The organism is Streptomyces sp. NPDC098789, assembly GCF_044759975.1.
GTDB lineage: Bacteria > Actinomycetota > Actinomycetes > Streptomycetales > Streptomycetaceae > Streptomyces.
On the sequence record NZ_JBIWAJ010000014.1, the window covers coordinates 1 to 202,873 of the forward strand.

Annotated in this window: 175 protein-coding genes, 2 pseudogenes and 2 riboswitches; of the genes and pseudogenes, 88 read left to right on the forward strand and 89 right to left on the reverse strand. The window is 73.2% G+C overall.

The annotated features are described in order from the left end of the window. Positions 1-164: 164 nt before the first annotated feature. The 12 genes and pseudogenes from ACIQWR_RS25930 to ACIQWR_RS25985 form a co-directional block, all read right to left on the reverse strand. Positions 165-569 carry a hypothetical protein gene (locus ACIQWR_RS25930; protein ID WP_404013913.1) on the reverse strand — a complete coding sequence of 135 codons (405 nt, stop codon included), beginning with the start codon at positions 567-569 and terminating at the stop codon, positions 165-167. 175 nt (positions 570-744) lie between these two features. Continuing rightward, complete coding sequence (locus ACIQWR_RS25935) at positions 745-1,866, reverse strand: XRE family transcriptional regulator (RefSeq protein WP_404013916.1); 1,122 nt, start codon at positions 1,864-1,866, stop codon at positions 745-747. A 140-nt stretch (positions 1,867-2,006) separates the two neighbouring features. Then, on the reverse strand, positions 2,007-2,228 hold the full coding sequence (locus tag ACIQWR_RS25940) for a hypothetical protein (RefSeq protein ID WP_404013919.1): 222 nt from the start codon (positions 2,226-2,228) through the stop codon (positions 2,007-2,009). Between the two features lie 138 nt (positions 2,229-2,366). After that, positions 2,367-2,735, reverse strand: a complete 369-nt coding sequence (locus ACIQWR_RS25945) for a zinc ribbon domain-containing protein YjdM (protein WP_404013922.1) — start codon at positions 2,733-2,735, stop codon at positions 2,367-2,369. Positions 2,736-2,852: 117 nt separating this feature from the next. Continuing rightward, positions 2,853-3,806, reverse strand: coding sequence for an arylamine N-acetyltransferase (locus tag ACIQWR_RS25950; protein WP_404013925.1), 954 nt, complete (start codon positions 3,804-3,806; stop codon positions 2,853-2,855). A gap of 33 nt (positions 3,807-3,839) precedes the next feature. After that, a complete protein-coding gene (locus tag ACIQWR_RS25955; protein WP_404013928.1) occupies positions 3,840-4,091 on the reverse strand; it encodes a hypothetical protein in 252 nt (83 codons plus the stop codon). Between the two features lie 113 nt (positions 4,092-4,204). Beyond that, positions 4,205-6,151: pseudogene (locus ACIQWR_RS25960) on the reverse strand (protease pro-enzyme activation domain-containing protein). 117 nt (positions 6,152-6,268) lie between these two features. After that, a complete protein-coding gene (locus tag ACIQWR_RS25965; protein WP_404013931.1) occupies positions 6,269-9,442 on the reverse strand; it encodes an AfsR/SARP family transcriptional regulator in 3,174 nt (1,057 codons plus the stop codon). Between the two features lie 104 nt (positions 9,443-9,546). Continuing rightward, positions 9,547-11,235 carry an IPT/TIG domain-containing protein gene (locus tag ACIQWR_RS25970; RefSeq protein ID WP_404013933.1) on the reverse strand — a complete coding sequence of 563 codons (1,689 nt, stop codon included), beginning with the start codon at positions 11,233-11,235 and terminating at the stop codon, positions 9,547-9,549. Between the two features lie 308 nt (positions 11,236-11,543). Further along, positions 11,544-12,116, reverse strand: a complete 573-nt coding sequence (locus ACIQWR_RS25975; RefSeq protein WP_404013936.1) for a hypothetical protein — start codon at positions 12,114-12,116, stop codon at positions 11,544-11,546. Positions 12,117-12,166: 50 nt separating this feature from the next. Continuing rightward, on the reverse strand, positions 12,167-12,808 hold the full coding sequence (locus tag ACIQWR_RS25980) for a hypothetical protein (RefSeq protein WP_404013938.1): 642 nt from the start codon (positions 12,806-12,808) through the stop codon (positions 12,167-12,169). 153 nt (positions 12,809-12,961) lie between these two features. Next, positions 12,962-14,203, reverse strand: a complete 1,242-nt coding sequence (locus tag ACIQWR_RS25985) for a 2-isopropylmalate synthase (protein ID WP_404013941.1) — start codon at positions 14,201-14,203, stop codon at positions 12,962-12,964. A gap of 309 nt (positions 14,204-14,512) precedes the next feature. On the opposite strand from ACIQWR_RS25985, the gene ACIQWR_RS25990 reads away from it, so the two are divergent. The 3 genes from ACIQWR_RS25990 to ACIQWR_RS26000 all read left to right on the forward strand — a co-directional run bounded on the left by ACIQWR_RS25990 (position 14,513) and on the right by ACIQWR_RS26000 (position 18,257). Continuing rightward, on the forward strand, positions 14,513-15,832 hold the full coding sequence (locus tag ACIQWR_RS25990; protein ID WP_404013943.1) for a hypothetical protein: 1,320 nt from the start codon (positions 14,513-14,515) through the stop codon (positions 15,830-15,832). A gap of 313 nt (positions 15,833-16,145) precedes the next feature. Next, positions 16,146-17,264 (forward strand): hypothetical protein, encoded by a 1,119-nt coding sequence (locus tag ACIQWR_RS25995; RefSeq protein WP_404013946.1) that lies wholly within the window; start codon positions 16,146-16,148, stop codon positions 17,262-17,264. An 81-nt stretch (positions 17,265-17,345) separates the two neighbouring features. Further along, positions 17,346-18,257 carry a hypothetical protein gene (locus ACIQWR_RS26000; protein WP_404013949.1) on the forward strand — a complete coding sequence of 304 codons (912 nt, stop codon included), beginning with the start codon at positions 17,346-17,348 and terminating at the stop codon, positions 18,255-18,257. An 18-nt stretch (positions 18,258-18,275) separates the two neighbouring features. On the opposite strand, the gene ACIQWR_RS26005 is transcribed toward ACIQWR_RS26000, so the two are convergent. Beyond that, the gene (locus ACIQWR_RS26005) at positions 18,276-18,653 is read right to left on the reverse strand and encodes a hypothetical protein (protein ID WP_404013951.1); all 378 of its coding nucleotides are present in this window, start codon (positions 18,651-18,653) and stop codon (positions 18,276-18,278) included. Then, positions 18,650-19,873: a cation diffusion facilitator family transporter gene (locus ACIQWR_RS26010; RefSeq protein ID WP_404013953.1), complete on the reverse strand. Its 1,224-nt coding sequence runs from the start codon at positions 19,871-19,873 to the stop codon at positions 18,650-18,652. The genes ACIQWR_RS26005 and ACIQWR_RS26010 overlap by 4 nt, the downstream gene beginning before the upstream one ends. Positions 19,874-20,078: 205 nt before the next feature. Between ACIQWR_RS26010 and ACIQWR_RS26015 the strand changes: the two genes are divergently transcribed. The 4 genes from ACIQWR_RS26015 (at position 20,079) to ACIQWR_RS26030 (ending at position 24,790) form a co-directional block, all read left to right on the forward strand. Continuing rightward, positions 20,079-20,753, forward strand: coding sequence for a 2-phosphosulfolactate phosphatase (locus ACIQWR_RS26015; protein ID WP_404013956.1), 675 nt, complete (start codon positions 20,079-20,081; stop codon positions 20,751-20,753). A 157-nt stretch (positions 20,754-20,910) separates the two neighbouring features. Continuing rightward, a complete protein-coding gene (locus ACIQWR_RS26020) occupies positions 20,911-21,153 on the forward strand; it encodes a hypothetical protein (protein ID WP_404013958.1) in 243 nt (80 codons plus the stop codon). 245 nt (positions 21,154-21,398) lie between these two features. Further along, positions 21,399-23,747 carry a collagenase gene (locus ACIQWR_RS26025; RefSeq protein WP_404013961.1) on the forward strand — a complete coding sequence of 783 codons (2,349 nt, stop codon included), beginning with the start codon at positions 21,399-21,401 and terminating at the stop codon, positions 23,745-23,747. 461 nt (positions 23,748-24,208) lie between these two features. Then, positions 24,209-24,790 (forward strand): hypothetical protein, encoded by a 582-nt coding sequence (locus tag ACIQWR_RS26030; RefSeq protein WP_404013962.1) that lies wholly within the window; start codon positions 24,209-24,211, stop codon positions 24,788-24,790. Positions 24,791-24,803: 13 nt separating this feature from the next. Here the strand turns inward: ACIQWR_RS26030 and ACIQWR_RS26035 are convergent, their stop codons facing one another. Then, positions 24,804-25,808: a hypothetical protein gene (locus tag ACIQWR_RS26035; protein WP_404013964.1), complete on the reverse strand. Its 1,005-nt coding sequence runs from the start codon at positions 25,806-25,808 to the stop codon at positions 24,804-24,806. A 396-nt stretch (positions 25,809-26,204) separates the two neighbouring features. Between ACIQWR_RS26035 and ACIQWR_RS26040 the strand changes: the two genes are divergently transcribed. Both ACIQWR_RS26040 and ACIQWR_RS26045 read left to right on the forward strand, forming a co-directional pair. Then, positions 26,205-26,795 carry an ImmA/IrrE family metallo-endopeptidase gene (locus tag ACIQWR_RS26040; RefSeq protein ID WP_404013967.1) on the forward strand — a complete coding sequence of 197 codons (591 nt, stop codon included), beginning with the start codon at positions 26,205-26,207 and terminating at the stop codon, positions 26,793-26,795. Next, complete coding sequence (locus tag ACIQWR_RS26045; RefSeq protein ID WP_404013970.1) at positions 26,788-28,023, forward strand: DUF6545 domain-containing protein; 1,236 nt, start codon at positions 26,788-26,790, stop codon at positions 28,021-28,023. Before ACIQWR_RS26040 ends, ACIQWR_RS26045 begins: the two co-directional genes overlap by 8 nt. A gap of 49 nt (positions 28,024-28,072) precedes the next feature. On the opposite strand, the gene ACIQWR_RS26050 is transcribed toward ACIQWR_RS26045, so the two are convergent. The 3 genes from ACIQWR_RS26050 to ACIQWR_RS26060 form a co-directional block, all read right to left on the reverse strand. Next, entirely contained in the window at positions 28,073-29,407 is a 1,335-nt protein-coding gene (locus tag ACIQWR_RS26050) for an FAD-dependent oxidoreductase (protein WP_404013973.1), read from the reverse strand. A gap of 225 nt (positions 29,408-29,632) precedes the next feature. After that, the gene (locus ACIQWR_RS26055) at positions 29,633-30,478 is read right to left on the reverse strand and encodes a helix-turn-helix domain-containing protein (protein ID WP_404013976.1); all 846 of its coding nucleotides are present in this window, start codon (positions 30,476-30,478) and stop codon (positions 29,633-29,635) included. Between the two features lie 48 nt (positions 30,479-30,526). After that, the gene (locus tag ACIQWR_RS26060) at positions 30,527-31,375 is read right to left on the reverse strand and encodes an oxidoreductase (RefSeq protein WP_404013979.1); all 849 of its coding nucleotides are present in this window, start codon (positions 31,373-31,375) and stop codon (positions 30,527-30,529) included. Between the two features lie 276 nt (positions 31,376-31,651). Here ACIQWR_RS26060 and ACIQWR_RS26065 point away from each other — a divergent pair, with 276 nt between their 5' ends. Next, a complete protein-coding gene (locus tag ACIQWR_RS26065) occupies positions 31,652-31,831 on the forward strand; it encodes a hypothetical protein (protein ID WP_404013982.1) in 180 nt (59 codons plus the stop codon). A gap of 63 nt (positions 31,832-31,894) precedes the next feature. Here the strand turns inward: ACIQWR_RS26065 and ACIQWR_RS26070 are convergent, their stop codons facing one another. Then, positions 31,895-32,344, reverse strand: a complete 450-nt coding sequence (locus tag ACIQWR_RS26070) for an STAS domain-containing protein (RefSeq protein ID WP_404013985.1) — start codon at positions 32,342-32,344, stop codon at positions 31,895-31,897. Positions 32,345-32,561: 217 nt separating this feature from the next. Then, on the reverse strand, positions 32,562-33,812 hold the full coding sequence (locus ACIQWR_RS26075) for an FAD-dependent monooxygenase (protein WP_404013988.1): 1,251 nt from the start codon (positions 33,810-33,812) through the stop codon (positions 32,562-32,564). Positions 33,813-33,990: 178 nt separating this feature from the next. On the opposite strand from ACIQWR_RS26075, the gene ACIQWR_RS26080 reads away from it, so the two are divergent. Beyond that, positions 33,991-34,983: a TetR/AcrR family transcriptional regulator C-terminal domain-containing protein gene (locus tag ACIQWR_RS26080; RefSeq protein ID WP_404013990.1), complete on the forward strand. Its 993-nt coding sequence runs from the start codon at positions 33,991-33,993 to the stop codon at positions 34,981-34,983. A gap of 74 nt (positions 34,984-35,057) precedes the next feature. Here ACIQWR_RS26080 and ACIQWR_RS26085 read toward each other — a convergent pair whose 3' ends face one another. The 4 genes from ACIQWR_RS26085 to ACIQWR_RS26100 form a co-directional block, all read right to left on the reverse strand. Continuing rightward, entirely contained in the window at positions 35,058-35,621 is a 564-nt protein-coding gene (locus ACIQWR_RS26085) for a dihydrofolate reductase family protein (RefSeq protein ID WP_404013993.1), read from the reverse strand. A gap of 69 nt (positions 35,622-35,690) precedes the next feature. After that, positions 35,691-36,986, reverse strand: coding sequence for a hypothetical protein (locus ACIQWR_RS26090; RefSeq protein ID WP_404013995.1), 1,296 nt, complete (start codon positions 36,984-36,986; stop codon positions 35,691-35,693). Continuing rightward, the gene (locus tag ACIQWR_RS26095) at positions 36,986-38,377 is read right to left on the reverse strand and encodes an MFS transporter (protein WP_404013998.1); all 1,392 of its coding nucleotides are present in this window, start codon (positions 38,375-38,377) and stop codon (positions 36,986-36,988) included. The genes ACIQWR_RS26090 and ACIQWR_RS26095 overlap by 1 nt, the downstream gene beginning before the upstream one ends. Positions 38,378-38,422: 45 nt before the next feature. Then, positions 38,423-39,691 carry a B12-binding domain-containing radical SAM protein gene (locus tag ACIQWR_RS26100; protein WP_404014001.1) on the reverse strand — a complete coding sequence of 423 codons (1,269 nt, stop codon included), beginning with the start codon at positions 39,689-39,691 and terminating at the stop codon, positions 38,423-38,425. A gap of 667 nt (positions 39,692-40,358) precedes the next feature. Between ACIQWR_RS26100 and ACIQWR_RS26105 the strand changes: the two genes are divergently transcribed. The 3 genes from ACIQWR_RS26105 to ACIQWR_RS26115 all read left to right on the forward strand — a co-directional run bounded on the left by ACIQWR_RS26105 (position 40,359) and on the right by ACIQWR_RS26115 (position 44,494). Then, entirely contained in the window at positions 40,359-42,092 is a 1,734-nt protein-coding gene (locus ACIQWR_RS26105; protein ID WP_404014004.1) for a hypothetical protein, read from the forward strand. Beyond that, positions 42,089-43,204 (forward strand): Gfo/Idh/MocA family oxidoreductase, encoded by a 1,116-nt coding sequence (locus ACIQWR_RS26110; protein WP_404014007.1) that lies wholly within the window; start codon positions 42,089-42,091, stop codon positions 43,202-43,204. The genes ACIQWR_RS26105 and ACIQWR_RS26110 overlap by 4 nt, the downstream gene beginning before the upstream one ends. 174 nt (positions 43,205-43,378) lie before the next feature. Then, entirely contained in the window at positions 43,379-44,494 is a 1,116-nt protein-coding gene (locus tag ACIQWR_RS26115) for a Gfo/Idh/MocA family protein (RefSeq protein WP_404014009.1), read from the forward strand. 43 nt (positions 44,495-44,537) lie between these two features. Here the strand turns inward: ACIQWR_RS26115 and ACIQWR_RS26120 are convergent, their stop codons facing one another. Further along, the gene (locus tag ACIQWR_RS26120; protein WP_404014552.1) at positions 44,538-44,915 is read right to left on the reverse strand and encodes a hypothetical protein; all 378 of its coding nucleotides are present in this window, start codon (positions 44,913-44,915) and stop codon (positions 44,538-44,540) included. Here ACIQWR_RS26120 and ACIQWR_RS26125 point away from each other — a divergent pair. Further along, a complete protein-coding gene (locus ACIQWR_RS26125) occupies positions 44,802-47,591 on the forward strand; it encodes a LuxR C-terminal-related transcriptional regulator (RefSeq protein ID WP_404014526.1) in 2,790 nt (929 codons plus the stop codon). The genes ACIQWR_RS26120 and ACIQWR_RS26125 overlap by 114 nt on opposite strands. Positions 47,592-47,615: 24 nt before the next feature. Here the strand turns inward: ACIQWR_RS26125 and ACIQWR_RS26130 are convergent, their stop codons facing one another. The 4 genes from ACIQWR_RS26130 to ACIQWR_RS26145 all read right to left on the reverse strand — a co-directional run bounded on the left by ACIQWR_RS26130 (position 47,616) and on the right by ACIQWR_RS26145 (position 49,734). Continuing rightward, on the reverse strand, positions 47,616-48,065 hold the full coding sequence (locus tag ACIQWR_RS26130; RefSeq protein ID WP_404014528.1) for a DUF2199 domain-containing protein: 450 nt from the start codon (positions 48,063-48,065) through the stop codon (positions 47,616-47,618). Positions 48,066-48,134: 69 nt separating this feature from the next. Continuing rightward, the gene (locus ACIQWR_RS26135) at positions 48,135-48,638 is read right to left on the reverse strand and encodes an arsenate reductase ArsC (RefSeq protein ID WP_404014012.1); all 504 of its coding nucleotides are present in this window, start codon (positions 48,636-48,638) and stop codon (positions 48,135-48,137) included. After that, positions 48,635-49,357 carry an aquaporin gene (locus ACIQWR_RS26140; RefSeq protein WP_404014014.1) on the reverse strand — a complete coding sequence of 241 codons (723 nt, stop codon included), beginning with the start codon at positions 49,355-49,357 and terminating at the stop codon, positions 48,635-48,637. The genes ACIQWR_RS26135 and ACIQWR_RS26140 overlap by 4 nt, the downstream gene beginning before the upstream one ends. Next, entirely contained in the window at positions 49,354-49,734 is a 381-nt protein-coding gene (locus ACIQWR_RS26145) for an ArsR/SmtB family transcription factor (RefSeq protein ID WP_404014017.1), read from the reverse strand. The genes ACIQWR_RS26140 and ACIQWR_RS26145 overlap by 4 nt, the downstream gene beginning before the upstream one ends. An 89-nt stretch (positions 49,735-49,823) precedes the next feature. On the opposite strand from ACIQWR_RS26145, the gene ACIQWR_RS26150 reads away from it, so the two are divergent. Further along, entirely contained in the window at positions 49,824-50,357 is a 534-nt protein-coding gene (locus ACIQWR_RS26150; RefSeq protein ID WP_404014020.1) for an ArsI/CadI family heavy metal resistance metalloenzyme, read from the forward strand. 126 nt (positions 50,358-50,483) lie between these two features. On the opposite strand, the gene ACIQWR_RS26155 is transcribed toward ACIQWR_RS26150, so the two are convergent. Beyond that, on the reverse strand, positions 50,484-51,698 hold the full coding sequence (locus ACIQWR_RS26155; RefSeq protein WP_404014023.1) for a hypothetical protein: 1,215 nt from the start codon (positions 51,696-51,698) through the stop codon (positions 50,484-50,486). A gap of 224 nt (positions 51,699-51,922) precedes the next feature. After that, positions 51,923-54,010 carry an NAD-dependent DNA ligase LigA gene (gene ligA, locus ACIQWR_RS26160; RefSeq protein ID WP_404014531.1) on the reverse strand — a complete coding sequence of 696 codons (2,088 nt, stop codon included), beginning with the start codon at positions 54,008-54,010 and terminating at the stop codon, positions 51,923-51,925. A gap of 150 nt (positions 54,011-54,160) precedes the next feature. On the opposite strand from ligA, the gene ACIQWR_RS26165 reads away from it, so the two are divergent. The 3 genes from ACIQWR_RS26165 (at position 54,161) to ACIQWR_RS26175 (ending at position 55,695) form a co-directional block, all read left to right on the forward strand. After that, positions 54,161-54,502 (forward strand): HopJ type III effector protein, encoded by a 342-nt coding sequence (locus ACIQWR_RS26165; protein WP_404014025.1) that lies wholly within the window; start codon positions 54,161-54,163, stop codon positions 54,500-54,502. Between the two features lie 234 nt (positions 54,503-54,736). Beyond that, entirely contained in the window at positions 54,737-55,171 is a 435-nt protein-coding gene (locus ACIQWR_RS26170) for a YdeI/OmpD-associated family protein (protein ID WP_404014028.1), read from the forward strand. Positions 55,172-55,251: 80 nt separating this feature from the next. Continuing rightward, positions 55,252-55,695 (forward strand): pyridoxamine 5'-phosphate oxidase family protein, encoded by a 444-nt coding sequence (locus tag ACIQWR_RS26175; protein WP_404014030.1) that lies wholly within the window; start codon positions 55,252-55,254, stop codon positions 55,693-55,695. A 31-nt stretch (positions 55,696-55,726) separates the two neighbouring features. On the opposite strand, the gene ACIQWR_RS26180 is transcribed toward ACIQWR_RS26175, so the two are convergent. The 3 genes from ACIQWR_RS26180 to ACIQWR_RS26190 all read right to left on the reverse strand — a co-directional run bounded on the left by ACIQWR_RS26180 (position 55,727) and on the right by ACIQWR_RS26190 (position 59,245). Next, positions 55,727-56,956 carry an ARPP-2 domain-containing protein gene (locus ACIQWR_RS26180; RefSeq protein ID WP_404014033.1) on the reverse strand — a complete coding sequence of 410 codons (1,230 nt, stop codon included), beginning with the start codon at positions 56,954-56,956 and terminating at the stop codon, positions 55,727-55,729. Then, a complete protein-coding gene (locus ACIQWR_RS26185) occupies positions 56,953-58,392 on the reverse strand; it encodes a hypothetical protein (RefSeq protein WP_404014533.1) in 1,440 nt (479 codons plus the stop codon). The genes ACIQWR_RS26180 and ACIQWR_RS26185 overlap by 4 nt, the downstream gene beginning before the upstream one ends. Before the next feature lie 232 nt (positions 58,393-58,624). Beyond that, positions 58,625-59,245 carry a TetR/AcrR family transcriptional regulator gene (locus tag ACIQWR_RS26190; protein WP_404014036.1) on the reverse strand — a complete coding sequence of 207 codons (621 nt, stop codon included), beginning with the start codon at positions 59,243-59,245 and terminating at the stop codon, positions 58,625-58,627. A gap of 68 nt (positions 59,246-59,313) precedes the next feature. Between ACIQWR_RS26190 and ACIQWR_RS26195 the strand changes: the two genes are divergently transcribed. Beyond that, a complete protein-coding gene (locus ACIQWR_RS26195) occupies positions 59,314-59,799 on the forward strand; it encodes an SRPBCC family protein (protein ID WP_404014039.1) in 486 nt (161 codons plus the stop codon). A gap of 61 nt (positions 59,800-59,860) precedes the next feature. Here ACIQWR_RS26195 and ACIQWR_RS26200 read toward each other — a convergent pair. The 3 genes and pseudogenes from ACIQWR_RS26200 to ACIQWR_RS26210 all read right to left on the reverse strand — a co-directional run. Continuing rightward, positions 59,861-59,971, reverse strand: a pseudogene (locus ACIQWR_RS26200) (DUF664 domain-containing protein); the annotation flags it as partial. A 120-nt stretch (positions 59,972-60,091) separates the two neighbouring features. Further along, complete coding sequence (locus ACIQWR_RS26205) at positions 60,092-60,358, reverse strand: hypothetical protein (RefSeq protein WP_404014042.1); 267 nt, start codon at positions 60,356-60,358, stop codon at positions 60,092-60,094. A 189-nt stretch (positions 60,359-60,547) separates the two neighbouring features. After that, entirely contained in the window at positions 60,548-61,060 is a 513-nt protein-coding gene (locus ACIQWR_RS26210) for a hypothetical protein (RefSeq protein WP_404014045.1), read from the reverse strand. 227 nt (positions 61,061-61,287) lie between these two features. Between ACIQWR_RS26210 and ACIQWR_RS26215 the strand changes: the two genes are divergently transcribed. The 4 genes from ACIQWR_RS26215 to xdhC all read left to right on the forward strand — a co-directional run bounded on the left by ACIQWR_RS26215 (position 61,288) and on the right by xdhC (position 67,357). Then, entirely contained in the window at positions 61,288-62,028 is a 741-nt protein-coding gene (locus ACIQWR_RS26215) for a class I SAM-dependent methyltransferase (protein WP_404014048.1), read from the forward strand. 538 nt (positions 62,029-62,566) lie between these two features. Continuing rightward, positions 62,567-64,072: a xanthine dehydrogenase small subunit gene (locus tag ACIQWR_RS26220; RefSeq protein WP_404014050.1), complete on the forward strand. Its 1,506-nt coding sequence runs from the start codon at positions 62,567-62,569 to the stop codon at positions 64,070-64,072. Then, on the forward strand, positions 64,069-66,543 hold the full coding sequence (xdhB, locus tag ACIQWR_RS26225) for a xanthine dehydrogenase molybdopterin binding subunit (RefSeq protein ID WP_404014052.1): 2,475 nt from the start codon (positions 64,069-64,071) through the stop codon (positions 66,541-66,543). The genes ACIQWR_RS26220 and xdhB overlap by 4 nt, the downstream gene beginning before the upstream one ends. Beyond that, on the forward strand, positions 66,536-67,357 hold the full coding sequence (gene xdhC / locus ACIQWR_RS26230) for a xanthine dehydrogenase accessory protein XdhC (RefSeq protein ID WP_404014055.1): 822 nt from the start codon (positions 66,536-66,538) through the stop codon (positions 67,355-67,357). Before xdhB ends, xdhC begins: the two co-directional genes overlap by 8 nt. Positions 67,358-67,395: 38 nt before the next feature. Here the strand turns inward: xdhC and ACIQWR_RS26235 are convergent, their stop codons facing one another. Continuing rightward, complete coding sequence (locus ACIQWR_RS26235) at positions 67,396-69,585, reverse strand: MMPL family transporter (protein WP_404014057.1); 2,190 nt, start codon at positions 69,583-69,585, stop codon at positions 67,396-67,398. 198 nt (positions 69,586-69,783) lie between these two features. On the opposite strand from ACIQWR_RS26235, the gene ACIQWR_RS26240 reads away from it, so the two are divergent. Together ACIQWR_RS26240 and ACIQWR_RS26245 are read left to right on the forward strand one after the other, a co-directional pair. Then, positions 69,784-70,383 (forward strand): TetR/AcrR family transcriptional regulator, encoded by a 600-nt coding sequence (locus ACIQWR_RS26240; RefSeq protein WP_404014060.1) that lies wholly within the window; start codon positions 69,784-69,786, stop codon positions 70,381-70,383. Next, positions 70,380-71,135: an LmeA family phospholipid-binding protein gene (locus ACIQWR_RS26245; RefSeq protein ID WP_404014063.1), complete on the forward strand. Its 756-nt coding sequence runs from the start codon at positions 70,380-70,382 to the stop codon at positions 71,133-71,135. The genes ACIQWR_RS26240 and ACIQWR_RS26245 overlap by 4 nt, the downstream gene beginning before the upstream one ends. A 30-nt stretch (positions 71,136-71,165) precedes the next feature. Here the strand turns inward: ACIQWR_RS26245 and ACIQWR_RS26250 are convergent, their stop codons facing one another. The 4 genes from ACIQWR_RS26250 to ACIQWR_RS26265 all read right to left on the reverse strand — a co-directional run bounded on the left by ACIQWR_RS26250 (position 71,166) and on the right by ACIQWR_RS26265 (position 74,007). After that, the gene (locus ACIQWR_RS26250; protein ID WP_404014065.1) at positions 71,166-72,089 is read right to left on the reverse strand and encodes a flagellin; all 924 of its coding nucleotides are present in this window, start codon (positions 72,087-72,089) and stop codon (positions 71,166-71,168) included. A gap of 50 nt (positions 72,090-72,139) precedes the next feature. Then, the gene (locus ACIQWR_RS26255) at positions 72,140-72,763 is read right to left on the reverse strand and encodes a YidB family protein (protein ID WP_404014068.1); all 624 of its coding nucleotides are present in this window, start codon (positions 72,761-72,763) and stop codon (positions 72,140-72,142) included. Positions 72,764-72,886: 123 nt separating this feature from the next. Further along, positions 72,887-73,345: a carboxymuconolactone decarboxylase family protein gene (locus tag ACIQWR_RS26260; RefSeq protein ID WP_404014071.1), complete on the reverse strand. Its 459-nt coding sequence runs from the start codon at positions 73,343-73,345 to the stop codon at positions 72,887-72,889. Beyond that, positions 73,342-74,007, reverse strand: a complete 666-nt coding sequence (locus tag ACIQWR_RS26265; protein WP_404014074.1) for a class II aldolase/adducin family protein — start codon at positions 74,005-74,007, stop codon at positions 73,342-73,344. Before ACIQWR_RS26265 ends, ACIQWR_RS26260 begins: the two co-directional genes overlap by 4 nt. 131 nt (positions 74,008-74,138) lie before the next feature. Between ACIQWR_RS26265 and ACIQWR_RS26270 the strand changes: the two genes are divergently transcribed. Further along, positions 74,139-74,531 carry a MerR family transcriptional regulator gene (locus tag ACIQWR_RS26270; RefSeq protein ID WP_404014077.1) on the forward strand — a complete coding sequence of 131 codons (393 nt, stop codon included), beginning with the start codon at positions 74,139-74,141 and terminating at the stop codon, positions 74,529-74,531. A gap of 52 nt (positions 74,532-74,583) precedes the next feature. Here the strand turns inward: ACIQWR_RS26270 and ACIQWR_RS26275 are convergent, their stop codons facing one another. Then, positions 74,584-77,325: a glycosyl hydrolase 2 galactose-binding domain-containing protein gene (locus ACIQWR_RS26275; protein WP_404014080.1), complete on the reverse strand. Its 2,742-nt coding sequence runs from the start codon at positions 77,323-77,325 to the stop codon at positions 74,584-74,586. A gap of 168 nt (positions 77,326-77,493) precedes the next feature. Beyond that, positions 77,494-78,051: a hypothetical protein gene (locus ACIQWR_RS26280; RefSeq protein ID WP_404014083.1), complete on the reverse strand. Its 558-nt coding sequence runs from the start codon at positions 78,049-78,051 to the stop codon at positions 77,494-77,496. A 43-nt stretch (positions 78,052-78,094) separates the two neighbouring features. Between ACIQWR_RS26280 and ACIQWR_RS26285 the strand changes: the two genes are divergently transcribed. Next, positions 78,095-78,538 (forward strand): hypothetical protein, encoded by a 444-nt coding sequence (locus ACIQWR_RS26285; RefSeq protein WP_404014086.1) that lies wholly within the window; start codon positions 78,095-78,097, stop codon positions 78,536-78,538. A 65-nt stretch (positions 78,539-78,603) separates the two neighbouring features. On the opposite strand, the gene ACIQWR_RS26290 is transcribed toward ACIQWR_RS26285, so the two are convergent. The 3 genes from ACIQWR_RS26290 to ACIQWR_RS26300 are packed head-to-tail and all read right to left on the reverse strand — an operon-like array spanning position 78,604 to position 80,922. Next, positions 78,604-79,023 carry a RidA family protein gene (locus ACIQWR_RS26290; protein ID WP_404014089.1) on the reverse strand — a complete coding sequence of 140 codons (420 nt, stop codon included), beginning with the start codon at positions 79,021-79,023 and terminating at the stop codon, positions 78,604-78,606. A 48-nt stretch (positions 79,024-79,071) separates the two neighbouring features. Beyond that, the gene (locus ACIQWR_RS26295) at positions 79,072-79,824 is read right to left on the reverse strand and encodes an IclR family transcriptional regulator (protein WP_404014092.1); all 753 of its coding nucleotides are present in this window, start codon (positions 79,822-79,824) and stop codon (positions 79,072-79,074) included. 24 nt (positions 79,825-79,848) lie between these two features. Continuing rightward, entirely contained in the window at positions 79,849-80,922 is a 1,074-nt protein-coding gene (locus ACIQWR_RS26300; RefSeq protein ID WP_404014095.1) for a sugar kinase, read from the reverse strand. A gap of 325 nt (positions 80,923-81,247) precedes the next feature. Between ACIQWR_RS26300 and ACIQWR_RS26305 the strand changes: the two genes are divergently transcribed. The 4 genes from ACIQWR_RS26305 to ACIQWR_RS26320 are packed head-to-tail and all read left to right on the forward strand — an operon-like array spanning position 81,248 to position 86,281. Next, entirely contained in the window at positions 81,248-82,555 is a 1,308-nt protein-coding gene (locus ACIQWR_RS26305) for an amino acid deaminase (protein WP_404014098.1), read from the forward strand. Beyond that, positions 82,555-84,180 carry an amidohydrolase family protein gene (locus tag ACIQWR_RS26310; RefSeq protein ID WP_404014101.1) on the forward strand — a complete coding sequence of 542 codons (1,626 nt, stop codon included), beginning with the start codon at positions 82,555-82,557 and terminating at the stop codon, positions 84,178-84,180. Before ACIQWR_RS26305 ends, ACIQWR_RS26310 begins: the two co-directional genes overlap by 1 nt. Then, a complete protein-coding gene (locus ACIQWR_RS26315) occupies positions 84,177-84,887 on the forward strand; it encodes a bifunctional 4-hydroxy-2-oxoglutarate aldolase/2-dehydro-3-deoxy-phosphogluconate aldolase (RefSeq protein ID WP_404014104.1) in 711 nt (236 codons plus the stop codon). The genes ACIQWR_RS26310 and ACIQWR_RS26315 overlap by 4 nt, the downstream gene beginning before the upstream one ends. Next, entirely contained in the window at positions 84,884-86,281 is a 1,398-nt protein-coding gene (locus tag ACIQWR_RS26320; RefSeq protein ID WP_404014107.1) for a GntP family permease, read from the forward strand. The genes ACIQWR_RS26315 and ACIQWR_RS26320 overlap by 4 nt, the downstream gene beginning before the upstream one ends. A 117-nt stretch (positions 86,282-86,398) precedes the next feature. Here the strand turns inward: ACIQWR_RS26320 and ACIQWR_RS26325 are convergent, their stop codons facing one another. Together ACIQWR_RS26325 and ACIQWR_RS26330 are read right to left on the reverse strand one after the other, a co-directional pair. Continuing rightward, entirely contained in the window at positions 86,399-86,941 is a 543-nt protein-coding gene (locus ACIQWR_RS26325; RefSeq protein ID WP_404014109.1) for a hypothetical protein, read from the reverse strand. A gap of 146 nt (positions 86,942-87,087) precedes the next feature. After that, positions 87,088-87,231: a hypothetical protein gene (locus ACIQWR_RS26330; RefSeq protein WP_404014112.1), complete on the reverse strand. Its 144-nt coding sequence runs from the start codon at positions 87,229-87,231 to the stop codon at positions 87,088-87,090. Positions 87,232-87,334: 103 nt separating this feature from the next. On the opposite strand from ACIQWR_RS26330, the gene ACIQWR_RS26335 reads away from it, so the two are divergent. The 3 genes from ACIQWR_RS26335 (at position 87,335) to ACIQWR_RS26345 (ending at position 89,963) form a co-directional block, all read left to right on the forward strand. Then, the gene (locus ACIQWR_RS26335) at positions 87,335-87,850 is read left to right on the forward strand and encodes a GNAT family N-acetyltransferase (RefSeq protein ID WP_404014115.1); all 516 of its coding nucleotides are present in this window, start codon (positions 87,335-87,337) and stop codon (positions 87,848-87,850) included. Positions 87,851-87,857: 7 nt separating this feature from the next. Continuing rightward, entirely contained in the window at positions 87,858-88,658 is an 801-nt protein-coding gene (locus ACIQWR_RS26340) for an alpha/beta fold hydrolase (protein ID WP_404014118.1), read from the forward strand. A 315-nt stretch (positions 88,659-88,973) separates the two neighbouring features. Then, positions 88,974-89,963 (forward strand): phospholipase, encoded by a 990-nt coding sequence (locus ACIQWR_RS26345; RefSeq protein WP_404014121.1) that lies wholly within the window; start codon positions 88,974-88,976, stop codon positions 89,961-89,963. A 192-nt stretch (positions 89,964-90,155) separates the two neighbouring features. Here the strand turns inward: ACIQWR_RS26345 and ACIQWR_RS26350 are convergent, their stop codons facing one another. From ACIQWR_RS26350 to ACIQWR_RS26365, 4 genes are all read right to left on the reverse strand, one after another. Continuing rightward, the gene (locus tag ACIQWR_RS26350; RefSeq protein WP_404014124.1) at positions 90,156-91,256 is read right to left on the reverse strand and encodes a hypothetical protein; all 1,101 of its coding nucleotides are present in this window, start codon (positions 91,254-91,256) and stop codon (positions 90,156-90,158) included. Between the two features lie 87 nt (positions 91,257-91,343). Further along, positions 91,344-92,513, reverse strand: a complete 1,170-nt coding sequence (locus ACIQWR_RS26355) for an FAD-dependent oxidoreductase (protein ID WP_404014127.1) — start codon at positions 92,511-92,513, stop codon at positions 91,344-91,346. A gap of 180 nt (positions 92,514-92,693) precedes the next feature. Continuing rightward, positions 92,694-93,968, reverse strand: coding sequence for an NAD(P)/FAD-dependent oxidoreductase (locus ACIQWR_RS26360; RefSeq protein ID WP_404014130.1), 1,275 nt, complete (start codon positions 93,966-93,968; stop codon positions 92,694-92,696). A 191-nt stretch (positions 93,969-94,159) separates the two neighbouring features. Further along, complete coding sequence (locus tag ACIQWR_RS26365) at positions 94,160-95,938, reverse strand: serine/threonine-protein kinase (protein WP_404014132.1); 1,779 nt, start codon at positions 95,936-95,938, stop codon at positions 94,160-94,162. Positions 95,939-96,100: 162 nt separating this feature from the next. Between ACIQWR_RS26365 and ACIQWR_RS26370 the strand changes: the two genes are divergently transcribed. Continuing rightward, complete coding sequence (locus ACIQWR_RS26370) at positions 96,101-96,976, forward strand: MOSC domain-containing protein (protein ID WP_404014135.1); 876 nt, start codon at positions 96,101-96,103, stop codon at positions 96,974-96,976. On the opposite strand, the gene ACIQWR_RS26375 is transcribed toward ACIQWR_RS26370, so the two are convergent. Then, positions 96,962-98,296: a protein kinase gene (locus ACIQWR_RS26375; protein WP_404014138.1), complete on the reverse strand. Its 1,335-nt coding sequence runs from the start codon at positions 98,294-98,296 to the stop codon at positions 96,962-96,964. The genes ACIQWR_RS26370 and ACIQWR_RS26375 overlap by 15 nt on opposite strands. Before the next feature lie 521 nt (positions 98,297-98,817). Between ACIQWR_RS26375 and ACIQWR_RS26380 the strand changes: the two genes are divergently transcribed. The 4 genes from ACIQWR_RS26380 (at position 98,818) to ACIQWR_RS26395 (ending at position 102,808) form a co-directional block, all read left to right on the forward strand. Next, a complete protein-coding gene (locus tag ACIQWR_RS26380; RefSeq protein ID WP_404014141.1) occupies positions 98,818-99,936 on the forward strand; it encodes an LLM class flavin-dependent oxidoreductase in 1,119 nt (372 codons plus the stop codon). Further along, positions 99,933-100,847 carry an ABC transporter permease gene (locus ACIQWR_RS26385; RefSeq protein ID WP_404014144.1) on the forward strand — a complete coding sequence of 305 codons (915 nt, stop codon included), beginning with the start codon at positions 99,933-99,935 and terminating at the stop codon, positions 100,845-100,847. Before ACIQWR_RS26380 ends, ACIQWR_RS26385 begins: the two co-directional genes overlap by 4 nt. A 109-nt stretch (positions 100,848-100,956) precedes the next feature. Next, positions 100,957-101,988: an ABC transporter substrate-binding protein gene (locus ACIQWR_RS26390; RefSeq protein WP_404014147.1), complete on the forward strand. Its 1,032-nt coding sequence runs from the start codon at positions 100,957-100,959 to the stop codon at positions 101,986-101,988. After that, positions 101,975-102,808: an ABC transporter ATP-binding protein gene (locus ACIQWR_RS26395; protein ID WP_404014150.1), complete on the forward strand. Its 834-nt coding sequence runs from the start codon at positions 101,975-101,977 to the stop codon at positions 102,806-102,808. The genes ACIQWR_RS26390 and ACIQWR_RS26395 overlap by 14 nt, the downstream gene beginning before the upstream one ends. A gap of 32 nt (positions 102,809-102,840) precedes the next feature. Here the strand turns inward: ACIQWR_RS26395 and ACIQWR_RS26400 are convergent, their stop codons facing one another. Next, entirely contained in the window at positions 102,841-103,626 is a 786-nt protein-coding gene (locus ACIQWR_RS26400; protein ID WP_404014152.1) for a helix-turn-helix transcriptional regulator, read from the reverse strand. 203 nt (positions 103,627-103,829) lie between these two features. Between ACIQWR_RS26400 and ACIQWR_RS26405 the strand changes: the two genes are divergently transcribed. Next, complete coding sequence (locus tag ACIQWR_RS26405; RefSeq protein ID WP_404014536.1) at positions 103,830-104,543, forward strand: SDR family oxidoreductase; 714 nt, start codon at positions 103,830-103,832, stop codon at positions 104,541-104,543. 29 nt (positions 104,544-104,572) lie between these two features. Here the strand turns inward: ACIQWR_RS26405 and ACIQWR_RS26410 are convergent, their stop codons facing one another. Both ACIQWR_RS26410 and ACIQWR_RS26415 read right to left on the reverse strand, forming a co-directional pair. Then, positions 104,573-105,763 carry an aromatic amino acid transaminase gene (locus ACIQWR_RS26410; RefSeq protein ID WP_404014155.1) on the reverse strand — a complete coding sequence of 397 codons (1,191 nt, stop codon included), beginning with the start codon at positions 105,761-105,763 and terminating at the stop codon, positions 104,573-104,575. Then, positions 105,756-106,730 (reverse strand): EamA family transporter, encoded by a 975-nt coding sequence (locus ACIQWR_RS26415; RefSeq protein ID WP_404014158.1) that lies wholly within the window; start codon positions 106,728-106,730, stop codon positions 105,756-105,758. Before ACIQWR_RS26415 ends, ACIQWR_RS26410 begins: the two co-directional genes overlap by 8 nt. A 219-nt stretch (positions 106,731-106,949) precedes the next feature. Between ACIQWR_RS26415 and ACIQWR_RS26420 the strand changes: the two genes are divergently transcribed. The 6 genes from ACIQWR_RS26420 (at position 106,950) to ACIQWR_RS26445 (ending at position 114,438) form a co-directional block, all read left to right on the forward strand. Continuing rightward, the gene (locus tag ACIQWR_RS26420; protein ID WP_404014161.1) at positions 106,950-107,432 is read left to right on the forward strand and encodes an Lrp/AsnC family transcriptional regulator; all 483 of its coding nucleotides are present in this window, start codon (positions 106,950-106,952) and stop codon (positions 107,430-107,432) included. A gap of 203 nt (positions 107,433-107,635) precedes the next feature. Then, complete coding sequence (locus ACIQWR_RS26425; RefSeq protein ID WP_404014164.1) at positions 107,636-109,636, forward strand: AAA family ATPase; 2,001 nt, start codon at positions 107,636-107,638, stop codon at positions 109,634-109,636. Positions 109,637-109,837: 201 nt separating this feature from the next. Then, entirely contained in the window at positions 109,838-111,379 is a 1,542-nt protein-coding gene (locus ACIQWR_RS26430; protein WP_404014167.1) for an MFS transporter, read from the forward strand. A 132-nt stretch (positions 111,380-111,511) separates the two neighbouring features. After that, on the forward strand, positions 111,512-112,876 hold the full coding sequence (locus ACIQWR_RS26435) for a carotenoid oxygenase family protein (protein ID WP_404014170.1): 1,365 nt from the start codon (positions 111,512-111,514) through the stop codon (positions 112,874-112,876). A 79-nt stretch (positions 112,877-112,955) separates the two neighbouring features. Next, complete coding sequence (locus tag ACIQWR_RS26440; RefSeq protein ID WP_404014173.1) at positions 112,956-113,513, forward strand: TetR/AcrR family transcriptional regulator; 558 nt, start codon at positions 112,956-112,958, stop codon at positions 113,511-113,513. A gap of 97 nt (positions 113,514-113,610) precedes the next feature. Then, positions 113,611-114,438, forward strand: coding sequence for an MBL fold metallo-hydrolase (locus ACIQWR_RS26445; protein WP_404014539.1), 828 nt, complete (start codon positions 113,611-113,613; stop codon positions 114,436-114,438). 57 nt (positions 114,439-114,495) lie between these two features. On the opposite strand, the gene ACIQWR_RS26450 is transcribed toward ACIQWR_RS26445, so the two are convergent. From ACIQWR_RS26450 to ACIQWR_RS26460, 3 genes are all read right to left on the reverse strand, one after another. After that, positions 114,496-115,227 carry a hypothetical protein gene (locus tag ACIQWR_RS26450; protein WP_404014175.1) on the reverse strand — a complete coding sequence of 244 codons (732 nt, stop codon included), beginning with the start codon at positions 115,225-115,227 and terminating at the stop codon, positions 114,496-114,498. 155 nt (positions 115,228-115,382) lie between these two features. Continuing rightward, positions 115,383-116,243, reverse strand: coding sequence for an alpha/beta fold hydrolase (locus ACIQWR_RS26455; protein WP_404014178.1), 861 nt, complete (start codon positions 116,241-116,243; stop codon positions 115,383-115,385). Next, positions 116,240-116,863 (reverse strand): TetR/AcrR family transcriptional regulator, encoded by a 624-nt coding sequence (locus ACIQWR_RS26460; RefSeq protein WP_404014181.1) that lies wholly within the window; start codon positions 116,861-116,863, stop codon positions 116,240-116,242. Before ACIQWR_RS26460 ends, ACIQWR_RS26455 begins: the two co-directional genes overlap by 4 nt. 237 nt (positions 116,864-117,100) lie before the next feature. On the opposite strand from ACIQWR_RS26460, the gene ACIQWR_RS26465 reads away from it, so the two are divergent. Further along, positions 117,101-118,465, forward strand: a complete 1,365-nt coding sequence (locus tag ACIQWR_RS26465) for an AMP-binding protein (protein ID WP_404014184.1) — start codon at positions 117,101-117,103, stop codon at positions 118,463-118,465. 55 nt (positions 118,466-118,520) lie between these two features. Here the strand turns inward: ACIQWR_RS26465 and ACIQWR_RS26470 are convergent, their stop codons facing one another. The 4 genes from ACIQWR_RS26470 to ACIQWR_RS26485 form a co-directional block, all read right to left on the reverse strand. Then, complete coding sequence (locus tag ACIQWR_RS26470) at positions 118,521-118,883, reverse strand: UBP-type zinc finger domain-containing protein (protein WP_404014186.1); 363 nt, start codon at positions 118,881-118,883, stop codon at positions 118,521-118,523. Further along, a complete protein-coding gene (locus ACIQWR_RS26475) occupies positions 118,880-120,340 on the reverse strand; it encodes an ATP-binding protein (protein ID WP_404014189.1) in 1,461 nt (486 codons plus the stop codon). The genes ACIQWR_RS26470 and ACIQWR_RS26475 overlap by 4 nt, the downstream gene beginning before the upstream one ends. After that, positions 120,337-122,013 (reverse strand): FAD-dependent oxidoreductase, encoded by a 1,677-nt coding sequence (locus tag ACIQWR_RS26480; protein ID WP_404014192.1) that lies wholly within the window; start codon positions 122,011-122,013, stop codon positions 120,337-120,339. Before ACIQWR_RS26480 ends, ACIQWR_RS26475 begins: the two co-directional genes overlap by 4 nt. 103 nt (positions 122,014-122,116) lie before the next feature. Further along, positions 122,117-123,448 (reverse strand): helix-turn-helix domain-containing protein, encoded by a 1,332-nt coding sequence (locus ACIQWR_RS26485; protein ID WP_404014195.1) that lies wholly within the window; start codon positions 123,446-123,448, stop codon positions 122,117-122,119. 226 nt (positions 123,449-123,674) lie between these two features. Here ACIQWR_RS26485 and ACIQWR_RS26490 point away from each other — a divergent pair, with 226 nt between their 5' ends. From ACIQWR_RS26490 to ACIQWR_RS26505, 4 genes are all read left to right on the forward strand, one after another. Continuing rightward, the gene (locus tag ACIQWR_RS26490) at positions 123,675-124,412 is read left to right on the forward strand and encodes a DUF4232 domain-containing protein (RefSeq protein WP_404014198.1); all 738 of its coding nucleotides are present in this window, start codon (positions 123,675-123,677) and stop codon (positions 124,410-124,412) included. Positions 124,413-124,529: 117 nt separating this feature from the next. Then, positions 124,530-125,888, forward strand: a complete 1,359-nt coding sequence (locus ACIQWR_RS26495; RefSeq protein WP_404014201.1) for an MFS transporter — start codon at positions 124,530-124,532, stop codon at positions 125,886-125,888. 5 nt (positions 125,889-125,893) lie between these two features. Further along, on the forward strand, positions 125,894-127,132 hold the full coding sequence (locus ACIQWR_RS26500; RefSeq protein ID WP_404014542.1) for an anhydro-N-acetylmuramic acid kinase: 1,239 nt from the start codon (positions 125,894-125,896) through the stop codon (positions 127,130-127,132). A gap of 84 nt (positions 127,133-127,216) precedes the next feature. Then, positions 127,217-127,987, forward strand: a complete 771-nt coding sequence (locus tag ACIQWR_RS26505) for a phytanoyl-CoA dioxygenase family protein (protein ID WP_404014203.1) — start codon at positions 127,217-127,219, stop codon at positions 127,985-127,987. On the opposite strand, the gene ACIQWR_RS26510 is transcribed toward ACIQWR_RS26505, so the two are convergent. After that, on the reverse strand, positions 127,943-128,824 hold the full coding sequence (locus ACIQWR_RS26510) for a TrmB family transcriptional regulator (protein ID WP_404014206.1): 882 nt from the start codon (positions 128,822-128,824) through the stop codon (positions 127,943-127,945). The two genes, ACIQWR_RS26505 and ACIQWR_RS26510, sit on opposite strands and share 45 nt — an antisense overlap. 59 nt (positions 128,825-128,883) lie before the next feature. On the opposite strand from ACIQWR_RS26510, the gene ACIQWR_RS26515 reads away from it, so the two are divergent. Continuing rightward, on the forward strand, positions 128,884-129,021 hold the full coding sequence (locus ACIQWR_RS26515) for a hypothetical protein (RefSeq protein ID WP_404014209.1): 138 nt from the start codon (positions 128,884-128,886) through the stop codon (positions 129,019-129,021). A 56-nt stretch (positions 129,022-129,077) separates the two neighbouring features. On the opposite strand, the gene ACIQWR_RS26520 is transcribed toward ACIQWR_RS26515, so the two are convergent. Further along, entirely contained in the window at positions 129,078-129,296 is a 219-nt protein-coding gene (locus tag ACIQWR_RS26520) for a hypothetical protein (RefSeq protein WP_404014212.1), read from the reverse strand. Between ACIQWR_RS26520 and ACIQWR_RS26525 the strand changes: the two genes are divergently transcribed. From ACIQWR_RS26525 to ACIQWR_RS26545, 5 genes are all read left to right on the forward strand, one after another. Then, entirely contained in the window at positions 129,295-129,789 is a 495-nt protein-coding gene (locus ACIQWR_RS26525; protein ID WP_404014215.1) for a hypothetical protein, read from the forward strand. The genes ACIQWR_RS26520 and ACIQWR_RS26525 overlap by 2 nt on opposite strands. Before the next feature lie 336 nt (positions 129,790-130,125). Further along, complete coding sequence (locus tag ACIQWR_RS26530) at positions 130,126-132,009, forward strand: ATP-binding cassette domain-containing protein (protein ID WP_404014545.1); 1,884 nt, start codon at positions 130,126-130,128, stop codon at positions 132,007-132,009. Positions 132,010-132,019: 10 nt separating this feature from the next. After that, positions 132,020-132,481 (forward strand): NUDIX domain-containing protein, encoded by a 462-nt coding sequence (locus ACIQWR_RS26535; RefSeq protein ID WP_404014217.1) that lies wholly within the window; start codon positions 132,020-132,022, stop codon positions 132,479-132,481. Further along, on the forward strand, positions 132,478-133,023 hold the full coding sequence (locus tag ACIQWR_RS26540) for an NUDIX domain-containing protein (RefSeq protein WP_404014220.1): 546 nt from the start codon (positions 132,478-132,480) through the stop codon (positions 133,021-133,023). Before ACIQWR_RS26535 ends, ACIQWR_RS26540 begins: the two co-directional genes overlap by 4 nt. Before the next feature lie 32 nt (positions 133,024-133,055). Then, complete coding sequence (locus ACIQWR_RS26545) at positions 133,056-133,466, forward strand: VOC family protein (RefSeq protein ID WP_404014223.1); 411 nt, start codon at positions 133,056-133,058, stop codon at positions 133,464-133,466. On the opposite strand, the gene ACIQWR_RS26550 is transcribed toward ACIQWR_RS26545, so the two are convergent. Then, positions 133,463-134,461: an alpha/beta hydrolase gene (locus ACIQWR_RS26550; RefSeq protein WP_404014226.1), complete on the reverse strand. Its 999-nt coding sequence runs from the start codon at positions 134,459-134,461 to the stop codon at positions 133,463-133,465. The two genes, ACIQWR_RS26545 and ACIQWR_RS26550, sit on opposite strands and share 4 nt — an antisense overlap. 81 nt (positions 134,462-134,542) lie before the next feature. Here ACIQWR_RS26550 and ACIQWR_RS26555 point away from each other — a divergent pair, with 81 nt between their 5' ends. After that, positions 134,543-135,820, forward strand: coding sequence for a VWA domain-containing protein (locus ACIQWR_RS26555; protein ID WP_404014229.1), 1,278 nt, complete (start codon positions 134,543-134,545; stop codon positions 135,818-135,820). Then, complete coding sequence (locus tag ACIQWR_RS26560; RefSeq protein WP_404014232.1) at positions 135,820-136,647, forward strand: hypothetical protein; 828 nt, start codon at positions 135,820-135,822, stop codon at positions 136,645-136,647. The genes ACIQWR_RS26555 and ACIQWR_RS26560 overlap by 1 nt, the downstream gene beginning before the upstream one ends. Positions 136,648-136,656: 9 nt before the next feature. Here ACIQWR_RS26560 and ACIQWR_RS26565 read toward each other — a convergent pair whose 3' ends face one another. Beyond that, entirely contained in the window at positions 136,657-138,096 is a 1,440-nt protein-coding gene (locus tag ACIQWR_RS26565; RefSeq protein WP_404014235.1) for an FAD-dependent monooxygenase, read from the reverse strand. 38 nt (positions 138,097-138,134) lie between these two features. Here ACIQWR_RS26565 and ACIQWR_RS26570 point away from each other — a divergent pair, with 38 nt between their 5' ends. Further along, positions 138,135-138,827, forward strand: coding sequence for a TetR/AcrR family transcriptional regulator C-terminal domain-containing protein (locus tag ACIQWR_RS26570; protein ID WP_404014238.1), 693 nt, complete (start codon positions 138,135-138,137; stop codon positions 138,825-138,827). Here the strand turns inward: ACIQWR_RS26570 and ACIQWR_RS26575 are convergent. After that, entirely contained in the window at positions 138,808-138,972 is a 165-nt protein-coding gene (locus tag ACIQWR_RS26575; RefSeq protein WP_404014241.1) for a hypothetical protein, read from the reverse strand. The genes ACIQWR_RS26570 and ACIQWR_RS26575 overlap by 20 nt on opposite strands. Before the next feature lie 227 nt (positions 138,973-139,199). Here ACIQWR_RS26575 and katG point away from each other — a divergent pair, with 227 nt between their 5' ends. Continuing rightward, positions 139,200-141,374 carry a catalase/peroxidase HPI gene (gene katG / locus ACIQWR_RS26580; RefSeq protein WP_404014244.1) on the forward strand — a complete coding sequence of 725 codons (2,175 nt, stop codon included), beginning with the start codon at positions 139,200-139,202 and terminating at the stop codon, positions 141,372-141,374. A 92-nt stretch (positions 141,375-141,466) separates the two neighbouring features. Here katG and ACIQWR_RS26585 read toward each other — a convergent pair whose 3' ends face one another. Next, positions 141,467-142,267, reverse strand: a complete 801-nt coding sequence (locus ACIQWR_RS26585; RefSeq protein ID WP_404014247.1) for an N-formylglutamate amidohydrolase — start codon at positions 142,265-142,267, stop codon at positions 141,467-141,469. A gap of 182 nt (positions 142,268-142,449) precedes the next feature. On the opposite strand from ACIQWR_RS26585, the gene ACIQWR_RS26590 reads away from it, so the two are divergent. Then, positions 142,450-143,919: an amidase gene (locus tag ACIQWR_RS26590; RefSeq protein ID WP_404014249.1), complete on the forward strand. Its 1,470-nt coding sequence runs from the start codon at positions 142,450-142,452 to the stop codon at positions 143,917-143,919. A 64-nt stretch (positions 143,920-143,983) separates the two neighbouring features. Here ACIQWR_RS26590 and ACIQWR_RS26595 read toward each other — a convergent pair whose 3' ends face one another. After that, positions 143,984-145,099: an ABC transporter substrate-binding protein gene (locus ACIQWR_RS26595; protein WP_404014252.1), complete on the reverse strand. Its 1,116-nt coding sequence runs from the start codon at positions 145,097-145,099 to the stop codon at positions 143,984-143,986. 65 nt (positions 145,100-145,164) lie between these two features. Then, a complete protein-coding gene (locus tag ACIQWR_RS26600) occupies positions 145,165-145,602 on the reverse strand; it encodes a MarR family winged helix-turn-helix transcriptional regulator (protein ID WP_404014255.1) in 438 nt (145 codons plus the stop codon). 145 nt (positions 145,603-145,747) lie between these two features. Here ACIQWR_RS26600 and ACIQWR_RS26605 point away from each other — a divergent pair, with 145 nt between their 5' ends. The 3 genes from ACIQWR_RS26605 to ACIQWR_RS26615 all read left to right on the forward strand — a co-directional run bounded on the left by ACIQWR_RS26605 (position 145,748) and on the right by ACIQWR_RS26615 (position 150,023). After that, positions 145,748-146,632: an MBL fold metallo-hydrolase gene (locus ACIQWR_RS26605; RefSeq protein WP_404014258.1), complete on the forward strand. Its 885-nt coding sequence runs from the start codon at positions 145,748-145,750 to the stop codon at positions 146,630-146,632. Between the two features lie 139 nt (positions 146,633-146,771). Next, positions 146,772-148,232: a rifampin monooxygenase gene (gene rox, locus ACIQWR_RS26610; protein WP_404014261.1), complete on the forward strand. Its 1,461-nt coding sequence runs from the start codon at positions 146,772-146,774 to the stop codon at positions 148,230-148,232. A gap of 81 nt (positions 148,233-148,313) precedes the next feature. Beyond that, a complete protein-coding gene (locus ACIQWR_RS26615) occupies positions 148,314-150,023 on the forward strand; it encodes a protein kinase (protein ID WP_404014264.1) in 1,710 nt (569 codons plus the stop codon). Here ACIQWR_RS26615 and ACIQWR_RS26620 read toward each other — a convergent pair. The 5 genes from ACIQWR_RS26620 to ACIQWR_RS26640 all read right to left on the reverse strand — a co-directional run bounded on the left by ACIQWR_RS26620 (position 149,989) and on the right by ACIQWR_RS26640 (position 155,367). Beyond that, positions 149,989-151,221 (reverse strand): cation:proton antiporter, encoded by a 1,233-nt coding sequence (locus ACIQWR_RS26620; protein ID WP_404014267.1) that lies wholly within the window; start codon positions 151,219-151,221, stop codon positions 149,989-149,991. The two genes, ACIQWR_RS26615 and ACIQWR_RS26620, sit on opposite strands and share 35 nt — an antisense overlap. Positions 151,222-151,401: 180 nt before the next feature. Continuing rightward, positions 151,402-152,610, reverse strand: a complete 1,209-nt coding sequence (locus ACIQWR_RS26625; protein ID WP_404014269.1) for an enoyl-[acyl-carrier-protein] reductase FabV — start codon at positions 152,608-152,610, stop codon at positions 151,402-151,404. Between the two features lie 189 nt (positions 152,611-152,799). Continuing rightward, complete coding sequence (locus ACIQWR_RS26630) at positions 152,800-153,894, reverse strand: glutamate--cysteine ligase (protein WP_404014272.1); 1,095 nt, start codon at positions 153,892-153,894, stop codon at positions 152,800-152,802. A 112-nt stretch (positions 153,895-154,006) separates the two neighbouring features. Further along, positions 154,007-154,210, reverse strand: coding sequence for a cold-shock protein (locus tag ACIQWR_RS26635; protein ID WP_328929665.1), 204 nt, complete (start codon positions 154,208-154,210; stop codon positions 154,007-154,009). Between the two features lie 236 nt (positions 154,211-154,446). Beyond that, positions 154,447-155,367 carry an alpha/beta fold hydrolase gene (locus tag ACIQWR_RS26640; protein WP_404014276.1) on the reverse strand — a complete coding sequence of 307 codons (921 nt, stop codon included), beginning with the start codon at positions 155,365-155,367 and terminating at the stop codon, positions 154,447-154,449. A gap of 189 nt (positions 155,368-155,556) precedes the next feature. Between ACIQWR_RS26640 and ACIQWR_RS26645 the strand changes: the two genes are divergently transcribed. Next, positions 155,557-156,099 carry an EF-hand domain-containing protein gene (locus ACIQWR_RS26645; protein ID WP_404014279.1) on the forward strand — a complete coding sequence of 181 codons (543 nt, stop codon included), beginning with the start codon at positions 155,557-155,559 and terminating at the stop codon, positions 156,097-156,099. A 148-nt stretch (positions 156,100-156,247) separates the two neighbouring features. On the opposite strand, the gene ACIQWR_RS26650 is transcribed toward ACIQWR_RS26645, so the two are convergent. Then, entirely contained in the window at positions 156,248-156,742 is a 495-nt protein-coding gene (locus tag ACIQWR_RS26650; RefSeq protein ID WP_404014283.1) for a GNAT family N-acetyltransferase, read from the reverse strand. A 142-nt stretch (positions 156,743-156,884) separates the two neighbouring features. On the opposite strand from ACIQWR_RS26650, the gene ACIQWR_RS26655 reads away from it, so the two are divergent. Beyond that, on the forward strand, positions 156,885-157,778 hold the full coding sequence (locus ACIQWR_RS26655) for a hypothetical protein (protein WP_404014286.1): 894 nt from the start codon (positions 156,885-156,887) through the stop codon (positions 157,776-157,778). A gap of 91 nt (positions 157,779-157,869) precedes the next feature. Here the strand turns inward: ACIQWR_RS26655 and ACIQWR_RS26660 are convergent, their stop codons facing one another. Beyond that, positions 157,870-158,607 carry a TetR/AcrR family transcriptional regulator gene (locus ACIQWR_RS26660; RefSeq protein ID WP_404014289.1) on the reverse strand — a complete coding sequence of 246 codons (738 nt, stop codon included), beginning with the start codon at positions 158,605-158,607 and terminating at the stop codon, positions 157,870-157,872. A 127-nt stretch (positions 158,608-158,734) separates the two neighbouring features. Here ACIQWR_RS26660 and ACIQWR_RS26665 point away from each other — a divergent pair, with 127 nt between their 5' ends. After that, positions 158,735-160,234, forward strand: a complete 1,500-nt coding sequence (locus ACIQWR_RS26665; protein ID WP_404014292.1) for an MFS transporter — start codon at positions 158,735-158,737, stop codon at positions 160,232-160,234. Positions 160,235-160,259: 25 nt separating this feature from the next. Here ACIQWR_RS26665 and ACIQWR_RS26670 read toward each other — a convergent pair whose 3' ends face one another. Further along, entirely contained in the window at positions 160,260-163,688 is a 3,429-nt protein-coding gene (locus ACIQWR_RS26670) for a molybdopterin-dependent oxidoreductase (RefSeq protein WP_404014297.1), read from the reverse strand. Positions 163,689-163,861: 173 nt separating this feature from the next. Next, positions 163,862-164,416 carry a nuclear transport factor 2 family protein gene (locus ACIQWR_RS26675; protein WP_404014300.1) on the reverse strand — a complete coding sequence of 185 codons (555 nt, stop codon included), beginning with the start codon at positions 164,414-164,416 and terminating at the stop codon, positions 163,862-163,864. A 333-nt stretch (positions 164,417-164,749) separates the two neighbouring features. On the opposite strand from ACIQWR_RS26675, the gene ACIQWR_RS26680 reads away from it, so the two are divergent. The 3 genes from ACIQWR_RS26680 (at position 164,750) to ACIQWR_RS26690 (ending at position 167,346) form a co-directional block, all read left to right on the forward strand. Then, complete coding sequence (locus ACIQWR_RS26680; RefSeq protein WP_404014303.1) at positions 164,750-165,481, forward strand: DUF4232 domain-containing protein; 732 nt, start codon at positions 164,750-164,752, stop codon at positions 165,479-165,481. 240 nt (positions 165,482-165,721) lie between these two features. Next, complete coding sequence (locus tag ACIQWR_RS26685) at positions 165,722-166,180, forward strand: hypothetical protein (RefSeq protein ID WP_404014306.1); 459 nt, start codon at positions 165,722-165,724, stop codon at positions 166,178-166,180. Positions 166,181-166,287: 107 nt separating this feature from the next. Continuing rightward, positions 166,288-167,346: a hypothetical protein gene (locus tag ACIQWR_RS26690; RefSeq protein WP_404014308.1), complete on the forward strand. Its 1,059-nt coding sequence runs from the start codon at positions 166,288-166,290 to the stop codon at positions 167,344-167,346. Between the two features lie 50 nt (positions 167,347-167,396). On the opposite strand, the gene ACIQWR_RS26695 is transcribed toward ACIQWR_RS26690, so the two are convergent. Further along, positions 167,397-168,644 (reverse strand): serine hydrolase domain-containing protein, encoded by a 1,248-nt coding sequence (locus tag ACIQWR_RS26695; protein WP_404014311.1) that lies wholly within the window; start codon positions 168,642-168,644, stop codon positions 167,397-167,399. 106 nt (positions 168,645-168,750) lie between these two features. Between ACIQWR_RS26695 and ACIQWR_RS26700 the strand changes: the two genes are divergently transcribed. Continuing rightward, complete coding sequence (locus ACIQWR_RS26700; RefSeq protein WP_404014314.1) at positions 168,751-169,182, forward strand: DUF3592 domain-containing protein; 432 nt, start codon at positions 168,751-168,753, stop codon at positions 169,180-169,182. A gap of 35 nt (positions 169,183-169,217) precedes the next feature. Here the strand turns inward: ACIQWR_RS26700 and ACIQWR_RS26705 are convergent, their stop codons facing one another. Beyond that, positions 169,218-169,592, reverse strand: coding sequence for a cupin domain-containing protein (locus ACIQWR_RS26705; RefSeq protein ID WP_404014317.1), 375 nt, complete (start codon positions 169,590-169,592; stop codon positions 169,218-169,220). A 68-nt stretch (positions 169,593-169,660) separates the two neighbouring features. Here ACIQWR_RS26705 and ACIQWR_RS26710 point away from each other — a divergent pair, with 68 nt between their 5' ends. After that, entirely contained in the window at positions 169,661-170,101 is a 441-nt protein-coding gene (locus ACIQWR_RS26710; RefSeq protein ID WP_404014320.1) for a MarR family winged helix-turn-helix transcriptional regulator, read from the forward strand. A 72-nt stretch (positions 170,102-170,173) separates the two neighbouring features. After that, the gene (locus ACIQWR_RS26715; protein ID WP_404014322.1) at positions 170,174-172,075 is read left to right on the forward strand and encodes a hypothetical protein; all 1,902 of its coding nucleotides are present in this window, start codon (positions 170,174-170,176) and stop codon (positions 172,073-172,075) included. Between the two features lie 6 nt (positions 172,076-172,081). Here the strand turns inward: ACIQWR_RS26715 and ACIQWR_RS26720 are convergent, their stop codons facing one another. Beyond that, positions 172,082-172,540: a MarR family winged helix-turn-helix transcriptional regulator gene (locus ACIQWR_RS26720; protein WP_404014325.1), complete on the reverse strand. Its 459-nt coding sequence runs from the start codon at positions 172,538-172,540 to the stop codon at positions 172,082-172,084. A 133-nt stretch (positions 172,541-172,673) separates the two neighbouring features. Continuing rightward, entirely contained in the window at positions 172,674-173,900 is a 1,227-nt protein-coding gene (locus ACIQWR_RS26725) for a cytochrome P450 (RefSeq protein WP_404014328.1), read from the reverse strand. 484 nt (positions 173,901-174,384) lie between these two features. Here ACIQWR_RS26725 and ACIQWR_RS26730 point away from each other — a divergent pair, with 484 nt between their 5' ends. Next, positions 174,385-175,548, forward strand: coding sequence for an agmatine deiminase family protein (locus tag ACIQWR_RS26730; RefSeq protein WP_404014331.1), 1,164 nt, complete (start codon positions 174,385-174,387; stop codon positions 175,546-175,548). A 54-nt stretch (positions 175,549-175,602) separates the two neighbouring features. On the opposite strand, the gene ACIQWR_RS26735 is transcribed toward ACIQWR_RS26730, so the two are convergent. Beyond that, positions 175,603-177,015, reverse strand: a complete 1,413-nt coding sequence (locus tag ACIQWR_RS26735; RefSeq protein WP_404014334.1) for a hypothetical protein — start codon at positions 177,013-177,015, stop codon at positions 175,603-175,605. Positions 177,016-177,157: 142 nt separating this feature from the next. Beyond that, a riboswitch (cobalamin riboswitch) is annotated at positions 177,158-177,233 on the reverse strand. A 117-nt stretch (positions 177,234-177,350) separates the two neighbouring features. After that, a riboswitch (cobalamin riboswitch) is annotated at positions 177,351-177,489 on the forward strand. A gap of 109 nt (positions 177,490-177,598) precedes the next feature. On the opposite strand from ACIQWR_RS26735, the gene ACIQWR_RS26740 reads away from it, so the two are divergent. The 9 genes from ACIQWR_RS26740 (at position 177,599) to ACIQWR_RS26780 (ending at position 192,487) form a co-directional block, all read left to right on the forward strand. Next, a complete protein-coding gene (locus ACIQWR_RS26740; RefSeq protein WP_404014337.1) occupies positions 177,599-180,409 on the forward strand; it encodes a prenyltransferase/squalene oxidase repeat-containing protein in 2,811 nt (936 codons plus the stop codon). Continuing rightward, positions 180,406-181,386 carry a hypothetical protein gene (locus ACIQWR_RS26745; protein ID WP_404014340.1) on the forward strand — a complete coding sequence of 327 codons (981 nt, stop codon included), beginning with the start codon at positions 180,406-180,408 and terminating at the stop codon, positions 181,384-181,386. The genes ACIQWR_RS26740 and ACIQWR_RS26745 overlap by 4 nt, the downstream gene beginning before the upstream one ends. A gap of 4 nt (positions 181,387-181,390) precedes the next feature. Continuing rightward, complete coding sequence (locus ACIQWR_RS26750; protein ID WP_404014343.1) at positions 181,391-182,572, forward strand: energy-coupling factor transporter transmembrane component T; 1,182 nt, start codon at positions 181,391-181,393, stop codon at positions 182,570-182,572. Further along, the gene (locus ACIQWR_RS26755) at positions 182,569-184,311 is read left to right on the forward strand and encodes an ABC transporter ATP-binding protein (RefSeq protein ID WP_404014346.1); all 1,743 of its coding nucleotides are present in this window, start codon (positions 182,569-182,571) and stop codon (positions 184,309-184,311) included. The genes ACIQWR_RS26750 and ACIQWR_RS26755 overlap by 4 nt, the downstream gene beginning before the upstream one ends. After that, entirely contained in the window at positions 184,308-185,126 is an 819-nt protein-coding gene (locus ACIQWR_RS26760) for an ECF transporter S component (RefSeq protein WP_404014349.1), read from the forward strand. Before ACIQWR_RS26755 ends, ACIQWR_RS26760 begins: the two co-directional genes overlap by 4 nt. 117 nt (positions 185,127-185,243) lie before the next feature. Further along, the gene (locus ACIQWR_RS26765; RefSeq protein WP_404014352.1) at positions 185,244-186,596 is read left to right on the forward strand and encodes a hypothetical protein; all 1,353 of its coding nucleotides are present in this window, start codon (positions 185,244-185,246) and stop codon (positions 186,594-186,596) included. A gap of 71 nt (positions 186,597-186,667) precedes the next feature. After that, positions 186,668-188,857: a hypothetical protein gene (locus ACIQWR_RS26770; protein WP_404014354.1), complete on the forward strand. Its 2,190-nt coding sequence runs from the start codon at positions 186,668-186,670 to the stop codon at positions 188,855-188,857. Positions 188,858-189,133: 276 nt separating this feature from the next. Next, on the forward strand, positions 189,134-191,098 hold the full coding sequence (locus ACIQWR_RS26775) for a DUF11 domain-containing protein (protein ID WP_404014356.1): 1,965 nt from the start codon (positions 189,134-189,136) through the stop codon (positions 191,096-191,098). A 144-nt stretch (positions 191,099-191,242) separates the two neighbouring features. Next, positions 191,243-192,487, forward strand: a complete 1,245-nt coding sequence (locus tag ACIQWR_RS26780; protein WP_404014359.1) for a serine hydrolase domain-containing protein — start codon at positions 191,243-191,245, stop codon at positions 192,485-192,487. A gap of 28 nt (positions 192,488-192,515) precedes the next feature. Here ACIQWR_RS26780 and ACIQWR_RS26785 read toward each other — a convergent pair whose 3' ends face one another. Next, positions 192,516-193,520, reverse strand: a complete 1,005-nt coding sequence (locus ACIQWR_RS26785) for a BtrH N-terminal domain-containing protein (RefSeq protein ID WP_404014362.1) — start codon at positions 193,518-193,520, stop codon at positions 192,516-192,518. Between the two features lie 160 nt (positions 193,521-193,680). Here ACIQWR_RS26785 and ACIQWR_RS26790 point away from each other — a divergent pair, with 160 nt between their 5' ends. Beyond that, positions 193,681-195,771 (forward strand): FUSC family protein, encoded by a 2,091-nt coding sequence (locus ACIQWR_RS26790; protein ID WP_404014365.1) that lies wholly within the window; start codon positions 193,681-193,683, stop codon positions 195,769-195,771. Here the strand turns inward: ACIQWR_RS26790 and ACIQWR_RS26795 are convergent. Both ACIQWR_RS26795 and ACIQWR_RS26800 read right to left on the reverse strand, forming a co-directional pair. Next, entirely contained in the window at positions 195,761-197,029 is a 1,269-nt protein-coding gene (locus tag ACIQWR_RS26795) for a cytochrome P450 (RefSeq protein ID WP_404014368.1), read from the reverse strand. The two genes, ACIQWR_RS26790 and ACIQWR_RS26795, sit on opposite strands and share 11 nt — an antisense overlap. A gap of 379 nt (positions 197,030-197,408) precedes the next feature. Beyond that, entirely contained in the window at positions 197,409-197,678 is a 270-nt protein-coding gene (locus ACIQWR_RS26800) for a hypothetical protein (RefSeq protein WP_404014371.1), read from the reverse strand. Between the two features lie 269 nt (positions 197,679-197,947). Between ACIQWR_RS26800 and ACIQWR_RS26805 the strand changes: the two genes are divergently transcribed. Further along, a complete protein-coding gene (locus ACIQWR_RS26805; RefSeq protein ID WP_404014374.1) occupies positions 197,948-199,372 on the forward strand; it encodes an esterase/lipase family protein in 1,425 nt (474 codons plus the stop codon). Beyond that, positions 199,369-202,873: tetratricopeptide repeat protein (locus ACIQWR_RS26810; protein ID WP_404014377.1), on the forward strand; the 3,505-nt coding region annotated here is incomplete at its 3' end. The genes ACIQWR_RS26805 and ACIQWR_RS26810, both read left to right, overlap by 4 nt.

The following is a 202,873-nucleotide window of genomic DNA, read 5'->3' on the forward strand; positions in this document are numbered from 1 at the left end:
CAAACGCGACTACATCTTCAACGGCACCCTGGCCACCGCCGCCATCGTCATCTGGCTCCGCGACCTCACCAAAGAGCCATCAGACACTGCCTAGGTCGCGAGCTCCAGGAGGAGGAACCTCGCCCCCCACCCCAGCACCATCGACTGGTGCGACGGGGAAGGACTCAGCGGTCGGCGCAGCTGAGGCAGTCCCATCCGCTCCAGTTCGCGCCGGGAGCGGTGCGGAGCCGGCCCCAGGTCTGGGTGTTGGAGCCCTTGGCGTAGATCCAGATCGCGTTGGGGGCGATGTCGTTCTGCTCCCTGATGCTGATCTTGCTCCAGACGGTTCCCCCGAGGGAGTACCAGCCGGACCACTGCCCGTTGGTGGTCCAGCGGGTCCACACCGCGTAATCGGTGCCGACCAGGAACTGTTCCCGCTGGTCGCCCGGAAGCGCGTGGTTGGTGACGCCGTACTCGCAGATGTACTGGGCGCCCCCGGTAGTGCACGGGGCGGCCTGGGCCGGCGCGGCGGCGACGGCGAGTCCGGCCACGGTGGCGAACGCGAGAATGGCGGCCTTGATCTTCTTCACAGCTGGTGACGCTCCTTCGATGACACGCCGGGAAGCTGTCGGTCAGTCAACTCCCGTACGTGTGTTCACCCTAGCCAAGCGCCCCACACCCCCCGATACCGGGCACCGCCAGGCGCCCGGACCGAGGACCGTGTCCTACCGGACGAACCGCACGGTGCGCCGGCTCGCCCCGCTCTCAGGGGAGCAGCGTCTCGCGGTGTCGCCATGCCAGGCGGAGCAGGGCGGCGCCGGCGGGCTGCATGTGTTCGCGCTCCGTCAGGCGCTCCACGTGGTCGGCGCGGAACGGGACGCCGACCGAGCGTCCCGTGTCGTCCTCGGCGTCCACCACGCGGTGCCCCTCCTCGTTTGTGGACGCCAGCTCGGGGAACAGCCCGTCGAAGACGGCGGCATCGAGGACGACTACCGTGAGCAGGTCGCAGACGAAGGTCAACGCGTCCATGCCCAGGCCGAGCCAGAACACCCGCGCCGTACCCGCACGGCGCGCCTCCCGCAGCGCGGCGTAGAACGGCCACCCGTCGTAGTCGATCGCGCGGGTCCCGCTGCCGTGGTCCTCCGACGAGCCGAGCAGCTCCTCGCTCAGCTCACGGGCGATGGAGCGCCACAGGTCGAAGTCGTTCGCCTCGTTCCAGGGGGCGTCCGCCGACGGCTGGAACATCCCGACCGGCATCACCTGGTAGAGGCCGCCGCCGGTGGCCACCTTCGCCGGGTCCCGCCAGTGCAGTACGAAGCTCGCCGTACCGGCCTCGGCGTCGTGCCGGATCGTGAGGGTGCTGATCCCCGGCACCACCGACCGGCGCACGAGGTCCATCGGGTCCGCGATCTCCGCCCGGAACGGCGTGGCGACCGCCGGCACCGCGCCACCGGGACCGGCCTGGGCGGCAGCGGCCGCGAACTCGTGCGCCGACGCCTCGCAGATGTCGATGACGTCGAAGTAGCTGCCCCGGCCGAAGCGCAGCCGCGGGGCACCGGCCGGATCGTGGTCGACGTCCAGGAGGCGGTAGCACTGCCGGTTCTCGTACAGCCGGGGACGGGCCAACGCCTCCACCGCGTCCGCGTACCGCTCGAACGCCACCCCGCCCCCCGCCATCGGCAACGACGCCCGCGCGGACGCCTCCCGCCCCGTGATCGGCGCCGGGGCGGCCTCCTCGACCCACTCCAGCTGGACGTCGTCCAGGAGCACCGGCCGATCCGGTATCCACTCGGGCCGGGCCAGCAGGGGCGTTCCGGCGACGCGCAGGGCCTCGGGAACACCGGCCACGGCGCGCTGCGTCAGCTCGAACCGGGAGCGGTTGAGCATCTCGCGCTCCGTGCGCCAGACCTCTGGACTCTTCGCGTTCGGGGTCACCGCGCCGGAGCTGTTCAGCGTCTTCTCCTTCGTGCGTATCGGCGGCCGAGCCGGGCGGGCCCTGAGCCGCGGGCGCGCCCGTGGAGGTGAGGTTACGCCTTGTACGGGTCGGCGCCGGGGCGCTTGACGAGCCGGTCGCCGACCGCGAGCGCCTTCCAGAGCCGACGGTCGATCCGGACCTTCACCGATGCGCCGTCCGCGAGGCGGAGCTCGACGAAGTGGTACATGTTCGAGCCGTCGAGCATGCCGCGGGACGTGCGGGTGACCACTCCCTCCCAGGAGTCGTCGCGTCCGATCTCATGTGTTTTCACCATGCCTTCGAGGCTACGGAAGGCGGCGGTCGGTCCGACAGGGCCGCGCATCCCGTCCTCGACGGTACAAATGTCATACGGGACGGCGGCGCCCACGCAGTGGTCGGACGGTCAGGGGCCGGACGGTCAGGGGCCGGACAGTCATGCCTTCTTGACCACGCTCGACTTCAGCTGCATCGCGCCGAAGCCCTCGATCCGGCAGTCGATGTCGTGGCCGTCGACGCCGTCGATCAGCCGGATGTTGCGGACCTTGGTGCCCGCCTTGATGCCCGAGGCGCTGCCCTTGACCTTCAGGGCCTTGACGACCGTCACGCTGTCGCCGTCGCTCAGCACGTTGCCGACGGCGTCCTTGACGACCCGTTCCCCCACGGCCCCGACCGCGCCGTCAGCGCCTTCGGCTCCCTCGGCGGGCACCCATTCGTGGCCGCACTCCGGGCACACCATCAGAGCGTTCATCTCGTAGGTGTACTCGCTGGAGCACTTCGGACACGGAGGCAGCTTGTCGCTCATTCACGCATGTTTCTGTAGTCGAGGACCGGGCGCCCCGGAGGACCGCCGGTCGACCGGCGCTCCTCCGGGAAATGACCCGGCTACGGTATCAAATCGCACACTTTCGCAGGTCAGGCCTCAGGCCTCGGACGTCGCGGCGGCCGTTCGGCGGGCGGCGATCTCGCGGAGCTCCTCCGCCGTGAGGGCGATCCCGAAGACCTCCCGCAGGGTCCCGTCCAGGGCCTCGGGGGCGATCGACTCGGTGGTGCTCGTCCCGTCGGGGCGAGTCGTGACGAGGGTCAGGTCGTCCAGGCTGTGGTGGGCCGCCGGGGTCATGCGCTGGGCGAACAGCCGACGGACGAACGGCGAGCGCGCGTGCGTGCCCACGAAGTGGCTGCCGACGACGTAGTCGATCGGGTACTGGGCGGTGAGGGTGAAGGTGTGCCGGTCGATCCAGGGGGTCGGGACCCGCTCGGGGTCCTTGTCCGGGCCGGACGCACCGGGAGCGGTCTGGTACAGCCACCACTGGTCGATGCCGTGCGCGCCGGGCCGGCGCTCCAACCGGTGCTGCCAGCCGTCGTACGCGACGCGGGCCCCGTCCGCGAGCTCGATGGGTCCGAGCGGACCGGCGCCGAAGCCGACGTCGCACAGCCACGTGCGGTCGTCGTCGGGCGCGGTCACGGCGAGCAGGCCGTGGGTGGCGGGGAGGACCTTGGGCGCGCCGAGGCTGACCCGCCCGATCATGCCGGTGACGTGGAAGCCGAGGCGTTCCACGGCGGCGGCGAAGAGGAGCACGTGCTCGAAGCAGTAGCCGCCGCGACGGTCCCGGACGAGGCGCGCCTCGACGGAGGGGAGGTCGAGCGGCAGGTCCCGGCCGAGGACGGCGTGGACGTTCTCGAAGGGGATGCCGGTGGTGTGGGCGCGCTGGAGGTCGTGCAGGACCGCGAGGGTGGGCTCACGGGGACCGTCGTAACCGATCCGGGCCGTGTAGGCGTCGAGGTCGAGCAGTTCACCGGACCAACGGTCGGGGCGGTGGTCGGTCGGGCTGGCGGCGGTCGGGGCGTTCCCGGTGTCGGTCGGCTCGATGTTCATGATCCAATCCTCCTCCCTCGACCTGGTCCGAGGTCAAGCCGGGGTGGGCCACACGCCTGCGGGGTGCGCGTGCGGCCCCTCCGTGCACAGCCGCAGGCCCAGTCGGGACCGCAGGGCCCGGGCGGTGGCCCGTACCTCGTCGTCCATGGGCCCGTCCGCGACGACGTCGAGGACGGCGAGTGCGAGGTCGGCCTCCGCCCGGGTGAGGAGCGGTAGGCGTTCGGGTTCGGCCGAGGACTCGATCTCCTCGGACACGATGCTGGTGTACAGGTCGTCAAGCGTCACGTGGGAGAAACGAGCCGGCCGGAGCCAGGTCACGGACCGACCCGCGGCCCCTCCCCCGGCCGCTCGACGGTCGGCGCGGCGGCGCGACGCCACGACGCCACGACGACGAAGGGCTACCTGCGGTACGAGGAGACGTAGCCCGCGCCCGGCGAACCGACTCCCGTCACCACGTCGTACCCGCTCACCGCGGCCAGCGAGCTGTCCTTGCCCAGGCTGCGGGCCGAGGTCACCAGGCCGGCCGAGGCGTCGACGCTGTTCGCGAAGTCGACCCGGGCGACGGCGAGGTCATGGTTCCTGCCCAGCGGGTGATCCGTGACGTCGTGGTACAGCGGGGTGCCGTACCGGGAGTAGATCGCGGGGTTCGCGAAGCCGATCGGCCGGTGGCGGGCCTGCTGCGCGAGCGCCTGCACCGCGGCGATCACCGGCGCGGCGAGCGAGGTGCCGCCGATGCGGTACTCGTCGTACGAGACCGAGCCGTCGGGCCAGGACTGCGTCTGCCCGACGAGGAAGCCGGTGTTGGGGTCCGCGATGGCGGCGATGTCCGGGACGGTGCGCATCCGGGCGGCGCCGTTCGCCCTGGCGAGCGCATCGGGTACGACGCCGCGCTGGTAGCCGGGTTGGGCGACGGTCGCGCTCGTGCCGCCACCGGCACCGCTCGTGTACCCGCCGGGGAAGCCCGTCCAACTGGCGCCGTCGGCGCTCAGCGGGGCCTTCAGGGTGCCCCAACCCGTCTCGAACTGGTAGGTGTTGCCCTTGCCCACGGCCAGGGAGGTGCCGCCCACGGCGGTCACCCAGGCCGAGTTCGCCGGGGTGTCGACCTGCTTCTTGCCCGTGTTGGCGACCTCGTCCCCGTTGTCACCGGAGGAGAACTAGAAGCCGATGCCCTCGATGGCCCCGAACTTGAACGTCTGGTCGTAGGCCGCCGCGATGTCCGGGGTCTCGTTCGCCTCGACGTCGCCCCACGAGTTGGAGACGATGTCGGCCAGCCGGCTGTCGACGACCTTGTTCAGCGCGTCGAGGAGGTCGGGGTCGTTGCACGAGGCGCCGGCGACGTACACGACGTTCGCGTCCGGGGCGACGGCGTGCACGGCCTCGACGTCGAGGGTCTCCTCGCCGTACCAGCCGGACGCGTCGCACTCCTCGGTCGCCGTGTACTCGGCGGGCACGACCTGGCGCAGCTGCCCGGCCCGGTAGGGCTTGTCGCCGTTGCGCTGGGCGTACTTCTGCGCGTCCTGGGCGATGGTCGGCGAGGCGTAGGCGTCCGTGATGGCCACGGTCACGCCCTGGCCGGTGTACCCGCCCGCGCCGTAGGCCGCCCGCAGCTGCTGGCCCGTGTACCCCTTGACCGCGTACGGGATCTTCGTGCCGTAGGCGTCGGGGAGCGTCTTGGCCACGTTCGACCCGAAGTAGCTGGAGGAGGGGCCGGCGTTGCGGAAGCCGGCGCCGGGGCCCGGCAGGGTGTCCTGGTGCGTGGAGGTGTGCGGCGCGTTGTCCAGGCCCGTCACGGTGAGGACGGCGCCGGCGAGGTCCCCGGGGGCCGAAGCGGCCTTCGAGGGGGCCCGGTAGGTCTTGCCGCCCTTGCGGTAGTCGTGCAGTTGGGTGGCGAACGCCTTCTCCGCCGCCGACGCGTCGCCGGAGACCGATATGTAGTGCTGGTTCGAGCCGGTGACGGAGAGGCCCGCCTGCTGGAGCCAGTGGGTGACGGCTCCGATCTGGTCGGCGGTCGCGCCGAAGCGCTGTTGCGCCTGGGCGGGACTCAGGTAGTTGCCGTAGGTGGCGGAGTGCGGGTCCGAAACGGCCGCGGCGTACGCGCCGAGCCCCTTCGCGTCCCGCCCTGCCAGGTACACCCGGGCGTTCACCTTCGTGGAGGGCGCCGCCGCGCCCTGGTCGGCCGAGGCGGTGGCCCAGGCGGGCTGGGTGCCCTCCAGGGCCACCCTGCCTCCCGGGACCGGACCGGCGGCCTGCGCGGACGGAGCCGCCAGGGCGAACGCGCCGGTGAGCAGCGGTAGTGTCGCTGCGATGGCGCCCAGGGTGCGGCGCCGCGTGCGGGTACTTCTCATGTCATCCCCTGCGGTGAGATGGAGGTGGTCGCGGGCTGTACACGGACGGGCCGGTGTACACCGCGCACTACCGCGCCACTCTTGTCAGGAACGGTTCATGCCGGGGACACGGAGTGATCAAGAAAGCTCAAAGAGCTTTCCAGTAAATGGAATTGACGCCGCGGCGGGCGGGGCGCTGCGGTGCGAGAGCTCTGCGTACTCGCGCGCGCCGAACTCGGCGAACACCAGGAGGGCCTGCGCGCGCGTCCGGGCCGCCGCCGCGTGATGGCCGGTGGCCTCGTGTACGTCGGCCAGGTCGCGCTGCGCGCGGGCGCGGAAGAGCGGCAGGTCCAGCCCCTCCCAGATGCGCATGGCTGCGACGAGGTGCTCTTCGGCCGCGGCGAAGTCGCCTTCGAGGAGCGCCAGTTCGCCCGTCGTGCGCAGTACCAGTCCCTCGCCGAGCGGGTCGCGGTGGTCGACGCACACGCGCAGGGCGGCGGCCAGCACGTCCGCGGCGCCACGGGTCTCGGCGAGCCGGATCCGCGCCTTGACCAGGGCCTGGTCCGCGTAGGCGACCATGAGCCGGTCGCCGAGCAGCCGGAACATGTCGCCCGCCTCGGCGCACAGGTCGGCCGCCGCGCGGTAGTCCCCGGCGGCCCGGTGCACCAGGCCTTGCGTGCGCAGGGCGAGCGCCTCCCCGCGGACGCTGCCGATCCGCCGGTAGGCCACGAGGGACGCGGCGAGGAGTTCGTGGGCGGCCGGATAGGCGCCCTCCTCCAGGTGCACGGAGGCGGCCAGCCGGGCCGTGTGTCCGATTCCCGCGTGGTCTGCCAGGGCGGTGAACGTGCGCAGGGCGCGGGTCAGTTGCTCGCGCGCGGCGGCGAAGCGTCCTCGTTCCCTGTTCACGGAGCCCAGACCGGACAGCGCGGCGGCCACGCCGCGGGCGTCCGCGGCGGACTCCAGGAGGGGCAGGGCCTGGTGGAAGTAGCGCTCCGCGTCGGTGTACCGGTCCTCTTCGTAGCGCAACTGCCCGAGGCCCGTCAGGACCGCGGCTTCCGCGCCGGAGTTCCCCGCGGCCCGGGCGGCCGCCAGGGCGGTCGCGTGCACGCGGTCCCATGCGTCGAAGCGGTTGCCGACGGCGAACGCCGAGGCGGAGAGCGCGGTGGCCAACCGGCAGGCCGCCTCGTCCAGTCCGAGGGCCGCCGCCCGCTCCACCGCGGCCACGAGCGCCGTCTCCTCCGCCCTGAACCAACCCAGCGGGTCGGCGGACGCCACGGCCGTCGCCTGCCGGAGGGCGAGCGGGAAGCGTGGTCGCGCGGCGTGCGGCAGTACGGCGCCGGACGGTTGGGCGTCGGCCGCGCAGCTGACGAGCGCGAACCATCCGTCGAGCAGTCGTGCCACGGCGGCTGCCCGCTCGGGCTCGGTGAGGGTGGCCTCGGCCTGTTCGCGGGCGTAGAGGCGCAGCAGGTCGTGGAGCCGGTAGCGGGGCGGCGGCGCCACGGCTGCGGATCCGGTGCCCGGCGACGACGGCAGCGGGGCGGGCGGGTGGTGGGCCGGGCCGGGCGGGTGGTGGGCCGCGGCCCCGGCATCAGGGGCGAGCGGTTCCAGGAGTCGGGCGTCCACGAGGCGCTCACAGACCGTCTCCGCCTCCCGTTCCGACACGTCGAGCAGCAGCGCGAGCACCCATCCGGCGAATTCCGGCACGCCGATGAGGCCCAGGCGCGCGAAGGCCGTACGGGCCCGCTGATCGAGGGTGCGGAAGCTGAGGTGGAAGCAGGAGCGCACTTCCAGGTCGCCGGCCCGCAGTTCGTCCAGGCGGCGCCGTTCGTCGGCCAGGCGCTCCACCAGGGTCGCGACACCCCAGTGCTTGCGGGTGGCGAGCCGGGCTCCGGCGATCCGGACCGCGAGCGGCAGGTTCCCGCACAGCCGGACCACCTCCGCGGCCGCGTCCGGCTCGGCGGCGATCCGGTCCGGCCCGGCGGTGCCCGCCAGCAGCTCCACGGCAGTGGCGTCGCTGAGGACGCCCAGCTCGATCCGACGGGGTCCGGCGAGGCCCGCCAGCCGGTTCCGGCTGGTGATCACCACCCCGCAGTCAGGGTTCCCCGGCAGCAGCGGTCCGATCTGGGACTCGTCGAGGGCGTCGTCGAGCACGAGCAGCAACCGCTTGCCGTCCAGGGCGGTGCGCAGCAGGGCCGTCCGGGCGTCGAGCCCGTCGGGGACCGCCGCGTCCGGTGTGCCGAGGGCGCGCAGGAAGCCGCCGATGACTTCGCCCGGCGGGACCGACGGGCCCAGGGTGCCGCGCAGGTCGACGTACAACTGGCCGTCGGGGTAGGCCCGGGCCGACCGGTGTGCGGCGTGGAGCGCGAGCGCGGACTTGCCCACTCCCCCGCTGCCGGACACCAGCCACACGGGGTCGTCGGCGCCCAGCCCCTCGACGAGTGCGCCGACTTCCCGCTCCCGCCCCACGAAACCACGGACGGCCGCGGGTAGTTGGGCGGGCGGTGGGACGGGTTCGTCCGGGACCGTCGGGCGCGTCGGCGCGGGCCCCGATCGCCGCGCGGGGCCGTCGGGAGGGTGCCGCGCGTCGGGCTCGCCGCGCAGGATCGCGTCGTACGCGCGCCGCAGGTCGGGGCCGGGATCGACGCCCCGTTCGGCGGCGAGGAGCCGGCGTCCCTCGTGATAGACGGTGAGGGCGTCGGCCTGGCGCCCGGAGCGGTGGAGGGCGCTCATCAGCTGGGCCCGGAAGCGCTCCCGCAGGGGCGCCTCGGCGATCAGCGAGAAGAGCTCCCCCACGAGCTCGGCTCCCCGTCCCAGGGCCAGGTCCGCGGCGGTACGGGCCTCCAGGGCCGTCAGCCGTAGCCCGGCCAGGTGCTGCGCCTCGCCCCGCAGCGCCGGTCCCGTCCCGTCCAGGGCGGAGCCGCGCCACAGGCCGAGTGCCCCGCGCAACAGACCGGCGGCGCGTTCCGGGTCTCCGGCCAGCAGCGCCTCCCGGCCCCGCGCGGCGCGGTCCTCGAACAGCGCGAGGTCGAGGCCTTCGGCGGGTACGCGCAGGGCGTAGCCGGGAGGGTGGGTCTCCAGGAGTCCGTCCACCGCCAGCGCGCGGCGCAGCGACGAGACGTACGCCTGCACGAGCGTGCAGGCGGTGGACGGCGGATCGTCGCCCCACACCTGCTCGACGAGGCGGTCCACGGACACGACGCGTCCACGGGCCAGGAGCAGGGCGGCGAGCAGGGTCCGCGGCTTGCGACCGCCCAGCGCCAAGGGCCGCCCCTCGCGCACGACTTCGACCGGCCCCAGCACGCGGAACTCCATCGTCTCCCCCGACCATGACGATGCCGGCCGCGGTGTGCGACCGGCTCCGCCACGATCATCGACGATCAGGCGTTCCTACGGGGCGGAACTCCGCCCGGAATGGATCAAGGGCAGGTGACCAGGATGATGGAGAGGGCGGTGCAGGTGACGCTCGCGGTGTCGTTTGCGCGGTTCGGGTCGGTGGGCGCGGAGGCGGTGCGCGCGCCGGTGACCTTGACCGGGCCGAGGGTCAGCAGGTGCAGCGGGACGCGGAAGGTCTTGCTCGCGCTCGCGTTGTTGGCGATGGTCCCGTAGGTGCAGGTGACCGTGGCGCCGGCGCTCGTGCATCCGGCGGAGAGGTGCGTGGCCGAGGCGCCGGCCGGCAGGGTGGCGGTCAGGGTCGCGGAGGTGACGGCGCCCGGGCCGGTGTTGTGCGCGGTGAGGGTGTAGGTCAGGTAGGGCAGCAGGATGCCCAGTTGGGGCTGCGTGGTGAGGTTGACGTCGATGTCCGCGGGCGGCGCGAGGTAGGTGTACCGGGTGGCCGGGCTCACCGCGCTGGTGCCGCCGGGGGTGGTGACCCGTACGTCGACGGTGTCGGCCGCGTGGGCGGGAGCGGTGACGGTGCAGGTGGTCGCGGTGCAGTTGACGCCGGTGGCGGGGGTGGAACCGAAGGTGACGGCGGTGGCGCCGGCCAGGTTGGCGCCGGTGACCGTGACGGCGGCGCCGCCCGTTGTCGGGCCGGAGGAGGGGCTGATGCCGGTCACGGCGGGCACTGCCGTGCCCACGCTCAGCACGGCGAGGGTTTCACTGCCGTTGTTGACGACGTAGACCAGGTTGCCGTCCGGGCTCACCCCGGCGTCGACGGGGCCGCCCCCGACCGACGCGTTCTTGGTGACGGTGTTCGTCGCGGTGTCGATCAGCGACAGGGTGTTGCTGCCGATGTTGGGCACGTACGCGGTCGCGCCATCCGAACTGACCGCCGCGCCGCCCGGGTTGGCGCCGGTGGTGATCGTCGTGGTGACGGTGAGCGTGGCCGGGTCCACCACGGAGACGGAGTCGCCGGCGCCGTGACTGGCGTACACCGCTCCGCTCACGGGGTTGACCGTGAGCGCGTACGGCTGCGCGCCCAGCGCGACGTTCCCGGTCACCGTGAGGCTCGCGGTGTCGATGACGCCCAGCGTGCTGTTGCCGACGTTGGAGACGTAGGCGCGGGCGCCGTCGGGGCTGAAGGCGACGTCGCGCGGGAACGGACCGACCGGGACCGACGCCGCGACGGTGTTGGTGGCGGTGTCGATGACGCGGACCGACCCGTTGGAGCCGCTGGAATCGACGACGTAGGCCCGGGTGCCGGCCGGGTTGACCGCCACCGACTTCGGGTCGCCGAGCCCGCCGATGGTGGTCGTCACCGTGTTGGTGGCGGTGTCGACGACGTTGACCGTGGCCGCGCCGCGGTTGACGACGTACAGGCGCGCGCTGTCGGGGGTGACCGCGAGCGCGGTCGGGCCGTTGCCGACGGGGATGGTGGCGCCGACGGTGTTGGTGGCGGTGTTCACCACGGTGACGGTGTTGCCGGGATTGCCCCCGAAGACACCGGCGTTGCTGACGTAGACGTGCTTGCCGTCCGGTGCCACCGTCAGGTTCTCGGGGCTCGCGCCCACGGGCACGGTGGCGATCAGGGTCGGCCCGTCCACCGCGGCCGCCGGTGTGGCGGCCAGGGCGGACAGGCCGGTCGCGGCGAGAGCGAAGGCGGCGACCAGCGCCGTGCGGCGTCGGCCGCGGAAGCGGTGCGGGCGTAACAGGGTGCTCGTTGACACGATGGTTCCCCCCTCGAAGGCCGCGGCACGACGGCGGGAAGCGGAGGCCCCCGGGAACCGGCTGTGGCGCGGTCACACAAGACGCGTCCGGCCGTCGGCGTCAACCACCCCCGCAGACGACAGGCGCGTCCCTCGCATGCTCACCGAAAACCGGCCACGGCGAGTCGCCGACATCGTGCCAGCGGGGCATCACTTGCCGGGCAGAACTTTCGCAGTTGTCCATTTCAGATCATGTGGTGACCGATTTAGTGAGTGGTTGTCCGCCTGCATCACCCACTCCCTCGGCTCCCTCGACTCCCGAAGGGTCATCAGACGTAATGCATGGGGCAGCTGTGGCGGATCGCGTGCTCGGCGGCCCCCAGGTACAGGGCCGCGTGGAACGCGGCGTCCGTGGCCCGCGACCAGGGGCCGGGGTGGGTGGCGGCCGCGTCGGCGACCGCCGGGCCGTCGAACCAGTTGGTGAGGGCGAGGTTGCCGCCGTGCCGGGGGACCTGCGGGGGCAGCGCGATCCGGTCGGACAGGCGCTGGGCCGCCGCGCGCGCGGCGTGCGCGCTGCGGACGGTGGTGACGTCGTCGTACGGCGACGGGACCGGCAGCTCGAAGGCGCCGTCGAAGGCGACCGGGACGAGCAGGTCCCAGCCCAGGAGCGCGTCGTAGCACTCCTCGCCGGCCGGATCCTGCCGGCACAGGTCCTCGAAGGTGCCCAGCGGCCTGTTCAGCTTCTCTTCGAACGACGCTCCGGAGCGCGGACGCGGGGACGGCTGCGGGCAGGGGTCGAGGCCCCGCCGGCGGAGCTCGGCGGCGAGTGCCCGCGCGGTCGGCCCGAGCACCTCTTCGTCCGACCAATCGTCGGAGCCGACGCCGCACACGTAGATTCCCATGGGGAGAACCTAAGCTCCGGCACTGACATCAGGGGGCTCCGGGGGCCGGGTCAGGCCTCCGCGGCGCTCAGTCGTTCGAGGTAGAGCGCCGGGTGGGAGCCGTGGGCCCGGTCCTGCGCACCGCCCCGTACGTGGGCCAGCTCGCCGTCGCGGGAGATGCGCAGCATGGTGGTCGCGGCGTGGGTCGTGCCCGACTCCCGCAGGGCATCGCCGTCGACGACCGCCACACCCGGCCCGAACATGGCCCTCGCCTCCGCGGCGGTGGCGGCCGGTGGCCCGCCGGTGCGATTGGCGCTGCTCACGTACAGCCGGGGGAAACCTTCCAGCAAGAGGGCCAAGGGCTGCCAACGGGCGCCGAAGAGCAGCAGGTGGCCGTCGCGCAGCGCGGGCCCGGCCCAAGCGGGGCAGGGGGCGTCGGCGCTCACCGGCACCAGCAGGGTGACGAGTTCGGCGCGCAGCAGGTCCAGCGCACCGCCCCGGGCCGCCGGCGAGAGGTACAGGGCCGGGGCCAGGGCGTTCCAGACGGCGTCGGCGTGGACCCACAGGGCGACCTCCTGGTCGGCCGGTCGGCCCTTGGCCCGGTTGACGGCGCCGGGCGTGGTGGCGGCGACGACGTAGGTGAGCGGGCTCGGGTTGGGCAGGACCGCCGCGCGCCCGCGCCCCAGCGCCTCGAAGGCGGAGCCGGTGTCCAACGGAGCCTTGAGCGGGGCCTGTGGCGGGGCGTCCTGAGGGGCGTCCCACGGAGCCTCCAGCGGGTCGGAGTCGTTCGGTCATGGTCCCGTCCGTTCGAGGGGCGCACTCGGTGTGCGGGGGGGCGGCGGCGATACGTTCCCGCGCACGGGGCGTCAGAGCCGCTGCGCGGTGGCGGTGAGGCCGTCGAGGTAGGCGGCGAAGTCGGCGTCGGCGATGACGGCCCGGCCGCTCCGGTAGGCGCGGTCCTTGACCCAGTCGAGCGCGGTGCGCGTCTGTGCGGGATCCAGCCGGTGCCCGAGCCGTTCGGCGACGGCTCGCAGCACGCGCCGGCTGGCCAGGTGGGTCAGGACCACGGTCGGGGCCAGGCCGAGGTGCTGCTGGGGGTCGTAGGGCTGGAAGGTCTGCGGGTGCGTGAAGGGCGTGCCCGTGGAGATCGTGGCGACGCCCGTTCCCACGACGGGGGTGGTGACCGTCAGCGGAACACCGGTCTGCGCCGACACCATCCGGGCGATCCCCGGCAACCGGGTCAGGTCGGGCGCGGTCCACCACGGCTCGGCCCCGCGCCCCAGGACCTGCTCGGCCTTGCCCGGGTCGTGGCCGAGCAGGAAGAGCAGCTGCTCGGTGGCCACCATGCCGCTGCGCTCGGCCATGCCCAGCCAGGAGCAGGCCGCCACGCGGACCCCGCTCGCCAGCGCCGCCAGGGTGTTGGCCAGGGCGAGACCGAGGTCGTTGTGCAGGTGCGAGACGAGGACGGTGTCCGGTCCCGCGCCCGCGGCGACGCGCTCGAACAGGGCCCGCGTGCGGTCGGGCAGCAGGTCGCCGACCGTGTCGGCAAGGACGACCGTACCCGCGCCGTGGGCCGTCATCGCCCCGGCGTACTCGGCCACCAGGGCGGGGTCGGCGCGGGGGGCGTCCACCAGGCACACGTCCACGGCGACGCCGTCGGCCCGGTGCACCGCTTCCTTGACCACCGCCAGGCCCTGTTCCAGCGCCTGGCGGGCGCCGGTGTGCACGAGGGCGTGTGCGGTCGCCTCCGAAGCCGCCACGATCACCATCACCCGGGCGTGCTGCGCACCGCGCACCGCGCTCAGGGCGAGCCGCACGTCGGCCTGCGTGCCGCGGCAGATCGCGGCCGGACTGACCGACTCCTGTGCTTCCAGGGCGACCTGCCGGGTCGCTTCGAACTCCTGCGCGCACACCGAGGGGAAGCCCGCCGCGAAGACCACGTGCCGTGGGCCGTCCGCCCCGAAGACCGCTCCTTGTTCCCTGGCCAGCCGGACCCGGAAGGGGGCGCTCATCAGCGTCTTGGCCTGCGCCCCGTCCCGCGCCGACTCCTCGAAGAGGACCACCCGGCCAGCGCCGGCCGACTCGCGCACCACGTCCACTGCGGACACCCTTGCAACCCTCTTCCTCCGTGCGGCACTTGTTCGCCACGCCGTGCGACGACCTTCTCACGCGGAGTGCCGCCGGGAGGGGTGATCGACGAGGCCCGACCACCACGACACCGTCGCGTCGAGCGCGTGGTTCGGGTCGACCCGCCCAGGTGGACGGGAGCGACGACACCCCCGGCCGTCACCCTCGTGCGCCTGGTGACAGACTGCTTCCGATCGTGCGCGTGATGACAGGCCGCTCCTGCGACGGGGCCCCTGGTTCCGGATCGTCCTGCTCGACATCTCGACCTCCTTCCCCACAGGGGTGGCTCCGTGACCCAGGAACCTCGCGTGTACTACCAGCTCGGCCACGGCGAGGATTTCGGGCTGACCGCCCTGACCGAACGCCTCGCTCGCTGCGGCTCCGGCACCACCGGCCCGGCCGCCGCGATCGGGCACGCGGAGGAGCTCGCCGACCGGTCCGAAGGGGACGAGGCCGTAGAGCTGGGCGAGGACGCGCGCCGGCTGCTGGCTTCCGAGCTTCCGGAGCAAGTCCTTTCCACCGTGTGGCTGGCCGCCTCGGGGCACGCGTTCGATCCGGGCGACCACGGCATGAGCAGCCGTGGGTGGCTGGAGGCGGTCTCGGAGGTCTCCACGGCACGACTCCGGCGGAACGAGCGCTCCTACACCCCGCCGCCGGTGAGACCGGTGCGGGACGCGTTCGCGTGCCGGGCGGTCGTGGCGGAGATACGCGCCACCGCCCCGGCCCTCGCAGCCGCTTCGGCGTCACCGGACCTCGTCGACGCGCTGGAACAGGTGGTGACCGGCGGCGACGGTGACCTCGGCATGCGGCTGTTCCTCCGCGCGATCAAGACGCATTCCGTGCCCGTGCCACACGAGCGGTACCGCCGCCTGCAGGCGCTGGGGTGGGAGTTCGGCTTTCCACCGGCCGTCGTTCACGACGGCCTCGACATCATCTGGCCACCGATCAGCACCGCCCGGCAGGGGATCACCGAGGACTTCGGACTCTCCGGACTCGCCAGGCTGTTCACTGCGGGATGGCACTACCGCACCCCCCGTGCGGCCCTCGAAGACGCCGCGACGCGCGACGGCTACGAGCGCCCACCGGGCTCCGAGGCGGCCATCGTGTGGGAGGACACCCGCCGGATGCTCGACTCGCCTCTGTCCGACGGCACGATCACCGTGCTGTGGTTGGCGGCAACGAACCGGGGCTACAACATCGACGCGTGCGGCGTCGGTGGCAGGCAGTGGCTGGAGCAGGTCGTGGAGGTGTGCGAGGAGCACCTGGGCAAGATCGCACCCACCTACCTCCCGGCGACGCCGACCACACGTACCGATGGCGCGGACGCCGTCCTGCGGGAGATCCGGGACATGACACGCCCGGCCGCGGGCTCGAAGATCAGCCGTGAGTTCCTTCCCGTGGAAGGCACCACGGTGATGGACGCGGTGGAACAGGTCGTCACCCGGGTCGACCCCGACCTCGGGTTCCGCCTGTTCCTGCGGGCCGTGGAGGTCCTGCATCTGCCGCTCACCGAGGAGCAGTACGCCCGTTACGAGGCCCTCGGCAGCCGCTTCCAGCACGGGGAGGACCATCTCCTCTTCTCCGTGCACCACTTGGTGCAGCGCAGCTGACCCCGCCCGTACGGACCGGTCCACGGGGTTGTTTTCGGGACGGGCTGGGACGGCCGATGATCTTGTTGCTCCGCTCGCCGGTCCGGGTCCCGCCGGATGCGCCCGGATACCACCGCAGGCCGCCGCATGGACAACTCCCCCGATCGCCTTGCGGCGACAGCGGCGCCCGGCCGCTCACACAATGGCCGAAACCACACCTCTGCACATTTCTCGGGCATGTGACCCCATTGACCCCACAGCGCCGCCACGGTTGCATGCTCGTGTTCCTCCGGTAGGGAACCGGGGGAGGAAACCTGTCCTACTTGGGGGGAAAATGAGGGGAACGACGAACGGGAGCACCACCAGACGGTTACGGACCGTCCTGAGCGCGGCGATCGCGGTCTGCGCCGTCACGGCGGTGCTGCCCGCAGCCGCCTCGGCCGCGCCCGCGACGGGGGCCGCGGGCAGGCTGACCAGCACCGTCGAGAGGATCAGCGTCTCGCCCAACGGCACCCAGGGCAACGGAAGCTCCACCGCCGCCTCGATCACGCCCAGCGGCCGGCACGTCGCCTTCACCTCATCGGCGACCAACCTGGGGTCCGGTGCCTCGTCGGCCCAGAACAGGCCGTACCTGCGCGACCAACAGACGGGCCAGACCAGGCGGGTCTCGGATTACACGCCCATCGGATCCGTCACGGTCAGCGGCGACGGAGGGTACGTCACCTACGCGCTGCAGTGGATGCGAAACGTCCGGGTCCGCATGGAGCAGATGTCCTCGGGATCGGCGATCGCCGCCAACTGCTCCGCATGGAGCTGCAACCAGTCCTCGTTCAGCGCGGACGGGCGGTACCTGGCCCTCGTCATCCTCCACAACCAGCGCGGGTCCGAATACCAGACCATCGAGGTCCAGGACTCGCGGACCGGCACCACGCAGGTGGTCTCCAACATGCCCCACCTCAACGAGTCCCGCCCCTCCATGAGCGGTGACGCCCGATACGTCGCCTTCCAGGACGGCGAGTCGAAGGACGTCTTCCTCCGGAACCTGCCCGGCAACAGCATGGTCGGCCCGATCGAAGGCCCGTCCGTGGCGGCCTCGCTCGTCCAGCTGAGCGACGACGGCAGCAAGGTCGTCTACGTCGCCGGCTCGGACACCTACGTCTACGACGTGGCCTCGGCCACCTCCCAACCGGTCCCGAACGTGCGGGGCGTGGCCATCGACCCCACGGGCCGCTACCTGCTGTACGCCCCGGCCGGCACGACCGGACCGTCGTCGCTCACGCTCCGCGACCTGCAGGCGGGCACCGACGAGATCGTCTCGGCCCAGCCCGCCTCGGCCGAGACGAACGCGGTCAGCACCGGTGGGCACGACGTGGTCTTCCAGTCCACGGCCGCCGACATCGTCCCCGACGACACCAACGGCGCGTCGGACGTGTTCGTCCGCCACTTCTCCTGACCGTCCCACCGCCGCAGCCGTGCCCCAGCCGTAGGTGGGGCACGGCTGCGGCGCGTCGACGGCGTGCGTCAAGATGGTGCCATGAGAACGAGGACGGACGGCGCGACCGAGGCGACGGCCGAAGCGGAGGCCTCAGCGGTGGCCGAGGCCGTGTCCCGGGAACGGGAACTGATGGCCCCCGAGGTCCCGACGTCGAAGGCGCGGGCCGAGCGGCTGACCGCCGCGGCCCTGGCGACCGCACGATGGCCGAGCGCCGACTGCCCGGACGTCGATTGGCTGCGGGAGCTGTCCGACGACGACGGGCTCACCGGATTCATGCCACCGCCGCTGCCCGACGCGGCCTGGGTGCTCCACCCCATGTACGCCCACGAACTCGGGCCGTTCGACATGACGTACGTCGAATACCGCCGGGCGGTGCTGATGGGTGGCGGCCCCGAGATCATCCCGGGCCTCGACCCGGCGGAGGTGGTGGACGGCGACCCGGGCGAGCGGCCGGGACCCCGTTGGCACCGGGTGCGCTGGCAGGAGCTCGCCCGCCGAACCGGGGACCCCGTGGTGCCCGAGGGATCGCCGCCGTACCTCGACTCGTTCCCGTCGACCGGGCAGAGCCGCTGGCCCGTCGGAGTGACGTCACCGCGCGAGGGCAGCATGGACCGGGCCTCCTGGAACCGCCTGGTCGAGATCCTCACCGCGCACAGCGCGACGGGTCCGGCGGCCCGCTGCCTGGCCTACTACAACCCGCTGCTGCTCGCGGCCGAGGACTTCGACAACCTGCACGTGCGGGCCGGCGCCCTGGCCGACGCCAAGGTGCTGTACGAGCACCCCGAGGAGGACGGCTGGAGTCCCTCCAACCTCTGGGCCGAGGACCACTCGTGGGTCGTGTGCACGGACTACGACCTGATGGCCACCAAGGTGGCTGGACCCGTTCCGCTCATCGAGGCCCTCCTGGGCGACACGGAGATCGAGGCCGTCCGACTGCCCTGGTCCTCCTGACCCCGCTCCACCCCCTGCTCAGGAGGACCTGCCGCGCAGCGCGCGGCGGACCCCGTACAGGATCACGAGCAGCACGATCACGACCACCAGACCGATCAAGAGCTTCTTGAAGAGTCCACCCTTCTTCTTGCTCTTCTTGCTCTTCTTGGTACCGGTGACGGCCTCGACCCGGGTGGACGCCGACGCGCGCAGGCCGGTCGCCCGGCCCGTCGTCGCACCGGTGCCGCTCGCCGGGGCGGTGTGCGGGAGGGCCGCCACGGTGGAGGCCTGCCGGGCGGTCGGCACGGCCGCGGTGGCCGTTGCCGCCGGACCGAGCAGGAGCCCGGCGATCACGAAGAGCGGTACGAATGCGGCGGCCCGTGCGGGGCGCTTCCCTGGCCTGCTGATCCTCGTCACTGTCTCCCCTGTTCCCTGCGTTCTCGGTGTGCTCGGTGTGCTCGGTGTGCTCGGTGGCGTTCTCCGAGACTTCCGGGTTCCCCCGGTTCCCCGTCCGAACCGGTGTGATCCGGCCAGACGGCGCTGCGGAGCATCGTCGACGAGGGGGGCCTCCCTGGCAAGGGCACGGGGCGCACGGAGTGCGTCGGGGCTCCCGTCCCGGGGCCGGAAGCGGAACGGTGGGAGGTACGCAGGGACACGGCGGTGAGCCGGGGGATGGCGCGGACCAGGGCGCGTTCGGCAGCGGCGGTCACCCCGTGGGCCTGCACGACGGTCAGGCGGGCGTCGACGACGACGTCGGCCTCGGCCCGTAGCGCGTGGCCGATCCACCGCATGCGCACCTGACCGGCGTCCAGCACTCCCCCCACGCCGCGCAAGGTGTGCTCGGCGGTGTCGACCAGGGCCGGATCGACGCCGTCCATCAGGCGTCGGCAGACCTCGCGGGCGGCGTCCCGTAGGACCAGCAGGATCGCGGTGGTGATCAGCAGGCCGATGACGGGGTCGGCCGCCCGCCAGCCGAGCGCCGCGCCGCCGGCGCCCAGCAGGACGGCCAGGGAGGCGAAGCCGTCGGTGCGCGCGTGCAGGCCGTCGGCGACCAGTGCGGCCGACCCGATCCGCCTGCCCGTACGGATGCGGTAGCGGGCGACCCACTCGTTGCCGACGAAACCGGCCAGCGCGGCAGCGGAAACGGCCCGTAGGTGGGTGACGTCGCGCAGCTCGAACAGCCGGTCCACGGCGACCCAGGCGGCGAGTACCGCGGAAGCCGCGATGGTCAGCACGATGAGGATCCCCGCCAGGTCCTCGGCGCGGCCGTAGCCGTAGGTGTAGCGGCGGTTCGCCGCCCTGCGTCCGAGCAGGAAGGCGATCCCGAGCGGGACGGCGGTCAGGGCGTCGGCGGCGTTGTGGATCGCGTCCCCGAGCAGGGACACCGAGCCCGACAGGACGACGACTCCCGCCTGGACGGCGGTGGTGACCCCCAGGACGACGAGGGACACCCACAGCGTGCGCATCCCCTCGCGGGAGGTCTCCATCGCCGCGTCAACCCGGTCGGCCCCGTCGTGCCGGTGCGGCCGCACCAGGTGCCCGAGCCGGAGTCGGCGTGGGTGCGGGTGCGGGTGCGGGTGCGGGTGGTCGTGACCGTGGTCGTGGTCGTGCGTACGAGGTTGCGGCTTCGCATCCATACGGCTCACCGTGGCACACGGATCCGATTGCGGCTACGGCCGTCGTACGCGCTCTGACCAGGTGCGATGCACTGGCAATTGGGGCGCCTGGGCAACTGCTCCGCACGCCCTGGAGCGCACGGACCCCGCCGCCCGTCCGGCGGGGTCCGTGTGATGCGCGGCACTGTCCGGGCGCTCCGGGGCGGGCGTGCGTGATCATGGCCGGATGGACTCCCGCTTCCTCGCCATCGACGAGTTGACCGAAACCCCGTCCGTGGCCGTCGTGGTCGACGTCATGCGTGCCTTCACGGTGGCCGCGTGGGCCTTCGGTCAGGGTGCCGAACGGATCGTTCTCGCCGGTTCGTTGGACGAGGCCCTGGCGCACAAGGGCCGCCACCCGGATTGGGTGGCGCTCAAGGACGGTGCGCCCGCGCCGGGGTTCGACACCGTCAATTCGCCGGGCCTGCTGCGGTCCATGGACCTCGGCGGGCGCACCGTCGTGCAGAAGACCACGGCGGGGACGGTCGGCGCCCTCGCGGTCAAGGACGCGTCACTGGTGCTGTGCGCCGGCTTCGTGGTGGCCGAGGCGACGGCGCGGCTCCTGCGCACCCGCGGGTGCGACCGCGTGACGTTCGTGGTCACGGGTGAGGAGGGGCGGGCCGACGAGGACCTCGCGTGCGCCCAGTACATCGCCCGGCGGGCGAGCGGGGCCGAAACGGACGCGGCCGGGTTCCTGCGCCGCGCCGCCGACTCGCGGGCCGCCACCGAGCTGGCGGAGGGCATCCGCGAGGGGGTGCATCCCGATGACGTCCAACTCTGCCTGGAACTGGACCGGTTCCCCTTCGCGATGGTGGCCCGCCGGGAGGGCTCCCTCATGGCCTTGCGCCCCCACACGGCGTGATCCGATGGCGCCGCGACCACCGGCGCGCGCTCCCTGCGCCCCCCACGCTCCCCCGCCAATGGGGTGAGCTGCCGTTTCCCGTGATCGTTCCGAGGCGTTGAAGGGACCGATGCGACCGCTTCTCGGACGCGTCTTCCAGAGATCCTTGGGAGTTTTCATGCGTATGCGCTCTGCCCTCACCGCCTCGGTCCTCGCCGCCGGCATCCTGCTCGGTGGCGCCGGCGCCGCTCTCGCCAACGACGGTGGCGGGCTCGTCCAGGGCACCGGCTCGCAGGGCGCCGGGCGCACCAGCGGCTCGTCGTTCGCCGGTGTCATCGACCACGTCGGCCCGATCTACTCCAACACCGAGTCCACCGAGTTCGAGTGGGACCGCGGCACGTTCCTGGGCATCCACTTCTAGTACGACGCCCCGGCTCCACGACGTACGGCTTCCACTGGGAGCGGCGGTTCCACCGCCGCTCCCAGTGGCATGTCCGGCGCCTGTAGTTGACAACGTTTCAGTTGCGGTGGCCGACGAATCTGGCCGAAACCCTTCCGGCGGGATGCGACATGTGAAATTTTACATGTCACATGCCAACCAGCATGCCCACTGCCTGGCCCGTGCCACCCAGCACGTGGCCTCAACGGCCCCGGAGGCCCCCGCAGATGCATCCCTTCCGGATATCGAAGGCCAACGCGCGCAGGCTTCCTGCGCTCGGCGCGGCCGTCTTCATCACGCTCGGCCTGTTCACACCGCCGAGCCAGGCCGCCGTCTCCGTCGGCACCACCGCCGCCGGCACCACCGCGGCCGGCGCCACCGCGCGCGGCGCCGCGGCCTCGGCGCCCCGGTCGATCCCGGTGCCCAAGTCGCCCGACGCGACGAACAAGAACGCGCGGTTGCGGATCTCCGCACAGGACAGCGCCCTGGTGTCCGCCCCGCCGCCCGCCCCCGCCGTCAAGCCGGCCACCCCCGTCAAGCCCGGCGCGCAGTCCTCCGCCGCAGCGGCAGACGCGTGCGGCGACCTCTCCGGCGTGATCAACTCCACGGGCGGCGCACTGGTCCAGCAGCTGAAGGCCCTCCCCCGGATCGACTGCACCTACCCGCTCTTCAACCTCACCGGGGAGAACGCGCGCAAGGCCTTCGGCGAAGCACAGATGGTCACCGTGGCCAACGCGCTGCGCGACGCCTCCGCCGGCTACGCGGGCAACAACAACGCCTCGGTGGGCCAGTTGGTCCTGTTCCTGCGCGCCGGCTACTACGTGCAGGACAACAACGCCGACGTCGTGGGCCCCTACGGTTCGGCGCTCGACGGCGCGGCGCGCGGCGCACTGGACGCCTTCTTCGCGTCCCCGCGCAGCAAGGACGTCACCGACGCCAACGGCGAGATCCTCAACGAGGTCGTCACGCTGATCGACAGCACCCACGCGGCCGGCCGCTACGCCGGCGTCGTCAAGTGGATGCTCGCCGGCTTCGACGCCACCTGGCCCGGCCAGATGAACCTCGCCATGCAGCACGTCGAGTGGGTCGTCCAGAACGGCTTCAAGGCGAAGAACGACGACCGCGGCTGGCGGGCCGCCCTCAAGGCCGACCCCAGCATCCTGAACACCTGGGCCGGCTTCATCACGCGCAACGGCGCGCAGCTGAACCGCTTGGACGTCGTCAGCAACGTCGGCCGCTACCTCGGCTACGCCCTCGACGTCCCCGAGCTCAAGGACCGGGTCCGGCCGCTGCTGAAGGACCTGATCAACCGCTACCCGAACGTCGGCCCCACCGCGCCGATCACCATGAACCTGGGCTGGTACACGCGCCAGTACGACAGGAACAACTGCGCGGCCTACGCCATCTGCGACCTGGGCGACCGCGTGCTGCCCGTGATCCTGCCGCTCCAGCACACCTGTACCCCGGGCCTGAAGATCCGCGCCCAGGACATGTCACCCGGGCAGTTGGGCGGCACCTGTACCAGCCTGGTCAACGAGGACGCCTACTTCCACCGGGTCATCGGCGACAAGGGCCCGATCCCCGGTGACGTGAACACCGACCTGGAGGTCGTCGTCTTCGACGACTACACGCAGTACTCCCTGTACGCCTGGGCCATCTACAACATCGACGTCGACAACGGCGGCATGTACGAGGAGGGCAACCCGGCCGCCCCCGGCAACCAGGCCCGCTTCATCGCCCACGAGGCCGACTGGCTGCGTCCGGACTTCCAGATCTGGAACCTCAACCACGAGTACACCCACTACCTCGACGGCCGCTACAACATGGCCGGCGACTTCGACGCCGGCATCACCACGCCGACCATCTGGTGGGTGGAGGGCATCGCCGAGAACATCTCCTTCGGCTACCGGGGCGAGCGCAACGCCGCCGCGATCGCCGAGGCCCCCAAGAAGACGTACAAGCTCAGCGACCTGTTCGACACCGTCTACAACCAGGACGCCGACCCCGACGTCAACTCGAACCGGGTCTACCGCTGGGGCTACCTGGCGGTCCGCTACATGCTCCAGGCGCACCCGGCCGACGTCGAGACCGTGCTGGGCAAGTACCGCGCGGGCGACTGGAACGGCGCCCGCACCTTCCTGAAGCAGACCATCGGCACCCGCTACGACGCCGGCTTCGACACCTGGCTCACCACGACGTGCGCGACCGATGACTGCGGCCCCCTTCCGGAGGCCCGGACCACCCCGCTCTGCACGATCGGCGACGCCCGCCAGTTCGACAAGAACTGCCGCCGCGACAACCTCGCGGCCGCCGCCGGCAACTACAGCTACCACTTCGTGTACCTGCCGGCCGGCGTCAAGCAGCTGACCATCACGAGCAGCGGGGGCGCCGGCAACGCCGACCTCTACTACAACGGGCCCACCTGGGCGACCACCAGCGGCTACCAGGCGAAGTCCACCCGCGCCGGCAACGACGAGACCCTGACGATCGACAATCCGCCGGCCGGCTGGGTCTACTTCAGCCTCGCCGCCGCGCAGGACTTCAGCGGGGTGAGCGTCTCCACGCAGTCCAAGTGACCGGATCCGCCGTCCCGACGGCGCCGCCTCACCGTCCGATCCACGGACGGCGAGGCGGCGCCTTCGCGTATCGGGTGATGCTGACGCGTCCGAGGTGATCTTGCGCATGCAAACCGGCCCGACCGTCCTCTCGCACCGTCGGGCTGCGCGCCGAACAGCCGTGCGCCGCCCGGCGGCTTCAGGGTTGCCACCGGACCCCAGAAGGGTCCGATCCCCATGCGACCCTCCCCCGTGGGGGCCGCAACCGTCGGGCGGCGCACAGCCGTACCGGAGCTCTGTTTCGCAGTAGCGAAAACAGGGGGCTCCGGTGGCAATGCCAAGATCTTGCGCCACGCACCCCAGCCATGTCAACAATAGTTATCACCCGCACGCACCTACACTTGCACTGCCGGAAGCGTGGCCGGGAGATCCCCGGGTAACCGGGACCGGAGCGGCTCCAGTACGGCAGGAAGGTGGCGGCGATGAGCGACTCCGTGGACGAGCGGGCGGCGCTGCTCGCGGAACGCCTGAACTTCCTCTTCGCCCACATCCACCCGCGCGGCGGCGCCCCGCAGTCGAACGAGGCCGTCGGCCTCGCCACCGGACTGTCGACGGCCGAGATCGCCGACCTGCGGGCCGGGGTCCCGCTGGACCGGCCGCCGGGGACCTGCCCCTTCGTGAGCAGGCTGGAACACCTGCTCAGGACCCGGGTGACGGAGTCCGGATCGCCGTACCTGCTCGGGGACGTCGCGAAGTCGTGCGGGAAGTCCCGGGTGTGGCTCTACAACCTGCTGGCGGGGAAGAGCAAGCCCACCCTGGAATCGACGATGGCCATCTGCCGGATGTTCCAGGTGGACCCGTCGTTCTTCACCGACGACCCCTCGCAGGCCCTCGCCCGGCACTTCGGCGTGGCCGCCGGGGCCCCGTTCTTCAGCCTGCCGCCCGACGACGTACGGGTCCGGGACACGAAGGCGTCGGTGGAACTCCTGGTGGAGCTCCGCGAGGCGGGCGTACCCGCCGTCATCGGCCGCTACCTCGGCAGTCTGCCCCGGCCCACCCCGTAGCACCACATCGGGCTCACCCCAGGTCCTGGTCCCGGTCGGGGGACGTCGCCCACCATTCGCCCAACGCCACCAGGTTGTTCGTGCCCGTGGCCCGGTAGATCCGGCCGAGCAGGCTGGTCAGGCTCCGCTCGCTGGTACCGAGGGTGCGCGCGATCTCCGAGCGGGTCCGGTTCTCCCGCAGCATGCGGATGAAGTCGCGCATCTGTGGTGTCGTCGCCAGCTCTCCCGCCTCCTGGCGCCGCTCCCCCCGCCACGGCCTGGACCGCTCCCACAGCTGCTCGTAGAACGACACGACGATCGCCACGACGACCGGCTGGGTGATGAAGAACGCCTCCGTCCGCCCATCGAACTCCGGCGGCGCCGCGATCATCACGGCCTTCCTGTCCACGACGATCATCCTGAGGTAATCGGGGGCCCGCGTGCGGACCGCGGCGCCCGCGTCCGTCATCGCGGCCACCCACTTGACCTCGGCGTCGCGGGCCCGCGCCGTGTTCGGATAGATCGTGCGGTACTCCAGACCCCGGCGGACGATGGCCAGGTCCCGCTCCAGCGATGCCTCCAGGCTCCACGCCGGCCGGTCGACGGGGTGCGCGCTCCACAGGCACGCCTCGACCCCCGCGACCATCCGCGTGAGCACGTCGTTCGCCTCCCCCTTGTCGGCGAGCCTTTCGATGCCCCCGACGGGCTGGGCACCCGCCTCCGCGGCGAGACCCGCCAGCACCTCGGGCACCCGGCTGAGCCGCTGGAGCCGGCCCAGCAGCTCGCCTATCTCCGCCTGTACGACCGACCGTTCCACCTGCGCGAGGTCCTGCACCACGTACCGGCCCTGGGAGAAGGGCGAATCGGCGATGAGCCCACCCGCGAGCAACTCGGACAGGGCGCGCTCCTGGCGGGCGCGCGCGGGGCCGCTCCCGGGGTCCGGCAGCGGCCCTCCGTCCGACAGGTGCAGGAAGACCTCCCGCGCCTCGGCCGACAGGTCCAGCCGATCGAGTCGCCCACCCGCGTCCGCTGCTCGCACTCACCCTCCCCATCGGGGCTTCCGATCCGGGAAGTGCGCCGACCGGAAGCCCCTCATACTTGATCTCCCCCGCGGGGAACGTACAGGCTACCCAGTGTGATTATCCAGGCACGGGCGCACCGCCCCGTCAGCCCTTCCCCGGCTGACCAGACCCGTGTCGGGGACGGACCCGGTCGCGCGCGACCCCCGCGCTCACCGAGAGTCAGTGCCTCCGCGGCCCTCTCGCCCGCCTCCGCCCCCACGCCCGCGACCGCGCCGGACGACTTACGGTTCGGCCCTCGCCTGGACTAGTCCGTCACCGTCGGCGGTCCGGCACACAGGGGAACGTCCGCGCTTCGTGCGGCCGATCCGTCGCACGCTTCCGCCGACACGCAGGTCATGTGGAGAGAACGATCAATGCAGGCAGTCCGCCGGACCCTAGGTCTCGTCGCGGGCACGGTCAGGGAGATCCGCACCCTGCGCAAGCTGCGCAAGCGCTTCTCCGCCCGGCTCGGGCTGTCCGCCCACCCCACCCTGGAAGACGTCCGCGAGGCGGTCGCCCTCAGCTGCGGCACACCGATCCGGATCGTCTACCTCCCCCTGCGGCACCCGTTCACCGGCGGACTGCTCCACACCCCCACCGAACTGACCCTCGTGGTCGACAAGAACTCGCCGACCATCCTGCAGCACTTCGTCATCGCCCACGAGCTCGCGCACGCCTTCCTGGGCCACGACCCGCAGACGGTGGGCCACGAACTGCGGTCCGTACTGCTCGCCGGGCTCGCACCGGCACTCGATCCGCGCATCAGCCGCATGATGCTGGCGCGGTCCTACTTCGACGGGCCCCATCCGAACCGGTCGCACGGCGAAGCCCTCCCCGAACGGGAGGCGGAGACCCTCGGCCGGCTCATCGTGAGCATGATCACCCACACGAGTGCCGGCCCGGGACCGGGACCGGGAGCCCCGGCCGCATCGGCGCTGCGCCACAGGGGGACGACCGGTGTCTGAGGACGCGGCCAACGTGGTCTACCTGATCATCGTCGTGGTGGCGTCGTGCACCACCCTCGGCAAGTACGCCGCCTGGCGCCGCGAGCGGTCCACGGCCCTGCGCCTGATCACCACCTGCTCGGCGGTCGGCGTCGTGGCCTTCCTGGTGGCGACACCGCTCGTGTGGCGGGCCGTCGCCCGTCTCACCGGCTCCGCGAACGTGGCCGAGCCGGTGGTCTTCGCCTGCATCCTCGCCTTCTTCGCCCACACGCACGTGATGTCCCTGATGTGGTGGCCCGCCGCCCCCGTTCCCCCGACCTCGACCGCGGCTCCCGGGCGGGGTCGGCTCGTGCGACCGTTGGCCGTGTACTGCGCCGCGGGCGTCGCCATGGTGGCCGGATTCGCCGCGGGCGACCTCGGCGACGCACCCCATCCGATGGAGTTCAACATCGCCTACGGCCAGGACCCGGGGGCCCTGGTGATGTTGGCCGCGTTCCAACTCGGGCTCGCGTACGCCTCGGTGTCGACGGCCGTGCGCTTCCGCCGCAACGCGCACTCCTCCCACAGCGATCCACGGCTGCGCCGGGCCCTGCGGCACATCTCGCTCGCGACCTGGTTCATCGCCGGGTACGTCGCCTGCGTCATGCCGGCCACGGTCGCGGGCGCCCTGGGATCGCACGCCCTGGACCCGCTCCACAGCCTCGGACCCGTCTCCGGCACGGTGGGGGCCCTCGTCATCAACTGGGGCTTCTCCGGTGCGGCGATCTCGCTCTGGCGCGCGGACCGGCGCGACTACCTGGCCCTCACCCCCCTGTGGGAGCTGACCCACCGGGCGGATCCCCGCATCGCCCTGGACGCACGCAACCGGGTCACCGACCTGGGCCTCCTCCACGTACGCGACTGGCACCTGGTGACGCGGACGGCGGACATCCTGAGCGCGATCCGGAGCCTCTACCCGTACTTCGACGACGAACCGGTGGTGCGCGTCCACCTCCTGGCACGCGCCGGGGGTTGGCCCCTGGAGGACGAACGGGCCGCCGCGGCCGCCGCCCTGGTCCTGCGGGCGGTCGCCCTCACCGGGAGCGGCGCCGAACGGGACGGCGAGACCGGCCTGGTCCTGCCCGGCGGGAGTCTCGATCCGGCTTCGCAGCGCGCCCACTTGGTGCGCGTCGCAGGCTACCTCGACCATCCCGACGTCCTGGCCGCGGCCGGCCTCGACGGGGCGAGGCGGCCGGTCCCGACGCCATAGCCGCCCGCCCCGGTCCGGCCCGCCCCGGTCCGGCCCACCTCGGCAGGACCTACCGGACGCGCCCCGGCGCCGCCTGGGCGCGCAGGGCAAGGGCCACCCTCCACCAGAACCGCGGGGTCTTCAGGTCCGCCGGCCGCCTGCGCATGTTCACCACGTCGAGGAACCGCCCGTGTACCCAGGCGTCCGTGACGGAGGCCCGGGCCATCAGCTCCGACATCCGGCGCGCCAGCGCGTACCCGGTGGGGTAGGGGCCCCGGACGTGCGGCTGGGCCAGGTCGGCGAGCGTGGAGACCTCCCAGGCCGCGTCGACCACCACCTCGACGTGGTCGAAGTACCCGCGGGCCGGGGCGTGGAGGTCCGCTCCCCCGCGCAGGTGCGCCGCGAGGCAGGAGGCGTGGAGGAGGGCGCAGGTCATGCCCTGCCCGTAGACCGGGTTGAAGGACGCCACCGCGTCCCCGACGACGAAGAGCCCGCCGGGCAGGCGCTCCACCGCCCACCACTTCCGGCGGAAGGAGTGGCCCATGCTGTACGTCCGCACCTCGCCGACCATCTCGCAGCCGTCGGCGACGACCCCGAAGGGCACGGCCATCTCCCGCATCCGCCGGACGAACTCCGTACTGTCACGCGTCGGACGCCTGTCCGCGTAGGCCACGATCACGGCCATCCACAGGTCGCCCTCCACCGCGGCCATGGCACCGGTGTCGGCCTGCTCGTCCGTCACGGACGGCAGCTGATGGGCCACGACCACTCCGGGAAGTTCGTTCCCCCTGCGGAAGAGCGCGGTGGCGTACCCCAGGTCGATCCGCATCCGGTCGACCGGCGGGGCCTCCCAGCCCGCCTCGGTCAACCACGCGGAGAGCCGGCTCGACCGGCCCATCGCGTCCACCACGGCATCTGCCGTGAGCGTCTGCTCCGGCTCCGGCTCCGACTCCGGTCCCGCGGCGCGCAGCCGGACGCCGGTGATCCGTCCGCCACGAGTGGTGAGCCCGACGGCCCTGGCGGTCACCACGTCGACGTGGTCGTCCGCGAGGGTACGCCGGCGGATGTGCTCCTCCAGCAACGCGCGGCTCACGCCGATCAGTTCGTTGCCGGGCACGTCGACCTTGCGCACGGTGTCCGCGAACATCCGGATCTCGTCGCCCGACCCCAGAACGGCGCCGTCGGCCAGCAGCTCCTCGGAGAGCCCGGGCCACCACCGGTCCGCTTGGCGCCGACCCATGTCGAGCAGCGCGTGGAGCTGACCGCTCTGCGGCACACCCGCCCTGGCGCCGCCCGCGCCCGGTGCGTCGGGTTCGACGATCGTGACCCGATGCCCCTCGCCGCGCACCGCCCGCGCGGCCGCAAGGCCCGCGATGCTTCCCCCCAGGACGACCACGTGCTTCACGCGCTTCTCCTCCATCGGCTCGCGACACCCCCGCCCTGCCCTGCCGGGCGGGGTGGGAGCAGCCTAGTGCTGTGGCCGGAAAGGTTTGCCGGGTCGCGGCGTCCGGTGCGGTGCATCGCAAGGCGGAGGACCTCGACTCGTACTGGACGTACCGTCGTGGTCCGAACAACGCCGCGAGGTGCCGTGCCGGGCGCCGCGACACGGTGAACCTTTCCGGTCACAGCACTAGACAACGGCGGGGGTGCGCATCGCGGCGAGGAAGGTCAGGGCCTGGGCGGTGCGGGAGCCCGGTTCGGCGGTGTAGACGAGGAGGCTCTGGTCGGCGGCGCCGCGCACGTCCAGGACCTGGTAGTCCAGGCTGAGTTCGCCCGCGAGGGGGTGGCGGAAATCCTTGCGGCCGCAGTGCTGGGCGCGGACGCGGTGGCTGGACCACCAGTGGCGGAAGTCCTGGTCCGCCAGCGACAGTTCTTCGACGAGGTCGGCCAGGGCGCGGTCCTCGGGGTAGCGGCCGGTGTCCATGCGGAGGTAGGCGACGCACTCCTTCGCCACCGTCTCCCAATCGGCGTAGAGCCCGCGGACGTGCGGGTCGAGGAAGCTCAGCCGCACGTGGTTGCGGTGCGCCGGCGCGACCTTCCCGAAGTCCGTGATCAGTGCGGCCGCGAGGGGGTTCCACGCCAGGACGTCCATGCGCCGCCCCAGGACGAGGGCGGGTACCGCGGTCATGCTGTTCAGCAGGGTCCGCGTGCCGGTGGACACCTGTGGGGCCGCGGCTCCCGGCGTGTCCGACCGTGGGGCGGGGCCGTCGGCTTCGGTCGCGCAGCGCAGCAGGTACGCCTGCTCGTCGGCGTGCAGACGGAGGGCGCGTGCGAGGGCCAGGAGGATCTCCGGCGAGGCCGATTTCGCCCTGCCCTGCTCCAACCGCACCACGTAGTCGACGCTGACGCCCGCCATCATGGCGAGCTCCTCGCGCCGCAGCCCCGGTACGCGGCGGTGGCCGGACGTCCGGATCCCGGCCTCTTCGACGCTCATCCGGGCGCGGCAGGCGCGCAGGTAGTCACCCAGTTCCGACACGGCGCGCTCCGTCCTCTCTTCGCCTCTTCATCGCTTCGTCGACTCTCCTCAGGCCAGGGCCCGGGCGTCGTCGCGGTCGGTCGACAGGGCCAGGTGTCGCCACGCCGCGGACTCGGCCCGGAGCCCCGCGATCTTACGGTCCAGCTCCGCGACGCAGTCGCTGCCCAACTGGGCCCGCAGGGGCGGGACGTCGGCGTCGGCCAGGACGAGGACCGCTGCGGCGCCCTTCACGGGGTCGCCGGGCTGGGTGTGGTTGAGCCCGGGAACCATATCGCGTACCGCTCCTGAGGTGGCGGCGTAGTCGTCGATGACGGTGCCCTCGGTGTGCAGGCTGCCCCCGTCGAGGAAGTCGGTGCGGAAGTAGCCCGGCTCGACCAGGGTCACCCCGATGCCCAACGGGGCCAGTTCGGCGTGCATCGCCTCGGAGATCCCCTCCACGGCGAACTTGGTCGAGCAGTAGATCCCGAAGCCGGCGGAGCTGCTGAAGCCACCCAGCGAGCTGAGGTTGAGCACCCGCCCCGAGCGCCGGCGGCGCATCACGGGCAGCACGGCACGGCTGACGTTGAGCATCCCGAAGACGTTCGTGTCGTAGACCGCGCGGACGGCCGTGTCCGAGGCCTCCTCCACGGCTCCCAGCAGACCCCGTCCGGCGTTGTTGACGAGGACGTCGATCGTGCCGTAGGTCTCGACGGCCACGGACACCGCCGTACGGGCCCCGGCCTCGTCGGTGACGTCGAGCGCGAGCGGGAGCAGGCGGCCCCCGTACCCGGGCAGTGCGGACGCGACGGCTTCGGGGTTGCGGGCGGTCGCGACGACGTCGTCACCGCGATCGAGGGCCTGGCGTGCGATCTCCAGGCCGAAACCGCGGGAAGCGCCGGTGATGAACCACGTGGTCATGCGTACTCCTCGGAACCGGGAACGGTGTGTTGCTGGCGGTGCTGTTCATGCTCGGCGCCCGCGAGGAGTTCATCCAGGGAAGGATGTGCATAGGAAGATGGTGCCGTGGCGGAGAGACGCAGGACGAAGAAGACGAGGAAGCGTCCCCCCTTCGGCATACCGGAGGAGGTCATCCTCCTGGCAGCACGCGACGCGTGGCCGTACACCGTTAGGGCCGAAGGGGCGGATGGCACGGGTAGTGCCGGCAGTGCGGGTGGTGCGTGCGGAAGGATCCCGATGCCTCGCGACGCAGCCGTCGAGGACGCGCAGGCGGCGGTCCTCACCACCCTCGCGGACCTCACCCGCACCTTCCACGGCGTCGACATCGACATCGTCTGGTCCCCGCTGCCGCCCGACTCGTGGGTCGGTCGCATCCGGCGTACGACGAGCCCGGTCAGTGGCCCAGGGCTCGTTTGAGTTGGGCCTTGTTCGACCGGCTCCCTTCCTCAGCGCCCGGCTCGCTGCCGGGCCGCACGGTGCCTACCCCGCCCGGAACGGCTCAGTCGTGCGCGGCCGGGATGCCCGGGAGACGGGGGCCGGGGCCGGATCCGGCCCCGGGGTGGCGAGGGTGCGGCGCAGGTCGTGGGTGGCTGCGCGGCGGTGCCCGGCCGGGCGGCCGCGGTCCGCTCCGGGCAGACCGGCCTCGTCGATCCGGTCCAAGAGGCCCAGCGGCTGGCGACGCCAGTTGCAGACGAACAGGGCGATGCCACGGGCCCGGGCCCGGCGACCGAGGTCGAGGAGGCGGTGCAGTCCCGGCAGGTCCATGAAGGGCACGTGCCTCATGTCGCAGACCACTACGCAGACGTCACCTCCCAGGACGTGGCGCAACGGGTCGAAGCCGGGGCCCGCGCCGATGTCCAGCGCACCGACCGGAGTGAGGTGCAGGGTGGGTCCGTAGTGCCGCACTTCTATGTGGAAGTCGCTTCCCATGGCGTTACATCCCGGTGCGTCGGTCCGTTGGTGCGTCCTCCCTCCGTGGCGGCTGCCCGCCCACCGCCGGGTGAAACCCGCTGGTCCACGCCCCGTGGGACACACCCGGTGGGTCATGATGGTGCCGCCTCCCGGTATCCCGAACGGGGCACGTGTGGACGTCGTGGGCCCGTGATCCCCGTCCACCCGACCTGCGGTGTCCCATGGCTACGGGCGATCAGCTCGGGTGTGCGGCGAGGCCGTAGTCCGGCAGTGCGATGTCCCCCGCCTTGGCGAACTGCGCGGCGAGCAGGTTCCGCATCGGCCACCGGTTCATCGACCTCATCGAGAGGTCGCGCATGCGGATGCCGAGGCGGCTCGACGGCGCGTACCCGGCGGCCCCGCCGGGCGGCAGCTGCTGCGCCTGGTCGACGTACGGGCGCATCACCTCGTCGTAGCGGCGGAAGGCGACGCCGTGGTCCCCCGTGGCCGCGGCCAGCTCACCGGCCAGTACGTACGCGCCGACCAGGGCGAGGCTGGTGCCGAGGCCGGTCAGCGGGGTCGCGCAGTATCCGGCGTCGCCGAGCAGGGCCACCCGGCCGCGCGACCAGCTGTCGAGGCGCACCTGGCCCATGGAATCGAAGAAGAAGTCCGGGGCGGTGCGCATCGAGCGCAGCAGGGCGGGGGTCTTCCAGCCGACCCGGGCGAAGCGCCGGGCCACGAGATCCTGCTGGGCGGCGACGTCACGGCGGTCGTAGGAGAGCGCCGGCGAGCGGAAGCTGAAGCCTGCCTTGATCTCGCCGGGCAGGCGACCGGGCCGGGCGGAGACGACCAGGCCGCCGGGCGCGTTGTGCATGAGGAACCAGCCGTCGAGGTCCGCGCGGTTCAGGTCCGGGCCGTCGAAGGCGGTGAACCAGGCCGTGTGGACGTCGATGGGGCGGACGAAGTCCCGCTCCGGGCCGAAGGCCAGCGCGCGCACCACGGAGTGCGGCCCGTCGGCGCCGATGACGAGCGCGAACCGGCGCGGCGCGGCCCGTTCGAAGGTCACGGTGACCCCGTCCCCGTCCCCGTCCCCGGCCCCGCCCGGCCCCTGATCGATGCCGGTGACGGTGTCGTCGAAGAGGTACTCCGTGTCCGCCGCGGTGGCCTCGTACAGGAGGCGGGCCAGGTCGCCGCGGAGGATCTCGATCTCGGAGACGATCCCCTCACCGCCGAAACTGTCGGCCGGGATCCGCGCGGTGGTGCGGCCGCCCGCGTCGACGAGCGCGAAGCCGTGTTGGTCCACGCTCTCGGCCCTGGCCCGGTCCATCAGGCCCATCCGCTCGATCACGGTGCGGCCGGCGCCGCGCAGATCCACGGTCTGTCCGCCGGGGCGGGGTGCCGGGGTGCGCTCCACGATCGTGACCTCGAAGCCCGCCTTGCGTAGCCAGTACGCCAGCGCGGGCCCCGCGATGCCAGCGCCACAGATGAGTACCTCGTTGTTCGCCATGCCGCGAATGTACGCCGTACGCGATGTAGTGCACAAGCGCGAAAATCCCGTCAGGTATCGTGAGTTGTGCCGTACCGCACTAGTGCGGAAGGGCGAAGAATCGCTCGCTCCCGCCGCTCGGACGGCGACGGCGGCTAGGATGGCGCACATCAGGGTGCACTAGTGCGGAGGAGTGTCGGTGAGCGAACGGGCGGTACCGCGCTACAGCCGGATCGTCGGCGAACTGCGGCGGCGGATCGAGGCCGGCGAACTGGCGCCCGGCGATCGCGTGCCGTCGACCCGCGAGATCACCCGGCAGTGGGGCGTCGCGATGGCGACCGCGAGCAAGGCGCTCGCCGAACTGCGCCGGGACGGCGCGGTCCGCGTCGTCCCGGGCGTCGGGACGGTCGTGGCGGCCCCGGCCGGCCCGCCCCGGCCCAGCCGCCCGACGGCCTCCGCCCGTCCCGCACCCCCCACCTCCCCCGTGCGCCCTGACGGGGCACCCGACGCCGCCCCCTCGCCCCAGACGGGGCTCACGCTGGGCCGGATCGTCGGCGCCGCCGTCGCGATCGCGGGCGCGGAGGGACTGGCGGCGGTCTCCATGCGACGGGTCGCCTCCGACCTCGGGGTGGCGACCATGTCCCTGTACCGGCACGTGGCGGACAAGGACGACCTGCTCACGCGGATGATGGACGCCGTCATGGCGGAACGCCCACTGCCCGCCGAGCGGCCGGAGGGCTGGCGGGAGGCGATCGAGCTGGCGGCCCGGCAGCTCTGGGACCTCTTCCGCCGCCACCCCTGGCTCGCACCGGCCCTCTCGGTGACGCGCCCCCAGGTGATCGTCTCGGGCTTGTCGTACAGCGAGTGGATGCTCGCGACCCTGCACGCGCACGGCCTCGACCTGCAGTCCGCCTTCACCGCACACCTCACGCTGCTGAACTACGCCCGTGGCGTCGCGGCCAACCTGGCGTCGGAGCGGGAGGCCGAGGCCGACAGCGGGCTCGACAGCGAGCAGTGGATGGACACCCAGGAGCCCGCGCTCCTTGCCGCCATGGGCAGCGGCCGGTTCCCCGCGCTCTCCCGCCTCGCCGCGGTCGGGTACGACTTCGACCTCGACGCCCTCTTCGAGTTCGGCCTCCAGCGCCTCCTGGACGGCCTCGCCACCCTTCTCGACGGGGGCTCCGCCGACTGAGCGCGGGTGAGCCCGCAGGATCGGAGGCCTCGGGACGGCGGAGGACCGGGCGCTCACGGACCCCCGCGACCGGCCTAACGGACCACGATGTGGCGGAGGTGGACGACTCCCGTGGGGAAGGTCCGGGTCTCCGCGAGTTCCAGGTCGACCCGGCGCTCGGCGCGGGGGAAGAAGGGGATCCCGCCGCCCAGCAGCACCGGGTGGATCCGCGCCCGGTACTCGTCGATCAGGCCCGCCTCGGCCACCGCGGCGGCGAGGGTGGCACCGCCGATCGCGATCTCGCCCTCGCCCGGCTCGGCCCGCAACCGCTCGATCTCCTCCACCGGGCCGCCGGAGGCCAGCCGCGCACGGCCCCGCACCGCCGTCAGGGTCGTGGAGAACACCACCTTGGGGAGCGGGTTCCAGAGCCCGGCCCACTCCCGCATGGTGTCGTCCAGCGACGGATCCTGCTCGGCGGTCTCCCAGTACAGCATCGTCTCGTACAGCCGTCGGCCCATCAGGTGGCAACCGACCCCTCGGAACTCCTCCGTGATGAAGCGGAAGAGCTCCTCGTCAGGATCCGTCCAGTCGAAGCCGCCGTCCGGCCCGACGATGTATCCGTCGAGCGAGACGCCCATGGAATAGGTCACCTTGCGCATCAGAAGTCCTCCTCGACCACGGGTCCGACCGTACGGCCGCCGGGCCCCGTCCCCGGGGGCCGACACGGCTCACCAGAATTGTCGGAGGTTGAAGCTCCGCAGGGACACGTGACTCGCGGGCTCGGTCGTGCTCCTGGCGTAGAGCAGTGGCATCGCCGTACGCGCCGATCCGTACGCGGCGTTCCACGCGAGCCATTGGTACGCGTCCCAGCCGCGCTCCATGCCGATGCCCACGCCGTCCCTGCTCAGCGTCGTCGTGGCCAGCCGGTGGTGGAAGGCGACGTCGTAGCGGGCCTTGACCTCCAGCGGCCGGCGCTGGTGCCGGTCGAACCAGCGCAGTGCCGATGCGCCGCGCTCGCTCGGGTCCTCGGAGTCCGCGTGGACCGCCAGCAGTTCGTCGAGGTCGTACGGCTCGTTCCGCATGAACCGCAGCATCGTCCCCTTCGCGGCCTCGACGGCCGCGTCCAGCGTCCCGCCCTTGAACCACCGAGGCTCCGCGGGCGCGCCCGACCAGTCCGGGCCGAAGGCCTGCGTCATGTCCCGCTCGACCGTCTCGCTGAAGGGATCCAGCGGGGTGAAGCGGAACTCCGTGTCCGAGAGGACGTTGTGGCGCGCCAGTAGCGCCGACACGTCGTCCGCGTGCTGGTCGAGCGTGCGGAGCAGGTGCTCCGTCCTGCCATCGCGCGCGTAGCGCAGGAAGACGAGGGAGTGCACCGTGCCGGCGGCCCGGCCGGTCGCCGTCTGCTGGGACACGTTGACCGTGCGCGCCTTCGCGTGCGAGTTGTCGAGGAGCGAGGCGACGAAGGCCACCATCCGGCTCGATCCCGCGGGGTCGACGTGCTCGGGCAGCCGGGGGTCGCCCACACCTGCGCGGTGCGCGCACAATCCGATCTCCACGGCCAGGGCCGGCCTGTCCCGCAGCAGCGCCGAGAGGAAGCACGCGCCGTCCAGGTAGCGGTTCGCCTCCGGGTTGAACGTCTCGCCCTGCCGGCTGAAGCGGAACCCGGCGACCATGGTGGGGACCAGCGCCAGCATGCGCGGGACGGTCAGGGCGGTGCGGTCGACCCGCGGCAGCCGGTCCAGCAGCTCCCTCGCCTTGATGATCTCCTGGCGCACGGCGACCTGGCCGCTGCACGCGTAGATCGTCGCCGCGATCGCGGCCTCCCATCGGCCGGGCCGTTTGAGCGCCAGCGGATGGATGTCCGCCATCGCGTCCGGGGAGGGCAGCGGTGCGTCGTCGACCGACTCGGCGTCCTTGCGGAGGGCACACAGTTCCGCCAGCTCGCGCACGGGGATCTTCGCGCCGTTGTAGCGGCTCAGTGCCTGGGACCTCGAGTAGTCCCAGAACACCATCTCTTCTGCCATCACGCGTCTCTTCCTGTTTCTCTTCCTGCTTCTCTTCCTGCTTCTCTTCCTGTACCGCTGCCTGAATCGCCGCCCGTATCGCCGCCCGCCTTCGATCCCGTGCGGGCACCCGCCGCCCCGCCCGTCCCGCTCACGCCCTCCGGGAGGACCGGGCCGGTGGCGCGCCGTACGCCGGCCAGCGCCGCAGCGGCGGCCAGCGCGGCCACGGCCAGCAGCGCCCACGGCCACCGGGGGCCCAGGGCCAGTGCCGCGGTCAGGGTCAGCGGGGCGATCGCGGCGCCGATCCCCCAGGACAGCTGGTGCAGGCCGAGGTGGCGGCCGGGGGTCGCGTCCGGGGCCATCCGGACGGCCACGACGTCGCTGGTCGGGGCGTGCATCAGCTCCGCCGCGGTGAACACCAGCACGGCGAGCGCGAGGAGGGGCAGCGCGGCCGAGCGCGGCAGCCCGCTCGCCGCACCGAACAGCACGGCCGCCACGGACCACACCAGAGCCGCCCGCTGGAGGGTGCGCAGGTGCTCGCGCCGCTCCAGGTACCGCACGGCCAGCGACTGGCCCGCCATGACCAGCAGGGTGTTCAGCGCGAAGACCGCGCCCACGACCCAGGCGGGCTGCCGGAGTTGCTGGACGACGTAGAGCGGTACGAGCACCGGCAGCGCCGTGCAGAGGAGCACGAGCACCGTGTTGGCCGCCACCATGGCGAGGTAGGCGCCTCCGGGCCGGGGGCCGACCGTACGGTTGCCGGGCGCCGCCGGCACCGGACCGGCGGACGGGCGCCGTTCGGTGGCAGGCAGCAGCGCGATGAGGACGGTGGCGAGGAGGTAGCTGGCCGCGTTCGCCGCGAGGACGAGGCGCAGGCCGGTCAGGCCGTGCCCGGCCAGGAAACCGGCCGCGAGCCCGCCGACGGCCATCCCGGCATTGCGCAGGGTGCGTTCGAGGCCGTACCAACGCATCAGCTCGCCGGGGTGGCACCGGCGGGCGAGGAAGGCCCTGTTGGCGGGCCAGAAGAGGTTGTCCCCCAACGCCGCGAGGGTGGCCGCGACCAGCAGCGTCGTCGGGGAGCCGGTCGCCAGGTAGACGCAGAAGGCCGTCGCGCGCAGCACGTGGGCCGCCTGGACCAGGGGCAGCGGGCCCCACCGGTCGATCAGCGGCCCCGACAGCGGCCCGGCGGCCAGTGCGGCGGCGCCGGCCACCGTCAGCAGCGTTCCGGCGGTGGCCGCCGTCATCCGGTCCTGCCACGTCAGGTAGAGCAGCAGGAAGGGCAGTGCCAGGCCGCTGCCGGTGCTGTCGATCGCCACGGCGGCGAGCAGGCGCCGCTGACCGTTCAGCCGGGGCAGGCCGAGCGCCGCGCCGAGCCGCCCCGGCCGCGGCGGCGCGGACGGTGTCGCGCTCACCGCGAGCCGACCTCCGCGCTCGTCACGCGGTGACCTCCGGGAGCCTCACAGCTCCGCCATGGCGTTGCCGAGGTAGTTGGGCAGTCGGGACAGCTGCCCCCAGAGCTCGTCGAGGTCCACGGGATAGCTCTCCCGGTAGCGCCGGGTCACGGCCTCCACCTCGGCCCAGGTGGTCGGCATCCTGCCGTCGTTGTAGCGGGGCGCCAACTGGTCGTACAGCTTGGTGCCGGGACGCAGGAAGAGCTGGTTGAGGCCGAAGTAGCCGGGCAGGTCCGTCGCCCATTGCAGCAGGTCGCCGTTCTCGCAGGCGGGATCGTCGGGCAGGCCGATGAGGACGAACGCGAACGGCGTCACCCCCGCGTCCTGGAGCCTGCGCACCGCCGCGTTGGTCACCCCGGGCTTGATCCGCTTGCCGACCGGTGTGTCGGCGATGCCCGGGGACTCGGCGCCGAGCCACATGCCCTTGCAGCCGGCCCGCGCCCACTCCTCCACGTCCGTGCGCAGCACGACCTCGGCCCGGCTCTGGCCCGTCCAGCCGATGTCCTGCCCGGTCAGGCCGCGGCACAGGTCCCGGTAGTAGGTGGGGTGGAGCCCGAAGACGTAGTCGAGGAAGAAGATGAAGTCCACGTCGCGTTCGCGCATCGCGGCGATCTCCGCGAGGGTGCGCTCCACGGGCTGCGGGCGCATGCGGGTGCCGAACGGCAGGTGGCAGAAGGTGCAGCCGTAGGTGCAGCCGCGCACCCCGAGCACGATGCCGCACGAACCGCGGCGCACCTGGCCGTCCGTGAACACCTCGGCGGTGTAGGAGCTCATGTCGAACAGGTCGTACGCCGGCAGCGGCCACTGCTCGGGGGCGAGCTGCGGATAGCTGTCCACCAGTGGCATCACGGGCAGGGAGGGCCGACCCGCGATCAGGTCGCGCACCGCCTGGATGCCGGCGGAGTCGGTCTCGCCGCGGGCGACGAAGTCGACGCCCAGTTCGCGGCGGGTGGCGTCCGGGAGTTGGGTGGCGTGCGGTCCGCAGGCGAGCAGGGTCGCCCGCGGCCACTGCCGACGCGCCTGCTCCGCCATCTCCTTGACCGGGTCCAGCACGAGCGGGTAGCACTGCGCGCGGTCGGCGATGGCGGTGATCACGACCACGACGTCGGGGGCGCCGTCGGTGTCCGGCGGGGAATCGGTGAGGCGGTTGTCCCAGACGGACACGCGCACGCCCTCGGCGCGCAGCACCGCGCAGGCGTTGGCCACGTCGAGCGGCAACTGAAGGAATTCGCGGTCGAATTCGTCGTCGGGGATGGCGAAGAGAACATGGGTCACGAGGGGCTCCCGGGCAGTTTCATGGGCGCGTGGGGGGCATGGGGCGGCACGAGGACCCCCAATGGGTGCGGAGGCACGGGGCCTACGGTCGGGGAACCGTGCCGGACCGGGATGCGGGAGGCCGAGCGCACCCGGGCCGCCCCGGCACGGCGACCTTACGAAGACCGCCCGCCGCTGCCACAGCCCCTACGACCCCTACGACCCCCTATCGCGCACCTGGACGGCGGGTGGCCCGGTGCGTCCGGGGACGCACCGGGCCGCGGTGCGCCCGGCCCCTCGCCCGGCCACCGCCCCGGCCACCGTGCCGGCTCCCGTGCCGGCCACCGCCCCGGACCCGCGCCGGACCCGCACCGGCCACGGCCCCGGATCCGTACGGCACCCCGCGCCCCGGCCCCGGTCGTCGGTAGGGGGTCGTAGGGGGCGTAGGGGCTGGGGCGTCGGCCGGAGACCTCCATAGGCTCCCGATGTGCCGGACGGGCCCCCTGCGAAGCGACCCGGGAAGGCCCACGCGGCCCCCGGACCCGCCCCACGGGCCGTCACCGCGCCGCGTATCCCGCGCCCCCCGCTCCCGACTCCCCGCCCCGGGAGGCAGCGCCGGCCGCTCCCCGCCGGTGTGCCGGACGCCCCGGACCGCCGGCCAGCTCCACGACGAGAAGAGGTTGGAACGATGACGTTGACCGAAGGAGAGTCCAGGGGTGTCGCGCTGGAGGACGTCGCCGTCCCGTGCCCGGGCACCGGACGGTACGAGGTCCTCGACGGTCGCATGACGCCCCACGACGTCGACGCGACCGTACGCTCGGTGTTGCGCGGTGAGGGCGTCCCACTCGGGGAGCCGGAGCCCGGGGCGCCCGCTCCCGGGCGATCGGCCGCCGGGGGGCTGCTGTTCGACCTGGACGGCACCTCCGTACGGCTGCGCAGTCGACCCCTCGCCGACGCCGCCCCGGACACCCTCGACGCCGTCGCTCCCCCGGCCGCCCGCACCCAGGTGCTGCTGTCGGCCGACGGACCGCTCTCCGAGCGGGCCGGGGCCGTCTTCGACCGCATCGTCGGGGCGCTGACCCTGCGCGGCCACTGCTACACGCCCGCGGAGGTCGAGACCATCGTGGCCGGCATGCCGCTGGTGGCCCGCTACTCCACCGGGGAACCTGCCTTCCACGACTGGGCGTTGATCTTCCGCGACCATTACGTGGAGAACAGCGTCGGCTTCCTCCTGGGCATGGAGCGGGCCGGGATCGACCCGCAGTGGATCTTCGCGCTCTCCAAGGGCGACCGGACCCTGCACCGCGACCGCGTGCACGCCTGGTTCCTGCACCGCGGCTACCGGAGCGACACCCTGGACAACTCGGTCATCAACGGCTCGGCCGACACCTCGGCGCGCGCGTACGCCCTCGCGGTCAACGAGCAGGTGGACGACTTCGTGCGCAGCGCGCACGCGGCGGGCCGCAAGGTGCTGGTGATCGACGACGGCGGTCTGCTCGCGCAGGGTTACGGGGCCGAGGGCGTCCTGGAGGACGGCATCGACGGCGCCGTGGAACTGACCGTGAGCGGGTTGAAGCGGATCGCGGGGGCGCCCGGCGAACTGACCATCCCGGTGCTCAACATGGCGCGTTCGCGGCTGAAGAGCATGCTCGGCTACAACGAGATAGCCGACTCGTGCGTACGCCGACTGCGTGCGATCCTGCCGGGCGAGAAGTTCATCGGCCGGCACGTGCTGCTGCTGGGCTACGGCACGCTCGGGGGTCGCGTGGCGCACGCGCTGCGCGCGCTGGGCTGCCGGGTGGCCGTGGTGGACACGGACGTCCTGGCGCTGATCACGGCCGCGGAGCACGGGTACGAGACGTACCGCAGCATGGGCGAGGCGCTCGGCGCCCACGCGCCCTTCCTGATCATCGGCAACAGCGGTGAACTCGCCCTCACCCACGACGATCTGCCGCTGCTGCCCGACGGGGTGTACCTCGCGGGGTTCGCCACGAAGGACTTCAGCCTGCTCAGCGAGGGTTTCGAGGGGCTGCGCTCCACGCCGGTCCCCCAGGTCGGCGTCCGCCACACCCTGCCCGGCGGCACCACGGCCACCCTGCTGGGGGACGGCCGCTCGCTCAACCTCTTCGAGTACGAGGGCATCGCGAACCGCGGTTACGACGCCTACCGCGCCGGCACCCTGATCGCGGCGAAGCTGCTGTGCCGCGAGGCGGGCGGGCTCGCCCCCGGCATCCACCTGGAGCCCGTGGACCGGGAGATCGACGAGGCCGGGCTGTTCGGCGCCTACTACGAGGAGTACCTGGCCTCCGGCACCCGCCACCGCGGCGCCGCGGTGGCTCCGGCGGCTCCGGCGGCTCCCTCCGTACCGGTCGCACCGGTCGCACCGGCCTCGCCGGTCCCGGTGGTCCCGGTGGTCCGGTGAAGGCCCGCACGTCCGGTACCCGCGTCTGCGTGGTCGGGTACGGGGCCGCCGGCCGGTTGCACCAACGGCTGCTGGGTGAGCTCGGGTTCGACGTGAGCGTGGCCGATCCCGCACCGGGTGCCGTCCCGCCCGCGGTTCCCGTCTTCGACTCGGTCGAGGGGGCCGCCCGTCGCCCCGTCGACGTCTGGTCCGTGTGCTCGCCCACCGCCACCCACGTGGCGACGGTCGCGCAGGTGCTCGCCGTGGACCCGGCGGCCCGACTGCTGGTCGAGAAGCCGCTGTGCCGCGCGTGGGAGATCCCCGAGCTGACCTCCCTGTTGGACGCCCACCCCGAGGCCCGGCTGGTGGTCATGGACCAGTACCGGCACTCCCGGGCCATGGCCCTGCTGCGGAGCATGCGGCAAGAGCTGACGCCCGGGCACGCGCTGCGCGCGGTCCGCGTCGGCTTCGGCAAGGACCGGCGGGCCGACATCGCCGCGGGCCGGTTCGTCGACCACGACTACGGCGTCTTCGGCTACGAGTGGTTGCACATGCTGGCCCTGGTCCGCGGCGCGCTGCCGCCGGAGACGTACGACCGCTACATGGGCACCGACCCGCAGGCGTGCGCCCTCCAGGTGGCGATCGACCCCGAGTTGACCAGTACCGCCGCGCACGAGCGGGCCGTGGCCGACGGCGTGGACATCGAGTTGTACTCCACCATCGTCGGCCCCGACCCCTCCGGGCAGGTCGAGGTGCCCACTTGGTTCGACCTGCCCCTCGCGGCCGACGAGAGCAGGCAGCGACACGTCGACGTGCTGGCCGGGCCGGTGCGCTTCGGCCTGGACCTGGACCCGGTGACCCTGCCGCGCGGCACCCGGCTGCCGCGCAACACCCACCGGCTCACCGCGGAGGGGCCGGGGCTACGGCGCGAGTGGCTGATCCACGACTCCCCGCTGGACAACGCCCTGCGGTGGGCGGTGGCGACGCTGCTGTCCCCCGCCGGCCCGCCCGGCCTCGACCTGCGGGGCGCGGCGCGCATCGGCCTGTTGGCCGAGGCGGCCCACCCCGAGCGACCCGTCGGGACCTCCCGGGGCGCGCACCCCGGTCTCCGACCGCCCTCCGTCCGCACCTGAGCGGCGGCCGGGCCCCCGCACCTGGCACTGCCCGTACGAGCAGGGGCCCGGCCGAGCGCGACGACCGGAAGCGCCGTCCCCCGGCGCTACGCGCACCACCCGCACCACCCGCAACATTCGCACCACCCACACCACCCGGGCCGACCCCACGGCCCCGACTGGAGGAGAGATCCCGTGCTCACGTTCGGAGTGATCGGCTGCGGGTCGATCGGCGGCTTCCTGGCCCGGTTGCTGACGCGCGAGGACGCGGAACTGGCCGGCCGGGCACGGCTGGCGGCGGTCGTCGGCCGGGACCCGGTGCGGGCCGCGGCGCTCGCGGCCGAGGTGGGCTGCGCGGCGACCGACGTGGCCGGACTGCTCGCCCGGCGGGACGTGGACGCCGTACTCGTGTGCACTCCGAGCGGCACCCATGCGGAGCTGGCCGAGGCGGCCCTGCGCGCGGGCAAGCACGTACTGGTGGAGAAGCCGGTCGACGTGACGCCACAGGCCGCCGACCGGCTGATCGCGGTGGCCCGGGAGACGGGGCGGACGCTCGGCGTGGTGTCCCAGCACCGCTTCGACCCCGCCGCCCGGCTGGCCCGTTCGGCGATCGAATCGGGTCGGCTGGGCCGGGTGACCTCGGTCATGACCGAGCTGTCCTGGTGGCGCGGGCCCTCGTACTACGCCTCCGGCACCTGGCGCGGCACGCGGGCCCTGGACGGTGGCGGAGCGCTGATGAACCAGGCGATCCACGCGGTGGACCTGGTGCAGTGGTTGGCCGGGCCGGTGGTGGAGGTGGCGGCGCACACCGCACGACTGGCCCATCCCGGCATCGAGGTGGAGGACGTGGCGACGGCGAGCCTGCGCTTCGCGAACGGCGCGCTGGGCACCCTGCTCGCCTCCACGGCGGCCTACCCGGGGCGCACCGCCCGGACCGCGGTGAACGGCGACCGGGGCTCCGTGGTCATCGACGACGACAAGCTCGCCTACCTGCACCTCGCCGCGGAGGGCGAGGACGCGCCCGCCTACGGGGCGTTCGGCGCCGCCGACCAGTCCGCGGCCTACGCGGCGGAGTTGGCGGGCGATGGCGCCCGGGACGCCTCGGGCCTGCTGTACCAGCCGCACCGGGACCAGCTCCTGGACTTCTGCGACGCCGTGCGCGAGGGGCGGCCGCCGCTCGTGGACGGGGCGGGTGGCCGCCGGGCGGTGGCCGTGGTGACGGCGATCTACGCATCGGCCAGGACCGGTCTTCCGCAGCGAGTGGACCGTGCTGTTCCGGCCAATGATGGGCGCACGCAGAAGAGTCCCTGAACGGGGGAGCGCTTGAGCCCGCGCGTCCGATTCCGTTCGTTTGTCAGGACAATGGCGGAATATCGATCCCTGCTCCCCGACGCCCCACCGGTCCCGACGTAGACTCGATCACCGCTGGGCCGGAGGCCGCCTGCCCTGCCGGTCGGGTCCGTTCCGTTCCGTGCTGTTCCTCGCATGAGAACGGGATGGTGGGATGCGAATGGAAAGCTGCGGGATTTTGTCCTATGCCGATGAGATCGTCGAACGGGCCGGACAGCGCGGTGGCGTCATCCTCCTGGAAGGGGGCCCGGGAACAGGCAAAACGTTCCTGCTGGACGAGGTGAAAGCACGCGCCGTCGCATCCGGATCGGTATGCCTGCATGCCACCGGCTTTCGCGATGAGCGCGCGGTCCCCTTTTCCTTCCTCGAACAATTCGTGCACGGATCCGGAATTCCCGGTGCCGTCCGTGCGGCCGTGCACCGACTCGTCGAGGGTGCGGCGCTCGCCGACGCACCCGGCGCGTCGACCGGCTCGTCGACCACCGGCCAGCCCGGAGCCTTACCCGCGCACATCGTGCAGGAGCTGATCTGCGCGCTGGTCGCGGCCGCCGGGCCCGCCGGCGGCTTCGTCCTCGTCGACGACGCCCACCACGTGGACCCGGCCTCGCAGTCCTGTCTGCTCCACCTGGCCCGCCGGGCCCGGGCCCACGGCATCACCTTGGTGATGGCCTATCCGCGCACCTCCCGCGACGACATCCGCGACCACCTCGAATTCATCGGGCTCGGCGACGCCCGGCTGATCGAGGCCACCGCCTTGCGCGAGGAGGAGGTCGAACGGCTGCTGGAGCACGAGGCCGGCGCCGACGCGTCCCGCGAGCTGGCCGGGGCGGTCCACCGGATCAGCGGCGGAAACCCCGCACTGGCCACCGCGCTGGTCCGCGACCTGCACCCGGACACAGCCGCCGGCCCGCCGTCACCGATCCACGTCGGGGCCGCCTTCCGCACCGCCTACGCCGCCGCGCTGGTCCGCCACCCCCGGCTCGCGGAGACCGTACAGGCCCTCGCCGTGCTGGGTGACGACGCCGATCCCTTACGGGCCGCACGCCTGCTGGAGCGGCACCCCGGGGAGATCGAGCAACACCTCGCGGAACTCGAACGCGCGGGCCTGCTGGGAAGCGACGGCTTCCGCCACCCCGCCGTCCCCGGCGCCGCCTTGAGCATGCTCACCGCCGAACTGCCGGGCCTGCACGGGCGGGCAGCCGCGCTGCTGTTCGGCGAGGGCGCCCCGGCGCCCTCCGTCGCCCACCACCTCGTCGCCGCGGACGAGCGGCCCGACCCGTCCCAGGTACGGGTGTTGCGGCTCGCCTGGCAGCAACTCCTCATGGCCGGTCGGGCGGACCGGGCGCTCGCCTGTCTGCGCCTGGCCGACCGGGCCGAGCTCGACCACACGCAGCGCAGCAGGGTCATCGCCTCATTGATCGGCACGCAGTGCTACGTCAATCCGCTGGCGGCGGAGCCCGACGTGAACCGGCTGTTGGCCGCGGCGCGCGCCGGGCACGCGGACTGCGGCGCGCTGCGGCTCCTGGTCCTCTGGTTCCTCTGGTTCGGCAGTCGCGACCGCGCGCGGGAGGTGATGGCCCGCCTGGTCGAGACCTGCGAACCGGCCCATGTTCAGGAGGAGGTGCGGGAGTTCCGCGCGCTGATCGGGTGCCTGTGGCCGGAGCTGCTCGGCGATCCGGTGGTGCACGCCTACTTCTTCGACGCGGGTGCGGCCGGAGCCTCCGGTCGGCACGCGCCGGTGGCGGTGCCCGCGTCCTGCGCCGAGCCCGCCCACGGCGGCCGCAGCCTGCTGCGCCCACCCGGGGGCACATCGTCCGGGACCACACCATCCGGGGCCACACCCTTCGGGGCCGCACCGTCCGGGGGCGACGGCCACGACGCTGCCGAGCAGCGGTCCGTACCGGCGGCCATCAACCCCCGTTGGCTGCGGGAGCTGGACCTCGCGGCCCTGCTGGAGCTCACCCGCAAGGGCGAGATGACGCTGGCCGACCAGCTCTGCGAGGACCAGTGGAGCGGGCTCACCCCGGACGAACTCCCGGCCCGCAAGGCCCTCCTGAGCGGTCTGCGCGCGCACCTGCGGTGGCACCTCGGAGACCTGCGCACGGCTGCGCGGAGCGCCGCGCAGGCGCTGGAGCTGCTGCCCGACCGCAGTTGGGGCGTCGCCGTCGGGATGCCGCTGTCGGTCCTGATCGCCGCGCACACCCTCATGGGGGATCCGAACCAGGCGATGCGCTACCTGGAGCGTCCGGTCCCCGACGAGATGTGGGACTCGTCCTTCGGCCCGATGTACCGGTTGGCCCGGGGTTGCTACCTGCTGGAATCGGGCCGCCCGCGCGCGGCGCTGGACGACTTCACGGCCTGCGCCCCGGCGGAGGGGGCCCGGCAGGGAAACCCCTTCGGCCCGCTGGGCTGGCGTGCCTACGCCGCCCAGGCGTACCTGGCCCTCGACGACCCCGAGCAGGCCCGCCGGCTGGCCGTCGCGGAGATCGTGCAGGGCGACCGGCCGACCGACGCCCGCGGTCGCGCGTTGGAGGTGCTGGCCGCGGTCGACGATCCCGGGCGGCGCCGGGCCCGGCTGGAGGAGGCGGAGCGGACCCTGCGCGCGACCGGCAACCGGCTCTCGCTCGCCCGGGTGCTCGCCCAACTCAGCCACGTGGACCTGGCGGACGGCGTCACGCACACGGCGCGGGCCCGCTGGAACGAGGCACAGCACCTGGCCGCCGAATCCGGTGCCCCCCACCGGATCCAGGACCTCGCACCCCCGCTGGACACTCCCCCGGCCCCCAGCCCGGCCGGACCGCCCGCCATCGCCCCGGGAGGCGCACCCACGACGGGGGCCGCTCCCGCAACGACGGACCCGGCGGCCGTCGGCCTGACGGAGGCCGAACGCCAGGTGGCCTCCCTGGCCGCAGCGGGCAGGTCGAACCGACAGATCGGCAGCCAGCTGTACATCACGGTGAGCACGGTGGAACAACACCTGACCCGCGTGTACCGCAAACTCGCCGTCCGCCGCCGCTCGGAACTGACCGGAGTCCTGGGGGTCCGGGTGCCGTCGTAGCTGCGACGGGGTGTCGGCTACCGGTCAGGCCGGATGCAGCACCGCCGCGGCGATCTCACGCACGCGGTCCAGCGTGATCCCGGTGCGCTGTTCGACGGCGAGCGGGTGGTCGGTGGGCTCCAGTTGGATGTAGGGCCGATTGCCGAGGGGTCGGGTGTGGGCGTTGGTCTTCAGGTCGGTGGTGCCCTCGGAGTACATCGGGAGCTCGGTGCTGAGCCAGCCGAAGTACGGCTTCTCGGTCTCGCGGCCCCGCGTGTTCCACATCTCCTGGGCCCGGGCGAAGTTGTCCCTGCTCAGCGAGACCCAGACGCCCCAGGAGAAGACGTCCTGGCTGCCGATCACAGGTATCTCGATCATGCCCCTGATGAAGAAGTGCTGCCCCTTGATCACGCACTGGTCGGAGGACAGCATGCTGTCCGGATCCCCCTCGAAGCCGACGTCCCAGACATCGGGGGCGATCGTCGAATAGCTCATGGGGAGCTCGGCGTGGTGGGCGCCGCAGCAGGAGCACGTGAAACCAGGATCGTTGGGCATGACGTGAGCTTAGCGATCATCCGCACCGGCACGGACACGCTCAGGGCGGGACGTCGAGGGCGGGACGTCGAGTTCGGCGAGCAGGGCGTGGACGCGCTGCTCGATCGCGTCCCGGATCGGTCGCACGGCCGCCACGCCCTGTCCGGCCGGGTCGGTCAGGGTCCAGTCCAGGTAGCGCTTGCCGGGGAAGTACGGGCAGGCGTCTCCACAGCCCATCGTGATGACCACATCGGAGGACCGCACCGTCTCCGCCGTCAGGACCTTCGGGGTCTCGGCGGAGATGTCGATGCCCGCTTCGGCCATGGCCTCGACGACGGCCGGGTTCACGGTGTCGGCGGGAGCGGAGCCGGCGGAACGGACCTGGACCCGGTCCCCGGCGAGGTGGGTGAGGAAGGCGGCGGCCATCTGGGAACGACCGGCGTTGTGGACGCAGACGAACAGTACGGAGGGGACGGAGGGGAGGGACGGGAGGGACGAGAGGGACGGGACGGATGGGACCGCGGGGGTGCTCATGGGGTGAGTGCGCCTTCTTCAGCGGGGCGGGCGGCGGGTAGGGCGTTGCTCGTCGACGTGGGGCCCGTGCGGCCGAAGCAGGCGGCGACGAGGCCCAGGCCGAGGACGCCGCCGAGCAGTTGGGCGGCGATGAACGGGGCGAGGGAGGCGGGGGCGATGCCGGCGAAGGTGTCGGTGAACGCCCGGCCGATGGTGACGGCGGGATTCGCGAAGGAGGTGGAGGAGGTGAACCAGTACGCCGCCCCGATGTAGGAGGCGACGAGAGCCGGTGCCAGTTGCGCGCGCCCGGTGCGGGCCAGCCCGAGGACGAGCCAGACCAGCCCGGCGGTGGCCACCACCTCGCCCAGCCACAGGTGCTCCGCCCACCGGTCGCGGGAGGCGAGGGCCAGGACCGGCTCGGTGAACATCGCGTCGGCGAGCAGCGCGCCGCCGTAGGCGGCGGCCTCGCGCAGCCTGAGTCCGTCGCGGCGGTGGCGGCCGGTGAACCAGGCGGCGAGCGTGACGACCGGGTTGAAGTGCGCCCCGGAGACGGGCCCGAGGAAGGCGATCAGCACGCCGAGGCCGAAGACGGTCGCCAGGGAGTTGGCCAGCAACTGCACCCCGACGTCCCGGGTCAGCTGTGTGGCCTGGATGCCTGAGCCCACGACCACCGCGACGAGCGCCGCGCTACCGGCGGCCTCGACCACCACCCTGCGGGCCAGCGGCGCCGTGGTGCTCACCTACCGGCCTTCGCGGGCGCGGTGGGGATCTGGAGCAGGGCCGACAGCTGGGCCAGGGCCCGGGGGACCACCCAGTAGTACACCCACGTTCCGCGGCGCTCGGAGCCGACGAGCCCGGCCTCGCGCAACACCTTCAGGTGGTGGGAGATCGTCGGCTGGGAGACGTCGAACGGGCCGGTCAGGTCGCACACGCAGGCCTCGCCGCCCTCGTACGAGGCGATCAGCGACAGCAGGCGGAGTCGGATCGGGTCCGACAGCGCCTTGAACATCCGCGACAGATCGGCCGCGGCCTCCTCGCCCAGCGGCTCGCGGACCATGGGCGTGCAGCACACCGCGTCGTCCTGCCCGAGTACCGGCAGACCAGCTTGTTTAGACATGCCTCTATATTGACAGCCATCTAATCCGGTGGCAACGTCTTCTATATCGACAGATGTCGAAACAGTGATTCCCCGAAGGGGAGACCGCCATGTCCCGTGTCCAGCTCGCCCTGCGCGTCGCCGACCTGGAAGGCTCGATCGCCTTCTACTCCAAGCTCTTCAACGCCGAACCGGCCAAGCGCCGGCCGGGCTACGCCAACTTCGCCATCGCCGAACCGCCGCTCAAGCTCGTCCTGATCGAGGGCGCGGCGGACGAACCCACCCGCCTGGACCACCTCGGCGTCGAGGTCGCCACCACCGAGGACGTCACCGCCGCCACGACCCGCCTGGAGGAGGCCGGGCTGGCCACCTTCGAGGAGAACGACACCTCCTGCTGTTACGCGCTCCAGGACAAGGTCTGGGTGACCGGCCCCGGCAAGGAGCCCTGGGAGGTCTACGTCGTCAAGGCCGACGCGAGCACGCTGGGCAAGAGCGCCGACAGCGCCTCGCGGAAGTGCTGCGACACCTCGACGGAACAGCCGGACGACTCCCCGACCCAGGCCCAGACCCAGGCCCAGGCCCAGAGCCGGGCCCGCGCCCAGGCACCGACCGAGGCCGTGGCCGGCCGTACCTGCGGCAGCTGATCGGCGCGCCCCTCCCCGAGAGCGCCGGCCGGGTGCTCGGCGCCGCGCTCCTCCCGCCGAGGTGGAAGCACACGGGCACACCGCAGGGAACGTGAATCGTCGCCACCGGACGGCAATCCGAAAACCTCAGCAAGAGGCTTCTTCAGGACGCGGCTGCTGGGTCCTGTCCTTGAACCAGGTGGCTGCGTCCGGGTGCAGTCGCCGGCGGAGGGTAGTGCCGGCGACGGGGTCGTGAAAGGCCGCGTAGGACTCAGCGAAGAATTCGTCTGCGGAAGAGAACTGGTACGGGGACACGCCGTGATGGCGGGCGGAGGCCAGGTAGCTGCACCATGAGCCGTACTGATCGACTTGGTACACGCGTCCGTCGCGCGTGAGACGGTCGGTTCCGCCCTTCGGAAGCATCCACGGCTGTTCCGTGGCCAGCCCGAGGTCCCGGACCAGTTGTCGCAGGCCCGATTGCCCCAGGGTCCGCCCTGCTTCGGGAAGGTCCCGGGTGAGATCCGAGGCCAGCGCGGCATTCACTCGCACCACGCCCTCGCTGTCGGGAGCGATCCGGTGCGCCAGCCAGTGAATCGCGCCCTCTTCGGTGATCCCGTAGGGAGCAAGGAAGGCACGTGCGACCGCACGGCACCCGTAGGAGCCAAGGTGCGCCTGCCAGCCGCCGAACTCGGGCTTGGCGGAATCGGTGAGCAGCCATTGGTGCTGCTGGTCGACGCTGTGACCTATCTCGTGGCGCAGTGTCCAGCTCAACAGGCTGCCGTGCGACAGGACTTTCCCCATCACCTGCCGACGGTCACGTGACCGACCCAGTACGGAACAGCGCTGACCGATACTCAGACCGTCATAGCCCGCTGCGGCGCCCAAGTCCATCAGCCGACGCTGCCACCCCGAGCCTCTCTGGAGGCGGGTGTAGAGCCAGGCCGGAAGCCCCACGGGGTGCTGGATGTGCACACGGCTGGTATCAGGATCGAACAGGCTCACCAGGCCGCCTTGTCCGCCCCCTCGCACGAGTCCCCGCAGCGACTTGTTGTCGGCGAGGTCACGGCGCGGAAGCGTGCCGAGCACTTTGTCGATCTTGTTGATCTCGGAGTGACTGAAGTGCGTACCGCCGGCGGGTCCGGGACCGATCTCAATGCCGTACTTGGTGCTCAGTTCTCCTTCCCGGCGCTTTGCGCCTTTGTTCCACAGCAGCCCGGGCAGGCCTCGCCCTCCGGTACCGAAGCGGTCTCTCGACGCCGCCGGGCCGTTGCCCTTCTCCGCCGGGTTCTCCGCTCCGGCCGCCCACGCGTCCAGGGCTGTCCGGAGGGCCTGTGGAACCTGCACCCCGGCCTCACCTGCCACGGAGTCACATGGGGCCGCGAGCGGGGACAGGCTGCGTGACCGCTCCGCCTGGCCGTGACCCTGCCCGGCACTGTGACGTGAATTGGGACACTGATGCATCAAGTTGCGCATATCACCTGATCCTACTAGCGCGGCGGAGCGGGTGGGTGAGCCGACCTGGAGACGGTCCCAGGCCATGCTCGACCACCGCCCCTCCCCGTCACCGCCGGCCGGGTACGGCCCGCCTAGGCGGTAGGGAGGAGGGCGGCCACGAGGGTGGCGAATTCCTCGGGGTCGAGGATGCGGATGCCCAGCTCTTCGGCCTTGGCGCGCTTGGAGCCGGCCTTCTCGCCCGCCACCAGGAGGGTGGTGCGCTTGGACACCGACGACGAGGCCTTTCCGCCGGCCCGTTCGATCAGCTCGTTCATCTCGTTCCGGGACAGGACCGCGAGGGGGCCGGTCATGGAGCCGGTCACCACGACGGCCTGTCCGGCCAGTGGGCCGCCCGCCGGGTCCTGCGCGTCCTCGCCGTCGCTCGCGCGGGTCGCCTCGCCCGCCTCGGTCGCGGCCGACGTCGCGGGCCGCTGCGGCTCGGTGACCTGGGTGCCGACCCGTTGGGCCCGGAGTCTGTCGAGGAGCGGGGCCAGTTCGACGAGTTCGGCCTCGATGACGCGGGCCTTCTCGGCGCCGATGCCGGGGACGCCGGCCAGCGTGTCCGCGTCGGCGGCGCGGATCGCGGCCATCGAGCCGAAGTACGCGGCGATCCGGCGGGACATCGTACGTCCGGTGCCGCGGACACCGAGGGCGCAGAACACGCGGCTCAGCGCGGCCCCGCGGGCGGTCTCGATCGCGGCCAGGAGGTTGGCGGCGCTGGTCTCGCCCATCCGCTCCAGATCGAGGAGCTGCTCGCGGGTCAGCGTGAACAGGTCGGCGACGTCCTTGACCAGAGCGGCCTCCACCAGCTGGATCGCGCGGGTGCCGCCGAGGCCTTCGATGTCGAGCTGGTCCCGGCCGGCCGCGTAGATCACCGAGGCCACGGCCTGGCAGCTGCGGCCTCGCACGCACCGCCACCGCTGCTCGGAGGTGTCGATCGCGTCGCCGCAGCGGGGGCACTCCTCGGGGAAGAGGATCGGGCTCTCGGCGCCGGTGCGCTGGTCGACCAGTGGTGCTTCGACCCGGGGGATCACGTCGCCGGCCCGGTACACGAACACCTGGTCGCCGATCATGAGCCCGCGGCGGGTGATGTCGGACGGATTGTGGAGCGTGGCGTAGGTGACCGTCACCCCGTCGATGACCACGGGCTCCAGGACGCCGCGCGGGGCGATGATCCCGGTCCGACCGACGTTCCACTCCACTGCCAGCAGGCGCGTCACCTTGTGTTCGGCCGCCAGTTTCCGGGCCACCGCCCATCTCGGGGCGCGCGAGCCGTTGCCGGCCTGCCGCTGGTCCTCGGCCGTGTCGGCCTTGACGACGACGCCGTCGATCCCGAAGGGCAGGTCACCGCGCAGCCCGGCGATCACGTCGATACGTTCCTGCACCTGCTCCACGGTCTCGCACCGCAGCGGGGCGGCGGCCGTGCTGGCGGCCGTGTTCGCACCGAGCGCGGCCAGCCTCTCCAGCAGGGCGACGTGACCGAGGCCGTCCAGGCCGATCGCGCTGTAGCCGAAGAAGGTCAACTCGATCCGGTAGGGCCGGTCCTTGGCCCGCAGCGTGCCGGCCGCCCCGCTGCGCGGGTGCGCGAAGGGCGTGGCCTCGTGGGCGAGCCGGATCCGGTTGGCCTCCTCGAACTGTGCGGTCGTCAGCAGCACCTCGCCGCGCAGCTCCACGTCGATCGGCTCGGTGAGTACCGGCGGCAGCCCGACGACGGCGTCGGCGGCGTGGGTGATGTCCTCGCCGGCCAGGCCATCGCCGCGGGTGAGGACCTGGACGAGCCGCCCGCCCCGGTACCGGACGGCCACCGCGAGGCCGTCGAGCTTCGGCTCCACGCACCAGCCGGCCACCGGGTGCCCGAGGCGCCGTTCCAGCCCGGCGGCCCACTCTGCGAGCTCGTCGGCGTCGAAGACGTTGTCCAGGGAGAGCATCGGCACCGAGTGCGGCACGTCGCCCTGCACGGCCCCGCCCGCGACCTTCCCGGTCGGCGACTCGGCGAGGCCCTCGTCCGGGTGGGCGTCCTCGTAGGCCGCGATGGCGCGCAGCAGCCCGTCGTACTCGTCGTCACCGAGCGGTGTGGTCCCGTCGCCGTAGTAGGCGGCCGACGCCGCCACGGCGGTGGTCACGGCCTGTGCGTAGGCGGCAGGAGAGAGCGGGGTGCTGTTTTCGGTCATGGAGATCATCATGCTGCCACCCACTGACAACGCCCTGTCCGACCCGGTCATCGCCCTTTCGGACGTGCGGCGCGGTGCCCGGCGGCTGTCCTTAAGGTGGGTACCGTCGTCCGGTCACGGGCGGCGATCGGATCGTCCGTACAACCCAGGGGAACCACCATGACTGAATTGAACTCGCTGCGGGCAAGCCTTGCGTCGGGTGAGCACGAGTTCGCCGACACCTTGTCCTTCGTCGCCGCGCACTACGCGTACCAGCCGCAGGCGTTCCGCAACGGTGAGCTGACGAATGCCGCGGGTGAGAACGAAGGGTCCTGCAAGACCCTGGGACTGGCCCTGTTGGAAGGGCTGAGCGACGAAGAGGCGCTGCTCGCCTTCGGTGAGCACTACCGCGGCGTGCTGGCGACGCCGAACGACTCCGATCACAGCAACATCCGCAACCTCATGGCCCACGGCCTGGCAGGGGTGAGCTTCGCCGGGCAGCCGTTGGCCCGCAAGGGCTGAAGCGCCGCCCGCCGGGGCACCGGAACGCCCGAGCAGCGAAACGCTCGGGCGCTCCGACGTCGGGTCGCCTCCCCCGAACGCCCGGCCTGCCGGCCGGCCTCGAACATGCTCGGACCGTGATCTTGAGCATGTTCGAGGGAGCCTCTAGGCTCACACCGCCACGCCGAGGTCCAGCAGGCCCTGCGGCCTCTCCTCGACACCCTTCCGACGGAGTTGCGTGAACGGGAGAAGATCATGAAGTTTCGGTCCCACGTCGAGCCGCCCGAGCCCATGCGGGGGCTGGAAGTGCCGTCCGAGGTGGTGGCAGCGCTCGGCGGGGGCGCGCGGCCGCCGGTGACCATCACCGTCAACGGTCATTCCTGGAAGAGCCGGGTCGCCATCCTGCGCGGCCGCCACTTGCTCGGCCTCAGCCTGGCCAACCGGCAAGCCGCGGGTGTGGCGATCGGCGACGAGGTCGAGGTCGAGCTGGCGCTCGACACCGAGCCGCGCGTGGTCGTCGAGCCCGCGGACTTCGCCCGGGCCCTGGACGACGACCCGGTCGCCCGCGCCGCCTACGACGACCTCGCGTACAGCCACAAGCGCGAGCACGTGCGCGCGATCGAGAGCGCGAAGAAGCCCGAGACGCGCCTGAGGCGCATCGAGAAGGCCATCGCCACCCTGCGGGGCTAGGGCGTGTACATCCTCGCGCCGGCCGATCGGCCCGGCCGTGTGACCGCCGACCCCCGCATCCGAAAGAGGAGACCGACGCCATGACCACCCCGCCCCGACCTCTCGCGCAGCGCATACAGGACACCCGGCGCCGACTCGACGAGGACGTCGACGCCTGGGTGGCCACTGCCGACGGGGCGGGTACCCCGTACCTAGTGCCGCTGTCGTTCCTCTGGGACGGCGAGACGCTGCTGATCTCGACGGCGGCCGGCAACCCCACGGCCCGCAACCTCCGCGCCGGCGGCCAGGTCCGGCTCACGATCGGGCAGACCCGCGACGTGGTCCTGATCGAAGGATCCGCGGTCGTCGCCGACGGGATCACCGACGACGTGGCCGACGCGTTCGCGACCAAGACCGGCTTCGACCCCCGCGCCCAGCGCAACTACCCGTACTTCCGCATCCGTCCGGACCTGATCCAGGCCTGGCGCGAGGTCGACGAGATCGCCGGACGGGATCTGATGGTCGACGGCAAGTGGCTGACGTAGTTCGGGTTCGGGTACGGGTTCCGGTAGGCGTTCAGGGCCGGGGGCGAGTTCCGGTTCGGGCTCCGGCTCGGGCTCGGGTTCGGGCCTGCTTGCGGTAGCCGTCCAGCACGTCCTGGCGGAGCAGGAAGCCGAAGCCGGCCGATTCCAGGCGCAGGCCCAACTGTGCCTCGTCGATGCCGAGTTCGGCCGCGGTGTCCGCCATGTGCCAGTCGTTCGCGGCGAGCTTGCTCAGCAGGTGACCGCGGCGGACCTGGCTCTCCGACAGGCGGAACGTCTTGAGGTAGGAGATCCTGCCACGGTCGTCGGTGATGGCCTCACCGATGTGGTTCTCCTGCTTGGGACGGAACTCCGGCAGGAAGCGGGAGAGGGTGAAGCGGCCCATCCGGTAGACCGTCTGCCAGTCGTAGGCGTGGTCGAGCAGTCCGGCGGCCATGGTCGTGTCGTGGAAGTGTGCCCAGTCGCGCTCCTGCTCGGCGACCGCCGTGCGCAGGTGGGCCAGGGAGCGGATCCCGGCGTCCGGGATGCGGGCCCGGAAGTCCTGGACCGGTGGCATCAACGTGGCGTAGTGGTGGATCAGTTCGCCGTACAGGTCCTGCAGGAGCGTCGCGTGGAGCGCACGGTAGTCGTCGGGATGCGGGACCACGAACGCGGCCGCGAGCGCGTCGGCGACGTACACCAGCACACCGCACTGGCCGGGGTGGATCTCGAAGACGCGCAGCGCATCGCCGAGTCCGCGCACTTCGGCGCCCACGTAGGCTTCCTCGACGCGCGGGGAGAGCCCTTGACCGATCGCGCGCTGCGACCACTCCTCCCAGGCGATCGAGGGGCCGCCGAAGTGCAGCGCCAGATAGCCTTCGAGCGCGAGGTGCATGGGGAGGAAGCGCAACCGGTCCTTGGCCTGGCGGCGGGCCATCCGGCGGTGGAAGCGCAGGCTCATCGTGGCGGCCGGGGGCACGTCGTCGCCGGTGGCGAACTGGGTTCCGTAGGCGGCCGCGGGCGTGCCGTCCCCCGTCCATGTGGCGACGAATCCGTGCGGGACGTAGGAGACGTAGGCACCGCGGCGGCCGACCTCGACGAGACCGGGCCCGTCACCGTAGAGCCGGGCGTGCAGGCGGAGGTCGTGCACGGGCTCGTCGCGGACGAGGGGTACGAGACGCACCGCGCCCCAGACCTGTGCGGGGCGGGCGGTCAGACCGGCCAGGTCCAGCGCGGTCGGGTCCGGGGAGGTCCGGTCGTGCGTGGTCCGGTCGTGCGTGGTCATCGCGGCCGCTCCTCGTCGGGGACGCCCATCAGCAGGGCCGCACGGGTGTCCATGTACGTGATCAACTCGGCCAGGCCGGTCCGGCCTTCCGCGAATTGGGCGAGTTCCACCAGTGCGGGAAGGTCCTCGGCGTCGCGGATGCCCGTGGTGGGCACCGTCGGCGAGAGCCGGCGCACGTCGAAGGCCGCCGCGTCGTAGACCGGGTTGAGGTGCACGATGCTGGTGCGGCGTTCGGGATCGAGCCGGGTGCGCCAGATCCGCAGCACCTCGGCGGCCAGGCCGGGAGGCGCGTTGTCCCATCCGTCGGAGACGATGACCAGCCTGGACGGGGCGGTGTCCAGCGCGTCGAGGAGCCGACGGCCCAACGGGGTCGGCCCGTACGGGTACGTCAACAGGGCATCGGTGCGCCCGGACGTCCACAACCCGCGGTAGTCGTCGGCGAGGGCCGCGAGGAGGTAGTGGCAGGCCAGGGTCACGGCCAGCGGCCGACGGCGCTTGTGGACCGAGCCGGAGGTGGAGAAGCTGTCGTCCAGGACGGCGGTGACCTTGCCCCAACTCCCCCGGTGCACCCCGGCCACCCGGCCGGCGGCCGATTCCAGGGCGCGGGTCAGCTCGGCACGCCGCCGCACGCGGTCCTGGACCGGCAACGACAGCGCGTAGGTGGCCAACCGGGTCAGCGGCATCCGGGACAGGTCCGCCCGCACCGCCGCGGCCCCGGCCTTGTGCGCGGACTCCTGCAGTCGCAGGGTCTCCAGACGGGTCATCCGCGGGGCGATCCGCTCCAGGAAGACGTTCCGGGGGATGCGGTGTTTGGCGGCGAAGCCCTCGGCGGTCGTATAGGGCAGCTCGTACAGCGCGGCCTGCTCGTAGTGCGCGCGGCGCCACGTCTCCAGGAGGGGGGTCGCGTACTGCTTGCGGGTCAGCGGCGCGAAGACGAACGTTCCCAACTCCGCGGTGGCGGGGGCCAGGTGGGCGTGGCGCAGGGCGCGCTTGAGGGCGCTGCGGTACTTCACGGCGTCGAACGCCGGGTCGGGGCGGGCGGACAGCCAGTCGCGCATGATCGCGCGGGTGCGCCGGTTGTTCACGCCGGCCCGGCGCAGGGCGTCGAACAACCCGTACACGCGCTGCGGCGGCAGCGTCGCCAGCCGGCACGCGATCAGCCGGCCCTCGCTGCGGCGTTGGTCCGCGGTGGCCTCGGCGGCGGTCTCCAGCAACCGCCGGACGATGAGGGCCACGTTGTGGTCGTTGATGTCGAGCGCGAGGACACCGGCGTACAGGTCGCGGTAGTTGCCCAGGATGTACGCGTGGAGGAAGTCCAGGGACAGCAGTTGCTCGCCCGCGTCGCTGTGGAACTCGCGCTGACCGGTGGAGGTGATCGCCGCATTGACGAAGAGCAGCACGTCTTCGGCAGCGACGAGGTCCCCGTACGAATCCATCCGCTTCATTTCCCGTAGGTCGCCGCGCAGGTCTGGGCGCCGGCCGGGGAATGGGGGCACGAGCTGCGAATCATTGCTTCAGAGGCAGGTTCCGGAAGTCGCACCGGAGTCCCGCGGCCGGCCCATGGACCGTAACAGAGCGGTCCACGGGCCTTCCACCGACTTCTTCCGGCCTCCGCCGGCTACCGCTGGCCTCCGCCGGCATTCACGGGCTTCCACCGGCTTCCGCCCGCTACGCGATCGACGATCGCGGCGCGCTCTCGCCGGGTGTGACGGTCAGCAGGGCCGAAGCGCACTGCTCGGCCAGGTCCTCCGCGTGCGGGGGCAGCGGCTGGCCGGCGCGCAGGTGACGGCGCACCACGGACAGCGGCAGGTCGATCAGGGCCAGGGTGACGCGTTCGTGGTCCTGGGGTGTTGCCGCGCCCAGGACTTCGGCGAGCAGGTGGAGGGATTCGTACACGCGATGGTTGCCCAGGTCCGCGCGTTCCCTGTGCTCCTCGGACCAGTCGGCCCGGCCGAACTCCGCGGCGCCGTAGAGGAGCAACGATGCTTCGCCCGGGTGGGCGCGGCTCCAGGAGACCACGTGCCGGGCCGCCGCGCGGGCGGCCCCGTGGGGATCGGGGGCGCTGCCGAGCGCGACGAAGTACCCCTCTTGGAAGCGCTCCACGCTGCGCAGCCACACCTCCGCGAGCAGGGCCGCGCGGCCGGGGAAGCGGTGGTAGATGGATCCGCTCGGCGCGCCGATCGCCTGGGCGACGGCGGACATGGTCACGCCCGTCGGTCCGGCGGAGGCAGCCAGCCGGACGGCGGCGTCGAGGATCTGGTCGGTGTCGAAGCGGGGTGGTCTCGCCATGAATCAGAGAGTACCCTCCACATTATTAGAGACTGATCTCTAATAATGGACGGAGAGGTGGAGGACGCATGGGCGTCTACAACGTGCACGAGCGCCTGCTGGCCGCCGGGGGGAGCGACGTCGGCGCGCTCGTCGACAGCCTGTCCGGCGGCGCGGCGGACCGGCTCTGGCCACACCCGAACTGGCCCGCCATGGAGTTCGACCGTCCACTAGCGGTCGGTGCGACCGGCGGTCACGGCCCGGTCCGCTACACGGTCACCGCGTACGTGCCCGGGACCTGGATCCGCTTGGCTTTCAGCGGGCCGCGCGGATTCGACGGCTTCCACGAGTTCGCGGTGCTGCCCGTCGACGGCGGGCGCACGGTGCTGCGGCACACCCTTGCGATGCGGGTCAGCGGACCGGCTCGGCTGACCTGGCCGGCGGCCTACCGGTGGATGCACGACGCCTGCCTGGAGGACGGCCTGGACCGCGCCGAACTCGCCTGCACGGGCACGGTGGCCCGCCCGGCCCGCTGGACTCCGTACGTACGCCTGCTGCGCTCGCTCGCGCGCTAGGGCCTGTCCGGCGGAGCGCGTGACCGTAGGCGGGCTCGGCCCGCGGTCTCCGCCGGGTCTGGTCGCCGGTCGAGCCGTCGAGCATCTCGCGCAGGATGTCCAGGTGGCCGTTGTGGCGGGCCGTCTCCTCGGCGAGGTGGAGGAGGATCCGGCGCCGGTCTGCGTGGAGGCCGCCTGGAACCAGTAGTACTCGACCCGGCGGAGGTGGTTGACCGACCCGCTCATGGTTTCTCGACGGCGGCCCGCCCGGCACGGCCCACCGGACGGGTCCTCGTCATGTGAGCGGCGTGGGTCACGGCGTGTCGCCCTCCCAGCGGAACGGGCCGCCGGGGTCCGCTTCGGACGGGCTGTAGAGGGTACGACCGCCCGGTCCGTACAGCCCGCGATCGGTGATCAGGAGCACTCCCTCCGCCCACTCCCGCAGGGACAGGCTGCTCACATCGAGGAGCTGACCGTCCAGGGGGCCGCCCGCCAACCCCACGTACACGCGGCCCGGGGTCCGCCGGACCACGTGACCCTCGTCGGCGCAGTACACCCGGCCGTCATCTGACGTGCTCATCCCGCCACCTGCACGGGCTCCCACGTCGACGCATCGATCTGCTCGTTGACGACCATCCTGTCCCACCCTCCGCGATCTTCGAGGCCGAGCCTACGAGGTGCGGAGCAAGATCAACAGTCCAGCCGCGCGCACGGCCGCGCCGCTCGCGACCGGCGCGGGGCGCCCGGGCCCGAACCGGCTCGCCTCCCGTCAGGCGCCGGGCGCGTCCTGTCGGTGCGGGTCGGACGGGACGGCCGTGAGGTGGTAGGTGGTGTCCACCCGGAAGTCGCCCGTCTCCGTCTTCGCCGTGACGGACAGGACGTAGTCGCCCGGGAGGAGGGGATCGATCGTGCTCCACAGGCCCCAGGCGACCTGCGGCCCGACGGACCAGAAGCGCTTCGAGGCGGCCTCGCGGACGGGCAGCGGTATGCCGTTCAGCTCGGCCTCGGCACGTGAGGTCGCGATGCGCGACGGCCGCGCGGAGAAGCCGAGCGCCAGCCGCCGCGTGTTCAACACCGGGAAGAACAGGGGCCGATCGGTCGGCACCGTGCACCGCCGCACCACGCGGCCCCCGTAGGTGCCCGCGAGGAACCAGACGTCCGACGGCTGGCCCCGATGCGCGTGCTCGCCGGTGGCGTCCCGCACGGGGCTCCGCCCGCTCGGGGCCGCATCGGCCCATTTCCACCAACGGGCCGCCAGTTCCCGCGCATCCGCTCCGGCCACAGTCGTCTCCCCGCCCGCATGCCCGCTGACCAGCCGATGCGCATGGTAGCGCGCGGGGATGCGAACTCCCGGTGGTCGTTCATGTCCTTTGGATCCAACTCCGCCCCGACTGGACCAGGTTCGTAGTTTCAGCCAGTACGGACTCCTGTCGCCCAGCGGGAAGACTCCGAAGGGAGGGCCGCGGCTCGCCATGAGAGCCGACGCCACAAATCGAGGGGAACGCCACGATGAGTGGTCAGTTGTACGACGGCATTGGTGAAGCGTTCGAAGGCTTCAAGACCCTGCCCGTCATTCGTTACGCCGAGGTACCGGGCTTCCTCGCCCTGATCGGTGACGTCACCGGCAAGTCCGTACTGGACGTCGCCTGCGGGACCGGCTTCTACAGCCGCGAGCTCAAGCGGCGCGGGGCGTCCCGCGTCTTCGGCTTCGACATCTCCGGCGCGATGATCGACGCGGCCGACGCCCTGGAGCGGTCCGAACCCCTCGGGATCGACTACGAGGTCGGGGACACGGCCACCCTGCGCGACTTCGACCGGCCCTTCGACATCGCCGTGGCGGTGCAGGCCTTCAATTACGCGAGCGACGTCGCCGAGATCGAGCGGATGATGCACCGCGTCCGGGGCAGCCTCGTCGCCGGTGGCGCGTTCTACCTGTTCGCCCAGAACCCGGACTTCGACTTCGACGGGCCTACGCTGGCCAAGTACGGGTTCCTGTTCGAGTCGACCGGCCGGGACAACGAGATCGGCCGCGGGATCCGGCTCACGGCCCTGCTGGACCCGCCGGTCTCCTTCGAGGCCACCACGCCGTCGCAGGAGACGTACGAGACGACGCTGAAGGCGGCCGGATTCACCGGGATCGAGTGGGTGACGCTGGACGTCTCCGACGCCGGTGTCGAGGAGTTCGGCGAGGAGTTCTGGGCGGACTACGCCGGGAACAAGCCGCTGATCATGATCCGCTGCACCGCCTGATCCTCCCGGTCCACCCGGTCCACCTGATCGGCCTGATCCACCTGGTCGACCGGATTCACCGGATTCACCGGATTCACCCGTTCCGCCCGATCCCGCCGATTCACCCGACGTCGCCCGGCACCCACGGTGCCGGGCGACGGCCCGTTCCGCCGGGTGCGACGGATCCGGGCATGTCGGCTTGACCGATGGTCCCGCGGCGACGTAGCTTCAGCGCACCAATTCGTGAGCACATGGCAGGAGGCGACGTCCGATGTCCACCATCTCCGGCGCGCACCGCCTCGCTCACGAGACCGCCTGGGCTCCGGGCCGTCTCGCACACGGCTGCTGAGCAGCCCCCCTCCCGGCGCGCCCCCTTGCGGCCCCGCCACCTCTTCCTCTTCTTCCTTTCACCGCCTTCGCTCCCCCACCGGCCGCGGCACGCCTTCGCGTGCGACGCGCGCGCCGGGCTGTTGAGCTGCGCCACCCCGAGAAAGAAAGCTCCCGACATGGCGATCAGGACCATCAGAACGACGACCGCGCCCCGCACGGGGAACGTCCCGTGGTAGCCGCGCGGATCACGGTCAACGGGCGGGAGATGCCGATCGCACCGGCCGCGCCCCACACCACGGCGCTGGACTTCCTGCGCGAGCGCGGCCTCACCGGCACCAAGGAGGGTTGCGCGGAGGGCGAGTGCGGCGCCTGTTCCGTGCTGGTGGCCCGCCCCGGGGTGCACAAGCCCACCGACTGGGTGGCCGTCAACGCCTGCCTGGTCCCGGTGGCCGCGCTCGACGGCCAGGAGGTCATCACCTCCGAGGGCCTCGCCGTCACGGGCACACCCGGCGCGCCGCCCGTACTGCACCCCGTGCAGGAGGAGATGGCCCTGCGCGGCGGCTCCCAATGCGGTTACTGCACACCGGGGTTCGTCTGCAGCATGGCGGCCGAGTACTACCGGCCCGACCGCTGCCCCGCCGCCGACACCCAGGCCGACGGGCACGGCGACGGGGACCGGGACGATAACGGCGACACACACGCCGATCCCGAGCACGGCCCGAACGGCTTCGACCTGCACGCGCTGAGCGGGAACCTGTGCCGCTGCACCGGCTACCGGCCGATCCGCGACGCCGCCTTCGCCGTCGGTGCGCCCGCGCCGGACGATGCGCTGGGGCGGCGTCGCGAAGTGGCTCCGCCGGCACCGGTCGCCACCCGGTACCTCCACGACGAAGGCTCCTTCCTGCGACCGGGCACGCTGGCCGACGCCCTGCGGACGCTGGGCGAACGCCCCGACGCGGTGGTCGTCGCGGGAAGCACCGACTGGGGCGTGGAGGTCAACATCCGTGCGCGCCGGGCGCCTTGCGTGGTGGCCGTCGACCGGCTGCCCGAACTGCGGGAACTGCGGGTCGAATCCGACCACATCGAGATCGGCGCGGCGCTGACGCTCACCGAGATCGAGCGCCGGCTCGACGGCCGCGTGCCGCTGCTGGCCCAGCTGTTCCCGCAGTTCGCCTCCCGGCTCATCCGCAACGGTGCGACGCTCGGCGGCAACCTGGGTACGGGCTCCCCCATCGGTGACAGCCCGCCAGCGCTGCTCGCGCTGGAGGCGTCGGTGGTGCTCGCCGGCGCCGCCGGGGAGCGCGTCGTACCGCTGGCGGACTACTTCACCGGCTACCGGCAGAGCGTCCGCCGCCCCGACGAACTGATCCGCTCCGTGCGCGTCCCGCTGCCGCTGTCGCCGGTCACGGCCTTCCACAAGATCGCCAAGCGCCGCTTCGACGACATCTCCAGCGTCGCGGTCGCCTTCGCCCTCGACATCGAGGACGGGATCGTGCGCACGGCGCGGATCGGCCTGGGCGGCGTGGCCGCCACCCCGATCCGCGCCCTCGCCACCGAGGCCGCCCTGGAGGGCCGGCCGTGGGCGGGGCAGAGCGTCGAGGCCGCGGCCCGGGTGCTCCGGGGCGAGGGCACACCGATGGACGACCACCGCGCCAGCGCCGAATACCGCTCCGCGATGCTCGGCCAGAGCCTGTTGAAGCTGTACGCGCGAACCACCGAGGCGGTGCCGTCATGAGCCAGTTGTCCGAACGTCCCGAGATGCCCGTCGTCGGCCTTTCCGTGCCGCACGAGAGCGCCGCCCTGCACGTCACCGGCGCCGCGCTCTACACCGACGATCTGGTCGCCCGTACCAAGAACGTGCTCCACGCCCACCCGGTCCAGGTCATGAAGGCCCGGGGCAGGATCACCGGGCTGCGCACCGGGCCGGCGCTCGCCGTGCCCGGCGTGGTCCGCGTGCTGACCGTGGCCGACGTACCGGGCGTCAACGACGCCGGGATGAAGCACGACGAACCGCTGTTCCCCGACGAGGTCATGTTCCACGGGCACGCGGTGGCCTGGGTGCTCGGCGAGACCTTGGAAGCCGCCCGGCTCGGGGCGGCGGCCGTCGAGGTGGACCTCGACGAGCAGCCGTCCTTGATCACGCTCCAGGACGCCATCGCGGCCGGCAGCTTCCACGGCGCCCGGCCCGAGATGGCGACCGGGGACGTCGAGGCCGGCTTCGAGGACTCCGCGTACGTGTTCACCGGCGAGTTGCAGTTCTCCGACCAGGAGCACTTCTACCTGGAGACGCACGCGGCGCTGGCGCTGATCGACGAGAACGGGCAGGTGTTCGTCCAGAGCAGCACCCAACATCCCTCCGAGACGCAGGAGATCGTCGCGCACGTCCTCGGTCTGCACAGCCACGAGGTGACCGTGCAGTGCCTGCGCATGGGTGGCGGCTTCGGCGGCAAGGAGATGCAGCCGCACGGCTTCGCGGCGATCGCCGCGCTCGGTGCCCGGCTGACCGGTCGGCCCGTGCGGGTACGGCTCAACCGCACCCAGGACCTGACCATGTCGGGCAAGCGGCACGGCTTCCACGCCTCGTGGAAGATCGGCTTCGACTCCGAGGGCCGCATCCAGGCCCTGGACGCCACCTTGACGGCGGACGGCGGCTGGAGCCTGGACCTCTCCGAGCCGGTCGTGGCGCGCGCGATGTGCCACATCGACAACACCTACTGGATCCCCAACGCCCGCGTCCGCGGCCGCATCGCCAAGACCAACAAGGTCTCCAACACCGCCTTCCGCGGCTTCGGCGGCCCGCAGGGCATGTTGGTGATCGAGGACGTCATGGGCCGGTGCGCGCCGCTGCTCGGCCTGGACCCGATGGAGTTGCGGGAGCGCAACTTCTACCGGCAGGGCCATTCGACGCCGTACGGGCAGCCGGTGAGCCACCCCGAACGCATCTCCACCGTCTGGCGGGAGGTCCAGGAGGACGCCGACCTCGCCGGGCGCCGGCGCGGGATCGCGGCCTTCAACGCCGCGCACCCGCACACCAAGAGGGCGATCGCGGTGACGGGGATCAAGTTCGGGATCTCCTTCAACCTCACCGCCTTCAATCAGGCGGGCGCCCTGGTGCTGATCTACAAGGACGGTTCGGTCCTGATCAACCACGGCGGCACCGAGATGGGGCAGGGCCTGCACACCAAGATGCTGCAGGTGGCCGCGACCACGCTCGGCATCCCGCTGCACAAGGTGCGGCTGGCGCCCACACGGACCGACAAGGTGCCCAACACCTCGGCCACCGCCGCCAGTGCGGGGGCGGACCTCAACGGCGCGGCGGTCAAGAACGCCTGCGAGCAGCTGCGCGGGCGGCTGCTCCAGGTGGCCGCCACCCAGCTCGGTACGAACGCCTCGGACGTGCGCATCGTCGGGGGCGTCGCACGCGTCCTCGGCAGCGACGGCGAGGTGGCCTGGGACGACCTGGTGCGCACGGCGTACTTCCAGCGGGTCCAGTTGTCGGCGGCCGGTTTCTACCGGACCGAAGGACTGCACTGGGACCCGAAGAGCTTCCACGGCTCACCCTTCAAGTACTTCTCGTACGGCGCGGCCGCTGCCGAGGTGGAGGTGGACGGCTTCACCGGCGCGTACCGGATCCGGCGGGTGGACATCGTGCACGACGTCGGCGACAGCCTGTCCCCGCTGATCGACATCGGTCAGGTCGAAGGCGGTTTCGTACAGGGCGCCGGCTGGTTGACGCTCGAGGACCTGCGCTGGGACGACGGTGACGGGCCGCACCGCGGACGGCTGTTGACCCAGGCCGCGAGCACCTACAAGCTGCCGAGCTTCTCGGAGATGCCGGCGGAGTTCAACGTCAGGCTGTTGGAGAACGCCACCGAGGAGGGCGCGGTCTACGGGTCCAAGGCGGTGGGTGAGCCCCCGCTGATGCTGGCCTTCTCGGTCCGCGAGGCACTGCGGCAGGCGGCCGCCGCGTTCGGGCCCGCCGGGGCCAGCGTGGAGCTGGCCTCCCCCGCCACGCCGGAAGCCGTGTACTGGGCCGTCGAATCGGCCCGCGCGGGCGGCGTACGGTCGGGCGGCGCGCGGCCGGGTGTCGGCGAGAAGAGCGACCTCCCGGAAAGCGGCAGCGCGGAAAGCGGCAGCGCGGAAAGCGGCAGCGCGGAGAGCGGCAGCGCGTTCCTCCTCGACGAGAGCGCTCCGCGCGATGCCTGACATGTCCTGGGTCGCCGCGGTCGCGCGGTTGCGGGCCCGCCGGGAGTCCGGCGTGCTGGTGACCGTCGCGACCGTGCGCGGCCACGCCCCGCGCGGGGCCGGCGCCAAGCTCGTCGTCGGCGAGAGCGAGACCTGGGGGTCGATCGGCGGCGGCAACATCGAGGCCGTCTCGATCGACCGGGCCCGCGAGCTGATCGGACTGCCCGACGCCGACTCGGAGCTGATCGAGTTCGCCCTCAACGACAAGGTGACCGGCCGGCACGGCGTGCAGTGCTGTGGCGGAGCGGTGAGCGTCCTGTTCGAACCACTGCCGGTGGTCCAGGCCGTGGCGATCTTCGGCGTCGGGCACGTCGGACTGGAGTTGGCGCGGATCCTGGCCCGTCACAGCATCGATCTGCACCTGGTCGACTCCCGCCCCGACGTGCTCGCCGAGGAACGGCTCGGCGTGCTCGCGGACGCGGTGGCGCAGGTCAGCGTCCACCACGCGCCGCTGCTCCCGGAGGAGGTGCTCGCCGAGCTGCCGCCCGGCACGCACGTCCTGATCATGACGCACGACCACGCCGAGGACGCCGCCCTCTGTGACGCGGCCCTGCGCACGCCCGGTCTCGGCTCGATCGGCCTGATCGGCTCGGCCGCGAAGTGGGCGCGGTTCCGCCGCCGGCTGTCCACGGAGGGCGGCCACGACGCCGCCACCATCGATCTGATCAAGAGCCCGATCGGAACGGCCGGCATCACCGGCAAGGAACCCGCCACGATCGCGGTGAGCGTCGCGGCGGACCTGCTCCGGGCCTTCGAACGGACCGCCCCCGGGTGACGTGACACGCATGCCCCGGAGGGAGGGCCGGCGGCGGCTCAGGAGTGGATCCGCGGCAGGACCCGGTCGAGCCAACGGGGCAGCCACCAGTTCCCCCTGCCCATCAGGAACATGGCGGACGGCACCAGCACGAGCCGCACCACGGTCGCGTCCAGCACCACGCTGACGGCCAGGCCGAGGGCGAGCATCTTCACCACGACCGTGGGCGAGGCGGCGAAGGAGAGGAACACCGCGGTCATGATGAAGGCCGCGCTGGATATGACCCGGCCGGTGACCGAAAGGCCGGTGCCGACCGCGACGGTGTTGTCCCCGGTCCGGCGGTAGGTCTCGGCGACGGAGGAGAGCAGGAAGATCTCGTAGTCCATGGACAGGCCGAAGACGATCGCGAACATCATCATCGGCACGTAGGACTCGATGGGCACGGGCTCGGACAGCCCCAACAGGGCGCTGCCCCAGCCCCATTGGAAGACCGCGACGAGGATCCCGTAGGAGGCGGCCGTGGTGAGGAGGTTCATCAGCACCGCCTTCACCGGGATCACGACGCTGCGGAAGACGGCCGTGAGCAGGAGCAGCGCGGCGGCAAGCACGATCGCGATGATGTAGGGCAGGCGCGCGGTGACGGTGTCCCGGAAGTCGAGCTGCCCGGCGGTGGACCCGGTCAGGTAGCCGCGCGCTCCGGAGCCGTCGAGCGCCCCGGGCAGGGTGGTGTCGGTCAGCTCGGTGAAGAGGTGCCCGGTGGCCGCGCTCTGCGGTCCGGTGGTGGGGGTGAGCGTGGTGATCAGCAGCTTTCCGTCCGGGCTGGCGGTCACGGGGGTGATCCCGGCGACCCCGGGGGTGGAGCGCAGGGCGTCGGCGAGTCCCGCGCCGATCCGGTCGACCGGGGCGCCGGCCCGGCTGACGTCCGCCACGACCACGAAGGTGCCGGCCGCTCCGGGACCGAATCCCGGACCCGCGGCCCCGGCCGTCCAGTCGTAGGCGTTGCGGGTGACCGTCCCGGGGGCGTCGGCGCCGTCGTCGACGTGGCCGAGCCGCATCGAGAACATCGGTACGGCGCACAGTGCCAGTAGCGCCGTGCCCGCCGCGAGGAAGGCCCAGGGGCGCCGGGCGACGAGTGCGGCGTAGCGGTGCCACCCGTCGCGCTCCCCGCCGGTCTCCGCGACCGGGCGGCGCACGGCGAAACGGTCGATCCGGCGGCCGACCAGGCCGAGCGCCGCGGGCACGAGCGTCAGCGAGGCCGCCGCCGTCACCACCACGGCGATGGCCGCGGCCAACCCGAGCTTGCCGATCAGGCTCAGGCCGCAGGCGTACAGGCTCAACATGGCCACCGCGACGGTGACGGCGGCGACCAGGACGGACCGGCCGCTACCGGCGGTGGTGCGGGATGCGGCGGCGACCGGATCGTGCCCGTCGAGCAGGTCCTGGCGGAAGCGGGTGGTCAGGAAGAGCGCGTAGTCGATGCCCACGCCCAGCCCGATCATCGTGGCCAGGGTGGGCGCGGAGGTGGCGAAGGTGACGACGCCCGCGGTGATCCCGACCGCGCCCAGCCCGACGCCCACGGCGAGCAGTGCGGTGACCAGGGGCAGCAGGGCGGCGGCGATGCTGCCGAAGGCGAGCAACAGGATCAGCAGGGCCGCGGCGATGCCGATCAGTTCGGCGGTCCGGTCGTCGGCGGGTTCGCGCACCACTTGGCCCAGGTCGCCGCCGTAGGCGACCTGGACCCCGGCGGCGCGGGCGGGGGCGGTGGCCTCGTCGAGGCGCTCGGTGTAGCCGTGCCCCAGGGTCTTGACCTGCCGGTCGAAGGAGACGGTGGCGGCGACGGTACGGCCGTCCGCGCTGGTGCTCGGCGGGGAGACGGCGGTCACGTGCGGCAGCGCCCTGAGGTCGGCGAGCGTACGGTCCACCGCCCCGGGGTGCTGCGCCACCGTGCCGGAGTCCACGTGGAGGACGACGCGCCCGTTGGGGGCGCCGGCGGCGGGGGCGGACACCGCCAGCAGCTCCGCGCCGGTGTGGGAGCTGCTGCCGGGCAGGGACACCTCGTCGCTGTACGTCGGCCCGACGGCCTGACGGCCCGCGAACACGGCGGCCAGGAGGAGCAGCCAGGCCGCGATCACCCACAGCGGGTGCCGTGCGCAGAATCCGCCGAGGCGGCCGAGACGGCCGGGCCGTTCGACTTCGGGTTCGCGAGCGACCTGGGCCGGAGCCGGGCCTCGAAAGCGTGCGGAAGACACGACACCTCCATGAATTGGCAGGACTGACACTTACGGCACGGACGACCATAGAGGGAAAGTGGCAGGACTGACAATTGACAGGGGTGACGTGATTGCTAGGCTGCTGCCATGCGCATCGAACCCGCCGCCGGGTCAGGGACAGAGCCAGGGACAGGGGCAGAGCCAGGGACAGGGCCGCAGACGGGAACAGACGCGGGGTTGCGGCGACGCAAGAAGGAGCTGACCCGCACCAGGCTCCGGGAGGGGGCCGCCGCGCTCTTCGCCGCGCGCGGTTTCGCGGGGACCACGGTCGCGGACATCGCCGCGTGCGCGAACGTCTCGGAGCGGACGTTCTTCCGCTACTTCGACAGCAAGGAAGCCCTCCTGCTGCCGGACATGAACCTGCTGTTCGAGTACGTCGAGGCGGCCCTCGCCACCCGTCCGCACGAGGAGGACCCACTGGGCGCGATCTGCAACGCGCTGCTCACCGCGGCGCAGCCGTTCGCCGCCTCCACCCTCACGGCACTGACCCACCCCATCGAGGGGGCGGAGCCGCTGATCGCGGCCCGGCTCGTCGAGGCCTTCGCCGCCTTCGAGGACCGGCTCACCCTCCTCGTCGAGCGGCGGCTCCCCCGGGACGCGCCCGACGCGGACCTGCGGGCCGCGGTGATCGCGGGGGCGGCCATGTCCTCGGTGCGCGCCGTCCTGCGCACCCAGCGCCGCCGCCGCCAGGCGGGCACCGTCACCGATGCCGCCCCCGCGCACCTCCTGGTCCGCTCCTTCGACATCCTGCACGAGATCGGAACCACCGCGTCGTGAAGTCCAGCCGCCCCGCGCCCCGCCGCCCCCTGCTCCGCCGCCCCGTACCCCTGCTCATAGGCGTCGGCCTGACGCTGACGGCCGCCGGCGCGGTCACGGACCTCACCGTCGAGCACGTCGCCCGCCAGCGGATCGAGGAGGCGGCCGCCTGCCGGCTCTCGCCCGCGGGCCCGGTCACGGCGGACCTGCTGGACCCGCTCGCCGGGCTGCGTTCGCTCACCGGCGACCTGGGCACCGTACGCATCGACGCGCGCCGCGTGCGGCACGCCGACACCGAGATGGACGTCCGGGCCGATCTGCGCGACGTCACCACCGACGGGGCGACCAGCGGCGGGACGGCGACGGCGAGCGTCCCGTACGCCGCCCTGCAGAAGCGGCTGGCCGATGCGGCTCCGGGCATGACGGTCGGCGGTGACGGCAGCGGCCTGACCCTGACCGGGCGCGCCGGCACCGGGGCCCTGAGCCTGCCCGTGACCGTCCACGCCGGTGTCACCGCCACGGCCGACAGCCTGACCGTCACGCCGACCACCGTGACGGTGCTGGGCCGCACCATGCCGATCGATTCACTGGCGGGCCTCCCCGGCGCGTCCTCCTTCACCGAGGAGCTCGCCCCGCGCACGGTCCCGGTCGGCGAACTCCCCGACGGCGCCCGGCTGACCGGCGCCCGGGCCGACGCCTCCGGCCTGGCCGTCTCCCTGTCCCTCTCCCGGACCACGGGCACGACGACCGGCGGGAAGTGCACCACCGCCTAGTCGGTGGAGCCGGCCGCGGCTCGGCTGCGATCAGCCGAGCTGCTGGAGGAGCGGGAGGATGTTCTTCGGCTGGGAGTTGACCTGGGCGAGGACGGCGATTCCGGCCTGCTGGAGGATGCTGGCCTGGGTGTAGTTGGCGGTTTCCAGGGCGTAGTCGGTGGCTTCGATGCGTTCGCGGGCCGCGCTGAGGTTCACCACGCCGGTGTCTTGGGTGCGGATGTTGGACTCGAAGCGGTTCTGGACGGCGCCGAGGATCGAGCGCAGGCTGGTGACCTCGACCAGGGCGGAATCGATCATCGACAGCGGGTCGATCAGGAGCGGCGGCGTGAGAGCCGTGGCGTCGGCCTTCGTGACCGAGACGGTCCGACCGTCCGCGTCCGTGTACGTGACCTTGTCCGGGTCGGCCTCGTCGGTGAAGGCGATGGTCCTGGACACGTCGTAGGAGTCCAGGCCGAGGGTGTTCACGTTGAGCATCTTCATGGCGACGGCGATGATGTCGCCGTCGTTGGCACCGGTCTGGAAGTTCATGCTGGTGTTCTTCGCCAGCACCTTGATGCCGTTGAACTGGGTCTGCTGCGAGATGGTGTCGATGGCCTCCAGACGCTGGGCGACCTCCTGCTGGATGGCACGGCGGTCGGTGGTGGCGTAGATGCCGTTGGCGGCCTGGACCGTCAGCATCCGGATGCGCTGGAGGTTGTTGGTGACTTCCTTGAGCGCTCCCTCGGTGGTCTGCGCGAGCGAGATGGCGTCGTTGCTGTTGCGGGCCGCCTCGACGGATCCGTTGAGCTGCGCGGTCATCCGGTCCGAGATGGCCAGCCCGGCGGCGTCGTCCTTCGAGGAGTTGATGCGCTTGCCGGAGGCGAGCCGTTCGGCGGCGACTCCCATGGTGGAACCCGTGATGTTCAGGTAGTTCTGCGTGGTGAGCGACATGATGTTGGTGTTGAGCGTCAGCACGTGATCGTCCCCAGTCGGTGGTCGGTACGGGTGTCGGGCGGCGTGCGGCGCTACGCGGACGGCGGGGCGGTCACGTGCACGTCGTCCTGGGCCAGGACGAACCGGAGGACGTCGACGTCGACCCAGCCGAGGGGCGAGACCGCGTCGATGAAGGCGGGGAGCGTGCGCGTCAGCTCCGCGATGACCTCGGCCCTGCCCTGCCCGCGCGCGGCGGCGGCTTCGGCGAGCTTCTCCTCGCCCAGGGCCGCGACCACCTGCTCCTCGGTGAGCGGTTCGTTGGGGCCGGAGCCGAGCCAGGACCGGCTCTGCGGCAGGGCGGCGGCCAGGGCGCGCGTCTCGGCCACGATCTGCTCGGCCGCCGCCTCCTCCCCGGGGGTGAGGTCCGCGATCCGTGCCGCCGCCCGGAACACCTCGATGGTCTCGGCGGGGATGGCGTCCACCAGCGCGGGGATCTCCTCGGCGAGGGAAGCGGCGACCTCCGCCTCGCCCACCTGCGCCAACTCGGCGAGCGCCGACAACATGCCGGCGGGAGCGGCGGCGGCCACCTCTTCCGCGGTCAGCGGATCGTTGGCGCCCTGGCCGGTCCAGGAGTCGAACTTGCCTGCCGTACCGGGCTCCCCGGCCAGGGCCGTCAGCAGCTGTCCCAGCACCGGGGCCACCGTGTTCTCGCTCATCGAGCTCCCTCAAGTGAATGATCTTGAGCCTGCGAGGCTACCCAAAGGGAGCGAGGGACGACAGAGCGTGAACAAGTCATCCCGGAGCGATCCGTACGGCTGGATCGGCCCTGTCACGGCCTCCTAGGTCTCCGTCGGACCCGCCCCGGGGCCGGGCGGGGCGAGCTCGGCGATGATCTCCGTGCCCAGCGCGTAGGCCGGTACCCCCGAGGTGATCAGTGCCGTCTCGGCCACCCCGATCAGGTCGGCGAAGGTGGCGCCCGCGCGCAGGGCGCCCCGGGCGTGCAGCCGCGCGGGATGGTCCCGGCCCAAGGACAAGAGCTGCCCGAAGTGCACGAGTTGTTGCACCCGCGCCCCCAACGGGTTCTCGGTCAGCACGACGTGCCGCAGCACCGCGAGCGCCTCTTCGGTGGGGAGCCTGTCGAACTCCCGCGCCAGCCGCAGCCGTTCCTCCACCCCGCGCGGCACGTACCCGAGCGTGGAGACGTAGCGCTCCCGGACGGCGTCGGTCCGCGGGGCGGGTGCAGCGGTCCGCGGGGCGGGTGCGTCGGTGCGCGCGGCGGGTGCGCCGTCGTCCGTCATGACGACACCCGTGCGATCGAGGCGCGCACCGCTTCCACGGCGCCCTCGGGGAAGTCCACGGCTCCGCCGATCGCGACCGCGGCGAGCTCCGCCTCGGCGCTCTCCTCGATCGCCACCACGAGGTGGGCGGTGGTCGCCGGGTCCGGGCCGAAGACGAGCAACCCGTGGTTGGCCAGCAGGGCCGCGGCCGTCGTCGGGCGGCGCTCCAGGATCTCGGCGATGCCGCGCACCGATACGTCCGACCCCCGGGGGCCCCAGGGAACCACCGGGACCTCCTCGGCCTGCCCGAACCTCAACATCGGCTCCGTACGGCAGGGCAGCGGCCGGTGGGCCACCGCGAAGGCCGTCGCGGCGGGCGAGTGCGTGTGGATCACCGACCCCACCTGCGGGCGGGCCGCGTAGACGGCGCTGTGCATGGTGATGATCTCGGCGCTGACGGAGCGCAGCTCGCCCTCCAGCACCCGTCCGTCGAAGCCGACCGTCGCCAACTGCTCGGGCCTCAGCCCCCGGACGAAGCCCGGCGTCAGCAGGAACCGCTCCTCGTCGATGCGGGCACTCAGGTTGGCGTGCCCGGAGTGGGACATCACCCCCGCTTCGAAGAGCGTCCTGGCGGCTTCGACGAGCTGCTCGGCCCGTTCCTCCACTCCCTGTACGTCCGTCATCGCGACCTCTCTCGGCTCCGGTGTCGGCGGGCGCTCGTGCGCCGCCGTCCACGTGCCGCCCACTCTTCAACTTGAACTAAGGTTCAAGTCAAGCGGCGTGGAACGGGGTGGGGCAGGTGGAGGACCCGCGCATGACGATCGGCCGGCTCGCCGAGGTCACCGGGGTGCCGGCTTCGGCCATCCGGTACTGGGAACGCCACGGCCTGCTCCCGCAGCCCGAGCGCCGGAGCGGGCAGCGGCGCTACCCGGCGGAGGCGGCGCAGCGGATCGTGCTGCTGCGCAAGTGCCAGCAGGCGGGGCTGACCCTGGTCGAGATCCGCGCGTTCCAGGAGGAACAGGAGGCGCGCAAGGCGATGCTCCGCGACAAGATCGTCGAGATCGAGCAGCGCATGGTCGACCTGGACCACGCCCACCAACTCCTGAGCCACGCCCTGCTGTGCGGCGAGGAGGACATCGTCCGGTGCCCGAAGTTTCGCGAGCAGATGGCGGGGTGGCGCACGGCGGAGCCCGGGGTCGACGGCTGACGGCCGGGCCGCTGGTCGTCGGACGCCGGACGCCGGACGCCGACGCGCGTGCTCAGCCGGCCGGGACGGTCGCCGTCGGGGTGTTCCACCCGGAGATCCGCAGCCTCGGCGCCGCCCCGTGCAGGTCGGCGGTCCGGTAGGTCGCCGTCAGCGTCGTCGACTCCCCCGGCCAGAGGCTGACCTGGTTGTCGCTCCACCGCACGGGGAGGACGGGCGCGCCCCGCGCCCCGACGAGGTGGACGTCGGTGAGCAGGGCCGGGGCCTTCCCGGCTCCGGTGTGGCGCAGGGTCACGGTCGTCGTGGACGTGGACGTGGTCGGCGTCGTCGTCACCGTCGAGCCCGTCGCGGTGACGCTCGTGCGCGGCATCGCGGCGAGGCCCCGCAGGTCGGCGTACGCACTCGTGGGCGTGTAGTACCAGGTGGTACCTGCGTAGTCGAGCACGTCGTCCGCGGTCGACAACCAGTACACGTTGCGGCTCACCTCCCGCCCCGCGCCGTCGGTCAGGACCAGCCGGGCCAGGTAGGTGGTGGACAGCCCGGTGACCGATGCCGGCACGGTGAGCACGGCGCTGCTCGCGCCCCCGCCCGCGACGCTCACGCCGGTCACCGTGCGGTCGTACCGCTGCGCGCCGTCGGTGGAGAAGAGCGTCACCCGCGCCGTCAGTCCCGAGGCCCTGGACGTGCGGTTGTTGACGACCGCCACCGTGCGGTCGCCGTAGCCGTACTGGACGTGCAGGGGTTCGTTCGCCTTCTTCGCGCCGAAGTAGGCGCCGCCCTGGTCGAGGTAGCGGTCCACCAACTGCCAGTGCAGCGAGGTCCAACCGCTGTTGAACATCCAGTAGATGACGCCGGTCGACGGCTCGGAGGCGTCCTTCGCGTGGCGGGCGTACGCCTCGAACTGTGCGCGCACGCTCTCGTACTGCGCGAGCTGCGCCTTGCGCACGTAGTCCGTCAGATCGGTCGGGGGGCCGTAGCGGTGGGACAACGCCTCGTCGTACAGCTTCAGCGTCGCGAAGGTGGCCGAGGGCGAGCGGTGGTACTGGGCGGCGCCCGGGTCCTTCCACAGGCTGTCCAGCTCGGCCGGGGACATCATGCGGCGCAACGTGTCCAGGGTCGGCACGTCCGGGCCCGCGCTGGTCTCCGAGTTGAAGCCGCCGGCGCCGCCCGCCCGCTTGTCGTACCAGTAGCGGGGCGGGACCCATTCGTAGGGACCGGTCATCTTCATCCCGGAGGCACCGGTGAGCGGCGAGGCGGCGCCGGAGGCCGCCGGGATCACCGGGGCCGTCCAGTCGGCGGCCTTCAGCGCGTCGAGGTAGCCCTGCTCGATCCGCCGGTTCGGCGCGGCGTCGCTACCGATCAGGAAGGAGATCACGCTGGGGTGGTGGCGCAGCCGGGCCGCCTCGGCGGCCATGGACGCCTTGGCCACCGGGTAGTCGGCCGGGGTCCAACGCTCGCCCGAACCGCCGCGGTTGACCTCGCCCTCCCATTTGTCGCAGCACTCCCAGCCGGGCAGCGTCAGGATCCCGTAGCGGTCGGCGAGGTCGAAGAACTCGTCCGGCTCGATGTGCCCTTCCAGCCTCAGGGTGTTCAGCCCGAGGTCCAGGGCGTACCGCAGGCGGTCCTCCACGTAGGTGCGGTCCCAGCGCAGGTACGCGTCCGGGGACCAACCGGCGCCCTTGATCAGCAGCGGGCGGCCGTTGACCTCGTACTGCCGGGCGCCGTCGGCGTTCAGCGGCGCCCGCACCTCCCTGATCCCGAAGGTCTCGTGCGCGGTGTCGGAGGGGGCGCCGTCGACCGTCGCGGTCAGGTCGAGGCGGTACAGGGGCTGGCGCCCCATCGTCGCGGGCCACCATACGCGGGGCGCGCGCAGGCGCAGTGCCGGGTGGTCGGCCGGGGAGAAGACCAGCGTCCGGGTCTCGTGGGCCGCGAGCCTCACGCTCCGGCTGACGGCCACCGGGCCGACGGTGCCGGACACGGTCGTGGTGACGGGCGCCGGTGAGTCGTTGCGCACCCGGGCCTTGACGGTCAGGTCGGCCGAGGACATCGCCGGCAGGGCCAGGGCGGTCACCACGTGTGCGTCGCGCAGGGCGACCGGCCCGCCGCGGCGCACGGTGACGTCGCGGACGATGCCCATGTTCCGGTCGGGCGGCGGTTGCAGCCAGTCGAGCCAGCCCATCGTGAAGTGCTTGCGCGGATCGTTGGGCCGGACGCGGAAGGCGACCGTGTTGGTGCCCGCCTCGACCAGGTCGGTGAGGTCGATCTCGTGCCGGGTGTACGCGCCGGTGACCGTGCTCGCCCCGGCGACCTGGCGGCCGTTGACGTAGACGTCGGCCGCGGACATCACCCCGCTGACGTCCAGGTACGTACGGACCGCGGGGTCCGCCACGACGAGATCGGCCCGGTACCACCAGGGCACGGCGAAGTCCTCGGCCGGGATCCGCTTCTGTCCGGTGGAGTAGAAGGGGTCGGGATGGACGCCGGCGGCGAGCAGGGCCGCGAGGACGGTGGAGCGGGGGCCGGCCCGGTACCAGCCGGACGCCGGATAGCCGGGGCTGGACACGACGGTCGGGGAGTCGGCGACCTTCGCCGTCGACTGGATCGCGTACCCGGCCAGGGCCGTCTTGCTGCCCGGGGCCGATCCGACGTCGGTCCTCACCACCGGCCCGGGCGCCGGCCCCGGGGCGGCGGGTGCCGGGGCGGCCCCTGCCGTCAGGGTCAGGACCAGGCCGAGGACGGCAACGGATGCGGTGGCGAAGGCTGTTCTTCCGCGCAGGAGGGCGGGCCGGTGGAACAAGGATCCTCCTGCTGCGGGGACGGCGGGGCGGTCACCGGGGGTGATCCTCACACATGCCCCGCCCCGCGCCGCGGAAGCTCGACGGCCCGCTCCCCACGGCGCTCGCGGCTCTCACCCCACCGGACGCACGCCGCCCCGGGCCCGGGATGAGCGGCGCGGCGGGCCCCCTCACCTCTCGCGGCCGCCCGGCACCCACGCCGGCACCAGCGCGGCGAACCGCCCGCCCCACCCGGCACGCCTCCGGGGCGAGGTGACCGGGGTCGGTGCGCTCGGCACGTACTGGGTCGCGGGGTGCGGGGACCAGCTGATGTCCCTCACGCAGTCGCCCGGAACGCCGAGGACCTCCACGAGCGCGGCGAGGGCGCCCTCTCCGTCAACTGCTCTGCGGTCGAGCCATACGGTGACCGCATCGCCCCCGTCGGTGAACCGGCTCAGGGCGAAGAGGTGTCCACCCAGGCGGAAGACCGCGACGTCCACGGAGCCCAGGTCCTCCCAGCTCTGTTCCACCGTCAGCACGAGCCGCTCCACGTACGCCGCGAACGGCGGTGGAAGCACGCCGATCGGCCTGTACGCCAGGACCATCGAACCCCACATGCCGTACTGCATCGCGGGATTCGGGTTGCCCCCCTGGCATTCCGGCGCGGGCCGCCAATCCGGTTCCGGCCCGGGGACCACGACGGGCTCCCACATCGGCCCGTCGTTCCCCGCGGACACGCCCTCGCCCATGATCGCCCTCCCCTGAAGCCCCTTTAGCTGATCTACTGAGCCTATGGGGCGTTCCTACGTGGACTATCGCGGCAGTGGCTTCTGGACGCGTGACGTTCAGGCCGAGGTCTACCTGTGCCTCCTGTCCGCAGCGGCCGGCGAGGTCGCCGGCCCGCCGCGGTGGCTCCGCGGTGCCCGGGAGGACTGGCGGCTGCAGGCGACCGCGGGGTTCATGGGCTGCGTGTCGCCGGGCCTGGACGAGCACGTGGGCGTCGAGCCGGAGCGGGTCGACCTGGTACTGGAGCTGTCCGAGCGCGTACGGAACCGGCTGGTCGCGTGGGGGCCCGCGATCCCGAAGGACCTCGTGAGCGCGTTGGGGACCGGGGGCGGACAGGACGTGTTCGACGACGACCTCGATACGGGCCCGTTCCTGCGGTTCGCCGACGCGTTCGCCGGGCTGCTGCGCGGCGAGTTCCCTGTCGGGCCGGGCACGACCACGGTGTACTGAACCGGCCGTGCCCGTGCCCGTGCCTGCGGCCGACGCGTGGGGCGGGGCCGGGAGGGGACGGCTGCTCAGCCGATCACGGCCTGGGCGTCGATCTCGACCAGCATCGGCTCCTGCGGGAGTTCCACGAAGATGGTCGTCCGGCAGGGCTTGACCCCGCCCGGCTTGATGTTCTCGTCGATGAACGCCGCGTAGACCTCGTTCATGAGCGGGAAATCGGCCCGCTTGGTGAGGTAGACGCGGAACATCACGACGTCCTCGATGGTCGCGCCGCCCGCCTCGACGATGGCCTTGACGTTCTCCAGGGTGCGTCGGGTCTGGGCCTTCACGTCCCCGTGGTAGAGGTACTCGCCGGTCGCGGGGTCCTGCGGGCCCTGGCCGGACACCTGGAGGATGGGGCCCTTGCGCACGCCCTGGGAGAACATCCAGGCGGGGGCGGGGGCGCCGTCGGTGCGGACTTCGGTCTTCTCGGTGGTGCTGTTGCTCATGGGGTCTCCTTATGACAGTGGGTTGTTGGGGGCGGTGTGATGGGGCGGTCAGGAGTCGGCCGGCGGGGAGCCCGCGTCGGCCGAGATGGCGCGGGTGGCCGCCAGTAGTTCGGGGAGCAGCCCCAGGACCTGTTCGTACGGCAGCACCACGTCCGGTACCGAGATGGAGGCCGCCGCGACGGCGCGTCCGGAGGCGTCGCGGATCGGGGCGGCGATGCAGTTGATGAACGACTCGTGCTCGGCGTGGTCCTCGGCCCACCCCTGGGCGGCGACCTTGTCGAGTTCCGCGAGGAGCGCCCCGGGGGTGGTGATCGTGTTCGGGGTGTGGACGGTGAACTCGACTCCCTCGACCACGCGGCGCCGTTCGGCCTCCGGGAGGTCGGCGAGGAGCACCTTGGCGACGGCCGTGTTGTGCAGGGCCGCGCGCAGCCCGATCCGGGAGTACATCCGGACGGGGTGGCGGGAGTCGTACTTGTCGATGTAGACCACCTCGCCGCCCTCGTACGCGGCCAGGTGCACGGTCTGCCCGGTGTCCGCGTTGAGCCCGGCCAGGTGCGGGGCGGCCGTGCGGCGGATGCCGTGCTGTTCCAGGGCCAGGCTGGACAGGGCGAACAGGCCTGCGCCCAGGTGGTAGCGGTAGCCCGGGTCCCGGTACACGAACCGTGCCTCCTCCAGGCTCTGGAGCAGTCGCAGTGCGGTGGTCTTGTGCACGTCGAGGACCTGGGCGAGCTGGTCGAGGGAGCGCTCGCCCTCGCCCAGCTCGGTGAGGAGGCGCAGGGCACGGGTGACGGTCTGGCTCATGGGTGGTGGTGCTCCGGGTCGGGTCTATGGAGTGGTCGACAGGGGTGACACGATGCCACCCGCCGTGACCGAGGTCGCGGCCCACTGCTCCGGCGACGCGCCGAGGAGGTCGTTCAGGACCGGCGCCGGGGCCGGTACTCCGTGGTCCTCGTGCGCGGTGAGCGCGGCGGCCGCGCTGAGGTGGCCGAGCCGCAGCCGGCTGCGCTGGTCGAGGCCGCGCAGCGTACCGGCGAGGTAGCCGGCGGCGAAGGCGTCGCCCGCCCCGGTGGCCTCCACCACCTCCACGGTCAGTGCCGGTTCGGTGACGGTCAGGCCGTCCCGGGTCAGAGCGGTGACGGCGTTCCCGGAATCCTTGACGACGAGGGTGGCGGGCGAGGGGAACAGGGCCCGCAGCGCCTGCGGGTCGCCGGTGCCGAAGGCGGCCTCCGCCTCGTCCGCGCCGAGGAGTACGAGGTCGGCCGCGTCCAGCAGGTCGCGCAGGACCCCGGGGTCGCGGTCGTGCCACAGGGCGGGGCGCCAGTTGAGGTCGAAGCTGACGAGGGTGCCGGGACGCCGGTGTTCGGGGGCCAGGAGGGCCCGTACCAGGTCGAGGCAACTGTCGGAGAGAGCGGCCGTGATGCCGCTGAGGTGCAACAGCCGGGCCGCCGTCAGCAACCGCGCGGCGGCGGGGTCCGCGAGCAGCTCCGGGCCGAGGGCGGAGGCCGCCGAGCCGGTGCGGTAGTAGTGCAGGCGGCTGCTGCCCGCGCCCAGGTCGCCGCGGTGTCCGGAGCCGCCGGTCTCCTTGAGGTAGAGGCCGGTCGGGCGGTGCGGGTCGACCGCGACGGCGCTGGTGTCCACGCCGCGGGCGCCGACCTCGGCGGTGAGCCGGCGGCCGAAGCCGTCGTCGCCGACGCGGCTGATCCAGGCGCTCGGTATGCCGAGGGAGGCCAGCGCGCAGGCCACGTTGGACTCGGCGCCGCCCACGGACGGCCGGAAGGCGCCGACGGTGTCGAGCGGGCCGGGGCCGTCGGCCAGCAGGACAGCCATCGACTCCCCCAGGCAGACGGCCTGGACCGGTTCGGCCGTACGGGGTGCGGGTGCGGTGTCCTGCCGGTTCATCAGTCGCTGCTCCCTGGTTCGCGTGTCTGCTGCTCGTGGAGTGCCCGTCGTCTCCGCCTCCCGGCACCCGGGGGCCTTTCGGACGTTGCCATCCGTTCCGACGGAATGCTAGAACCATAACAGCAACATACGCAACGAGCGTTGCATATGTTGCAACGCATGGTGAGGGTTCCGTGCCCGGCCCCGTACCGGCCCGCATGTCGATGTCCAGGCGGACGTCCCCGACCGCGTGAACCCGCAGTACCCGCAGTACCCGCAGCAGTCGCAGCACCCGTACCAATCGCCACACCTGCACCAGTCGCACGAGTCGCACCGGAGGATCACCGTGGATCACCAGAGCTACGCACGCCATACCGACGGCCCCGGGATCGACCACGCCGCCTTGTCCGCGCTGGCGGACGAGCCACTCGACTGGCGCTTCAAGGCACTGCCCGATGCGGCCCGGGGCCTGACGGTCGGCCAGTACCTCGCCACCGGCCCCGCCCTCCACGACCTCGGCACCCCGCTGCTGACCCTCGACGCCGGCGCCCTCGCGCACAACACGCGCACCATGGCCGATTGGTGCCGCCGCGCCGGGGTGGTCCTCGCCCCTCACGGCAAGACCACGATGGCCCCCGCCCTGTGGCGCACCCAGCTCGACGCCGGGTGCCACGGAATCACCCTCGCCAACCTGCCGCAGCTGCGGGTGGCCCGCGCCTTCGGCGTCACGCGGTTGATGCTGGCCAACACCCTCCTGGACCCGGCGGGACTGGCCTGGCTCGCCGGCGAGCTCGACCGCGACGCGGAGTTCGCCTTCACCTCGTGGGTCGATTCCGTCACCTCCGTGGAGCTGATGGACGAGGCCCTGCGGGCCGCGGGGGCCCGCCGCCCGGTGGAGGTCCTCGTCGAACTCGGCGCCGCGGGCGGCCGGACCGGGGCCCGCGACCTGGACACGGCCGAGCGGATCGCCGCCGCCGTGGTGGCGGCCCCGACCCTGCGCCTGGCGGGCACCGCCGGGTACGAGGGGGCGCTGGCCCACGAGGCCACCGAGGACGGGCTGGCCGTCGTACGCGGCTACCTGCGCTCGCTGGCCACCCTGCACCGGCGCCTGGCCGAGGCGTACGAGACCTCCGCGCCGGTGGTCACCGCGGGCGGCAGCGCCTACTTCGACACCGTCGCCGAGGAACTCGTACCGCTCGCCGAGCAGGTGCCGGGCACCGTGGTGATCGTTCGCGCCGGCGCCTACCTCGCCCACGACGACGGCTTCTACCGGACCATCTCCCCCCTCTCGCGCGACGTAGACGAAACGCCGCTGCGCTCCGCGATGCACGGCTGGAGCCGGGTCGTCTCCCGGCCCGAGCCGCAACTCGCCCTGCTCGACGGCGGCAAGCGCGACTTCCCCTTCGACGAGGGACTGCCCGAACCGCAGGCGGTGCGCGGCGGCGGCCCCCTCGACTCCGGCCGGATCACCGCCCTCAACGACCAGCACACCTTCCTGCGCGACGCCGGGGACCTGGCCCCGGTGGGCGCGGTCCTGCGGCTGGGGCTCTCGCACCCCTGCACCGCCTTCGACAAGTGGTCCCTGATCCCCGTGCTCGACGACGCCCACGCGGAGCATCCGCGCGTGGTGGATTTCGTAAGGACGTTCTTCTGATGGCCGATCTGCTCTTCCGGGGCGCCACCGTCGTCGACGGCACCGGCGCCGAACGCTTCACGGCCGACGTCACCGTCACGGACGGGACCATCGATGAGGTGACCGCCCCCGGCGCGGGGCACCGGAGCGCGCGCGAGGTCGTCGACGCCGACGGACTCGTCCTGGCCCCCGGCTTCATCGACATGCACGCCCACTCCGACCTGCGGCTGCTGCTCGAACCCGAGCACCCCTCCCGGGTCACCCAGGGCATCACCTGCGAGGTCCTGGGACAGGACGGCCTGTCCTACGCGCCGGTCGACGACACCACCCTCCCGGCGCTGCGCCGCCAGATCGCCGGCTGGAACGGGAACCCCGACGACGGGGCGGGCTTCGCGTGGGACTGGCGCACCGTCGGCGAGTACCTCGACCGGATCGACCGGGGCGCCGGGGTCAACGCCTGCTACCTGGTGCCGCACGGCTCCGTACGGATGCTCGCGATGGGCTGGGACGACCGCCCGCCCGGCCCGGCCGAGCTGGACCGGATGCGCGAGATCCTCGCCCAGGGAATGCGCGAAGGCGCGCTCGGCATGTCGAGCGGCCTCACCTACACCCCCGGCATGTACGCCGACACCGCCGAGCTGGTCGCGCTCTGCGAGGTGGTGGCCTCGTACGGCGGCTACCACTCGCCGCACCAACGCTCTTACGGAGCAGGGGCGTTGGAGGGCTACGCGGAAATGGTGGAGATCGCCCGCCGGTCCGGCTGCGCGCTCCACCTCACCCACGCCACGATGAACTTCGGCGTCAACGAGGGCCGGGCGGGCGAACTGCTCGCCCTGGTCGACGCGGCGCTCGCCGAGGGCGTGGACCTGACCCTCGACAGCTATCCCTACCTCCCCGGTTCCACCACCCTCTCCGCCCTGCTGCCCAGTTGGGCCACGGAGGGCGGGCCGGACGCCACCTTGGCCCGGCTCGACTCCCCCGGCGACCGCGAGCGGATCCGGGAGGACGTGGAGGAACGCGGCAGCGACGGCTGCCACGGCGTGGTCACCGATTGGGCCACGATCCAGCTCTCCGGGGTGCAACAGCAGCGTCTCGCACCCCTGGTGGGCCGCACCGTCGCCGAGATCGCCGCGGAGCGCGGACGCACCGGCACCGAGGTCTTCTTCGACCTGCTGCGCGAGGACTCCCTGGCCACCACGATCCTCCAGCACGTGGGCCACGAGGAGAACGTGCGGGCGATCATGCGCCACCCGGCGCACACCGTCGGCAGCGACGGCCTGCTGACCGGTGCCCGCCCGCACCCCCGGGCGTGGGGCACCTTCCCCCGCTACCTCGCCCGCTACAGCCGCGAGCTGGGCGTGCTCAGCCTGGAGGAGACCATCACCCGGATGACCGGCCGCGCGGCCCGCCGCCTGGGCCTGGTCCGGCGCGGCCTCGTACGTCCCGGCCACCACGCCGACCTGGTCCTCCTGGACCCGGACACCGTCCAGGACACCGCGACCTTCGAACACCCCCGGCGGCCCGCCGCCGGCATCCCCTACGTCTACGTCAACGGCACGGCGGTCGTCCACGACGGCGCCCCCACCGGTGCGCTGCCCGGCCGGGCACTGCGCCGCACCCACCGAGGAACAGAGGCAGCTGAATGACATCCCCCGCGACCGGCTCCACGTCCGCTCCCACCGCCGACACCGCCGAAGCCTCCGCCGCCTCCGACACCTCAGCGACCCTGGTGGCCACGCTCACCGCGGACCCGGTGATCGCCGTCGTCCGGGCGCCCCGCATACCCGACGCCGCCGCGCTGTGCGAGGCGCTGGCGGCCGGGGGGATCCGTACGGTCGAACTCACCTTCACCACCCCGGGGGTGGGCGCCCACATCGCGCGGGCCGCCGCCGCGGGCCACCGGGTCGGGGTCGGCACCGTACTCACCGCGGACCAGGCGCGCGAAGCCATCGCGGCCGGTGCCTCCTTCCTCGTCACCCCGGGGCTGCGCCCGCTGGTCGCGGCCGTCGCGGCCGAGGCGGGCGTACCGGTGGTGATGGGCGCGCTGACGCCCTCCGAGGTGGCCGACGCGCTGGACCTGGGCGCGGCGGCGGTGAAGATCTTCCCCGCGAAGGCCTTCGGGCCCGGCTACTTCAAGGACCTGCACGGCCCCTACCCGGGCGTACCGCTGGTCGCGTCGGGCGGCGTCAACGCCACCAACGCGGGCGCGTTCCTCGCGAACGGGGCGCTCGGCGTCTGCGCGGGCACCGACGTCGTGCCCCCGGCGGCGGTGGAGGCCGGGGACTGGGCGGACATCACGCGGCGCGCCGCGGCGTTCACCGGCGCCCTGGCCGGGGCGGAGGTCCGGGCGTGATCCACTGGCTCCAGCACGAGACGGCCGGGCTCCTGGTCCTGTCCGCGATATCCATCGCCTTCCTCCTCCTGCTGATCATCAAGTTCAAGCTCGAACCCTTCATCTCCCTCGTGGTCACGGGGCTGTTGTTGGCGCTCGCGGCCGGCCTGCCCGTCAACACCATCGTCGGGTCGGCGCTCAGCAGCAAGGAGTCGCTGATCGAGGGCGGCTTCGGCGGGATCCTGGGCCACATCGCCCTGATCGTCGGCCTGGGCTCCCTGCTCGGATCGCTCCTGGAGGCTTCCGGCGGCGCCGAGGTCCTCACCCAACGGCTGCTGCGCGCCTTCGGCGAGAAGCGCGCGGGCCTGGCGATGGGTCTGACCGGCCTCATCTTCGGCATCCCGGTCTTCTTCGACATCGGCATCTTCGTCCTCGCGCCGCTCGTCTACGTGGTGGCCAAGCGCAGCGGCAAGTCGATGCTGCTGTACGCCCTTCCGCTGCTGGCGGGCCTGTCGATGACCCACGCGTTCCTGCCGCCGCACCCGGGGCCGGTCGCGCTCGCCGGCTTCCTCGGCATCGACCTCGGCTGGTTGATCGTCATGGGACTGGCCTGCGGGCTCCCCGCCTTCTTCGTGGCGGGCGTGCTGTGGCCGAAGTGGATCGGCAACCGGATCATGATCGAGGTGCCGGAGGAGTTCAGCGCCCCGCAGGAGGAGGCCGCGGAGGCGGACGGCGGCCGCGGGCCGGTGTCGCTGGGCAAGGTGGCGCTGGTCATCTGTGTGCCGCTGGTGCTGATCCTCGGGGCCACCTTCGGGACGGTCTTCCTCGACAAGGACGCCGGCGTACTGCCCTTCTTGACCTTCGTCGGGAACCCGGCCGTGGCGCTCACCCTGGCGTGCCTGGTCGCCATCAAACTCCTGGGCACCGACCGGGGCATGACCAAGCAGCAGCTCTCGGAGCTCGGCGCGGCGGCGCTGCGTCCGGTCGGCATGATCCTGCTGGTGGTCGGCGCGGGCGCATTCTTCGGCGCCGTCATCTCGGCCACCGGTGTCGGCAAGGCCCTGGCCGGGACGCTGTCCACGGCCGGGCTCCCGCTGATCGTCCTCGCGTACGTGATCTCCTGCGGCCTGCGCGTCGCCCAGGGCTCGGCCACGGTCGCCATCGTGACCACGGGCGGCATCATCGCCCCGCTGGTCAAGGACGCCGACTACAGCCAGCCCGCCCTGGCCCTGATCGCGGTCTCGATCGCGGCCGGCTCGATCATCGCCTCGCACGTCAACGACGGCGGGTTCTGGATCATCTCCAAGTACTTCAACACCTCGGTGAAGGACACCCTGAGGTCCTGGACCGTGCTGGAGACGATCCTGTCGGTGACCGGCTTCGCCGCGGCCGTCGGGCTCAGCCTGGTGGTCTGACGGTACGGAGCCGCGCGCCGGTGGGCGGCCGTCACGGACGGTCCGCTCGCCGGCGCGCAGTTGCCCGATGGCCTACGCCCTATGCGGTACGGGTACGGGTACGGGTACGGGTACGGGTCAGCGCCCGGTCCCGTCCGAGCAGACGACCATCAACGCGTCGAGTCGCACGGCGCGCGGCGTTCCGTTGGAGCCGAGGATGGCTTCGACGAAGTTGTTGTTCTCGCCCTCCGCCATCCAGTCGACCTGGACCAGCCGGTAGTCGCCGCTGATGAGCCATGGGGCGTAGCTGACGAGCTTCTTGCCCTGGGGGGTCCAGACCCTGAGCTCGAACTGGAGGTCCTGGTCCGGCTTGACGTAGACCCGGGCCGTACAGAAGCGGAAGGCCGGTTCGAAGGAGGCCCAGGTCCCCTCGCGCGCCCATCCCTGGGTGGCGGTGATGCGACCGTTGCCCTGTCCGGTCAGGGCGGTACCGGTGCCGATCTCGAAGCCCGCCTGGCCGTCGCCCCCGGAGAGGCGGTCCCACTTGCCGATGTCGGACGCTTCGAAACCGTTGTAGAGACCCCGGGCGTCGGCGTGTGCCGGTGTCGCCGCCATCAGGGCGGCCAGCGGTACCAGGGCCGAGGCCGCCCAACGCGCCGTGATCCGTGCGCGCTTGCGCATGATTACCTCCGCAACGATGTGCAGGGAAAGGAGAACCTGTCGACCAGGCTCGCACCGCCGGCCCGCCCGTTCCAAGGCAGGATCCCGCCGAAGCCCTCGCCCGCGGCCCACAGGTCACAAACACGCCGCGGCCCGGCCCGGTCTGGTCAGCCTCGGACCGGAAACGCCGCCTGGAACGCGAGGCGTGCGTCGGCCCCGTCCGCGATGTGTGCGAGGAACTCGTCGAGCGCGATGAACTCCTCCCAGCTCGGCCGACCGCTCGCCCGCGCCAGGACAGTGTTGGTGATCATCGCGTCAGGGTAGCGGCGGTCTGCGCGCGGCCCTTCTCATGTGGGCACGATCTACGTCGCACGGCCGTTCACCGGGGGACACCATGAGGAGCGGGAGGAATCAGTGGAGTTGCGCGATGTGGTGCACGGCGACGTCGACCTCGACGCCTACGTGCGGATGCGGTGCGATCCCGTCATGATGGCCGACCTCGGTGGTCCGCAGCCCCGGGAGGGGATGGCGGACAAGGTCCGGCGGGATGCCGAGCAGGCGGCCGCCGACATCGCTTGGCTGAAGATGATCGTCCCCGATCCGGCCGTCCCCGAGGTGGTGGCGGGGACCGTGACCCTCTGGTCGCACGACGGCGACGACGGGCCCACCTCCGAGATCGGCTGGATGGTCCTGCCCCGGTTCCAGGGGCGGGGGTTGGGCAGGCGCGCCGTCCGCGCCCTCCTGGAGCGGGCCCGGGACGAGGACCGGTGGGGAATCGTGCACGCCTTCCCGGCAACGGGCAACGCCGCCTCGAACGGCATCTGCCGCTCGGTCGGCTTCCGCTTCGTCGCGGAGGCCGACGTGAGCTTCGCCGGGCAGCTCTTCAGGACCAACCACTGGGCCGTGGACCCGCGGAGCGATCTGAAATGATCACCGTATGAGAGCTGACTCCCGCGGAACCGAGACCGTCCGTGTCCCCGCCCCCGGCGGCGGCGAGCTGTGGGCCGAGCGCGGCGGCGCCGGCAGCCCGGTGGTGCTCCTGCACGGCGCCGGTATGGATTCCCGGCTGTGGGACGCCGTCGTCCCCGAGTTGGCCCGGCGCCACGACGTGATCCGCTACGACGCCCGCGGGCTGGGCCGCTCCACCCCACCGGGCGAGCCGTTCAGCGACGTCGACGACCTGCGCGCCGTACTGGACCACTTCGGTCTGCGCCGAGCCGCCCTGGTGGGCCTGAGCATGGGCGGCGAGACCTCGCTGGACTTCGTCCTCGCCCACCCCGAGCGCGTCAGCGCACTGGCCCTGGTCGGCGCCTCGGTCAGCGGCCACGACTGGCCGCAGACCCCCGAGCTGTCCGCCTACTCCGCCGCCCGGCGCGCGGGCGACGCGGCCGCCCTGGCCGAGCTGGAGCTGACGGTCTGGGCAGCCATGGGCCGCACGGCCCCCGGTGGAGAGCTGATCGGGGCGATGGTCGCCGCGAACGCCGAGCAGCGGCTGGTGAGCGAACGGCACTGTGTGGTGGGGCCGCACCGCGCCGCCGCAGCACACCTCGGGGAGATCACCGCGCCGACACTCGTCGTCCACGGCGACCGCGACCACCCGGAGATCGCGGTGATCGCCGAACGCCTCGTCACCGACATCCCCGGCGCCCGCGGCCGGGCCGTCCCGGACGCCGACCACTACCTGCCGCTCCGTACGCCGGCGCGCCTGGCCGAGCTCCTCCTGACGCACCTGCCCTGATCATCCGGTGGCCGTCGTCGACACGCGCGGGCGGCCCGTCACCCGTCGAGCAACCGGCGATTGACCCGAACCGCTTCGATCAACCTCCGCCCACAGGGCGCCAATTCGGTGATACCGGGGCATTAGCCCTCCCCCTCCGGTCGGTTTCCCGTCACGCGACGGTGGCGCCGGAAGCGGTTTCCCGCCACCGACACACCCTCGGCGCGCCACTCGCGTCCGAATTCCATTCATCATGCATTTATCGCGTGCCAACATGTGCCCGGTGCGGTCAATTGTCCGCTTCAGCAACCGACATGAACATGAAGGAGTGCGCTCGTGACCACCCATCTCAAGCGCGGCGCCGTTCCGCGGACCTTACTGGCGCTGATCGCGGCCCTGTGCGCGATCGTCGGCACCACCGCGCTCGGTGCGGCCCCGGCGGCCGCGGCCGATCAGCGCCACCCGATCTACGCCGTCGCGCACCGCGTCGACACCCTGGGCGGCGTGGACGCCGCACTGGCGCACGGCGCCAACGCCATCGAGATCGACGTCTGCGCCTGGTGGAACCCGAACGAATGGCGGGCCTACCACGACTGTTCCTCGGCCGGTGACAACCGCCTGGGCCCCAGCTTCGACAGCATGATCGACCGCATCGTCTCGAACGCCAACGCGGGGCGCAGGCTCTCCCTGGTCTGGCTGGACATCAAGGACCCGAACTACTGCGGGGAGCAGGAGAACCGCGGGTGCAGCGTCGCCGGTCTGCGCGACAAGGCGCAGCGCCTGACGGCCGCGGGGATCCAGGTGCTGTACGGGTTCTTCGAGTACCACGGCGGCAGCACCCCCGACGTGGGCGGCCGGGGTTGGAAGAGCCTGGAGGGCCGGCTCGGCGGCCTGGAGGGGATCACGACGACCGGCACCCGCGACCAGGCCCAGGCGGCCTTCAACCGGTCCGGTTCCGGTTTCCCGGCCGGCCACCGCGCGATGGACTACGGCGACTCCGACATCACCAAGGGCTTCGGCAACTGCACCGAGGCCACCTGGAACACCTGCGCGGAGCTGAAGAAGGGCGCCGCGGACCGCGACGCCGGACGGCTCGCGGCCACCTTCTCCTGGACGACCACCTACAACGACCCCTGGTACGTCGACAAGCTGCTCGGCGAAGGTCGCGTGGACGGCATCATCGCGGGCTACGGAGCCTTCACCGGAGTGCGGGAGTACGACGACAGCTGGCAGTGCGCCAACGCCGTCAACCTCGTCCGCGACTGGGTGAACCGCCACAGCGGCACCCACCGCATGGCCACCCCCGGCGACCGCCTGTTCCGCTAGGGGGTGTCTGACGGATGTCCGCGGCGCCCGGCACGCACTCTCGCCGCACCGACCGAAAGCCCAAGTACGTCCAGTACGCGGACTTCCGCTCGGCACACCGAGAGCACGCACCGGACACCGCTCCTTTCCCACGCACATCCGTCAGACACCCCCTAGACCGGACACCCACCGGGGCACCCGCCGACGGGGCGGTCAGCCGTCGAAGCGGCGCCAGTCGATGGGGAGGTCGGCCAACGGGGCCAGGGCGCTCCGGTGGGTGGCGCCGGCCCAGCCGTCGAATTCCCGGCCGTCCTTGGTGCTGACGCGCACGACGAGGCCCGGTGCCACGTAGAAGCGGGTGGGTGCCCAGGGCCAGAAGGGACGCAAGGGCACGAGGCGCAGCGCTTGGCCGAGCTGCTCGACCTGCGGCGCCGTGAGCCTGTTGGTCGTGGCCAGGTAGTCGGCTCCCATGGATGCCTCGAAGAGGGAGAACTGGATCAGGAAACCGCTGAGCGGCTCCTGTTCGGCTATCGGCTCCTCGGTGAACTCGCGGAACCAGACGGTCGGATCGGCCTCGGGTCCTTCCAGCGTCCACAGGAGCGACCAGCAGAAGCCTCCTTGGCTCTCGTCGGCGACGACGCGCATCTCCCCGAGCTGGTCGGTCCGCCGGCTCGACTCGGGGAGGATGGCGTTCTGGCCTCCGAGAACGGCCGGCCGCCGTTCCGCCAGGCGGTAGAGCTGCCGCAGTCCGGCGGGCAGCGCTGACACCGCGTGCGTGCGCGACGACGCCACGGCGCCGGCCTCGCCGTCGGTCGGGTACCAGCCGGTGAGGAACCTCTCCAGCGCTGCCGCGCGGTCGCCGTTCACCTCTCCGAGCCACTCCAGACCGGGAAGGCCCACCGGTGGCAGCGGTGGGCGCACCCGGCGGAGGAGCTCCCTGCTGAGAGGGGCGTCGAGGACGAGCTCGCAGTCGGTGAGAACTCCGTCGCACGTACCGGCCCGGGACAGCGAGGCGGTGCCCAGGTACAGGGCTCCTTCCGCCGCGCGGACCGCGATGTGGATCGGCAGCGGCCCTCCGTCCGCGCCGAGGGGCCGCCCCGTGAGCCGCTCGGTGACCGGCTCCGGTGCGGGACCGACGAGACGGACCTCCCGCGCGTTCCAGACGCCGCTCCTGGTGGGCGCGTCGCCGGCGGCCATGGTGATCAGCGTTCCGGTCGAGCCGATGACGACGTCGGCCCCACCCACCACGCACCGCCCGGCTGTTCCCTCGCCGCCGACCAGCGCAAGTACGCGCTCCCCATCGAACTCAGTCATCCCCGCATCATCCTCGACCGGCACCGGCCGCCCCCGTCCGGGCCTGACCGGACCGGGGTGGGGCGGGGCGACCTCCGGTCGGTCGCCTCAGCGGGGTCCGTCCTCCTGGGCGAGCGCGGCGAGGAGCCCCTCGGCCGTGTGGCGGGCCGACTCCGTCCCGTCGGCCTCGCCGCCGGGGGCGCCGAAGAAGGGGTCCCCGGTGCCGCGGGCGAACATGTCCTGTTCGTACGCGGCGAGTGCGGCCTCGATGTCGTCGGGGCGGGCGGCGAGGGCCTTGGCGAGTTCCGCGCCGTCGAGGATGGCCAGGTTGGCGCCCTCGCCGTTCGGCGGCGCGAGGTGGGCGGCGTCGCCGAGCAGCGTCACGCCCGGCACCCGGTCCCACCGGTGGTCGGTCGGCAGGGCGTAGAAGGGGCGCAGGACCGGCGGGAGGTCACCGTCCGTGAGCAGCGCGCGGAGTTCCGGCGCCCAGCCCTCGAACTCCTCCGCGATCCGCGCGGTGGCTGCGGCGGCATCGGTGAAGTCGATCGCGTCGAACCACTTCTGCGGCTCGGACACCATCACGTACGCGTGCAGGGTGTCGCCCCGTTCCCGGTGGGCGAAGATCTCGCGCCCCTCCTTCGGCACGATCATCGACCCGCCGCCGACCGCCTTCGCCGCGGCCGGGTGCCGGGTGTCGGCGTCGAACAGGTAGGTCTCGACGACCGATGTGCCGACGTACTCCGGAAGGGCTGCGGTGAGCATCGGCCGGACCCGCGACCAGGCGCCGTCGGCGCCGACGAGCAGGCTCGTCTCCACGGTGCCACCACCCACGAACGACACCTCGTGGCGGCCGCCGCCGAGGGATCGGACGCCGCTGACCTTGTGGCCCCAGCGGACGGTGCCTGCGGGCAGGGAGTCGAGCAGCATCTCGCGCAGCTCGCCGCGATGCACCTCGGGGCGTCCGCCCGTGCCGTCGTCGGGGACGTCGTGCAGGACCGTGCCGTCCGGGTCGAGGACCCGCATCGCCTGCCGGCCCTCCAGCACGAGGCCGCGGAACTCCTCCATCAAGTCAGCTGCCTCGATGGCGAGTTGCCCGTTGTAGTCATGGATGTCGAGCAGTCCGCCCTGCGACCGGACGGCCGGGGTGGTCTCCGCCTCGTAGATCGTGGCCGGGATGCCGTGCAGGTGCAGGACCCGGGCGAGCGTGAGGCCGCCGAGTCCTGCGCCGATGATCGTGACGTGAGTGACGATGGGGTTCATGGAGCTCGTGGGGCTCATGGGGCTCACCTTCCTGAGGGCGGCCCGTCGTACGGATGACGGGCGGGGCCGGGCGCCGTCGGTGGGCGACGACGCCGGCTCCTTGCGACTCCAATGTCACGACCGCCGCCGACAGCTGACTGACAGGCCCCCGCACCCTCCTGACAGCGGACCGACACCCCTCCCCCGCCCCGGTCCCGCTCAGGTCGGTCGCGGTGCGGCCGCGGTGGGCTTCGCGCGTCGCTTGATGTTGACGGCCGAGGCCTTGGCCAGGGCCACCGGGCTCAGGAAGCGCAGCGGGCCGATCAGGCGGGACGCGAAGAGGTGCATGTGCCGCGCCACCGCGGCGTCGCGCGCCGCCGCCGAGAACATCAGCCGCTCCAGGGGGGTGAAGGGCCGGGACTTGGCGAAGTCCGCGGCCAGGAGCTGGTGGCCGCGCAGCCGGCGTCGGTGCCTGCGCGCGTACACGGCCAGCTGCTCGTCGAGGTCGCCCCGCCCGGTGACGGCCGCGGCGACGGCTTCGGCCAGCCACTTGCCCGATTCCAGGGCCCACCCGCAGCCCACTCCCCACAGGGGGTCGCCGGTCAGGGCGGCGTCGCCGATGAGCGCGATGCCCGGGGCGGTCGGCCGGCGGCTGTGCAGCGGGTAGTCGACGGTACCGATGATCTTCGAGACGCGCTCGGCGGAGTCGATGGGCGGCGCCTCGGGCAGGGCGCGCACGAAATCGAGGAAGCTGCCCTCCAGGTCGTCCCGGAAGGCCGGCAACCGCTTCTTGTCCGGAAGGACCGCGAGGACGGTCACCCCGTCGTCGCTGGGGAAGGCGTAGGCCATGTCGGGTTCGAGGAACCAGGTGTGACCGATCCCGTCGCGCAGCGGGAGGTCGCGGAAGTGCGCGAGGTAGCCGAAGCGCGCGTTCTCGTGCTCCTGGCCCGGCATCCCGGCGAGCTTCGCCACGGCCGAGTCCTTGCCGTCGGCGCCCACCACCAGCCGGGCCCGGATCTCCCGCTCCCCCTGCGGGGTCGACGCGCGCACCCCCACGGTCCGCCCCGCCTCCTGGACCAGCCCGGTCACCCGGTGTCCGAGCAGCAAATCGACGCCGGGGGTCCGCGCCGCGTGCGACCTGATCAGCGGGTCGAGGGTGCTGCGCCGGATGTTGTACGCGTACGGCAGCTCGGGACCCCCCGACGCGGCCTTCGGCTCGATCCAGCCCCAACGGGTGTACCAGCGGGCTTCGTTGCGCACGGCTCCCGCTTCCTCGATGGCGCGGACGAGGCCGAGTTCGTCGAGCACCGGGTAGGCGTTGGCCGTGATGGAGTGGGTGCAGAGCACCTTGTACGCCCCGGGGTCCGAGCGCCGTTCCAGCAGGACGACGCGGACGCCGCGTCGGGCGAGGAGGATCGCCGCCGTACTGCCCGCGAGGCCGGCTCCGCTGATGACCACGTCGTAGTCGTGTCCCGCGCTCTCAGGCTCGGTCATGCGCCGATCGCCCCCTTCGGTGTGTGCTGCCGCCGGCCGTGCCACCCCGCCCGCGGCAGTCGTGTCGTGCAACTGGAGTCAAGATCAAGGCCAGTTGTCAAGGGCTCCGGTTCGGGCGAGGGGCGAGCGGCCGGGTCGGTACGACGGAGCCGCGCCTTCCGGCAGGCGAGATCGCGCCGGGCGGGGCCGGCTCAGGCCCGGCGGTACTGGTCCACGACGATCGTGACGGAGCCGCCGGCGGCCGCCTCCACGAGCCGTACGATCGCGATCTCCGTGCGGTCCGGACTGCGTACGCAGAACGGCCGCGCCTTGGTGAGCGCGCCGAACGGCAGGGCGGACACCGGTCGGGTGTCGATGCCGCGCACGCAGTCGGCGGGCGTCAGCTCCGCGGCACCGGGATCGGCCATGAAGGCGTCGGACTCCTCGGAGGGCAGGAAGGCCTGGCTGTCGCGGGCGAGGTACCAGGTGGCCGTTTCCGTGGCCACGACCTTCCCCGTCCTCAGGTCGAACTCGTAGCCGGCGTCGGGCGCCGTGAGCCGCGCCTTGGCGTAGCCCGGCAGGTAGCCGGGGGCCGTGGGTGCGGGTGTGGGTGTGGACTTGGCCGACGGAGGACGCGGGCTCTCGACCGCACCCGTGCCCGTACCCGCACTCGTACCCACGTCCGTACCCACTTCCTCGCCCGCCTCGGCCCCCGTGGGGTCCTCCAGGTAGTAGACGACTCCGGCGCAGGTGAGCAGCGTGGCGGCCACCGCGAGGGCGACGGCGGGGAGCCGCCTCCCCCGGCCCGCCGACCGCCGACCGGAGCCAGGGGCCGGATCGGGGGTGTGGGTGGGGGCGGGGGTGTGGGCGAGGGTGTGGGGCGGCCGGGCAGCGGGGTCCGAGAACCGGGCCGGCGGCTGCACCCGGGTGCGGACCTCGGTGGGGGCGGCAGCGGGCACGGCGGCGGGGACCGCGGTGGGCACCGGCGCCGGGCCGGCGGGCCGGGCGCCGGGCCCCGGGGGCGCAGCTACGGAGGCCGCCCGGGTCTCCTGGAGGTGGACCGGCGCCGGCCACCCGCCGCCCTCCCGGCCGCCGACCTCGTCCCCGATCGGCCGGGGCAGCCAGCCGTCGGTGAACTCCGGGCGCGGGCCCACCACCGGGTGCCCGTGCACGTACTCGATCAGTTCGGTGGTCGAGGGCCGGTCCTCGGGGCGCTTGGCCAGGCACCAGGAGACCAGTGCGTGCAGGTCCACGGGGACGTGGCTGAGGTCGGGGTGCTCGTGGACCACGCGGTACAGGGCGCTGGACTCCGGTCCGTTGCCGAAGGGCGGCGCGCCGCCGGCCACGTACCCGATCAGCGTTCCGAGCGCGAAGACGTCGGCGGCCGGCGTCACCTGGAGCCCCAGCGCCTGCTCGGGCGCCATGAAGGCCGCGGTGCCGATCCGCAGCCCCGTACCGGTCAGGGCGGCGGCGTCGGCGGCGCGCGCGATGCCGAAGTCGATCACCCGGGGGCCGTCCCCCGCGATGAGTACGTTGGCGGGCTTGAGGTCGCGGTGGACCACGCCCACCTCGTGGATCGCCTGGAGCGCCTCGGCTATACCCGCGACGAGCAGCAGGACCGTGCGCACCGGCAGGGGCCCGTGGCGCCGCACGACCTCGTGCAACGAGGGGCCGGGTACGTAGGCCGTGGCGAGCCAGGGCGTGCGGTCATCGGCCCCGGAGTCGACCACCTGGGCCGTGAACAGGCCGTGGATCCGCCGGGCGCTGGCCACTTCCTGGGCGAACCGCTCACGGAACTCGGGGTCCGCCGCGAACTCCCTGCGGACGGCCTTCAGCGCGACGGGGCGGCCCCCGGGCGTGTAGGCCAGGTAGACCACCCCCATGCCACCGGAGCCGAGACGCGCGTGGAGGCGGTAGCCCCCGATCTCGTAGGGGTCGTCGGCGGACAGCGCCGCGGGTGCGGGCTGTGCGCCGGGGAGCTGTTCGTACATGCGGTGGCTCTCTCAACGGTGCGGCAATGACCTGCGCGCATCGTGCCCCTAACTGAAGTTTCAGTCAACATACGACATACGCGACCTCCCGGTACAGGGGTACGGGCACCCCCGCGGGCACCCTGGAGGATCACCGGCGCGGCGCCGCCCGATAATCCTCCGATGGGAACAGTGGCGGCGTTGTACCGGTACCCGGTGAAGTCCATGCTCGGCGAACAGCTCACGCGTGCGGAGGTGACGGCGCGGGGCCTGACCGGGGACCGCCGGTTCGCCGTGCTCGACGGGTCGGGCGCCGTCGGCAGCGCGAAGCACCCCCGCAAGTGGGGCGAGCTGCTGCACTGCCGCAGTCGGCTCGTCGGGAGCGGAGCGTCCGAAGGGGCCGAAGCGGCCGCTGCGGCCCGGGTGGAGCTGCCGGACGGCACGATCCTGTCGGCGGGGGACGCGGAACTGGACGCCCGACTCTCCCGGCTGCTGGGCCGCCCGGTGCACGTGTCCGACGTACCGCCGGAGCACGGGACCCTGGAGCGGGCGGTTCCGGAGTACCCGGGCGGAGTCCCGGACGTCCTGCGCGCCGGCGCCGTCGTGGACGGGACCGGCTCGACCATCACCTCGGGGCGGGTCGCCCCCGGCACCTTCTTCGACTTCGGCGCCGTCCACCTCGTCACCACGGCGAGCCTGCGGCGACTGCGGGGGCTCCACCCCGCGGGGGACTTCGACCCCCGCCGCTTCCGGCCGAACCTGGTCGTGGACGTCCCCGACGTCGACGGTTTCCCCGAGGACTCCTGGGCGGGTGCGACGATGCGCGTCGGGCGGGTGCTCCTCCGGGTCACCGTGCCCACGCCCCGCTGCGCGGTCCCGACCCTGGGGCACGACGAGCTGCCGGCCGATCCGGGCGTCATGCGCGCCGTGGCCCGCGAGCACCGGGTCCCCGTGCTCACCCTCGGCGCGCTCGCCTGCCTGGGCGTGTACGCGGAGGTACTGGAACCGGGCACGGTCAGGACCGGCGACGCGGTGACGGTCGGGTCAGCCCAGCAGTAGCTTCATGAGCACCGCGACCCCGGCCGAGGCACTGACCAGCAGCGCGACGAACGCCACGGCCTTCGCGACGAGGGTTCCGGGGTCGCGGCCCCCGGCGGTCCACGGGGCGCCCGCACCGGCGGCCAGCCGGCAGCCGAGCAGGCCGAGGCCGAGGGCGGTCCACCGCAGCAGCGTCGCCCCGTCCCGGTACAGGGCGGGGACGGCGAGGATCCCCGCGACGAGGGCCACGGCGGGTGCGCGGGCGAGCAGCCAGCGCCGCTGCCGAAGGGCCCGCAGGGTCCGCAGGACACCGCCGCCGGCCGAGGGCTCCACGCGGGTGGGCACGTAGCCGCGGCCGGAATCGCCCGGCCCCACACCCGCACCGACGCCTGCACCGACGTCCGCAACGACACCGGCACCCGCGCCCCCGCCAACGCCCGCACCGACACCGGCACCGGCACCCGCGCCCGCGCCCGCGACCGCCCGCTCGCGGATCCGGTCGACCTCTTCCCTCATCGCGTCCGCGTCGGGGAACCGGTCCGCCGGGTCCTTCGCCAGGGCCCGCGCGATCAGTGCCTCGACCTCGGGCGGCTGGTGCGCGTCCATGTCCGCGAGGGCGGGCGGCACGGCGGTCACGTGCTGGTAGCCGATCCGGAAGCCCGAGTCCGCGTCGAAGGGAACCGCTCCGGTGAGCAGTTGGAAGAGGACGATCCCGACGGCGTACAGGTCGGAGCGGCCGTCGACGGGCCGGCCGGGCTCGAACTGCTCCGGCGACATGTAGTGCGGGGTGCCGACGGTGAATCCGGTACCGGTGAGCGCCGTGGCCTGCTGGTCGAGGGCGCGCGCGATGCCGAAGTCCATGACCTTGACCGAACCGTCCACGCCCACCATCACGTTGGCCGGTTTGATGTCGCGGTGGACCATCCCGCGCGCGTGGCTGGCGGCCAGCGCGGCGAGGACCGCGGAGACGAGCCCCAGGGCATCGGCCAGCGGTAGGCCACCGGGAACGTCCGGTACCCAGTGACCGAGGGTCCGCCCCTCGACGTACTCCATCACGATGTACGGGACCCGCCCCTGCGGCAGCTCCTCCTCGCCGACGTCGTGGACCGCGACCACCCCCGCGTGGCTGATGGCCGCGACGGCCCTGGCCTCGCGGCGGAAGCGCTCGCGGCTGGACGCGTCGGCGGCGACGGCGGCGTTCATCGTCTTGACCGCGACCGGTCGGTCGAGGGCGGTGTCGCGGGCCCGGTGGACGGCGGCCATGCCCCCTTCACCGATGAGTTCCTCGATCACGTACCGCCCCCGGGCCAGGGTGTGCCCCGGCCCTATCCCTGCCTGCATGCGCGTCCCCCACCTGGTCGGACGGCAGGCTACCCCCCGTCCCCGCGACGGGGCGCGATCTTCGGACACCCCGCGACGCCCGGGCCCGGGACCGCCGCCTGCGGGCGTCCCACCATCCGGAACGGATCCGATCAACATACGGACGGCGCTTGCCCCGGCCCGCTCCGCACCGACAGGATGCAGCCATGGCCCCCGTACTCGTATCGCGTCGTCACGTGGATCTGCTGCGTGTCTCGACCATGCTCTGTCGGGCCGACTCCTCCCGTACGCACGGCTGTTGATCCCCTGATCCGCCGCTCCTGACACCGTACGGACGCGGGCGCCCCGCTGGCGCGCCCATCCGCTCCGCGCCGCCCTTCGTCTCCGGTCCGCAGCTTCCGCACGCCCTCGCGTGCGCTGCGCCGCGCGCCGGAATCCGTCTGCTCCCGCGCCCCGCTCCCCTCCTGTCCGCGTACACGTGTCACTGCCGCCGCCGCGCGGCCTCGGCACATGCTGCGCCGCTCCTCCTCCGAGGTCCTCCCATGCCGCGAAACCCCCTCCTGCTCCACTGGTTCCTGCCCACCGGCGGGGACGGCCGCGACCCCGGCGGCGTCACCGCGGTGCAGGGCCGCACCGGGGCCGCCACCCGGCGCCCCGCCGATGTCCCCTACCTCGCCCAGGTGGCCCGCGCCGCGGAGCAGGCCGGCTTCCATTCGCTGCTCGCGCCCGTGGGCCTCGGCTGCGTGGACCCGTGGATCCTCACCACCGCCCTCGCCCAGCACACGACGCGCATCGGCTTCCTCGTGGCCTTCCGCGCCGGTTTGGCCAGCCCCACCCTGGTGGCCCAACAGGCCGACGCCTTCCGCCGGTTCGCGGGTGGGCGGCTGGCGCTCAACGTGGTCACCGGCGGTGACCCGGCCGAACAGCGTGCGTACGGGGACCTGTTGGGACACGACGACCGCTACGCACGCACCGAAGAGGTGATGACGGTGGTCCGGGCCCTGCTCGACGGCACATCGGTGGACCACGAGGGGGACCACCTGAGGATCGAGGCGGCCCGGCTGTCCGATCCCGATGCGAGCCGTCCCGTACCGCTCTACTTCGGTGGGGCCTCGCCCGCGGCCGAGGAGGTCGCCGCCCGTCAGGCCGACGTCCAACTCCTTTGGGGGGAGCCGCCGTCGGCCGTCGCCGCACGCGTCGAGCGGGTCCGGCTCAAGGCGCGGGCCGCCGGGCGCACGGTCCGCTTCGGGCTGCGCCTGCACGTCATCAGTCGGGACACCGCCGCGCAGGCCTGGGCGGAGGCGGACCGCATCCTGGCCGGTCTGGACCCCGAGGCCGTACGGGCGACCCAGGAGCGCTTCGCCACCATGGACTCCGCCGGGCAGGCCCGGATGACCGCGCTGCACGGCGGGGTCGCGGACGCGGCCCGACTCACGGTGGCGCCGAACCTGTGGGCGGGCATCGGCCTGGTGCGGGAGGGGGCCGGGACCGCACTGGTCGGCTCGCACGACGAGGTGGCCGCGCGGCTCGCCGAGTACCGGGCCCTGGGCATCGACGAGTTCGTCCTGTCCGGGTACCCGCACCTGGAGGAGGCGTACCGGGTCGGCGAGGAGGTCGCCCCGCGGCTGCGCGCGCTGACCGGATCGGCGGCCGTCGCATGACCGCGCTCACGACGACGGCCGGACCGGACCGCGGTCCCTCGGCGCCGGCGGCCCGGACCCCGGCGCCCGGGGAGCCCGGCGCGGGGCGGGGCCGGTGGACCCGGTGGACCCGGTCGGCCCGGCTGCGCGAGGCGCTGCGCTGGGGCCTCCTGCGGCTGGTCGCGCTGGCCGTGCTCCTCGCCGCCTGGCAGGCGGTGGTCTCGGCCGGGGTGTGGCCGCGGGTGCTGGTGCCCTCGCCCGGTGAGGTGTGGCGCCAGTTCGTGCGCGCCTCCACGGTCCACGACGGGGTGCGGGGCGTCGGCGGGCACCTGCTGGTCGAGCACCTCGGGGTGAGCCTGGGGCGGATCGCCACCGGGTCGGGGTACGCGGTGCTGGCGGGGGTTCCGCTCGGCCTGCTGATCGGCACGGTCCGGCCGTTGGCCGTCGTGCTGGAGCCCGCGGTGACCTTCCTGCGGACGCTGCCGCCGCTGGCCTACCTGTCCCTTCTGGTCATCTGGTTCGGCATCGACGAAGCGCCCAAGATCTGGTTGCTGGTGATCGCCGCACTGCCGCCGATCGCCGCTGCCACGGCCGCCGCCGTGCGCACGGTCCCCGGGCAACTGGTGGAGGCCGCACGGGCCTTGGGGTCAGGACCGGTGGCGCTCCTGCTCTCCGTGCGCCTGCCGTCGGCCCTGCCCGAGATCCTCACCGGTGTCCGGATCGCCGTCGGCGTCGCGTACACCTCCGTCGTGGCGGCGGAGACCATCAACGGCGTACCGGGCATCGGCGGCATGATCCGCGATGCGCAGCGCTACAACCAGACCGCGCTGGTGATCACGGGCATCCTCGCCATCGGCCTGTCGGGAATCGTCCTGGACGCCCTGCTCCGGCTGGTCGAGCGGCTCGCCGTCCCGTGGCGCGGCCGGTCCTGACCTCCGCTCCCCCGCCACCTCCACCAGCCACGTCCCTCTTCGCCCCCGCACCACGGCCCTCACATCCATCCACGCACCTCGCACCCCACACCTCACACGGAGCACAGCCATGCCCGCATTCCCGTCCCGCCGGACCGTCCTGCTCGCCGCGGCGATCGCTCTCACCGCCTCCACCACCGCCGCCTGCGGCGACCCGGGCGACGCGGGCGGCCGGACCACCGTCCGGATCGCCTACCAGGCGATACCCAACGCCGACCTGGTCGTGAAGAACCAGCGGCTACTGGAACAGGCGTTGCCGGACGTCGACGTCACCTGGGTCAAGTTCGAGTCGGGCGGCGACGTCAACACGGCCGTCCTCGCGGGGGCGGTGGACCTGGGACTCGCCGGTTCGAGCCCGGTGACCAAGGGGCTCTCCGCGCCGCTGAACATCCCCTACAAGGTGGTGTGGATCCACGACCTCATCGGGGACAACGAGGCGCTCGTCGCCAAGCCCGGCATCGGATCGGTGAAGGACCTGGTCGGGAAGAAGGTGGCCACCCCCTTCGGCTCGACCGCCCACTACTCGCTGCTCGCCGCCCTCACCGCGGCCGGGGTCGACCCGTCCTCGGTGCGGACCATCGACCTCCAGCCGCAGGACGCGCTCGCCGCGTGGAAGCGCGGGGACATCGACGCCGCGTACGTGTGGACGCCGACGCTCGGCGAGTTGGCCAAGGACGGCAAGGTACTCGTCAGCAGCCGCCAGCTCGCCCAGCAGGGCAAGCCCACCGCCGACCTCGGCGTGGTGACGGACGCGTTCGCCGCGAAGCACCCCGAGGTCGTGACCGCCTGGATCAAGGCGCAGGACCGGGCCGTCGCACAGGCACGGACCGCGCCCGATCAGGCGGCGAAGTCCGTCGGCGCCGAACTCGGTTTGCCGGTGGACGAGGCGAAGCGCCAGCTCTCGGAACTGGTGCTGCTCAGCGCCAAGGAGCAGGCGGGCCCCGACTACCTGGGCACGCCGGGGGCCCCGGGGAAGCTGGCCGCGAACCTGCACGACGCCGCGGTGTTCCTCAAGGGGCAGAAGGCGGTCGACGCGGTACCGGACGTGGCGGTCTTCGGTCGGGCGCTCGCGGTGGAGGAGCTGGCCCGTGCCACGAACTGAGCCCGCTGAGAAGGGCGTCGTCGAGCCGGACGCCGTCACGCCGGACGTCGCCCTCGTCGACCTTGCGGGGGTAGCGGTCCGCTACGGCTCGGCCCGGCAGTCGGTGACCGCGCTGGAGGGCGTGGACCTGCGGATCCGGGCGGGCGAGTTCGTCGTCCTGGTCGGCCCGTCCGGCTGCGGAAAGACGAGCCTGCTGCGGCTGGTTGCCGGTTTCGAGCGACCCTCCCGCGGGACCGCCCTGGTCCGGGGCGCGGCTCCGCGACCGGGCGGCGGCGCCGGGGTGGTGTTCCAGCAGCCCCGGCTGTTCCCGTGGCGCACGGTCGGCGGGAACATCGGCTTCGCCCTGGCCCGCCACGGGGTGCCGCGGGCCGAACGGGCAGGGCGGATCACGCAGTTGCTGGAGCGGGTCGGGCTCGCGGGCATGGCCGCCCGGCGCACCTGGGAGCTGTCGGGGGGCCAGCAGCAGCGGGTGGCGCTCGCCCGCGCACTGGCCGGCGAGCCCGAACTCCTGCTGATGGACGAGCCGTTCGCCGCACTGGACGCCTTGACCCGGGAGCGGCTCCAGGAGGAGGTCCGCGCCCTGGCCGGGCGGTTCGGCACGACGGTCCTGTTCGTGACCCACTCGGCGGAGGAAGCGGTGCTGCTCGGCTCCCGGGTCCTGGTGATGGCGGCGGGTCCCGGGCGGGTGGTGGCGGAGCTGCCGATCGGCCTGGACCGCGGCCCGGACACCGACGTCCCGGCCCTGCGCGCCTCGGCCGAGTTCGCCCGGCTGCGCGGCCGCCTCACCGAGCTGGTCCGGCTCCCGGACGACCACGCCTGACCCCGGCTCCTGCCCGTACCCCGGAGGCCCCCTCAGCCGTCGCCGTACACGACCAGCGTGTGGTCGGGCCGTTCGGCCAGGTGGAAGGCGGTGTACGCGTAGTCGACCACCCCGCGCGCCGGGTGCCGGAGCCGCTTCACCCCGCCGTGGCGGGCCTGGAGGTCGTACTGCGGCCACCAGGCCCGTACGTGCGGGCTCGCCGCGTTCAGTTCCTCGACGAGCCGCGGGTACCGCGGGTCCCCCGGGTGGCTCGCGGCCAGGGTCCGCAGCCGCGCGAGCAGACCCCGCGCCTCCGCTTCCCATTCGACCAGCACCTCCTTGGCCGCGGGATCCAGGAACACCCAACGGGCCAGGTTCGGTGCCGGGGTGGCGAGGTGCGGCAGGAGCTCCGCGGCGGCCGGGTTGTGGCTGAGCACGTCGTAGGTGCCGTTGATGACGTAGGCGGGGGTCGGCTGGAGCAGGTGCGGCACGGCAGCGACCGCGGCGGGGGGCGGTGCGGGCTCCGTCCCCGACGGCTCCCGCTCCTCTGGCGCGTGCCCGGCGAGCCGGAAGAGGTGGCCGCGCTCGTGGCGGTCGAGCCGCAGGACCGAGGCGAGGGAGTCCAGCACCTGGTCGGAGGCGCGGACGTCCCGGCCCTGTTCGAGGTACGTGTACCAGGTGGCGCTCATCCCGGCGAGGAGTGCGAGTTCCTCCCGGCGCAGTCCCGGGGTGCGGCGTCGGCCCGTTCGCGGGAGACCGACGTCCCCGGGGGTGATCCGTTCCCGCCGGCTGCGGAGGAAGACGCCCAGCTCACGGCGTCGCTCGGGCTCCTGCTGCATGGTGGATGGCACTCCTGGTTCCAGAATAAACGGGCTCTGGATACCAGGTTAACGGGCCCACAGACTGGTGGTCGGTCCGGGCGTTCGTCCGGCACCGCAGGCACAGGGACGAGGAATCCACCATGTCGGTCAGCACATCGCCCAGTACGTCTCCCAGCACGCCGGCCAGCACCTCGGGGGCCCCGGGAATCGAGGGCAAGGTCGTGGCGATCACGGGCGCCAGCAGCGGAATCGGCGAGGCGACCGCCCTGCTGCTCGCGGCGCGGGGCGCCCGGCTCGTCCTGGGCGCCCGGCGGACCGAGCTCCTCGCGGGTCTGGTGGCCCGGATCGAGGGGGCGGGCGGCACGGCGGTGCACGCCCGCACCGACGTGACCCGGCCGGAGGACCTCCACGCCCTGGTCGCACTGGCCCGCGAGCGGTTCGGGCGCCTGGACGTACTGATCGCCAACGCCGGGGTCGGGACGATCTCACCCCTCGACGACCTGCGCGTCGAGGAGTGGGACCGCATGGTCGACGTCAATCTCAAGGGGGTGCTCCACGGCATCGGCGCCGCGCTGCCCGTCTTCCGGGCGCAGGGCGCCGGCCACTTCGTCACCACCTCCTCCACGGCGGCGGACCGCGTCCTGCCGGCGATGTCCGTGTACGCCGGTACGAAACTGGCGGTGCGCGCCGTCTGCGAGGGGCTCCGCCAGGAAGCCGGGGACCACCTGCGGGTGACCACCGTCTTCCCCGGGATGATCGGTACGGACTTCGCCGAAGCCTCGCCGAACGCACAGGTGCGGGCGCGGCTCGTGGAGGCCCGGGACCGGATCGCCATCCCGCCGGAGGCGATCGCCCGGGCCATCGCCTTCGCCATCGAGCAGCCCGCCGAGGTGGACGTGAACGAGATCGTCGTACGGCCCACCGCCCAGGCGTGACGCCGGAGCGCGGCGATGCCGCCGGCCGCTCAGGGCCCCGTGACCGCCGCGATGCCGCGCGCGAGGCAGGGGATGCGGTGTTCCGGTATGCCCGCGATGTTCAGGCGCCCGGCGGCCGTGCCGTAGATGGCGAACTCCGTGCGCAGCCGCAGCATCTGTTGCTCCGTCAGGGAGAGCATCGAGAACATCCCCTTCTGCCGGGCGAGCGTGCGGGCTTCCTCGGCCCGGCCCAGGGCGCTGAGGCCGGCGGCCAGCGCGGCCCGGTGGGTGGTGATCCTGGTGCGCATCAGCTCCAGTTCCGCGCGCCAGGAGGCCCGTAGCCCGTCGTCCTCCAGGATCGTCGTGACGACGGCCGCGCCGTGTTCGGGGGGCATGGAGTACTGGGTCCGGGCGGCGTTCTGCAGGGCCGTCTCGGCGTGCCGTGCCGCTCCGGCCGAAGCCCCGATGACGATGGCGGCGCCCACGCGGTCGCTGTAGAGGCCGAAGTTCTTCGAACAGCTGACCGCGATCAGTACCTCCGGCACGCGCGCGGCCAGCGTCCTGGTGGCCAGCAGGTCGGCTTCCAGGCCGTCGCCGAGCCCGTGGTAGGCGAGGTCGACGAAGGGGATCCAGCCCCTGTCGGCGGCCGAGTCCGCGAGCGCGCGCCAGTCCTCGGGCCGCGGGTCCACCCCGGTGGGGTTGTGGCAGCAGCCTTGGAGGAGGACGACGTCCTCGCGCCCGGCGCCGGCCAGTTCGCGCAGCACGCCCTCCGTGTCGAAGCGGCCCTCGGCGTCGCGCCAGCCGAAGCCGCGCACCGTCAGCCCGGCGGCCTCCAGGATGGGCCGGTGGTTGACGTACGCCGGTTCGCTGATCCACACGGTCGCGCCGGGGCGGGTGCGGTGGATCAGGTCGGCCAGCAGGCGCAGGGAGCCCGATCCGGCGACGGTCTGGACGGCCGCGGCCCGTTCGGCCGGACCACCGGGCGCGGAGCCGAGCACCATGGAGAGCACGGCCCGGTTGAAGGCGGTGTTGCCGGAGAGTCCCCGGTACTCCTTGGACGGCGAGCGTTCGGCGAGGCGTATCTCGGCCTCGCGCACGGCGGCCATGACGGGGGTGCGGCCGGTTTCGTCACGGTAGACGCCGAGGACGAGGTCGAGCCGTTCGGCCCGTTCGTCGGCGCCGAAGGCGTCGGTCAGCGCCCACAGCGGGTCCGCGGGCGGTGGCGGGAGCAGCTCAAGCATCTGCGGGGATCTCCGGTCGGGGGCGGGTGCGGGGACGGCGGTTGGCGAGGACGACGCCGGTGGTGATCAGCGGTACGCCGACCAGCACGGCGGCGGTCGGCGACTCCCCCAGCACCGGAACGGCGAGCAGGACGACGGCGACGGGGCTGAGGCTGCCCATCACGGCGCTGCGCTCGGCGCCGAGCCTGCGGATGGCGAAGGCGTACAGCAGGCCGGCGCAGAGGCCGACCCCGAGTCCCTGCACGACGAAGAAGAGGGCGATGTCGGATCCGGCGGCGTGGGCGAGGCCGGTGGGAAGGGCTCCGGTCAGCACGAGGACCGCGATGATCACGAAGGAGGGCAGGCAGAGCAGGCCGATGGAGCCGACGGGGTCGAGGTCGACCTCCTTGAGCCCCACCGTGTACAGCGCCCAGAGGCCGCTGGCGACCAGGAGCGTGCCCGCGCCTTCCATGACGTCGGTGTCCACGGGAACGACGTAGCGCCAGACAAGGACCGCGACACCGACCGCGATGAGCGCGAGACCGGCCGCCTGAGCGCCGCGGGGCGCGCGGTGCCCGCGCGCGACCATGAGCGCGGTGACGAAGAGCGGGACCATGCCGGGCACGATCGAGCCGACGAAGGCGGCGGAGGTGAGGGAGCCGCCGTGCATCGCGGCGAGGAAGAAGGGCACTCCGGCCCCGCAGACGATCTTGACGGCCGGTCCGGGCCGCACCGCCGCGATGCGCCGGCGGCGACGCCACAGGGCGGGGGCCAGCAGCAGGAGCGGTACGCCGAAGCGCAGCAGGGCGGCATCGGCCGGCAGCAGCGAGGAGGCGCTCAGGGCGCGGGCGCTGAGCGCGAAGGCCGCCCAGATCGCCACGGTCACCACCAGCGCCGCCATGCCGACGGTCTGCGGGGAGAACCGGCGCGCGAGCGCTCGGCCGGGTCCCCGGGGAGGGGCCCCGGCCGGGGTGTCGATGGCGACCAAAGGGGTTTCTCCAGCTTCTGGGGCCCGGCGGGCGGGCAGATCGATACGGCGGCGGGGCAGGGAGTGCGTACGGGCGAGGTACGGGCGACACGGGCGGCGCGCACGCGCGCCGTGGCCGGATCTCGTACCCCCGCAACGCTAGGGCTTCGGCCGGGGCAGTCGATTGCCAGTTCTGCCTCCTGGACATACGTTTGGGGCAGAATCTGCCAAGGAGTGGCCATGGACGCAGTCGATCTGCAGATCATCCGGGAATTGCAGGCCGACGGCCGACTGTCCAACCAGGACCTCGCCGACCGCGTCCGGCTCTCGCCGTCGCCGTGTCTGCGGCGCGTGCGACGGCTGGAGGAGGCCGGCCTGATCCGCGGCTACACCGCCGTGGTGGACCAGGTCGCCTTCGGCCTGCCCATCACCGTTTTCGTCCGGATACGCCTGGAGCGCCACACGGCGGAGGCGGTCCGGCTCTTCGAGCAGCACGTCGCGCTCATCGAGCACATCCAGGACTGCTACCTGATGGCGGGCAGCAGCGACTACCTGCTCCGGGTCGTCATCGAGGACCTGGAGGCCTACGAGTCGCTGGTGCGCGACCGGATACACGCCATCCCCGGCATCGCCTCGATCGAGTCGAGCTTCGCGTACGGCAGCGTCAAGCAGTCGCGGACCTACCCCCGCCCGACCCCGGGCGCCTCCGCACGCCGCCTCTGACCCCCGGCCGGGCTCGTCAAGTGGCCTGATCAGAGCCTCGGTTAGGATCACCGACGGAGCAGCGGCTCGGGAGGCGGACCACCTCTCGGGCACCGGATCCGACACCTCCCCTCCCGCGCGCGGCACGGCCCGGCGGGCGGAGCTGTCCCCGGACGCGGCCGCTCCGTAAGGGAACGAGGGGGAGGAGAGCCACCATGGTGTCCGTGGGAGAGAGGCTGAGCCGGGCGCGGGTACGGGCCTTCATCGGCCGGGACGAGGAACTGGGCCGCTTCGAGGACGCGTTGGGCGGCGACCCGCACGCGCCGTTCGCCTTCTACGTGCACGGTCCGGGCGGCATCGGCAAGTCGACGCTGCTGCGCTGCCTGACGGACCGCGCCCGCGCGGCGGGCCGGCCGCTCGTCGAGCTCGACGGCCGCTTCGTCGAGCGGGACCCGGCCGATTTCGAGCGTGCCGCCGCGGCCTTCCTGGACGTGCCGGGGACGGTCCTGTTCGTGGACTCCTTCGAGCACTGCCAGTGGATGGAGAGTTGGCTGTGGCACCACTTCCTGCCGCGGGCCGCGGACGGCGCCCTGGTCGTCCTGGCCGGCCGGCGCGCGCCGCAACCGCAGTGGGCGGCCGACCCGGCGTGGTCCGGGCTCCTGCACGTGAGCGAGCTGGGACCCTTCTCCGAGGACCAGGCCCGCGGTCTGCTGGCGGCCGCCCGGATCCGGCCCGAACTGCGCGACCCGGTGCTGCGCTTCGCCGGAGGCAACCCGCTGGCCCTGTCCCTCGCGGCCGCCGCGGGGTCGACGGGCTGCGGCCGGGAGGACATCTGGGCCCCCTCGGCGGACGTCCTGCGCACCCTGCTGGCGGGCTTGATCGGTGAAGTGCCCACCGCGGCCCACCGCCGGGCCCTGGAGGTGGCGGCGCAGTCCCACTCGACCTCGGAGGAGCTGCTCACCTCGGTGCTGCCGGAGGAGGACGCCCACCTGCTCTTCTCCTGGCTGCGGGACCTGCCCTTCATGGAATCCACGCGGCGCGGGCTCCACCCGCACGACGCGGCGCGCGAGACGCTGGCCGCGGACCTGCGCTGGCGGGCGCCCAACGCCTTCGAGACGATGCGCCGCCGCCTGGCGGACGAATACCTGCGGATCCTGCGGGAGGCGCCCGAGGAGCGGGTGTGGACCGTCACCGACGAGCTCTTCTTCCTCTTCCGGGAGGGGAAGACCCTGGCCCGGCTGCGCACCTGGTCCCGCGAGGACGAGGTGCACGACCGCCCCCTCCACCCGGACGACCTCGATACCGTACTGCGCATGGCCGAGGAGACCGAGGGCGCCGCCTCCGCGGAGATCGTCCGCTACTGGGCCCGGCGCCAGCCGCAGGCCTTCAGCGTCTACCGGCTCGTCGACACGGGTCGGATCGTGGCCTTCACGGCCCGGCTCGCGCTGGCGGCCCCGCCCGACCCGCAGGATCTGGCCGCCGATCCCGTCATCGCCGCCGCGTGGCGGTACACCGAGGACACCGCGCCGGTCAGCCCCGGCGAACACATCGGCGTCAGCCGCTTCACCGTCTACCCCGAGCGCTACCAAGTCCCCTCCCGCGTCATCGACCTGAGCAGTTCACGGGCCCAGGCGGAAGCGGCCCGCGCCCGGGGCCGCGCCTACGGCTTCGCCGTCTTCCGGGACGCCGAGACCTGGGGCGCACGCGTCAAGGGCACCCTTGAGGACATCGGGGCGCGCCCGCGGGTGGGCGCCCACACCTACGGGGTGTTCGGAGTCGATTGGCGCGGCATACCCGTGGAGGCGTGGATCCAGAGCTTCCTCTCGGACACCGACGCCTCCCCCGTGCCGCCCGGGCCCTCGCCCATCTCGCGCATCGCCTTCGACCAGGCCGTGCGCGAGGCGTTGGCGCACTGGCGGGACCCGGGCACCTTCGCGGCGTGCGCCCTGTTGCGCACCCGGCTGGCGGCCGATCTCACCGACGCCGCCGCGGAGTTGCGCGCCCTGCTGCGCGGGGCCGTCGACGGGCTCGCCGACGACCCGCGCGCCGTGCGCGCCCGGGAGGCCCTGACGGCGGGGTACTTCTCCGGCGCCCCCACCCAGGAAGCCGCCGCCCGGCGCCTCGGCCTGCCGTACGGCACCTACCGGCGCCACCTGCGGCAGGGCCTGGACCTGCTCTGCGAGGCCCTGTGGGAGCAGGAGTTGTACGGCTCGCGCGCGCGGTAGCGCGGGCGGTGGCACGGGCGGTGGCACGGGCGGTGGCACGGGCGGTGGCACGGGCGGTGGCACGGGCGGTGGCACGGGCGGTGGCACGGGCGGTGGCACGGAAGCCCGCGGTGGCGGGTGGACAGCCGCGGACAGGACTGGACAGTCACCGTCGCCGTCGGGCCTGGAGAGTGGACAGCGCTCCGCACGAGGCTGTGCGACATGAACCTCCCCCACCGCACACCGACCGGGCGGACACCACCCGGTCGGACACCACCCGCCGCCCGGGCGACGGCCGCGCTCACGGTGCTCGCCGCGGCCCAGTTCACCATCATGCTCGCCACCTCGATCGTGAACGTCGCGCTGCCGCAGATCCGTGCCGGGGTCGGCCTGTCGGACGGAGGCACGACCTGGGTGGTCAACGCCTACGGCCTGGCCTTCGGGGCCCTGCTCCTGGCCGGCGGGCGCGCGGCCGACCTGCTCGGCCACCGCCGGGTGCTGATCACCGGCCTCGCGCTGTTCGCGGTCGCCTCGCCGGTGGCGGGGCTGGCCACCTCGCCCGGCCTGTTGATCGCGGCGCGCACCGTCCAGGGCATCGGAGCCGCCGCCATCGCACCGGCCTCCCTCGCCCTGGCCATGGGCCTCTTCCCGCCCGGGCCCGGGCGGGGCAAGGTGCTCGGGGTGTGGGGCGCGGTCTCCGGTGCGGGAGCGGCGGGCGGCGTCCTGCTGGGTGGTGGGCTCACCCAGGCGTGGGGCTGGCCGTGGCTCTTCCACTGCGTCGCGCTCGGGGCGGCCCTGGTGCTGGCCGCGGTGGTGGCGCTGGTACCGCGCGGGGCCGGCGGCGAGGACGGCCGGTTCGACCTGGTGGGCACCGTCACCGTCACCCTCGCCCTCACCAGCCTGGTCTGGGGCCTGACCACGGCGCGGGGCGCCGGCTGGACGGATGCCCGGGTGCTGGGCGCCTTCCTCGCCGCCGGTGTGCTGCTCGCCGTCTTCGGCGTGATCCAGTCGCACCGCCCGGACGCGCTGCTGCCGCCGCGGTTGCTCGCCACCGGGCGCGTGGCCGCGGGGAACCTGCTGATGGCCCTGCTCGGGTCGGTGTGGATCGCGCTCTTCTTCTTCCTGCCGCTCTACCAGCAGCAGGTCCTGGGATCCAGCCCGTTGGTGACCGGGGTCGGGCAACTACCGCTCGCGATCACCCACATGATCGGGTCGGCCCTCGCGCCGCGCGTCTCGCGCCGCTTCGGCGCCACCGCGACCGTGAGCGCGGCCCTGTTCACCGAGGCCGCGGGGATGCTGTGGCTGTCACGGATGAGCGCCGACGGCAGCTACCTCGTCGACGTGCTGGGCCCGAGCATCCTCATCGGCCTCGGCCTGAGCATCGCCTTCGTCCAGCTCACCGCCTTCGCCATGGAGGGCCTCCCGCCGCGGGACGCGGGCCTGGCGGGCGGCCTGGTGAACACCACGCGTCAGGTCGGCGGTGCGATCGGCCTGGCCGCGCTCGCCACCTTCGCGGGCTCCGTCACCGCCCGGGCGTCCCCGTACGAACCGGCCCTGGAGGCCCTGACCGCCGGGTACCGGGCCGCCTTCACGGTCTCGGCCGCCGTCCTGGCCGCGACGGGCGTCCTCGCCGTGCTCCTCACGCGCCGCACGGACCCGCGGAGCACCGGTACGCCGACGTACGGGTCCACGAGCCCGCGGCGCCCGCACCTCGTGGGACGCCCGCAGGCCCCCGAGGCCCCCGCGACCCCGCGCGTCGGCTGACCCGGCCGGCTCCGCCACCCCTCCCCCACCCCTCCGCCCCCGCTCCCTCCCCCCGTACGTCACCTGACGTCCCGCACCTGCCCTTCCACCGTGACCACCGTGTCCATCGTGTCCATCGAAAGGAAATCCACCATGACCGCCGACAAGCCCTACCTGACCGGCCACTTCACGCCCGTCGTCAACGAGGTCACCGCCACCGACCTCACCGTCGAGGGCACCCTGCCCCCCGAGCTGACCGGCCGGCTGCTGCGCAACGGCCACAACCCCAAGCCCGGCGTCACCCCCACCCACTGGTTCAAGGGCAGCGGCATGGTCCACGGCCTCCGGCTGCGCGACGGCCGCGCCGAGTGGTACCGCAACCGTTGGGTGCGCACCCCCGCGCTGGACGGCGCCCCGTACATGACGGAGCGGGGCCCGGACCTCACGGCCAGCGCCGCCGGGACGCACATCATCGAGCACGGCGGACGGCTGCTCGCCCTGTGCGAGGCGAACCTCCCCTTCGAGCTCACCCGGGAGTTGGACACGGTCGGCGCGTACGACTTCGACGGCAAGCTGCGCACGGCGATGACCGCGCACCCCAAGGAGGACCCCGTCACGGGCGAGCTCCACTTCTTCGGGTCCTCGCCGTTCCCGCCGTTCCTCGTCCACTACGTCGCCGACGCCAAGGGCGAGATCGTCCACACCGCCGAGGTGCCGGGGGCGACCGCCTCGCTCAAGCACGACTTCGCCATCACCCGTCACCACGTGGTCTTCATCGAGGGCAACGTCACCTTCGACCCCACCGAGCACTCCGGCATCCCCTACGGCTGGAGCGACCAGCACCCCGCCCGCATCGGCGTCATGCCGCGCGGCGCCGACGGCCCCCGGAACATCCGCTGGTTCTCCATCGAGCCGGGCAACATGCTGCACGTGGCGAACGCCTTCGAGGACGGCCGGGGCCGCGTCGTCCTGGAGGGCCCCACCGTGGACCACGAGGGCTTCGACCTCTCCTGGAACTGGTGGGCGGGCAACCCCGGTCGCGGCACCGAGCCCGTCTCCCGCTCCTACACCCGCCGTTGGGTGATCGACATGGCGGCCGGCTCCGTCGACGAGCAGATCGTCGACGACCTGCCGGTGGAGTTCCCGACCCTCAACGAGGAGTACCTGGGCGCCGAGAACCGCTACCACTACGCCGTCTCCTTCCCCGACGAGAAGGGCTTCGGCGGCTACGGCGTGGTCAAGTACGACCGCACCACCGGCGCCCGCCGCATCCACCAGGTCGGTGACGCCCGGATGCCCGGCGAGGCCCTCTTCGTCCCCGCCGCCGGCGCCACCCGCGAGGACGACGGCTACCTGCTGACGGTCGTCAGCGACCTCAAGCAGGACGCCTCGCAGCTGCTCGTCCTCGACGCGTCGGGCCTCGACCGGATCGCCACGGTCCACCTGCCCCACCGCGTGAGCGCCGGGCTGCACGGCTCCTGGGTCCCGGACGCCGCCCCGGCCGGATCCGAGCGCTGACCGTACCGCGATCGGACACTCCCGAGCCCCTTGACGCTCATCCTTAGCGTTAAGGGGCTCGGGACGCTAGGGTGACGGCATGAGCACGCGACCGAGCACACGCCCCGGGGGCCGCAGCGCCCGCGTACAGCAGTCCGTGCACGACGCCGCGCGCGACCTCGTGGCGGAGCGCGGCCGCGAAGGGCTGACGGTGCCCATGATCGCCGCGCGCGCCGGCGTGACGCCGTCCACCGTGTACCGCAGGTGGGGCGACCTCCAGGAACTGCTGGCGGACGTCGCGGTCGCGCACCTGCGCCCCGACGGTCCGCCCGACGACCGGGGCTCCCTCAGGGACGATCTCGACGCCTGGGCCGAGCTGTTCCTCGACGAGATGGCGTCGCCCCCGGGGCGCGCCTACGTCCGGGACGTGCTGAGCGGTGACCCCGACGGGCTGGGCGCCGGGCAGTGTTCGGCGTACGCGGCCGAACAGCTCACCGTCATCCTGGAACGGGCCGTGGAGCGCGGCGAGGTGGCGCCCGGCCTGGAGGACACGATGGACGCGGTGGTCGCCCCGATGGTGTACCGCATCCTGTTCCGGCCCGGCGCGCTGACGGCGGACTACGCCCGCGGCCTGGTCGACGCGCTGCTGGCCCGTTGAGCGGACCGACCCGCGTCTCTCACCGAAGCCCCTTCCCAGGAGAACTCCCGTGCCCCACTGGCAGATCGGCGACATCGCCGTCCACCGCATCGACGAGATGGCCCTTCCCGCGGCCACCGGCCCCTGGCTGCTGCCCGGCGCGACTCCCTCCGTGGTGGCGGGGGTCGACTGGCTCAAGCCGTCCTTCGCCGGCCCCGACGACCACATCAAGCTGGCCGTCCACACCTTCGCGCTGGAGATCGACGGGCTGCGCGTCCTCGTCGACACGGGCATAGGCAACGGCAAGACCCGCGCCAACCCGGCGTGGAACGACCTCGACACGGCCTACCTGGAGCGGCTGACCGACGCGGGCTTCGCGCCGGACAGCGTCGACTACGTGATCCTCACCCACCTGCACGCGGACCACGTCGGGTGGAACACCCGTCGGGCTCCCGACGGTTCCTGGCAGCCCACCTTCCCCCGCGCCCGGTACGTCGTCGCGGCGGCCGAGGACGCGTACTGGTCCGCGGTGGAGGTGGAGGAGAGCCGGCGTCAGATGTTGGACGACTCCGTCGAGCCGGTGCGCGCGCACGGCCGGTTGGACCTCGTCGACGTCGCGCAGGGCGGTACGGAGTTCCTGCCCGGCCTCACGCTCGTGCCCACGCCCGGTCACACGCCGGGGCAGATCGCGGTCGCCCTCAGCAGCGGCGGGCACCGCGCCGTCATCACCGGCGACTGCATCCACCACCCGGTGCAGCTGGCCGAGCCCGCCCTCTGCAGCTGCGTCGACATCGATCCGGCGGCGGCCGTACGCACCAGGACCCGCTTGCTGGACGAACTCGCCGACACCGAGACCCTGTTGCTCGGCAGCCACTTCCCGCCGCCGACCGCCGGAGTGGTCCGGCGCGACGGCGACGGCTTCCGCCTCCTGCCTGCGGCGCACTGACCCGCCCGGCGCGCGCGGGGCGCCGACGAGCGGGCCGGAGGCGGGGTCGGCCCGGGATCAGACGGGTGCGTTCCAGGCGGTCGTCAGGCCGTCCAGCCAGGCGGGCGGCAGCTCCCCGGCGTCCCACTCCTCGCGCAGCGGTCCGGGCGCCACGACCAGCCGCTCCAGCACGGCGATGCCGGTGACCGAGTGGACGAGCGAGTACCGGCCGTGCACCGCGATGCTGCCGCCCGGTCCGTACTGCGCGAACAGCCGGTCCAGTCGGGCCCGGTGGGCGGTGGCGAACTCCGTGAGCCGCCCGGCGTACCCGGCCCGCTGGCGCGGGGTCATCGTGGTGAGGACGGCGGCGAGCACCTCCTCCGTCACCTCCGGGTCCAGCTCCGAGACCTCGGTGAAGGACAGGTACAGGGGGGTGAGCGCCACCCGCGCCCGCTCCACCTCCATGCGCCGCACCCGCTGGCGCGCCGCGGCCGGATCGGGCTCGCCCTCCGCTCCCACGACCTGCAGCAGGGTCCGCTCGGTGACGGCGCCGAGCTCCTCCAGCAGGTCCCCGGCGCCGTCGAGCCAACCCGACTCGTACGCTTCGCCCTTGTCACCGGGCGCGGTCCGGCCGCCGCCGCTCAGTTCCTCGTGGGCGAGTGCCAGCGCCCCCGCCTCCAGGAGCCCCATGAGCGTCCGCGCGTCATCGGAGGGGACGCCCGCACGGGCGAGGAGCTGGAGCAGCGTCGCCCTGGCATTGTCGACACTGACCTCGTCCGGCCACTGCCGTCCCTCGTCGGCCGTGCTCATCGGGTCCTCCTGATCGCTCGGGTGGTGCGCGGTGCGTTCCGTCCCATCAGATCAGATCGCCGGGGTGAGCGCGGGAAGGGTCCCCCGCGGGATCCCCGCGCGCGGCAGGACACGGCCGGAGAGCCGCTCCGGGATCCCTGGCGGAGATCGGCGGCTCAGCCGCCGATCTCCGCCAGGAAGGGGACGACCGCGTCGACGAAGTGTTCGCCCCGGTCCCCGGCCACCATGTGTCCCGCACCGGCCACGTCGACGTACCGCGCGCGGGGCACCCGGGCGCAGAACTGCGCGGCGGTCTCCTCGCGCACCACGTCGCTCTCCCCGCCCCGGACGAGCAGGACCGGTACGTCGGCGCCGCGGGCGGCGCCCAGGAGGCGCTCCGCCATGCCGGGCGGGTCCATCCTGCCCTCGAAGTGGTCCAGCATCCGGGGGTCCCAGTGCCAGACCCACCGCTCGCCCCGGCGGCGCAGGTTGTCGCGGAGCCCGCCCGTGTCGTACGGGCGCGGGCGGCGCGCCAGGTGGGCGGTGACCACCGCGGCCGCCTCCTCGACGCTCGCGAAACCGTCCGGATGGCCGCGCATGAACTCCACGATCCGGCGCGCCCCGCGGGGATCCGGGCGGTGCGCCACGTCGACGAGCACCAGGGCGCGCACCGCCGCTCGCGGGGCCTCGCCGGCGGCGAGCAGCGAGGCCAGGCCGCCGAGCGAGGCGCCGACGAGCACCGGCCGGTCGTGGAGCGCGGCGACGAGCGCCCGGACGTCCCCGGCGAAGAGGTCGAGGCCGTACGCGCCGTCCGCCGACCAGTCGCTGGCGCCGTGCCCCCGCAGGTCCGGGGCGACGACCCGCCAGCCCCGCGCGGCCAGGCGGGGCCCGGCCCGGCTCCAGGCGCGGCGGGTCTGGCCGCCGCCGTGCAGCAGGAGGAGGGGCGGTGCGGACGCCGCGCCCCAGACGTCGGCCACGAGCCGGTTGCCGTCGCCGCCCACGAAGGTCGAGGTCCGGGGCGGTGCGCCGGCCCTCATGCCGTGCCCCGGGTGCGCAGCGGCTCCAGCAGCCGCTCCCGGTGGGCGTCCGCGGCCGCCGCGGCGAGTACGACGTCCAGCCCGAAGAGGGCCCGCTCCAGGAACCGCTCGTCGTCGATCAGGCCGGCGACCCACTGGTGCAGGGCGCCGACGCAGGAGGTGGCCACGGCGAAGGCCAGGGCGTCGGCGTCGACGTCGGCGCGCAGCACGCCCCGCGCCCGGACGTCCGCCATCGCCCGGCGGAGCTGACCGAGCGGGCTGCGGTCGAAGACGAGGCCGCTCTCCTCCCAACCCCGCACCATGCGGCGCGACACGACCGGGTCGCCGGTGAAGAGCCGCACCGTCGCCCTGACGACCTCCCGCGGGTCGCCCGTGTCCAACACCGCCAGCTGGGCCTCCAGTCGGTCCACGAAGCCGCCGGCGAGCGCCTCCCAGACCTTCTCGCGCGGTCCGATCAGGTTGTACACGGTGGCCGGGGAGACGCCCGCCCGTTCGGCGATCCGCTCGGTGCTGATCGCCGACTCCGAACCGTCCCTCAGGAGGTCGCGCGTCGCGTCGAGGATCCGCTCCCGTCGCTGCGCCTTGTGCTGCTCGCGCAGCCCGCCGCCGCCCGTCCGCATGCGATCACGCCCCTTGGACTTGGAGAACCCTTGAACTTAGAGAGCTCTCTAAATTTAAGAGGGTCGGCGGTCGGGGTCAAGGGCCGCACCTTGGTCCTTCCGCCGACGGGAGCCGGCCTCCCTGGTGGGGAAAGCGCATTGCGCCCCCGGGTGTCGGCGACTTGGATGGAGCGGACCAGGCGGCGGGCCCGCTCCCCGACCCCGTGCGGAGCCCTCGCCCCGCAGGGAGGGAAGCGGATGTCACCCACGCTCGACGGCTGTGCGCCCTGGCCCGAGGAGTACGTCGACCACTACTGGGCGGCCGGGCACTGGCGGGGCACTTCGCTGGACGACCTGCTGCGCGGCTGGGCCCTCCAGTACGGCCCCCGGACCGCACTCGTGCACGGCGACACCCGCATCACCTACGCGGCCCTGAACCGGCGCGTGGGCCGCACGGCGGCCGGCTTCCGGCTGCGCGGCCTGCGGCCGGGGCAGCGGGTCCTCGTCCAGATGCCCAATGTGCCCGAGTTCGTGATCACCGTGTTCGCGCTGATGCGCGCCGGCGCCGTCCCCGTGTTCTGCCCGCTCCCGCTCCGCGCGCCCGAGGTGTCCCGCATCGTGCGGCTCACCCAGGCCGTGGGGTACGTCGGCCCGTCGACGTACCGGGGCTTCGACCACATCGCGATGGCCGCGGACATCGCGGCCGAAGGGCCCTTCCTGCGGCGGGTGTTCCCCTTCGAGGAACCGGGCACCGCGTCCCCGTACGGCGGATTCACGACCGACACCTCGGGCTGCCACTACTTCCCGCTGGCCTCCCTGGACTCCCCGCCGGACCAGCCGCTCGTGCGGGGCGCCGACCAGGTGGCGCTCCTCCTGCGCGCCGCCCGCGCCGACGGCGCCCGCGACGCGCCCCTGCTCGTGCCCCGCACCCACGACGACTACGCCTACCAGGCGCGGGCCGCCGCGGAACTGGTGTCGCTGACCGAGGACGACGTCTACCTCGCCGCCCTGCCCGCCGACCACAACCTCACCTTCGGCTGCCCCGGCATCATCGGCACCCTGACCGTCGGCGCCAGCGTCGTCCTGCTCGACGACCCCGATCCCGCCGCGTGCCTCGCGGCAGTCGAGCGGGAGGGGGTCACCGTCACCTCGGTGACGCCCGCCGGGGCCCGGCTCTGGCTCGACGCGCTCCCCGACGTCGGCGCGGACCTGAGCACGCTGCGGCTGGTGCAGTGCGGCGGCGGGCCACTGCCCCGGGCCACCGCCGAACGGATCGCCGCCGAACTGGGCTGCCGCCTCCAGCGGGTCTTCGACCTGCCCGAGGGTCTGGTCACCCTCACCCGGCCCGCCGACCCGCGGGAGACCGTGCTCACCACGCGGGGCCGCGCGCTCTCGCCGGACGACGAGATCCGCATCGTCGACGCCGAAGGCGCGGACGTGCCCGACGGCGAGCCCGGCGAACTCCTCGTCCGCGGTCCGTACGCCCCGCGGGGGCACTACCGCGCCCCCGACCACAACGCCCGCGCCTTCACCGCCGACGGGTTCCTGCGCACCGGCGAGCGCGCCCGGCGCACCCCCGACGGCAATCTGATGCTGGCCGGCCCTCCCGCCGACCCGCTGTAGGCCGCCCGGCCGTGCAGGCGCCCGGTCGTGCGGTTGTGCTCGGCCGTGCGGTCGGTCAGCGGTGCAGTCGCCGCGCCCAGTCCTGCGGGACCCGGTCGGCCGGGCCCGGCGCGGACTGGTCCGCGGGGTGGCCGACGGGCGGCGCGAGCGCGGGCCCGGACTCGTACAGCTCATCGCCGGCGTAGTCCCAGTACCACTCCTCGTCCGGTTCGAAGCTCTGCACGAGGGGATGGCCGCTGGATTTCCAGTGGGCGGTGGCGTGTTGGGCCGGCGAGGAGTCGCAGCAGCCGACGTGCCCGCACTGGGCGCAGCGCCGCAGGTGGAACCACCACCCGCCCACCGCGTCGCAGTCGACGCAGCCGGTGCCGGAGGGCACGGCGCTCGGGTCGATACCTTCGACGGCCTCGGTGTCGCTCATGCGGGCTCCTCGTCCTCGTCGGATTCCGGGGCCGCGGTCAGTGGCAGCAGCACCTGGAAGCGGGTGTCGCCCGGTACGGACTCGACCTGGAGGCTGCCGTGGTGCTTGCTCACCACGATCCGCCAGGAGATGTCCAGGCCGAGGCCGGTGCCCTCGCCCACGGGCTTGGTGGTGAAGAAGGGGTCGAAGATGCGGCTTCGGATCTCCGCCGGGATGCCGGGCCCGGTGTCACGGAACTCCACCAGCAGCCGGTCCCCCTCCCGCGCCGTGCGGACCGTCAGCGTGCCGTCGCGGCCGGTGCTGCCGATGGCGAAGACGGCGTTGTCGATGAGGTTGGTCCACACCTGGTTGAGTTCCGCCGGGTAGGCGGGCACGTCCGGCACGGAGCGGTCGTACTCCTTGACCACCCGGATCCGGGGGCCGAACTTCCCGGAGAGCATCACCAGGGTGCTGTCGAGGAGTTCGTGGACGTCGACGACCCGGTACGGGGCCCGGTCGAGCTGCGAGTACTGCTTGGCGGCGTCCACGAGGTGGGAGATGCGGGTCGTGGAGTCGTTGATCTCGTCCATCAACAACTCGGTCTCGACCGTGTAGTTGAGCCAGCCGATCGCCCCCGGCAGGATGTCCTCGGCGACGGTCGCCGCGACGTGGTCCAGCCAGTCCGTGTCCAGCCCGGCCTGCACGAAGGTCGGCGCGATCCGCCAGCCCTCCTGGATGCCGTGGTCGTCGAGCCAGTCGGTGAGCAGGTCCTCCTGGTCGGAGGCTTCCAGCGGACTCAACGCGGGCGCCTTGGCGACGCGTTCGGCCGTGCGCTCCTGGATCTCGATCAGTTCGGCGAGCGCCTCGCGGGAGTAGGGGCCCTTGGCGATCACGGCCAGTTTGTGCCGCATCTTGCCCACCCTCTCGCGCAGGCTCTCGGTGGCCCGGACCGCCGCCGCCGCCGGATTGTTCAGCTCGTGGGTGAGCCCGGCGGACAAGGAGCCCAGCGCCAGCAACCGTTCGCGCTGCCCGATGGCCTGTTGGGTGCTCCTCGAACCGAAGAAGAGGCCCTCCAGCAGGTGCGCGGCCATCGGGAACCACTCCCGCATGACGTCCGCGAACGACTGCGCGGGCAGCACGAAGAACCGCGTCCGCTCGGTCACCCGCATCGAGTTGTTGTAGGTCTGCGGCACCCGGTCGCCCAGGTAGGCCTGCATGGCCCCGGAGTACACCCCGCGCTGCGAGGTGCGGCCGACCTCCACGTCGTCCGCGCCGACCCGGCGGGACAGCACCACGGTGCCTTCGATCATCACGTAGAAGCAGGTCGCCGGATCGCCCTCGGTGTACACGGGACCGACTTCGAAGCGCTCGACCCGTCCTTCGGCGCACAGCCGCCCGAGCTGCTCCGGGGTGAGCTTCTCGAACAGGAACAGCGAGGAGATCTCGTGCGGAGCGCACGGCATGACCTGCCCGCTCATGACTGCTCCAGGTAGCGGTGGACCAGCATCACGGCCATGGCTCCCTCTCCTACCGCGGACGCGACGCGCTTGGCGGACTGGGCGCGCGCGTCGCCCGCCACGAAGACGCCGGGGATGTTGGTCTCCAGGTGGTAGGGCGACCGGTCGAGCTCCCACTCCGCGGGCGGCCTGCCGTCCGCCGTGAGGTCCGGGCCCGCCAGGATGAAGCCGTGTTCGTCGCGCAGCACGGTGCCGTCCAGCCAGTCGGTGAGCGGGGCCGCGCCGATGAAGACGAACATCCACTGGGTGTCGAGGAGTTCGGTGGCGCCGCTGTCCACGTCCCGCACCGTCAGCTGTTGCAGGTGTCCCTCGCCGTGCGCCGATTCGACGACGGTCCGGGCGCGCACCGCGATGTTCGACGCCTCCTCGATCTGTTGGACGAGGTAGTGGCTCATCGAGGCCCGCAGCGACTCCCCGCGCACCAGCAGCGTCACCGACTTCGCGCCCCGGGCGAGGTACATCGCCGCCTGTCCGGCCGAGTTGGCGCCGCCCACGATGTACACGTCCTGCTCCTGGCACGAGGCCGCCTCGGTGAGCGAGGAGCCGTAGAACACGCCGCAACCGGTCAACTCCTCGCAGCCCGGTGCCCGGAGCTGGCGGTACGACACCCCGGTCGCCAGGATCACGCTGTGCGCGGCGATCTGCGAACCGTCGGAGAAGCGGACCACGCGCGCGGCGCCGTTGACCTCCAGTCCGGTGACCTCGCGGGCGGTGAGGATCTCGGCGCCGAACCGGCCGGCCTGGCGGCGCGCCCGATCGGTCAGCTGTGCGCCCGAGACCCCGTCCGGGAAGCCGAGGTAGTTCTCGATGCGGGAGCTCTGTCCGGCCTGTCCCCCGGTCGCCGACCGTTCGATCAGTACCGTGCGCAGCCCCTCGGAGGCCCCGTACACGGCCGCGCCGAGGCCGGCCGGGCCGCCGCCGATCACGACGAGGTCGTAGAAGTCCGCGGCGGGCGTCGTCGCGAGGCCGACGTGGGCGGCCAGGTCGGCCGTCTCCGGCTCGATCAGCACGGCGCCCTGCGGGGTGACCACCAGCGGCAACCGCTGCCCGTCGGCGCCCGCGGCCTCCAGCAGCCGCCGGCCTTCGGGCTCGTCGGAGGAGTACCAGCGGTACGGCACCTGGTTGCGGGCCAGGAACTCCCGCACGTCCGAGGAGCGCGCCGACCAACGGTGGCCGACCACCTTGGTCGCGGGCACCGGCCGGTAGTCGCTGGCGCGCCAGGCCGCGAGCAGGTCGTCCACGACCGGGTAGAGCTTCTCCTCCGGCGGGTCCCAGGGCTTGAGCAGGTAGTGGTCGAGGTCCACGACGTTGATCGCGTCGATCGCCGCGTTGGTGTCGGCGTAGGCCGTCAGCAGCACCCGCCGGGCGCCCGGGTACACGTTCAGGGCCTGTTCGAGGAACTCGATGCCGTTCATCTGGGGCATCCGGTAGTCGGCCAGGATCACGGCCACCAGATCGCCCCGCAGCTTCAGCTCGCGCAGGGCCTCCAGCGCCGACTCGCCGGACTCGGCGCGCACGATCCGGTACCCGGCGCCGTAGCGTCTTCGCAGGTCACGGGCGACGGCTCGGGAGACTCCCGGGTCGTCGTCCACGGTCAGGATGACGGTCCGCGCGGTGTCGGCGACCTCGACCATGTGCCTCCTGCCCGGGCGGACCCCACCGGCACGGCCAGCCGCGCGCCGGTTCTCGACCATCGTAGGTGCGATCGCCCCGGTCCGCTCCGGGGCCGGGGCGACCTCAGGAGGTCGTGCCCACTGCGACCCATCCGTTGCCGCCGAGGGGGAACTCGTATCCGGGGCGGCCGGTGTGCCCGCTGGTGCGGAACGGCTTCCCGTTGTTGTCGATCGTGAGGGTGCCGTGGCGCGGACCGCTGGACCAGGACAGCTCCAGGTACCAGCTCACGTCGTTCGCCGCGACGCCGGCCCTGATGTAGAACACCTCGGGCTCGGACTCGCTCACCTTGAACGGGAAGTTCGGCTGGCCCTCCTCGGGCACGGCGGCCGGGCGCGTGGCGTCCAGGGACACGTTGAAGGTGCGGGTGGGCACGCCGGAGCCGCAGCCGACGCCCGGGTACCCCATGGCGTAGTCGTTCCAGGCGAGGGGCGCGCGCTTGCCGGCGGTACGGACGGTCAGGCCGTCGAGGACCACGGTCTCCTTGCCCGCCCCCTGGAGGGTCAGCGTGAGGTACTGCCCGCCCGCCGACACGGCCCCGGCCGCGCCGACCCAGGCCGGGGCGTCCCGCTCCAGGGGCGGCGGGGCCACTTCGGCCGGCGGCTTGTCGATCAGGTAGTGCTGGTCGCAGGGGCTCTCCCAGGTGTACGGCTGGGTCGTCACCTTGACGGGCGCACCGGCCGCGGGGGCTTCGCCCCGGCCGGGCGGGGGCGCCGACACGGGGGCGCTGCCGGACCCGGTGGCCCCGGCGGCGCCCGCCGGGCCCGGGGAGGCGGGTGCGGAGGCCGGGTCCGAGGCCCCGGAGGGGGCCGCCCGGGCCGTCCGGTCGCCCGTCCGCTGCCCCGCTCCGGGCGGGGCGGCCGCGGCGCCGACGGGCCCGTCCCGGCCGTCGGTGTCGCGTGCCGACAGGTTCGCGGTGAGCGCGACCGCCCCGGCGACCACGGCCACGGCGAGCCCGGCGTAGGCCGCCCTGCGGTGCCGGCGCCGCTCCTTCGGGGCGGGCGCGTCGGAGAGGCGGACGACGGACGGCTCGGGGGCGGGGGTCGGGGTGGGGGTAGGGGTGGGGGTAGGGGTGGGGGTAGGGGCGGGTTCCGGCTCGGGCGAGGGGACGGGCGACGGGGCGGTCGCGGGCTCGCCCCCCTTGCGCGGTCGGTTCGCGTCCGCCAGTACCCAGTGCCGGTGCAGCTCGACGAGCTCGTCGGGCGATGCCTTGCACAGGCGGGCGAGCCGTTCGACGGGGGCGTAGTCCGTGGGGACGACGTCGCCGTTGCAGTACCGGTGCAGCGTCGACGTACTCATGTGGAGCCGTTTGCCCAGCGTTCCGTAGCTGTGCCCGGACCGCTCCTTCAACTCCCGCAACAGCCGGGCGAACCCGGCCCCGGCAGTGTCCTGCGACACCGTTCCTCCCACCCGCGTTGCACCCCGTGTCCCGTTCCGCGTCCCAGCGGAGGTTTGTTCCAGCAGCTCAGAGGCTGTTTCGCCGTTCCAGTATCCCTGACCGACCGACAGTCGTGGCGGCCGGGACGGATCGCCTCACAGGCTGGGGCCATCCAAACACAGGGCCACCGGCGCCGGTTCCGACGGATCCGGCGCCGCGTGGTCGGCACATGAAGGGCAGTCACCGATGACCGCGTTCCGCCGCCGCTCCCCGCGTCCCCGCACCACCCGCCGCCTGGCCGGCGCCGCCGCCGTCGCCCTCGCGGCCCTCGCCCTCACCGCCTGTCAGAACGGCGCGGACGGCACGGGTGCAGCCGCCCCGGGATCCGCCCCGGGATCCGCCCCCGGATCCGCCACGGTCACCCCGTCCACGGCGGGCGGCACGGGCAACGCCCAGGGCGCGGCAGCCGCCTCGTCGACGGGAGGCGCGAAGACCTCCGGGACCGGGGCCGGCACCGGCGATGCGAAGGGCTCCGCGGACGCCTCCGGCGCGGGCGGCCGCGTCCAGTGCGCCGGGTCCAACACGGCCGTCACCGTCCAGCCGGTCACCCGGCCGCTCAACCACATGCTGATCACGGTCAGGAACACCGGCTCCAAGCCCTGCGACCTGACGTACTACCCGGTGCTCCGCTTCGACGAGATGCAGTGGGCACCGGCCGCACGGAAGGAGACCCAGCCGCAGGCCGTGGTGACGCTCGCACCCGGCGGGTCGGGCTACGCCGCGGCGGTGCTGTCGGCGGCCGACGGCAGCGGCGAAGGCGGGACGACGGCCCGCCGGCTCACGATCGGCTTCCAGGGCCGGACGCCCAACAGCAGCGGTGGCGCCTCCGCCACGCCCGCCCTGCCGCCCCAGGGGATCTACTACGACAGCTCGTTGGTCGTCACCTACTGGCAGCAGAGCGCGGCCGAGGCGCTCGACTCCTGACCGGGGGCCGCGACAGGGGCGGGGGCGTGCGGCAGATGGAGCGTGCGGCAGATAGGGCGTACGGCAGATGGGGGACGGGGCTTGTGGAGCGGCCCCGTCGCTCAGCACGCTTGCCCCATGACCACACCCGCCCCCGCCCCGGTACGGGCTCCCACGGCCGCCCGCCCGGCCGGTGCGCGCCGGGCACTGGTCGCGGGGTCCGTCGGCAATCTGGTCGAGTGGTACGAGTTCGGCGTCTACGGCTACTTCGCCACCGTGATCGCGGCGCACTTCTTCACCCCCGAGGGCGGCAGCCCCGTGGAGGGCCTGGTCAAGACCTACGCGTCCTTCGCCCTCGCGTTCTTCTTCCGGCCCGTCGGGGCGGCGGTGTTCGGCCGGCTCGGCGACCGGATCGGCCGCCGCCCGGTGCTCGTCCTCGTCATCTGCCTGATGACGGGGGCCACGGCCATGATCGGCGCGCTGCCGACGTACGCGTCCGTCGGCGCGGCCGCACCGTGGCTGCTGACGGTCCTGCGCGCCGTGCAGGGGCTCTCCGCGGGCGGCGAGTTCGGTGGCGCGGTGGCGGTGATGACGGAGTGCGCACCACCGGGTCGCCGGGGCCGGTACGGGGCGTGGCAGTCCTTCACGGTGGCGCTCGGCCTGCTCGGGGGCGCCGCCGTGGCGGCGCTCCTGGCGACCGTGCTGAGCGCCTCCCAACTGCACGCGTGGGGATGGCGGGTGCCGTTCCTGCTGACGCTGCCCCTCGGGCTCGTCGCCCTGTGGCTGCGCTTGCGACTGGACGAGACCCCCGCCTTCGCCTCGGCCGTCGCGTCCGCGGGCACCGCCCCGCCGGGCGCCCGGGAGCGCGTCCCGGAGGGCGGGCCGCCGCGGCGGCCGCCCGTCTCGGACACCGTGCGGGCCGTGGTCCTGGGCGCCGGGCGGGTCATGGGCTGGTCCGCGGCCGGCTACACCTTCCTGGTGGTCCTGCCCTCGTACCTCCAGAACACCCTGCACGCGACCTTCCGGCAGGCCCTGGTCGCCACCGCCCTGGCCAACCTCGGGTTCGCCTGCTCGATCCTGCCGGCGGGCGCGGTGAGCGACCGGGTCGGGCGGCGTCCGGTCATGCTGGCCGGGGCGCTCCTGGTCGCCGTGCTGGCGCTGCCGCTGCTGCACCTGGTGCAGGATCCGGGCGCGGCGGCGTACGCGAAGGGCGCGGCGCTGGTCGGGGCCGGGGCGGCCGTGGGGCTGATGGCGGGGCCGGGGCCGGCGATGCTGGCCGAGATGTTCCCGACGACGGTGCGCTACACGGGCCTCGGGCTGGCGTACGCCCTGTCCAACGCCGTGTTCTCGGGCTGCGCGGGGCTGGTGATCACCGAGGTCGTCGCACGGACCGGGGACGTCGACGTCCCCGGGTACTACGCGGCGGCAACCTGCGCGGTCAGCGCCGTCGCCCTGCTCACGCTGCGCGGCGACGACCACGAGCGCGAGCTGCGGTGAGCGGCCTGCGGGTGATCGGGTTGATGTCCGGCACCTCGTACGACGCCATCGACGCGGCCGCCGCCGAATTCACCGTGGACGGGGACGCGCTCGTCCTCACGCCGCTGGGCACGCTCGGCACGACCTACGACGACGCGCTGCGGGAGGCGCTGGCCGGGGCGCTGCCGCCGGCCGGGACGGATCTGGCCACGGTGTGCCGGCTCGACACCCGCATCGGGCAGGCCTTCGCCTCGGCGGCGCTGCGGGCCGACGCCGAGTTGTGCGGCGGGCGGGCCGACCTGATCGCCTCGCACGGCCAGACCGTCTACCACTGGAGCGAGGCCGGGCGGGTGCACGGCACCCTCCAGATCGGCGAACCCGCTTGGATCGCCGAGGCGACCGGGCTCCCCGTCGTCTCGGGCTTCCGCACCCGGGACGTGGCGGCCGGCGGGCAGGGCGCGCCCCTGGTGAGCATCGTCGACGCGATGTGGCTGCGCGGGCGGCCGGGGGTCTGCGTGGCGCTCAACCTGGGCGGGATCGCGAACGTCACGGTGCTGTCGGGCGGCGGGGCCGGCGGTGGGCCGCTGGCCTTCGACACCGGGCCCGCGAACGCGCTGATCGACGCGGCGGTGCGGGAGTGGGCGGGGCGCGATCGCGCGGGCCGGGCCCGCTCCATGGATGTGGACGGCGCGCTCGCCGCGCGGGGCCGCGTACATCTCCCGCTGCTGCGGCGGCTGTCGGAGGAGCCGTACTACGCGCTGCCCGCGCCGAAGACGACCGGCAAGGAGCTGTTCCACCTGGCCTACCTGCGGGCGGCGTTGGCGCCCTTCGGGCGGCTGCCCGCCGAGGACGTCGTCGCCACGTTGACCCGGCTCACGGCGCGGACCGTCGCCGAGGCCGTGCGGCCGTTCGGCGCGACGGAGGTGATCGCCTCCGGCGGCGGTACGCGCAATCCGGTGCTGATGCGGTGGCTGGAGGAGGAACTGGGCGCGGGCGCGGGGGGCGTCCTGCTGCGGACCTCCGACGCACTGGGGCTGCCGTCGGAAGCGAAGGAGGCGTACGCCTTCGCCGTGTTGGGCTGGCTCACCGCGCACGGACTCCCGGGCACCCTCGCCTCCTGCACCGGCGCCCGGCACCCGAGCGTCCTCGGCTCGATCACGCCCGGCGGGCGCGGCCCGCGACTGCCGACGCCGCTGACAACGGCCCCCGATCGCCTCGACGTCCGGCCCGTGCGCGGCCTCGGCTCCGCCGCCGGTCCCCGGTGACGGCGGAAAACGGGTTGCCGGCGAGCGATCGCTTGGCGAGGCTGCTCGGGCAATCGATGAGCCGAGAGCCCGTGGAGTCCGCCGATGCTGACCGACGCCGAGATCGAGTCCTTCGTGGCGGACGGCTTCGTCCGCGTCCCGGGAGCCGTCCCAGGGCCCACGGTGGACTCGTGCCGGGAGCAGTTGTGGGAAGCCGGCGGCTTCCGCGCCACCGAGCCCGGGAGGTGGACCGAGCCGGTCGTGCGGATCGCCGGCATGGACACCGCGGCCTTCCGGGAAGCGGGCAACGCCCCACCGCTGCGCGAGGCCTACGACCAGTTGGTGGGCGCGGGGCGTTGGCGCGCCCCGCTCGGCATGGGCACCTTCCCGATCCGCTTCCCCAGCGAGAAGGATCCCGGTGACGACGGCTGGCACCTCGACGCGGGCTGGACCGCGCCGACGGGCGAGTACCGGGTGAACCTGCGCTCGCGCGGGCGCGCCCTGCTGATGCTGTTCCTCCTTTCGGACGTCGGCCCGGACGACGCCCCCACCCGCATCCGCGTCGGCTCGCACCTGGACCTGCCGCCGCTGCTGGCCGCCGCGGGCGAGGAGGGACGGGAGTGGTTCCCGCTGTGCGCGGACGCCGTACCGGCCTCGGCCGGCCGCCCGGAGGTGGCCGCGACCGGCCCGGCCGGGGACGTGTTCCTGTGCCACCCGTTCCTGATCCACGCCGCGCAGCGGCACCGTGGCAGCGCGCCCCGCTTCCTCGCCCAACCCCCGCTGGAGCCGGTGGAAGCGGCGGGAGCGCTCGACCTGGACCGTCCCGCGCCGTCACCAGTGGAGCGGGCGGTGCTGGCCGGCCTGCGGGGCCGCTGACACCGCTCGGCCGGGGGCACCGGACCCGAGGTCGGCCATCGTCTCGGCCTGGTCCCAGACGGTCAGGAAGGTCAGCCTCAAGCAGCTGGCGAGCGCCGGGTGTTCGATGAACAGGGCCGTGGTGGCGCCCGTACCGGCCATGGGGTCGGGCATGTCGCACAGGACCAGCGAGGCGTCGGCGATGATCAGCTTGAGCGGGAGCCGCGGGGCGAAGCGGGCCTCCTCGCCCGCCTCGCCGAAGCGGCGCACGCTCTCCAGTACGTCGGCGTCGCCGAGCGCGTCGTGCGTGTACACCGCGCGGGCCGTTCCCCCCTCGCGGCGCAGCCTGCGCACGGTCCTGATCCCCTCCGTGTTCGCCGCGGGGGCGACAAAGGGTGGTTTGCAGAAGCTGAGCACCTCGTGCGCCGCCTGCTCCTGGATGCGTGCGAAGCGCTCGGCGATCGCCTTCGGGTCGCGCAGCACCTCGATGTAGTCGAGCGGGTCGGTGTGGGTCCGCCCCGCGGTCCAGAGCGGGGTCAGCGCCGCGGTCAGGGCGGACGAGGCCTGGTCCAGCCGCTCCAGGGACTCCCGCTGGAGGGCCATCAGCCGGGTGAGGGCCAGTTCGGGCGCGACGGCCGAGAAGGCCGCCACGCGGCCGGGGCGCGGGATGGCCAGTCGCCTGCGCACGAGCGCGTCGAGCACGTCGTAGACGCGCTGGCGCGGGACGTGCGCCGCGCGCGCCGCCTCCGCGGCGGTGTACGCCTCGCGCGTGACCAGCGCGAGGTAGACCCTGGCCTCGTAGCGCGAAAGACCCAGCGCGACAAGGTCGTTGACCGCACCGTCGTCCGACGACTCCATGGCACGACACGCTATACCCGGAGATCACCGGACCGAAAGCAATCCTTTGCCCTCGACGGGTGTTCCCTTGGGCGTGCCACGCACTCACCTCGTCGGTGGCGGCCGCTGGACGCGGCGACGGGCCGTTCCTGATCGACGACACCGCGGTCGACCTCGGCCGACCCGGACGGCCCCGCCGCGACCGGCGCATCAACTAGGCTGCGCACCAGAGTTGTTGATGCAAGGCGACCGACCGGGGTGGAGCACGCATGCGTCACGGATCACGCGGGGCCGCCGTCGCCGCATGCGCCTCGGCGCTCCTCCTCGCGGCCACCGGCTGTTCCGGCTCGGCGACACCGAGCGCGGCCGCGTCGTCCTCGACGTCCCCGAAGGCCTCGTCGTCCGCGGCGTCCACCCCGTCCGTAGCGCCCACCACGGCCACCCCGACCGCACCGGCGGCCCCGAGTGCGACGTGCACGGACACCGCGGCCATGGACACGGAGAAGCTGACGACCTACCTCTCGCGGCTCAAGAGCACCAGCGGCTCCTACGGCAGCAAGGCCCTCAAGATCGACGGCTCGGGGCTGAGCTTCGCCCCCGAAACGACCGAGCGCCCCTGCACCGCGGTCGAGGTGACGCTCAGCCGGTTCTGGGTGGACGTGTCCCACGGGAGGACGATGCCGGGGCGGCCCTCGCCCTCCCCGGGCAAGCAGTTCGTGTACGTCCTCATGGACCGCCCCGTCCTCACCGTCGGTCCCGCGGACGGGATCGTCGGCGGCAGCGTGCCGCCGCAGTCCTCGGCGTGCCGGGGCTCGCTGTCGGTCGTCCACACGGGCCCCGACATCACCGAGTCCGATCTGCCGGGCGACCTCCAGATGCCGACCTCCTACACCGAGGCGGGCCGCGGCGCCATGGACGTGACGGTCAAGGCCCCCCGCGTGCTCGCGGCGACCTTCGTCCCCCCGTCCACTCCGGGCGGCTGCTGAGTGCGGCGGGGCGTCCCGTGACGGGCCCGACCCGCGGACGTTAGGAGAGCACCGGTACCCGCAGTGCACTCGTCTGGAGGACCCGTGAATCCGCTGCACCCCCGCGGCCACGACCCGGCCGCGTCGAAGGACCCACAGCAGGACGGGAACCAGGAGGAGGGGTCGGGCGCGCAGGACCCGGAGGCCACGGACACGACCACGGGCTCGACGACGGAGCCGCCCGACGGCGCGCCGTCCGTCTCCGACTCGGAGCGGTTGTTGTTCGGCGGCGAACTGGCCTACGACATCGGCTGGGAGCGCCACGAGGGCGCCTGGCTGGAGTTGGGCCTGTGGACCATGGCCAAGGGGCTCCCGCGGATGGTCGGCATGGGCGTGCGGCTCGCGCACCTCGCCGATGCCCGGGCGCTACGGGTGGTCCTCGGCGCCGAGTTCGGGCGCGGCGTCACCCAGGCGATCGGGTTGGTCGCGGTCAACTCCGTGCTCGGTCACGTCCTGGCGGGCGGGTCGACGAACGAGCGCCTCGCCCGGGCGGTCCCGGCCCTCGTGGTGGTCGCCGTCACGGCCCTGCTCGGCTCGCTGTTGCGCTCCGCCTCGACGGCCGCGACGGGCGCGCTGGAACCGAAGGTCCAGCGCGTGGCCACGGAGCGGTACTTGGGGCTCGTGCACCGGGTGGAACTGGCGGCGATCGAGGACGACGAGTTCCACCGGCTGCTGGACGCCGCCCGCTACGGCGCCGACTCGGCACGTCGGATGATCCGCTACTGCACCAACACGCTCAACTCCGCCATCTCCCTGATCGCGGCGGCGGGCGTGCTCACCGTGCTGCACCCCGCTCTGTTGCCGCTGCTGGTGCTGATGACCCTGCCGAGCGCGTGGAGTTCACTGACGATCTCCAAGCAGCGGTACGTCTCCTTCCACACCTTCGTCCAACACGCGCGCGCCGGGCACCTGCTGGGGCAGTTGCTGACGTTGCAGGAGGCCGCCGCGGAGGTCCGCGTGCACGGGGTCGGCCCCTTCCTCCTGGGGCACTTCCGGAACATGGCCGAGACCAGCGAACGCGAACAGACGCGCCTGGCCCGGGGCGCCGCCCGGGTCGGGCTGGTCGCCGACGGCGCGGGAGGGGTGGCGACGCTCCTCACCTACGGCGCCCTCGGACTCCTGCTGTGGAACGGGGCCATGGACCTCGCCGTCGCGGGCACGGCCGTCCTCGCGATCCGCACGGGCGCCGCCAGCCTCGACGGGCTCGTCTCGCAGATCACCGAACTCCACCAGGAGTCCCTGTTCGTCGCCGACTACGAGCGGCTGTGCACCGAGGCCGAGGCCCGGGCCATTCCCGCCACCGGCGAGGCGCTGCCGCCGCCGGAGGAACTGCGCGAGGTCCGCTTCGAGAAGGTCACCTTCACCTACCCGGGCAGCACCGGAGAGACACCCCTGCCCACCCTGCACGAGGTGTCGCTGTCCTTCCCCATGGGCAAGGTCATCGCGCTGGTCGGGGAGAACGGGTCGGGGAAGTCCACCCTGATCAAACTCCTCGCGGGCCTCTACCTCCCGGACCGGGACGGCGGCACGATCCGGTGGGACGACGTCGACGCCGCGCGGGCCGACCGCGGCGAGATCTTCTCCCGCGTCGCCCTGATGAGCCAGTCGTTCTACCACTGGCCCTTCACCTTCCGGGTCAATGTCGGCATCGGCCGCCCCGCCCGTCCGATCGACGACCGTGCGGTCGAGGCGGCAGCGGCGTACTCGGGCGCCGACAGCGTCCTCGCGGAGCTGCCCCGGGGTCTCGGTACCCTCCTCGCCCGCGGGTACCGGGGCGGCCACCAGATCTCCGGCGGGCAGTGGCAGAAGATCGGCATCAGCCGCGCGAAGTACGCGGACGCGCAGATCCTGGTCGTGGACGAGCCCACGAGCGCCCTGGACGCGGTCGCGGAGCAGCGGGTCTTCGACCAGATCCGGGCCCTCGCCCGGACCGGCCAGACGATCGTGCTGATCACGCACCGGCTGCACTCGGTCCGGCACGCGGACGTCATCCACGTCCTGAAGGACGGACGGGTCGCCGAGTCCGGGACCTTCGCCGAGCTGATGGACGAGGGCGCCGGGACCGGGGAGTTCCGCAGCGCCTATCTCGTCCAGGCCGCGGCCTTCGCCGACGACCTGCCCGCCCCGCGCGACGGCGCGGACCCGGTCGCGCCGTCCGGCGCCGCCCGCCCCCGACCCTGAGGAGCCGAGCATGAGCACCGCACCCACCGGGCCGCGACCGAACGTGGTCGGAGTCCACCTGTACCTCCGGCGCGACGACGGCCGCATCCTGCTCGGGCTGCGCCATCCGGACGTCGCCTTCGCCGGCCGCACCTGGCACTTCCTGGCGGGCCACTGCGAGACGGAAGGGGCGCTGGCCGCCCTGGTCCGGGAGACGTCGGAGGAGGCCGGGCTGGTCATCGATCCTGCGGGGGCCGAGCTGGTGCACACCGTGCACGTCCTCGACGGCGACGCCCGCCCCCGCCTGCAACTGGTCTTCCGGGCGCGCGCCTGGTCCGGCACCCCGGAGGTCCGGGAGCCGGACAAGTGCCTGGAGTGGGGCTGGTTCGCACCGGACCGGCTCCCCGAGCCGCTCGTCCCCTACACCCGGCAGGCGATCGAGTCGATCGGGCGCGGTCGGGCGTACTCCGAGATGGGCTGGTCGGCGCGGTGAGCGGGGTGGAGCGCTACCGGCTGCCGCTGGACGTGCACCTGCTGCTGGTCCGGGCCGGGGAGCGGGGGCGGGAGCGGGAGGTGCTGTTGTCGCGTCGGGCCGGGCAGGTGTACGCGGCGGGCATGTGGCACCTCCCGTCCGGGCACGTCGACGGGCCGCACGAGGACGTCGTCACCGCGGTGATCCGGGAGGCGGCCGAGGAGACCGGTGTGCGGATCGAACCGGGCGCGGTGGGGCTGGCGGTCACCGTCCACCACCGCGGCCCCCAGGGCCGGGCCCGGATCGGCCTGTTCCTCCAGGCCCGCACCTGGCGGGGAAGCCCGCGGGTGCGGGAACCCGACGTCTGCGACGCCATGGGCTGGTACCCGCTGGACGCCCTGCCGGATCCGATGGTCGCCTACTGCCGGGCCGCCTTGGACGCCTACCGCGCGGGCCTGCCCGGCGCCGTGCACTTCCAGGAGCCCGGCGACCCGATCCTTCACACCGCGGACGCCCCGAGCGACCGGACCCGGCTGCTGCCGGGCCCCGAACAAACCCCCTAGGAGCCCGTTCGATCTCGTGGCAGGATCGCGGGATGCTGCAACTCACCGATTTCATCATCGACTGCCCGGACACCATGAAGCTGGCGGCGTTCTACTCCGAGGTGACGGGGCTCCCGGTCAAGGCGGACAGCAACGACCACTGGGCCGGTATCGTGTTCGGCGCGATCGAACTGGCCTTCATCCAGGTGGAGGACTACCGCGCCCCGCAGTGGCCGGACAACGAGCACCCCAAGCAGTTCCACCTCGACTTCGAAGTCGACGACATCGAGGCGGAGGAAGCCCGCATCCTGGCCCTCGGCGCGACCTTGCAGCGGGACATCATCGATGCCGAAGGCTACGGCTTCCGCGTCTACACCGACCCCATCGGCCACCCCTTCTGCCTCTGCCGCAACAAGGGCGTCGTCTGGACCGAGCAGGGCCCCACCTGGCCGCAGCGCGCCTAGCCAGTGGTCAGGAGGCGGCGGAGCCAGCGGGTGCGGGCGCTGCGGGCGTCCGCGCTGAGGGCCGCGTGCGGGGCGAGGGTGTCGAAGCCGTGGAAGGCCCCCGGCCACACGTGCAGTTCGGCCCGGCCGCCGGCCCGCCAGATCGCGTCGGCGTAGGCCACGGCCTCGTCCCTGAACGTCTCGGCCGACCCGACCTCGATGTAGGCGGGAGGCAGGTCGGACAGGTCCGTGGCCCGCGCGGGCGCCGCGTAGGACGGCAGGTCGGCGGCGCCGTACCGGTCGCCCAGCAGGGCCCGCCACGCGGTCGCGTTGGAGGTGCGGTCCCAGGTGTCGAGGCCCGCCATCTGGTGGCCGGAGAAGGTGTCGCCCCGGTCGTCGAGCATCGGGCACAGGAGCAGTTGGCCGATCGGGGTCGGTCCGCCCCGGTCCCGGGCGAGCAGGGCGAGCGCCGCGGCGAGCCCGCCACCGGCGCTCTTCCCGCCGATCACGATGCGGTCCGCGTCGACGTCCAGCTCGGCCGCGTGCCCGGCCACCCAGTCGAAGCCCGCGTAGCAGTCCTCCAACGGCGCGGGGTACCGCGCCGCGGGGGCCAACCGGTACTCCACCGACACGACGGCCAGCTCCAGTTCGAGCGCCCACTCGCGCAGCAACCGCGGGAGCACGGACCACGCGTTGCCCATGAGCATGCCGCCTCCGTGCATGTAGTACAGCGCCGGCAGCGGCCCGGTGGCCGCGGCGGGCCGCGCGCTCACGAGCGTGACGTCCGGCCCGTCCGCCGCTCCCGGCACGCACAGTTCACCGACCTCGAAGCGGCCGTCGGCGCGCAGCTCCCGAGCCGTCGGCCGGGGCCGCGCCGCGTCGTCACGCCGCTGCCGCGCCGCGAGGTTCTCCGGGGTGAACGGCTCCCGCGCCCGCTCCCCCAAGGCCGCCAGGACCTGCTCCAGTTCGGGATCGAAGGGGGGCGCCTTCGGGGGGATCGTGCGCGCCTGGTCCATGCCGGGTAGTCAACCACGCCGACAACATCGCGCACGGCGGCCCGTTTTGGATTGGCGCGCGATCCTCAATACGATCCGGCGATGATCACAAGCAAACGGCTGGCGATCGGGGCGTGCGGCATGCTCGCCGCCCTGGCGGTCGGGCTCTTCCCGGCGAGCGCCGTCGCCGCAGACGGACCAACGGCCAAAGAACCGCCCAAGGTCGACCTCGTCCTCGACGTCAGCGGCTCGATGCGGGCGACCGACATCGACGGACAGTCCCGGATGGCGGCGGCGAAGCAGGCCTTCAACGAGGTCATCGACGCCGTGCCCGACGAGGTGCGGCTCGGCATACGGACCCTGGGGGCCAACTACGCCGGTGAGGACAAGGCACTCGGCTGCAAGGACACCAAGCAGCTGTATCCGGTGGGCCCCTTGAACCGGACCGAGGCGAAGACCGCGGTGGCCACACTGGCGCCCACCGGCTGGACCCCGATCGGTCCGGCCCTGCTCGCCTCCGCCCAGGATCTGGAGGGCGGCAACGCCACCAAGCGGATCGTGCTCATCACCGACGGCGAGGACACCTGCGCCCCGCTCGACCCGTGCGAAGTGGCGCGCGACATCGCGGCCAAGGGCATCCACCTCACCATCGACACCCTTGGCCTGGTGCCCGACGCCAAGACGCGCGCGCAGCTCACCTGCATCGCGGAGGCCACCGGCGGCACCTATACCGCGGTGCAGCACAAGGAGGAACTCTCCGGTCGGGTGCGCCAATTGGTCGACCGGGCGGCCGATCCGGTCGTCAACCCCGTGGCCACCGAGGGCGCGAAGCAGTGCCAGGGGGCGCCGCTGTTGAAGGCCGGTCTCTACAGCGACCGCGAGACCTTCGGCGAGCACCGCTGGTACCGGGTGGACGTCCGTCCCGGACAGGAACTGCGGGCCTCGGTGAGCATCGCCGCCGACCGCGCCGTCAACAACGACTACGGGGTCCTGCTCCGGGCGACGACCGTCCACGGGCGGGAGATCGTACGGGGTTCGGAGGCGGGTGACGGGCGCACCGACGTGCTGTCGACCGGCCTGCGCTACCCGAAGGCCGACGTCGACGACGAGGGCGCGGACGGCGAACCGCCGGCCGAGACCGTGTGCATCCAGGTCAGCAACTCCTTCTCCGCGGCGCCGTCCGTCAAGACCACCCCGGGCATGCCCGTCGAGCTGGCCATCGAGCTGGTGGACGGCCCCGACGAGGCCTCCGACGCCGCCGCCTTCGGGCTCGGGCGCGGCTGGTGGCTGCTGGGCGTGCTGGTGCTCGTCGGACTGCTGGCCGGTCTGGTGTGGGGCTGGATCTCGCGCTGGCGCATCTCCGTCTGGAGGACCAACTGATGCGTACCGTACGCACACTGACCGCCGCACTCGTGGCGGCGACCGCCGCGCTCGCGGTGGCGGGAACGGCCGCGACGGCGATGGCGGACACCCCCTCGCCCTCCGGCCCCGCCGCCAGTCCGGGTTCCGGCAAGAAGTCCGGCAAGGACGCCTCCGGGGCGAACGCCCCGACCGAGGCGGGGACCGGTTTCCGCACCGCCGCCGCGTTCCGTCCGGGTCAGCGGGCCACCGCGGCCGGGTCCACGGGTGACTACCTCTACTGGGTGCTCCCCATCGACGCGCAGCAGCGGGTGACCGTGAAGACCACGGTCACCCTGCCCGAGTCCGCCGCCCGGCACGGCTCGGCGACCTGGCAGCTCGACGTGTACGACGGTCTGCGCCGCCGGCAGGCCTGCACGTACGGGACGCAGTCCCGGGCCGTGGCGAAGGAGGCCGCCTCGGTCGAACTCTCCTGCACCCTGCGCACCGTCCGCGCCGCGGCGGAGCCGTGGGCCAACGATCCGCTGCCGGGGAGCTACTACGTGCGCCTGACGGTCGCCGCACTGCCGGCCGAGGACCTCGGCCTGCCGGTACGGGCCGCGGTCGAGGCCGCCGTGACGGAGACCGGTGGTGCCACCGCGGTGGACGGTTCGCTCGCCGCTCCGCTGGTTCCCGCCACCGTGACCGGGTCGCTGCGCGAGCCGGAGGACGGCTGGTCCGGCGGCTGGTGGACCGACCGTTGGATCTGGACCGCGGCGGGCGGCGTGCTCGGCGCCCTCGCGGGCCTCTTCGGGTACTCCCTCACGCGTGGCCGGGGCCGCCCGTCCCGGGTGCCGCCCGGCGCCTGAGCAGGGCGCTCACGCGCGGGACGCCGTGCCGCCGAAGCGGGCGAGGTAGCGGGCCAGGCCGGTCGGCTCCTCGCCCGCCCAGCCGACGTACCCGTCGGGCCGGACCAGGAAGATCCCCTTGCCGTAGGGCTCGTAGGCGTCGACGCGCCGCGTCAGGACGAACTCGGCGTCCACCGAGGGCAGTTCGGCGTCCGTGCCCACGGCCAGCAGGGTGAAGTGGGGGCCCCGGAAGAGGTCGAAGAGCCGGCTCCCGTCCGGGAGCGGCCCGTCCGGGGCCCGGTCACCCGCTTCCAGGGCGCCCGCCGAGCCCTCGGAGAGCGGGCCGCCCCGGTAGCCGAGGCCGAGCTGGCGGCCGGCTTCGCCCCGCTCCTCCTCGCCGCGGTGGATCCGGGTCGACAGGCCGAGCATCTGGGCGGCGACGGGCTGGCGCTCCTGCTCGTACGTGTCGACGAGCGCCGGGTGCGCGCCGTGGCGCAGCACCTGGCCGAGCTTCCAGCCGAGGTTGTAGGCGTCCTGGACGCTGGTGTTGAGCCCCTGCCCGCCCGCCGGCGAGTGGACGTGGGCGGCGTCGCCCGCGAGCAGGACGCGGCCGGCGCGGAAGCGATCGGCCATGGCCGCGCGCGGTCGGAAGTCGGAGGCCCAGCGGACCTCGGTGACGTCCCGCGCGCTCAGGTGGGTGAGGGCGGCGACCACCGCGGGGACGTCGAGGTCGTCGGTCCGGGCGACGAGCTGGTAGTCGTCGGTGCCGGGGAGCGGGCAGATCGCGGCGAAGGCGCCGTCCGCGCCGGGGAAGACGTGCCAGTGGTCGCGGTCCAGGGCGCCGGGACGCAGTCGGACGTCGGCGACGACCATCGGGTCGGGGGCCACGGTGGCACCGCCCTGGCCGGTCATCTCGATGCCCAGGGCCTTGCGCACCGTGGAACGCCCGCCGTCGGCGGCGACCAGATAGGCGGCGCGCAGGGTGGTTCCGTCGGCGAGGTGCGCGTCCACGCCGTCGGCGTCCTGGTCGAGGCCGGTCAGCTCGACGCCGAAGGCGACCCGGCCGCCGATCTCGGTGAGGCGCGCGAAGAGGATCTCCTGCGTGCGCCACTGCGGGATCAGCCGGGCCCGTCGGTGGGGCTCGGCGTCGGTGGGTCCGTCGATGTCGCCGTCGCCCAGCATGTCGTGCTCGCCGACGGGGGTTCCGCCCTGCCAGATCCGGCCCATGGGGGCGTTGCCGCTGTCGGCCAGCACGGCGTCGACGACCCCGAAGTCGTCGAGGACCTCCAGGGTCCGCGGCTGCAGGCCCTTGCCCCGGGATCCGGGGAAGAGCGCGTCGGCCCGTTCGAGGACCAGGGCGCGGACGCCGCGGCGGGTGAGGTCGAGGGCGAGTGCCAGTCCGGTGGGGCCCGCGCCGACGACGAGTACGTCGAGCGCCCCCGACTCCTTAACGCTGTTAAGTGCTGTCATGGCTACGAGAATGTGCTTAACGCTGTTAAGTTGTCAAGGTGTCGAAAGAACCGGACGCGAGGTCCGACGTACGAGGAGCCAAGCCCGAGCGGGCCCGGCTCGACCGCGCGACGGTCGCGGCCACCGCCCTGCGCCTGCTCGGCGAGGTGGGCCTCGAAGGGCTCACGCTGCGGGCCATCGCCAAGGAACTGGACGTCAAGGCGCCCGCCCTGTACTGGCACTTCAAGGACAAGCGGGCCCTGCTCGACGAGATGGCCACCGAGATGTTCCGCCGGATGACGGCGGACCTGGCCACGGCCGTCGATCCGCCCCGCGACTGGCACGAGGCCCTGGACAGCGCGATGCGCGGGCTGCGCGACCACCTGCTGCGCTACCGCGACGGCGCCAAGGTCTACAGCGGCACGCACTTCACGGACATGAGCTTCGCCGCCCCGATGGAAGCCCACCTGCGCACCCTGGTCGACGGCGGCTTCAGCTCCGCCGGGGCCGCCCGCGCGTGGTTCACCGCGTACAGCTACACCATCGGGTACGTGATCGAGGAACAGTCGATGGGGCCGCTGCCCGGCGCGGACGGCGAAGGATACGACCTCGACGCCCGCGCCGCACGCCTCACGGACTACCCGCTGACGACCGAGGCCGGCCCGGCCATGTTCCGCGACCGGGACACCGGATTCGAGCAGGGGCTCGCCGCGGTCCTCACGGGCATCGCCGCTACGCGCTCCCGCTGGTGAGCGTGAGGGCTCCGTCGTGCAGTACGAAGTGACGCGCCCCGCCGTCGCCGACCGTGACGCGGGGCACCCGGCGTGCCCTCGAACGCCCCGGGCGTCGGGCCGGCGCCGGGCCGCGCCGCGCGGGGGAGGCGCCGAGGTCGGTCATGCCCCGATGATCGCACCGGTACGCGAGCGGAGGGCGGCCGGGGCGCTGACACGTGTGGTGCCGGTGTGGTGACCGGTGGAGATGCGGAGGCGTCCTGCGTGTTCTCGCCGCGGTGCGGGGCGCGGTACGCGACCATACGGACGCCGATGCGCGCTCGATCGTCGGCGGCGTGCGAAGCGGCCGGCAGCCGGCCGAGGGAAACACCGAGAATCAGGAAGAAGGACGACGTGTCCGGCAGCGACAGCGAGAACCCAGTCATCCCCGCCCCTGCCCCCACCTCGACCCGCCCCAGGTCGAACCGGGACTGGTGGCCGGAACAGATCGACCTCCAGGTCCTCCATCAGCATTCGTCCCGCTCCAACCCGCTGGGCGAAGACTTCGACTACGCGCGCGAGTTCGCGACGCTGGACCTCGACGCCCTGAAGCAGGACGTCTTCGCGGTCATGACGGCGTCGCAGGACTGGTGGCCCGCCGACTACGGCCACTACGGGCCGCTCTTCATCCGGATGAGCTGGCACTCCGCGGGCACGTACCGCATCGCCGACGGCCGCGGCGGTGGCGGGGCCGGCGCCCAGCGCTTCGCGCCCCTCAACAGCTGGCCGGACAACGCGAGCCTGGACAAGGCGCGCCGGCTGCTCTGGCCCGTCAAGCAGAAGTACGGCCGGAAGGTCTCCTGGGCCGACCTGCTGGTCTTCGCCGGCAACTGCGCCCTGGAATCCATGGGGTTCAAGACCTTCGGCTTCGGCTTCGGACGCCAGGACATCTGGGAACCCGAGGAGATCTTCTGGGGCCCCGAGGACACCTGGCTCGGCGACGAGCGCTACAGCGGCGACCGGGAACTCTCCGGCCCGCTCGGCGCCGTACAGATGGGGCTGATCTACGTCAATCCGGAGGGCCCGAACGGCAATCCGGATCCGCTGGCCGCCGCCAAGGACATCCGCGAGACGTTCGCGCGCATGGCGATGAACGACGAGGAGACGGCCGCCCTCATCATCGGCGGGCACACCTTCGGCAAGTGCCACGGCGCGGTCGGCCCCGAGTACATCGGCCCGGAGCCCGAGGGTTGCCCGATGGCGCAGCAGGGCCTCGGCTGGCAGAACACCTACGGCAGCGGCTCGGGCGTCGACGCGCTCACCAGCGGGCTGGAGGGCGCGTGGACCTCCGCGCCCGCGACGTGGGACAACGGCTACCTGGACAACCTCTTCGCCTACGACTGGGAGCTGACGACCAGTCCGGCCGGCGCCCAGCAGTGGACGCCCACGGATCCGGCGGCGGCGGGCACGGTGCCCGACGCGCACGATCCGTCGAAGAAGCACGCGCCGATGATGCTGACGACGGACCTCGCGTTGCGGTTCGACCCGGTCTACGCGCCGATCGCGAAGCGGTTCCACGAGGACCCGGCCGCCCTCGCGGACGCGTTCGCCAAGGCCTGGTACAAGCTCCTGCACCGCGACATGGGACCCCTCTCGCGCTACCTCGGCCCGTGGACCCCGGCGCCGCAGCTGTGGCAGGACCCCGTTCCCGCGGTCGATCACCCGCTGGTCTCGGACGCGGACGTCACCGCCCTGAAGGCCGCGGTCCTCGCCTCGGGGCTGACCGTGTCCCAACTGGTCACCACCGCATGGGCGTCGGCGGCGAGCTTCCGCGGCACCGACAAGCGCGGCGGGGCCAACGGGGCGCGGATCCGGCTCGCGCCGCAGAAGGACTGGGAGGTCAACGCCCAGCCCGAGGTGGCCGAGACGGTGCGGCGCCTCGAAGGGATCCGGCAGGAGGCCGGCGGTGCGCGGATCTCGCTCGCCGACCTGATCGTCCTGGGCGGTTGCGCGGCGGTCGAGCAGGCGGCCAGGAACGCCGGGCACGAGGTCACGGTCCCGTTCGCACCGGGACGCACGGACGCCACGCAGGAGCAGACCGACGTGGAGTCCTTCGCCGTGCTCGAACCGCGCGCGGACGGGTTCCGCAACTACCTGCGGGCGGGCGAGAAGCTGTCGCCGGAGACCCTGCTGCTGGACCGCGCGAGCATGCTGACGCTCACCGCACCCGAGATGACGGTGCTGACCGGCGGCATGCGGGCCCTGAACACCGGCTTCCGGCGGTCCCCGCACGGCGTCCTGACCGACCGGCCGGAGGCGCTGACGAACGACTTCTTCGTGAACCTGCTGGACATGGGCACGCAGTGGAAGGCCTCGCCGACGGCGGAGAACGTCTTCGAGGGCCACGACCGCGCGACGGGCAAGCCCCGGTGGACGGCCACCGCCGCCGACCTCGTCTTCGGTTCGCACGCCCAGCTCCGCGCCCTGTCGGAGGTCTACGCGTCCGCGGACGCCGGGGAGAAGTTCGTGCGCGACTTCGTGGCCGCGTGGGACAAGGTGATGAACCTCGACCGGTTCGACCTCGCCTGACGGGTGCCCCCGAAGGACCGGGACCGTGACCGGACGGTCGGGGTCCCGGTCCCCCGACCGGCTGTCGCGGCGTGCCCCCCGGGGCGCCGCCGTCACGGTCGCAGGGCGTCCACGAGGCGCGCCAGGGCCACCGCCAGCGCGCCGAGACCGGGACCGGCGGGGCCGCCCGGCTCGGCCATGTAGACGTCCCGCCGGATCTCCACCATCAGCGCCCCGACCCGGGCGTCCTCGCCGTAGTGCTCCAGCGGTACGTACGTGCCGGCGAAGGGGCTGTCGAGTCCCGTGCCGCCGAAGCCCGCGAAGGCCTTCTCGGCCTCGGCGAGCAGCCCGGCCGGGGTGTGGAAGGGGTCCGTGCCCAGGCAGATCGGCGGTCGGCTCCCCGCGCCGTGGAGTTCGTAGGGGAGGGGCGCGCTCGGGTAGGAGTGCACGTCGATGATCACGGCCCGCCCGACGGCCTCCAGGCGGTCCCGCACGGCCCTCGTCATCGCCCGCGCGTACGGGTGGAAGTAGCGGTCGACCAACGGCGTCCCGTCGAACCCGTCCGGGCGCAGGGCCTCCCGGTGGGTGGTCCGCGTGTACACCGCGCCCATGCCCACGGACAGCATCTCCTCGCGCTCGTCGGGGAAGCGCTCGGGGTCGACGACCAGACGGGACAGGCCGTTGACGAACCGCCACGGGGTGAGGCCGCAGAGGGCCGCCGCGGCCGCGGCGATCTCGGCGGTGTGGGAATCGGTGATGTGGTCCAACTCCCGCTCCAGCGCGCCGTCCTCCAGCACGATGTCGGCGCGGACGGGGCCGGGCACGACCCGCGAGGAGTGCGGCACGTGCAGCACGACCGGCGAGGCGGCGGCGCCGGGGAGGAGCTGGAAGGGGGCGTCGGGCGTGTGCTGCATGCGGGGTTCCTCGGCGGGAGGCGGCGTATTCGGGCAGGTCGGCTGGCATGGTAACGCCCGCCCCTGGCAGCGCTCCTGACCGCGCCCCTGCCACCCGCGCCGTGGACGGTGCTTGACGTGCGCGCGGCGGGGCACCAGCCTTACCCGGAGTTACTCGTAGGTAGGGGAAAGGGGTGGCGGCCATGGGCGTGGGCTCGAACGGCGCGCTGGGCGGGGAGCGGGGCGGGGACCCGGACCGGCAACAGGACCGGGAGGACGCCGAGTTGATGTTCCAGGGGGTCGAGCGCCAGGCCGAGCTGGTGCGCACCGGCAAGGTCACCTCCCGGGCCCTCGTCGAAGCGTCGCTGCGCCGCATCGCGCGGCACGGCCCCGCCCTCGGCGCCTTCCGCGTCGTCCTCGCCGAGCGGGCCCTGGCCGAGGCGGACGCCCGCGACGCGCGGCCCGGGGACGGCCCGCTCCACGGCGTACCCGTCGCCGTCAAGGACGAGTTGGACGTCGCCGGGCAGGTCACCGGCTTCGGTGGCGCCGCCAACCGCACGCCCGTCGCAGCCGATTGCGAGGCCGTGCGCCGCCTGCGCGCCGCCGGAGCCGTCGTGATCGGCAAGACGACGATGCCCGAGTTCGGCCAGTGGCCCTTCACCGAATCCGCCGCCCACGGGCACGCCCGCAACCCCTGGGACACCACCCGCACCCCCGGCGGATCCAGTGGCGGCAGCGCCGCGGCCGTCGCGGCCGGGCTCGTCGGGGCGGCCCTCGGCGGTGACGGCGGCGGGTCCATCCGCATCCCGGCCGCCTGCTGCGGGCTGTTCGGCCTCAAACCGCAGCGCGGCCGGGTCTCCACCGCTCCGCACCCGCACCTCTGGTACGCCCTCGGTACGGTGGGCCCGCTGACCCGCACCGTGCGCGACACCGCCCTGCTCTACGACGTGCTCGCCGGCGCGACCCCCACCGACCGCTGGAGCGCCCGGCCCGCCGCCACCGACTGGCTGCGGGAGCTGGACACCGCGCCCGGCCGGCTGCGCATCGGCTACAGCGCCACGCCCGCCGTGCCCGGTGTGCGACCGGATCCGGAACACGTCGCGGCCCTGCTGGAGACCGTACGGGCGCTGCGCGAGCTGGGGCACGACGTACGGGAGGTGCGCCCCCGCTACCCGGACGCGACGGCCGCGTTCGTCGCCCAGTTCTGCGGCGGCGTACGGGCGGAGGCCGCCGCCGTCGAGCGGCCGGAGCTGCTGGAGCGGCGCACCCGGCACGTCCTGGCCCTCGCCCGGGCGGTCCCGGAGTCCGCCGTGGAGCGCGGGATCCTGGCGGGCGAGCGGCTGGCGGCCCGCGCCGACCGGATGTTCACCACCATGGACCTGCTGCTGACCCCGACCATCGCCGGGCGCCCGCGCCCGGTGGGCGCGCTGGACGGGGCGGGGCTGCTGACGGCGCTCGTCCGGGCGCGCCCGATGATCGCCTACACGGCGCTGTGGAACGTCACCGGTCACCCGGCCGCCTCCCTGCCGGCGGGCCGCGGCGCGGACGGACTGCCGCTCGCCGTGCAGTTGGTGGGCCGGCGCGACGACGAGGTGAGCGTGCTGCGGGTCGCGGCGCAGTTGGAGGCGGCCCGCCCGTGGGCGCAAGGGCGCCCGGAGCTGCCGCTCGCGTGACCGGCGTCCCGGGTATACCGGCCGCGCCCGACGCACCGGTCCGGGGCCCGCGTAGGCCGCCCGCTCAGCCGGTGTGCAGGATGCGGAAGCGGTCGGGCTCCGCCGGATCCCGGTCGACGACCTGGATCGGCGGGCCGTCCCACTGCCAGACGCCGATGCCCGGCAGCCGGGAGAAGCCGATCTTCCCGCGGGTGCCCTCCACCGCCACGTGCGGCCAGGACCCGGCGGTGCGCGCCCGGTCCGTGCCGTGGGAGCGCAGCACGTCGGCGAGGACGGTGATCGTGTCGTAGCCCTCGAAGGCGACGAAGGAGGGCGCTTCGCCCAGCCGCTCGCGCAGGGCCCGCTCGACCCGCGCCCCGAGCGGGCCGAGGCGCTCGGGCAGGTAGCGCAGGAACGGGACCGCGGCGCCGTCGTCGCCCAGGTGCGCCGCCCAGCCCGCGAACTCCGGCTGCCCGGCCGGGGCGCCGATCAGGACCTCGCCGAGTCGCGCGTCCCGGCGGACGGCCCGGACGATCGCCGTGGCCGGATCCGGCATTCCGACCAGCAACAGGAGGGCCGTGGCCCGCTCGGCGGCGAGTGCGTCGCACACCGCCGCGGGGGTGAGCGCACCCGCGTCCAGCTCGACGACGGCGCCGCCGCGGGGCGCGAGGTGCTCCCGCAGGATGCGGAGGCCAGAGGCCCAGTAGACGCTCGGCTGGGGCGCCACGGCGATGCGCCGGTGTCCCGCGCCGAGGAGGAAGTCCGCGTAGAGCCGCCAGCCGCGGGACTGCGGCGGGGCGAGGCGCGCGACCTGGTCCGTCGGCCCTTCGGTGAGCGCGTCGAGCACCGCCGACGAGCACAGGAACGGCAGGCCGAGGGCGTCCGCCCGGGCGGCGGCGGCGCGGGCGACGACGCTGTGGTACTCCCCCGCCACGGCGGCCACGCCCAGGGCGGCGAGCTCGTCCACGGCCGCCACGGCCCGCTGGGGATCGGCCGCGGTGTCCCGGACCACCAGTTCAAGGGGCCTGCCCCCGATCCCGCCCCCGTCGTTCGCTTCGCGGACGCCCAGCTCCAGTCCGGCGAGGAGGTGGTGGCCCGCCTCGACCCAGCCGGGCCGGGTCAGCGGCGCGAGCGCGCCGATCCTGACGGGCGACGACCCGTCGGCCGACCCCGCTCCGCGTCGCGATGCCGTTGCGTTCATGCCTGGACTTCCCCCGTCTGCCGTTCCCGTTGTTCCGTGCCGTGATCGCTGCGCCGGGCCCCTCGCTACGGCCTGCCCTCGCCGGTGACGACCTGCTCCAGCAGGCCGTGGAGGACCCGCTGCTGCTGCGGGTCCAGCCCGGCGAGCGGGGAGTCCACGGCGAGGAGTTCCTGCAGCCGGGCCCGCAGGGCGGTGCCCGAGGCCGTGAGCACGAGGTGCTTGGCCCGGCGGTCGGTGGGGTGCGGGTGGCGCTCGATCAGGTCCTGCTTTTCGAGCTTGTCGACGACGAAGGTGGTGTTGGACGGCTCGCAGCACATGCGCTCGGCCAGCTCCCGCATGGTCATCGGCCCGCTCATCTCCCGCAGCGCGGCCGCCTGGGACGCGGTCAGGCCCAGGGTGCCCGCACACGCCCGCACGTGCTCGGCGATCCGCTGCGCCAGTCCGTTCACCAGGCCGCACAACTGACGCTCGGCGCTGGCCTCGGGTTCGCGGGACGTCGTCATGCCACCACCTTAGCAAGTCCATCAAGACAACATAATTACAGCTTGAATGATTCAAACTTGATGCTTATGGTTACGCCGTCGCCCCGGACCACGGGGCGACCGACCCCACCACCCGGACCACCGGGCGACCGCCAGGAGAGACTTCATGACCGAGACGACCGCGGTACGAGCCGGCCGACTGAATCGACCGTCGCGCATCCGTTCCCTCCAGCTGGGGGACACGAAGGTGTCGTACGTGCCGGACGGCGCCGTACGGGTGCGGCCGCTCGAACTGCTCGGGGACACCACGGCCGAGGTGTGGGACGCGCACCCCGAGTACCTGGACGCCACGGGCCACCTCGTCGGGAGCGTCGGCGCCCTGCTCGTGGAGCACGGCGGTCGGGCGCTGCTCATCGACGCCGGCTTCGGCCCGCAGGAGCAGGAGGTGCCGGACGGCCCCATCGCCCGGATCCGGGGCGGCGAGCTCCTGGACCGGTTGGCCGAACTCGGCCGCGCTCCCTCGGACATCGAGGCCGTGGCCTTCACCCATCTGCACTCCGACCACCTCGGCTGGGCGTGCCACCGGGTCCCCGGCAGCGACCTGCCCGTCTTCACCGACGCCGCCTACCTGGTGTCCGGGCCGGAGTGGGCCGGGCGGGACCTCCTCGCCGACCAGGGCATGGCCGAGCAGGTCGCGGCACTCGCGCCGCGCGTGCGCACGGTCGAGGACGGCCAGGAGGTCTTCCCCGGCGTGCACGTGAGGATCGCCCCCGGGCACACGGTCGGGCACGCGGAGTACGTCATCACCGGCGGCGGACGGCGACTGATCGCCTTCGGCGACGCCCTGCACTCGCCGATCCAGATCGACCGCCCCGACTGGTCCTCGGCCTTCGACCACGACCCGGAGCGCACCGCCGACCACCGCCACCGCCTCGTCGCCGAGCTGGCGGAGCCCGACACGATCGGCTTCGGCGTGCACCTGGCGGACGTGGTCTTCGGACGGGTCCTGCGCGAAGGGGACGGTCCGGCCTGGCAGCCCGTGGACGCCTGAGCCCCGGGAACGACGAAGGACAAGGAGTTCAACTCCTCGCCCTCCCCAAGGTATAGCGCACCGGGGGGCTTGCGGCAAGGCCCCGCCCTCGTCGCAAAATGGCCGACCAAGGCCAGGACCTGCAGAAACGGGCATTGCGATGAGAGACGTGATCGTGGTCGGCGGCGGACCGACCGGCTTGATGCTGGCCGCCGAGTTGCGGCTGCACGGGGTGCGCGTGCTGGTGGTGGAGAAGCTGGCCGAGCCGACCGGGGAGTCGCGCGGGCAGGGCCTGCACGCGCGCAGCGTCGAGTTGATGGACCAACGCGGTCTGTTGGACCGCTTCCTGGCGGTCGGCGAGAAGTTCAGCGTCGGCGGATTGTTCGGCGGCGTCGTCAAGGCGTGGCCGGAGCGGCTGGACACGGCGCACCCGTACGGGATCAGAGTCCCGCAACCGGTCACCGAGCGGTTGCTCGACGAGCGGGCCCGCGAGCTCGGCACCGAGATCCGGCGCGGTTGCGAGGTCGTCGGGCTCGACCAGGACGAGGACGGGGTGTCCGTCGGGCTGGCGGACGGAACGCGGCTGCGCGCGCGCTACCTCGTCGGGTGCGACGGCGGGCGCAGCACGGTGCGCGCACTGCTCGGCGTCGGTTTCCCCGGGGTGCCCGCCACGGTCGAGACGCTGCTCGGTGACATGGAGGTGACCGCGGATCCGGCCACGATCAACGCCGTCGTCCAGGAGGTCCGCAGGACCCAGCTGCGGTTCGGCGTCTCCCCCAACGACGACGGGACGCACCGCGTCGTCGTGCCCGCCGACGGGGTGTCCGAGGACCGGACGGCCGCGCCGACCCTGGAGGACTTCCGGCATCGGCTGCGGGCGGTCGCGGGCACCGACTTCGGCGTGCGCGCGCCGCGTTGGCTGTCCCGCTTCGGCGACGCCACCCGGCAGGCCGAGCGGTACCGGGTCGGCCGGGTGCTGCTGGCCGGCGACGCGGCGCACGTCCACCCGCCGACCGGCGGGCAGGGGATGAACCTCGGCGTGCAGGACGCCTTCAACCTCGGCTGGAAGCTGGCCGCGGCGGTCGACGGGTGGGCCCCGGAGGGGCTGCTGGACAGCTATCACGAGGAACGGCACCCGGTGGCCGCCCGCGTCCTCGACAACACCCGTGCGCAGATGACCCTGTTGGGGAGCGACCCGGGTGCGACCGCGCTGCGCGGGCTGTTCTCCGCGCTGATGGACTTCGAGGAGGTGAACCGGTACGTGACGGGGATGATCACCGCGGTCGACGTCGCCTACGACCTCGGCGGGGGCCACGCACTCGTCGGCCGCCGGATGCGCGACGTGCCGCTGGAGCGCGGCCGCCTCTACGAGCTGATGCACGAGGGGCGCGGACTGCTGCTCGACCGGACCGGGCGGCTCTCGGTGGCCGGCTGGGCGGACCGCGTCGACCACGTCGTCGACCACGGCCTCGACCTCGACGGGGAAGGAGGTGCGCCCGCGGTCCTGCTGCGGCCGGACGGCCATGTGGCGTGGGTGGGCGACGACCAGCGGGACCTGCTGGACCACCTGCCCAGGTGGTTCGGAGCCGCGGCCGGCGGGCCCGGCGACAGCGCCGGGTGAGGTGGCGCCGTAGCGTCTACTCTTGTCCGCGGCAGAGGGCGGCAGGGGCCGGTCGACGAGCGGTTGTGAACGGGGCGTGCGGTGCCGACGGGGGAAGCGAACGACAACGAACTGGTCGGCAGGCTGCTGGGAGGCCGGTACCGGGTGACCGCGGTGGTCGGCCGCGGCGGCATGGGCGTGGTCGCCCGCGCACTGGACGAACTGCTGGGCCGTGAGGTCGCCGTCAAGATCCTGCGGGCCTACACCGACGCCAGCGGACCGGAGCTGGCCGACCTGCGGACCAGGATGCAGCGGGAGGCGCGGGCCGCGGCCCGGATCCGGCACGGCGGCGTGGTCACCGTGCACGACGTCACGCAGGACCAGGGACTGCCGGTCATCGTGATGGAACTCGTCGACGGCCCGTCCCTCGACGACGTGCTCTGCGAGCGCGGCCCGCTGGATCCGCGCGAGGCGGCGGCGATCGGGGCCGAGCTGATGCGGGCCCTCGACGCCGCGCACCGGGCGGGCGTCCTGCACCGGGACGTGAAGCCGGGGAACGTGCTGCTGGAGCGCGGCGGCCGGGTGGTGCTCACGGACTTCGGCATCGCCACGATGGACACCACCGACGACGAGGCCGCGTCCAAGCTGACCCGCAGCGGCCAGATCATCGGCTCCCTCGACTACCTGCCGCCGGAGCGCGCCCAGGGTCAGGAGCCCGGACCCCCGGCGGACATCTGGTCGCTGGGCATGACCCTGTACGCGGCGGTGGAGGGCACCGTCGCCTTCCGCCGCACCTCCGCGTGGTCGACGCTCTCGGCGATCGTCAGCGAACCGCTCCCCGAGCCCCGGCGGGCGGGGCCGCTGATGCCGGTGCTGCGGGCACTGATGGCGAAGGACCCGGCGCAGCGGCCGACCGCCGCCCAGGCCGGCGCGATGCTCGACCAGGTGGCGGCGGGCCGGCCGGCGCACCCCCTGCCCGCCGCCCCGAACCCGCCCGCCGCCGTGCCCCCGCCCGTCGGCGCGCCGGCTCCCACCACGGGCTCCTTCGGTCCGCCGCCGGTGCTCGCCGAGCCGCACCCCCAGCCGTACGCGCCCCCGCACCCCGGGCCGACATACGCGCGGCCCGCGTACGCACACCCGTCACTGCCGCAGCCCTCGTACGCACAGCCTTCGTACGCACAGGCCCCGGACGCCGGGCACCCGGCGCCCGGCGTGCCGCCGACCGGTACGCGGCACACCCCCGCGGACACCGCGCGGGCCCGGCGCCGCACCCGTACCGTGACGGTCTTCGCGGCCGTCGCCGTGCTCGGCGCCGGCGGCGTGGCCTACGCCCTGTCTGCGGGACAGGGCGGCGGGCGCGGTGGCGGGCGGGCGGCAGGGGGCGCCGGCCCCTCCACGATCGGCCGGCCGGATGCGGGCACGGCGACGGACGGCGCGGCCACCCCGAGCGCCTCCCCCACCCGCAGCACGAAGAAGAAGCCCTCGGCCAGCGCCTCCCCGCGCCGCACCCCGTCCTCGGCGACGACCAAACCCGGCTCGGCGTCCACCAGTTGCAGCGGATGGAGCCACAAGGACCCGAGCCCGGGAAGCTACGGCTACACGGCCGGCGACGTCCACCTCGAAACGGGCCCGTACGAGCGGTGCCCCGACGCCTCCACCACCAAGAGCGGCACCAAGCTCCGCTACTACTGCTACGTGGTGAACGCGGACGGCGACAAGTGGACGTACGTCCGGGTGGACGGCTCGACCGGCGCGGGCTGGATGTCCAATGCCGACCTCACGCGCCAGAAGGGCCCTTCGTCCCCCTGCTGACGGCCCGGCTCCCGGCCGCCCCGCGGGCGAAGGCGAGCGCGATCGGGCGGACGGACAGTCCGTGCAGGAGCACGCTCAGCAGGACGGTCGCGCACATCAGGGTGACGACGAAGTCGGCTTCCTCGGGCGGCAGTTGTCCGGCCGCCAGGGTGGCGAACACGATCGAGGTCACACCCCGGGACCCGAACCAGCCGACGGCCGCGCGCTCGGGCACCGTCAGCACGGTGGCGGTCAGGGACAGCATGACGGGCAGGAACCGGACCACGGTGAGGGCCAGCAGGGCGTAGCCGAGCTCGGCCAGGCCGATCCCGTCGGCGAACTGGTCGATCGTCAGGCCGCCGAGGACGAACCAGACCGCGAAGGCGAGCACCTGCCCGACGTGGTGGACGAGGGAGAGGTTGGCGTGGCCGAGCGCGCGGGCGGCCGGGGCGTAGCAGACGCCGGAGACGAAGGCCGCGACGAATCCGTTGCCGTGGGCGAGCACGGCCGCCGTGTAGACGAGGAAGGGGACCGCCAGCGTGGCCAGCCGCAGGCTCTCCGGGGTCGCCCACTGTGCCGCGAGGGCGCGCCTGACCAGCCAGGCGGCCCCCGCTCCCAACAGGGCGCCGACCAGGACGGCCGTCACGGACTCGCGCACCACCCGCCACACGAGCGCCCCCACACCGCTGTTGCCGGCCGCGGTGACGTGGGCGACGGCGAAGACGAACAGGGGCGAGATCAGCCCGTCGTTCAGACCGCCCTCCACATTGAGGGCGGCGCGGACCCGCAGGGGTACGCGTTCGTCGGCGAGCAGCGTCGAGATGGGCGCGAGGTCGATGGGCATCACCACCAGGGCGGTGACGAGCAGCAGCCACCACCCGGTGTCGGGGAACAGTGCGGCTCCCATGAGCGTGGCCGTGCCGATGGTGAGGGGCAGGGCGATCCCGAGCAGGCGCCACTCGCCCGCCGTGGTCTTCAGCCGGTGGTATTCGGTGGATTCGCAGGCGTCCAGGAACAGCAGCAGGGCGAGGACCACCTCGACGCCCCGTTGGAAGCCGTGTTGGCTCAGGTTCTCCTGGACCCACGGGGCCTCGCCGCTGTTGAGGAACGCGCCCGCGAGCGCGAAGGCGAGGGGAGCCGTCACGCTCCACCGGGCGAGCCGTTCCGCGGTCACGGACCACGCGAACAACAGGCACGCCACGATGAGGAACGCCGCCATGAACCCTCGCACGGGAGAAGACCGGCGGACCTGCGGGCCCGCCCGTGAGCCGGACCGGCTCACGATGGCCCGTCCCGGGCCGCGGCCCACCACGGCACCGGCCCGATTGACCCGTTTGGCCGCCGGCGACCACCCGGACGAGCCCCACCGGCCCGCTCCCGCTCGGCGTGACGGGCCCGCTCAGCCGGTCTTGCGCGCCGCGGGCACGGGCCAGCTCACGGTGGTCTGGTCGGGGCGGTCGTAGTCCACGCCGTCGAGGCCCCATCCGTACAGCTCGCGCAGCTGGGCCATGAACCAGGCGGCGCCTTCGGGCGAGCGCGCCAATCCGGCGTGCGGGTCGGCCCACAGCTCCCGGACCAGGTCCTGGACCTTCGGGTCGAGCTCCCAGCCGTCGAGCCGGATGCGGCCCTGCTCGTCGGTGACGAGTGCCGTGGTGCCGGTGAGCTGGTCCCACAGGTCCTCCGCCTGCTGGGCGGTGGTGCGGAAGCCGTCGCCGAGGACGGTGTGGAGGAAGGCGGTGTACAGGGCGATGGACGGGATGGCGCTGGAGGCCTGGGTGACGGCGGCGCCCGCGACCACGGTGAAGGCGCGCTGCGCGCCCGCCAGGACGCTCTCGTTCAGCTCGCCGGCGGTGTTCTCCAGGTGCTGCTTCGCGGCGCCGATGGTGCCCTGGCGGTAGACCGGGGCGGTCAGTTCGGAGCCGATGTAGGTGAGCGCGGCGGTGGTGAAGCGCTCGGCCAGCAGCGCACGCGCGGCGAGCGCGCGGACCCACAGCTGCCAGTCGGCGCCGCCCATGACCTGCACGGTGTCGTGCGCTTCCGCTTCGGTGGCCGGCTCCAGGCGGATGCTGGTGACCGCGGGGGCGGCCTGGGAGAAGTCGAGCGCGGGGGCCTGGTAGGGCTGCCCCAGCGGCTTGATCGCCGAGTGGTGGACGGTGCCGGTGGCCGGGTCGGTGCGGCGGGGCGCGGCAAGGCTGTAGATCAGGTGGTCGACCTGCCCGAACCGTTCCTCGACCAGGTCGAGGACCTCGGCCTTGCCCGCGTCGGAGAAGGCGTCGGTGTTGACGAAGAGGAAGTCGTTGCCGGCCTCTTCGACGAGGCGGGCGGCGGCCGCCGTGCGGTACCAACCGGCGGTGGCGGTGCGGCGCTCGGTCTCGGCGCCTTCGTAGGCGACGCCGACGCCCCGGATCCCGTGCTGGCGCAGACCGGTGAGGAGGGTGGCCAGGCCGTATCCGGCGCTGTGGCCCAGCAGGAGCACCACGGGGCTGCTGCCGTCGCTGCGGGCCGGGATCCGCTCCCACATCCGCTCGACGGTCTCGGCGGAGCCGGTGGGGTGGGAGTTGACGATCAGGAAGCCGCGTTGTTTCGGGTCGATCTGCCGGAGGCTCAAGGGGTGGGGTCCGTTCCGCTGGTGCCGAGTGGGTGTGCGAGTTCGAGGTGCCCTCCTCGGGAGCGTATCGGCGGCGCGGGACGGTCACGCGTACAAGCAGGCTACGGAGAATCGGCCCCCGCGTTGTGGGGTCCGGCATTGAGCATGCCGCGCGCGTATGAACGATCTTGATCAACGGAGCGTGGGCCCCTAGGTTCCGGCCCCCGCCGCGGTGATCAGGTCGACGAGGCCCGGTAGGCCGGTTTCGGCCAGGGCCCGGCGCTGCCGGTCGGCGGGGGTGCCTTCGCGCAGGAGGCGGTGGACGAGGGCGCTCACCTGGCGGAGGTCGCCCGCGGCCTCCAGCGCCGGGGTGATGTGGCGCAGCAGCGAGCACAACGTGTCGCCGCTGCTGTGCGGACGCCCGTCCCGGTCCGTCAGCGTGCCGTTCAGCCCGTAGCGGGCCGCGTGCCAGGTGCCCGCCTGCAGCAGCTCCGGATCCAGCGTCGCCGACGGGGCGCCGGCCTCCTCCTCGGCGATCGCCGTCGCGACCAGGGCGCGGACGATCCCGGCGAGCATGACCGCGTCGTCGGCCCGCAGTTGGACGTCCAGGCAGCGCACCTCGACGGTGGGGTAGCGGTCGGACAGCCGGGCCTGCCAGTACACCTGGCCCCGGTCGGCGATGACCCCGGCGGCCACCAGCGCCTCCAGGCGCCGTTCGTAGTCGGCGGCGTCGGCGAAGGCGGGCGGCGGACCGCTGACGGGCCAGCGGCCGAAGACGATGGTGCGCCAGCTCGCGAACCCGGTGTCCCGGCCCTCCCACACGGGCGAGTTGGCGGACATGGCCAGGAGCGTCGGCAGCCAGCCGCGGATCCGGTTCAGCACCGCGACGCCCGTCGGCCGATCGGGAACCGCCACGTGGACGTGCATCCCGCAGATGAGGTGCTCGTCGACCAGTTGCCGGGCCGCGCCCCCGATCCGCAGGTAGCGCGGCGTCTGCGTCACGGGTACGGGCAGGGGGCCCCGCAGCGGCGCGGCGCCCGTGGCCGCGATCCGGCAGCCGCTGTCCTCGGCGGCCGAGGCCACGGCGTGCCGCAGGCGCAGCAGGTGTCCCCCGACCTCCGCCAGGCTCGTGCACACGGCGGTGGCCACCTCGACCTGGGCCTGGAGCAGCTCGTCCTGCACCTCGTCGGGGTCCGCGACCGCGCCGAGGCCGGCGGCCCGGCGGACCTCCTCGCCCAGCGGTGCGGGCAGCCCCGTAGCGGGGTCCAGGAGGACGTACTCCTCTTCGACGCCGACGGTGATCACCTGACGCGGCTACCCAGGATGCACCGTGATCATTCCTACGGGAGGTCGCCGCACAGCACTCCGCCCGCCCCGGGGTCCGTGACTCCGGGGCGGGCGGACGGTTCTGCGCAGATCAGGCGGCGGTGATGTTCTCCGCCTGCGGGCCCTTCTGGCCCTGCGTGATGTCGAAGGTCACGGCCTGGCCCTCCTGCAGCTCACGGTAGCCCGTGGAGTTGATGTTGGAGTAGTGCGCGAAGACGTCGGGGCCGCCGCCGTCCTGCGCGATGAAGCCGAAGCCCTTTTCGGAGTTGAACCACTTCACGGTTCCGCTGGCCATGATGATGCCTCTCAGTCGATGTCGGATCCGCACCGCGCGGACCCGGAGGTGATCGCCCTGGTCCGGCACTGCACAGCAAAACGCCCACGCCAGGGCGCGGGCAGGAACTGCGAACCACGACAGCTGGAACAGAAGCTACACGGCGAATGCGCCCGTCACCAGAGAGCTACGATCACCGCTTGCAGACGATTCTCGGCGGGGGGACCGCGCGGGTCCACGTCGCGGTCGCGACTGTGTCAGTTCCCCGGCCCGCGCGGCGCCCGTACGGCGCCGGCCTCGGCGCGGTGGACGTGGTCGGCGATCAGGCCGGCGACCTCGGGCCACAGCTCCCGCGGCAGGTGGTGGGCCATCTCCTCCAGCACCACGAGTTCGGCCCCCGCGACGGCGGCGGCCGTGGCCCGACCACCGCTGACGTCGCACACGAGGTCGCGGGCGCCGTGCACCACGAGGGTGGGCACGCGCAGGGACCGCAGCCGCGCGGTCCGGTCGCCCGTGGCCACGACCGCGAGGCCCTGGCGCTGCATGCCGAGCGCGTCGTAACCGCGGTCGAAGACCCGTCCGGCCCGCTCGGCCGCGGCGGCCCCGTCGAACGGGAGGGTGGGCGACCCGGCGAGGCGCAGCGCCCGCACCTGCCACCGCACGAACCCCTCCCGGTCCCGCGGCGGCCCGCCCAGCCCGGCGAAGAGCGAGAAATCGGCCTCCCCCACACCCGGTTCCCCGGTCGTGGTCATCATCGAGGTCAGTGACCGCACCCGGTCCGGATGCTCGATCGCGACCATCTGGGCGATCATCCCGCCCATGGAGGATCCGACGAGGTGCGCATCGGTCAGCGCGAGCGCGTCGAGCAGGCCGACGGTGTCGGCCGCCAGGTCGGAGAGCGTGTAGGACGCCGTCGAGAGGTCACCCGCCAGGGCCGCCGGGAAGTCCGGCACGGGCGCGTCCGGGAAGTGCGTCGACCGGCCGCTGTCCCGGGTGTCGAACCGGATCACCTGGAGGCCGCGATCGACCAACTCCCGACAGAACCCTTCCGGCCAGTTGATCATCTGGGCTCCCGCTCCCATGATCAGGACGGCGGGCGGCGCGCCGGGGGCGCCGAAGCGTTCGTAGGCGATGTCGATGCCGGCCGGGCCGACGTCGCGCGCTGTGCGTTCCGACATGACCGGCACGGTATCGCGCGCCCGCGGCGCCCGTCGGCACCCCGCCGCCCCGCGGGTGACCCTTCGCATGCATGTGCCGGTGGGAACGCGGGCGCACCCCGCCCTAGAGTGACGCGCTGCCCGCCGCCGCAGGGCGTGGTGGGGGCACGACGGGTTCACGATGCGTTTCGGCGACGAGGGAGGCCGCTCATGGCCAGTGCGTTTCAGGAGCGCAAGCTCCGGGGGATGTTCGCGGCGTTCGACGCGGACGGGGACGGCTACTTGCGCGAGGAGGACTTCAGGGCGCTCGTCGCCCGGTGGAGCCTGCTCCCGCGCGTGGGGGCCGGTACGGGGCTGCGCGCGCAGGTGGAGGCCCTGCTGATGGGGTGGTGGGCGGCGCTGCTGGAGGCCGGGGACGCGAACGGCGACGGCGCGGTCGACATGGCCGAGCTGCTGTCCCTCGTGGACCGGTTGCCCGCCATGGTGGCCGACGTCACCGCGACGGCGCACACGGTCTTCGACGCGGTGGACACGAACGGCGACGGCCGCATCTCCCCCGAGGAGCACCACCGGCTCGTCGAGACGTGGAACGGCCGCCCCGTCGACGTGGCGGGCGTCTTCGAGCGGCTCGACCTGAACGGCGACGGGCACCTCGACCGCACGGAGTTCGCCACGCTGTGGCAGCAGTTCTGGATCAGTGACGATCCGACGGAGCCGGGCAACTGGCTGTGCGGACGGATCCCCGAACAGTGAGGCGTTGCCGCCGACACCTCGGCAACTCCCTTTTCCAGAACGAGACTTCGCACCCTTCCGCCTGAGCGGGCCGTGCGCCCCACGACGGACAGCGGCGAAGGGCGCCCAGGGGGACCCGACCGGCCGATGCCACCGGTCGGGTCCCGTCTCAGCCGTCCTGCTCCTCGACCTTGAAGGTGTGGAACCCGCGACGGTGGTAGTTGGGCAACGCGTTCGCGTGGTCCGCGGAGGAGGTGTGCAACCACACCCTGCGCACCCCCGGGACCACGTCCCACCCCTGCCGGATCGCGAGCGTCAGCGCATGACCGCCGAGACCCTGGCCGGTGAATTCCGGCAGCAACCCGAACGTCCTGATCTCCACGTCGCCGCCCGGGTGGACGTCGTAACAGACCGCGCCGGCCGGCTCGTCCGCCAAGGTCAGCAGCCAACACGTGCGCTCCGGATGCTCGACGAACCACGCCCGCCACTCCTGCGGGCCGCGCCGGGCGCTGCGCCAGTGGTACGGCGCTCCGATCCTGGCCATCACGTCGGAGACCGGCGACAGGTCCCCCACGACGGCGACCAGGGCCATGCCCGGGACCAGCGCACCGGGAACGAGGCGGCTCCGGTCGGTCATCTCGACGTACGTCACGGTCTTCTTCACCCGAGGCAGGCTACGTTCCCCGCACACATGCGTGCAGGCCGCCGGAGGAGTGCGACGAAGTTTACGGGGAAGGAACTGCGGGTGTCCGATGGCGCATAGCATCTGGCAGCAACACCGTGAGGTACGAGGAGAGTGAGCCGCAATGGCCGACGAGCCCGACAGCACGCCCATCCACAACGTGTACGCGCAGCGGTTCGCCGCAGATCTCGAAGTCAACCGCAAGGAACAGGAAACCATCACCGCGCAGCTCACGGATCTCGGGGCCCGCTTGGAGCAGTTGAAGTCCGACGAGGGCTGGCTCTCCGGCATGCAGGGCACACTGCCCGCGGCGCCGCCGGCACCTACACCCGTGACACCGGACGCCGACACCACGGTCGTCCCCCGGCCCCGGACGGCGAAGAAGGCCACCGCGGCCACCACGGCCAAGGCGGGCACCAAGACGGCACGTCCCAGGAAGACCGCGGCCAAGGCCCCCGCCCCGGCCCCGGTGGTGGCGGACACCGCCGCCGCGGAGACCACCGCGCCCGCGAAGGCCGCCACCCCGGCCAAGGCCGCCGCTCCGACCAAGGCCGCCACCCCGGCCAAGTCCACGGCGCGCAAGACCCCCGCGCGCAGGACCGCGGCGCCCGCGGCGAAGGCGAGCACCGAGAAGGCGGCGAAGGCGAGCACCGCGAAGGAGCCCGCGACGGCCGCGGCGACCGGCGCCACGGAGCCCCCGCGGCGCGAACTCGTCCTGGCCCTCCTCGTCAGCGCCGCGGAACCCCGCATGGTCAGCGAGGTCGCCGGCGAACTGGCGCAGGCACACCCCGAGCGCCCCGCCTCCACCCAGGTGGTGCGCAACACCTTGGAGCTCCTCGCCAAGAAGGGGCTCATCGAGAAGGAGAACAAGCAGGGTTCGGTCATGTACTCCGCGCCCCGGCCCGGGACACCGGAGCAGGCTCCCGCGGCGACCCCGGCAACCGGTGCGACCACCACGGCCGAGAAGACCGGCTCGACCGATGGGACCGCTGCCGCCCCCGCTCCCGTAGCGGTCTGATCCGGCGGCGCCCACCGCTCCCCGGCGACCTCCGCGGTCGTCCGGGGTGCGGGCGGCGCGGGGTCGCGGCCGTCCGGGGAGCGGTGGTGCGTTACGCGGCCGGCGGCAGCCGCAGCGCCAGGCCGTCGAGGACGACCTCCAACCCGTAGGCGAACTTGACCTCGCGGATCTCGGCGGGGTCGACGTCCTCGACCGGGGCGTAGGCCTCGGTGAGGTGCTCGTGGTCCGCCACCGCCACCCGCGCGGCGGGCATGAGGCGGGCGATGAATCCGGCTTCGGTCTCGCCCGAGCGCGCGACGGTGGTCAACCACGCCGCCTCGGTGGTGCTCATGCCGATGACGTAGCCCAGGACCGTGTCGATCGCACGGCTCGGCTCCGGGAATCCGGCGGCGGCGAAGAGCGCCGCCAACCGGTCGGAGAAGGACATGAGGTTCGGGCCCAGGTAGGCGAGGCCCGCCTGGCCGAGGACCGAGGCCAACCAAGGGTGGTCCAGGGCCGTACCGCGGAAGGACAGGGCCGCCTCGCTGACGGCCGTGCGCCAGTCCTCCCGCGCGCGCTGCGGTGACGGGACGAGGATCTCGGCGCAGACCTCGTCCACGGCCAGCTCCATCAACTCCTCCTTGGTCGCGACGTGCCGGTACAGGGAGGTCGCGCCCGCCTTCAGTCGGGCGCCGAGCTTGCGCATGCTGAGCGCGTCGATGCCCTCGGCGTCCAGCATGAGCACCGCCTCGCGGACGATCGCGGCCCGGTTCAGAGCGGGTTGCTGCACCTCGCGCTGCTCGCGGGCCCACACGGACGGGATCGCGTTCGCGTCGCTCTTGGCGGTCATGAGGACTCCTCTTCTGCGCACATCGTTCGCATCCAGCGTACACATCTCGATTCTTGCGCACACTGTTCCGCGATGCGTACAGTGTGCGCAACGAAGGAACAGTGTGCTCAGCCCGGAAGGACGTCCCATGGAAACCCGCAACCCACGTCGTTGGTGGATCCTCATCGTGCTCTGTCTCAGCACGCTGGTCCTGGTCGTCGACAGCATGGCCCTGACCGTCGCGGTGCCGTCGATGACCGCCGACCTCGGCGCGAGCGCCCAGGACGCCCAGTGGATACTCGACTCCTACATCCTGGTCCTCGCGGGGCTGTTGCTCACCGCCGGAAGCCTCGGCGACCGGTTCGGCCGTCGGAAGGTCATGGTCATCGGCCTCCTGCTCTTCGGGGTGGCGTCGCTGGCGGCGACCTACTGCACCACCCCCGGCGAAGTCATCGCCGCACGCACCGCGATGGGCGTCGGCGGCGCGCTGATCATGCCCTCGACCCTGTCGATCCTCATCACCGTCTTCGACGAGGAGGAACGCGGCAGGGCGATGGCCGCCTGGGGCGCGGTGTCCATGCTCGGCCTGGTCGGCAGCCCCGTGCTCGGCGGTGTCCTGATCGACCACTTCACGTGGCACTCGATCTTCTTCATCAACGTCCCGGTCGTCGTCCTGGCCGTCCTCGCGGCCTTCACCCTCATGCCCGAGTCCAAGGGACCGTGGCAGAAGCCCGATCCGCTGGGCGCGGTGCTGTCGGCGGCCGGCATGACCGCCCTGATCTGGTGGATCATCGAGATCCCGCAGCACGGCGCCTTCGACGGCCGCTCCGCCGTCACCCTGGGCGTCGCGGTCGTCGCCCTGGCCGGGTTCGTGGTCTGGGAGAACGTCACCCCCTCGCCGATGGTGCCGCTGGCGCTCTTCAAGCACCGCAACTTCAGCGGTGGTTCGCTCTCACTGACGCTGGTGCAGATCGGCAACGGCGGTCTGCTGCTGGTCCTCACCCAGTACCTGCAGTTCGTCCTCGGCTACTCGCCCGTCAAGGCCGGTCTCGCGTTCGTACCGCTCGCCATCGCCGCGCTCATCGGCAACGGCGCCGGGGCCGGGCTCGCTGCGAAGGTGGGCCACCGCCTCCTGGTGCTGACCGGCATGGTCGTCATGGCCGCCGCCTTCGGCCTGCTGGCCACCGTGTCGGCCACCACGGGCTTCACCGTCCCCGCCGTCGCCCTCGGCCTGCTCGGTCTCGGCGCGGGTCTGGCGATGCCCGCCGCGATCGGCGCCCTCATGGGGACCATCCCGCAGGACAAGGCGGGCGTCGGCTCCGCCCTCAACGACACCATCCAGCAGGCCGGTACGGCCCTCGGCATCGCCATCCTCGGTTCGCTCCTGACCAGCGGCTTCACCCGGCAGATGCCGGCGGACGCCCCCGAGGCGGCGAAGCACTCGATCGGCGGTGCGCTGGAGGTGGCCGGGGGCGACGGCGGCCTGGTCCGGGCGGCCCGGGACGCCTTCACCACCTCGATGTCGACCACCTTCACCATCAGTGCGATCGGCGTCCTCGCCGCTGCCGTCCTCGCCGCCGTCCTCATGCGGGACGTCCGACCGCAGCCCGCCGCGGCCCCCGCCGAGGAGGGCGTGCTCGTCGGCTGATCCACCGCCCGTGACGCACGGAGCCTCAGGCGTCCAGGGTCAGGTCGCTCGCGGGGACGGACTGACAGGTGAGGCAGTCGTCCTCGGGAAGGTCCTCGGACGGCGTGACGAGGTGGGTGACCGCGCCCTTGAGGACCGGGGTCACGCAGCTCTCGCACTGGCCCACCCGACAGCCGCTGGCCATCTTCACCCCGGCCCTCTCGCCGAGGGCCAGCAGCGTTCCGTCCTTCTTGGTCCAGGTGACGTCCTTGCCGGACCGGCCGAAGCGGACGGTGAAGGAGGCGTCGTCGGGGACGGTGACCTCGCGGACCGCGGGGCGGAACCTCTCGCTGAAGACCTCGAAGCGGGGCACGCCCCACCGCTTCAGCGCCCCGGTGAGGGCGTCCGTCATCGCGGCGGGACCACAGAGGTAGAAGCGGGCCCGCCCTTCGAGGAGCGCGGGGTCGATGTGGTCGGCCGTGATGTGGCCGGCGACCGTGTGGTCGGCGCCCGGGCGGTCCTGCGCGAGGGGCCGGGCGTAGTGCGTGACCACGCGCAACACCGGTATCGAAGCCTGGAGTTCGCGCAGCCGCGCGCGGTAGGGGTGGTCGGCGGAGTTGGCCACGCCGTAGTGGAGGACGACCTCGGGGACACTGCCGCCGGTGGCGGCGAGGGTTTCGAGGTAGCTCATGAAGGGCGTGATGCCGATGCCGCCGGCGAGGAGGACGACCGGGTGGCGGGTGTGGGTGGGGATCGCGAACACACCGGCGGGGGTGGCCAGGTGGAGCCGGTCCCCCACCTCCAGCTCCCGGTGGACGTAGCCGGAGAAGCTGCCGTCGGGGACGTGCCGGATGCCCAGGTGGTAGGCCGTACGGTCGGCCTGGAGCGCGGGGCCGGTGAGGGAGTACGAGCGCGCTCCGCGCTCCTGCGCGGCGGCCCCGGTGGCGTCCTCGGCGCGGACCGTGAGGTGCTGGCCCGGCCGGTAGTCGGGCAGGGCTCCGCCGTCGGCCGGGGCGAGTTCCAGGGTGCGTACGCCCTCCCCCTGCGCGCCGATCGCGGTGACGGTGAAGGGACGGGTACCGGACCAACTGGGGTCGCTGCCCGCGGGCAGCGGCCGGATCTCGCACACCGACGAGCGCAGGGGGACGCCACCGCTGAGGGGGTCGGTGACGGTGTGGTCGATGAGGCCGTTGATGTTGCTGCCCGTCGCGGCCAGCGGATCGGGGCCGGGGAGCGCGAGGTCGGGCGCAGCCTGCCACCAGCCGTACTCGGCGACGACGACCCCCGGGTGCAGGGACGCGTCGAAACGGGCCCGCAGGCGGATGCTGCCGCGTGCGGTGGCCAGTTCGACCCACTGGCCCTCCCCGATGCCGCGGGCCTCGGCGGCCCGCGGGCTCATGTCGACCATCGGCTCCGGGGAACGGCGGCGCAGCGAGGTGATCGAGCGCTGCTGACTGTGGACGAAGTAGCCGCTCTTCGCGCTGGTCAGGACGAGGGGGAAGGCCCGGCTGGTCGGCGCCGGGTCGACGTGTACGGGGACGGGCGGGTAGCCGTGGGCGGCGAGGCGCCCGGAGTACAGCTCGACCCTGCGGGTGGGGGTGTCGAAGCCCCGGACCGTGCCGTCCGGGCAGGGGCGCGCGTACCGGTGGTGGGTGGCGGGCTGCTCCACGCGGATGCCGCCGGGCCGGGCGCGCAGCTCCTCGGTGGTCAGGCCCAGCGGCTGGAGCTGGTGGTTCCAGGCGGCTTCGATGTCGCCGTCGAAGAACAGCTCGCCCAGGCCCAGGCGGCGGGCGAGGTCGAAGACGATCTCCAGGTCGGACCGGGACCCGCCCTGGGGCTCGACCATCCGCTGCCGCAACTGGACGTGCTCCTGCGCGCGTTGGTCGATGTCGAAGCCGAAGCGCAGGGCCTCGTGTTCCCAGGCGCTGTTGACCGGCAGGACGATGTCGGCGGTGCTGCTCGTGGGGGTGTGGAAGAGGTCGGCGTGGACCTGGAACTCCAGCTCCCGCAGCGCTTCGGCGGTCAGGTCGGAGCCGGGCTGGCTCATGACCAGGTTGGAGCCGAAGCCGATCACCGCACGGATCCGGTAGGGCTCGCCGGTCAGGATCGCGGTGCGCAGGTCGCCCGCGTTGATCCAGCCCGAGGCGGGCGGGCCGAGCGGGTGCTTGTCGATGCCGAGCGCCTTGGCGCGCTGCTCCGGGGCGAGCTGCCCGGGGTGGGTGGCCGGGGCGTACGGGGGGAAGGCGACCTGCCGGTTGCCACCGGGTGCGTCGAAGGAGCCGGTCAGGGCGAAGAGGGTGGCCAGGGCGCGCTCGATCTGGCTGGCGTTGGCGTGCTGCGCGACGCCCGTCCAGCCGTAGTACGCGACGGTGCCGGCCTCGATGATCATGTCGGCCAGCGCGCGCACCTCGCGCTCCGGGATCCAGGTGGTCCGGGCGACCCGGTCCAGCGGCCACTGGGCGCACGCGTCGGCGTACAGCTGGAAGGCGGGCACGCAGGTGACCGGCCCGTCGGTGGTCTCGATGCGGTGGTTGCCCCGGAGGGCGAAGCGCTCGGGGCGGTCGGCCGCGCGTGCGGTGTCGTAACCGGCGGGGGCGTCCGCCTCCTGGTCCCAGACGACGAAGCGGTCCGCTCCCGCCACCCCTTCCCCGACGCCTTGCGCGAAGCCTCCCGTGACGTCGGCGGCCCGCAGGAAGTCCTCCGTGTCGGCGCGGACCAGGAGCGGGGCGTTGGTCCAGCTCCGGACGAAGGCCTCGTCGTAGTCGCGCCCCTCGATGAGGAGGTTGGCCAGGCCGAGGGCGAGGGCGGCGTCGGCTCCGGGGCGCATCCGCAGCCAGGCGTCCGCCCGGAGGGTGCTGGTGGAGCGGCGCGGGTCGATGACGGCGAGCTTCGCCCCGGCGGCCGTGGCGGCGCCGAGGGCGGCGGACTGCGCCAGCCAGGTCTTGGCCGGGTTGAACCCCCACAGGACGACGAGGTCGGCGGCGGCGTAGTCGGGCGGCGGGAGCGGGGCGCCGAAGGTGAAGAGGTGCGCGCCGTCCCGGTACCAGTTGCAGATCTCGGTGCTGTAGACCGTGTTCGGGGACCCGAAGGAGCGGACCAGGCGCTCCAACCACTCGATGGAGTCCGAGATCGCCGACGCGCTCGGCGAGGCCACGGCGAAGGCGACCGCTTCCGGGCCGCTCTCGTCCGCGATCGTGCGCATCCTGGCGGCGATCTCCGCCATGGCCTCGTCCCAGCCGATCGGGACCCAGCCCGGGTCGGGGTCGGACTTCGGGCGGGTGCGGCGCAGCGGTGTCGTCAGCCGGCCGGTGGAGTGGGCGATCTCGGGGGCGGCCCGGCCCTTGGGGCACATGGCGGCGCCGGTGGGATGGTCGGGATCCGGGCGCACACCGGTGAGACGTCCGTTCTCGACGGTGTACAGCGCACCGCACTTCGACTTGCACAGGGTGCAGAAGCCCTGCTTCTCCTCGGTCATCCGACGCCCAACCCTTCGTCCACGGTGCTCCTCCCAGTGGACACCCCGCGAGGGGCCCGCGGGTGTTGCCGACGGTCACCGGGGACAGGGCCGAAGGTCCCGCGCCACCCCGACGGCGTGAACACGCGCGGGGGGGGGCGCGGCCGAGCCGCCCCGGGCCCCCCGCGCGCCGGTCAGTGGGTGGGGGCGGGCGGGGTCCAGTCGGCGGGGAGGCCGGACTGGGCGAGGACGGCGGCGAGGCTGTAGTGGTCCTCGTCCGAGGCGATCCGGCAGTGGTTCGCGTCGAGGTCGAGCAGGGTGGTCATCGGGACCGCGAAGGGCTTGGGGGCGCCCTTGAGCTGGCCGGAGTAGACGGCGTCGACGGTGATGCGGTCGCCCTTGCGGTGGGTGGCGCGCACGGTGACGTGGACGTTGGCGATGAGGCCGTCGGCGCGGGCCTTCCAGCCGGAGATCTCCCGCGGGCCGCGGAAGGTGACGCCCACGCCGAGGTCGACATAGGTGCCGTCGGCGGTGAACAGGGCGCCGAGCGCCTGCGGTTCGGTGCCGTTCCAGGCACGGGCCCAGTCGGCGACGATCCTCGGCGGGCGCCGGTCGCCGCCCGCGGCATGGACGGCCGGGGCGGTGACGGCGCAGAGGGCCGCGGCGGTGGCCAGTACCGTCGCGGCACGGGACGACCGGGAGGTGCGGGTGGCGGCGGAGGTCGCGGTCGTGGTGGGGGTCGAGGACATGGTGATGTTCCTTCACACGTGGCTGTTGCGCGGGCGGTTGCGGGTGCCGGCTCGGCTTCGCTCTGCCGTGTCGGCCGCACCGGTTCATGGACACAGCCTCGTGCCGGGAGGTGTCCACTTTCCACGCCGTCCCGGGGCGGGGAGTGTCCATCGCTGTCCGCACCCGTCCACCCGCGTCGCGCCCCCGGTACGGGTCCTCCCGGCCCGCTCGACGGAACCGCAACCGCCACATACGAGAGGTGTAACGGTGCTCGTCCCAGGGGTGCGACCGACGTCCCGGCGGGCATCCTCTTCCCATACATCCCAGCAGGTCAGAAGCCACGGGGGCTCGCCATGCGCACGTACCGAAAGACCACCCGCGCCCGCACGTTCGGCGCCCTCGGCCTGGCCGCCGCCGCGCTCCTGGCCACCACCGCCTGCGGACCCGGCGGCACCAAGGCCGGGACCGCGCAGTCGCCGACGTCCTCCGCGTCCCCTTCCGCATCGTCCTCGACCACCGCGCCGTCGCCGAGCGCGCCCCAGGCCCCCGCGTCCTCCTCCGCCAAGCCCTCCACCAAGCCCTCCGCTTCGGCCTCCTCACCGGGTCGTCCGGGCGAGGCCGAGGGCGACTCCAAGGGCATCGACGGCAACTGCTCCGACGAGGACACGCGCGTGACGGTCGAATGGGCCGTGCCGCCCGTGAAGGACGACTCGAAGCTCCTGCTGACCGTCACCAACGTCGGTACCGGGCCGTGCAAGCTGCGGAGCTACCCGGTGCTGAGGCTGGAGAACGGCCACGGCCGCCTCGTGGGCGTCTTCACCGGCTCCAAGCCGCAGACGGAGGTGACCCTCGCCCCCGGCAAGCAGGCCTACGCGGGCCTGTTGCTGCGCCAGGGCAACAAGGAAACCGCCACCTTGGTGACCGACATGGCGCTCGCACCGCACGGTCAGAGCCCCACCGCCGACACCGGCGAGGGCCTGCTCCTGCAGATGCCGAAGGGCGGGGTGTACGTGGACGACAAGGCCCGCGTGACGTACTGGCACGGCAGCTCGGAAGCCGCCGCGTCACCGCTGTTCGCGCACTGACGCGACGGGGGGCCCGCGCGGTCGTCGGGACCGGGCGGGCCGAAAGGGGCTGTCGAGGAGGCGAGTTCCGGCCGATCCGCACCGAACTGGCCGTACGGCGTCCGGTGTGCGTTCACCTCCCGATCACCTCATGGTTCAATGACATGTGAAATATCACATGTCATAGCCCGGAGCGAAAGCGCCGGGCGTGACCCATGTCCGTGACCGATGTTCGTCACCCTTCGCGAGGAGAACATTCCGATGAATCGCTTAGCCCTGCTCCTGGCCGTTTCCGCAGTCCTGGCCGTTGCCACCCTCACCCCCGCGAGCGCCGCGACCCTCTCCACCGGCGAGGTCGACACCGTGACCTCCTGCGGGAACTCGGGCCTCCAGTCGGGCCTGTCCACCCGGGTGTGCGCCGAAGTCACCGGCACCACCGTCGCGTTCTACGGCACGGTCGGGCTCGCCGGCCCGCCCTCCCCGGGCGGCCCCGGCCCCGCCCCCAAGGAGCTGATCACGACCCTGTCCACCGAGGTCGTCGGCAGCGGCGCGGCGCCCACCACCCAGACCAGGCAGGTCGTCTTCACCTCCGCGAACCTCCAGGTGCGCGGCGCCGCCGCCACCGTCCCGTGCGGGTCGACCGTCCGCGGCACCTTCGCCGTGGCCTCCTTCCCCTGGGCCCCGCGTCCGGTGGTCCACGAGGTCGTCATCCCCTGCTGATCGGGGCTCCGCGCGCGCACCCGCTCCGCGACGGGACCGCGGAGCGGGTGGACCGGAACGTGCCTACGCTGGAGGGGGCGGCGCGCAGAGGTGAATGAGGTGCGGCCATGGCAACGAGGCGCAGGACGCACACGGGGCACCCGGCGGCACGGCACGCGCGGCGGCGCGGCCCGGTGACCGCCGGCGCGCCCGCCGTTGCCGCGGCCGCCGCCGCCCTCCTGCTGTCCGGGTACGCCGCTCCCACCGCGGGGACGCCCCTCGCCCCGGTCGGGGCCCGCGCCGCCCCGACCGACGGGTCCTGCCGGACCTCCCTGCCGGACAGCTTCTGGCGGGCGCCCGTGGACGCGCTCCCCGTGCACCCGCGTTCCGCCCGTTACGTCGCCTCCATCGGCTCGACGGCGCCCCTGCACCCGGACTTCGGCTCGGGGCTCACCGGAGGCCGGCCCTTCGGCATACCCGTCACCGTCACGGACACCGCGGTGCCCGAGTCGAAGGTCTCGCTGGACTACGCCGAGGAGAGCGACGCGTCCGGCTACCGGATCCCGCGGGACGCCAGGATCGAGAACGGTCCGGCGAGCGACGGGGACCGGCACGTCATCGTCTGGGACCGCGCCCTGTGCAGGTCCTACGAACTCTGGGACGCGCACCCGCAGGGCGGCAACGCCTGGCACGCCGGCTCGGGCGCGGTCTTCGACCTGCGCGGCCACGCGCTGCGCCCCGACGGCTGGACGTCGGCCGATGCCGCCGGACTGGCCGTCCTGCCCGGCCTGGTGCGCTACGACGAGGCGGCGGCCGGCGCCGTCGACCACGCGATCCGGATGACCGTCCCCCGCTCGGACCGGAGCTACGTCTGGCCCGCCCGGCACCAGGCGGGCTCCGCCGCGGACGCCTCGCTGCCCCCGATGGGGCTGCGGTTGCGCCTGAAGGCCTCGGTGGACACCTCGCAACTGCCGCCGCAGGCCGCGGCCGTGGCCGAGGCGCTCAAGACGTACGGCGCCATCGTCGCGGACAACGGCTCGGCCTGGTACCTCTCGGGCGACGAGGACCCCCGCTGGGACAATGCCCAACTCGACGCCCTCAAGGGCTTCAAGGGCTCGGACTTCGAAGCGGTCGACGCGTCCACGCTCCGGCAGTCGCCCGACTCCGCCGCCGTGGCACCGCGGTAGCCGGCCCGGCACGCCTTCCGCCTGCGCGCCTTCCGCCTGCGCGCCTTGCGTCAGCGCATCTTCAGCGGGTGCTCGGGGGCGAGGGCGTCCGAGATGCGTTCGGCGATGGTCTGGGCCGAGTTCCCCTCGGGGCTCTTGGGGCCCTTCGTCACGGTGACGGAGACCGACAGCTTCTGCGCGGGCAGGTACGCCTGGATGGCCGCGTAGCCGGAGAAGGAGGGGTTGGTCAGGATCCAGTCGTTCACCACGATCAGGCCCAGGCCGAAGTGGTGGGCCGCCGTGTTAGTCAGCAGGCAGGCGGTCTTCGGGCACGTGGACGTCGCGTGGCCGAGGCCGAGGGTGCCCGGATCGAGCTGGGTCTTGAAGGACTGCGCGGAGAGCAGCTTCCCGGTCCCGATGCCCCGCGCGGAGCGGTCGAGGTCGCAGATGTTCTGGACGAGCACCGCACCGCGCGCGGTGGTCCACGACGGGTTCCAGAAGGTGGACTCCTCGTAGGTGCCGCGCTCCGAGGTGAAGGCGTGCAGCACGGGTTCCGGTATCTGCGGCGTGCTCTGGTTGGTGGTCCCGCTCAGCCCGAGCGGGACCATCACCTGCTCCGACAGCAGCCGGTCGAGCGGGAGGCCGCCGATCTTCTCCAGCGCGGCGCCCAGGATCGCGAAGTTGGCGTGCGAGTAGCTCCAGTTGGTCCCCGGCTCGTACAGCAGCGGTTTGCCCGTCGCGATGGCGATGACCTCGGCCGGTGTCCACGCGCGAAACGGCGCGGCCTCCAGTTCCGCGAGGAAGGTGGGGTCCGTGACGTAGTCGTGCAGCCCCGACGTCGAATCGGCGAGCATCCGCAGGGTGATCTGCGAGCCGTGCGGAACGTCCGGCAGCCACCGGGCCACCGGGTCGTCGAGCGAGGCCCTGCCCTGTTCGACGAGCCGCAGCAATGCGGTGCCCATGTACACGATGGCCACGGATCCGGTCCGGAAGTGCATCGAGGGTTCGGCGGGAACGCCCGTCATCGACTCCCCGAGGGCCGTGGTGAGCACTTCCCGGTCGCCGGAGGAGACGCGCAGGACCACCGAGTTCAGGCCGAGCTCCCGCTGTGCCTGCTGCGCGATGGCGAGGACCTTGGCGGCGTCGCCGCGGGCCGGTCCCGGCGAGCTGACGCAGCTCTCCGGATCGGCCGCGGCGGCCGCTGAGGTTGCGGAGGTTGCGGAGGTTCCGGCGGTTGCGGCTCCCGCGGAGACTCCGGCCGGGAGGGCGGCGCCCAGGACACCGGCGATGCACACCATGACCGTACGAGTACGCCTCATCCGTCCAGTATGAGCAGGCCCGGGGAGCGCCGCACGCGGACGTGACGGTGCGCACGACCGCGGCCCCGCGCGCAACCAACGCCCGCGCCGGCGCGTCGCACCACACATGGAACGCGCATGGCTCTTCTCCCTCATCCCCCTGGTGCTCGGCGTGGCCTTCCTCGCCATCGGCGCGTACGGGCTGCGCCGCACCGCCTCGCTGCGGCGCACCGGTGTCACCACCAGGGCCCGCATCGTCCGCCACGCGGTCAGGCGGGGCGACGAGGGGGCCACGTACCACTACCCCGTCGCTGCCTGGACGACCGCGGACGGGCGCGCCTGCGAGCACGAGTCGAGGTTCGGGCGCGGCTCCGTCGGACCCGGCGCCGGGGTGGGCGCCACCGTCCTGGTGCGCTACGACCCGCGGGACCCGAGCCGGTTCACGATCCAGGGGTGGGAGGGGAAGGGGGTCGACCTCCTGTTCACCGTGCTGGGCGCGGTGCTCACCGCGGGCACCCTCGTCGTGGTGCTCGTCCGGCTGTTCACCCTGCCCGGCTGAGGCGACCGCGGCCCGAGTCGGCCGCGGCCGCGCCGCTATCGGGCCCAGGGCGGCGTGATGGTGCTGCCGTCGGCGAGCTCGGCGGTGAGGCCCACCCGGGTGGTGACCCAGAGATGGGCACTCTCCCCGCTGGTGTTGGTGAGGCCCAGTTCGGAGCCGGCGGGGGCCACCGCCGCGTCGCCGGCCCGGAGTTCGGCGCTCTCGCCGTCGATGGTGAGGCGCACGCACCCGGACAGCACGTAGAACGTCTCCTCGGCGCTGATCGTGTGGCGCGGCCCCACCATCGCGGGCGGGACCTCGAGGCGCCAGGCGGCGAGCTCCTTGCTCCCGGTGTCGGTGCGGACGTAGGAGACGAAACGACCGCCGTGGATCTCGTGCACCACGGCCTCGTCACGGTGGATGAACGGCATTGCGACCTCCATATGGACAAGCAGCTTGTCCATTTAGACAAGCAGCTTGCCGAGTTATAGTCAAGGCCATGGATGACGCCCTCGCCTTCTCCGCCCTCGTGCTCACGCTCTCCGGACACCTGGTGCAGGAGATCCACACCCGCGTGTCCCAGCAGGGTTTCGAGGACCTGCGCCCGGCGCACGGCTTCGCCTTCGCCCGCATCTCCGCGGGCGGCGCCACCACGGCCGACCTGGCCGAACACCTGGGGGTGACCAAACAGGCCGCCGCCCAACTGGTCGAGGAACTGGTCCGCAAGGGGTACGTGGAACGGCATCCGCACCCGCACGACGCCCGCGCCCGCCTCCTGGCGCTGACCGGGACCGGCCGGGCCGCCACCCGCGCCGCCGACGAGGCGGCCGGGGCCGTCGTGGCACCGTGGCGGGAGTCCCTGGGCGAGGAGCGCTTCGGCGCCCTGGTCGCCGACCTGGCCCGACTCACCCCGCCGGGCCCCCTGCGCCCCGCGTGGTGAGCCGTCGCCGTCAGGTCCCGCCGGCACCCCTCGCCGACCACCGCGCCGGCCGGGGAGCTTAGGCTGCGCCGTATGAACGGACGGGGGGCCGGGGTGCCCTGGCATGTGATGGAAGGGGTGCCGGCCGGTCGGGCGGAGGTGCCGCGGCTGCTGCGGGAGTTGGTGACCGTCGGCCGACGGCGCAAGGCGTGGCACCAATTGGAGGAGCGCCTGGGCTGGAGCACCAACGAACCGCTCTTCGCCCACGCGGCCTCCAGGCTCTTCGAGTTGCTCCCGGACCTCGACGATCGCCGCCTGGTCCGCGTGCTCGACTTCCTCGCCCGGCGCGGTCACGGCGCCTGCAGCAGTTCGGCCGGCGTCCACTACATGACCTTCACGGTGTTCACGAACGGCGGGCGCCACGTGCTCGCGCTGGTCGCGCACCGATCGGCGGAGGTGCGGGCGGGTGCGGCACACGTCCTGCGCGCCATCCGCTGCGCGGACCCGGCCGCGCTGAGTGCGCTGCGCCGGCAGGCCGCCGTGGAGGCCGACCCGACGGCGCTGGCGTCCCAGTTGCTCGCGGTGGGGGTCATGTCGACCCTGCCGCCGTCGTCGGCCGGGGTCGCCGCGGCCGAGACCGGAGCGTGGCTCCGGCCGTGGCTGGAGCACCACCAGCCCCTGGTGCGGCTCGCGGCGGCGTACAGCACCCTGGCTCCGGGCGCGGCGGGGGAACCCGGCGGGGCTGCGGGGACCGGCCGCGCGGTGGCCCGTAGCCTCATCGCGATCGGGACGGACGCACTGCCGGAGGTGCCGTGGTGGCCCGTCGGGTACGGACCGGCCGAACGCTTCGGGCGGCTGCTCGCGCCGTATCCGCCGCAGGCCGCGGCATTCGTGCACGCCCTGGAGCGGCAGCCCGACAGGGAGCTGCGCAGAGCGGCCGTCATGGCGGCCGGTGCACGGCTGCGGTACTGGCGGGACCCGGCGCCGGACCTGTGGGAGGCCGTCGCCGCGGCGCTGGACGAGCCGGAGGTGGCGGCCGCGGCCCTCGACGTCTTCCTCCGGGGCGGTGGGGTCGCGGCCCCCTACGCCGACCGGCTGGTCCGATACGTCGAGCGGAACTGGCTCCGCGGCACCCGCACGCACAAGGTCGACACCGCGATCCGCGCGCTGATCGCCCTGGGCGACGACCGGGCGGTTCCTTGGTACGCCTATGTCCAGGGGGATCGCTTCCTGGAGGTCGACTCCGTCCCGGTGCGGTGGGCTCCGCGCCTGCTGCCGGTCCTGCGCCGACAGCTCGCCGCCGGTTCGCCGGCCCGTGACGTGCCCGAGATCCTGCGGACCCTCGCCCGCTGGGGCCCCGCCGCGGCGGCTGCCGTGCCCGAGCTGACCGACCTGCTGGACACCGGCCACGCCCGGCCGGCCGCCGAGGCGTTGGGCCGGATCGGACCGGCGGCCGGTGGCGCGGCCGGGGTGCTCGCGGCTCTCGCGACCACCGCGCACACCCCGTGGGCCGGGCCCCTGTGGCGGGGCGCGCAGAGCGCCGCGTGGGCGCACTGGCGCGTCACGGGCGATCCGGAGCTGGCCCTGCGGGTGTGCGGCGCGGCGGTACGACGCGGCCCCGGCCGACCGGTGCTGCGCCACCTGGCCGACCTGGGCCCGCTGGCCACGGCGTACGCCGACGCCGTACGGCCCCTGATGACCTGTCCCGGAGAGTGGAGCCGGGTCGGCGCGGCCGAGGCGTGGTGGCGGATCACCGGTGACGCGACCCCCGCCGTCGAGGTCCTGCTGCCGGAGCTGGCACCGCTGGCGGAGCACGAGGTCACCCCGCTCGTCCTGCGGACGGTAGCGGCACTCGGCGCCATCGGGCGCCCCGCCTCGGCCGCCCTGCCGGCGCTGCTCGCGGTGACCTCCTCACCCCGCCGCTACGGTGGCGCCGTCCCGTACGACGAGGAACTGACCCGCACTGCACGCGCGGCCCTCGCGGGGATCGGCTGACACCCCCTAGTGGTGCCAGGCCCGGCCGCCCACGTTGTGGATGAACCGCTGGAGCACCTTCAGGGTGGTCCGGTACTCCTCGTCCGAGATCCCCTCGTGGCGCTCGGTCCACAACTCGCCCTGCAGGGCGGCGGCCCGGTCGAAGAAGGTGCGGCCGTGCGGCGTCAGCCCGAGGACTCCCTCGGTGTCCTGCGTGAGCCACCCCCGGGCGATGGCCGTGTCGATCTCCTCGGAGACGGCCTCCGCGCCGACGGTGAGGTAGCCCTGCAGGGTCTCGATCACCTCCGTACGGCTCTTCGCCTTCTCGGCCAGGGCCACTTGGCCGAGCACCCACCACTGCGGCTGCGTGGTGCCGATCTCCGCCAGTGCGCCCCGGGTGCGGGTGACGACCGCTTCGTAGGCTGCCCAACTCCAGTAACCGATGGGCTGCTCGACCAGTTCGGCATCGTCGTGCGAGTACTCCATGACGGAACTCCGTTCGCGCTGCAAGATCGCTTGATACCGAAACCCTAGGAACTCAAGCGCGGTTGAGGTCCAGTCCTCCTCCCGACGGGTTCCTGACGGGTTCCCGACGGGTTCCCGACGGCCGCGGTCGGGTTCACCCAGGGGTCGGCGCGAACTCCACGACCAGGGACCTCGGGCCACGGGTGAAGACGCCCTGCTCGGCGGGGTCGTAGCCGGCCGCCGGCCGGAGGTCCGGCATCGCGTCGAGGAGCTGGTTGGTCGCGATCTCCACCTCGGCCTTGGCCAGCAGCGCCCCGACGCAGAAGTGTCGTCCCAGGGCGAAGGCCAAGTGGTCCGCGGCCGCGGAGAAGGCGGTCGTGGTCGTCAGGTCCGCGCGGAAGATGTCGAACCGGTCCGGATCCGCGTACCGCCCGGCGTCGCGGTTGGCCGCCCCGATCAGGCAGGTGACGGTGGCCCCCGCGGGGATCGTGCCGCCGCTCATCGGTACGTCGGTGGCGGCCTGCCGCATGATCATGTGGACGGGCGGGCTGAAGCGCAGGGTCTCCGCGAAGGCCCGGTCGATGAGCGTGCGGTCCTGCCGGACGGCCGCGAGCTGGTGGGGGTCGGCCAGCAGGTTCGCGAAGAGGGCCGCGACGGCCTTGTCGGTGGTCTCGGCGCCCGCGGTGAGCAGCAGGCTGCAGAAGGCCTTGATGTCCTCGTCGCTCATGGTCACGCCGTCGACCCGGGCGGCGCAGAGCCCGGACAGCAGGTCGTCGCCGGGGCGCTCCCGCCGGTCCCGGATCACCGGGAGCATGTACGCGGCGAACGCCTCCTGGGCCCGCGCCCCGGCGGCGGCGCACTCGGGCTCACCGGAGAGGTTGCCGGTGAAGGCGACGAAGGCGCGGTACCAGCCGGCGATGCGTTCCTGGCCGGAGCGGTCCAGCCCGAACATGTCGCCGATGACCGAGATGGGGAAGCGAGAGGCGAAGCCGCTCACCAGGTCGACCGTCCCGGCGCCGCGGAAGGCGTCGATCAGCTCGCGGGCGTTGCGGTCGATGATCGGCACGACCTTCTCGCGGAGCTCGCCCCCGCGGAAGGCCGGGGCCACCAGCGCGCGCCGGGTGGCGTGCTCGCGACCACTCATTTGGAGGATCGTCTTGCCGTGCACGGGTTCGGCCTGCCAGGCGTAGTTGTCCGTGGTGAAGCGCGACTCCTTGTCCTTGAAGACCCGCGCCACGTCCTCGTAGCGCGAGACGAGGAAGCTCTGCGTCGCCTCGTGCCAGACGAGCGGCGCGCTCTCGCGCAGGACGCGGTAGGTCGGATACGGATCCTCGGCGAACTGCGGCGACAGGATGTCCGGGGCGTCGTGCGCAGCGGTCATGGGTCTCCCCCATCGGCTTGACGGTCGACTGCGTGTCGGAGATTCAGGCGGCGTCCGGTCACTGAGCGTCATCCAGGAAACACCAGACCGCGCGCGCCCACCAGGGCTTCGACGCCCGTTCCTCGGGGATGTCCGGCGCCCCGTGACGGGGGGCGACGGGAGGGGCGCGACGGACGGTTGGTGGCGAGGGTCGGCCCGGCGCAAGGGATCGGGCCGATCCCGCGGGCAGCCGGGCGCGGCCACGAGCCGCCCGTGGCCCCTGCGGGCCGCCCGAACGGCGCTCCTCGACGGAGGCCCCGGGTTGACTGAATGTTCAGTCAGTGCCAGAGTGACAGCACGTGGTCGCATCACTCTCCGTACCGAGCGGCCGTTGCGGCGCGGAGCGCGCACCCTTGTGCGTAGAGACCGGTTTGTCCGTCTACGTCATACCGCGCTCCCGCCCAGGCCGGATGCACCTGCCGCCAGCCCACGATCGGAGTCCCCCGTGTCCTTCCCGCCCCCCACCCGACGGACCGTCCTTCGCACCCTCACCGGTATCGGCGCAGTCGTGCTGGGCTCCGCGGCCTGCGGGCCCGCCACGACCGGAGCCCGGGCAGAAGCCCTCGCCGCGCCCTCCCTCGCCGCCTCGGGCAACGGCAAGCGCCGCATGGGCGCCGAGTGGGAGAGCCACACCCGCACCTTCATGGCCTGGCCGGCGCTCAGCTCGGTCTGGAAGCAGGACCTGCGCTACGTCCGCGAGGACATCGCCCGGATCGCCCGGGCCGTCGGCGACTACGAGGCGGTCGTCATGATGGCCCGCCCGGACCAGGTGGACGCCGCCCAGCGCGCCTGCGGCGCCCGGGTCGAGGTCATCCCGCTGCCGGTCGACGACCTGTGGGCGCGCGACACCGTGCCCGTCTTCGTCGAGGAGGGCGGCAAGGTCATCGGCGTCGACTTCAACTTCAACGGCTGGGGCAACAAGCAGGAGCACAAGAACGACGGGGCGGTCGCCCGCGCCGTGCTCCAGAAGTACGGGATCCCCCGGGTCCAGGCCCCCTTCGTCGCCGAGGGCGGCTCCGTCGAGACCGACGGCCAGGGCACCCTGCTGATCACCGAGAGCTCGATCGTCAACGACAACCGCAACCGGGGCAAGAGCCGGGACGCCCTGGAGGCGGAGCTCAAGCAGACCCTGGGCGTCGAGAAGGTGGTCTGGCTCGCCGGTGTGCGCGGCGAGGACATCACCGACGCCCACGTGGACAGCCTGGTGCGCTTCACCGAACCGGGCGTGGTGCTGCTGGACCGCGCCCACCCCAGCACCCCGCCGGACTCCTGGTCGCGCTCCGCCGACCAGGCCCGCTCCGTCCTGTCGAAGACGACGGACGCCCGCGGCCGGCGCTTCGAGATCATCGACCTCCCGCAGCCCGACCTGAACCGGATCAGGGGCGAGGGCGACGACTTCGTCTCCACCTACGCCAACTTCTACGTCGCCAACGACGCCGTCTTCATGCCCAAGTTCGGGGACGCCAAGGCGGACGACCGTGCCCGCGGGATCCTGCGGGAGCACTTCCCCCAGCGGGACGTCGTACCGGTCTCGATCGACACGATCGCCTCGGGCGGCGGCGGCATCCACTGCTCCACCCACGACCAGCCCGGCAAGCCCGCCGCCTGACGGGAGCGACCGGGTACGGGTCCCCGCGCGCGGGGACCCGTACCCGGGACGGGGTCAGGCGCCCCAGCGCAGGGCGATGGTGTCGCCCACGTTGATGACCGTCTCGCGCAGGGCCCCGGCGAAGGCGGAGCCGTCGACGCTGATCTTCCAGGTGTTCCCGCCGCTGTTGGCCTTGCCGTTGACGGCCGTGATCGCGCCGGTGCCCGAGGCGGGGGTCGCGCTCGTGACGCAGCCCGACGGGGTGGCGCCGGTGGTCGCCGCGGTCAGGACGTCGCCGAGGGTGGTGGTCGCGGCGGTCGGGGTGAAGGCGACCGAGCAGACCTTGAGGTTGCCCGCGCCGTCGTCGACGGTCAGCGCCAGCTTGGTGGCGGTCCCGGCCGTGAAGGCGGACTGGGCCACCCACTGCGGGGCGCCGGGGGTGACGGGGACGGGCGGGGCCGTGGTGAAACCGCCGCCCGCGACGGCGCGCAGCGCGTCGATCGAGGCGTAGGCGGTGGGGGCCGTGTCGGAGGGCTTGTACTTGAAACCGCCCGCCGGGTTGTACTGGTTGGCGATCAGGAAGTCCACGGGGGTCTTGCCGCTGCCGGTGAGGAAGTCTCCGGTCTGCGGGTTGAATCCGCAGGCGTTCAGGCCCGCGACGCCCCAGCCGTTCGAGCTGGTGTTGACCCCGTAGAGGGAGTTGAAGGCGCCGCTGCCGGAAACGAGCGTGCTCTTGAGGAAGTTCTTCGCCTTGACGACGCCGGTGTCGGTGTTCGGGACGCCGGAGACGCAGAGGGCGGCCATGGCCGCGCCGGTCATGTCGACGTCGCTCGCGGAGTTGAGGACGGTGGGGTTGCCCTCGCCCTTCTGGAACGTCCAGCCGCCGTCCGCGTGCTGGTTGGCCCGGATGCGGGTGACCATCGAGTCGGTCAGCGCCTGCGGGATGCGGTCGGCGCCGCTCTGGGTCTTGGCGCCGCGCAGGGAGAGCGCCGCGAAGACCGTGCCGTTGAAGTTTCCGGAAGGGCCGAAGTAACCGGCCTCCGCCGTCTGCCAGTAGGAGTAGATGTTCGCGACGAGGTTGCGCGAGGCCGAGACCCGGGCCGGGTCGATGCCGGCGGCGTAGGCGTTGAGGGTGCCGCGCTCGTAGTCGGTGACCACCGGCGCGGCCTGCGGCCACCCCGCCGTCGACAGCAGGTTGCGGTAGACCGTGCGCGCGTTCTTCGTCGTGTCGCCGCCCGGGTAGACGTCGACGACCGCGGTGCCCGCGGCGGCGAAGGTGCTGAAGGCCCACTCGTTGGACAGGCCCGAGCCGGCGTAGGAACCGTCCGCCGCCTGGAGGGACTTGAGGTAGGCGACGCCATTGGTCTTGGAGGTGGCGATCTGCGCCGGCGACGAGGTCGCCGAGGCGGGCAGCGCGGTGAGGACGAGCGCACCGAGCGCGGCGGGAACCGCGAGCGCGAGGCGGCGGGAGGTACGGGGACGGGACATGGCCTGCTCCTGGAAATCGGCGGACGCCGGCCGCTCACCGCTCGGGCCTCACGTCGCCGTCGCAGGGACACGGCTGGGGCACGGGCCGGAGAGCCGCCGTCCGGAACGCGTGGTACGGCTTCCTGTTGCTGCATCGCCGTATGGGCATTCGGGCTCCGGAACGGCCCCCGCCGTCCCACACCGTTGCGCGTCAGCCCCGGATTCTCACCGGGTTCCCCCATGTGGCAGCCCTGGACGCTACCCGAGTGATCAAGCCACCGCCAGCCGCCCGGCCCGCGGAGGGACCGGCCCGCGCCGTGGGGGCGTCGCCTGAGACGTAGGCCACCTTGACGCGTCCACGGAATCCGTGTTGCACTCCGGCTGATAACTGCTCAGCTCCAGGGGAAGCCGGTCGAATTCCGGCACTGACCCGCAACCGTAGGCCCGGTTCGTCCCGGGCGAGTCGGAATGCCTGGGGCCGAAACACAGCACGAAGAGCGCCGTCGCGGACTACGGCGTGGTCGTAACAGCTCCCCCGTGGCCCGAGGGCCGGGTGGGGGCCGATCGCCACGCACGCAGCCGCCCGGCAGAGACGAGGGCCGCGGTGGGGACCGAACAGCAGGCGCAACGGACGCGGCCGAGACGGCGGTTCCTCTCGCTCGTCACCGCGTCCTTCCTGACGCTCGGTGCGGCAGTGGCCTTCCTCACTCCTCCCCCGGTCGCCCACGCCGACCCGATCGAGCAGTGCACGGCCACCGCCGGCGCCATCGTGGCGGTGGACTTCGGCCCCTTCGGCGGCAAGGTCCAGCGCGGCTGCGACACGACCCCGACGACGGGGTACGAGCTGCTGCACACCGCCGGGTTCACGACCACCGGGACCGTCCACGACGGCCCCGCCTTCGTCTGCCGCATCGGCAACGGGTCCTTCGACTCCGGTACGCAGTACCCGACTCCGGACAAGGAGCCCTGCACCGTCACCCCGCAGGCCACCGCGTACTGGTCCTACTGGATCGCCTCGCCCGGGCAGCGCAACTGGACCTACAGCCCGCTGGGCGCCATGGCCCGGAACCCGAAGCCCGGCGATGTGGACGCCTGGGTGTACGGCGCCACCTCCATCGGCGGCACCTCCGGCAAGCCCGCCTTCTCCCCCGACGACGTCCGGGCCGGCGGCGGCGTCACCCCCGACCCGGCCGTGCCCACCGCTCCGCCCACCGTGCCCGCGGGGGCGGTCGACGTACCGGCCGCCCTGCGCTGGATCACCGGGAAGCTGACGGACGGGGAACGGGTCGTCGACGACGGGGCCACCACCCCGAACCACTTCCTCACCACGGAAGCCGTGTTCGCGCTGACCGCCGCGGACCGGGGGAGCCCGGCGGCGAAGAAGGCGGCCGCCTTCCTGGCCACGCCCGCGCAGACCGACGCCTACGCCTACCCGGCGGGCAAGGGCGGGATCCCCGACGCGACCGCCGCCGCGCGCCTCGCGCTCGTCGCCGAGGCCACGGGCAAGGACCCGCGCGCCTTCGGCGGGCACGACCTGCTCGGCGACCTCCTGACGTACGTGTGCCCGCGCGACATCGGTGACGGCGCCCCCGTCGACGGCTGCCTCACCAAGGGCGACTTCCGCACGACCGGCCAGTCCGACGCACAGGCCATGGCCGTCATCGCGCTGCTCGGCGGCGGGGTCACCCCGCCCGCCGACGCCGTGCACCGGCTCGTCGGCCTCCAGTGCGAGGACGGCGGCTTCAGCGGCGTCCTCATCCGCTCCGGCGGCTGGTGCGACAGCGACCCGATCGCCACCGGCCTGATCACCTTGGCCCTCCAGCGCGCCGGTGGGTACGGCGGAGTCGTGCAGAAGGCCCGGGGCAGCCTCAAGAAGTCCCAACTGCCCACCGGCGCCTGGCCCGCCGCCCCGTACGAGACCACCGGCAGCCCGGCCGCCACCGCCTGGGCCGCCCAGGCGCTGCGCGCCCTCGGCGACGACGCCTTCGCGGACGCCGGTCTCTCCTGGCTCTCCAAGCGGCAGTCCACCACGGGCGGTTTCGGCTTCGACGAGAACGACACCGACTCCCGGATGTTCGTCACCGCCCCGGCCGCCGTCGCGGGCGCCAAGAGCGACCTGGTCCTGCTGACCACCAAGCCGGCCGACCCGACGCCGACCACCCCGCCCACCACCGCTCCGCCCACCACCGCCCCGCCGGCCGGTGACGGCCCGGACCTGGGCAGGGGAACGGCGTACCTCGCCGACCGCGGCCGGCTGGTCCAGGGCCGGTACTACGAGAGCGGCGCGGGCACCGGCTTCGCCGACTACGGCCTGACCATCGACGGCGCCTACGCGCTCGCCGCGACCGGCCGGGACAACACCACCCTGCGCAACATCGTCGACTTCCTCGACAAGGGCGGCAAGGACGGCACGGGCCGCACCGTCAACGACTGGACGCTCATCGGCACCAAGTACGCGGGCGGCGGCTCCCTCGGCAAGGCGGCCCTCCTCGCCGAGGCCGTCGGCCGTGACCCCCGCGCCTTCGGCGGCCAGGACCTGATCGGCGCGCTCGCCAAGGGGATCTGCCCGGCCAAGAGCGAGACGCCCCAGCAGTGCGCGGCGAAGGGCAACTACACCTACGCCACCTCGGTCTTCTCCCAGTCCCTCGGCGTCATCGCCCAGGTCCGCGCCGGGGAGGGCGCCGCCGCGGCCGAGCCCGTCGCCTTCCTCAAGGGCCTCCAGAGCCCCTCGGGGGCCTGGCCCAGCCTCATCGGCGAGCCCAGCCAGGACGAGGTGGACTCCACCGCGATGGCCGCCATGGCCCTCGACCTGCTCCCGGACGCCGGCTCGCAGAGCGCCGTCGACAAGGCGATCGCCTGGCTGGCCGCCCAGCAGAAGGACGACGGCGGCTTCCCCGGTGCGTCCGGGAACTCCGTCAACTCCGCGGCCCTGGCCGTGCAGGGCATGTCCCTGGACGCGGCGAAGTACACCGACCGCATCGCGAAGGCCCGTAAGTTCCTGCGCTCGCAGCAGAACGGCGACGGCGGCTTCCGGATCGCCAAGGAGGGCCAGGCCGGATCCGACGTCCGCGCTTCGGCCCAGGCGGTCGGCGGCGCCACCGGCATCTCCTTCGGCCTGCTGACCCGCGACCTGAACGGCACCACCCCGGAGCCCGTTCCCAGCACCTCCGGACGGCCTTCGGGCGGCAACGGCTCGCCCGTCATCGTGACGCCGGGCGAGAGCGGCGGCGCGGGCTCGGCCGGCGGTTCCGCGTCCGGCGGGGGCGCGACCGGCGGCTCGGGCGGGGGCGGCCTCGCCTCCACCGGCACCCAGGTCGGCGCCCTCGCCGTCGCCTCCCTCCTCCTGGTCCTGGGCGGCTGGGCGGTCACCCGCGCCGCCGGACGCCGCCGCGAGCGCACCGGGAGCGGAGCATGACGCGCCGGGAGCGATGGACGACCCGCCGGGATCCGGGAACGCCGCTCGCCCGCGCGGCGCGCGCCCTGGCCCGCTCGGCCGCCGCGCTGGGGCTGGCGGTGGCGGCCCTGACCGCCACCGCGGCCCCGGCCGGGGCCGCCCCGCAGCCGATGGGCCGGTGCACCACCAGTTCGGGAGCGGTCCTCGCCGTCGACTTCAGCCGTTGGGGCGGGCCGGTCTACCGCTCCTGCGGTACGACGCCGACCACCGGCTACGAACTCCTCAACCAGGGCGGCTGGGCCACCACCGGCACCGGCCACGACGGCCCCGCCTTCATCTGCCGGATCGGCTACAGCGGGTACCAGGGCGGCAGGCAGTTCCCGACGCCGCAGCAGGACGACTGCGTCCTGACCCCGCCCGCCTCGGCGTACTGGTCGTACTGGCACGCGGGCCCCGGTCAGAACACCTGGGAGTACAGCCAGCTCGGCGCCATGCTCTACAAGCCGAAGCCCGGCAGCGTGGACCTGTGGATCTTCGGGGCGACCAACGTCGAGGGCACGGAGGGCAAGCCCTCCGTCACCCCCGACCAGGTGCGCGCGCACAACGCCGCCCCGACGGGCGGGCCCGCGCCCCAGGACACCCGCACCGCCGCGCCCCTCCCGCCGCACGTCGACACCGGCCCCCGGCCGCAGGACCCGCCCCCGGCCGCGGCGCCCCCGGCGGCGTCCGCCCCGGCGGCCTCGGCCTCGCCGCCCGGACCGACGGCGCCGGTCGGCCCCTCCGCGAGCGCCCCGCCGACGCCCACCGCGGCTCCGTCGACCAGCGCCCCCGCGGTGGCCGCCCCGGCGCCGGGTCCCCAGGTGGTCGAGGCGGCGCCCGCCGCCGACGCCGCCCACGACGCGGGCTCGTACCTGCCCGCCGTCGCCACCGGGGCGCTGGTGCTCCTGATCGCCGGCGCCGCCGTGTTCGCGGCCAAGCGCCGCCGTCGTACGGAGTAGCCGCGTGGCACGCACCACCGCGGCGGCCGCGCCGCCCGCGGCCGACTCCGCGCCGGACGCGGGCGGCCGCCGTCTGCCCCGCACCCTGCACCCGGTCGCCTGGTGGATCTGGGCCCTCGCGCTCGCGACCGCCGTCAGCCGCACCAACAATCCGCTGCTGCTGTTCCTCGTCCTGGCCGTCCTCGGCTACGTCATCACCGTGCGCCGCACCGACGCCCCCTGGGCCCGCGGCTTCAAGTACTACCTCTACCTGGCGCTGACCGTGGTCGCCATCCGCGTCACCTTCCGGGCGGTCTTCGCCACCGGCATCACCCCCCGCGACCACTTCCTCTTCTCCCTCCCCCACATCCCGACCCCCGACTGGTACGCGGGGATCCAACTCGGCGGCCCCGTCTCCCTGGAGGCGCTGCTCTCGGCCGCCACCGACGGGCTGCGCCTGGCCTGCATGCTGTGCTGCATCGGGGCGGCCAACACCCTGGCCAACCCGAAGCGGGCGCTGCGCGTGCTGCCCGGCGCGCTGTACGAGCTCGGCGTCGCCGTCACCGTGTCCCTCAGCGTCGCGCCGCAGCTGGTCCAGAGCGTGCAGCGGGTGCACCGGGCCAAGCGACTGCGGGCCGGCCGCTCGAAGGGGCTGCGGGCGCTGCGCGGGATCATCGTCCCCGTCCTGGAGGACGCCCTGGAGCGCTCCCTGCGCCTGGCCGCCGCCATGGACTCCCGCGGTTACGGGCGCGCGGGCACCGCCACCCGCCGCTCCCGCCGGCTGACCGGGGCGCTCATGCTGCTCGGGATGTGCGGACTGTGCGCCGGGGCCTACGGGCTCCTCGACGCCACCGCCCCCAAGCTCCTCGGCCTGCCCGCCATGGGCGCGGGCGCGCTGCTGTGCTTCGCGGGGCTGCGGCTCGGCGGGCGCCGGATCACCCGGACCGCCTACCGGCCCGACCCGTGGCGCGCCGCCGAATGGTCCGTCGCCGGTTGCGGGGTGCTCTCCGCCGTCCTCCTCTTCGCCAACGTCGGCTTCAACGCGGCCGAGCTCAACCCCTCGATCTACCCGCTCAGTTGGCCCACCCTCCCGCTGGTCCCCGCGGCCGCCGTGCTGCTGGCCGGGGCCGCGGGCTTCCTGGCACCGCCGCCGGCGCCACCCGCCCGACCCGTCGTCCCCGCACAGCGCACCGAGGAACCCCAGTGATCACCTTCGACCAGGTCTCCGTCCAGTACGAGGACGCGTCCGGGCCCGTGCTGCGCGATGTGGACCTGACCGTCGAGGAGGGCGAACTCTGCCTCGTCGTCGGTCACACCGGCGTCGGCAAGTCCACCCTCCTCGGCGCCGTGAACGGGCTGGTCCCGCACTTCACCGGGGGCACCCTGCACGGACGGGTCACCGTCGACGGCCGCGACACCGCGCACCACCCGCCCCGCGAACTCGCCGATGTCGTCGGGGTGGTGGGACAGGATCCGCTCGACGGGTTCGTGACCGACACCGTCGAGGAGGAACTCGCCTACGCGATGGAGCAGTTGGCGGTGGCTCCGGCGACGATGCGCAAGCGGGTCGAGGAGACCCTCGACCTCCTGGGCCTGGCCGACCTGCGCCACCGCGCCCTGCACGAGCTGTCCGGCGGCCAGCAGCAGCGCGTCGCCATCGGGTCCGTCCTGACCGCCCACCCGCGCGTCCTGGTCCTGGACGAGCCGACCTCCGCGCTCGACCCGACCGCGGCGGAGGAGGTGCTGGCCGCGGTCACCCGCCTCGTCCACGACCTCGGGGTCACGGTCCTGCTGGCCGAGCACCGCCTGGAGCGCGTCGTCCAGTACGCCGACCGGGTCATCCACCTCCCCGGCGACGGCCGCGTCGTGTCCGGGCCGCCCGCCGAGATCTTCCGTACGTCCTCCATCGCGCCGCCGATCGTGGAACTCGGCCGGGCGGCCGGCTGGTCACCGCTGCCGCTCTCGATCCGCGACGCCCGCCGCGCCGCCGCGCCGCTGCGCACCCGGCTGGCGGACCGCACCGCGCCGCCGGTGCGCCCGGCGCCCGCGGCCGATCGCCCGGTGCTCCTGCGCGCCCGCGGGGTCACCGTCACCTACCACGGCGTCCCGGCCGTGCGCGAGGTCGACCTCGCGCTCCACGGCGGCGAGGTCACCGCGCTCATGGGCCGCAACGGCTCCGGCAAGTCCTCCCTGCTCTGGGCGCTCCAGGGCTCGGGCCCCCGCAAGGCCGGGAGCGTCGCCGTCAGCGCCGAAGGGGACGGGGGAGTCGAAGGGGGCGCCGCGAAGCCCCGGGACCCGAAGGACCTCTCCGCGGCCGCGGCCCGCCGGCTGGTGGGCCTGGTCCCGCAGACCCCCACCGACCTGCTCTACCTCGAATCGGTCGAGCAGGAGCTCGACCAGGCGGACAGCGAGTCCGCGGTGGGCGGGGACGACGTACGGGCACGGGCGATCCTGGACCGGCTGGCGCCGGGCATCAGCGGCGCCACCCACCCCCGCGACCTCTCCGAGGGCCAGAAGCTCGCCCTCGTCCTCGCGATCCAGCTGACCGCCGCGCCCCGGGTGCTGCTGCTCGACGAGCCCACCCGCGGGCTCGACTACCGTGCCAAGGGGGAACTGATCCGCATCGTCGACGACCTCGCGGCGGAGGGCCGCACCGTGGTGATCTCCACCCACGACGTCGAGTTCGTCGCCCGCGCCGCGGACCGCGTGGTGGTGATGGCCGAAGGGGACGTGGTCGCCGACGGCCCCACCACAGAAGTCATCGTCGCCTCCCCCGTCTTCGCCCCGCAGACCGCGAAGATCCTCGCGCCGCTGCCCTTTTTGACGGTGGATCAGCTGGCGTCCGTACTCCCGGCGACCGCGCCGCCCGCTCCCGGGGCCGCTCCTGCTCCCGCACCCGGGGCCGGGACCGCGACCGCGACCGACGGAACGGACCCGCACGCGTGAGCACGTACACCGCGGCCATCCGGATCCGCGCCCGGGCCGGGGTCGTGATCGCCATGGCGGCCTTCCTCGGGATCGTCGCCTTCTTCTGGCCGTTCCTGGTCGCGCCGGGGAAGTTCGGCTCGAACTACGCCCCGCCGCTGATCTTCGGGGTGCTCCTGGTCGTCGTGCTCTGCGTGGTGATCTCCGAGATCGCCGAAGGGGGCATCAGCTCCAAGGCCCTGGCCATGCTGGGCGTGCTCTCCGCGGTCAACGCCGCCATCCGCCCGTTGGGGGCGGGCACCGCCGGGATCGAGACCGTCTTCTTCATCCTCGTCCTGGCCGGGCGGGTCTACGGACCCGGTTTCGGCTTCACGCTGGGCTGCACCTCGCTCTTCGCCTCCGCCCTCATCACCGGTGGCGTGGGGCCGTGGATGCCGTACCAGATGTTCGGCTGCGCCTTCGTCGGCATGCTCGCCGGTTTCCTCCCGAAGGCCTCGGGGCGCCGGGAGGTCGCCCTGCTCGCCGGCTACGGCTCGGTGTCCGGGTACCTCTTCGGCTTCCTCCTCAACCTGTCCTTCTGGCCCTTCTCCCTCGATCCGAACAGTTCCCTCGCCTATCTGCCGGGCCTGCCCTTCACCGAGCAGTTCCACCGCTACCTGGCCTTCGACCTGGCCACCTCGCTGGGTTGGGACACCGGACGCGCCGTCACCAACTTCGTCTGCATCTGCCTGGCGGGACCGGCGGTGCTCACGGTCTTCCGCCGCGCCGCGCGCAAGGCCCGCTTCCAGGCCCCGATCCGCTTCGAGCCGCCCCGCACCCCTCCTCCAACGGATTGAATCTGATCACCCATTAGCCATAAACGATCACGCAAAGTACCTCGATAGCGCGATTTATGTGAATAGCTGACCGCACCGCTCCACCCCTGGGGAGACGGATCCTCCGAAGGGTGTGCGATGCGACGCGTCTTTGAGAACCGGCCCGGCGGCTCGTACGGGCGGGGCCGCACCGCGTTCTGCGCGGTGGCGGCCTGCTGGTTCCTGCCGCTGACGCCCGCGGTCGCGGCGCAGCCGTCCCCGTCGGCGCCGCCCCCGTCCCCCGACGCGCGGGCGGCGGCCCCCGCGGCCGTGCAGGAGTCGGAGAGCGCCGACCTCGCGGTGTCGGGCGCGCTGCGGCCCGGCGCGTCCGGGGCCCGGGAGCAGCGCGAGGGCTCCGCCGCGGCGGTGCGGGAGACCTTCGACTACGTCGTGACGGTGACCAACCACGGGCCCTCCACCGCCCGCCAGGTCCGCGTCACCGACCGGCTGCCCGCCTCCCTGGAATTCGTCTCCTCCCGCGACGGCTGCACGGCGCGCGGTACGACGGTGGTGTGCGGGCCGTTGGCCTCGCTGTCGGTGGGCTCCTCGCACGCGTGGGTGATCACCGTGCGGTTGGCGGCCGACTACCGCGGGGACGGTGCGGACATCGTCAACGAGGCGGTCGTCGACGCGGCGACGTCGGACCCCAACTCCCGCAACAACATGACGTCCCTGACGGGCCTGAAGGTGCCGCCCAGCGCGCGGACCGCGGACCTCTCGCTCCGCAAGACGGCCCAGCTCGCCAAGGGTCGCGAGCACGTCCGGCCCGGCGAGAAGTTCACGTACCTGATCTCGGTGCACAACCAGGGCCCGGGCACGGCCCGGCAGATCACCGTCACCGACCTCTTGCCCTCCTCCCTCACCCTGCTCTCCTCGCCCGACGACTGCGTGAGCGAGCAGGGGCAGGACCGACGGGTGGTGTGCCCACCGCTCGCGCGCCTGGCGGCCGGAGAGACGGCGGAGTTCCGGATCACCGTGCGCGCCGGCGCCACCGACCGGGCGAACCCTCCGGCGAGCATCTGCACGCCCCTCCAGAACGTCGCGCGCGTCACCAGCGCGAGCTTCGATCCCGATCTGTCGGACAACGCCAACGCGCCGGACACCACCGGACCCGGCGGTGGCCGGCTCTGCCTGGTCTCCGACGGCGGCAAGGACCACCACGGCGACCACGGCGATGACAGCGATGACGACGGCAACGACGACGAGGACGGCGAGGACGGGCGCGACGACGCGCACGAAGGACACGACGGCCATGGCGGGCACGGCGGGCACGGCGGGCACGAGGACCACGGCGGCCGGGGCGAGCACGGTCGCGAGGACCAGCACGGCGGCCGCGGCGACCTCGCCGACTCCGGAGCCGCCGTGCCGCCGTGGCTGCTGGGGGCCTCGGCCTCCCTGGTGGCCGGCGGCGCCGCCCTGCGCACGGCCTTCCGCCGCCGGTCCCGGGCGTGAGCCCTGGCCCCGCCCCGGATCGACGCCTCCCGCAGACCACCGCCGAGCGAGCAGACGAGGAACCCACCGGAATGACAGTGCCCTGGAGCCCGACCCCGAGCCCGGGCCCGCGCGGGAGCCGCGCCGGGGGCCGGCCCGGCCGGTGGCGGCGGGCCGCCGCGCCGCTCCTGTGGGCCGCCGCCCTGTTGGTGCCGCTCGCCCCGGCGGCCTCGGCCGCGGCCCCGGTCCCCGGCCCGGACCCGGTCGGCGTGACCCGCGCGCCGGTGGACGGCCGAGGCCCGCGGGCCCTCACCTTCCCCGTCAACGAGACTTTCGACAGCTCCACCAACCTGGGCACCACCAGCGGCAACGCGAGCTATCCGGGCGGCGGTTGGCTGCGATTGACGTCCGCGAGCACCGCCCAGGCCGGCACCTGGAAGACGAAGGACTCCTTCTCCTCCAGCCTCGGCATCCTCGCCGAGTTCAGGTACGCCACATACGGCGGAAGCGCCATCGAGGGCAAGCGCGGTGACGGGCTGTCGTTCTACCTGACCGACGGCGCGGCGGCCGACGGCATCGGCCCGTCCGGCGGCAGCCTCGGCTACGCCTGCACGGGCCCGTTGCCGACCCGGTGCACGGCTTCGGGCGTTCCGGGTGCCTACCTCGGCATCGGCCTGGACGAGTTCGGCAACTTCTCCACGGACGTGGTCGGCAACGGCGGACCGGGCAACCAGCCGAACAAGATCGTGGTGCGCGGCGGCGGCAGCGCCTCGACGGGCTACCGCTACGCCACCGCCGTGGACGGGCCGGGCAAGACCGTGGAGACCGGCAGTCGCGACAAGGAACGCACCGTGCGCGTCTCCCTGCTGCCCAGCGGTACGAAGATGCTGCTGTCGGTGTGGTCCGACAGCGGCCCCGGCACCACCATGACCCAGCTCATCACCGACTACGACGTCACCGGGATCACCGGCCAGCCCAAGCTGCCCGACACGCTCAAGGTGGGCTTCTCCGGCAGCACCGGCGGCGCGACGAACAACCACGAGATCGACGACCTCAAGATCAACGTGCCGGCCAACCTCACGATCACGAAATCGGGCTCTCCCACGACCGTGCCGGCGGGCGGTGGGCCGGTCACCTACACCCTCACCGTCTCCAACAGCCAGGCCAACGAGGTCACCGGCGCCGCCGTGCGCGACACGGTGCCCGGGCTGACCGGCGTCACCTGGACCTGCCGCGCCGGCACCGGCGGCACCTGCGGCCGGGCCTCCGGCAGCGGGAACGCCCTGGACACGACGGCCGACTTCAAACGGGGCGGATCGGTCGTCTACACGATCACCGGCACCGCGCCGGCGCAGCCCGTCACCCTCACCAACACGGCCACCGTGACCGCCCCGGCCGACCGTACGGACACCAATCCGGCCGACAACAGCGCCACCGCCCCCGACACGGTGGTGACGGCGCGCGCCGACGTCGCCGCGCTCAAGGAAGGGGTCGGGTCCGGGCCCGTGGCCCCCGGCCAGGAGTTCGACTACAAGATCACCGCGCGCAACCTCGGCCCTTCCCACACGACCTCCGTCAAGGTGGCCGACACGCTTCCGGCGCCGCTGCGGTTCGTCTCCTCCCCCGACGGGTGCACGGCCTCGGGCCAGCAGCTGTCCTGCCCGGTCCGCGCCGCCCTCAATGCCGGGGCGGACGCCTCCTGGACCGTACGCGTCCGGCTGGACGCGGCTTACGAGGGCGACGGCTCGGACCTCGGGAACGTCGCGACGGTGCAGCACGCCGTGACCGACCCGCAGCCGGCGAACAACACGAGTGCGGCCGCCGCCCCGCCCGGCGGAGTGGCGGCGCCCCGGGCGGACCTCTCGCTGACCAAGGCCGCCGAGAGCCGGTCCCCCGTCGCACCCGGCGAGACCTTCACCTACACGGTGACCGTGCGCAACGCGGGCCCGTCCGTGGCCCGCCGGGTCTCCGTCACCGACCCGCTGCCCACGTCGCTCGCCTTCGTCTCCTCGGCCGGGGGCTGCTCCGCCGTCGGCCGCGACGTCACCTGCGCCGCGGAGGCGACGCTGGCTCCGGGCGGGGTCCGCTCGTGGACCTTCACCGTGCGCCTCGACCCGGCGTACAGCGGTGACGGCACGACGTTGCGGAACACGGCGACCGCCCGGTCGGACACCGCCGATCCGAACCCGCTCGACAACCAGGGCTCCGACGGCGCGCCCGGGGGACGGGTCCGCGCGCCGAGCGCCGACATCGAGCTGGCCAAACGGGCCGTCGCGGGCTGACCGGGCCCGCCCGCTCGACCCGCTCCGCCCCCGCTCCACCACCCCGCTCCCCCACCGACTCCCGTACCGCGCGCAAAAGCGCTCCGTACGGCCCCTGTTCCCCCCGCTCCCTCCCCCCGCACGAAACGGAAACGATGCGCGATGACGACGACACCAGGCCGGCGGCCGGCGGTGTAGGCCCTGGCCCCACTGCTCTGCGCCGCGGCCCTGTGGACCGGACCGGTCCCCGCCGCTGCCGCGGCCGCCGCACAGCCCGGGGGAGGGCAGACGGTCGAGGTGACGGCACGGCGTGCCAAGGCCCCCGGTCACCTGATCACCTACACGCTCACCGCGAAGAACAAGGGCCCGTCGGTGGCCCGCAACGTCACCGCGACGGACAAGCTCCCGGCCGGGATCTCCTTCGTGGGCTCCTCCGACGGCTGCACCGCCGTCGGCCAGACCGTCACCTGCGGACCCGAGCCGCAGTTGGCCGCCCAGCAGTCCAGGAGCTGGACCTTCCAGGCACGGCTGAGTCCCTCGTACCAGGGCGACGGCAGCGACCTCGGCAACAGCGCGACCGGCACCTCGGACGCCACCGACCCCGATCCGGGCAACAACAAGCCGGCTCCGGTGCTGCCGCCGGGACCCTTCGATCCCGTCTCGGACCTGGCCACCGTCAAGATCCCGCTCGGTGCGGGGCCGACCGTCCCGGGCCAGGAGTACGAGTACGCGATCAGCACGACCAACAAGGGTCCCTCCGACGCGCGCAACGTCAAGATCGTCGACACCCTGCCCGACGGCCTGACCTTCGTGTCCTCGGCCGACCCCTGCGCGGCGTCCGGACGGACCGTCACCTGCGGCCCGTTGGCGCGGCTCGTCCCGGGCGCCGAGGTGGTGTGGACCTTCAAGGTCAAGCTGGACGCCGCCTACGCGGGTGACGGCAGCGACCTGCGCAACACCGCGACCTCCTCCTCCGCGTCCAAGGACCCGGAGCCCGCCGACAACACCTCGCACGCCGTGCTCCCGCCGGGCGGGGTGACCGAGCCGCGGGCCGACGTGTGGACCACGAAGCGGCCCGCCAACGACACCCCGATCGCTCCGGGGCAGACCTTCGAGTACGTGGTGACCGCGCACAACGACGACCCCTCCCGGGCCCTGGACACCACCGTCACCGACAAGCTGCCCGCGCAGCTCGCCTTCGTCTCCTCCCCCGACGGCTGCTCGGCCACCAACGGCACGGTCACCTGCGGCCCGGTGGCCGTGCTGGACCCCACGGGCTCCCGGACCTGGCGGTTCACCGTCCGCCTCGACAGCGGCTACACCGGCGACGGCTCCGACATCCGCAACACCGCCACCGCCACCTCCCGGACCAAGGACCCCAAGCCGGAGAACAACACGAGCAGCCCGGCGGGCCTGCCCGGCAGCAAGGTCAACAAGCCGACCGCGGACGTGGCCGTGACCAAGCAGGCCGTCGGCACGAAGCCGCCGGTGCCGGGCGAGACCTTCGACTACCGGATCCTGGTCACCAACAACGGCCCGTCGGCCGACGCCTTCAACGTCAAGCTCTCCGACAACCTCCCCGAGGGCCTCTCGTACGTGGCGTCCTCGCCCGCGGGGTGCACCGCCGCCGGACACCTGGTGTCCTGCAAGCGGACGACCCCGCTCAAGGTCGGCGAGACCATCGAGTACCTGCTCACCGTCAAGGTGGATCCCGCGTACAGCGGCGACGGCAGTGACCTGAAGAACACCGCCCAGGTGACGGCCGACAACATCGACCCCGAGAGCGGGAACGACAAGAGCACCGCGACCGTGCCCGGCGGGCACGTCACGGATCCCGCCGCGGACCTCGCCATCACCAAGAAGCCCGTCCAGAGCGCCCCCGTGGCCCCGGGCGAGACCTTCGACTACTCCCTGACCATCACCAACAACGGCCCCTCCCAGGCCGAGCAGATCACCGTCTCGGACACGCTGCCGACCGCGCTGAGCTTCGTCTCGGGCGACGCCACCTGCACCTCCGGACGGACCGTCACCTGCGGCCCGCTGCCGAGCCTGGCGCCGGGGGCCTCGATGACCTGGGTGATCAAGGTGAAGCTGGATCCGGAGTACACCGGCAACGGCTCCGACATCCGCAACACCGCCACCGTCGACTCCCTCACCCACGACCCCGACACCAAGAACAACACGAGCGCGGCCGCCGGCCCGCCCGGCGGCAAGGTCAAGGACCCGACGGCGGACCTGGAGGTCGGCAAGACGACCCCCTGACCCCGTACGGCGACACCCGCCCGGCGCCGCGCGCCGGGCGGACCCGGGCCCGCTCCGTCCCGCCTCGCGGCGGGTGCGGGGCGGGCCTACGGTGGTGTGGCTGTGTTCTCTCACCTGGGTCCTCGGACGACAGGAGATCGTGCGGTGAAGCCAACCCACATCCGGCTGCGCCGGGCCTGCGCGGCTGCCGCCGCGGCGGGCGTGCTCGCCGTCCCGGCGGTTTCGGGCTCGGCGTACGGTGCCACCTCCCCGGCGCCCTCCCCCACCCCCACCACCTCCTCTTCCACGGCCCCCACTACGGACGCGGCCTTCCCGCAGCTCACTCCGGCCGTCGCCGCGCAGTTGGACGCGGCCGTGCGCGAGGTCATGCGCGCGACCGGGGTGCCGGGAGCGACCGTGGGGCTGTGGGCCCCGGGCAAGGGCAGTTACGTGAAGAGCTTCGGCGTCGCCGACAAGGTGACCGGCGAGCCGATGCGCGGCGATCTCCGCGTGCGCATCGGCAGCGAGACCAAGACCTTCACGGTCACCGCCCTCCTCCAACTCGTGGACCAGGGCAAGGTCGGCCTGGACGACCCCATCGCCACGTTCGTCCCCGACGTGCCGAACGGCGACCGCATCACCCTGCGCGAACTGGCCGGCATGCGCAGCGGGTTGTTCAACTACACCCTCGACCCCGGCATGATCAAGGCCTTCGAGGGCGATCCCGCCCAGAGCTTCGAGCCGCAACAACTGCTCGACTACTCCTTCAAACACCCGGTGCAGTTCGCGCCCGGAGCGAAGTTCGAGTACTCCAACACCAACCTGGTACTGCTCGGCCTGGTGGTGGAGAAGGTGACCGGGCGTCCGCTGCACGACGTCATCGCGCAGGACGTGTTGGAGCCCGCCGGGCTGCACGACACGCTCTTCCCGACGGACAGCCGCCTCCCGGATCCGCACGCGCACGGCTACACCGACCAGACGGCCTCGGGAAAGATCGAGGACGCGACGGACTGGAACCCCTCCTGGGCCTGGGCCGCCGGCGCGATGATCTCCGACCTCCAGGACCTGCGCAGTTGGGCGCGGGTGCTCGCCACCGGCACCCTGCTCACGCCCGCGACCCAGGCGGAGCGGCTGAAGACCACCCCGATGGACATCCCGGGAGCGGGCTACGGGCTCGGCATCTTCGACGTGCAGGGCTGGATCGGCCACAACGGCTCGCTGCCCGGCTACGAGACCCTGACCGTCTACCTGCCGCCGGCCCAGGCTACGATGGTCGTCGTCCTCAACACCGACGTGGACACCAAGGGTCAGGAGCCGAGCACGCTCTTCGGCGAGGCGGTCACGCAGATCGTGACCCCCGACCACGTGTACCCGGGCCACAAACCGCTGGTCCCCAAGAAGAGCGGCTGAGCCGCTCCTCCCCCCGAGCCGCTCCGCGCTACTTCCCCAGGGCGCGGACGGCCCGACCCTCCAGCTCCACGCAGCGGTCCACCCGCTGCGCCAACGCCTCGAAGAGCGCGCCGCGCCCCTGCGCGTCGGCCCCGGCGTCGGCGTCCCGGGCGAGCACGGCCAGTTCCGACCAGTGGCGGGCGGACTCGCGGAAGAGTCCGGCCGCCTCGGGGCGCCCGACCAGATCGAGGAAGTCGGCGTACAGCGGCCGGGTCGCCCCCGGGGCGGTCCACTCCTCCTCCAGGCAGGCGTGGAGCCGCCCGGTGCCGGCGCGCAGGGCTTCGGGGGAACCGCCGAACCGGTGCTCCCATCCGGTCCCGGTGGTCCGGTCGCGCAGCTGCGCGGCGAACTTCTCCATCCCGGAGAAGCCGAAGTTCGCGTCGAACTGGTTCCCCAGGACGGGCCCGGTGAAGTGACCGACGGTAGAGGCGATCGCCCCGTCCACGTCCGGCTCCCCCTCGGCCGGCCCGGTGGGCACGATCAGCTGGTGGCGCCCGTTGCGGTGCGCCGTCCAGGCCGCCCCGAACTCCTCGCGGTCGATCCGGTGCGGAGTCTCGGCGCCGTCCTCGATCAGCAGGTCGTCGCCGTCGTAGCCGGCGATGACGACGGTGTAGGGGTCGGCGCCGGTCATCTCGGCGTCCGGGTCGGCCGCGTGCCAGGGCAGGGAGGAGCGGTCGACGACGCAGAACGCCGGCTGCCCCTCGTCCAGTGCCGCCCGGACCCGGCCCCAGCGGGGCTTCATCGCGCGCGTGGCGTCGTACGGGACCCCCAGCCGGCCGAGCGCGACCTGCACCCAGGGCTCGGGGTGGGCCTGGGCCACGATCGTGGCGATGGGGGGCCGGCCCTCGTACTCGAAGACGAAGTACATGAAGCCGACGCCCCCGGCGAGGCCCGCGACGAGTTCCTCGTCGTGGACGCTGCCCAGGGCGTGCCGGATCAGGGAGGCTCCCCGGTGGCGTCCGGTACCGAAGTCTTCGTACACGAGCACAGTCATGCGCCCAGCCTAGCCGCGCCGTGGAGGCGAAATGACCTCCCGTGCGGGGGGTGACGCGCTCACGCGCGGCGGCGCCGGCTCGGGTGCGGGCGGGGCTGACCGATCTATCGGTCAGGGGCCGCGTGTGGTGGCTCCGGGCCGACGGTCCGATGCTGGAGTCATGGGCGTCCACGGTGGACCGACGGGCACGACGCGGCGCGCGCTGCGGACCACGCTCGCCGCCTGCGCCGCGTTCTTCGTGTGCCTGTACGGGCTGGACCGGCCCGTCGCGGCGACGTACGCGCTCTTCGGGGTGGTCTCGATGGCCGCGCTCTCCCACGTCCCCGGCACCGGGCGGCAGCGGGCAGCAGCCCTGGTGCGCACGGCGCCCGTCGCCTGGGCGCTGGTCACCGTAGGGAGCTACCTCGCGGTGCGGACCTGGAGCGCCGTGGCCGGCATGCTGGTGATCGGCTTCCTGCTCGCCTTCGCGGCGGCGGCCGGCCCCCGGGCGGCGGGAGCCGCTCCCGGGCTGCAACTGCTCTACATCCTGCCGTGCTTCCCGCCCTACGCCCCGGACACCCTGGTCGAGCGGCTCGCCGGGGTGACCTTCGGGCTGGCGCTGCTGGTCCTCGCCGAGGCCTTCGTGCTGCCCGAGCCGCGCGCCCCCGCCTACCGGGAGCTGGCCGCCCGGGCCGCTGTGATCGCGGCCCGCTGCGCGGGCGAGCTGGGCCGCGAGCCGTACCGGCTGTCCCCTGCTTCGGCGCGGGCCGCCCAGGCCGCCGGGGAGTCCCTGCGGCCCTTCCGGGTCACGGAGGCCGAGCGTCCCGCGGGGCCGGGGCTGCGCGACCGCGCCCTCGGCCACGCGGGGCTGGCCGCCCGTACCCTGCTGGGCCGGCTGGTGAACCTCCCCGCACCTCCGCCGGGCGAGCGGCCGCCGGACCCCGAACCGGAACTGCTGCCCGCGCTGGCCCGGTCCGCGACCGGGACCGCGGCGCTGTTGCGCGGCCCCGCCGCCGCGATCGACCCGGCCCGCACCGCCGACGACAGTGACGCGCTGCGCCTCGTACGGGCGCGGGCGACGGCCCGGGGCGCGGACGAGCGGCCCACGACCGCGGCCCGGGGCCTGCGCCGGGCGGCCGCGCTGGAGGCGGCCGACGCCGCGCTGGCCTTCTCCACGGCGGCCGAGCTGGCCGTTCGGGGCCGCCGGGCCGACCCGCCGGCCGAGACCGATCCCGGCCGCTTCTGGTACGCCGGGCAGCGCGCCCCCCGGCTGTGGTGGCACCGGCTGGCCGCGCACGCCGGGCCCCGGTCCGTCTACTTCCAGAACGCCGTCCGGATCAGCCTCGCCCTGGCGGCGGCCCGTACGGTCGCGGGCGTGGAGTCGCTGCCCCACGGCTTCTGGGCGATGCTCGCCGTGCTCAGCCTGACCCGGACCACCGCCGCGCAGACGCGGGCGACCGTACGGCTGGCCCTCACCGGCACGCTGGTCGGCGCCCTGGTGACCGCGGCGCTCCTGGCCCTGGTCGGCGGGCGGACCACCGTCTACGCCGTGGCCCTGCCCTTCGTCATGCTCCTCGCCTTCACGGTGGGGCCGGTGCGGGGCGTGGGCTGGTCCCAGGGCATGTTCACCCTCGTCGTGTCCTTCGTCTTCGCGCAGCTGGCTCCCGTGACCTGGCGGCTGGCCGAGGTCAGGATCATGGACGTGGTCATCGGCAGCCTGATCGGCACCGTCTTCGGACTGCTGGCCTGGCCCCGGGGCGCGCAGGAGGAACTCCACCGGGCGGTCGCCCTGATGCTGGCGCGGGCGGCCGATACGGTCGAGGCCGCCACGGCGGGGGTGGCCGCGGGCGGATCGGGGGCCATCCCCGACGACCGCCCGCTCCAACTCGCCGTCTCGCTCGCCGAGTCGGCGTTCGCGCAGCACCAGAGCGAGCCCCGCCCCGCCGCCGGCACCGCGCCGGACTGGCAGGCCGCGATCCTGACCGGCCATCACGTGCTCTGGGGATCACGGCGGTTGCTCGGCCGGGGCGGCAGGCGCCTGCCCGGGGGCGAGGGCGGGTGGCTGCGCGAGCGCGCGGGCGCGGTGGCCGCGCTGATGCGCGGCGCGCCGGACGCGGCGCCCCCGGAAGCGGTGCGTGCGGGCAGGGCGGTTCCGGACCTCGCCCCGCCGCGGTTCTTCGCCGCCCTCGCCTGGCTGGACTCGCTCACCAGGGACGTGGAGCACTGGACCGCCTCCGGCGCCGGTCCCGAGCAGCGGATCCCTACCAGGTGAGCGGCAGTTCGAGGGGGTGGCGCCACAGCGATCCGGTGTTCCAGCGCACCTCCTCGGCCGGCGTCGCGAGCCGGAGGCCGGGGAAGCGGTGCAGCAGCGCCGCGACGGAGACCTGGAGGACCATGCGGGCCAGGTGCGATCCCAGGCAATGGTGAGCGCCGTAGCCGAAGGCCATGTGGGGCGCGGAATCGGTGCGTTCGAAGTCGATCGCGTCCGGCCGGTCGTACACCGAGCCGTCCCGGTTCGCCGTCAGGTAGGAGACCTGGACGGTGTCGCCGGCCCGGATCAGCACCCCGCCGAGCTCGACGTCCTCCAGCGCGACCCAGGGGGTGCCGACCCCCTGGCGGAAGGGGATGGAGCGGAGCAGCTCCTCCAGCGCCTGCGGCAGCAGTCCGGGACGGGCCCGTAACTCGTCGAGCCGGTCGGGGTGGGTGAGCAGGGTGTAGACGATGTTGCTGATGGCGTGCGCCGTGGTGTCGTGCCCGGTGACCACCAGCAGCATGGTCAGGACGGCGAGTTCGCCCTCCGTCAGGGTCTCGTCCCCGATCCGCGCGGTGGCGAGCGCGCTGATCAGATCGCTGCCGGGGCGGCGCCGGCGGGCGAGCGAGAGCGCACCGAAGTACGCGCGCAGGCGCGCCTCGGCCCCGACCGCCGCGGCCCGCCCGTCGGGGTGCATCGACGTCATGGCGGTGGCCCACGCGCGCAGCCGGGGCCGGTCCTCCTCGGGCACGTCCATCAGCTGATAGATCGTCAACAGGGGGATCTTGTGGGCGAGGTGGGACACCAGGTCCGCGCGCCCGTCCTCGGCCACGGCGGCCGCCATAGCGTCCAGCAGGCCGTCGACCGTCGTACGGACCCACGGCCGCACGGCTTCCACCGCCGGGATGGTGAAGGCGCCGATGACGAGGCGGCGGACCCGGTTCAGTACCGGTGGATCCATGAGGTTGATCGACCCGTCCGCGACGACGGGCACCGGGGTGGTGCGCGGGAAGTCCTGTCCGACGAGTGCGGCCCGGCTGAAGCGGCGGTCGGAGGTGACGGTGCGTACGTCGGCGTACCGGGTCACCAACCAGCAGTCGCCCTGCCCGTACGGCATGGCGATGCGCGTGATCGGCGCCTGCGTCCGCAGCCGGGCCATGGCGGGGTCCGGCTCCAGTGCCACGTCGTGGCGGAAGGGGCAACTGCGTACGGTCTCGGGGCCGGTGGGGTCGGCGTCCGTGTCGGCGTCCGTGTCGGCGTGGGGGCGGGCGTGGGTCATCGGGGCACTCCTTGTCGGTGCGGCGGGTCGGGGTGGCGGCCCGGGGGCGGGGCCGGCGGTGCGGTGATGCGCGCGGTCACTCGCAGGGGTGACGGGTCGGGTGGCACGATGCCACTCCCCCGCCGACCCGGGGCTCCGCGCCGCGGCGCGCGGCCCCGGGGGCCACCAAGACCGTTTGTTCACAAGGACGTTCGGGCGTTGCCGACCGGCGTGGTAGCGCAGAGAAGTGGAAGATCATGTGCCCGTTATAACGGTCACACACGCCCCACTGGTACGACCCGTTCACACGGCACCGGCACCGGCGCGGTGGTGTATGTACGGCGGGGCGGGCGGTTCAGGACGCGGCGACCCGTCCGGCGGGCCGCCGCGCCCCGCCGGGTCACTTCTGCGCCAGGACCCCCGCGCCGGTGTGCTCGGTACCCGGAGCCGCCTTGATGGTCTGGCTGTACTGGTTGTCCTTCGAGGCGGGCCGCACCTTCTGGGCGGGTACGTGGTCGGTTCCCGGAGCGGCCTTGACCGTCTGCTGCCGCTGGGAGTCCTTGCCCGGGGCGCCGCCGTGGCCGTCCGCGGCGTGAGCGGCTCCACCGAAGGCGACGGTACCGAGCAGGACCGCGGCGGAGGTGGCGACGATGCGCTTGCTGATCTTCATGTGGGGCTCCTTGGAGTGGCTGTCCGTCGGGCTGTCCGACTGACACCACCGAACCTAGGAGAAAGGGACATTTCGCCGCTCTAACGTCATCGGGGTCCACAGGGCCCGCGGTCTTACGCCCCGCCGACCCGACACACGACCCGACCGCGACGCACGGATCGACCCCTACGGAGGAGTTGACTTGTCCGATTGAACGGTCGCGGTGTCCGCGTGTCTGGTAGTTATCGACGCTCCGGGGCGGAGCCCTGACGAGCACGGGGGTGGGTACGGTGCGACGCGAGCCGATCGAGGACCTGGTGGTGGTGGTCCCGGGCATTCTGGGCAGCCGCCTGGCGGTGGACGGCCGGGAGGTGTGGGGCGCCTCGGCCGGTGCGCTCTGGCAGGGCATCCGGACCTTCACCGGCTCCGTGAAGGGCCTTCGGCTTCCGAAGGACCTCGGTGACGGGCATCCCGGGGACGGCGTCGTGCCGGTCGGGCTCGTCCCGTCCCTGCACGCGCTGCCCGGAGTGTGGCCGCTGGTCGACGGGTACAGCGGCCTGCTCGGCTGGCTGGAACGCACGTTCACACTGCGCCGCGCACTGCCGGGCGAGCGGGCGGACACACCCGTGAACCTGGTCGAGTTCGCCTACGACTGGCGGCTGTCGTGCCGCTACAACGCCCGGTTACTGGCCGCCCGGGTGGACGAAGCACTGGGGCGGTGGCGGGCGTCCGCGCCGCACCGCGCGGATGCCCGGGTGCGGCTGGTGTGCCATTCCATGGGCGGGCTGGTGGGCCGGTACTACGTGGAGTGCGCGGGCGGCGCCGAGGTCACCCGGCAACTGATCACGCTGGGGACCCCGCACCGGGGGTCGATCGGGGCACTGGAGTCGCTGGTCAACGGGCACCGGATCGGCGGTGAGCGGCTGGGGGTGGACCTGAGCTGCTTCGGGCGCAGCCTCCCGTCCACCCACCAGCTCACCCCCGACTACGCCTGCCTGGAGGGCCCGGACGGGCTGCGGTACCCGAAGGAGATCGCCGGCGGCCTGAACGGCGTGGATCCGCTGCTCCTCGAAGACGCCGGGCGGTTCCACGCGGAGATCCGTGACGCGGCCCGCGAACGCGTCCGGCGGGGCGGAACGGACCGGCTGTGCCTGCCGGTGGTCGGCGTACGGCAGCCCACCCCCACGACGGCCGCCGTCGAAGGCGAACGCCTGCGGCTGATCGAGACCATCGAGGGCAACGACGAGGGCGGGGACGGGCGGGTGCCGCGGTTCGCCGCCTACCCCGCCGAACTGCCCCTGGACGACTCGACCGTGCGGGCCTCGTTCGCCACCCACGGCGCGATCAAGGGCCACCCCGGCGTCCTGGAGGACCTGTTCGACTGGCTCGCCCCGGCACCCCGCGTCTACCGCGGCGCGCAGGCCGGCTATCCGCTGAGCGTGCGGGCCCCGGACTACCTGGCGACGGGCGAGTCGCTGCCGGTGGAGGTCGCGGTCGCCACCGAGCGCGACGGGGCGGACGAACTCTCCGTCCGGGCCACCGTGACCGGTGAGGGCGTCCGCGAGGAGCGCACGCTGCGCAACCTCGGCGGGGGCCGCTACGCGGGGGCGTTCCCCGGCCTCGCGCCGGGAGCGTACCGGGTCGCCGTCCACGCCTCGCGCGACCACGAGGACACCGCGGTGACCGCACTGACCCTCATCGGAGGCGACGCATGACCCACAGCGAGCACACCGACGCAGCCGGCGCCGCATCATCCGGCGCCGTATCCGTCCCGGGCACCTTCCTGGCGACCGTGTACGACCGCTACGAGGATCCGGCCTTCCGTCCGCTGCCCGGCGCCATCGAGCAGGTGGACGAACTCGCCGATGCCCTCGCGCCGTTCGGATACCGGCCGACCGTCCTGAAGAACCTCGGCCAGGGCGGCCTCGTCGACGCTCTGAACGAGTGGCGCAAGCGCTGGCGCGCCGACGGGAACCACGGCCCGGCCGTCGTCGCCTGGTCCGGACACGCGGAGATCGACGCCAAGAGCAACTTGCGGCTCGTCACCCGCGCGACCGCGAAGGACGACCTCGGGCCCCCCGACCTCTTCTACTACGACCCCGAACGCCTCGCCGGCCAGGTCCTGTACAGCGGTGCGGACCAGATCCTGATCCTCCTCGACACCTGCCACTCCGGCGCCGGCACCCTCGGTGCCATGGACCACGCTCTGACCGCCTGGAGCAACCGCACCCTGCCCGAGCCCCGCACCTCCTGGCTCGGCGTGCTCGCCGCCTGCCAGGCCCACGAGAAGGCGGCGGGGAGCCGGGGCCTGCTCCTGGAGACCGTGCTGCGACTGCTGCACGACGGCCCGAGCCGCTCCGGCGCGCAAGGGCACGAGAAGCCGGGCCGGTACCGGCACGAGTGGAGCGTCCGCAACGAAGGCATCACCGGAGACACCCTGGCCCAAGCCGCCATGGAGGACTGCCGCGACAGCGGGCAGGTCCCCGTCTGGGCGTCCACCGGCCGGCCCAAGCCGATCTTCCGCAACCCGCTGTGGCGCCCGCGCGCCGGTGAAGCGCTGGTGGAACACCTGGTGCTCGCCGCCCGGGGCATCGACCCCACCGAGGAAGGTTGGTTCTTCACCGGGCGGCGCCGCGCCCTGGAGGAGATCACCGCCTGGCTCGCCGAGGGCGCGGCGGGGATGTTGCTGCTGACCGGCAGCGCAGGGGTCGGAAAGTCGGCGGTCGCGGGCCGCATCGCGGCGCTGGCCCACCCGGCGGAACGCGCCGCCGTCATGGAGCACGCTCCCCTGTCGCAGGACGACCCGGACCCGGGTGAGGGCAGCGTGGACGCCGCGCTGCACCTGCGGGGCATGGGCGTACAGGACGTGGCCGAGGCGCTCGCCGACAAGCTGGGCCTGCCCGAGCCGAAGACGCCCGCCGGCCTGATCGCCGACCTGGAAGGACTCGAAGCCACGGGCGCACGGCGCCACGTACTGGTCCTGGACGGCCTGGACGAGGCCACGCCCGGCCAGTCCGGGCCGATCGCCGAGCAGCTGCTGGTCCCCCTGAGCCGGTTGTGCACCGTACTGCTCGCCTCGCGGGACCGGCCGTTCCAGCCCCACCTCGAACCCGGCGAGACCCTGGAGGCAGCGCTGACGCGCACGGTGGGCGCCGCCGTACGGGTCCTCGACCTCGACCAGCAGCCCGACACCGCCGCCGACATCGCCGACTACGTACGCAAGCGCCTGGCGGTCGACGGGCTGCCCGGTGAGCTGGCGGCGGAAATGGCCCCGGTCCTGGCCGAACGGGCCGCCGGCAGCCGGGGAGGCTTCCTGTTCGCCCGGATCGTCGCGTCCGCACTCGCACGCGACCTGGCCGCCTCTCCCGGCCGGCCGTGGCGCGAGCAGATTCCGGCCACCATCTCCGAGGCCCTGACCCGCGACCTGGCCACCGGTGCCGCCCTGCACCGCGACGGCCAGGACCTGCCGCACGCCGCGGACGACCTGCTCGCCGCGCTCGCCTGGGCCGCGGGCAACGGCATGCCCGCCCACGGCGTCTGGCAGACCGCCGCCCGGGCCATCAGCCGGCACGGCACGGTGTACAGGCCCGCGGACATCGACTGGCTCCTGGCCCACTACGGCCGGTACATCGTCGAGGACAGCGACGGCCACCAGGCCGTGTACCGGCTGTACCACCGGGAACTCATCACCCACCTCCGGAAAGCGCCGGCGACTGCCGCCGGGGACGGCCATCCGCCCGCACTGGCCATCGTCCGCTCGTTCGTGGACTTGACACTGGAACAGACCGCCGAGGGCGCCATGCCGGACCACGCGAACCCCTACCTTCAGCGGCACCTGTCCGACCACGCCCTCTCCGCCGGCGGCCCCGGGGTCACAGCACTGCGGCAACTCGCCGAGGTCAATCCTGACGCCTACCTCCCCGACTTGTCCGGTGCTCTGAACCACCTCGGCATCCAACTCGCGGAGATCGGAAGGCATGACGATTCACTCGCCCCAGCCGAAGAAGCCGCCACCGTCTACCGCGCACTCGCCCAAACCAACCCCGACGCCTACCTCCCCAACCTGGCAATGTCGCTCAACAACCTCGCCATCCAGCTCGGGGCGATCGGGCGGCGGGGGGAGGCACTCGCCCCAGCCCAAGAAGCCGCCACCCTCTACCGCGCACTCGCCCAAACCAACCCCGACGCCTACCTCCCCAACCTCGCCGGCTCCCTCAACAACCTCGCCGTCCGGCTCGCGGAGATCGGGCGGCGGGGGGAGGCACTCGCCCCAGCCGAAGAAGCCGCCACCGTCTACCGCGCACTCGCCCAAGCCAACCGCGACGCCTACCTCCCCAACCTGGCAATGTCGCTCAACAACCTCGCCAACCGGCTCGGGTCGATCGGACAGCGCGACGAAGCACTCGACCCAGCCCAAGAAGCCGCCACCCTCTACCGCGCACTCGCCCAAACCAACCCCGACGCCTACCTCCCCAACCTCGCCAGCTCCCTCAACAACCTCGCCACCCGGCTCGCGGAGACCGGACAGCGCGACAAAGCACTCGACCCAGCCCAAGAAGCCGTCCAGATCCGTCGCACACTCGCCCAAGCCAACCCCGACGCCTACCTCCCCAACCTGGCAATGTCGCTCAACAACCTCGCCGTCCAACTCGGGTCGATCGGACAGCGCGACGAAGCACTCGAGCCAGCCCAAGAAGCCGCCACCCTCTACCGCACGCTCACCCAAGCCAACCCCGACGCCTACCTCCCCAACCTCGCCGGCTCCCTGACCAACCTCGCCAACCGGCTCGCGGAGATCGGACAGCGCGACAAAGCACTCGCCCCAGCCGAAGAAGCCGCCACCCTCTACCGCACGCTCGCCCAAGCCAACCCCGACGCCTACCGCCCCAACCTCGGCGGCTCCCTCAACAACCTCGCCGTCCGGCTCGCGGAGATCGGGCGGCGGGGGGAGGCACTCGCCCCAGCCCAAGAAGCCGCCACCGTCTACCGCGCACTCGCCCAAGCCAACCCCGACGCCTACCTCCCCGACCTGGCAATGTCGCTCAACAACCTCGGCGTCCAACTCGGGGCGATCGGGCGGCGGGGGGAGGCACTCGCCCCAGCCGAAGAAGCCGCCACCGTCTACCGCGCACTCGCCCAAGCCAACCCCGACGCCTACCTCCCCAACCTCGGCGGCTCCCTCAACAACCTCGCCAACCGGCTCGCGGAGACCGGAC

Coding starts and splice junctions, on each gene's coding strand:
- ACIQWR_RS25935 (WP_404013916.1), bottom strand. CDS start 1,866: ATGCTCAACCGCTCCCGGTTCGAGCTGACGCAGCGCGCCGTGGCCGGT.
- ACIQWR_RS25940 (WP_404013919.1), bottom strand. CDS start 2,228: ATGGTGAAAACACATGAGATCGGACGCGACGACTCCTGGGAGGGAGTG.
- ACIQWR_RS25945 (WP_404013922.1), bottom strand. CDS start 2,735: ATGAGCGACAAGCTGCCTCCGTGTCCGAAGTGCTCCAGCGAGTACACC.
- ACIQWR_RS25950 (WP_404013925.1), bottom strand. CDS start 3,806: ATGAACATCGAGCCGACCGACACCGGGAACGCCCCGACCGCCGCCAGC.
- ACIQWR_RS25965 (WP_404013931.1), bottom strand. CDS start 9,442: ATGGAGTTCCGCGTGCTGGGGCCGGTCGAAGTCGTGCGCGAGGGGCGG.
- ACIQWR_RS25975 (WP_404013936.1), bottom strand. CDS start 12,116: ATGGGAATCTACGTGTGCGGCGTCGGCTCCGACGATTGGTCGGACGAA.
- ACIQWR_RS25995 (WP_404013946.1), top strand. CDS start 16,146: ATGAGGGGAACGACGAACGGGAGCACCACCAGACGGTTACGGACCGTC.
- ACIQWR_RS26000 (WP_404013949.1), top strand. CDS start 17,346: ATGAGAACGAGGACGGACGGCGCGACCGAGGCGACGGCCGAAGCGGAG.
- ACIQWR_RS26010 (WP_404013953.1), bottom strand. CDS start 19,873: ATGGATGCGAAGCCGCAACCTCGTACGCACGACCACGACCACGGTCAC.
- ACIQWR_RS26015 (WP_404013956.1), top strand. CDS start 20,079: ATGGACTCCCGCTTCCTCGCCATCGACGAGTTGACCGAAACCCCGTCC.
- ACIQWR_RS26020 (WP_404013958.1), top strand. CDS start 20,911: ATGCGTATGCGCTCTGCCCTCACCGCCTCGGTCCTCGCCGCCGGCATC.
- ACIQWR_RS26025 (WP_404013961.1), top strand. CDS start 21,399: ATGCATCCCTTCCGGATATCGAAGGCCAACGCGCGCAGGCTTCCTGCG.
- ACIQWR_RS26030 (WP_404013962.1), top strand. CDS start 24,209: ATGAGCGACTCCGTGGACGAGCGGGCGGCGCTGCTCGCGGAACGCCTG.
- ACIQWR_RS26040 (WP_404013967.1), top strand. CDS start 26,205: ATGCAGGCAGTCCGCCGGACCCTAGGTCTCGTCGCGGGCACGGTCAGG.
- ACIQWR_RS26060 (WP_404013979.1), bottom strand. CDS start 31,375: ATGACCACGTGGTTCATCACCGGCGCTTCCCGCGGTTTCGGCCTGGAG.
- ACIQWR_RS26065 (WP_404013982.1), top strand. CDS start 31,652: ATGCCTCGCGACGCAGCCGTCGAGGACGCGCAGGCGGCGGTCCTCACC.
- ACIQWR_RS26070 (WP_404013985.1), bottom strand. CDS start 32,344: ATGGGAAGCGACTTCCACATAGAAGTGCGGCACTACGGACCCACCCTG.
- ACIQWR_RS26075 (WP_404013988.1), bottom strand. CDS start 33,812: ATGGCGAACAACGAGGTACTCATCTGTGGCGCTGGCATCGCGGGGCCC.
- ACIQWR_RS26085 (WP_404013993.1), bottom strand. CDS start 35,621: ATGCGCAAGGTGACCTATTCCATGGGCGTCTCGCTCGACGGATACATC.
- ACIQWR_RS26090 (WP_404013995.1), bottom strand. CDS start 36,986: ATGGCAGAAGAGATGGTGTTCTGGGACTACTCGAGGTCCCAGGCACTG.
- ACIQWR_RS26105 (WP_404014004.1), top strand. CDS start 40,359: ATGACGTTGACCGAAGGAGAGTCCAGGGGTGTCGCGCTGGAGGACGTC.
- ACIQWR_RS26130 (WP_404014528.1), bottom strand. CDS start 48,065: ATGAGCTATTCGACGATCGCCCCCGATGTCTGGGACGTCGGCTTCGAG.
- ACIQWR_RS26135 (WP_404014012.1), bottom strand. CDS start 48,638: ATGAGCACCCCCGCGGTCCCATCCGTCCCGTCCCTCTCGTCCCTCCCG.
- ACIQWR_RS26145 (WP_404014017.1), bottom strand. CDS start 49,734: ATGTCTAAACAAGCTGGTCTGCCGGTACTCGGGCAGGACGACGCGGTG.
- ACIQWR_RS26150 (WP_404014020.1), top strand. CDS start 49,824: ATGTCCCGTGTCCAGCTCGCCCTGCGCGTCGCCGACCTGGAAGGCTCG.
- ligA (WP_404014531.1), bottom strand. CDS start 54,010: ATGATCTCCATGACCGAAAACAGCACCCCGCTCTCTCCTGCCGCCTAC.
- ACIQWR_RS26165 (WP_404014025.1), top strand. CDS start 54,161: ATGACTGAATTGAACTCGCTGCGGGCAAGCCTTGCGTCGGGTGAGCAC.
- ACIQWR_RS26170 (WP_404014028.1), top strand. CDS start 54,737: ATGAAGTTTCGGTCCCACGTCGAGCCGCCCGAGCCCATGCGGGGGCTG.
- ACIQWR_RS26175 (WP_404014030.1), top strand. CDS start 55,252: ATGACCACCCCGCCCCGACCTCTCGCGCAGCGCATACAGGACACCCGG.
- ACIQWR_RS26180 (WP_404014033.1), bottom strand. CDS start 56,956: ATGACCACGCACGACCGGACCACGCACGACCGGACCTCCCCGGACCCG.
- ACIQWR_RS26185 (WP_404014533.1), bottom strand. CDS start 58,392: ATGGATTCGTACGGGGACCTCGTCGCTGCCGAAGACGTGCTGCTCTTC.
- ACIQWR_RS26190 (WP_404014036.1), bottom strand. CDS start 59,245: ATGGCGAGACCACCCCGCTTCGACACCGACCAGATCCTCGACGCCGCC.
- ACIQWR_RS26195 (WP_404014039.1), top strand. CDS start 59,314: ATGGGCGTCTACAACGTGCACGAGCGCCTGCTGGCCGCCGGGGGGAGC.
- ACIQWR_RS26205 (WP_404014042.1), bottom strand. CDS start 60,358: ATGAGCACGTCAGATGACGGCCGGGTGTACTGCGCCGACGAGGGTCAC.
- ACIQWR_RS26215 (WP_404014048.1), top strand. CDS start 61,288: ATGAGTGGTCAGTTGTACGACGGCATTGGTGAAGCGTTCGAAGGCTTC.
- xdhB (WP_404014052.1), top strand. CDS start 64,069: ATGAGCCAGTTGTCCGAACGTCCCGAGATGCCCGTCGTCGGCCTTTCC.
- xdhC (WP_404014055.1), top strand. CDS start 66,536: ATGCCTGACATGTCCTGGGTCGCCGCGGTCGCGCGGTTGCGGGCCCGC.
- ACIQWR_RS26255 (WP_404014068.1), bottom strand. CDS start 72,763: ATGAGCGAGAACACGGTGGCCCCGGTGCTGGGACAGCTGCTGACGGCC.
- ACIQWR_RS26260 (WP_404014071.1), bottom strand. CDS start 73,345: ATGACGGACGACGGCGCACCCGCCGCGCGCACCGACGCACCCGCCCCG.
- ACIQWR_RS26265 (WP_404014074.1), bottom strand. CDS start 74,007: ATGACGGACGTACAGGGAGTGGAGGAACGGGCCGAGCAGCTCGTCGAA.
- ACIQWR_RS26270 (WP_404014077.1), top strand. CDS start 74,139: ATGACGATCGGCCGGCTCGCCGAGGTCACCGGGGTGCCGGCTTCGGCC.
- ACIQWR_RS26280 (WP_404014083.1), bottom strand. CDS start 78,051: ATGGGCGAGGGCGTGTCCGCGGGGAACGACGGGCCGATGTGGGAGCCC.
- ACIQWR_RS26285 (WP_404014086.1), top strand. CDS start 78,095: ATGGGGCGTTCCTACGTGGACTATCGCGGCAGTGGCTTCTGGACGCGT.
- ACIQWR_RS26290 (WP_404014089.1), bottom strand. CDS start 79,023: ATGAGCAACAGCACCACCGAGAAGACCGAAGTCCGCACCGACGGCGCC.
- ACIQWR_RS26295 (WP_404014092.1), bottom strand. CDS start 79,824: ATGAGCCAGACCGTCACCCGTGCCCTGCGCCTCCTCACCGAGCTGGGC.
- ACIQWR_RS26300 (WP_404014095.1), bottom strand. CDS start 80,922: ATGAACCGGCAGGACACCGCACCCGCACCCCGTACGGCCGAACCGGTC.
- ACIQWR_RS26310 (WP_404014101.1), top strand. CDS start 82,555: ATGGCCGATCTGCTCTTCCGGGGCGCCACCGTCGTCGACGGCACCGGC.
- ACIQWR_RS26315 (WP_404014104.1), top strand. CDS start 84,177: ATGACATCCCCCGCGACCGGCTCCACGTCCGCTCCCACCGCCGACACC.
- ACIQWR_RS26325 (WP_404014109.1), bottom strand. CDS start 86,941: ATGCGCAAGCGCGCACGGATCACGGCGCGTTGGGCGGCCTCGGCCCTG.
- ACIQWR_RS26330 (WP_404014112.1), bottom strand. CDS start 87,231: ATGATCACCAACACTGTCCTGGCGCGGGCGAGCGGTCGGCCGAGCTGG.
- ACIQWR_RS26340 (WP_404014118.1), top strand. CDS start 87,858: ATGAGAGCTGACTCCCGCGGAACCGAGACCGTCCGTGTCCCCGCCCCC.
- ACIQWR_RS26350 (WP_404014124.1), bottom strand. CDS start 91,256: ATGACTGAGTTCGATGGGGAGCGCGTACTTGCGCTGGTCGGCGGCGAG.
- ACIQWR_RS26355 (WP_404014127.1), bottom strand. CDS start 92,513: ATGAGCCCCACGAGCTCCATGAACCCCATCGTCACTCACGTCACGATC.
- ACIQWR_RS26360 (WP_404014130.1), bottom strand. CDS start 93,968: ATGACCGAGCCTGAGAGCGCGGGACACGACTACGACGTGGTCATCAGC.
- ACIQWR_RS26365 (WP_404014132.1), bottom strand. CDS start 95,938: ATGTACGAACAGCTCCCCGGCGCACAGCCCGCACCCGCGGCGCTGTCC.
- ACIQWR_RS26370 (WP_404014135.1), top strand. CDS start 96,101: ATGGGAACAGTGGCGGCGTTGTACCGGTACCCGGTGAAGTCCATGCTC.
- ACIQWR_RS26375 (WP_404014138.1), bottom strand. CDS start 98,296: ATGCAGGCAGGGATAGGGCCGGGGCACACCCTGGCCCGGGGGCGGTAC.
- ACIQWR_RS26380 (WP_404014141.1), top strand. CDS start 98,818: ATGCCGCGAAACCCCCTCCTGCTCCACTGGTTCCTGCCCACCGGCGGG.
- ACIQWR_RS26385 (WP_404014144.1), top strand. CDS start 99,933: ATGACCGCGCTCACGACGACGGCCGGACCGGACCGCGGTCCCTCGGCG.
- ACIQWR_RS26390 (WP_404014147.1), top strand. CDS start 100,957: ATGCCCGCATTCCCGTCCCGCCGGACCGTCCTGCTCGCCGCGGCGATC.
- ACIQWR_RS26400 (WP_404014152.1), bottom strand. CDS start 103,626: ATGCAGCAGGAGCCCGAGCGACGCCGTGAGCTGGGCGTCTTCCTCCGC.
- ACIQWR_RS26410 (WP_404014155.1), bottom strand. CDS start 105,763: ATGCTTGAGCTGCTCCCGCCACCGCCCGCGGACCCGCTGTGGGCGCTG.
- ACIQWR_RS26420 (WP_404014161.1), top strand. CDS start 106,950: ATGGACGCAGTCGATCTGCAGATCATCCGGGAATTGCAGGCCGACGGC.
- ACIQWR_RS26430 (WP_404014167.1), top strand. CDS start 109,838: ATGAACCTCCCCCACCGCACACCGACCGGGCGGACACCACCCGGTCGG.
- ACIQWR_RS26435 (WP_404014170.1), top strand. CDS start 111,512: ATGACCGCCGACAAGCCCTACCTGACCGGCCACTTCACGCCCGTCGTC.
- ACIQWR_RS26440 (WP_404014173.1), top strand. CDS start 112,956: ATGAGCACGCGACCGAGCACACGCCCCGGGGGCCGCAGCGCCCGCGTA.
- ACIQWR_RS26445 (WP_404014539.1), top strand. CDS start 113,611: ATGGCCCTTCCCGCGGCCACCGGCCCCTGGCTGCTGCCCGGCGCGACT.
- ACIQWR_RS26450 (WP_404014175.1), bottom strand. CDS start 115,227: ATGAGCACGGCCGACGAGGGACGGCAGTGGCCGGACGAGGTCAGTGTC.
- ACIQWR_RS26455 (WP_404014178.1), bottom strand. CDS start 116,243: ATGAGGGCCGGCGCACCGCCCCGGACCTCGACCTTCGTGGGCGGCGAC.
- ACIQWR_RS26460 (WP_404014181.1), bottom strand. CDS start 116,863: ATGCGGACGGGCGGCGGCGGGCTGCGCGAGCAGCACAAGGCGCAGCGA.
- ACIQWR_RS26465 (WP_404014184.1), top strand. CDS start 117,101: ATGTCACCCACGCTCGACGGCTGTGCGCCCTGGCCCGAGGAGTACGTC.
- ACIQWR_RS26470 (WP_404014186.1), bottom strand. CDS start 118,883: ATGAGCGACACCGAGGCCGTCGAAGGTATCGACCCGAGCGCCGTGCCC.
- ACIQWR_RS26475 (WP_404014189.1), bottom strand. CDS start 120,340: ATGAGCGGGCAGGTCATGCCGTGCGCTCCGCACGAGATCTCCTCGCTG.
- ACIQWR_RS26480 (WP_404014192.1), bottom strand. CDS start 122,013: ATGGTCGAGGTCGCCGACACCGCGCGGACCGTCATCCTGACCGTGGAC.
- ACIQWR_RS26490 (WP_404014198.1), top strand. CDS start 123,675: ATGACCGCGTTCCGCCGCCGCTCCCCGCGTCCCCGCACCACCCGCCGC.
- ACIQWR_RS26495 (WP_404014201.1), top strand. CDS start 124,530: ATGACCACACCCGCCCCCGCCCCGGTACGGGCTCCCACGGCCGCCCGC.
- ACIQWR_RS26505 (WP_404014203.1), top strand. CDS start 127,217: ATGCTGACCGACGCCGAGATCGAGTCCTTCGTGGCGGACGGCTTCGTC.
- ACIQWR_RS26510 (WP_404014206.1), bottom strand. CDS start 128,824: ATGGAGTCGTCGGACGACGGTGCGGTCAACGACCTTGTCGCGCTGGGT.
- ACIQWR_RS26525 (WP_404014215.1), top strand. CDS start 129,295: ATGGACACGGAGAAGCTGACGACCTACCTCTCGCGGCTCAAGAGCACC.
- ACIQWR_RS26520 (WP_404014212.1), bottom strand. CDS start 129,296: ATGGCCGCGGTGTCCGTGCACGTCGCACTCGGGGCCGCCGGTGCGGTC.
- ACIQWR_RS26530 (WP_404014545.1), top strand. CDS start 130,126: ATGGCCAAGGGGCTCCCGCGGATGGTCGGCATGGGCGTGCGGCTCGCG.
- ACIQWR_RS26535 (WP_404014217.1), top strand. CDS start 132,020: ATGAGCACCGCACCCACCGGGCCGCGACCGAACGTGGTCGGAGTCCAC.
- ACIQWR_RS26545 (WP_404014223.1), top strand. CDS start 133,056: ATGCTGCAACTCACCGATTTCATCATCGACTGCCCGGACACCATGAAG.
- ACIQWR_RS26550 (WP_404014226.1), bottom strand. CDS start 134,461: ATGGACCAGGCGCGCACGATCCCCCCGAAGGCGCCCCCCTTCGATCCC.
- ACIQWR_RS26555 (WP_404014229.1), top strand. CDS start 134,543: ATGATCACAAGCAAACGGCTGGCGATCGGGGCGTGCGGCATGCTCGCC.
- ACIQWR_RS26560 (WP_404014232.1), top strand. CDS start 135,820: ATGCGTACCGTACGCACACTGACCGCCGCACTCGTGGCGGCGACCGCC.
- ACIQWR_RS26565 (WP_404014235.1), bottom strand. CDS start 138,096: ATGACAGCACTTAACAGCGTTAAGGAGTCGGGGGCGCTCGACGTACTC.
- ACIQWR_RS26575 (WP_404014241.1), bottom strand. CDS start 138,972: ATGACCGACCTCGGCGCCTCCCCCGCGCGGCGCGGCCCGGCGCCGGCC.
- ACIQWR_RS26585 (WP_404014247.1), bottom strand. CDS start 142,267: ATGCAGCACACGCCCGACGCCCCCTTCCAGCTCCTCCCCGGCGCCGCC.
- ACIQWR_RS26590 (WP_404014249.1), top strand. CDS start 142,450: ATGGGCGTGGGCTCGAACGGCGCGCTGGGCGGGGAGCGGGGCGGGGAC.
- ACIQWR_RS26595 (WP_404014252.1), bottom strand. CDS start 145,099: ATGAACGCAACGGCATCGCGACGCGGAGCGGGGTCGGCCGACGGGTCG.
- ACIQWR_RS26600 (WP_404014255.1), bottom strand. CDS start 145,602: ATGACGACGTCCCGCGAACCCGAGGCCAGCGCCGAGCGTCAGTTGTGC.
- ACIQWR_RS26605 (WP_404014258.1), top strand. CDS start 145,748: ATGACCGAGACGACCGCGGTACGAGCCGGCCGACTGAATCGACCGTCG.
- rox (WP_404014261.1), top strand. CDS start 146,772: ATGAGAGACGTGATCGTGGTCGGCGGCGGACCGACCGGCTTGATGCTG.
- ACIQWR_RS26620 (WP_404014267.1), bottom strand. CDS start 151,221: ATGGCGGCGTTCCTCATCGTGGCGTGCCTGTTGTTCGCGTGGTCCGTG.
- ACIQWR_RS26635 (WP_328929665.1), bottom strand. CDS start 154,210: ATGGCCAGCGGAACCGTGAAGTGGTTCAACTCCGAAAAGGGCTTCGGC.
- ACIQWR_RS26640 (WP_404014276.1), bottom strand. CDS start 155,367: ATGTCGGAACGCACAGCGCGCGACGTCGGCCCGGCCGGCATCGACATC.
- ACIQWR_RS26645 (WP_404014279.1), top strand. CDS start 155,557: ATGGCCAGTGCGTTTCAGGAGCGCAAGCTCCGGGGGATGTTCGCGGCG.
- ACIQWR_RS26655 (WP_404014286.1), top strand. CDS start 156,885: ATGGCCGACGAGCCCGACAGCACGCCCATCCACAACGTGTACGCGCAG.
- ACIQWR_RS26660 (WP_404014289.1), bottom strand. CDS start 158,607: ATGACCGCCAAGAGCGACGCGAACGCGATCCCGTCCGTGTGGGCCCGC.
- ACIQWR_RS26665 (WP_404014292.1), top strand. CDS start 158,735: ATGGAAACCCGCAACCCACGTCGTTGGTGGATCCTCATCGTGCTCTGT.
- ACIQWR_RS26670 (WP_404014297.1), bottom strand. CDS start 163,688: ATGACCGAGGAGAAGCAGGGCTTCTGCACCCTGTGCAAGTCGAAGTGC.
- ACIQWR_RS26675 (WP_404014300.1), bottom strand. CDS start 164,416: ATGTCCTCGACCCCCACCACGACCGCGACCTCCGCCGCCACCCGCACC.
- ACIQWR_RS26680 (WP_404014303.1), top strand. CDS start 164,750: ATGCGCACGTACCGAAAGACCACCCGCGCCCGCACGTTCGGCGCCCTC.
- ACIQWR_RS26685 (WP_404014306.1), top strand. CDS start 165,722: ATGAATCGCTTAGCCCTGCTCCTGGCCGTTTCCGCAGTCCTGGCCGTT.
- ACIQWR_RS26690 (WP_404014308.1), top strand. CDS start 166,288: ATGGCAACGAGGCGCAGGACGCACACGGGGCACCCGGCGGCACGGCAC.
- ACIQWR_RS26695 (WP_404014311.1), bottom strand. CDS start 168,644: ATGAGGCGTACTCGTACGGTCATGGTGTGCATCGCCGGTGTCCTGGGC.
- ACIQWR_RS26700 (WP_404014314.1), top strand. CDS start 168,751: ATGGAACGCGCATGGCTCTTCTCCCTCATCCCCCTGGTGCTCGGCGTG.
- ACIQWR_RS26705 (WP_404014317.1), bottom strand. CDS start 169,592: ATGCCGTTCATCCACCGTGACGAGGCCGTGGTGCACGAGATCCACGGC.
- ACIQWR_RS26710 (WP_404014320.1), top strand. CDS start 169,661: ATGGATGACGCCCTCGCCTTCTCCGCCCTCGTGCTCACGCTCTCCGGA.
- ACIQWR_RS26715 (WP_404014322.1), top strand. CDS start 170,174: ATGAACGGACGGGGGGCCGGGGTGCCCTGGCATGTGATGGAAGGGGTG.
- ACIQWR_RS26720 (WP_404014325.1), bottom strand. CDS start 172,540: ATGGAGTACTCGCACGACGATGCCGAACTGGTCGAGCAGCCCATCGGT.
- ACIQWR_RS26725 (WP_404014328.1), bottom strand. CDS start 173,900: ATGACCGCTGCGCACGACGCCCCGGACATCCTGTCGCCGCAGTTCGCC.
- ACIQWR_RS26735 (WP_404014334.1), bottom strand. CDS start 177,015: ATGTCCCGTCCCCGTACCTCCCGCCGCCTCGCGCTCGCGGTTCCCGCC.
- ACIQWR_RS26745 (WP_404014340.1), top strand. CDS start 180,406: ATGACGCGCCGGGAGCGATGGACGACCCGCCGGGATCCGGGAACGCCG.
- ACIQWR_RS26765 (WP_404014352.1), top strand. CDS start 185,244: ATGCGACGCGTCTTTGAGAACCGGCCCGGCGGCTCGTACGGGCGGGGC.
- ACIQWR_RS26770 (WP_404014354.1), top strand. CDS start 186,668: ATGACAGTGCCCTGGAGCCCGACCCCGAGCCCGGGCCCGCGCGGGAGC.
- ACIQWR_RS26785 (WP_404014362.1), bottom strand. CDS start 193,520: ATGACTGTGCTCGTGTACGAAGACTTCGGTACCGGACGCCACCGGGGA.
- ACIQWR_RS26790 (WP_404014365.1), top strand. CDS start 193,681: ATGGGCGTCCACGGTGGACCGACGGGCACGACGCGGCGCGCGCTGCGG.
- ACIQWR_RS26795 (WP_404014368.1), bottom strand. CDS start 197,029: ATGACCCACGCCCGCCCCCACGCCGACACGGACGCCGACACGGACGCC.
- ACIQWR_RS26800 (WP_404014371.1), bottom strand. CDS start 197,678: ATGAAGATCAGCAAGCGCATCGTCGCCACCTCCGCCGCGGTCCTGCTC.